This is a genomic window from Vibrio hepatarius (genome assembly GCF_018860525.1).
Taxonomy (GTDB): Bacteria; Pseudomonadota; Gammaproteobacteria; order Enterobacterales; family Vibrionaceae; genus Vibrio; species Vibrio hepatarius_B.
In genome coordinates this window covers 1-191,765 of sequence record NZ_JAHKPM010000018.1, presented here as the reverse complement: position 1 = coordinate 191,765, position 191,765 = coordinate 1, and the positions used below count along the sequence as shown (strand labels likewise).

Genomic DNA, 191,765 nt, shown 5'->3' with positions numbered 1-191,765 from the left:
GAAAATGTCGTTAACACAGCGAAAGAATTACTCGATTAATAGCTTTCAAGCTGAACAAAGCCTCGCAATGCGGGGCTTTTTTAAATAAGCCAAACGAACAGCGTAGATTTAATTTCGTTTACTTACCATGACTTTATTTTTAACCTTCCAATAAAGGTAAAGACTGATGCAATTTATTGATCTTCCGAAAATTGATTTACACTGCCATCTTGATGGCAGTGTACGCCCAGAAACTATCCTTGATCTTGCTAACCAGCAAGGCGTAACGCTCCCAACTCAAGATATCGAGCAGATCCGTGAGCTAATGATCGCTCCAGAAACTTGTCAAGATCTTGATGAATACCTTAAGCGGTTTGATTTACCCCTGTCGGTTATGCAGACCGCTGAAGCGCTTGAAAGGATTTCTTTCGAACTTTATGAAGATGCCGCCAAGGAAAACGTTAAATACCTTGAAGTTCGTTTTGGTCCCCTATTGCACCTTGAAAGCGGATTAACACTTGAAGACGTTTTAGCCAGTGTCGTCAAAGGGATGAAACGGGCAGAGTCACTTTACGATATCAACGGAAATTATATCCTTTCAATTCTTCGTCATGCACCTAAAGATCGAATTAAAGAAGTACTGGATGTTGGTCATCAATATTTGGGCAATGGTATCGCGGCTTTTGATCTCGCGGGTGGTGAAATAGCGGGCTTTTGTAGTGAATTTATTCCTTATGCAAAATATGCTAAAGAACAAGGTTACCACGTCACCATTCATGCAGGGGAACAAGGCGTTGGGCAAAATGTGTCTGATGCAATCACCTTATTAGGCGCAGAACGCATTGGTCATGGCATTCATATCACAGGGCACCATGAGGCTTATGATATGGTTAAAGATCAGCAGGTAACGTTAGAGACTTGCCCAAGCAGTAATGTTCAAACCAAAGCCGTACCTGCGTTATCTATGCACCCCGCTAAAGCGTTTTTAAAAGATGGGGTAGCCATTACAATCAATACAGATAACCGCACCGTTTCGAACACGACGATGACTGATGAAATACAGAAAGTGATGCACGAGTTTGCTTTAACGCTTGACGACTATTTTACGATTTATTCATACAGTGTTGAGGCTGCATTTACTTCAGAGCAAATCAAAAAGCACCTACGCAGCTTCATACCTGCGTAGTGCTGCCTCTAAAAGCAGTATCCTTAATGTTCGGCTACTGCTTTTCTTCAAAACGATGCGCAAGTTGATAGAATTCATTAACCTGATTCCGCAGATCCTGTGAATGCTGGTTTACAGAGTGGGTCGCGGTAAGGTTTTTCTCCGCAGCAAGGGTAATAGACTGAATGTGTTGATTAACATCGCCAGAGAGCCGGCGCTGTTTCATCGAGGCATCTTCAACCACTGTCATCAGTTGGTTCATCGAATGCATCATGCTCTCAACATCTGACAAACGTTTTGCACTCTCTTGAGCCACCTCGCCGCAAATATTAGTTTGCTCACGATTTTCAATAATATCTTGCTGCCATGTTTCAATGGTTGCCAGCATGGTTCCAATACTGTCTTTAATTTGCAATGTTGCATTGGCAGTTCGGCCTGAGAGAGCACGAACCTCGTCAGAGACAACAGCAAATCCTCTTCCCTGCTCACCCGCTCTCGCCGCTTCAATAGCCGCATTCAACGCCAGTAAATTGGTCTGCTCAGCTATTCCCCCTATTTCTTCCATCATTTTGCTGACGTTTTGTGCCTGCTCACTGAGTTGGAAGGTTGCTTGCGTCGCCTTTTCAGCTTGAAGACTCAATTGCTCAAGATTAGCATGGGTTTTATCAATGGTCTCTTTGGCCAGCAAACAGGTATTAAGGGTATCATCGATTAGCTCATGAGCCTCATGAGTACTGGTAGACACTTCATTAGCGGTCAATTCAACTTCTTCAGATGCTTCGCGCACTTGGCGGATATCACGTGTTTGCTGCTCTAAAGCCTTAGACACTTCGTAGGTAGTTGCACTCAGGCTATCCGATAGGCTCTGGAGCGGCTTTGCTGAATCAGTCATGCGCCCCAAAACTGTGCGAATGCGAGCTGAGAGCATTTTGATATGAAAATCAGCCACAGAAAACTGGCTTTGACCAGAATAGATAAAACGGCTGATGCTGTCATAATCCGACTTTAACTGCTTAAGGTGATTGGGCGTATCAAACAGTTCTTGCTTAAACATCAAGATCGCAGCAATGGGTAGTAGACTCAAAACCCAACTAAAAGCACCTTGAATCTCGACTACATTGGTCAGCAAAGGTGCCAAAAGTGAAACAAACAAAATGGTATAGCGTACTGCGTCAAAGCGTGGTGTTGACCAACGTTTTCCTGACATTTCTGCTTTACGCAGGCGCTTATATGTTTTGTCAGCCACATTGACCCATTCTCTCTTTGGCTTAACACGAACAGACTGATATCCAATAATTTGGCCATTTTCATAAATTGGAGTCACGTACGCATCAACCCAATAAAAACCACCTGACTTGGTACGATTTTTAACTATCCCTCTCCATGCTTGTCCTTTTTTTAAATGGGACCACATGTCAGCAAATGCTGCCTTTGGCATAGAGGTATGACGAACAAGATTGTGGTTTTGCCCAACGAGCTCATCGTGGCTAAATTCTGCAATACGGCAAAATGCTTCGTTACTGTATGTAATAACACCGTTTAAGTCGGTTGTGGAAACTAACTGTTCGTTAGTTTCTAATAAGGTTTCATGGTCCGAAGGTGCATTGCTTGCTGTCATAACGCTATTCTTTGAATTATCCATATGAGAAACGCAATATAAACAACAAATTTGAGCATGGCAAAGTATTAAATCAGTTTCATTTAACACTTTTTAATAGTGGTAACTTTTGACGTTAATCAGAGGTTTAAGTTAAACCTCACCTTGTTGCGAAAGTGACAACCTAAGTTATGAGAATATCAAACTCAATGTTAAGATTAATCATAGCTCTGTACTTTACGGTAGATTGGCTGTCAGATGCGTGACGATTATCACCGCAACTCTCTACTTGTAAATCATACAATATATTTAAAGGCAACATATTCAAATGGTTAACAATACAATCCAATGGTTCCCGGGGCATATGCATAAAGCCCGAAAAGAGATCGAAGAAGCCATTCCACAAATTGATGTCATTATCGAAGTGTTGGATGCGCGCATTCCATTTAGTAGTGAAAATCCGATGATTTCTGAAATTCGCTCTGGAAAACCCGTGGTAAAAGTTCTGAACAAGCGAGATCTTGCTGATCCAGAGTTAACTCAATTATGGATTGAGCACTTCGAGAAAGAACAAAATGTCAAAGCAATGGCCATTACGACATCTATCCCGCAAGAAGTGCATAAAATCCTCGAGCTTTGCCGTAAACTTGCTCCGCATCGTGAAGAAATCGGCAAAAATATTCGCACTATGATCATGGGCATACCCAATGTCGGAAAATCTACAATCATCAATTCTCTTGCAGGTCGCACTATCGCGGTAACCGGTAATCAGCCCGCAGTAACCCGTCGCCAGCAACGAATTAACCTTCAAAATGGTATTGTACTCTCCGATACTCCTGGCATTCTATGGCCAAAAGTTGAAAACCCCCACAGTGGATTTCGGCTGGCAGCAACAGGCGCCGTCAAAGATACCGCGATGGAATATGAAGAAGTGGCTTTTTACACCGTAGAATATCTAGCCCAAGCATATCCAGATCGTTTAAAGGAGCGCTATCAACTTGATGAATTGCCACAAAGTGACATCGAATTGATGGAAGAAATTGGTCGTAAACGCGGCGCTTTACGATCGGGTGGTCGGGTCGACCTACACAAGTGCTCAGAAATTTTACTCCATGAGCTGCGCAGCGGAACCCTAGGGCAAATTACTCTTGAACGTCCTGAAATGATCACCAAAGAGTTGGTCGAGGTTGAAATAGAAGCCGTTCGTAAAGCCGAGCTTAAAATACAGAAAAAAGAAGAACGTCGTAAACGTTATCTGAAAAATAAGCGCTAATACAAATCTGAAACTCATTTGAAATTGGAATATTAAGCGGTTGCCATGCAAACTCCAACAAACATCATTACTGGCTTTTTAGGCTCAGGTAAGACAACAGCAATCCTTAACCTGCTCAAAGAAAAACCCGCAGATCAAAATTGGGCAGTTCTGGTCAATGAATTTGGCGAAATAGGTATCGATGGTGCCATATTGACTGAACAAGGAACACTAGTTAAACAGGTTCCAGGAGGTTGTATGTGCTGCGCTGCTGGGGTTCCAACTTCAGTTGCCATCACCTCGCTACTACGCAGTAAGCCAGATCGGTTAATTATCGAGCCTACGGGACTCGGGCATGCAGATAAGATTCTTGCTACGCTGATGTCAGATCAGTTCAAAGATCATATTGATCTTAGAGCAACAATTGCCATGGTCGACCCACGAAATCTTTCCGACTCTAAGTACCTCAGTAACGACAACTTTGTTGAACAACTTAAAATTGCTGACATCGTAATAGGAAATAAAACCGATCTATGTCTTTCTAGTGATATTGATGCATTTAATGCATGGATCACGGTGCAAAAACCTTCCAAAACTTACTGGCAACTGGTTAAACAGAGTAAATTCCCGAGTGAAATCCTTGACAATATCAGGCGAATTCAGCCAAGTGATACCCATACAGAGCATGCGCATCATCATCATGCTACTCCGCCATTAGCCTTAAAGTCGGGGCAACATTCACTACGCCGAGAAAACAGCGGACAAGGCTATTATAGCTGTGGTTGGTTATTTAGCAGTCAGGTAGAGTTTTGTTTTGATCAACTATTTTCAATGTTGTCTGATTTGTCCGCGGAACGAATTAAAGGGGTAATGAAAACAGACAAAGGCTATATGACATTGAATATATCCTCTGGAGTCGTTTCAATCACAAAAGCAACTATTTCAACTGGTGATAGTCGAATAGAAGTCATCGATAGCCAACAGCTTCCTTGGGATCAGCTCGATAAACTTCTTCAGCAACTTGGTGGTCTTTCTTAATCCTATAAACAACAAAAGGCGCACTAATCAGTGCGCCTTGTCCCCCGCTGCTCAATCGTGAGCTTGCGAATCAGTGTCTTATTATTCGACATTCTGATCATATTGCGAGGATTCCAAATATTTAATAAAAACTATCCATATTGTAGGTAAGGTACACATCCTCTATTCGAACAGTTCAGGTTACCTTACACTCTAATTTTGGTTCAAATCGTCCAAAATGCAAGTCAATAAACGTGATCTTCTACCAATGATATGCGTTTAGTTTCAACCATCAATACTATTCATATTTGAAATTCAATATTTCATTTTTGATAGATAAAGATATCCATTCTCAAGAGTATAATCTGCCCAAGAAACCCATGATTTCGTAAGCTACAACTTGCTCGAATATCGTAGGTAGAACTTGATATTCATACCAATACAAGAGACCAATCAAAAAATGAACACCAAAGAGAGGATCAAGCAATCCTTACTATCTAACGTACCAAAGGATGCTATCAATCAATTTCTCTCAAAAGACAAAACACCATTATCTATCTTAATTCTGTCTTTAATGGTCGGTATTTTATCCGGCCTTGTTGCTACCCTTTTTGAGCTTGCGGTTCATTTTGTTTCAGATACCCGGACAGACTGGTTAAAGCAAGCCATAGGTCGTGCTTTACCTTTGTGGTTAGCCGCGATTTTGATTAGCGCTGCACTTGCATTCGTCGGATACTACTTGGTTCATCGGTTTGCTCCTGAAGCCTCAGGTTCTGGCATACCTGAAATTGAAGGCGCAATGGATGGAATACGCCCAGTTCGTTGGTGGCGAGTTCTACCGGTTAAGTTTTTTGGAGGCATGGGGGCACTTGGCTCTGGTATGGTGCTCGGTAGAGAAGGACCAACCGTTCAGATGGGCGGCGCTATTGGCCGTATGGTCACAGACATCTTTAACGTTAAAAACGATGACACACAGCATTCATTACTGGCTTCTGGGGCAGCAGGTGGCCTCGCTGCTGCCTTTAACGCACCATTAGCAGGCATCATGTTTGTTGTTGAAGAAATGCGCCCTCAATTTCGTTACTCACTTATTTCAATAAAAGCCGTCATAATCTCCGCTATCTCTGCAAACATAGTCTTCCGCTATATCAATGGCCAACAAGCCGTGATCACTATGCCACAATATGACAGGCCTGAACTGGCAGCCTTATGGCTTTTCTTACTGCTAGGGGCAATGTTTGGTGTATTTGGTGTGGCGTTCAATCGCTTAATTACCCTGTCGCAAGATTTATTTGTCAAACTGCATAAAAATGACCGTAAGCGGTACTTAATCACTGGAAGTTGTTTAGGTGGATTTTTTGGCCTTATGCTTCTCTATCTGCCTGAAATCACTGGCGGAGGCATTACTCTCATACCGACTATTGCAAGCGGAGGCTATGGTGCAAGCGCTTTACTTATTCTTTTCATCGTGCGTATTTTAACAACCTTGCTGTGTTTTGCTTCAGGCGCTCCAGGAGGTATCTTCGCCCCTATGCTCGCACTTGGTACCTTATTTGGCTATGCGTTTGGCTTGATAGCACAAAATCTTTTTCCTGAACTTATGATATCTCCTGGAATGTTCGCGATTGCAGGTATGGGGGCGCTTTTTGCCGCAACGGTCAGAGCACCCATTACTGGTATTTTATTGGTTATTGAAATGACCAATAATTATTACCTAATTTTACCCCTCATCATTACTTGCCTTGGAGCCGTAATTTTTGCTCAGTTCCTTGGCGGACAACCTATATACAACCAACTGCTCAATCGCACATTAAAAAATGAAAAATTGCGCCAAGAAAATCTACCTTGTGAAAACAAATGATAGTTGCTTGATGCGCAACTGAATTGATATCATCTTCATCCTATTCATATATACTAAAGTATATGTATGGCATGAAATTGTTATTCTATATTAGGATGTAAACTGTTGAACTGGAAACGCTTTGTAAAGTTTCAAAATGTCCCCCCTTCACAAGCAGCGCTCGCACTAGGGATGATTGGTTTAGGCCATGCTTGGGCACTGTACATTCCCCCAATAGGTCTTGTCATTCGTCCTTATCTCGCAGCCTTCGGTGCGTTATTACTGGCTCCCGTTTTAATTAAGTATCTTGCAAATTATCGATCCTTTCTCAATGATCTACGCCACCCTCTAAACGGGAGCTTAATGGCACCTATGAGTATGGCATTACTCATATTATGCGATTATTTAGCGGTGATCTCTCCGCTTATTGCTTACCCATTATGGCTTGTTGCATTGTCTCTACACCTCACTATGATGGGATTGTTTTTCTTTTTCCAAATTCGTCATTTCAAGATTTCAAATATCGTTCCTAGCTGGTTTTTGTACCCCATAGGGTTAATCAGTAGCTCACTGGCTGGCACCACGTTTGGACATACCGTTTTTTCCGAATCTTTAGTAAATATATGTATCGCTATTTATTTCTTTTTATTGCCAGTCGTACTCTACAGGCTGATGTTTGAAGGTCGACTTCCCATGCGAGCAAGACCAACATTAGCCATAATGGCAGCTCCAATTAACTTGTCTTTAGCTACTTACCTAGTCAATTTTAGCCAGCCAGATCCCATACTGACTGGCGCTTTAGCAGGAATTGCTATTACCATGACATTAACCATTTATCTGTGTTATTTCCGTCTGATGCGTCTTAAATTCCAGCCTTCAATTGCATCTGTAACTTTTCCTTCTGTCATCAGTGCGATAGCAATGCACCGCCTAACAAGCTTTTTTGAACAGTACCACCCTCAGTGGCACTGGTTGCACAAATTTGGATTCTTTGAACTCAGCATCGCAACTGGTTTAGTCCTGTGGGTCACTCTGAGATATTTGAAAATGTACTGGCCAGAGAATAATTTTTAATCGATAGAAGATTAAAATACATTCTACACAAATAAAATACATCCCTTTATTGAAAGTAATTCATACTCTAAACTATCTACTTAACAATAAATAATCATTTAAAAGATATAATTAATAACAAAATACTATCCTTTTTTGTTCTTATAGGCAAAGTCAGAGATTGCTGACACTAACAATAAAGGAAAAATAATGAAACAAATTAAAAATAATTCACATCTACCTGATTTTATAAGCAAACAGCTGGATTTCTATCTTGATGATCTGATTAATAAAAATAATAATGGAAAGCATCTAGTCTTAGGGAAGAAGCCATCACGACAAGATATAACTCTTCAAAATAATGACTATTTGGATATATCAAATAACTCAGAAATAGTAGAACATCATATAAATGCACTTCGCAAACACACCTCTTCACCTATTATGTCAGGAATATTTCTCCGTGATATAAACACCAGACCAGAAGTTGAGCAAACACTAGCAGAATATGTAGGTTTTCAGTCCTGTCTACTTTCACAATCTGGTTGGACTGCAAACATTGCACTATTACAAACCATTTGTAACGAAAACACCATTGTTTATATTGATTTTTTTGCACATATGTCATTATGGGAAGGCTCAAGAATTGCGGGCGCTAATATTCATCCATTCATGCACAACAATGTAAACCACCTTGAAAAGCTTATTAAGCGCCATGGTCCAGGGATTATTTTAGTCGATTCAATCTACAGCACAATCGGTAGTATTGCCCCTTTGGAAAATATTGTTATGTTGTCTAAAAAATATGGATGTGCACTTGTTGTAGATGAATCACATTCATTAGGTACCCATGGTAATGAAGGCTCTGGGCTCGTAAACGCCTTGGGACTAACCAGCCATGTAGACTTCATGACTGCAAGTTTAGCCAAAACATTTGCTTATAGGGCTGGAGCTATCTTTTGTAATAACAAAGCTAATGAATGTATCCCATTTGTAGCGTATCCATCTATTTTCAGTTCTGCAATGTTACCTTTTGAACTGGATAGACTTGATAAAACAATGCAAGTTATACGAAAAAAAGATAAAGATAGAGAGTACTTGCATAAAATAAGCAAATACATTCGTAATAAACTATCTGTTATTGGATTAACCATTAGAAGTGAATCTCAAATAATTGCTATTGAAACAGGGAGCGAATGTAATACTGAAAAAGTAAGGGATTTCCTTGAGGACAATGGAATTTTTGGCTCTGTATTTTGCCGACCAGCGACCCCATACAAAAGGAATATCATTAGATTTTCTATAAATAGTTCAATATCATATCTTCAAGCTGAAAAAATAATAAGCACATGTAGAAAGGCATTAGATAAAAACATATTAAAATAAGACATGTATAAAGCTAAACTTATTAAGTTTAGCTTTATACCCAACTAGACACTTTATCAATTAAAAAATTTCCATCTGCAGGTTTAATAATATATCCATTCATGCCTGAGTCATAGATTTTCTCTATCATGTGCTGTGTGCCATCACCTGTATGAGCCAAAATTGGTATGTTTGAAAATAAACGAATTTTACTTGCAGCTTCTAAACCATCCACCTTTGGCATTTCTATATCCATAATAACTAAATCTACTATATTAGTTTTAAACTGATTTAAAACCTCTTGACCATTACTTGCTTTGATAACATTAAAACCTTGTTGCTCTAGTATAATAGCTGTGTGAGTACAGATAGATTGACTATCATCTGCAACAACAATAGTTTTTCCAGTTGGATTATTTCTAGTTAGGACCTGGTTGAGATTAGTTTGCGGGATATCGAATAGTAACTCATCTAATACTATATCAAAATCGTTCTCTAACCGATTTTTTGCTATCATAAAGAATTTTGAGTATCTATTTATATCACAGTGATACCGTTTTTTTATATCATATAAATATATTATTCTTGCCTCCGTAAAACGAAGTTTTTTTTCTAATATTTTTAGGTCAGAACCACTATTTAAAATTTCATCTAAATCTATAAAAATCAAGTCATATTCAAATTCGTACTCTTCCTTACTATCAATTTCTTTAAAAGTGAGATGGGAAAACTTTAAACTTCTACTTGAAACTTTATCACAAAGAATCTTACCAAATTTATTTTCATCACCAAGATACAAAGTGGACATATACTTTGTTATATCCATTTTTAATATTTTTGTACTATTTGAATTGTATGAAGGAAAAGTTAGTGTAAAGTTTGTCCATTCATTTAATTTTGAACTGCAGCTAATTTTCCCTCGTAATGCATTCATAACTCTACGACAAAATGGTAGACCTAATCCTGAACCACCTTTTTTTCCGTAAGTAAAAAAATCTTTAAATATATCTTCTAAAATACTTTCTGGAATACCTGCTCCATTATCCAAAAAATTTAGCTCATGGTAATCATCAAAGGACTTCAAGTCTATTTCTATCTTAAGATTTTTTGAATCTTGATAATGAAAAGAATTTTTTATTAAATTATATATCACGTATTTAACTAAAGTTTCGCTACCCAAAATGTACGCTTCATCATCAAATTTGAATGTTATAAAATCATGATAAATTCCATTATTAAATGGAATCGTTTTCAAAGAATCCTTAATAATTTCCATTAGTGAACTCTTTTTAAAAGATGATATTGAAATACGATTCTCATCAATAGATGTTAATAATAGATCTATAGTTTCATTACCTATTGAAATTGTTTTTTCTGAATTAGTAAGTATTTCTTTGACTGATATTAGATCTCGACGAGATATACTGTAATGTTCTTTTATTTCAACATTCTCATTCGGTAGTGTTGATTTCATGACGTCAATAGACGATTTTATCGCACTTAAAGGGTTCCTCATTTCATGCGCTATACCAGCTCCAAATGATTTTGCTATTGACACTTTACTTTCATGCTCTATTTGATTTCTCAAATAGAATAAATTACCAAATATATATGTAAAGATAAAAATTGGCATATACGGAAAAACAATATGCTTCATTGCTAGAGTGAAATCTACTCCATAAACAACACCATATGCAATAGAAACTGATATAAGCGTTTGAATTAACATAATACGTGTTTGGTAAACAGTTAATATATGCAGAAATATCGAAGCCATGAATGACATGGCCCATATGGTAGACCACTCGTTCATAAACATCATAAAACTAAAGAAGAACGGTAAGCAAAAACCAATCGATATTAGGTAGTATTGCGGCATATACTTATGCAAAAACTTAGGTAATTTTTTCCGAAAAGCAATAATGGAAAATAGTATAGAGCATACTATGCGCAGTATTAAATTTTCATATGGTTGCGGAAACAAGTATGTCCATATGTAGTAGTATGTAGGAAACCCGAACATACCCATCCAACCAACCAAGGTCAAATTAGGTTCAGCATACAGGTATACTTTTTTTACTCCTTCCATAACCGTTTTCATAATCTACCCAACATTAACTACAAGAACCTCTTAAACCTTTGTATTAAAACCAAACATTATGCAACTAATATTTTTCAGCATTTATATTATCTTCTTTATGAGGATACATAGAGATTTCTCATTTAGATTGCTTTTTTCTCAAATATTACACCCTACACTAGTACTATCATATAATCCACTGGTTGCACAAATTTGGATTCTTTGAACTCAGCATCGCAACTGGTTTAGTCCTGTGGGTCACTCTGAGATATTTGAAAATGTACTGGCCAGAGATAAAAACTTGTTAATTCATGCTGAAGCAACCTGAATCCATTAGAAATAAATTGAATTAAACAGGCTATATATTGATATTTCTACAACCTACGCGTAGCATGTCAGCAATTAAACGCTCAAGGTGCTTTCTATGCTATGCAGCAATATTGATTTAAAAATTATTAATTTGGCTCACAGAACGGATAGGAAGGAAGAAAGCATCTCTGAGCTAAAGAAATGCGGTATTACAATAGGTGATGATGCATTTTTTAATGCCTATCATAGACCGGAATGTGGCGCCTTAGGTTGTAGCTTGAGTCACGCCAATTTAATCGCGAATTACCTATCTCACTCTTCAAGTTCTTATTTGTTTGTTTTAGAAGATGATTTTGAAATTCAAGAATGTGACCTGTTTCTTTCAAATTTGGAAGAAATCTTGGAGTATTCTGCACAATGGGATATTTTCCTTCTAGGGAATAATCAAGCTATTCCCATTAAAATAGTCAATAACAAGAATGGATTCTCCCAAGTAATCAATTCACAAACCGCATCAGGTTACATTGTCAAAAGAGAGTTTGCTATTCAGCTGATGAGCACGTTTTTCGAATCTGCCCTTGGCTTAGAGCGTTCAATAAATTTGCCTCCGAAGCTAAACCAACTCGTCAACCATCATTACTGTTTAGATATTTTATGGAAAAGTTTACAAACAAAATATAGGTTCGTCACACGCCTTCCGGCCATGATCAAGCAACGAGCAAGTTACTCAGATATCGAAAAAATGAACGTAGATTATAGAGTGTAGTTTGGCTAAGACCACTGATAAAAATGAAACATTAGAGGTGTTTTTATGATTGAAAAGAAGCTGCATTTTATTTGGATTGGTGATGAAACAAAATGCCCACATAATTGCATACAAACTTGGCAAGATAAAAATCCAGATTATGAAATTAAGATTTGGGGTAACCAAGAGCTCATAAATTATGGTTGGGTTTTAAGTGACTGGATGCAAGAGATGGCCAAACACCACCCGTCCGGTATTGCCGATCTAATGAGATACGAAATTCTTTACAGAGAAGGGGGCATTACCTTAGATGCAGATTCTATCTGTTTAAACCCATTAGAGGATTGGTTGTTACAAACCAACGAGTTTGCAGCTTGGGAAAACGAGCATACTCATTCAGGAACTATCGCAAATGGAACCATGGGTTCGACTCGCAACTCACCATTCTTTGCACAAATAATAAAATATTTTATGGATAAAGAAGTCTTAATCGATGATTTACCTTTCAAAGTGACTGGTCCTGCTGCATTAACGAAAATATGGCAAAAAACCACCTATCCACTAACGATTTATCCATCTCACTATTTTTATCCTATCCATTGGACTGGTTTAAAATATAAAGGCAACGGAAAAGTATTTGCCACACAGCTTTGGGGCACCACGAAAAATATCTATCAATCACTGCATCATTCGAACCTTCAAGATTTACTGCGAGAAAACCAAGAGAGTAACGAGGATGCATAAGCTCTTACGCTGAACTAAGTCACTAAACTCCAACAAGGCGGATCTTACTGCCTGTTCTCGATGGCTCTACGTCTAGCCTGAGTAGAATCTGCTCTTTGAGCTCTGAAACGTGAGATATTACGCCTATCATACGGCCGCTTTGCTGAAGTTCAATCAGGGTCTGCATCGCTAAATCTAGCGACTCAGGATCTAGGCTACCAAAACCTTCATCGATAAATAAAGTATCCAGTCGTATACCGCCACTGTATGATTGGACAACATCAGACAAGCCTAATGCAAGAGCCAGCGCCGCCATAAAAGATTCACCACCAGAAAGTGTCGCCACATCTCTCGTTTTACCTGTGTAACCATCTTCGACAGATAAATCGAGCCCTCGACCCGCAACACCTTTAAAGCCCTCAGTTTTTCGAACCAATTGGTAACGCCCTCGGCTCATAACACTCAACCTTTGAGACGCTTGAATCAACACATCATCAAGTAATACGCCCAAAACAAAACGATGTAAGCTTACTCGACTACCCGTTTTTCCGCTTGCCACATCATAGAGTGTGCCAAAAACCTTGTATTCATCATCAAGCTTGGTGTTCTTACCACGCAATTGGGTAATATCTAGCGACACCTTTTCCAAACGATGAAAAAGTGACTGGATAAGCTCAAGCTCCCCTCGCCTCATAAGATGCTCGGACTCATTCTTATTTACATTGTGCTGGCTAGCTTCTAAATCAGGCTCAATTGCACCAGAAAGTTGCCGCTTTAAGTCAGCAATGGTTTGCTCAATTTGCAAAGTCTTTCGTTCATATTGAACAATTTCATTTTTCCACTCTTCAATTTGCACATATGTAGAGCGGCACTCCAAGAAATGTTGTAGTGAAGAAAACGCGCCATTTTGGAACACTGTATCCCATTCTATTTTTGCCGTTTGGCTATTATGCAGTGCCTTAGCAAGTAAATCACTATGGGAGTCTATTTGAGATTGAAGATTAGAATTATGTATAACTGCGTTATGTTTAGACTCTTGAGCACGATTTAACTCATTATTAAGCCGCGAAATAGTATTTTTAATCTCTGCACGCATTGAATCAAGTTGAGAAACCGATTCATAAGCATTTTTAACTGACGATTGAAGATTATTGAGTTGCTGCTTACTTGACTGCAGTGTTGCTAGATTAGCCGATATTTCTTCACGTAATAGATTAATCTTTGCTTCACCATTTTCGCACCTATTACTCAATTCGTTGACCTTCATTTCCAATTTTGACAAGTCAATTAAATCTAGATATTGGTATTGAGATTTTTGCTTAACAAGCTGGTCTTCAACTATTTCTATCTCTAAGGCTGAGTTGTCACCCAGTTCAGTTTTGGACGACTGAATCAAGGACTCTTGTTGTTCACATAAAGCATAGTGACGCTCAAGCTCACTTGCTGCTAAGTTAAACTGATCTTGTGCCACTTTCTCTATTTGACGAGCGTCCTGAACATTCTGCTTAGACACTTCTTTGCCAGCAAATTTTGCGGGTGTAGGGTGCTCACAACTACCACAAACTGGGCAGGGTTGATCAGGTTTAAGCCGCTTTGCAAGAACAGCCGCCTGAGCGCTATGCCAGTGAAGATCAACTTCATCAGCATATTGGCGTTTCTGTGCTAATTCTTTCTCCAACTGCTGCTTAGTTCGGCATTTGACTTGAGTTTGACTTGAGAGTTGAGCCGCGTTATAAACCAAAGATCGCAGTTTATGAAGATCAGCTAATAACCTCTGATTTTTGACAATTTCAGCCTCAAGAGTGACCTTTGCCGTGACATCTTTTCGTGCTTGATCTAGGTCTTGCTTTCCTTTTGACATGTCGGCGAAAAGCTTATCTCTTAACGCCAAATATTGTGACAAGGTTTGATCTTGCTCCTGCCCCTTTGCCTCCAACAAAATAATGCTAGATTGTTGTTGAACGAGCTCTTCAAGCTTTTGCCGATCTTGCTCTAACTGAAATAACTGTTCGTTTAACTCTGGGAGCTGCTCAGAGTCGAGAGATGCCTTTTGAAGCTGTTGCTCGCATAAAGCCAAATTGGCCTGCGCTTGCTGATGTTCAAGCTTAAACGCTACAATTTTGCTTTCAAACTCTTTGACTTGTGCAAGACATAATTGCCAGTTTTGATAAGGCATATTGAGCTTTTCTGCCGCTTGAGCAAGTTCAAGTTCTACAGAACGTTTATTAATTATCTCTTTCTCATTAAAATGCGCGTTTAAAGTCGACTGACTTTGATCTAATTTTATAAATTGATCAGCAACCATCTTAGACTGCTCAAATTGAGTTTTAGATTGGTTAAGGCTATCTAAACTTGATTTTTCTTCTGCTTTAGCTTTGCTCAATTGCTCAGCCACTTCGCCCAGTTTATCTTTTAACTCCGCCTCTGAATCCACTTCAGCAACCTTCAATGCACCGCGAATTTGATTATCAAACTCTTCTTTTGATGTCACGATAGAAAGCGCCCGTTCTTTTAATGCAGATTCGATTTTTTTATATATATCAGTTTGAAAAAGCTGACCAAAAATCGCTTCCCTATCTTTGGAGCTTGCCAGCAATAGCTCACGAAATTTACCTTGAGGTAATACCATAACTTGACGAAATTGACTTTCACTTAGACCGAGAAGCTGTGTCACATCCACTTTAACTTGTGCTGTTTTACTGGTTATAAGCCGATCGTTCGCAGTGGTTTCGTACAATGATGCCGTATGCTTGCGAGTTGTTGTGCCCTCTCCACGAGCTTTAGGCGCTTGCTGCTCTGGCATTCTTGTTACGCGGTAACGCTTGTCGTGAAATGCAAACTCAAATACCACCTCTGTCGGCACTGCTATGTCTGCCAAATCACAACGCATTTGAGCAGCCTGTCTCTCATTACCTGTGGTCTCACCATATAAAGCAAAGCAAATAGCATCTAAAATTGAAGTTTTACCCGAGCCTGTCGGTCCATTGATTAAAAAAAGTGGGCTACTACCAAGTAAACTGAAATCAATCACTTCTGTTTTAGCAAATGGACCAAAGGCTTGTAATGTCAGAGATAGCGGCTTCATTGCGTTTCCTTATGATTTTGACTGAGCTGGGTAATAATTTCAGCAACCGCCTTATCTTGTTCATCACTCAAATGAACACTCTGAGTTTGTTGAAAAAAATCACGGAACATATCTACTTCACTACGTGCCAACTTGGCCGTGGCTAACTCTTTCTCAACTCCCACTAAAATACCCGGTTTTTCTATATGTAGCACATTCGGGTAGACTGTTCTTAGCTTCTCCATAGGGTTTAAAATAGCGTAAGTGTCCATTAAGCGAACCAGTAAGTAGTCCTGATTATTCGGGTCGTCCTTACCTTGTTCAATAATATTGTTGAGCTCCCCTTCGATAATGCGCATCTGGCGAGGCGCAGTAAGATCAACATGCGTAGCCGACTTAAAACCGCATTCATCAAACTCAACCAGCGTCACACCTTTTTTATGATATTGCTCAGAAAAGCTGTATTTCATTAAAGAGCCTGAATAACGGATGTAATCTTGTCCTTTTTTCTGCGGCTGATGCAAATGACCTAGTGCCACATAATCAAAATCAACAAAGTGTTCATGACTAACACGATCAGAGCCACCAATAGAGAGCGGCCGCTCTGAGTCAGACCCGATCGCGCCATCAACAAAACAGTGACTTAGCAAAACATTTTTCTGTTCAGGTTTGAATTGAGATTTGATTTCACCCGCTAAGAAGCAATGAGCCTCATCGAAAGTAGATATAGATTGTTTAAAGTAATGCCGTACCATTTCAGGATCATTATATGGCATTCCATAGAATGCAACCTCGCCAATGTCACTCTTTATAACAACAGGCCTCAACATATCCTCAAAACTTGATAGGATATGCAGCCCAGCTCTTTTCATTTGTGATGAACCAAAACCAAGTCTTTCAGCACCATCATGATTACCTGGAATAATAATAATGGGTAGTTTCAGTTCATCACAAACCTGACTGACAAATGAATTCATGAGCTCGATTGCCGTCGTTGGTGGAACTGATCGATCGTAAATATCTCCGGCAATAACTAACGCATCAACTGAGTTTTCTGTCAAATAATCAATTAATTGGGTCAATACCGCTTTTTGATCTTCTACAAGGGAAACACTGTGAAATTGACGCCCGATATGCCAGTCAGAGGTGTGGAGAAACTTCATTTTTAACCTAGGTCTAACCTTATTATTTAAAGCGTATCATAGCACTTCGACACGCCTTATCACTAGAAGGGTATTTTACCTTTAGAGCGTACCATGCTTCTTGCAAAACTTAACCGCTTCATCGATCAAATTAAGCGCCGATTGATCACACTCAAGCAGCATTGCATCACTAACACCAATCGGTGTAACACGCTCTCCCCATTTCAGGTGCACAGCCCCCCAAGTTAGCCCAGCTCCAAAGGCAGCAAACAGTATGTTGTCACCCGCTTTGACTTGTCCTTGCTCAATAGCTTCACAAAGTGCAATTGGGATAGTTGCCGCAGATGTGTTGCCATATTTATTAATGTTTATAAATGCCTTATCACGATCAAGCCCAGATAAATCACATAGAGTTTGAATAATACGAAGATTCGCTTGATGCGGAATAACCACATCCACATCTTCAGTCGAAAGTTGGCTGCTTGCCAATACTTTTTGAGCGGCCGCTCCCATTCCTTTCACTGCACGTTTGAAAATTTCCTTGCCGACAAAATGAAATTTCCAGTAGCCATTATCCGCTGCAAAACGATCCATTGAACTACCAAATTTAGGGACCGATAGAATATCCCTACCTTTCGAATCACAGCCCAACTGTGCACTTTGCAAGCCTACAGGTTTATCGGATTGGCTTAATACCACAGCGCCAGCGCCATCACCAAACAACACAGCGGTTTCTCGCATCGACCAATCGATAAAAAATGATAAGCGCTCTGCACCAATAACTAAAGCATGACGATAACTGCCTGATCGCATCATTTGCGTTGCCGTTTCTAAACTATATAAAAAACCCGTACATGCCGCATTTAAATCAAACGCCATGGTCCCTTCCATACCGAGATTTTGTGAAACTTTTGACGCCATATTAGGAATGAGAGAGTCTGGTGAACACGTTGCAATAATCAAAAGATCAATATCGTTGACTTCCAAGCCGGCGCAAGCAATAGCATGTCTAGCAGCTACGGTTGCAAGTTCTGAGGTATTGACATGACTTATTCGACGATTTTCAATTCCTGTTCGAGCCTGAATCCATTCATCCGAAGTATCAAGAAATGTACCTAAATCTTGGTTAGATAAAACAGTAGGTGGAAGGCACTTACCCCAGCCAGTAATTTCTGCATATGTTGTAGTCATTCAAAGCCTTTATTTTTATTGTGTTAAATAGCCAACATAATCGGTTGGAACAAATATATGTTCAAAGTATAACTATCGACTATCTTCAGTGTCACCTGATTGATAAAATCAAGGTCACACTTGTGTAGAAAACTAAACGAGAGATGATTAATGTCGACATTTAATACACGCTGTCCTTCTTGCCAGAGTATGAACCGCATACCCAGTGAAAGAGTGTCTGAAAGCCCAAAATGTGGCAAATGTTCTAATGAATTACTTGATGGCTTCCCCGTTGAAGGGACTGAGTCCAACTTCGACGCGATTTTAAACAGTAGCCAACCAGTGGTTGTCGATTTCTGGGCACCTTGGTGTAACCCTTGTGTGGGCTTTGCCCCAATTTTTTCCGATGTTGCACTGGAGTGCGCAAAAAATGTTCGATTTGTGAAAATAGATACTGAAAGCCAGACAAACCTAGCAGCTAGGTATCAAATTAGGAGCATTCCAACAGTAATGCTGTTCAAAGATGGTAAAAGAGTTGATATTTTAAATGGCGCAATGCCTAAAAATCAATTTAAGCAATGGCTTAATGAATCTTTAGAGAAATAAAATTACCAGCATTCATTCTAAAAAAGGCCATAATGAGTTTAACTGATATGGCCTTGTAATCTGAAAAGGGGACCAAATATCCCCAATGTTTTTGTTATTTGTATCTCATCAGCTATCACCACACGCATTGACCTTACTATTGGCAAAACCAACAATTGGTTACAAAATAACCATTGCTTTGTTTGTAAAATTGAAGAAAAATACCACCATAGCGATTGATAGGAGGTGGTGTTATGACTTTAGTTCTTACCGTTCTTATTTTCCTGGGCTGTATTGCAATGCTTGCCATTGGTGTGATGTTTTCCCGCAAGCCAATCAAAGGCGGAGGTTGTTGTAAAGCATCCGATGTTACGGGTGTGGGAGATTGTCGTGGGCCTAACGCCGAATTAACGAGTAAACAGCGCAAACGCTAAGCTTAAACTCTACCATTCAACTCAAACATAGAGCACAACGCGTTGGGAATAACTCTTAAATGCTTTATTAGGTCTCATTTAGTCACGGTGTATATTTAATTTAATACCGGTAACCTGTGGTCGTGCTATCAAATGCTGCTTCACTGATCGAGCAATTTCGATTGCATCTGAACGGGTTGAACTAACCTCTATAGAAATAACATAGTTATTTATAGTTTCACTTCGAGAGCCATGAACAGCTTCATATGAGGCTACTTGTAACTCTGATTCAGATTCTTGAGCACTTTTGAGCGCTTGCTGCTCAGAAAGTTTAACAATTCTATTCTCAACGGTTAATTTCAACTCAGGCAAGGGTAGAGACAAAAGATATTGCATATCTTGAAGTAGTAGACGATGCTGGTCACTCTGATTTGAAATAAACTGATAACTCTCTTGAGCTAACTGTTCTTGAGCGTCGATCTCTTGCATTAGCTCCTTAACTTTAGTATTCAGAGCCCTCTCCGCCCCAGTCAAAGACGCTTTACCTTTTATAACAGCCTCCAAGCTGCTCAACCCAGTAAACTGCTCTTGATCAACATACGAGAATACTTCAGATTTTGCTTTACAGTAGTCGACAAGCTTTAGCTGTGCTTGGGTCACGAGGTCAGATTTTATCTGCTGTTTTTTTGTTCGGACTTGACGTTCTAGAATTAAACGAGTTTCTCGAGCCGTTTCTGAGACTTTATCAATTGCTGAAAAAAGTTGTTGAATATCATGCGTTTGCTCTAAAGCCTTAACTTTGCATTCTTTTAACGTTTTTTCAGCTATTTTTAATGATTTAACATTATCTGACGCAGTAGCAAAATCATTGTCGGTTTCGAGTTCTAGATTTGTCGACGCTATTTGTTCAAGTAAATCCAACTTCCAAGAAGCAAAGTTATTTTTCTGGATTGAACCCAAAATAGATATTTCTAAATGTTCCACATTCTTTCCTTATATATTGATTTACTTATGAGTCCGAGAAACTACGAAGACAAGTACTTCAAGGTGATAATTTCATTAACTCAGCTCAGGAGCGATTTCTTTAGGTAATAGCCTTCCATCCGCATAAATATCATCACTCGCCCAATGTAAGTGAGTTGAACCATCTATTTTTGATGTATTTTTATGTGCCAGTTCAGTCAGCTTCAAGTAAGCCTTATCAAAATAGCTTTTATCGGACCACACTTGGATATCGCCGATGACAATCAAGTGTTTTTTTGCTCGAGTAACAGCAACATTTAATAAGTTTGGTTTCGAAGAAGCCCAAGACGCGCCGCCACTATTTTTTTCATCACAGCCGAGCACCAAAATAACGGTATTGTTCTCCTTGCCTTGGAAGGTATGCACCGTCCCGACGTTGTTTTTCAAAAAGTCATTAAACTTCTTTCCAGTCCAACTCGAATTACTAAGTAACTGCGATTTACTACGTCTTAGCTCTTCTTTCAACTCTCTTTTCACCGCCTTAAACGGTGTTATTAGATAGATACTGCTCAAGTCGCCGTTGTGTGCTGCTAACTCGAGTAAAAGAGCTTTAACCTCTTCACCCAACTCACGTTTGTACTGTTTCAGTACACAGTCTCCTTGTGAATCATTCCAGCGATTGTGTCCTAACGCCTTATGAGTTATTGGCTCGATATCTTTATCTTCAACAGAGCCGTGTATCATGCGATTGTTGTAAGCTATTTCATTCGCAATACTAAACATTGGTTCGATACATCGGCGATGTACCCATAAGGGTATTCCTATCCATTGATCTTCGCCGTTCATATCTATCATACAGCCATATGGATTAACTCGATCGGCTAACGTCTGAACTGACCACATACAAGGGTCCCACTGCTTTGATTCCTCTTGCAACTTAGATTGCATTAAGTAGTCAATAAGCTCTGGTGGTGAAGTAAATACAGGTTCGATCTGTAAAGGGTCTCCAACAACCACTGCTCGCTTAGCACGAAGTAAACCACCAACCGCTGCTTGCGGTATTGCTTGCCCAGCCTCATCAATCATCAACCAACCTAGAGACTCTGGAGGCAGCTTAGAAAACATGTTTCCGAATGAAGCAAAAGTCGTCGAAACTACGGGGACAAACATAAATAGTATCTGCCAAATCGCCAGAGCATTATCACTACTCTTGCCTAACACGGCATCCTTAACTTTATATACTTGATTTAGAAAGGCATTCTGTTTACTTGCCTCTATGAGCCAAGCCTCGTGAAGCTGTAACGCTGCCACGTATACGTCTGACCTCAAGGCATTTATCTTGTCATGCTGCCAGCAAGCATGTCTCTGTCTGTCATGACACTCGATACCATCGGTAACTTCAGGTAAGTGATACCCCTTAAACTCCGTTCTATAAGTATTTAATTCATCTGAAAGCTTTTGCTTTTCAGCCTCTTTGGATTGAATATCAATCTTCTGCTGTAAAATTTTCTTTGTAGATGCTGTTATCTCGATTTGTTTGGCTTCAACATCACCAACAATCAACCGAATAGCTTTTTTGACATTTTCGAGTTCACTAAGTTTGTTCGATAGCGAGATCTTATATTGTTTATTATTCTTGGTATTAAAGAAGCAACTGAACCAACTGGGAGAATTAAGCCTCATCAACTCTAGGGAAATTGAAATTTCTTCTTCCCTTTTCGCTTCAGAATTTCTGGTTGAATTAAGAATATCTAGCTCTACAGATAGCGAATGAGCATAGTTTTCTAATTCATTTAGAGCTAAGTTCATTCGATTTAAATCAACATCAAATCGCTGTGCATCGAAAGTATTTTGTAGGCTATCGAAGTAGGCTAACTTATCATTAAGCTCATGAAAGCGAGATAACTTGTCATTAAAATTTTTTTTGGCTACATGAAAAGAAGGCCCTGTATAAGTTGAGCGATATTGCCAAAAATTCAAGAAATCTAAAGGAGGTTCTCTAACCTCAGGCTCCTTGCCTTTTTCATAGTGGTATTTAAAGAAAAAGCGCTCAAGAAACCTATTCCTCTTTTTGTAAGCCCCCATAACGGCAGAGATATTTCCCCAAGTCTGCTTTTTCTCATCCAAAGGTTGTAAACGACCTTTCTTTTCATCTGCGCTAATTTGATTTGCTACAGAACGAAAGAAACTGGTATCAAAATATCTGCTGCCTATTGATTTTTTTTGAGGTAGCTCCTTTGAGATGTTTTCAACCGCCGCATTGTTCGATGATGCAACCACCATTTCAAAATCAGTGAGTTCTTCAACAAGGAACCCTTCTGGGTTTAACCCATCGCGAGCTTTTGAAAAAGAAGCTAAAACTTTCCCTCTCTCTACAATATTTTGCGCTATGATATCTCGCAGCAATGTAGTTTTACCTGTGCCAGGAGGCCCGTTAACGGAGATAACACCACCTGTTTTTAGCTCCGTGAATACAGTATTGATGGCAAACTGCTGCATTAAGGACATATTATGTACAGGTTCTGTCAACCATCGACCTTCTGGCGTCATCTTTGGGTTCAAATGCTTATGAATTAGAGGAATAGAATCATTGGTATACAGATCTACATGCTTGGAGCTGGATTGTCCTAGATAAGCTTGAAGAGGTTGGCTAGTCCTGCCGGCCGCAATTGCATTAATCGCGCGCTCTATATCTCGAATGTAAAAGCTGTTTAGAATGGGGAGCTGAGAGTCATCAGTAATAGGATCATCTTCACTATCGTCTTGAATATTTTCTGGCTTGTTTTTGTCCACTAAAAGGTTATCAGACTTAGTTTCGTACTCGTAAAAAGCCATCTGAAACGGATAAACTTTCGAGTTTTCAGAAAGTAATAAGTCCTCATTAGAGATGCCAGCCCATTGATAAAGTCCCTCTATTAAGTTCATTAGGCTGTTCACACAAAGAGTATACCTACCCTCTAAGCTAGGATGTCTAGGCAAGGTCGTTTCCCAGCGCTCCACAAACTCTTTTAGGTCGTCGCACCTTGTATCAAATCGTTCCTGAGATATTGCCCCCGCTCTGTCCTCGAGTAACTCGGCTAAAGCCCAAGGTAGTGTGCTTACCGAAAAAGTATCGAGCCGAGGTGCACCAAACTCATCCAACATCAACTTAGCAAAGCAAGACATTCCTTCATTGTCTCTTCTTTGCTCTATTTCTTCACAAGCGCAATCGTCCTGATTGTTAGTAGAAAAGTATTGTGCAACTTTTTTATCTATCGAAGATTTATCGAACAGCCCCAAATAAAGGGTATAAACGCATTTTTTACCCAGAGTAAGACCAAGTGAATCACGAATCGCTGGATTTAACCAAGGAAGCAGATGATTGCCATGTGACTGTAATTCGAGACCAGACACGTTTACTGGTGCAATTTTACTGTCTTCTTTATCTGGCACTGAGTAGGCTTGAAAAAACTCCACTAGATGCCAAGATTCCAATATATTTTTTGAGCTTTCTCTTCTAATGCTCACTAGCCACTGCCTATCAATACCACAAAAGATCATAGGCTTATGATGATATACGATCTGGTTGCATAAGGCGACATCTTGCTTTATCCATGAGAAACTGCGAGGACAGGCACCTCAAGGTAGTAATCTCACTCAACAACCCTCACTCATTTAAATACAACTCCGCCATACCATCTAGGCGGCTTTTGACTTCTTTCCAGTTGGGCATAACGCTGGTTAACAATCGCCAAAACTTCTCGCTGTGGTTATGCTCGGCGATGTGGCAAAGCTCGTGGAGGATCACGTAATCAATACATTCTTTGGGCGCTTTAATGAGATGGGGGTTAAGCATCAGATTTCCTTTAGTAGAGCAGCTTCCCCACTGTTTACTCATAGGAAGAACACGAAAGCTCGGTATGCCATCAACCCAAGTGGCTTGCGGCAGCAATTCAGATAAACGTTCATGAAAAATACGCTCCGCACGTACCTTGTACCAGTTACGCACTAATGCTCGAACCATGGCTGTTTTGTCTTCATTAAAACGAGTTAAGGTGACCAACAATTTACCGCGAGTCATTTTTACTGTTGGCAGTGCTTTGGCATCTTCCACGATCTTCAATACGTAACGACGACCAAGATAAAACTGCATCTCACCACTCACATAGAACTTAGGCTAGACGTAAAAACAGGTCACTCTCTTTTTGACGTTTTAGCTCGCGTACACTCCAGTTGGCATTTAGAGTTTGATTGATATAAAAAGCCCGTTCAGTATCATCACTGATTTTAAGTAGCTCTACATGGTGCGACCAACTCAATTGGTGCGACACTGTCGCACTATTTCGATTAGCTAGGTAAAATTGACGAAAACGATTTAAATTAGAAAGGCTAAAGCCTTTACCATGCTTAAGCTTTAGATCGTGACTCAGGTTAGTGAGTAGCTGTTTGCCATATTCCGCTGCTGCTTGTCCTTTTTGTTCAAATTCAACAATATGCTGGCCAATTTTCCAGTAGGTCATCACCAAGCCTGCATTAATGGCTGCAACGGTTTTTTGCTTCCCTTGTGCAAATGTGGTCGAAATGGTATCAATTAATTGACCGTAAACCTTATCTGTGGGCTCATTCATAGCCAAGTTCCTCTAGGTAACCTGCCATTTCAGTTTCAAGTTCTGCTAGCTTATTTTGCAGAGCTAGGCGCTCAGTACGTACAACGACTAGATTGATCTCTTCTTCTTCTTCAAAGGTATCGACATAACGGGGAATATTAAGGTTGTAGTCATTCTCGGCAATCTCTTCGAGCGTGGCTAGGTATGAGTATTTGTCGGTGGTTTGACGTGCTTTGTAAGTTTCAACTATCTTTTGAATATTCTCAGGAGTTAATAGGTTTTGGTTTTTACCTGATTTAAACTCACGTGAGGCATCAATAAATAATACCTTGTTATCATCTTTGTGCTTTTTAAACAGAAGAATCGCGGCTGGGATACCTGTACCGAAGAACAGTTTTTCAGGTAGGCCAATGACGGTATCGAGCAGGTTTTCATCAATCAGTTGTTTACGAATTTTACCTTCACTTGATGCGCGAAAAAGCACACCATGAGGCACAACCACCCCCATTCGACCGCCTTTCGTTGTAGAAGAAGCGGGCTTTAGCGTTTCAATCATGTGTGAGATAAACGCATAGTCACCTTTGGTTTTTGGCGGTACGCCACGGCGGAATCGACCAAAGCGATCGTTACCTGCATCTTCATAGCCCCATTTATCGAGCGAGAACGGCGGGTTGGCTGTTACCACATCAAAGTGCAGCAAGCCGCCTTCTTTATCTTGATGCCCTGACTCCAAGAACTTAGGGTTACGAATGGTATCACCCCATTCAATGCGGTGGTTACCTTCCCCGTGCAGGAACATTGGTTGTCATAAAAGGCCTATATCGATTCATGTTATACGGCCTTTTATTTATTTTAAGACCAAAATAGCTTCGAAAAATATTTTTTATCGAAACGACTAAAATTATTCGTTTTACCCCTGCTTAAAATAGCCTCATAGTCGCGCCAAATTTTATACATTCAATCAAACTTAGAGGCTACGACTTTGGAAAACATTCTTGCTCCTGCAGCAAAAGCTCGCATTTCAATCCCTGTGATTGCGCTAGCTCTTTATGCGGTAGCATCAGGCTATTTAATGAGCCTGATCCCACTAATGCTACCTTATTATGAGCTCGACAGCTCATTAGCAAGTTGGTTGGCAAGTATGTTTTACGTTGGTCTTTTGCTTGGTGCGGTCATTAGTGAACCTATAGTGAGTCGATTGGGTCACAAGCATACACTTGTTCTATGTCTGGCAATATTTATCACTACAACGTTAGTTCTGCCAGTCTTGGTACATTCGTCTGCCTGGTTAGTAGCCCGTCTTGTGGCAGGCTTCTCCGTAGCAGGTATATTTGTTGTCGTAGAATCTTGGTTACTGCAAGGCTCTCAAGCGGCCCGAGCTAAACGTCTCGGCTTATACATGGCAGCGCTTTATGGTGGCAGCGCAATTGGACAATTGGGGATTAGCTATGTGGGTATCAATGGGTACTTGCCTTTCCTTATCATTAGCATCTTAGTTTGCTTAGCCATTGCTGTTGTTTTACTTGGACGATGTGAGCAACCTCAGTCCGAGTCCATTGCCTATTTAACAGCAAAGCAAATTTTAAAGCTTAATCATGCGGCCATTATTGGCAGTATTGTATCTGGGCTCATTATCGGCGCTGTGTATGGCATGATGCCTATTGAACTTGCGGCACAGGGAATTGAAGACTCCGATATAGGATCACTGATGGCGCTTATCATACTCGGCGGTATGCTGGTGCAGCCAATAGTCCCTTGGATGTCAAAATATTTAGGTCGTACACTATTAATGGCGTTTTTCTGTCTATTGGGTACTCTGGCGGTCAGTTTGATTATGTTTGACGACGACATGCGCCTAATGGCTTTGGGTCTATTTTTGCTTGGTATGGCTGCGTTTGCATTGTATCCAATAGCCATCAATCTTGGCTGTGACAATTTAGATTCCAAGTACATAATATCAGCGACTCAAGTCATGCTGTTTAGCTATAGCATAGGCTCAGTATTAGGCCCAGTTATTGCTGACCAGTATATGTCTCAAGAGCATTCTTTACAGGGATATTTATTCTCTATTTTGCTGGCAACTTGTTTGTACATGCTTGCTGCAAGCTTAAAGTTCAAGAATCATTTAGTGGCAGGAGAATAAGTTGAGCTATCTCTTTCTAATCTAAATGGAGCAATGATTCATCAGCAAATCCCCGATGATTCATTGCTCAACAATCAATCCCTTACTGTACATTTTTCTTTATTTTCACTTTAAACCCGACAGGTGACATAGTGAATGCAAATTGCTCAGTAACAAATTTATAAAAAATCATGCAAAGATAATGATAGACACGTCATTAAAATAATTTATGTATTGAGAAAAGGCTATTATCTGAAATTAGAATTGTAAGGCTTACAGCGCGAACATTAGGTTCATTTTATGCTACTAAGCACCAACTATATAGGTATTTGTGATAGGAAAAACCAGTATTTGTAAGTTTTGATGGGTGTTAGAATATGGAGGCGCGTCCCGGAGTCGAACCGAGGTCCACGGATTTGCAATCCGCTGCATAGCCACTCTGCCAACGCGCCTTATTTGATATTTCATTTTTGAAGAGAAAGTTCAGATGGTGCCCCGGGCCGGACTTGAACCGGCACAGCGCGAACGCCGAGGGATTTTAAATCCCTTGTGTCTACCAATTCCACCACCAGGGCAACGCATAATGCGATGGTCAACACCATCTCAGCGAGACTAATACCCGCTGGAACGAGGCGTACTTTAACCTATTATGATTTTAGGTCAATAGAATTTTTGTCTTTTTGATTCAGGTGGTTAAAAAGCCATCTTAATAGCACATTCGATCATCAATTAGAATGAAATTCCAGCTTGATCCATAATACAGGACCAAACTAGTACTTAAATTGTGAAACCTCAGTGTTAAGTTGCTCCGCTTGAGAAGACAGTCCCTTTAAAATAGTATCGACATCTCCAACCTGACTGGAAACCTCCGATGAGGAATCAGTGATAGACGTAATACTATCTGTAATATTGTTTGTCACAGATTGTTGCTCATCTGTCGCAGCCGCTATTTGAACATTCATTTCGTTTAGGTCAGTTAACATAGTGACTATCTGCTCCAACATCTGTGCATTTGTGTCACACGTTTCAACACCTTGAGACACAGTTTCATTCGCATTAGTTATACTTGTTGACACGTCACCTGTCTCTTTTTGCAACGACTCTATCTTCTCTCTGATTTCTTCAGTCGAAGACTGAGTTCTTCCGGCAAGATTGCGTACTTCGTCGGCTACCACTGCAAAACCCCGCCCCTGCTCACCAGCGCGCGCGGCTTCTATAGCCGCATTGAGCGCCAATAGATTTGTTTGTTCAGCGATTCCTTGAATAACATCCAGTACTTCTGCGATGGAGTTGCTCTCTTTATCGAGACGACTGATTGCATCTACAGCGGTTTGCATCTCCTCATTGAGCTGAGAGATCTCTGTGCCCAAATTTCGACCAACACTTACTCCCTGGCTACCAGTTTCATTCGCATTTTTGACAAATTCTGCTGCTCGGTTGGCAAACTCTGCAACTTCTGAAATTGAGTTCCCCATTTGATTGATCGCTGCTGCAACAGATTCAGCGCGTTCGTTCTGGTCTGTTACCGCCAACCGAGTACTATTCATACTTCCGCTCATACTATGAATATTGTTATTCAGATCATCTGTTGCTTGAGCAAATTTTCGAATTATGTCTTGAAGATGAGCAAATAAAGAATTAAGCGACACAGCTAAATCCGTCATCTCATCTTTACCATTTTCATCAAGGCGCTCTGTAAGATCGTTCTCACTACTGATGCGTTTGATTTTATTACTTGCCTTACTAATTGGTTGAGCGATACTCCTTCCCAAAAAATAAGAAACGCATATGGCAACAATTACGCCAATGACGATACTGATAACAACGGTGATAAATTTTGACTGAATCAATGCTTCTAAATCTGCTAGAGCTTCATTTTTATTGATTTCAGTAACAATTGCCCATTTTAAACCTGCGGCATCGAGGGGGGAATAGACAGATAAAACTTCAACTCCCCTTTTGCCCGTTACAACATCAGTGCCATTTTCTCCACTAAGTGCTGATTTGACGCTTGTACTACTGACTTTGTAGCGACCAATTGCAGAGGATTTTCCTTCTATTTGTTCTAACGTCGCCGCTGGTACACCAAATGTTTTAAGTTCTGAAAAATATTGTTCTGGCGACTCGATCAAAAAGCGCGATTCACTTCTTAATAATTCATCAGGACCAACTAAGTATGTTTCTCCCGTTTGCCCTAACCCTGCATATTGCCAATTCTCTCCAAATGTCATAATGCTATTTATCTTATCAACCGGCATCTGGAATATTAGGACTCCTACAGTGATACCGTCCACTACAATGGGTGTAGCAATGAAAGAAGCAGCGGCTTCATATGAAGGAAAATAGGGAGAGAAATCTTCTAAGTAATACTGCGAGGGGCTAATATTCAAAGCTTGTTTAAATGCTTGCGCTATACCAGTAGACGCATAAGGTCCGGAATACAGGCTCGTTGCGTAGTCTAATTCTTTGAAAACTGAGTAGACAATATTCCCACTCGTATCAACTAGGAAAATATCATAGTAACCAAACTCTTCCAAAAACCCTTTGATACTCGGATGATAGGTTCTGTGTACATCATCGTATTCTGTACCCAAAGAGTCTGCCACAAGTTGATGTTTATCACCTAATTGGTTGGGGTTCACACCAATATAACGGGCCTGTAGTGCTTTAGCTTTGCCCGATAACTTGGCTAAGACTTGTAGCTCATTAGCACTTTGACCGCCATTAGTACTCCGATATGTTTCACCAAAACCAGATGAGTAGTAGTCCGATAACTTATTCATATCCGTTGAGCTGACTAACTCAACAGGATATCTCTCAAAGGCATCTGAAAACGCAACCATAGCGTCCTTGACCCCGATAGAATTAGCCACAGTAACCATTTGGCCACGAATCTGTTGAAAATAGTTTTCAATTTCACTTTTTTTATTTTCTCTAATCGATGTCAATTGACTCATCGCTCGCTGATATAATGCTTGCTCTGATAACACCGACGCTCGCCAACCCACAAATGTACCAGTGGCAACAACCGCTAGACTACACAACAAAGTCGAAGCTATGACTATTTTTGTGGCAATTTTCATATGAAGCCCTTATGCGGTACTTTGTGTCCGCAGTTTATTATTTTGAGCCTAACCGTCTAACGTAACCAACACGGCTATTGACATTATTGTAATATAATAACCCTGTTTTTTCTAAGTTTTATATTCACTACTTGAAGCCATTTTATACAACTTAATCTAAATATATCGGTCGATATTAGGTCACATTCTCATGCTATAAAGTCATTCAATAGCCTGTTTTGGCTCTAATTTTTCAACCATAAATAATTTTTTTTATCTTTTTTATAAAAAAATCCAGATAATATTCTAGTAAAATTCTTCACATCATCAGTGAATATTTCCAGATTCCACTGCCTTGCAGCAAAAAAACCAGTAGTTTCATCTGTTTTTTAACGTTTGTAAGGATTAGTTTACTCTCGAAAGAGTGTTCAGCAGGAGGCAATATTTAACAAATTAGTTACACTTAGTCCAACTGGCATGGCCGACATTCACAACTGGATAATGTTTATATATCAGTGTTAAACAACGATTTTTTTCAATTATCCAGAATAGTGTTTCAATATGATTAAAAACTCAGAATGTCATAAAGTGGCCACGCTCGGAGGATGTTAATTAATTGCTGCCAGAGAATGCAGCACAACAAGGAGCTTGATATGAACGTTCAGGCATTACCCATGAATCGATTTATCGACCACCATGGCCAGGTCATCAAACCACTTCCAGAGTGGGCTGATGTAGCAACGCTGAAAAAGTTCTATCGTGACATGGTTGTTGCACGCACCTACGACAACAAAGCTGTCGCATTACAACGAACCGGAAAGCTAGGTACCTACCCCTCACACCTTGGCGCAGAAGCCTTTGGTATTGCCATTGGCCATGCATTAAAACCTCAAGACGTTTTCATTCCTTACTACCGGGATATGCCCGCAATGTGGGTGCGTGGTATTGGCATGGAGAAAAACCTCCAGTACTGGGGAGGTGATGAACGTGGTAGCGATTTTGATTTCGAAGACAGTGAACTTACATGTCGTGACTTACCTTACTGTGTACCTATTGCAACTCAGTGTACTCATGCAGTGGGTGTTGCTGCTGCACTAAAAATTGCTGGTGACCATAATGCTGCTCTTGTCACATGTGGTGATGGTGCAACGTCAAAAGGTGACTTTCTCGAATCGATCAACTGTGCTGGTACTTGGAATATTCCACTAGTTTTCGTTGTTAACAACAACCAGTGGGCTATTTCAGTCCCAAGGGCCCTGCAATGCGCTGCTGATTTCCTCTCTGAAAAAGCAAAAGGAGCTGGTATCCCTGGAATTACCGTTGACGGTAACGATGTCGTCGCGATGTATGATGCGATTAGAACAGCACTGCACAGAGCAAAAAAAGGCAAAGGGGCAACTCTGATTGAAGCGATTAGTTATCGACTGAGCGATCACACTACCGCCGACGACGCAAACCGGTATAGAAGTAAAGAAGAACTCGATCAAGCATGGCAATATGAGCCTATAGAGAGATTGAAAACTTACTTATCAAATCAGGGGCACTGGTCTGAAAAAGATGAAAAAGCTCTTCTAGAAAGCGCAAAAATAGATGTAGAGAAAGCCGTTGAACGTTACCTAAACCTTCCACCTCAGGCACCAGAAGCGGCATTTGACTATCTTTATGAGTCTCCGGTTTCAGAATTAAACAAGCAGCGTGATGAACTGGTAACTAAAGCAATGCGTATGCAAGGTGGTAAACATGTCTGAGATTACATTAGTTGAAGCAGTGAACCTTGCTCTTCATCATGAAATGAAAAACGATAACAATGTCATCGTTTTGGGGGAAGATGTCGGCGATAATGGTGGTGTATTTCGAGCAACTGTTGGCCTTAAAGACAAATTTGGATTTAAACGCGTCATCGATACTCCATTAGCAGAAGCCCTGATCGGTGGTGTCAGTGTCGGTATGGCAACGCAAGGTCTGAGACCTGTTGCCGAATTCCAATTTCAAGGGTTTGTCTTTCCCGCTTTAGAACACCTTATCTGCCATGCAGCAAGAATGCGTAATAGGACACGGGGTCGTTTAACTTGCCCTGCTGTATTCAGAGCACCCTTTGGAGGAGGCATTCACGCACCTGAACATCACTCCGAAAGTATTGAAGCATTATTCGCTCATATACCAGGCTTTAGGGTAGTAATCCCTTCATCACCACAACGTGCATATGGCCTATTACTCGCAGCTATTAGAAGTAACGATCCGGTAATGTTCTTTGAACCTAAAAGGATCTACCGTACGGTGAAATCAAATGTTATTGATAATGGTGAGGCACTTCCTCTTGATACCTGTTTTACCTTACGTAAAGGTAGAGATTTGACTCTTGTCACTTGGGGAGCCTGCGTCGTTGAATCATTACAAGCTGCCCACCGCTTATCTGAGCAAGGTATTGAAGCAGAAGTGATTGACTTGGCCAGCATTAAGCCTATCGATATGGATACTATATTTAAGTCACTCAACAAAACTGGACGCTTACTTGTCGTTCATGAAGCAAGTAGAACATGTGGTGTTGGGGCTGAAATTATTGCAAGAGTAGCTGAGCAATCAATGTGCAAATTGAAAGCTCCACCTCGGCGTGTAACTGGTATGGATACCGTCATGCCATATTATAGAAACGAAGACTACTTTATGATTCAAGAAGAAGACATTGTTATTGCCGCGAAAGAACTCATGGAGGATTGGAAATGAGATCGTTTTTACTACCGGATCTTGGTGAAGGACTTGCAGAATCAGAGATTGTGCAATGGCATGTAAGCGTCGGTGATATGGTCAAATTAGATGAGATCATTTTGACTGTTGAAACAGCAAAAGCCGTTGTCGATGTACCTGCGCCCTATAGCGGAAAGATTGTAAGTCGCCATGGTGAAGAAGGTGATGTAATCAACATTGGTAGCCTTCTTCTAGAAATTGAAGAAGAAGGAGCAAGTGAGGGCAACAAAGAAAGGCAAAAAGATGCGGCAACAGTGGTTGGCAATGTTTCCAGTCAAACTCACAAAGTTGATGTCGACGATTTCTGGATCGGTGCATCTCGTAATAATGACGATAACTCTCCTATTACCGCTATGCCTTCAGCACGACTATTAGCCAAAAAGCTAGGTGTCGATTTGCTGAAAATAAAAGGTAGTGGACATGATGGTATGATCACCGATTCTGATATTTATGAAGAAGCAGGTAAACAGCAGCCTGGTACTGAGGTGCTAAAAGGTGCTCGTCGAACCATGGTTGGCACTATGTCCGAGTCTCATCACAATGTCGCCTCCGTAACTATTACAGAAGAAGCCTTACTTGAGAATTGGGTAAAAGGAGAGGATATTTCGGGCCGTTTAATCCAAGCTGTGGTTCATGCTTGCCAACAAGAGCCAGCATTAAATGCCTGGTTTGATGCTGAAACAATGACTCGTTGCGTCCACAGTACCGTCAATATTGGTATCGCTGTAGATAGCAACCATGGACTATATGTACCTGTATTGCGTAACGCAAACGAAGTAAAGACTGCTGATATTCGCTCATGGCTCAATGATACAGTAGCTGGGATACGTGACCGTAAAATTGGCCGTGAACAACTACAACATGCAACCATTACTCTGTCTAACTTTGGTGCTATAGCTGGGATCTATGCAACTCCCGTAGTCTCGCCACCTCAAGTTGCTATCGTCGGTGCAGGACGAATCATCGAAAAAGTCGTTATGAGAAATAATGAAGCAGTTGCCGTTAAGGCTATGCCATTATCAGTAACATTCGATCACCGAGCTTGTACTGGCGGAGAAGCAGCACGTTTTACCAAACTCATGGTTGAACATTTGGAAATGAAACTCAAATAAACTCTTTGTGGGAGCGTCGCAAAGACCATCATAGGGAAAATTAACGCTCCCCATTAATCACTCGGTTACGACCGTTTGTCTTAGCATTGTAGAGTGCGATATCAGCGCGCTCTACAGCGCTTTGCCATTCTTCATCATATAATTGTGTAACACCAAAACTAGCGGTACAGCGGTCTTTTTTACTTGGTAGCATCCTAGATTCTTCTATTTCTTCCCTTAATTTTTCCGCCACAATTAAGGCCTTTTCAATATCCGTATTAGGTAATAAAACCATAAACTCCTCTCCACCATAACGAAAACTTAAGTCGTCCCTGCGAGTATGGAGCTTGAGCACTCGCCCCGTTATGCGCAATACTTCATCGCCAACCTGGTGACCATAAGTGTCATTGACTTGTTTAAAGTGATCGATATCAAGTAAAACAATCGATAGAGGCAGGTCGTGCCTATGTGCTCTAGCTACCTCTGTAGGGAGCAGCTCCTCAAGCGCACGTCGATTATACAGCTGGGTCAATTCATCTTTAATTGCACTATCATGAAGCGTCGCTACTAATCGGCCTGTCAGCATCCAAGTGACTGAAAAAAATATAAGAATAATCATCAGCAATGTACTAACAAATGCCAGTTGATGTATAGTGCCTGCACGCATGAAGTCATCGATGACACCATCAAAAATTGTCCAACTAAAGCGGAAAAAATTATAACTAGCTTGAATTGCAAGTCCAACAGAAAGTAAAAGTGTTGACGTAGAAATATCCGTGCTCTTACCCTTATGATTGGCGATAACCGCAACGAAACACATACTCGAGATATATACTGACATCAAAATCACCCTCGCACTCGTGGAGGGCATAAAAAAAGTAAAGTAAGTTAACCCAACAACGAGGATTGGAAAACTGTAAAAACCGACGTTAGAGAGCTTCGTACTAAAGCTTCTAAATTGACAAATACCCAATAACAGCAAAATATAGCTAAAAGCCATTAAAGAATTAGCTAAGATTTTCGATACCCATAAACTAATATTGTTGCCGAAACTAAGGAAAAAAAAGCTTACAGAAAGTAATAAGAGTGATGTGGCAATGGTGTTAATACCGCGAACACTTGGTTGAAGTCTTTGAATTAAAAACAATCCTACACAATAGCATACAGACAATAAGACGCAAATTATTGATAAAGTTGCAATATCTAGATGTATTGTCATTTAGAAGACGTCCCTTAATTTACCTTATAGGTTTAGTTTAGGAAATCTTCTAAGATTCAGTGACTTTTCGAGTATTTTTTTAAAAAAACACGCATGAAATACAAATAATCCCGATAATCGACAAAGCAGCTACCGGGATGGTGTTCATATTTTAGCGTTCCACTTTATAGTGATGCTGTTAACTCAGGTAAAATTTCAAATAAATCACCAACGAGACCGTAGTCTGCGATTTCAAATATTGGTGCATCTGAGTCACTATTAATGGCAACAATTACTTTAGAATCTTTCATACCTGCAAGGTGCTGAATAGCGCCAGATATCCCTACGGCTATATAAAGATCAGGTGCGACAATCTTACCTGTCTGTCCTACTTGTAAATCATTAGACACAAAACCTGCATCCACGGCAGCACGTGAAGCACCGATAGCACCTCCAAGCTTATCAGCCAACTGTTCAATTAAAGCAAAATTCTCTTTGCTTCCGACTCCTCGCCCACCTGATATCACGACTCTCGCGGCTGGCAAATCAGGACGAACACTCTGCGTTTTTTGGCGTTCAATTAACTGTGAGGAGTCATTGCCAATATTAATGTCAACAACTTGAATTTCTGCGTTAGAAGCATTATTCACTGGCGCATTTTCGAAAGCTGAGCTTCGCACTGTAATCACTTTTACACTATCCAAAGACTTAACTTTGGCCAAAGCATTACCCGCATAGATGGGTCGAATTACTATATCTTCTGATTCTATTTTTATCACATCCGAAAGTTGCCCAACATCAAGCAAAGCGGCCACTCTTGGCATTAAATTCTTGCCGAATGTGGTAGAGGCTGCAAACAAATGGGTGTAACCCTCTGATACATTCTGAACTAAAAGAGCAGAATTTTCAGCTAGTTGTTGCTCATAAATCTCAGAATCAGCCACAAGTACTGCTGAAACCGCCTCAATTTTCGTGACCGAGTCAACAACAGGCTGACAATTACAACCAATCACTAGAACATTCACTGGCTGGTTGAGTACACTAGCGGCCGAAATAGCTTTAAGAGTATCGCTACTCAATACTTGGTTATCATGCTCAACGATGACTAACGTTTTTGAATTCATGCTCATCTCCCTATAAAACCTTAGCTTCATCTTTAAGCTTGGATACCAATTCACTCACACTCGCTACCATTTCACCTGCTGATCGTAGTTCAGGCGCCATCACTTCAATGATTTCCTGCGTAGACGTAACCTGAACGCCTAAGTCATCTGCAGAAATCACCTCAAGAGGTTTTTTCTTAGCTTTCATGATGTTAGGTAATGAAGCATAACGTGGCTCATTGAGCCTTAGATCGGTACTAATAATGGCTGGCAATTGAAGTTTTACTGTCTCAAGCCCACCATCAACTTCACGGGTCACACAAACAGCTTCACTATCAATTTTAAGTTCAGAGGCAAACGTCCCTTGTGGACGGCTAGTTAACGCTGCTAGCATCTGAGCCACCTGATTGTTATCAGTATCAATAGATTGCTTTCCAAGAAGCACCAATGTGGGGTTTTCTTTATCCATCACAGCTCTAAGCAATTTGGCGACCGCGAGTGGTTCAAGAGAAATATCATGCTTGATATGTATGGCTCTATCAGCACCAAGCGCCAAAGCTCCTCTAAGGTTTTCCTGACACGCCGCATCTCCAATAGAGACTACGATAACTTCATCAGCAGTACCCGATTCCTTGAGACGAACCGCTTCTTCAACAGCAATTTCACAAAATGGATTCATGGACATTTTAACATTGTTCGTTTCAACACCACTGCCATCACTCTTAACCCTGACTTTCACATAAGGATCAATCACTCGCTTTATGGCTACTAATATTTTCACATTTCCTCCTTGGTGCTAAAAGTAACTACACAACTGTAATCGGTTGATATTAAGACTGTTTATTCTAAACTTCTTAGCTATGTTTTGCTGATCGGCTTCACATTAAACATAATTGGTTACCGATTTTATCTTATACTCAGCTTAGTTAAGTTTACGTTTACGTCAACTAGACTATATTGATTAGTGTTAAACAGTTGGAAAGGTAGGTTTACACCAATGGAAAGAGAATGTATGGAGTTTGATGTCGTTGTTGTCGGTGCAGGGCCTGCGGGATTATCAACTGCAATAAAACTTGCACAGCTGAGTAAGATCAATGACATACCTGTATCTATTTGTGTGGTAGAAAAAGGTGCAGAGGTCGGCGCTCATATCCTTTCAGGTGCGCTATTTGAAACAAAAGCATTAGATGAACTACTCCCTGATTGGCAAAATTTGCAGGCTCCGGTCAATAACCCAGTCAATCTAGATGAATTTTTCTACCTAACATCAAAGCAGCAGCATGTGAAAGTCCCATCTTTTTTGACGCCGAACCTAATGCACAACAGCTCAAATAATCATGTTATCAGCTTAGCGAACTTATGCCGTTGGTTAGGTGAAAAAGCTGAGGAGCTCGAAATAGAAGTTTATCCCGGATTCGCTGCAACCAGTATCAATTATGATCAAAACGGCGCTGTAACTGGCATCAACACTTCAGACATGGGGCTAAATAAATCAGGCGAACAAAAATCAACGTTTGAAGCTGGCATAGAACTCAAAGCTAAGTACACAATTTTTGCTGAAGGTGCTCGGGGTCACTTGGGTAAAGAATTAATCCAAACATTTGAATTAGACCAAGGATGCGAGCCTCAACATTACGCGCTCGGGCTTAAAGAAATATGGCAAGTCCCAAATGACCACCCTGCATTTCAAGCAGGACGAGTTCTTCATGGTGCTGGCTGGCCACTGAATGAAACAAATTCAACTGGTGGCAGCTTCCTGTATCATTTAGATAATCATCAAATTGTCGTTGGTCTTATCGTCGATTTAAACTATACCAATCCCCATCTTAGTCCATTTGATGAATTCCAGCGCTACAAGCACCACCCTTTGATCAGCCAATACCTCAAAGGTAGTGAAAGAATTGCTTATGGTGCTCGTGCCATTACAAAAGGAGGGCTTCGTTCTTTACCAAAGCAGCAATTTCTCGGAGGTCTGTTAATTGGCTGTGATGCTGGAACTCTTAGTTCAGGTAAGATTAAAGGTAGCCATACTGCCATGAAATCAGGCATGCTTGCCGCAGAAGCCATTTTCGTACAGCTAAAATTAGGGAATAGTTTAACTGAACCCGACTACCACAGTATATTTGAACAATCTTGGCTCTACACAGAACTTAACCAAAGCCGTAATTTTGCCTCTTCAATTCATAAATATGGCGCAATTGCAGGTGGTGCGATAGCAACACTGGAACAAAATGTATGGCATAAATTATTTAATAGTTCCGCACCATGGAACATATCTGATCCTCAACCAGACCATATTGGAATGAAAGAGATCTCAGAATGTGAAACCATAAATTACCCCAAGCCTGATGGTAAATTGAGTTTTGATAAGCCCTCATCGGTGTATCTTTCAGGAACTCAGCATGAAGAAGATCAGCCATGCCACTTGGTTATAAAAAATGCCAGTATCCCTATTGAAAATCACCTTCCAAGATTTGCGGAACCAAGCCAGCGCTACTGTCCAGCAGGCGTGTATGAAATCATCACTGTTGATGACTCACCCAAACTACAAATCAATGCGGCAAATTGCCTCCACTGTAAGACATGTGATATCAAAGATCCTTCGCAAAATATTACTTGGCTACCACCAGAAGGCGGCGGCGGGCCTAATTATCAGAATATGTAGCCGATAAATAACAAAGGCACGCTGGAAAGCGTGCCTTTTAGCAGAAAAAATGCTTGTTTACATAAATATTCCGCCATCTACTTCAAAAATTCGCGCGTTAATATAGTCATTTTCAAAAATAAATTTCGCTGTTTGGGCTATCTCTTCCGGAGAACCCATCCTACCGACTGGTACCATCTTCTCTAAACGTTCACGAGCCTCTGGTTTCATTCCACCCGTCATCGAGGTTTCAATCACACCAGGAGCAATAGCGGCAGCTCTAATTCCATAGCGTGCAAGCTCTTTACCCCAAGTGGTGGCTAATGTCGCGACAGCAGCCTTGGAAGCAGCGTAGTTGCTTTGGCCAATATTTCCAGCTCTTGCAACACTAGAAATATTAATAATTACACCTTTACGCTGGGTGTTGATCATCTGCGCCGCGGCTTCTCGGCCACAGAGAAAAGTTCCGTTAAGGTTTACATCGATTACTGAGCTAAATTGATCCAACGACATCTTAGTCATTTCGTCATCTTTCACCTTAATCAACAAGCCATCCCGAAGGATACCAGCATTATTAATCAAACCATCCAGTTGACCAAAGTCTCTAACAATATCGCTAAATACCTGTTCGACATGCCGCTCATCAGTCACATTAGCCTTATAAGTTAATGCCTTAACACCAAGCACATTGCACTGCTCTTTGGTATTTAGCAAGGCTTCATCATTGACATCAAGCAAGGCCAATTCAGCACCCGCTTTCGCCAATGTTAACGCCATCATCTGGCCTAAACCTTGCCCAGCACCAGTAATAGCTATCACACTTTGTTTTAATTCCATCCGCGTACCCCATTACTTTTCTGATTGATAAAACTCGAACAAACTTGAAAAGTCTAGCTCCTCATTACCGTTTGCGTTATGAAAAGCATACAAATTTCGTGCAAGAGATCCCATTGGAACCGAAGATTGACTCATTGCGGCAGCGTTGAGACCTAAACCTAAATCCTTAAGCATCAACTTGCTCATAAAGCCTGGACGATAACCATTACTGGCCGGTGATGTATCCATTACACCTGGACATGGGTTATACAGTTCCAAAGCCCAATTCCGTCCCGAACTTTGCAACATAATATTGGACAAGACTTTAGGATCAAGCCCATTATCAATCCCTAAATTAAGGGCTTCACAGGTACCAGACATCAAAATACCTAACATCAAATTGTTGCAAATTTTACCCATTTGCCCATCGCCAGCATTACCCGCATGGAAAATATTTTTTCCCATATGTTTAAGGACATTTTCTGCTTTAGCAAAAGCCGCTTCTGAACCACCAACAATGAATGTCAGTGTCCCTGCTTTTGCACCCGCGACACCGCCAGACACTGGCGCATCAACAAAATCAAGACCCTTTTGAGCCGCGTGAGCAGCTACCATTTTGGCCGAATGAGGATCAATGGTCGACGAATCGATGAGAAAAGCTCCATCGTCAACCAAGTCAAGTAATCCAGTGGTGTCTTTACCATCACCAAGGTAAACATCCTTAACGTGCTGGCTTGCTGGAAGCATGGTTACAACAGTTTCAGCTCCTTTGACAGCTTCTGACACTGATGATGTAGCAATAGCCCCCATAGATTCTATACTTTTAACGACTTCTGGCATCAAATCATATACTTTAACCTTAAACCCTGCCGCCAGCAGATTCTCAGCCATAGGGCCGCCCATATTACCTAGACCGATAAACGCGATGGTTTTCATGAGTAATTTTTCCTTTCTATTTAAGGCCAACGGACCCTAGTAATGACCAAGTTGAGCTAGTGGGTGTTCTTGTTCATCCCACAAAGAGGTAAATAAGGTATTTATAGTCGTTTCGTCTACATTAGACACTCGGTTATAAATCCACTTAGGTTGGTTATCTTTATCGATTAGACGAGCTCTTACGCCTTCACGAAATTCACCCAGTAAACAGCAGCGGACTGATAAATTAAGCTCCAGACGAAAGCAATCGGCCAAAGACAAATTGTGGTGTTGAGTCAGTTGCTCAAAACAAATATGCGCCGTAATAGGACTACCCTGAGCGTGATTGTTTTTGGCGGTCTCCATCCACTTAGTCTGCCCAGAGAGACTGAGAATGTTATTACTCACTTGGCTAACACTTTCTCCACTGCATGCCGTTTGGATTTCATTGATAAATGGTAACATTTGTGGATCTGGTTGATGACCATTCACCTCATTGCCTATATCAGTAAGTACCTTTGTCACCTCTCGATATACATCTTCAATTTCCGACCAACACGTGTGTTTAAGTTGAGACAGCAAAGCCTCTTTGTCTTCCGCACGAATCATATGGTCGGCAAGTCGAATACCTAGTGCATCGCTAGCATTAACCATCACACCCGTTAAGCCCAGAAATAGCCCTATTCCAGGGTCTAATTTATTTAAGAACCAAGTTCCACCAACATCGGGGTAAAGGCCAATACTAATTTCTGGCATGGCGAGTCGACTTTGAGGCGTGACAACCTTATGGCTGGCGCCCATAAAAAGTCCCATACCGCCACCCATTACAATCCCTTGTCCCCAAGCAATAATAGGTTTGCAATAGGTATGGATGAGGTAGTCACATTCATATTCCAGCTTAAAAAAAGACGTACAATAGGCTGCAATTTCCTCAGATGAACCATCACACATCTTATCGTGCATAGTACGTACATCACCACCGGCACAAAAAGCTTTGTCTCCTTGCCCTTCAATGACAACACAAATGATATTGTCATCTTCATGCCATACTTCAAGTTGAGCTTTTAGCTGCGCCAACATGTCATAGTTGAGAGCATTTAAAGAGGACGAATTATCCAGTGTTGCCATACCAACTTTGGTATTTTCTTCAAGGCAATCTAGCGTTTCAAAACGAACACTTGCTGTCATGTGGCCCCCTAACCGTTTTTCCATTGAGGAGGACGTTTCTCCAAAAATGCATTGACCCCTTCAGTTTGGTCTTCAGTATCAAATAGCTGTATAAACAACTCACGCTCTTTGATTAAACCGTGAGTCAAAGGACTGGTTCTTGTATTTTGAATAAGAGATTTACATGCTGCAACGGATGAAGGTGACTGGTTAGCCACCATTTCAGCAAGGCTTATTGCCGCATCTAAAGCATTACCCTTACTAACAACTTCTTCAACAAGTTTTATGGTAAGTGCTTGCCCAGAAGTCACTTGCTCTCCACATAAAATCATCCGTTTAGCCCACCCTTCACCAACTAGAGCAGTGAGGTTTTGTGTTCCACCAGCGCAAGGAAGTAAACCAACTTTCGCCTCAGGTAGGGCTAGTACTGCCTGCTCTTCGGCAATACGAATATCACATGCAAGAGCAACCTCTAAACCGCCTCCCATCGCATAGCCATTAATTGCCGCAATCGAGACACCACGAAAACTCGATAAGGTTTCAAATGCCTCACCAAACCAACGTGACATATCAACAGCGACTGACTTATCACCACTGGCAAAGAGTTTCAAATCTGCCCCAGCAGAGAAAAACTTGTCTCCCTTTCCTGTTAAGACTAACGAATAAACATCTTTATTATCATTGAGCGTAAGGACAAGTTGTTTAAGCTCTAAAAGACTCTCTGCAGTCCAAGTATTTGCAGGCGGATTGTTCATAGTGACAATGGCTACGTGGTTTTGGATTATGTGCTCAATCGCACCACTTTCTGAATGATTCATTATTATCTGTCCCTAAATTTAAACGAGTTGAGAGCCTTCCGATAACACGCGGCGAGCAATAATAAGACGCATAATTTCATTGGTACCTTCAAGAATTTGATGCACGCGAACATCTCTGAAATGACGTTCAACGGGGTACTCTTTAATGTAACCATAACCACCAAAAAGTTGTAGCGCTTGATCACATATTTTGAACCCAACATCAGTAGCAAAGCGTTTCGCCATCGCGCAATATGCCGTAGCTTCTGAGTCCTGATTATCGAGTTTACTTGCCGCTAAGCGAACCATTTGTCTTGCCGCGACCAACTCTGTCACCATATCAGCTAATTTAAATTGCAAACCCTGAAAATGAGACAATTCTTTACCAAACTGTTTTCTTTCTTTAACGTATTGCAACGCTTCGTTAAGTGCTTGTTGCGCTGTACCAATAGAGCAAGTTGCGATGTTAATACGACCACCGTCTAACCCTTTCATCGCAATCGAAAACCCTTCACCTTCTTCTCCCAGTAAATAGTGCTCAGGCACAACAACATTGTCGAAGGTAATAGCTCGAGTAGGCTGACTGTTCCAGCCCATCTTAGGTTCTTTACGTCCGTAACTTATCCCATCTGCATTGGCAGGCACAATAAAGGCTGAAATACCTTTCGCTGATTGCTCGCCCGTTCTGGCCATAACGACCAGTACATCCGTATCTCCTGCTCCAGAGATAAAGGCTTTGCCGCCATTTATCACATAGGTATTACCTTGTTTTTGAGCACTGGTTGTTAAAGAGGCAGCATCAGAACCCGCATTAGGCTCTGTCAGGCAATACGACCCTAGCCAATCACCAGAGATAAGACTTGGGCAAAACTCCTGCTTGGCTTTATCAGAAGCAAAACTCGCTATCATCCAAGTCACCATATTGTGAATGGTCATAAAAGCCGTCGTTGAAGTACATCCCATCGCTAGCTGTTCAAAAATAATCGCAGAATCAAGTCGGCTAAGTTGCAGGCCACCCTGATCATCTGGTGTGTACAAACTCAAAAATCCCAATTCTCCAGCCGCTTTTATGACATCCTTGGGAAAGATTTGTTTTTCATCCCACTCAGCGGCCATGGGCGCGAGCTGTCCCATGGCAAACTGCTGCGCGGTTTCAGCAAAAGCACGTTGTTCTTCATTCAATTCAAAGTCCATTTGTCCTCCCGTTATCGCAACTGAATCGTTAAGTTAGGCCCAGTCGGAATATCATCATCAAACCAACGGGTAGTAACGGTTTTTGTTTCGGTATAGAACCTCACTGCCTGTTTTCCGTAAGCGTGTAAATCCCCATAAAAACTACCTCGCCACCCTGTAAACGAGAAGAAAGGTAATGGCACAGGAATAGGAACATTAATACCAACTTGCCCAACTTGGATTTCATGCTGATATTTGCGCGCTGCGGCACCGTTAGCGGTGAAAATAGAAGTCCCATTTCCATAAGGATTATTGTTGATAAGCTCAATCGCTTCTTCTAAAGTCTCTACTTCCATACAAACCAATACTGGGCCAAAGATTTCCTGCTCATAGATAGACATATCTGTCGTAGCCCCAGTAAACAGAGTTGGACCTAACCAATTTCCTTCTGACATACCTTCAACATTGCATTGAGTACCATCTAACTGACACACTGCCCCTTGCGCTTTCCCTTCTTCTATCAGGCTCACTACTCGACTTTTCGCTTCCTTGCTGATAAGTGGTCCATACGCCGCTTTATCATCATTCCAAGCGCCGGGATGCATCTTAGCCATCTCCGTTTTTAAATCGTCTATCCACTCTTTCGTACTTCCGACAAACACCGCCACTGAAATCGCCATACAACGCTGCCCAGCCGCACCAACAGAGCTTCCAACTAAGTTATTGATAACCTGTGCTTTATTAGCATCTGGCATAACTACCATATGATTTTTTGCGCCAGCAAACGCTTGAACACGTTTGTTAAAATCGGTTCCCGTTTTGTAGATGTATTGCGCTACAGGCACCGAACCAACAAACGAAACTGCGCGAATAGTTGGGTGAACCAGCAGCTTATCAACTTGTTCTTTACAACCATGAACCACTTGAAGCACACCTTTAGGTGCTCCTGCTTCCTCAAAAAGTTCGGCTAGTCTCATTGCAGTGAGAGGAACTTGCTCTGAAGGTTTGAGAACAAAGGTATTGCCAGCTGCAATCGCCAACGGGAACATCCATAAAGGGATCATGGCAGGAAAATTAAAAGGAGTTATCCCACAGCAAACCCCGAGAGGCTGAATCATTGAATAGGTATCAATATCTGTCGCTACATTTTCGACAGTTTCACCCATCATATTACTGGCAATATTTGCCGCTTGCTCAACCACTTCAATACCGCGCCAAACATCTCCCTTGGCATCAATTAAAATCTTGCCTGTTTCTTTCGAGAGTGTTTCGGCAAGTTCATCATGGTGCTCTTTTAGTAAATGTTGATAGCGTAACATCAAACGTGCGCGCTCTGAGACCGCAACATCCTTCCATGATTTAAATGTTTCTGCGGCATTTTTCACTGCATGTTCCATTTCTTGTTCAGTTGCACATGGAACTTTAGCAATTACTTCGCTTGTGGCTGGGTTTGTCACCTCAACCCACTCGGTTGTTTGAGATTGGCAGAACTCTCCACCAATAAATAAGGGAACTGACTGAATCATGATTGATTATCCTTTTCTTTTATAAAGGTATTTCTATTCCTATAGCGGTCGCTTCACCGCCACCAATACACAGTGATGCAATACCTTTCATCACACATTTTTTGTTTGAATTTCCATCACTGCCTAATGCTTGTAACTGACGCAAGCTATGGATTAAGGTCACAATAATTCTTGCACCACTTGCACCTATGGGATGACCCAATGCACATGCACCGCCTTTGACGTTCACTTTTTCGCTATCGAGTCCGAGCTGCTTTACCGCTATTTGAGTCACCACAGCAAACGCTTCGTTGATTTCCCATAAATCGACTTCGTCAATGCCCCAATCAAGCTGCGATAATAAGTGTTCAATAGCGTGCACAGGTGCAATGGTGAACTCACAAGGTTGGCGAGCGTGTGTTGCATGGCCTTTTATTATCGCCAAAGGCTTCAAACCTTTCTGCTCGGCCAATTGACCATCCATTACGATTAAAGCGGCTGCGCCATCAGAAATCGCACTAGAATTTGCCGCAGTGATGGATCCATCTTTAGCAAATGCAGGCCTAAGTTGAGGAATTTTTTCAGGTTTAATCGCTGGGGGCTGTTCGTCATAGTCGAGTTTTTCATCACCTTTAAGAGCAACTGGCACCAATTCATCGTCGAACAATCTTTGTTGTTGAGCTTGCATCGCTCGACTAACTGACAGTGATGCCCATTGATCCATTTGCTGACGAGAAAAATCCAATTTATCAGCAATTTGTTGACCGTACACACCCATCAACTCGCCTTGGTAAGCGTCTTGAAGCCCATCAAGAAACATATGGTCATAGCTTGATTTGTGACCCATACGCATACCCGATCGCGCTTCTTTGAGTAAATATGGTGCATTGGTCATGCTTTCCATTCCACCAGCCACGATACAATGAGCACTGCCTGCTCGAATGAGATCGTGAGCCAGCATAACGGCCTTCATACCAGAACCACATACTTTGTTAATGGTTGTACAACCAATGCCTTCATTAAGACCAGCTCCTAAAGCTGCTTGCCTTGCCGGAGCTTGACCAGTCCCTGCAGGTAAAACACAGCCCATATATACTTCATTGATAAGCTCTGAGAGTTGAGGCTGTTCATCAATCGCAGCCTTAATTGCCAAAGCCCCTAGCTTTGGTGAAGAATATTCAGAGAGCATTCCTTGAAAACGGCCCATTGGTGTCCTCTTGGCCGCTACAATCCAAATGTCTTTCTGTTCCATTGCCTACTCCTATTGACGGTTGATTAATGGCTTTATTCCTCAAGCAACGACAAAGCAAATTTTTTGAATATCGCTTTTACTTTTTCAAGCCATTAAATTTTTGCACGGTTATTCCTTGACGTTTACGTAAGCATAGCACTAACATTTACGTTAACGTAAAGAAACACTTTCGCCAACTGTAAAATCTTTTTTACCGTCGTAGCGGACAGTGAATTGTCTATGACTAAAACTTTGGGAGTTTCACTTGGTGGGAACCTACAAGATCAGCGATCTAGCTAAAGAGTTTGATATAACAACAAGAAGTATCCGATTTTACGAAGATATGGGTCTAATTCAACCGGAGCGAAAAGGAAACATGCGTGTTTATCAGCGCAGAGATAAAGTTCGTCTCAAGTTGATTTTACGAGGAAAACGGCTGGGTTTTTCACTCGCTGAAATCCGTGATTTATTAGAGCTTTACGATACAAACCAACTAGATACTCAATTAATTAAGATGCTCAAAATCATCGATGACAAAGAAGCCGTACTCAAACGCCAACTCGAAGATATCACCATCGTAATGGAAGATTTGAATACTGCTCGTAAGCGATGTGAAGAAGCTTTAGAACGCTCTAAAGCCAGTTGATATATCTTGAATAATCGGTGTGCATAACAGTAAAACCGCTCAATTGGAGGCGATATGATATCTCAATACACCCCCCTCAACTTTGGACTCGACGAGTCAATCAATATGATGAGGGAACACGTCAATGCTTTTGCTCGAGAACACATAGCCCCTATCGCGGCTAAAGTGGATGAGGAGAACCAATTCCCAAATCATCTTTGGCCTTTAATGGGAGAAATGGGCCTACTTGGCGTGACCGTCGATGAGCAATTCGGTGGTGCCAGTATGGGCTATCTCGCTCATGTAGTCGCAATGGAGGAGATCAGTCGAGCTTCAGCATCCATTGCACTAAGCTATGGTGCACATTCAAATTTATGCGTTAACCAAATTTTTCGTAACGGTAATGCAACGCAACGTGAGAAATACCTACCTAAGTTGATAAGTGGTGAGCATATTGGTGCTTTGGCAATGAGTGAACCTAACGCCGGTTCGGATGTTGTCAGTATGCAGCTCAAAGCAGAACTAAATGGTGATCATTATGTGCTAAACGGAAATAAAATGTGGATCACCAATGGACCTGATGCACATGTACTAGTGGTGTACGCAAAAACAGATCCGGCGGCAGCTTCAAAAGGGATAACCGCTTTTATCATTGAGCGTAATTTCGAAGGGTTTAGCCATGCGCAAAAACTCGATAAACTCGGAATGAGAGGCTCAAATACCTGTGAGCTCGTGTTCGACAATTGTAAAGTCCCAGTTGAAAATATCCTTGGTGAAGTCAATCAGGGAGTAAAAGTACTAATGAGCGGACTGGATTATGAACGTGTCGTCCTTGCCGCTGGGCCACTGGGTATCATGCAGGCTTGTCTTGATTTAGTCGTGCCTTATGTTCACGACCGTAAACAGTTCGGACGTTCGATTGGTGAGTTTCAACTGATCCAGGGCAAAGTTGCAGATATGTATACTCGAGCCAACGCAGCTCGTTCATATGTCTATGCCGTCGCAGGGGCTTGTGACCGCGGTGAGACCACAAGAAAAGACGCCGCAGGCGCAATTCTATACAGTGCTGAACTGGCAACCCAAATCGCTTTAGATGCCATTCAGCTACTCGGTGGTAATGGTTATATCAATGAATTTCCTGCAGGTCGTCTGTTAAGAGATGCAAAACTATACGAAATAGGTGCGGGAACCTCAGAAATTCGCAGGATGCTTATCGGACGTGAACTGTTTGAAGAGTCACGATAACGAGGATGTTATGGCAGTAATAAAAACTAAGATCAAAACCGATTCCCCATTGTTTGTTAAGAACCAACAAGCAATGGCTGGGCTGGTAGAAAAACTCAGTGCCGATTTAGAAAGCCTCAAACAAGGCGGTGGGCCCAAAGCGGTAGAAAGGCAAAGAAAAAAAGGTAAACTTCCTGTTCGAGAACGGATCGATCTTCTGCTTGATGCTGGCTCAGAGTTTCTCGAAATTGGCCAGTTCGCGGCATGGGAAGTCTATGAAGAATCGATAGCTTGTGCAGGTGTTGTCGCTGGTATTGGCCAAATTAGAGGTGTTCCTTGTATGGTATTGGCGAACGACCCTTCAGTGAAAGGCGGAACCTATTATCCACTGACAGTCAAGAAACACCTTAGGGCACAAGAAATCGCTGAGCGATGCAATTTACCTTGTCTCTATTTAGTCGATTCTGGCGGTGCTAACCTTCCCCATCAAGCTGAAGTGTTTCCAGATAAAGATCACTTCGGTCGGATCTTCTTTAATCAGGCTCGTATGTCTGCCAAAGGCATACCTCAAATTGCCGTTGTCTTAGGACCTTGTACCGCAGGAGGTGCATATATACCTGCCATGGCCGATGTGTCTGTGATTGTAAAAAAACAGGGCACTATTTACCTTGCTGGTCCCCCTCTTGTGAAAGCCGCTACTGGTGAGATAGTCACTGATGAAGAACTTGGCGGTGCAGATGTTCACTGTCGAAAGTCTGGCGTTGCAGACTATTACGCTGAAAATGAGCAGCAAGCCATGCACATGGCACGCGAAGCGCTTGGAAACACTAACCAAGTAGTCAACCAAGTGCCAGTCAACAAAGCCCTGCCTCCTAGGCTGCCTGCTGAAGAAATATATGGCATAGTTAATTCAGATTTACGTTTATCTTTTGATGTAAGAGAAGTCATAGCGCGAATTGTCGATGACTCAGATTTTGATGAATTCAAAGCATTATTTGGTACGACACTTGTCTGTGGTTTTGCTCGCATCGAAGGTAGACTCATCGGTATCGTTGCCAACAATGGTATTTTGTTCGCAGAATCGGCGCAAAAAGGCGCTCACTTTATTGAACTTTGCTCCAAGCGTAAAATCCCTCTCCTCTTCTTGCAAAACATTACCGGCTTCATGGTCGGCAAAAAAGTCGAAGAAGGAGGTATTGCAAAACATGGCGCTAAACTTGTGATGGCAGTGGCGTGCGCTGATGTACCTAAATTTACCATCATTATAGGTGGCTCATATGGCGCAGGTAATTACGGCATGTGTGGGCGAGCCTACGATCCAGCACTGATGTGGATGTGGCCCAATGCCAGAATATCTGTGATGGGAGGCGAGCAAGCTGCGGGGGTTTTAACCCAAGTAAAACGTGAAGTCCTAAAACGCCAAGGTGAACCATGGTCCGACATTCAGGAAAACCAGTTTAAAAAAGGAATCGTTAATCTTTATGAGCAGCAAGGACACCCTTACTACGCCAGCGCAAGGTTATGGGACGATGGCATAATAGATCCTAAACAAACACGTGATGTTCTGTCGCAAGCACTAAAAGCGGTCGCTCAAGCGCCGATTCAAGATAGCCAATTTGGTATATTCAGAATGTAAGGATACGGAATGAGCAACACCAAGGATAGGACATACCTCGATTGCACAATTGATTCACGCGGCGTTGCGACATTAACACTTAACCGCGTTGAGAAGCATAACGCTTTTAACATTGAAGTCATTGAAGCACTGATCGAATCAATCGTCACCCTTGCACAAGACTCATCAGTTAGATGCCTAGTGCTACAGGGAAATGGCAAACATTTCTCTGCTGGTGCGGATTTAGCCTGGATGAAGTCTATGGCAAGCAAAACTGAGCAAGAAAATCGCCAAGATGCATCAAGATTAGCTCATCTAATGCATTGCCTAGACAGCTTCCCTCGGCCTACCCTTTCACTGGTTCATGGCTGCGCCTTTGGAGGAGCTCTAGGTCTCATTTGTTGCTGCGACATAGCACTTGCAGACGATAGTGCGCTATTTTGCCTTAGTGAGGTAAAACTGGGTTTAGTGCCTGCAACTATTGCGCCTTATGTTAATCGCACTATTGGCGCTCGTCAGGCAAGACGCTATATGCTGACAGCAGAGCGCTTTGATGCCCAGCATGCACACGAGATGGGATTGATTCATGACATAGTTTCAACCGACCAAATGAACGATCGCAGAGAAGCTGTTATCACCCACCTTCTGACCAACAGCCCTATCGCTATGGAAAAAACCAAACAATTGATTCAAGAGTGTGAATCTAAACCACTGGACGACAACCTGATAGAATTTACCAGTGAGCTAATCGCTAAAGTTAGGGTCTCAGAGCAAGGACAAGAAGGACTTAGCGCATTCTTTGACAAGCGCTCACCTAGTTGGGTAAATGAGGAACCGTCATGAGTCTAAACATGGTACTTCCTAAATCAGTCAAAATCGTTGAGGTCGGACCTCGTGATGGCTTACAAAATGAGAGTGCTGTTTCAACACAAGCTAAGGTTAAACTGATCAATCAACTCTCAACCAGTGGGCTCAGTTTTATTGAGGCTGGTGCATTTGTATCTCCCAAGTGGGTACCACAAATGGCCGATTCATTGGATGTCATGCAACAGATAAGGCGTGCCCCTCATATTCAATATAGCGCGCTTACTCCCAACCTCAAAGGGCTAGAAAAGGCACTAATAGCAAACGCTAGTGAAGTTGCGGTGTTTACTTCCGCATCAGAGGGCTTTTGCAAAAAAAACATCAACTGCTCCATTGAAGACAGCTTGGCCATGTTCAAGCCCGTCATCGAGCAAGCAAAGTTGAAAGGTATCCCTGTGAGGGGATATTTATCCTGTATTGTTGATTGCCCTTATGATGGCCCGACCGATCCAGACCAAGTAGCCCATATCGCTAAGTCGCTCATTGATCTCGGCTGCTATGAGGTCTCGCTCGGAGACACCATAGGAACAGCAACACCAATGCGAGTTGCAAAGGTGATAAGTGCTGTAAGCGCTCAAGTATCACTTGAGCGCATTGCAGTACATTTTCACGATACCTATGGACAGGCACTGTCCAATATTTATCAGTCTCTGCAAATGGGCGTCCGAGTTATAGACAGCAGCGTTGCAGGTTTAGGCGGTTGCCCATACGCGGCCGGAGCTTCGGGTAATGTGGCCACCGAAGATGTAGTTTATCTATGTCACGGCTTAGGTATAGAAACAGGCATTGATTTGCACTGCCTTGCCCAAGCGGGTTGGGAAATCAGTGAGGCTCTTGGTCGTAAACCTACATCCAAAGTCTCACTCGCTTTGCGACGCTAAGCGTTAATTTGCGGCTGACATAATTGCAGTACCAACATATCATACTCAATAGAAATCAATCACAAGACCGAGCGACTCGATTGGGTAGCAAGCCAAACCACGATAGGTCAAAGCGAATGCTTTGACCTAAACATTGAAAAGGGTTGCAGAAGAAGTGTTTGTGTCAGAACCATTGCAGTTCAGTTTTAAGCGGGATCCCTGCTGCTATGTTTTCACCGCACATTTCATCGTAAGCACTCAAGTGAACAAGACAAGCACTATGATAATTTTCATCTTTAAAATGCTCTTTTGCCTGACACAAACTCTGGAACTTCAGAGGATCATGCTTTCTATCACGTAAAAGCATTCTATCCTCGCCATCTACAGAGTAAGCTAAGTAAATTCCACCTTCCAATGATTCGATTTGCAATTCCATTTCGTCTTCTCCTAGTTCAATCTAATGATTTATACGATGCAGAATTGAAAATGGATTACTTTGGCAAAAAATGGCCAATAAAATGTCAAACAAACGCTTTTATATTGATTGATGCAGATACTTTGCCCATTAATTACAATTCTTCAATAATAAATTCGACTCGTGTATTAGCATTACGCCCTTCCTGTGTATCACTTGACTCAATAGGGTACAAATTCCCTCTTGCGAGGACTCTTATCCGACTCTTATCGATACCCCGACTTTCTAAATACTTTGCGATAGAGTCTGCTCTTTGCTCAGCTAATTGAGCCTCTTCATTTTCAGGCAAACCGGAATCAGTATGTACGATAACTTTCACTTTCAACTGGTCATTATCCAGAAGTGTAAATACAGCATCGTTAAACTTATAAGTAAACGAAGCGTTCAGTGAATAGTCGTCACTATCAAAAAGTGCAGTTCCACGCGTTTCATCGACTGTAATCATCTTAGGAGCGCTTTTATTTTGTTCTTCACTCGCTTGCGACCAAATATCGCCTAGATTTGCTTCAGCTTTCAGCTTGTCGATCTCTGCTTTTAATCGATCAATTTCAATATTGTATAGACGGTTACAGTTCAAACGCTCACGCTTGCCGCCGCCAAAAGGGATCACCACTTGTACATAGGCACCCACTTCGTCTTTATTCTCGATGTTAGCCGAATAGTTTGGGGTAGTAACACGGTTGTAGTCACTGTCTTCAGTGACACCCATCAAGCCTGCTTGAACATAAGAACTACTGGCTATGGTTGATTCACAAGTCACGCCATCAGAAGTGGTTACGCGATCGTACCCCCCGGGTACAGACGCACTAGGAATACTCAGGCCTGCTGCCGAGACAACATTTAGCCACAGAGCGAGAATTATCGCTGTGGATAATAAACATTTACTCTTGAACATATCTTACTTCTTACCTCTTGTGTCGCTGCAGTCATAGAGCAAACCCTAAAACGATTGACTTTATTTGGCTCAATTTTTGGCAGCTGTATCAACTGTTTCTTCACTTGATTTCCTTTCAGACGAATAGCTTCCTCTACTAAATATCCATTCACCTCTAGCGAATAGATTTTATCGATCTCGTATGCATTTCCTAGGGTTAATTCAACTTGAGGAAATTGACTATACACCACTTCATTTAATTCTCTTGGGGCTTGCATATGTGCCTGAGTATGAAATGGTAGTAAACTAACGATCAGTAATATTATTCGCACACTATTTCCAATGTGGTTATATAATCACCAGGTGGTAAATCAGACTTGTTATAGTTATATTTGGGTGCAAGTCTTAAAGCGTGAAATCCTGCGAGAGTAAGGGTATGATCAGCGTTCATTTCCCAAACTGAGTCTTTGACCATTCTTCCATTATTGTATTCTTCAACAGCGTAACCTTCAAATTTACCATTTAAGATTGGGCTATTTGAGTTACTTATTAGCTTAAGACGCCGCCTACCTTGAGCATGCATATGAACATCGAAGGTTTTATTTCTTTTATCAGGTTCGTCAATAAATATCATACCTCCGATGTCTCCATAAACTTTTATACTGCAGGAGTCTGGAGTATTTTCAATCTTTTCTTGTTCATATTCAAAATAAATCACTTGATTCAAGATAGTTTCATGTCCTATTTTTAAATCAATATACTTATCGCTTGTTACCTGTGAGATGTCCATTTTAAAGATAATTAGCATAGGGTTATCACTGGAGTCACGACCATTACGCTGAAAATTAAACTTCATTGGAACGAAGTCAACAGTACGGCATCGACCTTCATTAGGATAGTAATCTCTATCTCGAAAGTAATGCCCTCTTTGGCCAACCAAGCAACGACGATGGGCAGCCCCGGAAACAGACACCCTAACCCGATGCCTAAACTTTACTCCAGAGTCTAATTTAATTGGCGAGATCTTAAATATCATTATCGGACTATCATACTTCTGTCCTGTAACTGGATTCACATCTACTAAAAAGTGACAAATATGCATAGGTACGCTTTCAACATAGTCATCGCCTTCTTTTAGGTTTTCTTTTTTAACATTATTTCTTATATTTGTAATTTCACACGATGCAAATAATGTATTTGAAAACGTAATTAAAAAAAAGACAAAAAAGCACTTCATATATCGGCCTTACTTTTTCTGAGAGTAGTATATAACAGAGTGCGTACACACCTCGTATACATAACCACCTTTAGGTTCAGACTCACTACAAATACGATAAAAGTTAAATTTATTTTTTTCTAAGTTGAATACTGGAATTTTTACTTTACGTGTTTTTCCTGCAGCTAATTTAAATACTTTATTCAGCTTTCTTTTAGTAGTACTTTCAGGCTTTATCTTATTAAAAAAATCGGATAGTTGTTTTTCACTATTTTCACTATCAGTATTATTAGTGAGAGTGGTAACGTCATTTAAACTAAAATACAATTTACTCACCGATATCTTGTAGGTTTCAGAGTATTTATTTAAGTTACCAAAAGTAACCAGTAAACGATCATTTGTGCTAAAAAATACACTTTCTAATGATCGATTACTTATTGATTGCGCATAAATAAATTCTGAGTAACTTAAGCTCAGTATAAACATCATCATTAATTTAAATGGAGATTTCATCATCGGTGTATTACAACTATCCAACTCTAATTACAGGTACTTTAATTTACAACCACTATAGACAGGTAAGCTGAATGGTCGCGGTTACGGTATACGTAGCTTCACTTTCAATAATTTCACTTTTTTGATGGTTCACAACAGCTATAGCCTTGTGCTCTTTACCACTTTCTAAGTTATATTTAGCTTTTATAGAATCAAAATCTATCTGGCTAGAATCGTTTGCAGTAACCCACAATTTCGTGTTGTTTGTTACAGCGTTTTGACCGTTAATAAGCGGTATACTTCCGTCAAAAGGGCCGACGGTTAAACTCAGTTGCTTGCCCGAGTCATTGCTGATTGGCGTAAACTTTACATAGGTTTCGCTAGCGGCTTCTTCACTATCAAACAGGATAGTACCTTCTTGATTTGCCACCATCTTTACACCGCACGCAGTGTCGACAGATTCTTTAAATGTCAGTGTTGCCTCTTCAGCAAAAACATTACTAACCAAACCAAAATACAACGACGAAAATAACACACTTAATGTTGTGAGTTTCATTAATACTCCAAAGAAATTTCTAATATTTAATAAGTTGAGAGTTGAAATGCATGGTTTGAACATGTTGCGCCATTCAAAATAACAATACTTTTCAACCCCAATAGGAAAGAAATGATAAGTGGAGAGGTAATTTATTCAAAAAAAACATTTATGATTTAATGTGAATCAGATCATCAAAAAAAAATAGCATTAAAAATCAAAATTTTAAAAACATTGTCGCCCTGAAGTGACATGGTCAAAATAACACCATCAACCACCCAAATACAAAGGATTTAAGCGCGTGAACTAAAGTGAATAAGAAATATTCACCTCATTGAGTAGTGATAATGGATAAATAGCGTTCGAATATTGACCGTTAAATAAGGCAAGAATCGCCGACAAAGACTAAAACCACACGAAATGAAGAAGACCAACTTTATTATTTCAGCCTACTTTTGAGTTTAGATCTCAACAATTTGTTGGTTCATAAGCATAGAAACTAAGCTTGCGACTCTCTTGCGCATACACCTCCTATCCACAATCATATCGATGGCGCCATGCTCCAATAAAAACTCACTACGTTGGAATTCATCCGGCAATTGCTGGCGAACCGTTTGCTCTATGACGCGCCGACCAGCAAAACCGATTCTTGCTCTTGGTTCAGCAATATTGATATCACCCAACATAGCTAAACTTGCCGAAACACCACCAAACGTCTGGTCTGTAAGAACCGAAATGTACGGTAACCGTAGTTGAGATAATCGCCCAAGAGCGGCGCTGGTTTTAGACATCTGCAATAGTGACATTAATGACTCTTGCATACGTGCTCCACCACAAGCTGAAAAACACACCAGTCCACATTTCTCGGTAATCGCGGTTTCAACGGCGGTAACAAATCTTGCTCCCACGACCGATCCCATCGATCCCGCCATAAATGAAAACTCAAACGCGCAAGCCACGATGGGTAAACCATGCAACTTACCTTTTAGGACTATCAGAGCATCTTTTTCTCCTGTCGTTTCTTGAGCATGCCGTAAACGATCTTGGTAGTGTTTTACATCTTTAAAGCCAATAATATCTTTTGGCTCTAGTTCACTAGCCAGTTCAACTTGCTCTGTTTCATCGAGAAAAAATTCTAATCGCCTGCGAGCAGGCATTCTCATATGATGCGTGCACTCAGGGCATACATATAAGTTTTGTTCGATAAAGGCTTGGTATAAAGTCTTAGAACAATCGGGACACTGCATCCAAACACCCTCTGGTATCCTAGGCTTGCGTGTTTTAATTATATTATTACGAACGAATAATTTCTCTAGCCAATTCATTTTTAAAGTCCCATACATTTGATAATTGCACAATATATACTGCTTCCGTACATTCATAACCTTCCACTGATTCCTGTTGAAGCATTGTATAAAACCAAAAATGGTAATAAAGTGGCTATTTTAGGTCTATTAATCCAACCAAATAGGATAATCGTGTGTTAGAAAAAATTGACCAACAGTGGTTGAGAAGTTTTCATTGTGTCTACGAAAACAATAGTTTCAAAAAGGCGTCTGAGTTTCTTGGATTGCCGACGTCAAATGTCAGTAGGCACATTGCATTACTCGAAGACACACTCCACACTCGCCTATTTAATCGAACGACACGAAAGACTTCACCGACACCAGCAGGCAATCAACTTTACACCCAAACTCAACCTCTCTTCGACAGGCTTAATGAAGCGTTATGTAATATTACTCACCATAGTCATGATGCGTTTGGCCAACTGAGAGTACTTATGCCAGACTCACCTCAATTAGCCAAAGCAGTTGTCTCTTTTTGTACAGAGAACCCTTCAATTTCATTATGTTGTGATACCAGCCTTAACCCCAATCCAGACTTACTGGACGGGTTTGATGTATTTTTAAGCTTTCATCGTGGATCATTACCCGACAGCAGTTGGGTAGCACGAGAGATTATTCGTTGGCAAAGTACTGTGGTTGCAGCGCCAAAACTATTACACACTAACCCAAAGCCATATAGTTTGAGCGACTTGCTCCATGTACCATGTATTACTAGTTTGTCTGTGTTACAGGGCGAACCTTGGATTTTCAAGAACCGTCAAGGGGGCTTTATTGCTCAGAAAGTACAGTCTACCTTCCGAGTCAATAGTGGTCTGATCGCGAAACAAGGCGCACTTGCTGGAATGGGTGTCGCTATACTTCCGATTGAGTTATGCCAGGAGGAAATCGCTAACGGCCAACTCTCTGAGTTGCATCTCGAATATGAGCCAGAAGATCTTGTTCTGTATGCTTTTTATTCATCAAGAAAGCATTTAGCCAAAAAAGTACCGTTATTTATCGAGCATCTACAAAAGATGGCTAAGCCTTAAGATCTAACTATTTGTTCACTAAAATAACAACAAGCGAAGGTTACTCTTCAAGGTATGGAGCAATCACGTTTTCTAACGTGCCAGACTCTCTTTGCTTAAGAAACTCACTATTAAAAATATCGATAAACTGTTTTTTAAATGGAAAACCATCAGCAATGGCGGTATAGCCAATATAGCCAAATTGTGAGCTCACCTCTTTTACCATCACCATCCAATCACTATTTGCTATTTCTGTTTTATTTTGCATCTGGCGTAAGGTCCAATTAGTCGACAGTGAAATGTGCAGGTAACAATCGTTGCGTTTTTCACGCAGCATTAATATATTTGCTTCTGGGTCTTTCGCTTCTCGAACCTTAATATCACCGCGCTCTTGAGCCTGCCAAAATGCCTGATCACCCAAGTTATAACCAGAATTAATACCAACACGCAAACCATAGAAAGTCTCTGGCCAAATAATTGGGTCACTCAATTTTCTAACCACATCAATGTGACAATAAATTGAAACTGTTTCTTCAAATAAAGGCTCTGAGTAAGGGTTGATGTATGGCCGCACGTCAGGTAGATAATAAGGGGGCATAAAACCAAAACCTTTGCCACTTTCTAACAGCATTAGACCTCTATTCCAAGGCACTGGTTTAATGGTCACATCAAAGTTAGGCATTGATTTTGCTATGTGACGAACAATATCAGGATAAATTCCCTTGGCTTCACCATTTATACTGTAGCTGTATGGAGGGAAGTCATTGGTAGAAAATAACGTTACCGATATTGGCTTAGCAAGCAACACATTTATATTACCTAACAGAAAACACACACCGATCATCACTTTCATTTCAACTACAACACACTCAGGGATTTCTCAACTGTTAGTTCAGTATAGTACTTGAGGTACTATTACCGATTAATCAAACCTAGATCTTAACATTAACTTCACACCACCAAATAAACAGATTAGAACAAACCGCCCATATACGATGATGACCCACAATCTCTGACTGACTACATAGAACAAATAACAATAAGATAAATGAGCGCCGCAACGAACTTTAATAACCTATTAAGGTTTAATAACTTTAATATTTTGTTCTTAAACAACTTTTCTTAGTAGGCGCTGATCAGCGCCTGCTAAGAAACCTATGACGGTAGTTGCTATTATTTAGCACCAACAACTTCAAAGTTATCAACCCTTAACTTAGCTGAGTCATCACCCTGTAATACCCACAATTCTTTAGTAATAATTCCATAGGCTTTATTCATTTCCCAAGATGCAGATAGCACTGCTGCATTCGTATCTATGACTTCAATTTTGGCATTTTTATACTCTACGTGCTTGTAACCACTATTAATAATATGCTCCCAAAGTCCTTCAGCGGCCTCTTGACCCATATAGATACCAAATGGGATGGCAGTAGTAACACTGTTTGTTTCATAAAATCTGGCTGCCGCTCTTGCATCACCTCGGTTAAATGCCTCTTTCCAGCCTTCACTCGCCTTCTTAACCGCTAGAATGACTTTCTCTCTCTGAATGTCACTAATGGTGAGACCCGCTGGCGCTTTATAAACGCTGACTACATTTGCAGGCATGATGGGTTGAGCGGCGGTATCTTTTGCGGTTGCAGTTTGAAGCGTTGCTGACGCTAAGGCTAGTGAAACTAACACTGTTGCAGGCTTAACTTTGATTAAATTCATAATGGCTCTCCGAATTAAGACGAGTGTGTTAACAAAGTAAAGCCAGATTAATCGAATAAATTAAAATGAAAAACAAGCGCAGTAGAAAACATTGTTCTTAAATAAAGAACAATACTTGGGATAGTATGGCTAAAGCCTAGAGTTTGATCTGCGCCTGCGCTAAAGTATCGACGTAAAAGTCGTTTCCATGTTTTACAAAGCCAAGCATGACATGTAGGTTTACTTCTTATAGTCCACTCCGTATTACAGAATAAGACTGATAAATACTTATTCAAACACTTCATAATGACGCTGACAATTAGTGGTTACCTTTCCCCAAAGAGATGCTTTAACTCGCTTTTGGTGATACTCAAAAGCGGCTTTATCTGTGAACTCTTCATAAACGTCAAGACGTAATGGGTTGTTTATATTTTCAGTTATTTGAAAGGTAATACAGCCGCTCTCATCTAACGTAAGGCTTTGATGATTAACGAGTTCATTTTTGATTAGTTCAATTTCTGACTCAGGGATTAAAATAAAACCCTTTAAAATGACTTTAGACACAAATATCCTTCGATTAATGAATATAAAGAAAAAAAGCTAACTTAAGCAAATAAGTTACACAAAGCTTATTGCCCGTAGGCATCGCGCAAATAAGCCAAACACTATAGCCTTGCCTCACTTTCGGAACCGAACGATTGTATTATGACTATCAAGATGTAGATACTTAAAAAAATAGATTAATAATATGTGAGTTAGCTTACATTCAATAGCAAAGGATTAGGTACGAATATTAGTTTAGATAGCGTTCAAAGAAGAGAGGTTAGCTTAGGACATAATTTACTTGTGATTCAAAAAGACTTAAGTAATAGTTCATCTCATTTCAGACTAAAAAGTAGCAGAGGTCATCATGAACATAGGCGCCGTAGCAAAACTCACTGGCTTATCGAGTAAATCAATTCGTCTTTATGAGGAAAAGTGTGTGATAAGCCCACCCAGTCGAAGTGATGCGGGTTATCGTGAATACGGTGACACGCATGTTCAAGAACTTAATTTGGTCTCTCGAGCCAAAAATGCTGGTTTTTCACTTCAAGAATGCAAAGAATTTGTTGAGCTTGCCCAAAACCCAATGCGCACAAGTCGCGAAGTGAAACAAAAAGCCCAGCAAAAACTTAATGAAGTGGAAGTAAAGATTAGTCAACTGAAAGAAATACAGCAACAACTGACCACTTGGATCAATACATGTCCTGGAGATGAAGGAAGTAGTTGCCCAATAATTGAAGACCTAACCAAATAACACAAATACACAAATACACAAATACACAAACTAGAATTTATATGTGTTTTGCGCTACCTACCATGAAGTCCTGTACCAGATCATGTAACATTGTAAGATACTAGGGTTACATCGGACACCTTGATGGAAGCAGAATTACTGGATATAAAGAATTTCCTGTTACAACACCCACCGTTTGATGAACTTGACGATGAAGTGATTAACTTCGTCACCAAGAATGTTGAGATTTCTTATTTTCGTGAAGATACGCCCGTAATCCACTTTGGTGATGAGATACACGACATTTACATGGTGCGAAGTGGCATAGTTGAAGTATACAGACGCAAAGGCGAGTTGTATAACCGTCTTGATGAAGGCGCATTATTTGGACAAATGGGGCTTTTGACTAACAATAAAGTTCGCTTTCCTGCCAAAGCCATCAAAGATACCCTTTTGTACTGTATACCTGAGCCTGTGTTCCAGGAACTATATGATAACCACGAAACCTTTGCAGATTTCGTCGAAGTAGAAGATACAGCTCGCCTTCGGCAAGCTATTTCAAGTACTAATGAACAAAATGATCTTACTACCTCTAAAGTTCGAACACTTTTAAAAGGTGAGACACCATTTCTTGAGAAAGATGAAACTATTCAAAATGCTGCTGTCAAAATGGCGGACGAGAATGTTTCATCACTACTAGTAATAGACCCAAATATCCTTGAGGATAATGAAGAAGATCAGTCTCCTCTTGTGGGTATTATCACCGATAGAGACTTATGCACTCGCGTATTAGCCGAAGGTCTGGACCCAAACGATCCTGTGTCTAGTGTAATGACCACTGAAGTTATTTCTCTTGACCATAACGCCTATGTCTATGAAGCAATGCTCACCATGCTTCGTTATAATGTTCATCACCTACCTGTTTTAAAAGACAAAAAACCAATTGGTATTATTGAAACCACAGATATTGTCCGCTATGAGTCCCAAAACTCTTTGTTACTAGTAAGTAGTATTTATCAGCAGCAGTCTATTGAAGAACTATCTTCACTCGCCGAACAAGTCAAAGACAGCTTCGTGCGACTAGTGAATGAAGATGCCAATTCACATATGGTTGGCAGTGCGATGTCGGTTATCGGTAAAAGCTTTAAACAAAGAATTATCGAACTCGCAGAAGAGGAACTTGGCGAACCTCCGATCCCTTATTGCTTCCTTGCACTCGGTTCTATGGGACGTGACGAGCAAATACTAGTCACAGATCAAGACAACGCCATCATTCTTGATAACACTTACGATAGTGAAAAGCATGGACAATATTTTGCGGTTTTATCGGAAAAAATCTGCGACGGTTTGGATAAATGCGGTTATACATACTGCACTGGCGATATTATGGCGACCAATCCTGTCTGGCGTATGACACGTACCGAATGGGAGGAATGCTTCTCGGACTGGATTGATGATCCTAACCCTAAGGCTTTACTCAATGCCTCGATTTTCTTCGATCTCGTGGGTGTCTATGGTCGATTGAAATGGGCAGAACAACTGAATGGATTTATTATTAGGCGAGCGCGCAAAAATAACCGTTTTCTTGCTTGTTTAGCTCGAAATGCGATGAACCGCACGCCTCCTCTTGGCTTTTTTAAAGCCTTTGTGATGGAGCAAGATGGCCAGCATAAAAACTCGATAAACCTAAAACGGAGAGGAACAGCGCCACTTGCTGATCTGATTCGGGTTCATGCGCTTGCCGTTGGTTCACGCTCAACAAATTCGTTCGAACGCTTGGATGATATCCATGAAGCCGGTATTTTGCCAAAAGGAAAAGCGCGTGATCTCAAAGACGCACTAGAGTTTATCTCCATGGTGCGCATACGTCACCAAGCTTATGACGTCGAAAATGAGATTGAGCCTGATAACAATATAGAGCCAGAGAACTTGTCTGATTTCGAACGCCGTAACCTTAAAGATGCTTTCCAAATACTCAGTAACGCCCAGAATTTTCTCAAATTCCGTTACCAAGCCAGTAATAACTTTAAGTAGGCGCTAGATGATAAACAAAATAATGAATAGCTCTGATCTTAACTGGCAAAAAACGTTTCATATGAAACAGCAAAGCAGCCAAGATACTGCTCTCAAAAATTATTATGCCGCTGGTACGCCTAACTCTGATACTTCTTTAGAAGATCTCACTTTCTTGGCGATGGACTTTGAAACAACCGGGTTAGATTCTAAACAAGATGGTATCATCACCATTGGTACAGTACCGTTTAACCTTAATAGAATATTTCTCAAGCAAGCCCGTCATTGGACAGTGCGTCCTCGCCAGCAGCTTGCTGAAGAATCGGTTATTATCCATGGCATTACTCATAGTGATATTCTCGATGCGCCTGATTTAATTGAAATATACGACCAAGTCCTTGCACAAATGGCAGGCAAAGTCATGGTGGTGCATTATCAACGAATTGAAAGGGAGTTTTTCGACCAAGCACTAAAAGACCGTATAAATGAAGGTATAGAATTTCCAGTTGTCGATACCATGCACCTTGAAACAACTTACCAGCAGCAGGCGAATGGTGGCTTTATAAAAAGTTTATTTGGTAAAAAGCCCGAGTCAGTTAGGCTCGGAACAAGCCGTATGCGCTATGGCCTGCCCAATTACACGCCACACCATGCACTGACTGATGCCGTCGCAACCGCAGAATTACTGCAAGCTCAAATAGCCCATCACTATAAGCGCACCACAAAACTTGGGGAAATCTGGATATAACCAGACTTCCCCAAGTAACAAGTTACTAGCAAGTACCTATTTAGCTCTTAACGTTAACAGTCCAACCTTTGCTTGTTAACGAGTTAATTGCACCTGTATTCGTCGCGGCTTCCATTGTATCCCCCATCAAATGTACATTTAAATTGCCATGTGAGTTACTTGAAGATAATCCATTAGCGTCGAGTACACTTAGAATTGAGTCAACGTAATCAGATGCGAATGTTTCCGTCTTAGAGTCCAGCGATATCCAGCCTAGTCCATTCGGCAATTTAGTTACCAATTGGTCTGGCGGAGTGGCATCATCCCATCTAAATGATGTTAACGTACTAGGCAAATCATCCATAGACCCGCTGATCGTAACACCTTGCCCAAATGACAATGATGTTAGCTTTCTTGGTAGTTCTGGATACTCGCCAGTAAGGTTAAAACCATTGCCAAGGGTGAGAGTAGTTAGGTTAGCAGGCAATTCAGATATTGTGCCGTAAACTGCATTTCCGTCTCTAAGACCAAGATATGTCAAAGTACGGGGCAGCGCAGAAAGACTCCCGCCGACTGTCCAATTGCTTAAACTTAAGATGTTCAGGTTTGGCGGCAAATCACTAAGATCATCACCTTGAATCATGGGATTAACATTATCAATATGTACACTCTCAAGCGAACGGTTGAGCTCAGACAAACTGCCACTAAGTGTGTTGCTGGAAAGATAGACAGCTTTAATTGACGAAGGTAAATCCGCAAGTCCACCAGTAAAATGTTCAGTAGAATAGAGATTTAAAAATTCAATGGAGCTAGGTAGAGAAGCAATACTGCCTGATATATTTTTATTGCCGTCATTTCTTAAGATTAGTGACCTAAGGTTAGGCGGTAAGTCTACTAAATTACCTTCCAATGACTCAGCAGAAATAGCTAACTCCCTAACACTTTTAGGCAAACTAGATAAAGAGCCGGTAAATGCGGTTACCCCATCAACACTTAATGCTGTAGGCGAAATGTTTGCCAGACCTGACGTGTCGAGCGTTACATTTCCTGAAACGTCAACCGTCGTTTTACATGGCGCATAGCAATGTGATATTAGCGAAATTTCACCAGTATATTTATCGTCATAAGTATGGTTATGCTGACCCGAATCGTGTACTTCTTCAGTCGTCCCATCCCCCCAGTCAACAACAGTATAAGTGCTACCGCCTGCGCTAACTTGATTTAGTATAATTTGTCTGGCTTCTATGACTCCCAGAGACTCTGATTTCACTGTATCAGGAGGCACAGGACCACCGCTACTTCCACCGCACCCCATAAGTATTACAGGTAAGCTTGCTAAACATAAAAGCCTCAGGGAAAAACCTTTAGTTAGAATGTTCATTTTATAGTCACCATTTATAAAACCGTTAATATCGATAAGTTGCAGCGGACTCTATCGAAAAGCGGTATAAAGAGTGAAACGAAATACGCGGAAATACAGGGAAGAAAGATAAATATCAGTTGATAGATTTTTATATTATTTAATCACTACTCTTAAGTCCATGAAATTTATATTTTATATATCAATAATTCTGTATTTTCAGGAAGTCAACAAAACTTGGGGAAGTCTGGATATAAAAAGGGACGATTGCTCGTCCCCTTTTCGATAGAAGGTATTTTTAACGCTGGTATTGCTCTGTACGCATCCCCATAAGAAGACTCACACACATCAATAGTAATACAAAAGTAAAGGGTAGCGCAGTTGAGATAGCGCCAGCTTGAAGACCTTGTACCGCTTCTGTACCTCCAATCCAAAGTAACGCGACTGCAATAGCGCCTTCCATAAAGGCCCAGAAGACTCGTTGCACAACAGGCGCATCCACTTTACCGCCCGACGTAATACTATCAATCACCAAAGAGCCTGAATCTGATGAGGTAATAAAGAAAACCAATACCAAAATAACAGCGATGACAGATAACACACTACCAAAAGGTAAAACATCAAACATCTGGAACATAGCTAAAGAAACATCAGTTAGGCCATTAGCACCCAGCTCACCAATATTATTTACAACTTGATCAATGGCTATACCACCAAATACCGACATCCAAAGCAGTGTTACCAATGATGGAACAATCAGCACAGCAATCAAAAATTCTCTGACTGTTCTACCTTTAGACACGCGCGCAATAAACATGCCGACAAATGGAGACCATGAAATCCACCAAGCCCAATAGAACACTGTCCAACCTTGGAACCAAGCTTCATCTTCACGTCCATGAGGGTTACTCAAAGGGATAATATTTTCAATGTAAGCCATTAGAGTTGTGCCAATATTACCAAATGCGACAGCGTAGCCAATTAAAGCTACCATGATAAGTAATAGGAATGCGATGATCATGTTAATATTACTGATAACCTTAACACCGCCATCAATACCACGGATCACCGACACTACGGCAAGCAAAGTGACTATTGTGATCACGGCCACTTGAAGACCCATGTTTGCCTCAAAACCAAAAACATGGTGAATACCGCTGGCAGCCTGCTGAGCACCTAATCCAAGTGAAGTTGCAAGACCAAATAGCGTTGCTAGTACGGCAAGAATATCAACAATATGGCCAGCCCAACCCCAAGCTCTATCACCCAAAATTGGATAGAAAATAGATCGTATTGAAAGTGGGAGCCCTTTGTTATATGCAAAAAACGCCAATGATAAAGCTACAACGCCATAGATAGCCCAGGGGTGTAAGCCCCAATGGTACATAGTGGCTCCCATCGCAAGTTTTGCAGCTTCTGCAGTATTGGCCTCAACACCTAGAGGCGTCTCATACCACCCTGTAAAGTAAGCAACCGGCTCAGCAACGCTCCAAAACATCAAGCCTATACCCATCCCAGCTGCAAATAACATGGATAGCCAAGATACATAGGAGTAATCCGCCGTAGCATTTTCACCACCTAAGCGGATTTTACCAAGTGGCGTCACAATTAAAGCGATGCAAAATAGTACAAATATGTTGCCTGACCAGATAAATAGCCAATCAAAATTTCCAATAATCTTCCATTTGACTCCATCAAGTACTGCTTTAGCGGATTCAGCATCCATGATTGCAGTCATAATTAGGAATAAGCCGATAAGCCCTGCACTGATTCCAAATACAGGGTTATGAACATCAAACCCCCACTTTTGGACATTATCTTGCCCAACTGTGTAGTCGGTGCTGTTGATACTGTACTTATCTATACCTTTAGTCATTCATCCTCTCTTACTAGTTTTCTTCCCTGACCAAACCTTCAGATAGAAAAATCGTTAGTGATAAAAACAATTATCTCTATATCAAGACTTAATCAATTACGAGTTATTGTACGTGTAGATACAGATCATTCCAGTACTTTACAGTCAATTGTCCATTTTTTAGACAAAAATATGGTCAACAGTCGATAATGTAATCAATAAAAGATAAGATAAAAATTCATATTACGTTTGACTTCTAAACATTTGACCACATCACATTTATCGATAAAATAACCAGATGTATTTCCATAAGCCCTATTCCATCCACTGAAATAGTAGGCTAGGATAAAATTTATGGTTTGATGTACTTCATTTCATGCTAGATTTCATGTATTTTCGCCTCTATCCGCTTTACTAATATAAGGAACAACATTGGAAAAGCACGAAGAAGTTCTTATATCGATTCGACAGATCATCCGTGCTATTGATCTGCACTCGAAAAGACTAAGTAAAGAGTCTGGTTTAACTGGACCACAATTAATTTTGATGCGCTCCATAAGAGAGCTCGGTGAAGTCACTATTCGTGAACTTTCAAACCATACAAATATGAGCCAAGCCACTGCGACAACGATTTTAGATCGACTAGAACGTAATGAAATTGTAAAGCGCGTGCGTAGCGTACATGACAAACGTAAAGTTCATGCCCATTTAACAGAGAAAGGAGTTATGGTGTTAGAGCAAGCCCCAACACCGCTCCAGCAAAATTTTATTAACAAATTTCAACGACTTGAAGAGTGGGAGCAATCTTTACTTCTATCCTCAGTTCAACGGATTTCATCTATGATGAATGCGGAAGACATCGACGTTGCACCCGTTTTAGAGATAGGAAGTATTACTACACCTGAATAACGTTATTTATAAAATTGATTTAGCACTATTTTAGAGTTACGTTTTATACAAGGTGAAACTTTCACTCTGAGTACTCTATGGATAAAAACCGCAAGCTTCAGGCTGACCACCATACCGACGCTATTCTTGATATACGGCGGCAAAAGCAAGTACTGAAGTTTGTTGCGGCAACAACCCTTTTATTCTTTGTTCCAATTGGGATAAACAACATTCTAATTGGCGAAACTATGCTTGGCGCTATCTTGCTGACCTTCGAGATCACATTATTGCTGGAAGTTACGGCTATTGTGTACAAACGTAAAGGTTTTTTCGGTCATACCTTACCTCTTATCCTGCTTATTACATCAATAATCATGGCTATTCACATTTTTGGTTCATTGGCGACATACTGGGTTTTTCCTATTATCATTAGTGTCGTTTTTCTCTTGCCATCAAAAATTGCGTTGAGTGCTAATGTCACCATGCTGATAGGTTGCACCATCGCTGCACTACCTCATCAACATTTAGCAACAACATCCAGATATGCTTTTTCTCTTCTTGCGACCGTCGTCATTGCTCATGTTATTGTACAGGCGATAAAGAGATTACAAAAAGAACTGCGATACCTTTCTGAACGAGATAGTATGACCGGTGCACTAAATCGTCATGAGCTTCAAACTTATCTTGAAAACGTAAGTAACTTATATCCAACGTCTGCACTTGCAATCATTGATATTGATAACTTCAAAAATGTAAATGATCAATACGGTCATGACGTAGGAGATAAAGTGATCAAACTCGTTGTCAGTGTTATATATCAACATATGGAAGAGTCTGACTTACTTTTTCGACTCGGTGGTGATGAGTTTTTACTGATATTTCCACAAAAAGACCAGTTTGCCACTAAAAAGGCGATGGTGTATATAAGTCAGCATGTAAAGCAAAACCAGTATCCTTCCGGAGCCTCAGTAACGATAAGCTCAGGTGTTGCTCAGTTTCTCGCTTCAGAAAACATGGAAAACTGGATAAAACGTGCAGATATAGCCCTCTATCAATCTAAACATAATGGCAGAGATAAAGTCTCTTTATTTAGTGGACCCATTCCTTCTGACAAACAAAAAGAAACCTCGCGCTACCTACGATAAAAAAGTTACCGCACTGCCAGTTATAACTGAATTCCAAAAAAACGTATAGGATTAATAATTGAAATTAGGTGCCGGTAAGCTTATGCAGTTAGGTTTTTTAAATTAAAATACTTAATAATGTTTGCAGTTCTACTGATACCGTTTAGGATTACGGGTTCTATTCCCGCCCAGTTTGTACTTGGAGAAAACTTTGAAAACGCCCTGTATTGCAGCATGCAAAAACACTGGTGGTATATGTAACGGATGCTTTAGAACAATAGATGAAATTGTAAGCTGGAAAAACTTGTCAGATTCAAAGAGAGACAACATCATAAAAACACTTTCAGCTCATTCTTCTAGTCATCGCTGCCCATCATGTAATGAGCCTGCAACCTGTGATATCAGTCAAGGAAATCAAACATGCTGGTGTTTCTCACTCGAACCTCGTGTCATTCCTTTAAACCTAAAAAATAATGCATGTCTATGTCGACAGTGCCTGAGTAAATTAGATTTAGCCTAATAAAAAGTTGTTAGGCTCTTGTCATCACGACTCAATCATTATTTTTTCTAATCCAAATCATTGATTTTTATCTTGCTTAACATCACATCTTTGATTGCAAAACAACCAATCTCACTCTAACATTCGTCGCAATAGCGCCTCGTGAAATCATACTTCATATGGGTACTGACTACTAAAGCCAATTATGTCATTTACTTAGGGTGTCTTTGTTAGATAAAATGTATACATCATCTAAAGTTATTAAGCTTATTTTATTTATCGCGCTTTTAGCAGCGGTTGGTCAAATGACACAAACCATGTTTGTGCCATCTATTGGTTATATGGCCAATGATTTTCTTGTCTCTCCAACGGCGCTACAAGCCGTAATGGCCTGTTACCTCATTCCCTATGGTTTGTCACAATTTGCTTATGGTCCACTTTCCGATCGCTTTGGTCGAAAGCCAATCATAGTCGTAGGGTTGTGCATCTATATAATCGGCAGTACCCTTGCTTTATTCTCTCATAATTTTGCATTTTTTTTGGCAGGAAGCTTCATTCAGGGGGTAGGCATTGGTAGCGGTGGGGCAATGTGTAGAACACTTTCACGTGATGTGTTTTCTGGAGCTGACCTCCATAAGGTCAACAGCCTGATAAGCATGTGTATCATTTTTTCTCCTCTTTTAGCACCTGTGTTAGGAGGCTATCTAACTGAAAACTTCGGTTGGCGATCAAGCTACCTGTTTTTATCTATATTTAGTATCGCAGTGGTCATTACTGTACTGACTCGGTTTGACGAAACACTTCCCCAAGATAGACGCCGTAATGATGCGGTTCTACATAGCTACAGGTATGTCCTGTTGCACAAAAAATTTCAGGGCTACCTACTTTGCTTGGTCGCAACATTTTCCGGTGTCGCCATATTTGAAGCGGCCGCTGGTGTCTTATTAGGCGGTGTGCTAAAACTTCCCGCAACATCGGTGAGCATGTTATTTGTTATTCCTATTCCTGGCTATCTCGTCGGTGCAGCGCTATCTAGCGTGATCACGAGCAGAAAAAATGAGAAGTCAGCATTAAAAGTGGGATTGGTCGCTATTATAGCAGGTTCACTCGTCGTTCTGACACCTGGGATAATGGGGCTAACTGACGCAGTAACACTGGTTGGTGGCGCTACAATCTACTTCCTCGGAGCTGGTATTCTCTTCCCAGCCGCAACTACTGGTGCTCTTTCTCCATTCCCTTTTCATGCAGGAACAGCGGGGGCTCTCTTGGGAGGCATTCAAAATCTAGGGGCTGGCTTAGCGACTTTACTCGCATCAGCAATCCCCTCGCCTAACCAAATGCCACTGGGCATTCTAATGTTTTTGATGGCAATTTTGGCTATATTTGGGCTGCTTCGTGGCTACCGACATCAAAATCCACCCAATGACAGCCCAGTGACTGCCTAAGCTTTAAAGCACTTACCATTTTTTCATAATTCGACCAACCCAATTAGGATGGTAAGACCAACAATGATCAAATAAGGAAATCAGCTCAGGATTACCATATTTGGAAAGACTTATGGCGTGAAAACGGTTATGGCGTTTTTTCAATTGAATCACATGCTGCTCAAGCTCTAACGATTGTTTTGGGGCAATAAAATCTGAAATCACAACCATATCAGCATTTTTGTATCTTTCACCACTCATCAAATCAATCGACTTCATAAGTACAGGTTCTAAGTCGGTACCGCCATGGAAACTGTAGGTTAAAAAGTCACTCGCCTCTCTTAGACCATCTTGACGAGTAAGCTGATAGGTGATTTGCTCAGTGGAAAATAAAATCACAAAGCAATCCCGATCTTCTGCTAGGGCAATTTGCATAAGAGCATATGCAATGGCTTTGGCGCATTGCTCAGGAAAACCGCTCATTGAGCCAGAAGAATCAACACATACAATAAATGGACCTTTTTCCACATCTGCTTTCTTGTTATCAGGACGATGGGCTTTAACTTTACGTAAAGTGCGTGATTTGCCCTGCATTCTATAATTCATTAGTCGCTTATCAACCAAGTGCTTGTAGAAAACGACTTCAAGTTCAGGGTAAGCCAAAAAAAGAGCTTCATTAGGGAGCAGTTTATTCAAATCATCGCTTTCATGGATGCCCACGATGTCATCTGTTGCTTCATCAGACTTTTCCTCAACCATCTGAATGTCATCGGTAGGTGCTCGATTGAGATTAGGATCATTCACATCACTGGCCATGCGCCCTAGCTGCTGAGCAATCTCTTGTAAACCGTGGTTTTTTTTCAAAAACTCCGCGTGATGTTTCATTGCAGATAAATCTGTTTTGCTCAATTTAGCCGCTGCCATGTCCCAGAGTCGACCAAGACTATTTTCATCGCCTTCTTCAGTAACTCCATCCATGCTTTTCATAGTTTCCATTCGCTGATAAAGGTCTTGAAGCACTTTTTCTTTGCTAACTTCCAGTTCTGATACCTGTGCTTGGCGAATTGCATCGGAAAGACTTTGATACCATTGATCACAAAAATAATGTGGAAACATAGGATTATAGACACCCTTATTCTTCTCAATCAATCGGCGCGCTTTGAGATAAAACGCTGAGTGCCACTCAAGTTGTTTAATGACTTCAGGAATGTTGTTAAAAAATCTCTTTTCATCCCAATGGATGACTTCCTGATATAAAGCTATCTCCTGTTGGAAGCGCTCTGTCTCGCAGACATTAGTGATACGTTTTTTAACATTACCTCGCCATTTCAAGAGATGATTTTTGACTTTTGCTCTCACACCTCTATTTTCTGTTAACGTCATCACTTGAGATCGTGCCAATAAATCGTTCACTGCAGTATCAATAATTCCTGAATCAGCAATCATTAAAGCCAAATTTAAGCCATCTGCACCCAACATCTAAAACGCTCTCATGAAAAGAATTGGTTTAACTGCCTGAAGCGTAGAACAGTTCGTTCGCATTCAGTTTTCGTCGATTCTAGTACTTGCTGAATGGTCTGGAGGCTCACTTCCATCGCTATTGGTATATCTTGATCAATAAAACTATGCGGTAATGCGCCATGGAAGTTGGAGCGAACTTTAAGTAGATGGTGTTCAGCTTGTTTAAGCTTCTCCAATGCCTGCTCAGATTTGTTTAACCAGCCTTTATACAATGTGTCATCCAGTCCTTTATTAGTAACTACCGACACGAGTACAGCACGGTTAGCAATATCTTTAATGACTAGCTTGTTTTCAGCATCTATATCAAATCGAATTCTGCATAGATTGGTATTTTTATTTACATAACCGTAGACATCACCATGCCCTTCTTTAATAACCTTTTCTAATTCGGTTTTTGGCACATAGACCCAACGGCTGTCACCTTTTTCAGACTCAGAAACTGACAAATTACTCTGCAGTAGCACTAGTTTAACCAAGCCTGATGAATTACCAACATTGTACAGGTTGGCGCCTGAAACGTCATAGCTGTGTATCTGCTTTTTTAATAGGCCTGTTGTTGATTCATCTGAGAGTATCATTCCAAACTCAGACTCTAGTTCGACTTGAACTTCAGACAGTTCATCTCTACATGAATTGACTTGCTGTTCAACATCATGCTGATCAAAAGCACACGTCAGTGCAAACTGTTTTATGACACTTTGCACTACTTCACGCGATTCAGGACTGTTCCATAAGCAATCTTGTAATAGTAGCAAGTCTAACGGATTGACTTCATCTCGCCCGTTAAAAAACGCACTGGCTTTTAGTAATTTAACTGCTTTTTTCCAACGCCTATCAGACACATACATCTCTGCTTTGTTAACAACATTATCTTGTGTAGCAGCCCCTTCTAACATCTCTTTTAACGTATACAGTTTTTCAAATGTCGCATCGCTCAAATCCAAATCTTCAAGCTCAGATTGCCACTGATGATATTCTTGCTCAGTAATGGCTAAACCAGCAGGTATACTCGCTTCCTGTTTAGTGCCAACAGTTAGCATTGATTTGAAGTTTTGTTTGTTTTGTATTCGGTTGACAAAAACCCGCACCAGCATACGATCATATAAGGCTTCTAGACCACTGTCTTCATCTGGTAATTCATTAGAAGCTGACACGAGTAAGCGCATGGGAACTTTTTTAATGTCGCTACCATTTTTGAACGTTTTCTCATTCACCACCGTCAGCAAAGTATTGAGTATCGCTGGACCGGCTTTCCATATTTCATCAAGAAAAACGACCTCAGCGGTAGGTAGGTAACCCTCGGTTAACCGAACATAACGACCATGATCTTTCAGTTCTTGAATACTGAGTGGTCCGAATACTTCTTCAGGTGTCGAAAATCGAGTCATTAAGTAATCAAAATACGAAGCATTATCAAATGCCTGTATAAGCCTTTTGGCAATTAAACTCTTGGCAATACCTGGAGGGCCTAGTAAAAAAACACTCTCACCTGCTAATGCTGCAAGCAGGCACATTTTAATAGTGTCTTCGCGTTCATATACACCGTCAGATAATGCTTGAGCGAGTTTGGTAATTCGTTCAGAGAGCAGGGCTTTTTGTGAGTGGGACACGCTGGTAGGGCTCATCATAGTGTGCTCCTCTGAATTTTCACTAGCATTTTCAACATGCATAGCTTTATACATTTGTTATCACCCTGTTACAAGTGGATTTTTTGTTTTGATCGGCCTTTATATCAGAAGCACTTTCCATGTAACACTTTGAAAACTATGATTCCAAATTTGGGACACAAATCACTGTAACAGTGTCTAAAGTTTGAGACATAATGTCTAATAACTTTTTTTAATAGATGTTGGATTTTATTATCACCACATCTCAACTAATAACTGACTTATAAATAATATGGACTCAGCTTTGAAAATTCTCCACACTTGGAAGGGAATTTCCCTCCAAGAACTAAAGACAACATTACCAAGCGGTAGAGTGATAACCCATACCACGATTTCTCACCCAGGCGCTGCCGTTATACTGCCAATCTTACCTAACGGTAACATTATGCTCGTCAATCAATATCGCCCCTCTGTCAGAAAGTGGCTTCTTGAGTTGCCAGCAGGTACGGTTGAAAAGAATGAACCTGTTGAACTTTGTGCAGTAAGAGAATTAGCAGAAGAGACTGGTTACCATGCTGAAACTATGATATCTCTGGGACAAGTAACACCTTTGCCAGGCTTTTGCGATGAAATCCAACATTTATTCATTGCCAAAGGTTTGTCAGAGGTTCAGCAGCTTATGTGTGACGATGATGAAGTTATAGAGGTCGTGTGTTTTCCTTTTGCAGAGATCGAAAAAAAGATTATTGATGGGGAAATTACAGATGCTAAAACCATCGCATGTTTAAGTAAGGCTAAATTATGTGAATATATATAGGAGTTATGCACATGGATTTCCGCTCGGATACCGTTACTCAACCTACCCCGGCAATGCGACAAGCAATAGCTAATGCTACTGTGGGCGATGATGTCTATGGTGACGACCCGACTGTCAACGATTTAGAAGTATGGGCCGCAGAAAGGCATGGCTTTGAGGCTGCCCTTTTTACGACATCAGGCACGCAGGCTAACTTACTGGGTTTAATGGCACACTGTGAAAGAGGCGATGAATACTTGTGCGGCCAACAAGCCCATAACTACAAATATGAAGCAGGTGGTGCGGCGGTATTGGGGTCAATTCAACCTCAACCCGTAGAGAACAATCCAGATGGTACTCTTGATTTCGATAAACTTAGGGCAGCTATAAAGCCTAACGACAGCCATTTTGCTCGGACTAAGTTACTCAGTATCGAAAACACCATCAATGGTAAAGTATTACCATTAAGCTATTTAGCCAAAGCACGTGAGTTTTGTGACCAATATGAACTTGAGCTCCACCTAGATGGTGCCCGAGCCTATAATGCGGCCGTCGCGCTTGATGTTGATATTATCGAAATAGCGAAACATTTCGACTCGATGACCATATGTCTATCAAAAGGGCTTTCTGCGCCTATAGGTTCTTTGCTTTTGGGAAGTAAACACTTCATTGATAAGGCTCGGCGCTTACGTAAAATGCTAGGCGGTGGTATGAGACAAGCAGGTATTCTCGCCGCCGCAGGTAAACTGGCTTTAACAGAACAAGTAACTCAGCTCAAAACCGACCATCATAATGCTAAGCTACTTGCCATTAAGCTCAACGAACTACCAAACATTCATGTCAATACTGATTTTGTTCAAACCAATATCGTTTTTGCCAAACTTGATTCTCATATTGATATACATGCTATTGCTAAGAAATTAAGTCACGAAGGCATTATTATTAGCCCTGGAAACCCTATTAGATTTGTTATTCATAAAGACATATCCGAATCTGATGTGAATTTATTTATTGAAAAGTTTAGAATATATATGGCTTGATGAATAGTTTCAATTAATAGCAATACTTTAGCCTGATAATATTGACAGGCTAAAGTGTTAACAATAATCATGACATAAAAAAATAGCCAATTATTATCTATCTTTCATAATTTCATCCTATCTTCCAAGTTCCATTAGTTTTTAAACCCAAGATTAAACTGTTTGATAAAAAGTTATCAAACCTGTTTGTTTAAATCAATATACTCCAATATTGAATCTCAACATACCTATGATTATGAGTAATCATATTACCTTCATCTTATGATAGCTCTGAAGTAATTAGTGCATAGCCCAATCAATAGGTAGAAATAACAAAATCCATAGTATTTACGATTAACTTATTGTAGTTATTACCTTCTTCTGCTGTTCGACGAATCTTAAGAATACCTTGCGCTTCAGCTTCCTGAAAATCTTTTTAATACTGGTAGCCAACTGTCGTGCCTATCTCATACTTACTGAGCTCATTTATTGTGCTCCATTCGATATGGTCTAGTAACAATTTGAAATAAAACTCTTTTTCTTCTAGTACTGGAACCGTATGTAAGAAATACTCCTTGCACGCCTGCTTAACAGACCAAATCACAGTACCATCCCCATATTACTTCTATATCTTGAAGCCTAAAAGCCTCAGCAATGACTTTAGAGGATGGGCCACAAGTAGGTAAGCTTTTAGACAGATAAGGAAACCTCTCCTCATTAGTGAGATGGATAACTTTTGGAAAGTTCGCCCAAAACAAATGTGAAAAAATAAGTATATTTACAAGAAAAAAACGTAATACTTTAGTCTAAACAACATAGTAATTTTCTAAATTAAGTTATTAATACTTAAAACCAGACTACTATTCACGGCTCTTCTATTTCATGAGTAAACATAATATAAATATACTAAAAATTTAGATAAAAAAAGGGATAACATTCACCTTTTAACTAAGATGGGTTTTATTTAAACAAGAACAACCATAATAATAACAAATATAATACATGGTATTATAATAATTTATTTATATTGTTAATCTCGTCGATTTAAATACAGGCTAATATTGACAACAACAACGTAACCTAAAGTATTAACTCTACTACCACCCAATCATAAAACACCTACATTATCTTATAAAGAATAATGAAAAATAGTGTAAAACACTTACCAATCGCATAATTAAACCTGACCTTTTCTCATTAATTAAAATAAAAGCTAAATTTTCAATGCCTGCTAATCAGAAGTATTCATATGTGTTTATTTGCAGGCCAGCCATAGGTTTTAAAAAGGAAAAAGCAATGGATATTAAGTTTAAATGTCAACGTCAGCGGAATAACAGAAGAACTCAGTTATCAACATTCATCGCACTGAGCTTAGGGACTGCTTGCTTAACGGTAGAAGCAGCGCCTTCCATACCTCAGCTTGACTGGAATATGACGAGTGTTAAAAACCAGTCTTTCGTGGAAATAAATGGAGAGCCTGGGAGGCAATCTTATAAAAAGACCGTCAGCAGACACGACAATGTTTCTTTTCCTGTAGATTGGGATGTTTGGTATAACAGCGGAACCCCTGCAACAAAATGGCAAGTTAGGCTAGACAATAAAGTGATCTATACCGAAGCAGTTAATGGGCCTCAAGGCTCCGCTTTTTCGGGTGCAGCAACTGTACAAATCGACAAAGCAGGCCAGTATAATATGACGGTTAACGTTTGTGATGCAAACGATGATTGCTCTTCATCCGTTATACACCAGATTACTGTTACTGATACAGATGGTAGTGGTATGACTCCACTGCCAATGGATATAGATAGCAATAATCAGTCCTTCCCTCCTCAACCAGATGGTACAGTTGTGGGTAGCTATTTTGTCGAATGGAGTCAATACGAGCGGAACTATACTGTAGATAATATCCCAGCAGATAACCTGACTCACATTATTTATGGTTTCGTCCCTATGTGTGGCCCAAATGCATCACTTACTGATCAAAACTCGCAATCGGCACTCAAACTCGCATGTGGCGATTCTAAAGATTACGAGATTGTTGTACATGATCAGTGGGGAGCACTAGGTTCAAGCCTACCTGGCACAACCAATTCATCTATTAAAGGTACTTATGGCCAGATGATGGCCCTCAAGCAGCGCTACCCCGATCTAAAAATTTTACCGTCAATTGGTGGCTGGACATTGTCTGATCCATTTTATGGATTTACTGATAAAGCCAACCGTGACACCTTCGTTGCGTCAGTCAGAGAATTTCTTCTTACTTGGAAATTTTATGATGGGGTCGACATTGATTGGGAATTTCCTGGCGGAGATGGCGCTAACGCAGATTTAGGTAACCCAGATTTGGATGGACAAGCATATGTAAACTTAATGAAAGAACTACGTAATATGCTAGACCAATTGTCTGCCGAGACAGGTAAAACTTATGAGCTAACATCAGCTATTGGCGCTGGTTGGGACAAGATTGAAGATGTAGATTACTCTGATGCACAACAATATATGGACTACATATTTGTTATGTCATATGACTTTTATGGTGCATGGGACAATAACATAGGCCATCAAGCCGCTCTTGATTGTGGTTCTCATATTTCACAAGGGCAATGTGATGGTACAGAAGTCTCAGCAGAAGGCCCAGAATACACAACCCACAACGCGGCGGATCTATTACTTAAGCAAGGAGTTTCACCAAACAAACTTGTTTTAGGCGCTGCCATGTACGGACGCGGCTGGAAAGGAGTGACTCGTCAAAGTATGACTGACCCATCAAATCCAATGACAGGCATTGGTAATGGGGCTATAAACGGTAGCTGGGAAGCTGGCGTCATTGATTATAAAAACATCATTTCTGATTATTTAGGCCAACCTAGTGTTGAATCTTTTTATGACCTACAAGCACAAGCACCTTATTTATATAAAGAATCAACTGGCGAAGTCATTAGCTATGACAATGCAAAATCAGTAGAAGCTAAGGCAGTCTATGCTCGTTCAAATGGATTTGCTGGATTGTTTTCATGGGAAATTGATGGTGATAATGGTGATATTCTGAACGCCATGCAAAATGGACTCCTAAATGGTGGAGAAGGCGTAAATAATCCACCTGTAGCCGATGCAGGAGACGACATACTTGTAACAACACCAGGTTTAGTTACCTTAGATGGCTCAAAATCACACGACAACGAGGGTGATATTTCGTACAGATGGGAGCAGATCTCTGGACCAAACGTTTCTATCAACAATGCTAATAGTGCTTTGGCAACAGTGGCGATAGAAGATGATGGCTCCACTCAGGTATACAGTTTCAAATTAACGGTTACTGACCAAGATGATGCATCTGCCTACGATACCGCTACTGTAACTGCTAAGTTTGGTTCTGTACCGGAAAATAGACCACCTGAAGCTATCATCATTGGCCCATCAGAAGCTGCAGCTGGTGAACAAGTAACACTAGATGCCTCTGGTAGTTCAGATCCTGATGGTGATAGTTTAACTTATACTTGGTCGTCTTCTGATGTCGATCTGGCTATAAGTGGGAGTTCAGTACACTTTATTGCACCAGAATTTTCTCAAGATACCAATATGACTGTATCTGTAATGGTTTCAGACGGTTCAGCAACGGATAAAGACAGCTTTACTTTATTAGTGAAAGCCAAAGAAGATGGCGGTAACCCTGGAGAATACCCTCAGTATGTGGAAGGTACTCCATATCAAGCAGGTGACCGCGTAACTAACTCTGGTGGTATTTATGAGTGTAAACCTCATCCATACACAGGTTGGTGTGCTGGTGCTGCATGGGCTTATGGACCAGGAACTGGTACCTACTGGGACCAAGCTTGGACTAAGATTTAATCCATTTTACGAATAAATAGACCCCGCTTAGCGGGGTCTATTCAAACATAACTTTCTATATTTAAAGGTAAACGGCTAAGTTCTATACAAAACCTTTACTACATGCCATCCAAATTTAGTCTTTACCAAATGAGGTTTGAGGGTCTCCCCCTCAAAGCACACTTTATCGAATTGCGGAACCATCTGACCTTTGCGGAATTCACCTAAGTCTCCCCCCTTTTTACCGGAGGGACAGGTAGAATGTTTTTTTGCTAAAGTCTGGAATTTAGCTCCCTTCTTAAGCTGTTTTATTATATCTTCAGCTTGTTCTTTATGCTTTACCAAAATATGTAAAGCTGCGGCGGTATTGGCCATATGCTGCTCTCGCTAAATTAGCGGTACGGATAGATGCATATTGTAGCGAAATAGAGTGAAAACACCACCGCAACAGGTTAAACTTTAACCAAAAAAGAGATTTATCACCTAAATAAGTAATGTAATTTTTGATAAGTCATGTAAATGCGTTAACATCACAATGGGAAGAATATACAACGGGAGTATTTCGGAAAATGGTAAAAACAATCAGTAAAGCAAACCAATCACAAGGAATGTTGATGTTTACCCTTACCCATAGTCAGCAATTGTTCGCTATTGGAACGCTAAAAGTCCGAGAAATTGTACCGTACCAACCTACTACTCAAATTCCTTATTCTCATCATCACGTCATAGGTGCAGTAACAATAAGAAATAAGACCATTCCAGTCATCAACATGCCGGCTGCAATTGGTTTAAGATCTATTCAACCAGAAGAATATACTTCATGCTATTTAATTGTTACCGACTGCCTGAGAACCGTAGTAGCGTTTATGGTCCGCTCTATTGAAAAGATCATTGAGTGTGACTGGAAATCAATAGAAAGTTCTCCTAAAGCCACTGGTAAGAATGTATTTGTTACTGGTATCACTCGATTCGAAGAGCACATTGTCCAAATGTTAGACGTTGAGCTGCTTTTATCAAAAATCTACCCACAGTACGAATCGAATACCATCCCTATGCTAACCGACATAGAAAGAGAAAAACTAAAAGCTCTACGAATTCTGTTGGTTGATGACTCTTCAATTGCCAGAAAACAACTCGCAGATGCATTAGACAGTATTAATATAGGATATCAAATCCGTAATAATGGCGTTGAAGCTATAACACTAATGCGAGAAGAATCTGAACGAGGCCAAGCAATCCAGCTATTGGTGAGCGATATTGAAATGCCTGGTTTAGACGGCTATGAACTCGCTTTTGAGATACAAAATGACCATAACTTGAATAATGCCTACACAATCCTGCACACTTCACTTTCAAGTGAAATCTGTGTCGATAGAGCCCATCAAGTAGGAGCACATGAAGCACTAGAAAAATTTAATGCTGGAGATTTAATCAAAGCGATGCTTCGTGGAGCGGAACAGCTAGAAAACAGCGATACAGTCAAAAAACTCGAGTTACAGGTATGATAAATCAATTAAACTATTTTATAACTTATTAATATCAAAGAAAAGTTCATTTTTTATACTTATTAACCTAAGCAGCTCATGCTCAGATCCGCTAATCTTAATCTATTGGATAGTTAACACAGAATTTTAATCAAAAGATGCTTGATGACGATTTCAAAAAATCGACTGCTAACTTAAAAAAAGCTGTCCCACTTATGATGCAAAACCATGTTGCTGCAACACCAGCAAATTACGCATTGTGGTATACATATGTAGACAATGCCATTCCAGAAATGAATCAAGAGCTGGAAGCCATCATCGACAATTACGGCTTGTGTCCACCAGCAGCGAGTAAACAACTCTATGATAGCTACGTTGCAAGTCGTTCAGAAACAGATATGAAGGAGTTAAAAGCCAATGTTGAAGTGTTGGTTAATCAAGTGGCCTCGTCGATGACAGATACTCTTTCTGGAACATCTCATTTCTCCCAAGTTATAGATAAAGGCTTTGAAAATCTTGAGAAATTTGAAGACAAAGCAATATCAATCGATGATGTAACTAAAATAATCCGTCAGTTAATTTCTGAATCTAAACAGATAAGAAACTCAACAAGCTTTTTAAATAACCAGCTCGAAACAGCCGCAAGTGAGATTCAACAACTAAAGAACCAGCTGGCCGAAGTTCAGCAAGATGCTTTATTCGACGGACTTACTAACCTTTATAATCGAAGGTCATTTGACAACGATATCAATGCATTGTGTCAGTCAGAGCAAGTAATGTGTCTTATTTTGGCAGACATAGACCACTTCAAAAGCTTAAATGATAATTACGGACATCTATTCGGTGACGCCGTTCTAAAAGGCATCGCGAAGCGTTTTCAGATTGGCAGTAGAGACGGTATTCATGCTTACAGGTATGGCGGAGAGGAATTTGCATTAATAGTTCCCAATAAACAACTCAGAATAGCTCGCCAATTCGCAGATAGTTTGCGCCGATCCATAGAAAAACTCTCTGTCAAAGACCGACGTTCAGGCGAATCAGTCGGCAGTATAACAGCCTCGTTTGGTGTAGCAGAGATGCAACCCGGAGAAGCGCCAGAATCACTCATTGAAAGGGTCGACAAACTCCTCTATGAGGCCAAACAACTTGGACGTAATCGCGTTATGCCCATCTAAACAATCACTTCCCTTTTAACCAATAATTGCAGATTAATAATGTTCACCTACCAGTAATATACACATCACACATATGAGTATTTGCTCATAATTTTCATAGCACTAATAAAACACTAGGGGTAATGTGTAATAAATCTCCTCATTAAAGTGAGTTGTTGTGAATTTTTTTAGCCAGACTTTTCATAGTATCAAAGCAAGTAATCCAATACATCCTTCTTCATCCTCAGCCCTCAAAGTAGGTAATCTTGAACTGGCCAAAAGCATCATCAAAATCAAACAAGATTTCGATAGTGGTCGACTGACACAACTCACCTGTCGAAAAGAGATTTTATCTCATTCAAATGGTAAAAATTATAAAAAAATTAGACTTATAGAAAACTCCATTGTGGAAATAAATGAAAAAATCCACATTAGAAATAAACGTCTGACTAAAATTAATCAAATACAGAATCCAATATCCCCAGAATGTAATGCCGACTTCCACCAGCCAATTGATATACCTAAAGAACAGGCTGCCGTTAGATTGGAAAAACTGATGCTCAATACTAAAACTAACAAACTGGGAGAGTATATTGGACGTATCATGGCGCATGCAGTATTAGACAGTATTAATAATGGCAATTTAAATATAACCGGAATTGAAAACAAAACCATACAGCCTTTTGCTAATCGATTAATTTTAGGAGAAATAAGTGAAAGTAATACAGGTAAAGACGATTTTTATCACTCCTTGACAAGAGAGAAGCGTTTTGTTTATCGGAAAATATACCACAAAGTGAAAGAAATCATTTCTCAAGAACCTAAAACTGATAAGCCAATTAAGAGTAGATTTTTAAAACCCACTCTTCATAAAGCAGCTGCAGGCGTTAAATATTCGATACTGGATCAACCAGAAGTAAGGAATACCTATCTAAAGAACAGGATTGGCTCGTTAATAAATAAGAAAGCTGATTTGTTTGTAGAAAAGGCAAGTGCTCATATAAACAGTGATAATAGTAATTCAAGTAGACAACAACTTGGCTATTCTTCCGCTGCAGGTTTTATTTCAGTACTGAGAGAACGAGCTCCTGGAGTGTCATTGCGCTTAAATTTGATCAATAATGGTTTTGATACTCTCGATGCTTTAGGCACAGCATATAATAATCTTACAGCACCAAAATTGAGCAATGCATTCACAAGTTACTTTGGGCAAACTGAGATAGCTGACATAACCACATCTATCTATAATGCTGCAGGTGAGGAATCACTCAACATGCTTATAGCCATATTTAACAAGTATTGGCTTGATGAGTATTAAAAACACGACTTAACCATCACCCGTTATAGAATCAATAAGCTCTTGTAATACTTTATCTGCTCTATCATTTTCAATTTGGCATGTCCCTGCAGCTTTATGACCACCGCCTCCATACTTCAACATTAGCTCACCTACATTTGTCTTTGAACTTCTATCAAAGATAGACTTTCCGGTTGCAAAAACCGTATTTTGCTTCTGAAAACCCCACAGTTTGTGTATGGAAATATTGCATTGAGGATATAGAGCGTAAATCATAAAACGATTCCCCGCATAAATTGTTTCTTCTCCTGTGAGATCCAATACAACCAAATTGTTATGTACAGTCGAACAACGTTGTATTTGTTGCTTGAATAAGTTTTCATGCTCTTTATAAAGCTCTATCCGTTCAGCGACATCAGGATGTTCTAAGATTTCATCGATAGTATGTGTAGTACAATAGTCTATTAGGTCCATCATCAAATTATAATTGGAAATTCTAAAGTCCCTAAACCGTCCAAGTCCCGTTCTAGCATCCATCAAAAAATTAAGCAGATTCCACCCTGTCGAGTCTAAAACTTCATCACGATTAAACTGTGCTGAATCACCTTTATCAACAGCTTCCATCATACCTAGCCAAGCTTTAGGAAACACTTTGTTGCCACCATAGTGTTCCCATACGACTCTAGCCGCTGAAGGTGCATCAGGATCTATAATATGGTTAGGTCGCTCTCCGGGATTTCGGATCGTCTCTGATAAATGATGGTCGAAGATAAGATGTGCTTGCTTAACGTATGGCAAATTAGTCACTATATCTAGAGAGGTAATTTCTACTAAACCATCTTGCATATCTTTAGGGTGGACAAACTTTATATCATCGATGAGAGCAAGCTGTTTGAACAAAACCGCACATACTAAACCATCAAAGTCGCTACGTGTGACTAAACGATGTTTCTTTTTCGACATCTGTATATCCTTATCTCTACACTTTTTAGTCTGACTAACAAAGCTTCATCACATTTACTGTCTGACCAATAGATAGGTATTTTAACCCTACTGTTAGTTTAGACTCCTTCGATCGTTTAACAAACTTACGCGCCGCTTTTTCCACGCTCTTCATTCCCAAAATAAAGGCTACAGGTAAATAACATTACAATCGAACGCTGTTTTATTTATGACAATCTCATGACAATTGATAAAAAACTCACAATAAAATGCCATGGAAATCACAATTTAATCATAAAAACGGGTTGTCTTTATGAAACATGAACACTCTACTGATCACCAACCGCACCTAGGCGCAAAAGCTATTATTTAAGATAAATCAAAGAGTATTCTGTATAAATCTTCTCTAAATGCGTTAGTTATATTGGCGATAGCTATCTTAGTTAACTTAGCAATTCGCATTGATTTTTCAATACTCAAACATGGCTTAGGTGAGACATCTATCACTGAGTCACTTCAATTTCTGATGCTAATGGTATCAACGAGTACTTTTTATCTTCTGATCAGAGAGCGTGAAGATCTTAGCCATGCTGCTACCTTGATTTTTGGATTCTTGGCAGTATTAACGATTCGTGAAACGGACGCTTGGTTTGACTTACTCTTTCACGGCGCGTGGGTTTTACCTGCAATGGTTGTCACAGTAGCAACCTGCACGTATGCATTTCGTGGTGGCAAACGTTCCATCAATGAGATAGCAACAATTCTAGACGTTCGGCATATGAACACCCTCATCGGCGGAGTCGTCTTGCTCATTGTATTTTCACGCTTGTATGGTATGGGTAGCTTTTGGCATACCGTAATGCAGGAATACTATGTTCGCGAAGTCAAGAACGTTTCTGAAGAATCAATGGAGCTATTGTGCTACTGCCTAATTGCTTTGGGCGCAGTAAAAACACGCCTAGCGTTAAAGCATAATTAAGTTTAAAACGGGGGTACTTAAGGTACCCTTGCCTTTTTCGCTTCTCAAATATTGCCTACTCTTTTCATAATTTCTGTACAAACACCCTGTTTATCGATAGTGTCGTCTAGGTTATCAAATTGTTAACTATATTTAATGAGAGTCTGGATAGCAGACCATTCAAACAGGAAGTAAATTTATGCTGTCGATTTTTGATATTTTTAAAATCGGTGTTGGGCCATCAAGCTCGCATACCAACGGGCCGATGATAGCGGGCTATCACTTTACTCGTCTTCTTAGTGACTCAATTTCGAAAGTGCAAAGAGTTCAAATAGATCTATACGGATCATTATCGTTAACAGGTAAAGGCCACCACACTGATCGTGCGATAATACTTGGTTTAATGGGCAACAAACCAGACACAATAAAAATGAAGAGTGCGAAGCATGCACTGCAACAAACATTTGATCAAGGACAGTTATTTTTAGCAAACAAACATGACATTAGCTTCGACTACCAAAAAGATCTAATTTTTCATACTACCAACCTTCCATTGCATGAAAACGGTATGACTGTAACCGCCTACGACTCTTCAGACACTCAACTAAAAATGGAGACTTATTATTCCATTGGTGGTGGATTTGTTGTCACTGCAGATGAACTCGAAAATGGCAGCGCTGATAGCCATGTAGACGTACCCTTCCCTTTCACTTCCGCTGAGCAAATGCTTGAGATGGCAGAGAAAAAAGGCCTTAGTTTGGGTGGCATGATACTCCAAAACGAAGTCTGCTTTTTTGACACAAAAGAGATTGATCAGAAAGCAGATCAAATCTGGAAGGTAATGTCTTTATGTATGGAAAGAGGGTTCGAAACCGAGGGAATACTTGAGGGCGGCCTAGAGGTTACCCGGAGAGCGCCAAACTTACTCAAGAAGCTTGAGGCCAACCAAGCCGTTGAAAATGATCCCATGGAAGTGATGGACTGGATAAATCTTTTCGCTTTTGCAGTCAGTGAAGAAAATGCTGCTGGAGGGCAAGTCGTAACCTCCCCCACCAATGGAGCTGCGGGTGTCATCCCCGCTGTACTGATGTATTACCATCGTTTTGTTAAAGCTCTCGACACCAAGCAAATCAAAGACTTTCTAGCTGTTGCTGGCGCCATTGGTATTTTATATAAAACTAATGCATCAATTTCAGGAGCTGAAGTCGGTTGCCAAGGTGAAATCGGTGTCTCTTCTTCAATGGCGGCGGCTGGACTTACCGCCTTGCGGGGCGGAAGCAACGAACAAATCTGTATTGCAGCCGAGATAGCCATGGAGCATTCATTAGGCATGACCTGTGACCCAATTGGCGGCCTGGTTCAAGTCCCTTGCATAGAGCGTAATGCAATGGGCGCCATGAAGGCCATTAATGCATCAAGAATGGCATTAAAGAGAACAAGTAAATGCCTAATATCATTAGACAAAGTCATTGCCACCATGTACCAAACGGGTAAAGATATGAATAAAAAGTATCGTGAAACATCCCTTGGGGGGTTGGCTGTGATTCATATGGCACCGCCATGTGAATAAAGTATCAAAAAAAAGTAGCAGCATATATCATTGCAATAAAGAAAGACCTTGCTGAGTTAGCAAGGTCTTTTATTTTCTATGACTCATATATCATCAAAATAACCAACGGAGTTTAAAGCACATTGTTACTCTCCATATACTTGGCCGAATCGGTAATAGAGCTTGGTATCAGTCGCTTTGGACATTATGGTCAATATACGATCTCTAACTTGGGTAGCTTCGGCAGCCCAATATACATTTTCGGGGCCGAAACAAGCTTCGTATTGAAAGATAGTAGCTGGTGAAACGGTTGGAATTCCTATATAAGCCATCTGAAAGTCCCTTGGGTCATCGTCTGGTCCCAACATCATAGTTTTTAGCATCTGACAAAACCCTGAGCCAACCAAACGCGTAAAGGCCTCAAAACCATAGTTCTCGTTACCATCAGACATTACAATCATAACGTACTTCTGACGCTTGCCCAGAATTAAGTCCTTTCTCTTTGTCGCTACTAACCCCTTAGCTGCCGGTATCATTCCTTGAGAAACTGAGGTGAATCCACCCGCAGTCATTAGTGCAAACGGAGCAGAAAACATAGGGAAGTTATCAACCAAAGGGATAAAGAAAAAGTTCGCAAATATTGGCCATCCCGGATCAACAAGCCATAATGGGTTAACAGCCAGAGGCCCTATAGGTAAACGAGATTGAACTAAGCTTGGTGAGCCTAATGGATTTGGAACAGGCAAACCATCCACTATTGTTGGAAGTTCTACCGCTAGGAGACCAGTGGCCAACTCCGGAATCTGAGCTTGGATCGGAAATCTGTATTGCATAACGTCAAATGGCGTTACCGCATATCTTGCAAAAACAGGTGCAACTTTTTTCGCAATTACCGAAAGAGGTTCAGGACAAGGGAGTTGACCTGCTGGAATTCCCATCCCAGGCGGCTGAGCGAGGCACCCTTCAAAAAACAAAGGTGGAGTCATACCAAAAGTGGTAATGAAAGTTTGCGCAGCCAATTGTATGTCTGTAACGAGTGGAATCATAAATTCACGCGAAATCGGAGTAGTGTGAAATGCTGTATTAAAGGGATAAAGACCTATTTTAGAGCCCTTATTCGTCGCTTCAAGATATGCTATTAACTCTGCAGTGACCGCTTTTAGAGTTAGCAAAGGATACCCTCTCATTGAAGCCGAGAAATCGGTAACAAAGGCAACATTAATTGGCCCTTGAAAACCTTTTGCCGCTTTCCCTTGGTTTGAGATCTCTTGGCTATCATTTTGTATCGACCACATATCAGGAAAAATTTCAGTATCCGTAACCGTTGGCGTTACTGTATAAGAAATATGTTTTCTGTTAGGCAGTGATCTGACAACATTGATGTTGCTAACTGTAGTAGCAGTGCCAGTGGTCCCCATATACTCTCGTACATAGGCTGCAGCATAGGTTTCAGCTTGTCCCTGATCAGGGTATGGTATATCCACAACGCCAACAACTTGAGCAAGTTGGAAATCAGAGATTTCTGTCAGGGCTAAAGCAGCCGCTTCTGATGCATCTCCAAGTCGTACTTGTTTATTGATCCTAACTAAACTTTGAAAAGCGAAAAAATTAACAGCAAGAATAGCACTGAGTGAAAGAACAAAAAATATGCTGGCCACGCCTTGCTGTTTAACTACACTATGTTTCATGACATCAATACCTATAACTACTGAGGATCAATATTACGTCCAATCATTACCGATGAAGACTGCTGAGCGAACTGGTCACTGACTCCACTCATAAACTGACTAAATGCTGATGGAGTAGCGTTACATACTGTGACTTTGTAAGTATCTGTTTTCCTGGGAATTGATGCATAGGCATCCTTTTTCAACAAAATAACTTCATCGTTGATAGGTTCCGCTTGGCAAGCTGGTCCTACAGCACAGCTACTTGGTACAACTGGTGCCCTTATTCCCGCAACGGTTACTGGAGAGGCAGCAGCATGAACTGCCACTCCCACATCTTGTCCCATCAAACGATCCGCAATTTCTTTGACAGCTTGACAGTCTTGATTAGTCACCCAAGGTTGAAAACCAATTTTCTTTCGATCTTTTATCACAGTAACCAGTGAATAACTCACTCTATCTAACTGGGCTTTATTGACAATTTGCATGCCTATATCGGTGAAGAAAAACATCAATCCGCACATAGCAAAAAGAATAATGGCGAACTCAATCGAGAATACACCTCGGCATTTACTTAACCTATTTGGTGGTGCTTTTTTCATGGTCTATTCCCCACTTTCTCTCCATACAACCACTCCCTCTCCACGACTATCCGTGAACTGATACGACGGTCAGGCACAAACCAAACCAAAGGAAACATAGGCGCGTAGTCATAAGTAGTAACGAATTCCATATATCGACAATGCTGCTCCTTGCAACCGCCTGTTGAATCGGCACGCAGCGCAGCAAAATTTGCAAAATAGTTAATATTGACATTGATATCAGCATTGAGCAGAACTGGCTGCCATAACTCCATTTGTCTTGCCAGCATGGCGTCCTTTCGACTGCTGTCAGACTCATTTTGGTCCCATATTCGAGTATCTCTTGCAACCTCATAGTTCCAAACCGAAACCATATTAGTTACAAATATATATCTGGCCATCTCGAAGTAAGTTAGAATGATGGATATAAAAATTAAAAACCCAATGGCAACTTCAATCGACAAAACGCCTCGCTGATTTTTTCGACTTTTTCTCAATGTACTATCCCCTTATCTTACAAAGCTGACGATCAGTGGCACATACCCACTATTATGGACACTAAAAATCAATCCCGAAAAATCCGGCTTTCTCTTTAACCGAAGAACGAGTTGGGATCGGCTGCGTAATGTAGGATGTTTGCGGATCGATTTGGGATAAATCCTTGGTCAGATCAAGCGCAAAATATTCTTCCATTACCACAACGTCACCTTCAAGACCCACTACCTCAGAGATACTAGTTACTCTTCGAGAGCCGTCGCTTAAGCGTTTAACCTGCACAATGATGTCAACGGCATCGACAATGTTTCGTTTAATAGCAAGATGAGGAAGGCTAGCTTGGCCCATCATGACCATATTCTCTATACGGGAAATGGCATCTCTAGGAGAATTTGCGTGCAAAGTTGTCATTGAACCATCGTGACCTGTATTCATCGCTTGGAGCATTTCAAATGCCTCTGGGCCACGGCACTCCCCAATAATGATACGGTCTGGGCGCATACGTAACGCATTAATAACCAGCTTATTCTGGCTAATCTCACCTGTACCTTCAGCACTCGCTTTTCGTGTTTCCATACGCAGTGTGTGAACTTTACTGAGCTTAAGTTCAGCGGCATCCTCAATAGTGATAATCCGTTCATCATCAGCAATGTAATCTGAGAGAGCATTAAGGAAGGTGGTTTTACCAGCACCAGTACCTCCGGAAATAACAATATTAAGACGACAGTGCGCCGCAACAATAAGAAATTTAGCCATCTCTTCATTAAGAGCACCAAACTTCATAAGGTCAGTTAAGTTTAATTTATCTTCCTTGAACTTACGGATTGAAATACTAGTTCCATCAAGTGTCAAAGGAGACAGAACCATATTCACACGGCTTCCATCAGATAGACGGGCATCACAAATAGGTGACGAGTCATCCAACCTTCTCCCGGCCATACTGGCAATACGCTTAGCGATAGTTTGTAACTGAATTTCATCTATAAAGCGGACATCGGTTAATTCAAGCTTTCCATTCCTTTCAATAAATACCTTCTCTGGCCCATTAACCATAATATCGGAGATGTTCTTGTCATCGACGAGCTCTTGTAATGGCCCCAAACCAACAAGTTCATTCACTAATTCTGTGACATAGCGCTGCTTTTCAGAACTGGTGGTTGGTAGTGAATGATCCCTTGCGACTTGCTCAACCTGCTTTAAAAGTTGTTCAGCTAATTCTTGATGAGTTAAACTTTCAATTACATCAGCTTCGATTAATTTGTATAATTCGAGACGAATCTTAATAAAGTTTTCTTTATTGAAGTTCATAATATTTCCTCAGAATCTTTCACTATATAAAATTAGGATTGCTTAAACTGTCGTAAATAAATACAGCTTCACTATTATCCATGTCATACTTATTTCTGAGTAAGTTGTATACAAAATCCCTATCATGAAGCTTGGCCATAATAACTATCATATTAGCTACTGTTTTTTTATCATTGGAGTCCATTAGATAAACGGGCATTAATATTGAAAGTGCTCTTGTATAATCCCCTTTTTTCAAATGCACTAAAGCTAAATTATTTTTTATTTTCTTATTATCATAAAGCAACTCTCTAGATTTGTTAAAAGCCTCAATGGATTGATCATATTTTACCATTCTAGAAAGAATTATACCTTTATGATTATAGTACTTAGCATTATCTTCTTTCAGTGATATAGAAGAGTCAATTAATTTTAATGCGGTAACATTTTCTCCAAGCATATAATAATTGATTGATTGATTATAATAAGTATCTGGATTTACATTATCTCTTTCAATTACATTTTCTAGATGAAAAACTGAGGACTCATAATCTTCGAGTAAAAAGAAATATTTGGCTAGTATTTCCCTATTTTCAATCGTATCCTCATTTTTAAGGATATCTGTATATATATCGACTAGACCAGCATAGTTTTCTGCTGTTATCATCAACTCTTCTTTAGCTCTCAGTTCACTTAGCGAACTACTAGAGCTACATCCGACTAAAAAAAGAGTTGCTGTTATAAAAATTAGCTTTAGCATAATATTTCCTGTCAATAATATTCATTATAATATTAAAGCTCATCAACAATGACTATTATTCACTGTTTTGAGGGTAGTTATTATTGTTACCATCTACTTAATAAAAATCATATAAATATGTTAAAGATGGCTCATTCAACAATCGATGAAACTTACAGCAAACCGACATTTTACTCTACTTAAATATCCTTACTTTGCTTTAAAATAAAAAAACAAAAATGAATATACATAACAGTATCTTAAGTAACACTATTGTACTTTGTTTATTATTATTTGTAATGCCAGTAAGATAGAGTAAGCACATTTGTAACCGCACGCATACCTTTTTTAGTATGTGATACTCTTTCTTTGTTAACGACTTAGTCTGTTATATACATATACAGCTTCACTATTATCCATATCATACTTATCTCTCAATAAGTTTAGGACATAATTTCTATCATTCATTTTCGCCATAATTACAATTAAATTAGCAACAATTTTCTTATTGTTATTATTTCTTAAATACAGAGGCATAAGCGTTGTGATTGCTTTCGTATACTCTCCTTTTTTATAGTAAATTAGAGCAAGGTTATTCTTAATTTTAACATCAGGAAATATGAGTGATCGCGCTTTTTCAAATTCTCTTATTGCTGATTCAAATTCTGATTTCTGAGCTAAAACTATACCTTTTTGATTTCTAAATTTTGCATTATTTGGCTTCATTTCAATTGCGCGGTTGATCATCGTTTCTGCAATAATAAGCTTATCTAGCATATAATAGTTTATTGACTGATTATAAAATGTCTCTGCTTGAGCACTTTTTCTTTTAATGACATTTTCTAACTGGTAAGCCGATGCTTCATAATCATCAAGAAGAAAATAGTAATGGGCCAGTTTCTCTCTATTTTCTGCAGAATCATTCTTTTTCACTGATTCGGTATAAAGATCAACTAAACCCTGATAGTTTTGAGCACTAATCATTATAGACTCTCTATTTTTCAGGTCTGTATCAGATCCTTGGGTCGCACATCCACTAAAAAATATAATAATAAAAACTGCATATAATTTTAACATCTAACTTGCTCCCATAAGCCTAAATATACCAGGTGCAGTAATAAGAATTACTATCGGCATTAAAATAAACAATATTAAAGGTACCGACATTTTGGCTGATAAAGCACCTACTTTTTCTTCAATAGTCAGTAATTTTAGCTCACGTATATCTGATGAGAGCGTCATAAGTACATCGTAAATGGATGTACCGAATTTAATACTTTGATTCAGTGAATAGGCCAAAGACCTCACTTCTGGAATATCGATATTATTGGAAAGTTCTTCCAACGCAGCACGTGTACCTATCACATTAGATCTATCATACGTTTTAAGCAAAATCAGTGATAACAATGGATATTGAAGCTTAATATCTTTAGCGACGTACACGAGCATTGCTTCGACACTTGTACCTGTTTGGACGCATATTGCCATCAAATCTACTGCATAAGGCACACCTTCAGAGACATTTTTAATCTCATCAGCTTTTCTCATCCTCACCCAAGCTGACAAAATAATCATTCCAACAACATAAAATCCACCCATAAGTGCAAACTTCAAGATCCAGTCAGACACTCCAAGCTCATCAGAAAATAATTGGACTAATAATACGCCGGCAAGACCGATTATCATCTTAGCAACTTTTTCTTTTTTATAGACCCCATCTGAAAAATACCGCTCAATATATGTACTATCTGTTCCATCGGAAAACAAGCTTGTCCTTTCTGTGGAGAAAAAACTCAACATGAGTTTGTCAAATCTAGATAAGTTATCTGAGTCAGTAAACCTTCTCATTGCTAACTTTCTATTATAAGAAATAATAAACTTTCTCATAATATAGGTGACCACAATTGCTATAGCTATGGGGATCACTATGTCGAGAGAAATATTCATTACTTAACACTCCTCATTAACATATGTATAATTCCCATACCAATTACTTCACTGATGACGACGTACCACAAAATTATGTTCCCAGTTTCTGTCTCAAAAACATACTCAAAGTTTTCTGGGCTCAAATAACGCATAATAATTAAAAATATAAATGGAAGAGCACCTACAATTTTTGCCGAGTATCTAGCTTCCGATGTCATTGCAAATTTCTTTTTTTCCATTGCATAACTATTAAATATTATTCTATCAATTCTTTTGATAATATCGGAGAGTTGCCCTCCTCTTTCTACATTTATTTTTAAAGCTGAAAGAAAGAACACGTACTCTCTAAAAGAAGCATTTCTATTTTTCGCCGTTTCAAAAACATGAGAAGGAGTCTCACCAATAACTAATCTATCTGCTACCCATTTTAGCTCTTTGCCAACTACACTATTTGTTGTTTGCGCCACATAGTTTAGTGCACCCACTAAACTTTCTCCTGCCTTAATAGCACTTGATAACATGTTAATAGCATCCGGGAAATTAGACTTAAAATCCTTCTGATACTTATTATTCACATATATATAGGCAAATATTGCTAGTACTAAACAAGTAAGTGGGACACCTTCTATAGCATTTATGACTAGAAAATCAGAAATCCAAAATCCTAGTGCTAGTGACGCTAGGAAAAAAATAAAAAGTTTTCCTTTTGAATTTTCACCCAATCTATACTTAAAAGCATCAACTTCATGTATTATTCTAGCATATATACCATCAATCCTACCTGAACCAAATAGATTGGCCTCTTGGTTATCATTTAAGTCGGCCGATCCTTTTGAATCCAAGAAATCTCTTTTCTTTCTATTAGTATGATATCGATAGAAAATATAAAAGATAACATATATAAGTACACAGATTATGACTGAAATTAACTTCATAAACGCACCCTACACGAATTAGCAAAGTTAACTTTGCTAAGTAATTTTTTCTGCTATTAAAGAGATAATACTTTTTTTAATATTAATATCTTCGCCAAAAATAATGTTGCTGATATTTGAAATAGATTCGCCTACTTTGTTTGAACCATAGAAAACATCCAACTTATCAACTAAATTGTCATCTAAGTTCTTATCAAAAGGCACAACGATGTCGACTTTGGAATCTATAAGCTTCTCAATCTCATTTTTTTGGTAAGCTATGTTAGCCTTAAACTTTTGAACAATTACTGTAATAATTCTTACGTTTTTATCACTACCTTTAATATCGACTAATGTTCGAGCCAGGTTACGCTGAGATAAAAAACTCGAATCTGCAACGATAATTAACACGTCTGAATCTTTCACTAATAGATCTGGAGTTACTACAAAGCTAGCAGAAGAAAAATCTCTTACAATAAAGTTGCAATGCTCAGATGTACTCGAGACAACTCTATCATTGATTCTCAGTACCTCTCTTCCCTCGTTACCCTCGATCGCTAAGTTGAACACCTTAAGACTATCATTGATCTTGTTGGCCAGAGAATCATAAAAACTGTAATCTACATCTATGCTACAAGCTTCCGCACTAATTTGACTAGGTTGAAAGGCTTTATCACCAAAGAATATATCGTAGCAGCCTTTACCATTGCCATAATTTACAAGAGCCGTGTCCTTTTTTCTTTGCTTTGAAAGCGATACCGAAAGCTTGGTCGCAATAAAAGAACAACCAACGCCACCCTTCACACCGAATACAGTAATATTTTTTGATTTTCTAGTGATCTTCCGCTCTGTTGTCGTTCCTTTAAAAGAGTCAACCAACTTACTATTATCTCCTGGATACAGGACATAATTCATGCCTAGCTCTTCTACTCTGATATTAAAAGATATCTTATCGACTTTTGATACTACGGTAATATTTGTAGATACCTCAGTTTTATCTTTGATAGGCTGTGATATTGTCTTAATATCATCGCCTTCGTCGACTTCAACAAAGACTTTCGTAATCCCTTCAGGAATATTTAAAGCACTTGAATCTCCATTTTTCATTTCCATAGATTGAGGCAATTCTATGCCTTCCGCTCGAAGAAATGAAAATATATCATCAAGTGTGGATTTATTTTGATATATAAACAGCGAAGATGATGTCTTTTTCTTAGGTATAACTCTCGATCTAGCCTCACTTTGAGAACTAAAACTGGTATTAATTAACTTAGAAATATCCATTACTCCCTACCTCCTTCTAGATTCAGCTTTTTATCTAAATTCTTAGAAGAGAGCGTATCAAGATATAATGAACTACAATATCGGTCATATTCGTTATTAGTTACATCCGTTTTATACCAATCATTATCAAAGTCCATTACGGATAACTTGCCACAGTTAGGTTTCATGACTTTATATTGAACTAACTTAAAGACCATATCATACTTAGACCCCAATTTTGAAGACATACTATTAGTTCTAATATAGTTATCACTTTTGCCTTTATTCAAAAGGTTTACTGTTATTTCTTTCGCAAATCTTTCACAGCGAGAACTGTAGCATTCGATGATAAACATATTTTCATCGATATATTTCTGGTTTTTTCCAACAAAATTTTCGACTTTATCTAATACATTCTCTAGGCTGTTGACATCAGTTCTTATATTCAGTTTATTTATATCTTCTCTTACGAAGAACTCACTTTCGGATGCATTAACTTGAACAGTTAAACCCAATAGCAGTGTAACCAAGGTAAACTTTCTAATCATCGCTCAAATCCTCCGTCAGAAAGCACTTTTTGCAACTGTTGTGATTCATTATTTTTCTGATCAAAATTAATTCCTAGCCAGCGAGAAAAATCTGATGTTCTCTGCATAGTTGGAAGTGTTATATTGCTTTGATCCACTTCCTTGACCAAGTTTACTGTCGCTATAACAACTAACTCTGTTTTGACACGCTCGGTAGAAGTATGTCTAAATAAGGCACCCAAAATGGGAACATCACCAATAAATGGTATCTTCTCCAAATTTTCTCTATCTTCTGAACTAATTAACCCACCTAAGATAAAGCTGCCGCCATCCGAGACTTGTAATGTTGAACGAGCGGAACGCTTTTTAAAGCCAGGATAATTTCCAGACGCAATCGATTCATCAATACCAGTCACACCCGTTAGAATTGAAATAACAATTTTATCTTCACTTTTTACCGTCGCTGCCAAATCAAGTTTTACACCAAACTCTTTATAATCAACTACATAAGTTTCATCTGTCTGGTAAACCATAGGGATTTCACCACCGACCAAAATATCAGCCGTTTCACCTGACATAACGGATATGTTAGGTTCAGCAAGAACGCTACCAACATTATTTGTGTTGAGTGCATCAACTAATGCGCTAATGTCTTTGTAACTAAAACCATGATTAACTACGAATTGACCTGACTGACCTCTTCGTCCCGTACTGAGCAAGCTAGACCACTTGACACCCAATTCATTAGCAATTGATGACGACACTTCAGCAATACGTACCTTTACATTGACTTGCTGAGGAAACTCAACTTCAATTCGGTTTATAATGCCTTCATATACATTAGTATCTAGTATCTTTGTACTTGCCTTCCCATCAACCCCAACTTTTATAGTGATCGTGTTATCAGATTCACTTTTATATTTTACTTTACTCACTTTTTTATTGAGTAAAGTACCAACTAAGTCGTAGATGTCTTGCTTCTCTTCTTCACTGGAGACTGTACCGTATAGAATGACTTGATCTCCCCGGTTAAGAATTCTGATATCTGAGAATGGGAACCTTTGCTTAAGTGCTTCCTTTACGTCATACAGCTCTCTGTCGACAATAATTGTGCGTGAATATATAGTTTTATCATCTTTGTTATTCACCGCAATCTTAGTGCGACCAGATTTTTTCGCGCTTATAGCAATCTGTCTTTCATTAAGTACTTTGTAATCTGCTATTTCTGGATTAGAAATAAAAACAGTTTTTATATCCTCATTGAATCTGATAATTTTAGTTTCATCATCAGATATTTTCAGACTTGCTGAAGAAGCGTTGAAGCTGATGACGGATACTATTGCCAAAATCAAGTATATACTACGTATTTTTAAAATAGAGATATTCAAAACTTATCCTCTCATCTCAATTACAACACTCTCTTTCGGAGCAACATCAAATAAATCAAAGCTCTTATTTTTTTCATCATTACCTAGACTTTGGTAAATTAATATTTGACCGACATTCTTTCCTACTACAAGCCGACTCAATTGATCTTTTGTTACAGCGATCTCAACCCCTATAATAATATTGCTGTTTTCTTTGTCATAATCAATTGATAATATCTTTCTATTGCTCAATATCTGATTGACCTTGTTATCGACGCCTGAAGGAAGCATTACTTGCTTCTCACTTTTTACCGAAGGAATTATTTTAGACAGATCTTTAATAACAGTATAAACGTCAACATTATCGCCAGGTGAGATCATAGACGCCGTTAGTTTTTGCTCGCTAGTATCGACATAAAAAACGACTTCTCCGGGTTTAAGCAAGTATTTTGAGTACCCGGGCATACCAAAACTGATTAGGTCATACTGTTTAATGATTTCTCCAGAGCTTAAGTCACGATTAACTCTTGTTTGAGGTATAATCTGTATCGTCTGACCTGAACTTACACCTAGTATGCTTGCTTCTTCAGGAGACATGTGATCAAATTCTATATCACTAGGAGTAATGAGTTCCCCTTCACTGATATCACGTGCTATCTTCGTAACAACAATAGCCTCGTTATTATCTACTTTCTTTTCTACAGGTTTTTCATCTGAAAAAACATCAGTAAGAAATAAGATAACTCCAAGAGTTATCACAAAGAATATTAATGTTAATCTATCACGGTTCAAGTTATACCCCCAATTTTTGTACAATAAGAAAACTTGTAATAATGGCAAAACTAAGTGGAATACCTTTATTATTTGTAGTCATATTATTCCTATTCAAAACCCATTCAGTTAGTCTAATCATCGGATAGAGTGCGACTCCTAGCACAGGTACCATTAAGATAAAAAACATCATATAGTCAGGGTTAATTGTAAGAGAAAAGCAAGAGATAAGCTTAATATCACCACCTCCGACAAATCTTAAGGCTGAGGGTAAGGTTCCTATAAAAATTATTATAACAAAGTAATAGAAGCCCATTTCTCCCGCCCAGTTTCCACCTGCTAATAGTGACAGCAGCAATACAAGAACCTGATGGTTATATATCTTCCTATATCTAAGATCTGAAAGTAGTATTATAAATAAAAATAGATATTCCATAATATACTACCATCTAGTAAGCTATTTCTTAGACTTAGACCTAATCAAGATAAAAAGTAATATTTATTTTGATATAACGCTTATTATCACTTTCCTTTCTTCTGGTCGCTCTCGTTCATTATCTTCCACAATATTTTTGGATTCTCCGAACCCTCTTGTCATAATAAGACGTTTGTCGACACCCAAAGACTCCAAATACCCTGCAACTCGATTAGCTCGTCTAATACTTAACTGCATATTGTATATCGGTGTACCAACTGAATCTGCATAACCATCAACTACTACACGCTTAACTGCTTTTCCTGCTATTTTTTTCCTGTACGTTGTTCTAATCTTGGGCTTCTGACTATCTTTTAAATAAAATTGGTCAAAATCAAAGAGCACATCGCCGATATTGTATTTATTAGCCATCGGAATACAGGACTCTAGCTCACTTGTTTTAACTTCGTCGTTTTCTGTATCTAAGATTGACCCTTTCTGATTCGCAGACTGTATGCCATTCTCATCATAGTTAACAACATAGTATCTAACAGATTTGGTGATTGAGCTCGAGTCAACAGATTGCGTAATGCAATTTTTTTCATAATTCACAGTTTCTCTAGCACCAACAGAATTGGTATATACGATGCCCAATAACGCGCCTGTTAATAATATTTTTTTACTACTCGTCATTATATTTTTCCAAAAGCAAATTGATATTTTCATCACTAAAGCTAGAACCCTGTAAGAACGTTAAGTCAGTTCTAGTTATGCTCCCGTTTGCTTCCACTACTAATAGTGAAGGTATAGAGTTAGGCTTTAAGCTAGCGACAATATCACCATCCCGATCATTGAAATATGTCACTTCTCCGACAAACCACTGCGGCTCTGGTGATATATCGACAACAGTTACTACCGCAGTCAAATTACCGTTTCCTCTATAGAAGGTATTTATATTTTCAAGTAGCTCAGACTGCTTAGCCTGACTTGTATCTAAAACATAGAATACTTGTCCAGCCTGTGTATCAATAGCCAAACCACTTAATGATATAAAAAATGTTATGGCGATATAACTTAAACGCAAGTTCCTAACTCCATCCAATCTAGAGAAATAATCTAGTAAAACTAGGTACACTTAACTGCCATGGTTGCTATTTTAGCTGTTATGAGCTTGAGCCTCTTCGGTCCATATCAACATCATCAATGTAGTCTGCAATAGTTTTGATTGCATTTTCAAGAGCGACCTCTAATGGACCTCCGTCACCAAACACATAAGCACAAATAGCCGCAATTGATACACCAACAATCGCATATTCTATTGCAGTAACACCCCTTTCATCCTTAGCTAACGCTCCAACTCTCAATTGGTAACCTGTATATGCTTTCATTAATAAGTTTTTCATTAATCTTACCTTTGTTTAAGTCTTATATTTTAAGACTAAATAACGAGACAAATAGACAACACTTAGATGTCTCGCATCAAAAAATATTTATTAAAATAGAAACCGAATCATACAAGAATCGGATTAGTTGCAAATTAAACCTTTTTGACTCTAGCTTGTCCATTTAATTACCCTTGTTTGTATGGAAAGCATCTTGAAAAATATAAATATTAATAAAATAATTAAATTCAGTGACTTAACCAAAATTTTGTTGCAACATTTCTATGAATTTACTCTTTCTTACAAAACATAAATCATGTAATAAAGGTCAAGTAAGCTGAGTAAGAAGTATTGCAATAATAATACAAGATATATTTCAAGAAAAATCACATTATATATTCAACATTAAACATATATATAAGTGTTAGAGGTTATTCATTCAGTGTCTGACACTTTACTTTTCATTCAAATATTGTGTAATTTTGAAAAAACACTTAGACACTAATAAATTATAGTAGTAACCTTTTAGCCAGAATTTTAACTTATTTAATATTGTTAAAATTTGCAATGCACTAGATGTTTTTGGTTTTGAGAAATAAATTACAACATGCCTTATAATCTAGATCATATAATTATTATATAAATCAATAATATTCTTTACTTTTTTGAACTATACTTTGTAAAGAGTGCGATAGGGGGATTAAAACATTTGCCATGTTGATATCAAATAATTCAGCTCTATATTGTGACGATGTCATCTTTGACACAAAAGAAATGGCAGTGACATGCCACGAGTCGACATTAAGATTAAATTACAATGAGTTCCTTATACTCATACATTTAGTAGAGAATGATAACTCCATCGTTTCTAAAGAAAGATTGATGTCTATAGGCTGGCCTGATTCTGTTGTAACAGAATCTTCATTACATAAAGCCATTTTTAATTTACGTTCAACTTTAAACCTCTCGGAGAGCGTTAAAATCAAAACAATTCCCGGCAAGGGTTACATTCTAATATGTAAAAATAGTGTTCGCCGTGATGAAGCCTTATCAGAGCAAAAAAACACTGAAATAGGCCATTCAGAAAACGGTCATACAACGTTCCCCAACATTCTAAGTCCCATTTCTAAAGCTACCTCAGCAGTGGCAGCTGGGCCTACAGGGATCTTCCGTCTAGCGATTGTTATAGCCTCTATCATGCTACTAGCTATATCTATTAATATTATCACGAATGTTTTTATCACCAATAAGGTTATCAGCGACCAAAAGATTGAGTTAGTCACGGTTAATAACATACAAATTTTGAAGTACAAGGACCAAAAGGTACCTGAAGATTTACTCCAAATTCTTAAAAATAAAAAAAATATATCGTTGTTTTACAACCACTATGACAGAACAAGTCATATTGTTATTTTCGACTCCGAAACTCTTAATGCAACAAACTACTATGTTAAAGACATTAATCTTGATTCTTTTATCGATAATTTGAGCTTTAAAAAATGATAAAATATTATGTACTCCTTGTCGTTTCTTTCGCTTCTTTCCTAACAGCTACAGTCATTGATAGTATCGCAACATCGAGTGAGCAAGCTTTTACGGCATCCATTATTGGAAACCCATATGAAGAAAGTCAGTGGCAAGAAAAACTTGATATCTTCAACCATGAATCAGGTAATTTTTACTCAACGGTTACTATCGAAGAACCATCAAGTAAGATTCATGTATTTACTATACGTGGTAAAATTGAACCACTTGGAGGCAACAAATTTGGCATTGTCTCAGAAGCAACCTTACAAACAAATGAGATACAAGAAGAGGTTTTATCGTCGTTACTATCTGAACCTTTTTCAAACCTTTACATGATTAAGGGCTATACTCTCGTGGGTTCTTTCAAAGTCATATATCGAGACGAAAATGTCAGTATTATTGAACGCCCTGGTCACCATTTAGAAACACTGGTATTATCGCGGCGTAGTATAGATAATTAGCCAATGTTACTCGCTTAAAACTAAGTTGAGCTGTAAATAAATGAAGTTTCTCCGCAGATTAAATTTTATAAATTTGCAGGAAACAGCGTCATGAGCTTCATCATTTCATTGGCACCCTCGTTTGTTAGAGTCCAACAAAAAGCACCAAAATTGGCCAATAACGTCGCCCAGAACATGCTGTTAAATATAAGACCTATATGACGATAGTTTAAAAGAGACTGTGCGAGTAATGCACCTGGCCACCCTCCAAACAAATTAAGAACAAACAAAAAAATTGACGGAATACGCCATGTCCCTGAACGTAATGCATGTTTATCAAGTGCATAGACTAGATACGCAATCGCACTAAGCGCAACGTAGGTAAAAAATAATAGCGGTGGATAGTTCAAAACAAACATACTGGCTATCAGCGTTGTAGAGAACCAAATAGCGATCGCTAACGTCAACTTAAATACCATTTGTTTTTCAATTTGTACTGCTTTGAGCCCATCCCGTGCATCTTCACTTAACTTAAATTGAACACGTTCACTTACTCGGGGAACTCTACCAAAAGTCTGTAAATCATTGAGATGAAACTTGACACGTGCCTGTTGATTTTCAACAGCAATATAACCGTACCCTTCATTGTCATGCCACTCACTAATCGTTCCACGCATCTTACTCATCACCCTGAGATTCATTCAAACCAAATTAATGACCATTCGCTAGTTCATATATTGTAAGTAAAACCTTCAATACTATTTTAGTTGCATATCTTTTCTATCACCTGACCTACCTCACATTTATAACCACAAATAGGCTTGTTAGATGATTTTTCCACTGAAACATTCTGACGCTATTTCGTGATAACATGGTAAGAAGCAGACTATTTGTCATTTTAATTTATGTTTAAGCCCAAGCATTTAAGATAAAATATCATGGTTAGCAAATGATCTTTCTTAATAATGTTGCCGACTTTTAGGCTCTATACCCTAAACAATAGCCGTCACTATGAGCGAACCAATGACTAAATCTGAGCGATTACTTGAATTACTGACGTTATTACGATCTAAACGATATGCTGTAACAGCAAGTGAATTGGCCAACACACTAAACGTCAGCGAACGTACTATATATCGTGATATCAAATCATTGATAAAAACTGGAGTACCCGTCTCAGGAGAGTCAGGGGTTGGCTATATGCTTCAATCAGGCTCTCATTTACCTCCATTGATGTTCACTAAAGATGAAATGATGGCACTGGAACTTGGAATACGAATGGTTCGAAGTTTGTCCGACAGTGAACTCGCTAAATCCGCCCTAACCGCTTCGTCTAAGATTCAATCTGTCTTATCTGATAAGCTAAAGCAACAAGTTGAAAATTTTCCGATTTGTGTACCCAATGTACATACTACTAGGCTCTCATCTAATTTCGGAAAGATTCTACGACATTCTATTGATGATAGACTCAAAATAAAGTTGCACTATATCGATAAAAATTTAAATAAGTCCGAACGCACAGTACAACCTCTAGGGCTAGTATTCTGGTGCCATTCATGGACACTAGTTAGTTGGTGTGATTTGCGTGAGGAATATCGCCAATTTAGGCTGGATAGAATTGAAAATTGTGTTGTTTTGGACGATAAGTATGAAACAGCAGAGAATAGAAGCTTGGAGCACTACATCAGGCTTTGTGCTCCTAGTCTTTAGTCTTTAGTCTTTAAAATTAATCATTATTGGACTGATATTCATGGCCATTTTGCATCCACTCAGGTCACGAAGAACGTCAAATTCAACATGTTCTGATACATAAGGTGGTCCTTCTTCAGTACTCATATCCCTCACATGAAAGAAGACCTTTTGGACCGGCAAATTTTTCGTAGATATCAAACCGTATCCATGTTTTGCATCCCACTTTACTATTATGCCTACCACAGTGCTACATCCTAGAAAATTAATTCAAACACTTATACTTAAAATTATAGACTGAAGATCAAAAATACGTTATCGCATTAATATATTTTTAATCTCTGGTAAAGAAGTCACTGTATAGGTCGGCTCGATCCCATCTTGTATTACAGCATTATACCGATTCAACCAGCATGTATCGATACCAAAATTGATGCCACCCAGTATGTCTGAATGAAGTGTATCTCCAACCATTAATATTTTATTTTTGATTGGGTAATTCATTTTTTTCAGTGCATAGTTAAAGATTTTCTTATCCGGTTTAGCAGCTCCAACCTGCTCAGATATGATAATTTGCTCAAAAAATCCACTCATCCCTGTTCGCTCTAAGCGTATAGACTGCAATTCTGTGAAACCATTAGTGATAATTCCAAGCTTTGCCTTCTCAGCTAATGTACTTACAAGCTCCTTTGCTCCTGGTAGTAATGTACAAATGTCGCCCATAGCGGCTAAGAAAGCACTATTAAGTTCAGTAGTGGTTGTACCCAACTTTTCAGCCCAATGGTAAAATCGAATATGTTTTAGTTCATGTGCGTCTATAGCACCATTTTGATACGAAACCCAAAGTGGCTTGTTTTTCTCTTGATACTGATTGTAATCTTCTTGCGTAAATTCTACACCTTTACGCAAGAACATCAGTTGCATTCCTTTAAAAGCATCAAAATGAAACAAAGTTTCATCAGCATCAAATAAGACCCAGTCGTACTTCATTTTACTCTCCTTAAATTAATGCCTCATTTTAGATTGTTTTCATATAGATGTGAATATAGGTAATATAAAACACATTATCTATAGTCACACATACAGTCATATACCTCTAAATTAATTAAAAATTTGACAAAAACTTATTCCCAGGTAATTCCTATTTCACTTAAATGATGTAATCTAGTTTTAATTTATACTCAAGGAAAATACAGGAGATGATAATGAAAAAAGTTGCGGTAATTCTTAGTGGCTCTGGTGTTTATGATGGTGCAGAGATCCATGAATCAGTCTTAGCTTTACATGCACTAGAAAAACAGGGAGCCAGTTGGCACTGTTTTGCCCCAAACATCGAACAATTGCACGTGATAAATCATATTACTGGAAAAGAGATGTCAGAAACACGTAACGTTCTGACTGAGGCTGCTCGAATTGCACGAGGAAATATCGGAGACGTCGCTGACTTGAAAGCTGAAGATTTTGACGCACTACTTGTTCCTGGCGGTTTTGGTGCAGTAAAAAACCTGACTGACTTTGCAGTCAATGGCGCTGAATGCAGTATTCACGCTCATGTTAAATCTGCATGCCGTGACTTCGCCCAAGCAAGAAAGCCTGCAGGATATTTATGTATTGCCCCTACCATCATTCCTATGATCTATACAAAGGGTGTCAAGGCAACAATAGGAAATGATGAAGGGGTAGCAGCTGGTTTTAATGCTATGGGTGGTGAACATATAGACTGCCCTGTCGATGATATTGTTTACGACGAGAACCATAACGTTCTATCTACGCCAGCCTATATGCTGGCCTCCAACATATCACAAGCAGCAACTGGTATAGATATACTGGTCGAAAAATTAGTTAAGTTAGCATAAATCAAAACCCTGTCGACGAATAATGCTACTCATAACCGATCTAACTATTTGGTCCGTCAATCCTTAAACGAGAATTTGACGGACCAATACTTTAATATGAACGAGTCATTAGCCCCAAGATGGATTCGTTCGTTTTACCGAAATAAAGAGTGACTGATTTGGTCTCGTCTTGTGCAAATCTGCCATCTTGGTCGATACGTGTAGGAGATATATATTTATCATTACCAAAAAATGCTTTTATCTGACTTGGCTTTAGGATAACACCGCCACCAGAATGATTTGTGACGGTTGCTTGCACCATACGCTTACCGCTTTGACTGCTATATATTTCGTAAGATTCAAGAATAAAATAACTGTAAGCAGGGTTATCTCTGCTGCTCTTAGGCTCTGGAACATATTGTGAACCATCCATAGACCGCACATAATGCATGCTATCTTGGGATTGTTGCTGTGACTCTTGAAGATCTTGAAGACTCTTTTCGATATTACTTAGATCTACCTTATCATCATTTCGGATCGCAAAACTTGAAAAAGAACTGAACAATAAAACTAATATGCATAAATTACGCAACAACATTATCACTCCATGAATTGTGGTTTAGATGGGAGTTAAGGCTATCATCCGTATTAACCATGTCAATGACAATTAAGTTAATATAAGGTTAATTTAAAAGGCTACTTCACCGAAAGATATAACTGAAAATTAATTTCACGAGTCAAAAAATAACTATATTAATAGTCTCTATCACTCTCATGTTTAACTAAGAAAATATAATCTGCTAGCGTTACTCTCTTTATCTATAGTATGTAATGACATGATAATGATTGATATAAATGTTACTTTGCACCTATTACATTGTATGCGGTATGGTGAATATTTCCTCATTGTACCTTTACAGCTACACTTCATTAACTAAATGGAGATAGTTATGAAAAAACGTCTGTCAGTATTAGCAACTCTCTTCTTCGCTACCAGCCTTTCTACAGCTGGTGAAAATAAAATTTACAATGTAAATGGTAGCGATTACGAAGGATATTGGTCAAAAACAAATGATGAAGCACCTTTAATTCTACTCATTCATGATTGGGATGGCCTAACTGATTATGAAATAAAACGGGCAAAAATGCTCAACAAGTTGGGCTATAACGTTTTTGCTGCTGACTTGTTTGGTAAAGGCGTTCGACCAACAGAAGTAAAAGATAAAAAACAGCATACGGGAGAACTGTATAAAGATAGAGAAAAACTTAGAGCATTGATACAAGGGAGCTTAAATTATGCCGTATCTCTTGGTCCTAAAACAAATAATATAGTAGTTATGGGATATTGTTTTGGGGGGGCCGCAACTTTAGAAGCGGCGCGTTCAGGAATGAATGCGAAAGGTTTTGTCACTTTTCATGGTGGTTTAAAAACACCAGAAGGACAGTCATATAAAAAGACTTCTGCTCCAATATTAGTTTTACATGGTACCGCTGACAGTGCAATTACCATGGATCAATTTGCAACATTAGCAAATGAACTTGAAAACCAAAAAGTTGACCATGAAATGATCACATACAGTGGTGCACCACATGCTTTTACTGTGTTTGGTAGTAAGCGATATAGAGAAGAAGCCGACACAAAATCATGGCAACGTTTTACAGAATTCCTCACATCGACTACACAGTGAAGGCAAACATGCCCCGGGAACTTTTCCATGGGGCATTAATTCGTAATTAAGGAGCAGAGTCGACTTCTACCGGAAGATAATGTTTTGACTCAAGTTTTAGCCATTCTGGCAGAACAGTACCGATGGAAATTGAAGACCAAGTTCCGGAAAGAATACCGATAAACATAGCTATAGCGAAACCTTCAAGTGCATTTCCTCCCATTATCCACAAGGCTGTGACTGTAAGTAGAGTGGTTCCAGATGTCACCATAGTACGAGAGAACGTTGCTATCACAGCCTGATCATTTATCTCATCAATTGGTGTAGACTGCTTTGCTACCAATAGCTCACGAATGCGATCAGCAATAATTATCGAATCGTTAAGTGAGTATCCTAGTATTGCCAAGATAGCCGCAAAAACGGTTAAGTTAAATTCCATCTGAGTTAAAGCAAAAAATCCAAGAACTAATACCACATCATGAATAAGTGCCAATAAGGATCCACTTGCTAATCTCCATTCAAAACGAAAACACAAATAACCCAAAATACACATCATCGAAATCAGTAGAGCCAGCCCCCCTTGATCAACTAGGTCTTGACCAACTTGTGATCCTACCATGCTGTTACTAATTACATCGACTTTGTCTGATACACTCGCTAGTATGGAAGTAACATTTGATACATTACTACTCTCTTCTGGAACTGGGTATCGAATAATCCAACGACCTTCCTGATCAGAATGGGTAACTGCTGTAAATTCTCCCAAGCTCGGTTTCAAAGCTTCAAGCAACTCATTATTAGTTAGGCTTTTGTCAACTTGTACTTCTGTTACCATACCGCCAGTAAAGTCTAAACCCATGTTAAGACCTTTAGTAGCAAATGCTGCAAGCGAGAGCACCATTAGAGCAATTGATACAAAGCCCGTGATATAACGAATCCGACGAATATTGTTTGTTAGATATTGAACCATAATTACACCCTTACATCCCGGCGGCCGTCACGACCCCAAACCAAATTAATGATCGCGCGTGAAGCGAAAATACCACTGAACATACTAGTTAGAAGTCCTAAACCCAACGTCAAAGCAAAGCCCTGAATAGGCCCATTGCCGATTGAGTACAGAATTACAGCGGTAATCATAGTGGTAATATTGGCATCAAGAATTGTGCTTAGCGCACTACCAAAGCCTTGGTCAATTGACTGAGAAAACGTCCTACCTTCTGCCAGCTTGTCTTTTATTCGTTCGAATATTAGTACGTTAGTATCAACTGCCATTCCCACGGTCAAAACAAGTCCTGCAATACCGGGTAAGGTGAGGACAGCTCCTGGAAGTAACGCAATAAGACCAAGTAAACTTACCATATTAATCACCAGCGCAACATTAGCCACCCAACCAAGGCGGCGGTACCATAAAGCCATGAAAGTTAATGTCATCGCCATACCTAACGCCAGAGCTGCAAAACCATTCTCAATATTTTCTGCACCTAGTGAAGCACCTATCGTACGTTCTTCAACTATGGTGACAGGTGCCGTTAATGATCCAGCTCGCAGCAGCAAAGCCAAGTTTTGTGCTTCATCTAATGAACCTGCACCCGTAATCCTAAACTGACTTCCTAGCTGAGACTGAATAGTGGCGACACTAATCACTTTTTCACTACGTTCTGTCTCTCCACTAGCATTAGTAGTATATTCACGATAAACGGTTGCCATGGACTTACCTATGTGTTTCCCAGAAAAGTCACTCATGATCTTGCCGCCAGAATGATCAAGCGAAATATTAACTTCGGAAAAACCCATTTTATCCATGCCCGCTCGAGCATTAACAATATGTTCTCCAGTAAGAACTGGACGTTTTGACAATAGAACGTCACGTCCATTATTATCTTTCAAAACAACACTGTCGTAAGAAGCTGCTTCAGAGGGCGATTTTGCCTCATGGAATGCTAATGATGCCGTCGCACCAATCACATTCTTAGCCTGAGAGGGATCCTGCACACCTGGTAACTCAATTCGAATGCTATGCTCACCTTGCCTCTGTACTAGAGCCTCTGTAATACCAAGTTCTTCAATGCGATCACGCATAATTTTTAAGTTTTGTTTTATAGTTACTGTTTGAAACTCAGACTTATTCTGCGCAGTTGGTTTCACGGATAAATAACCCGAATGGCGTTTAATTTCCCAACCTGGGTAATTCTGACGGATGTAGTTGCCAGATTTGGTCAACACTTCACTAGAATTGCTTTTAAGGTCAAACCCATCCACCCCCACTTGAGCCAATTTAACTCCACGAAGGTGCTCTTGGCGTAACATATCTCGAATTTCATCAACGATAGTATTGCGCTGTTCTTCAAATGCTTTATCAACATCTACATTGAGCAAGAATTGAACACCACCACGTAAATCAAGACCAAGTTTTATAGGGTTGAATCCCATATCACTTAACCATTTAGGCGCAACAGATACATATGAGAAGCTAATAGAGTCTTGCTTATCCAATAGAGTGTTTAGAAGTTCTCTTGCATGTGTTTGGTCTGTTTCACTGTCGAATACTACCGTAGTTGAACCCTGTTCCTGACGAACCTCTATAGCATGTATATCGTTCTGCTCAAGAAGTCGATTCAGCTCAATGGGATTGTCAATAAGGTCGTGGGCATGTGATGTTGTCACATTGATTGATGGTTGTTCACCATACCAAGTTGGTATCGCACTCAAGGTAAGTATGATAACCGTTACAATCAGTACAGCATATTTCCATCCTGCGTATCGATTTATCACTCTAGCTTGTTTTTTTTTCGGCTGATTTTTTTTCATATTGATATCTTAAATAGCTTTACCTAGCCAATAGCAAGCTCCAGCTAGATTAAATTGTAAATCTGTATGAATAACGCGCAATGCATAATGATTTATATCACTAGATGGCAATATCATAGACTTGACATCCATTATGACACACTTAACGCGAGAACCTATTTGCGGAAATAAATGAAATGATTAAGAAAATTGGCTGTTGAGTGCCACATATAATGCGTTTGACTCTTTCCAACCAGAGATACGGTATTGAGAATTGAATTCTGCACAAAGCCAAGCATTGTCTATTTTTTCAGAATGAATACTGTTAGCAGTGAAGGTCTTTATTTTGTCAGTCGTGTAATCTTCAAAAGGTACTGCACCTTCGGCATAATCACGAGTAACCGAACTCAAACGGTTATTCTGAATAATAGCTAGCGTTTCAGAGTCAACATTTGACTTCGACACTGGACGGTGAGATATCGCTACTTTTGTCGACTTTTCAAATAAGCCCTGGGCCAAAGACTGAGAATTAAAATTGGAGAAATCATTGCGTATTAGGCGTGAAATCGCATCATTAGAATCTTTTGTCAGATAAGACAAAGCCTGCGATGGTAGTGCCAATGCAACCAATATTATCCAACAAAACGATGTGATAAAACGCTGAATCATTCACGGCACCAATAAAATAAGCTCTAAGATGATACTACCTAGTGACATTATTAACAAATAAAATTTCAAAAAGCCTATACTTTGAATTTTAACAAGCACCATTCGACCATTTATCGACAAACAAAACAATCCGTAAAACACCTGAGTTATCGGTAAAATATTTCTCCTGTGCGGACATCTAGATAGATCTTATTTGCCTGTTTGATACCACCACAATAGATAAAATACACATCACGATATTTAAAGGTCAATGAACGTATCCATCCATGCGTTTCCTCAAAGTCATCTGGTGTACAAGTCTTTTCCTTAAGTAATTGGTCGGTAACCTTTACAAACATTTCAAAATGCTGTTTAAAATCATCCGATTTTTCAACGTAGCTGCTAACCGTTTCAACTCTCTCTTCTTTAGTAATAGTTGGCGAAATTTCCAACAATGCCTCCATAGGAACCCATTCTGCAATTTCTTCTCCACCCTCTTCATAAACGTAATAGCGGGAAATCCGACCCCACCCATTTTTTTTCTCAAGGATGTGTAGCTTTTCGCCTCGATAAACCTCACTTTCAACAAAAGCGTCATATCTTGGCGCTTGTCTAACACCCAACTTGGGTGGGCTGACGTAAAAATCTGTCACTTCTGGTTTGGGGTGCCGATGCTCTTTCTGCTTTCCCATCAAAGGATCGGGAGGCTTTTTATTTCTCTCCCTTTCAGCAGCCTCTTCAGCTTCTTGTTGTGGTTTGAAGTAGAAAATGTAATACCCGCCTCCCGCACAAGCTAGGCCAAGCAGAAGCATTACAAACATTAGTATCTTTTTCATATTAGGTCAGCGTCTTTCTATACTTAAATCATATATCACCAATACTATAGCTAATATGACATTTTACAGGCTATACCTAATTATAGCGGCATCATTAGCGTTAACTTTACCAATGAAGAGTTTCGCAGGGCATTGTCGTGAGGAAACATGGAACAAAGCGCTCAGTTTTCAGCAAGAGATTGAATCTTGGTACAATAAAAAAGCAATTAGCTTCAATAGCTTCTTAAATTCATATCAACAAAAAACATTTCTGCATAAACAATTCACTAAAGATGAACTCAACGCTTTATTATCAAGTGACTCCTCTTACCAACAAAGGTTTAAGCAACAAATTAAAGTATCAAGAAACTCTATCTCCGAGATTAATAATGAAACAAAACATATTAACGATCAGTCCGACCTGGTAAAAATAGCTTATGCCAATTGGGCCAGCATACATGATCACTGTAATCAATCCGGTCTAGTAATCAATAGCACCTCAAGTCAACGATATATGCAGCTTAATCAAAACATACTTAGAGATACTAAAAATTTGCTTAATAAATATAAATTGCTAATAAGCATTTATGAAAAAGAAGTCGAGACTCTTGGCAACGTGCATTATCGTAAAATAAAGTAATTTAATATATATCAATGATTTATTAAATTATCTGTGTAAAGAAAAATACTGAGCAAATCCTCTTTTCTAAGCGTTTTTGTGAAATCACAACAACTCAGGTTTAATCCGATTTAGAATTAGTATGCACACTTTATAATCGCTCAAATTATCCTCAGAATATTTTTTAAAACTTGGAATTTTTGGAATGATAACGAACACTATCACAAATACGCTTCTGAGTGGCATTGAGCAAAAAACGCCACAAATTGACCCTAAGAGCCTTGATGCTTATCTTGCAACGATTGGAAAAGCGGAAAAAGACCTTGAAAAAATAGAGCCAGCGATAACTCTAATCGATAAGCAACAGGCAGACTCTGAAGTCCTTGCTATGGTAGCCGCTCATCAAAAACAAGTAGTTCAGTCTATGGTGAGCAGTAATCCTGAGGATGCCATTGCATTGGCTCTAGCTGCTGGAATAGAGGTATACTCAAAACAATTAGAGGACATTCAAGCATGGACAGAAGGTGGCAGCGCAGTACTAGAGCCAATGTTGGATATGATATATGAATCAATTCTTGCTGGAGGCGTCGATGGCACTGAATATGAAGATCTTATGCAGCTGCTTGTTATTGATTTACTAATGCATGCAGATGAATGGGGATTAAACCTTCCAGCATTACTAGGTAACGATTATGAAGTCTACCTAGCACAAATTACTGAACACTTTGGTAGCGGCTTACATGCACCCTACGGACAATATGATAACCATCCTCCGAAAGAAATTATTAACTGGTTTTTAGATACACTGGTTGATTCTTTAACACCATTAATTGGTAGCCAAATTCCCGCAGACTCGTTAACAGGTAAAATTCTTACTTTTTATAATGAACCTTCCAATAGGACTAGCTTAAACACATGTGCTGACAATTACTGGATAGATCCCAACGGATTTATTAATGGTTCTGATGACTTGTCAGCAGAAGATTGCGAACGTCTAAGCCCGACATTAAAAATATTCATTCTCGCCGATGCTGCAGAAAAAGGAATAATTACAGCTGAGCAATGGGACCAACTTATTATGGGTGATGTTCATGATTTCGAGGAACTATTGGGACTTAATGACGGAGAATTAGGTCAATACTTAATGGATATTGACGGTTGGGCTCCAAGCCCTGGAGCTTCTGGCAATGGTGCTGGAGATCATGTTGAAACAGACCGCTATCCTGATTTTTCCGGAAGTGCTGGCATTTATCCCGACGATCTCATTGAAACTTTGGAACACTTTCCGGGAAGAGAATTGACTGACGAAGAATTAGAAGAAGTAAACCGCATCGGCGATCAAGTGAAAATGCTTCAGCAAACTCTCAAATACTGGCTACAGATTTGTCGTGATGAGCAAATGGCCATTGCTCGTAATATCTAATCTTTACCACCATTTAATAGAACGTCTGAATTCAGTATTTCAGGCGTTCTTATCTGTTATACCTGAAAGCGCAAATTCATAAAAACTCAGGTTAAATCCGCACCGATAGGCTAAATGCTTCTTAATAATCATTTACTATGGCTTCTCCTACTCTATTCTACTACATCAGGAACCTTGGAATGATCACCAACAATATCACTAATACGCTTCTGAGTGGCATTGAGCAAAAGACCCCACAGGTTGATTCTCAAAACCTTGAAGCTTATCTTGCATCGATTGGAAAAGCTGAAAAAGACCTTAAGAAAATCGACCCTGCTATTGCACTAATCGACAAGCAACCCGCAGACTCAGAAATACTTGCTATGGTGGCTAACCATCAAAAGCAAGTTGTACAGTCCATGGTCAGTGGTAATCCAGAAGATGCTATTGCGTTGGCGCTTGCAGCGAGTATTGAGGTTTATAGTGCTCAACTTGAGGCAATAGAGCAACAAACCAAAGGTTTGGGAGCTTTTGAAGATGCAATGGAAGTAATGTGGGAAGATATATCCAAAACATCTCCATTGACAGGCTATACGTTAGAAGATGCCTTTCAACTTGTACTCATGGATGTACTAATTCATGCAGATGACTATAACTTATCAGACAAGGACATGAATACACTACAACGTTTTATGGAATGTGGTGGTTCAGGTATGCATGGTTCTCACGAACACTATAACGGTGATGATTTTGCCAACGATGTTGCAAGCCTGTTTAACAGTATTTACAACCAAGCACCACCTGATAGCCTAGCGTATACAATTACTCGCTCTATGCAAAGTGAGTCCAATTGCCCTGATGCTTTAGTACAGCAATTCCAAACTGGCTGGGGTGATTTGGACCAATGGAATGATGACTGGAATAATGGTGTTGGTGATGTTGCTCCACTAATGCGCATGGCATTACTCTCTAGTGTACTAGCTGATGACTCTATAGAGCTCACCACCGAAGAATATAATATGTTTCTTACGGGGAGCTTGTCTGATATTGATGCCTTTATGACAGAGAAATACGGCAAAAACACAATCACTTACATCAATAGCGACCTTGATGGCTGGAATTATCACTATGATACTAACCCAGACGAAAACGAAGGGTACGGAATGAATTTCTGGTCTTCGGAAGGCGTGACGGTAGATTATTTCACCGAGTTATCTGAGAACCTACCTGCTCGTCCCCTAACTGACGAAGAACTTAAAGAAATCAACCGAATTGGCGACCAAGTGAAAATGCTTCAGCAAACACTCAAGTACTGGCTACAGATTTGTCGTGATGAGCAAATGGCCATTGCGCGAAACATATAAGTGCAGCGGTGCTATGTAGCATCTTTAGAAGGTTTATCGACGTAAAAAAGGCCTGAAACGCAGGGGGGATTAATCGCTTCAGGCCACTAATAATTAACTTTGTTTGTCACACTTGGAAGCACATATAAAATCGTTACGGTGCAACCCCTTAATCGCATGACTCCACCATGTTACTGTCACCTTACCCCACTCCAATAGGATAGAAGGATGGTGGAATTCATCTTCTGCAAGTTGAGCAATCTTATTAGAAAAATTCCATGCTAATTGAAAATTTTTGAACTTATACACTTTCTCTAATTGCGGGATATCATCGCGTACTATAATTTGCCAGTTATCCAATTCGGTAAGCAGAAGTCGCTGCTCTTCTTTCGTTAATGCAATGGATTCTGGGCTGCACGCTTCACAGCGAAGTTCATTAAGCATGTGTTTTTTCCTTTGATTCAAATAATGGGGGAAGTAATCCAACTTTCATGGCCTTATGGACATGGGACATTAAGTCCTCTTGACTGAGTTGGTATAGCTGTTCAATATTGTTCAAGATAAAATACGCTGGCTGCATGATATCAATACGATAAGGAGTACGAAGGACTGTATGGATATCAAATTCTTCTCTGGCAGGGTGTTCTCCGTCTAAAGCGTATATCGTTTCTCCTGGCGAGGATAAAATACCTCCGCCATAGATCTTGTTTTCTTGCGCCTCTCTTACCAACCCAAACTCAATAGTGAACCAGTAAAGCCTTGCAAGATATACTCGCTCTTTGCTGTCTGCATCTCTACCCAGCTTGCCATACGTTTCTGTAAAACGAGCAAATTCAGGATTGGTTAACATAGCACAATGACCAAAAATTTCGTGGAAGAAGTCAGGTTCCTGAAGATAGTCAAATTCTTCTCGTGAACGCAAGAAGGTAGCAACAGGAAATTTTTTATCTGCCAGTAATGCAAAAAAACGATCAAAATTAATTAATGCAGGTACTGGCTCAACTTTCCAGCCTGTCTCCCTGTGCAGAATATGATTTATTTCAGGTAGCTGGGGGACCCTATCGACCGGCAAATCCAGTAGTTCTAAACCCCGAAGATATTCTTTACATGCACGTTCATTAACGAGCTCTAACTGGCGTGAAACCAAATCATGCCAAATCTGGTCTTCTTCACTACTCCAGTCAACAAATCCTTGTTTATTAATAGGTTTAGAAACATACTCGCTCATTGCAATGCTCTTTAACAAATCCTTTACATAAAGCCTATCGTCTGACTAAATCGCTGACAATTGACTTCATCAGATCCCCTCACAGTCAAAACGTAACATTTTCTTTACATTGTTGTATTTTCTTCTTATTTATCAGAGATATGATCATCTATAATTTGTTTGACATTGTTGGTTTTTACCACAAAACTTAGCCATGTTTAAAAGGAAACTATCTGAGACGAGGAAGTCATGTCTACTCAAAATATAGCCGCCCTAGATCCTGTATGGGTACCCAGCAGCCAACGCATAGAGGCCTCAAACCTTCACCAGTTCATCAAGCACATTAATATGCAGGGTGAGGCTATCGAAAACTATAGTGACTTGCACCAATGGTCAGTAGAGAATGCTAAACATTTTTGGGCTAACTTATGGCAGTTTTGCGATGTAATCGGCTTCAAAGGTGACTGTATTTATGGCGAAGGAGCTGCTCACTGGGGACAATTTCTCCCAAGCCGTGACACTATATGGTTTCCTCAAGCTCAGGTAAATTATGCTGAAAACTTACTTTCTTATGCATTTCAAGAGCCTGAAGCAAAAGCAATTTTCTTTAAGAATGAGCAAGGCTATAACTACTCACTCACTTGGCAACAACTCTGTGAACAAGTTTCTCTCGTACAGCAGTGGTTAAAACAGTGCGGAGTGGGAACCGGTGATATCGTTGCCGGCTACTTACCTCATATTCCTGAAGCTATTGTAGCTATGCTTGCAACAACCAGTTTAGGAGCGATCTGGACCTCTACATCCCCAGACTTCGGAGTTGACAGTGTCAATGAACGTTTTGGCCAAGTTCAACCGAAAGTGTTGTTCTGCTGCAATGGCTATCGCTTCAACGGAAAAACCTTTCACATGGAAGATAAAAATAACCAGATTACAGATACCATTACAAGTATCCAACATGTGTGCTGCATCAGTTATTTAGAAGATGAAAAGCCGAATGATTTCTCTAGTGAAAAAATAAACGACTGGGAATCTATTATGGCTAGCTTCATTCCACGCGGCGTCGAGTTTCAACGCGTTGGGTTTAATGAGCCTTTGTTCATTCTTTATTCATCGGGTACAACAGGTAAACCAAAATGTATTGTTCACTCTGTCGGTGGGATCATACTTAATCACGTTAAAGAGCATCAACTGCACTGTGACGTACAGCCTCGAGATAGAGTATTTTATTACACTACTTGTGGCTGGATGATGTGGAATTGGCATGTATCGGCATTAGCCAGTGGAGCAACATTGGTCATATTTGATGGTAGCCCAGTGCACCCATCGGAAAGTGTTCTCTGGGAATTTGCTAAGGAAACACAAGTCACACTATTTGGTACATCAGCTAAATATCTCGAAGCATTAGAAAAAGCAAAATACTGCCCTAGCCAACATTTTGAATTAAAACACCTTAAAACCCTATGCTCTACTGGTTCAGTACTCTATCCGAAACAATTTGATTTTGTTTACAACCAGATCAAAACAGACCTACATTTAGCCTCGATTTCTGGCGGTACCGATATTTGCGGATGTTTTGTTATTGGTAATCCTATATCTCCTGTTTTTCGTGGAGAATGTCAAGCTTCAGCTCTAGGCCTAAATGTGCAAGTCTTTAACGAACAAGGACAAACTATCGTCAACCAACGTGGTGAATTGGTTTGCCTGAACAGTTTTCCAAACCAACCTCTAGGCTTTTGGAAAGATAGTGGAGAACGTTATCATAAAGCATATTGGAACAAGTACCCAAATGCTTGGCATCACGGGGATGACGTTGAAAAGACACTAAACGATGGACTCATATTCTACGGTCGAAGTGATGCAACCCTTAATCCTGGCGGAGTTAGGATAGGAACTGCGGAAATATATCAACAAGTAAATCAATTGCCAGAAATCAAAGATTCTATTGCTGTTGGGCGAGCTGTTGAAGGTGATGAAAAAGTTGTCTTATTTGTCCAGTTAATTGATAACACCGATTTCAACGAAGATCTTATCTCAACCATCAAATTACAACTGAAAACCAATTGCTCACCGAGGCATGTTCCCGCCGAAATTTATGCTATAAGCGATATCCCAAAAACAAAATCCGGAAAATTAGTTGAGATAGCAGTAAAACAAATATTACACGGAAAAGAAGTAAAAAATAAGGGTGCCATCGCTAACCCTCATGTATTAGATGAAATTGCCCAGTATACCATCCAAACAACATGTTAGTGTTTTCCAAGCCCGAAAAAATTGTTCGGGCTTAAAATCATTTACTTTCTCGCAACAGCCATTAATACCATCAACTTACCTCTTGGTGTTTCAATACTGAACGGTGTTGTTACTTCTACTTCTTCAAAGCCAACACTGCTCAATACTTGTAATACATGTCTGGGGGTCATACCACCCTCTTGATCATCTTCAGAGAACCAATCCCAATGAACAAAGTGATTTCCCTTATTCAATAGGCTGTAGACAATATCGACCACATCCGAGTAATTCGGTAAAAAGCTGCATACGGATGAAGCGACTACTAAATCAAACTGATGACGAAATGCGGGATGCATCGCCACTAATCCTCGAGTAAGACAATCGACAACAGGTTCGACATTGTTTAGTTGCTTATTATCAAGTTGCTCGATCATCGCTTCTGAGCTGTCTAATGCAACAATATCTTTTACAAGAGGAGACATTTTTTGACTTAATAATCCAGTGCCACAGCCAAAATCAAGTATTCTCATACTTTGAATATCAACAATTTCTTGAAGAGATTCCAAGGCTTTATCTGCATATAATCGTGCAGCGGGCTCACTTTCCCACTCTGCCGCGTAGTCGTCCCAGCTAGTAGTCATCATGATCTCCCTGTTACATCATTCAATTTGGCACCGACCAAGATTACCAAAACCACATGAAATTCATAGCTTTTAGCTTCAGAAAACAGACAATATTTGTATATTCTTATAACATATATGCGTATAAACACCGATAGAAGCAGCGACACTACATGAACCTATCTCAAATTGAAGCCTTTTGTACCATTGCAGACACCGGATCGATTTCAGAAGCCGCTCGGCAATTAAATTGCAACCGGACAAAACTTAGTATGTCGATTAAAGCTTTAGAAAAGGACCTACACACAGAGCTATTTAATCGTACGGGCAACCATGTTGCTCTGTCTGAAGCTGGAAAAGCGATTTATAAAGATTGTCAAAGCTTACTCGCCACTCTATCCCGCATTCGTCAGACTTGCTCTCAGGTTTCAGGTGAGTTTAATGCCGAAGTTTGGTTAGCAAGGGACGATTCACTTCCTGATGAGATGTGGCAAGAGTTCTCACACAAACTTAACAACATGTTCCCTGCAACTTCATTTAATATTGTTCAGGCGTCTAGCGGAGATCTAGCAAATTTAGTGGCCACACAACAAGTAGATTTTGCGTTTGGTGTTGACTACGAAAGAATAGATGACCCACTCATAACTTATCATCCATTGGGAAAAATTCGTTTAATGTCAGTGTGCAAAGCAGAACATAGACTTAGTCAAATGCGGCGGGTATCTAATGAACAACTACGTAATGCCATGCAAGCTGTTATGGTCTATCTTAACGAAAAAGATAATCCAGAGCTTCAACCATTTTCATTGCGGCATATTGGGTTCTCAAGCTTTGACAACATGCTAAGTACGATTCTTACAGAAGATGCTTGGGGAGTACTCCCTGAACCTCTGATTCGTCATTACCTGCGTAAACAAGAACTCGCGGTTATCAAACATACCTATGGTTTAACACAAGAAGATTATTGTATGTTTACCGCGGCAGGAATGTCCGAGCACCCTGGCATGTCATGGCTCGCTGATAGACTGAATGAGTACTTATTTGACTTCTAGCATTGCCAATACCTAAACAAAAATGAACACTCACTGACCGCTATTGTTGACTAAATTGATATTTTTATAGTTATTAACGACACTCACTGTCAAATTTAATGACGCATAAGGCTGCACTTATCCGACTGAAATTTAATATAAAATAATTCACTCGATAAATTCTGGTTACTTTTAATACAAATCAAGTTTGTAAATTCTATCTATTGCAAGAAAACTAAGAGTATGTAGTTAACAGAGACAAGTCTATGTGTGCCAAGACAAGCTTGAATGAAAAACGTATTTTGATTTTTTCAGCATTTCTTGCTTTGGGCTTTGCCATCGGTGGTTTAGTACTTGGTACTCTTGTTGGATCCTTGGTTATCTTGTTTGACGGGGTGTATTCTTCTGTAAGTCTGGTGCTAACTTTATTGTCACTCATCGTATCAAAGTACATTCAAAATCCGTCAAAACATCTCTTCCCATTTGGCAAGGCTGTGTTAGAACCACTTGTTATTGCGATTAAAGGCAGTGTTATACTAATCATTGTCAGTTACTCTCTTTATTCTGCAATAGTGGCACTATTTACTGGCGGACGCGAAGTCGACGTGTCTATTGCGACTCTATTCGGTGCTATTAATGTGTTGGGCTGTGGTTATGCATGGTGGCATATTGATCGTAAATCCAAGCGCTTTTCTTCCGGATTGATTGAAGCAGAAGCTAAGCAATGGCAAATGGATACCATGCTCAGTGTCACGGTGACACTAGGGTTTGTCTTTGCTTGGACAATGACCCTGTCTCCCTTTGATAGATACGCGGTCTATGCTGACCCTTTAATGATGATTTTAATGTCATTTTACTTTATTAAAGTGCCTGCTCATATGCTTAAACAATCCATTCGAGAAATGTTAATGATGTCTCCGAGTACAGACATACTTGAAGTTGTAGATCGAGAAGTATGCGCTTTGGACAAGCAAATAAAACAGCACCTAGAGGTAGATGCTGTTACCAAAGTCGGGCGTGAATTGAGAGTTAGCTTAAATGTCCATTCAAATGACAAACAACTTGCCATCGAAGATCTTGAAAGAACTCGTTGTATCTTAAGGCGTAAGTTGGCTCAGCTACCACTGGACTTAAAACTAGACCTAAACATTGCTAGGTAACCAACTATCCTTTTCTGCGAATTAACGCAGATCATTACCTAATAATCTCAAATTGAGAATCATAATAAGTAATATTCTATTCTAACAATACAATCTATAATTCGTACCTTATCCTGATATAGCTTCTTAATAACATACACGATTACAGTTTAAGTCACTGATTTTTATGTCTCTATTTATGGTTTAACATAAACCAAACTCCTGATAATCAACTGATACCACATAAGTAAACCTTTCTATGGTTCAAATTTTGCTTTGGTACTATTATTTAAGGGAAATCAGTTAGCGAGAGTTGATTGATCCATAGAGGAGAAGCGTATGGCAAGGTTCGAACCTGACAAATTCACGATTCTAGTCGTTGAGGATAACAATTTATCTCGAAAAGCACTAATAGGTATGTTGTTTAAAAGCGGGTATGAAAATATTTTGAGTGCGCCTGACGGTCAAACTGCTATGGAAAAAATCGAGCATAATCATATCGATCTTGTCGTAACTGACATTAATATGCCTCACATTAACGGCTTACAGCTTATTAAAGCAATACGAACAGGTGCAACACATGCAATACCTGAAACCAGTATCATTGCGGTAACATCCCTTTCAGATGTAGAAACTATATCCGCCTGTATGAGACTTGAAATTGATGCTTTTTTACCAAAACCTGTAACTGTAAAAGATGCGCGAGAACAAATAGAGCAAGCAGTGCTTGGTCACACTGAACTCTACCAACAACACCTCTATCACGAAATCGAAACTGATCTTAACTCTTGCAATCAAGCTCAGTCAATCGAGACGACAGAAAAAAATAATGACGAAACAATCACTCTGCAGAGCCCTTTTGATTTACGTGCAGGAATGACATTAACACGCGACATTTTCGCTAATAATGGCGTTTGCCTTGTAAAAGCAGGAACTCTACTTGACGGGAGATTAGTTAAGCGATTGTGTGAGCTAAAGTCTATTATCGCCGAACAACCATTCCGAGTCGAGCTTGAACCCACAGACGCCTAAATTATTCTGGCAGATATTTATGCCATGACATTTTATAATCACGATTACATAGGGGTAATGGCTTCTAGCCTTTAACCCCTTTTAAATGATTTTTTACGCTTGTCACAGCGAGCAATTACCCTTGTCTTCTCTTCATTGCTGTACGCATTCCAGTCTAGAATCTCCTTTAGCGTACGGTAACATCCAAGACACATATCATCTTCGCTAAGGCAACATAAACGTACACATGGTGCAGGTACTTCTTTATTCACATGTTTTCCCCATACGACACTACAACGCTAGAGAGCAAAAGCCAAACTGTCGAATTCAATACATTCCAAAGGGGCTCCATACTCTAGTCAGACTCTAATACTTTTTTATCCAAGGTAAACTTTTCCTCGTATAAGGTCATAAAGTCTTTCCTTATTTCCTGTTCAAGATGTGTCGCCTTTTCTGTTGGGCAAAATAGCATAAAATGGACAACTTGTTCTCCTGTGGAAGCACTATTGATATGAATATGTGGTTCTGCGCCTGGCAAATCGACACCTGCATGCTTTTCAATCATAGAGTTGTAACGTGTTGCAACATCACTAAAGTACTGACAGTGATCCTCGATCTTATTAATCATAGTTGGAAGCAAGGGATATAAATTAACAAACTCAACCACCACAATCGAGAAGTTATGGTAGACGTAGCGCTTCATGAAATTGAGGTTTTTAACTGGGAAAGTAAAAAACATGCTATTGGGTAAGGTCGCGGTTTTTCCAGTAAAATGATACTGACCATGGTGCAAATCAATTTCTTGGATCACAGTCGCCATCATGTTGTGTTCAATAACTTCGCCGCACAACTTACCTACCTCAATCCAATCACCAATTCTAAAAGATCTAGAGCTCGCACGCTGAATAAACCCAGTGAAACAAAGAATAATCTCTTTTGACGCTACCACGATAGCAATGGCTATTGCAGTAACGGATAACGCAAATTCATTTATTTCCGACTTCCACAACATGAACAGCAGTAAAACAGTAATAGAAAAGGTGCCATTCTTTGTTCTAGACATCCAGCTTCGTTGTTTTTCTGTTACAAAAGCCACATCACCACGAATTTTCGATAATATTATTCTTCGAACAACAACAACAAGCCCAATAATAAATACCGTAAAGATAAACTTATGAGTCAAAAAAAAATTGATAACAAGATGTAGATTTTCCAATCTAAACTCCCTACACCAGTGAATAACAAAAAGCCATCAGCCCCAATCTACACCTCATTCTAAAACAACCACAGCAGTATACCAATCAGCTATGCCCGATAATGGAATCGCTCCAGCAATTACTTAAACCTCGCAGAGGTGATAAACTCACCAAACGTCTCACACCAAACCACAACTGTGTTGTATTGAGATAAATCTAATTCTTGAGGTAGATTTAAAGCGAAACGATCAAATGTTTTGACGTCACCCACCCTTGTCATATTGTGTTTTTTATCATTGAAATCTTGTTCTGTTTCAACAAACTGAGGAGATAAATACAGTTTATAATCGGGGCCAGGAGCTAATTCTCCAACAAAAGCGATCTGTTGTTTACTAATTGACACCGAACCTTCACCCCAATGAAGAAAATCGCTATCTTTGCGATCACGTTGAAATGTAGCTGTATAAATAGCGTTATTGGTAATTTTTTCAACCGAACTCATGGTGGGAGAATCAGGCTGAGTAAGTATAGGTAGAGCATAGATCCCAAGAGCAAAACCAAAAGCTCCGCAAACCAAATGAGTAAACAACAAAACAATTTTTTTCATTCCAATACCTATAATTTGCTTATATAAATGTGCAGATAGAAAATGTGGACAATTAGATAATAGGTAGCATATATATATTTGCCTTCCACTAATTAATATTTTCCTACGACAATCACAATACTAACAAGTTTAGTCACTGCTATCGATGCAAAACAATGGCTTGTCAGTGCCAGATTCAACCTGCTTAACTTCAAAGCTTACTTGCAAAATATGCATCAGATAGATATAAAACCATGGACAAAGATCACATAAATTATCTTGAGATTAACCACAACCGTACCTTATGTTTGCAAATTATCATCAGACATCTAGGGTTAAAAATGTATCAACTAACGTACTCGTGAACCAAGTATTCGCGAACAACGTCAGCGGCTAACCACAACGCAAACACAACAATATATAGCCCCACTATCATGTGGGGCTATTTGTTTACATTCCATGTAACATTTACCTATTTAATTGAACTCTAATCGACTAAGTTAGACTGGATTTCTATCAACAGCGATATAAAATAGCGTTCTAATACATTAACCATGGATATGTTGTGGAACGAGATTATACTCTCTTATACTTGGAAAATACCTCTAGGGATGAGCTTCAAGAACTGAGCCTTAAAATGCTAAATCGACTCATAGATGAGAACTCAATGTCTGAGCTCTTTACGTTTGAAGCCGATGAAACGGCTTCAGAAGATAAGCTTTTTCAAGCACAATTTGACGCTATGCTGAGAATGCATGCCATCGCGTTAAGTCAATTACCTGCACTCTTTAATGATTCTGAACAACCTATTCAAAACACTAAGCGTATGCAGAGACTCTTACTTTGGCACTTTTATGCCATATCTTTTAAACTAGAACGAACAATTAATCTTGCGGTACATTGCGAACATGTGGAAGCCATACTTGAGGAAGCCCCAGAGAACGCAATAGAATGGGTGACAAGTTTAACGGATTTACTTCGACAATATGCTTTAATTGCTAACAAATAGAGTTAAGCTAAATTCATAGGTTCTGTGACTGAATTAACTTAGCACATCACAGAACCAAAGAAAAAGATGATGTCAATTAATCATTTGAAAGTACGACTCGAGCATTGTGATTTTGCAGCGGACGGTTGTTTGCACCCATAACCAGCTCCAGTTGCTTCGCTTGATCCGAAGTGAGTGACTGTGGAGATTTAGCGACTATCCAACGAACTCCCTCAGAACAAGGTGGTGTGGTTAAAGAGCCATTAAAGCGATAATATTTGGCAGTTTTAGGTAACATATCTTTGACAGAAAACGGGCTGTCTAGTGTCACAGTATGATTGGTTTCGGGCATCGATTTAATCAGTTTGCTCATCTCTCTATTCTTATGTGTATCAAGATCGAACATCACTGCTAAAACAGCTAGGTGCCCAGCTTTATCTGCATTGACAAAATGCGCTTCTAGAGGGTAACCATGACCTTTGATATGGTTTTCAGAAGGAGTATGGAAATGAAACTGCGCTAAATTAAATTCAATACCGTCGAGAGTGAATACATTGCTACCACTAACAACAGCTTGTAATGTATGGCCATTATTCGTTAAGCCTGTCACTGTACCATCATAGTGTATGTCTAAAGACTTGAGCTCTGCTTCAACAGTATCATTTTCATTTATATCGATTGGGCTTTGGTTCTTACCAGCAGCACACTCTCTCGCAAACTCTCCCCAATGCTCTGGACCTATATCACCTTGGTAGCCCCATTCTGCAGCTTGAACAGAGCTACATAAAGCCAGCAAGAGGCTTCCAGCTACCACATTTATCTTATTCATATCTCTTCCCTAGTAAAATAAGTGTAACAAAGACCGGTGTTATGATAAATCAAAGGTCAATGTAACTAGAAGTAAATATGCATGATTAAATATGAACTTTAGGAAGGGGTTTTAAAGAAATAAAATGTACATTTTTTTCACTTGTAAATATCAAAATCGAACAGATAATAGCCGAACGATAAACGCTCGGCTAGAAACCTTACCTTCAAACTTAGCTAAGGCCAAGGTATAAAAGTTGATAAAAAAATATCAAGCTACTATTGCCAATCCAATATTACTTTACCTGACATACCAGAACGCATTGCATCAAAGCCTTGCTGGAAATCATCCACCTTAAAGTGATGCGTTATGATTGGCGTTAGATCTAGGCCTGATTGAATTAATGATGCCATTTTGTACCAAGTTTCAAACATTTCTCGGCCGTAGATACCCTTGATCACAAGACCTTTAAAAATTACTTGGTTCCAATCAATTCCCATGTCTGATGGAGGAATGCCTAAGAGAGCTATTCGGCCACCATGATTCATCGTTTTGAGCATGCTACTAAATGCGGCTTGAACACCTGACATTTCAAGACCAACATCAAAGCCTTCTGTCATACCAAGCTCAGCCATGACATCTTCTAGGCTTTCACTGGCAACATTGACAGCACGAGTAACACCCATCTTGCGTGCAAGATCCAAGCGATAATCGTTCACATCGGTAATAACCACATGTCGCGCACCTACATGCTTAGCCACTGCAGCAGCCATAATACCGATAGGCCCAGCACCAGTGATTAGTACATCTTCACCAACCAAATCAAACGATAAAGCAGTATGTACAGCATTACCAAATGGGTCAAAAATTGACGCAAGATCATCTGAAATCCCTTCTGGGATCTTAAAAGCATTGAATGCAGGAATAACCAGATACTCGGCAAATGCACCTTCCCGATTGACCCCCACACCAACAGTATTACGACATAAATGCGTTCGCCCACCGCGACAGTTACGGCAGTGACCACATGTGATGTGCCCTTCACCAGAGACACGATCACCGATTTCAAAGCCTCGGACCTCTTGGCCAAGGCCGACAACTTCACCCACATATTCATGGCCGACCACCATAGGCACAGGAATTGTGTTTTGAGACCATTCATCCCAGTTATAGATATGAACATCTGTACCACAAATTGCGGTTTTCATTATCTTAATGAGGATATCATTGTGTCCAAGTTCAGGCTTGTCCACTTCAGTCATCCAAATACCTTCTTCAGGCTTAAGTTTAGACAGGGCTTTGATTTTCATTACTTTATAATCTCCATGTCACGGGCAACCTCGATGAACACATTAATCGCACGATCCAGTTGCTCAGGAGAATGTGCTGCTGACATTTGTGTACGAATACGTGCTTGACCTTTGGGTACAACAGGAAAAGAAAAACCTACTACGTAGATACCTTTTTCTAGTGCACGCTCTGCAAACTCTGCCGCTACTTTTGCATCACCTAACATGATAGGTATGATGGCATGATCAGCACCAGCAAGTGTAAAGCCAGCTTCTGTCATACGATTACGGAAATGCTTGGCATTTTCCCAAAGACGACTTCGTAAATCTTCGCTTTCTTGAAGAAGACCAAGAACACGAATGGATGCGTTAACAATGGCTGGCGCTACTGAATTTGAGAACAAGTACGGACGTGAACGTTGACGAAGCCACTCAATCACTTCTTTTTTACCCGCAGTATAACCACCAGACGCGCCACCCATAGCTTTACCAAGCGTACCAGTAATAATATCAATACGATCAACAACATTATGATATTCATGTGTCCCTGCGCCGCTTTCCCCCATAAAACCTACTGCATGAGAGTCATCGACCATAGTCAAGGCACCGTACTTTTCCGCTAAATCACAAATAGCAGGTAGATTAGCTACAACGCCATCCATCGAGAATACACCGTCTGTCACAACCAAAATATTGCGTGCACCCGCTTCTTTTGCAGCGATCAACTGCTGTTCCAGTTCCTGCATATTATTGTTGGAATACCGAAACCGCATCGCTTTACACAAACGAACACCATCGATGATTGAAGCATGATTTAACGCATCAGATATGATGGCATCTTCTTTGCCAAGAATAGTTTCAAAAAGGCCAGTATTTGCATCAAAACAAGAGGTATAGAGAATCGTATCTTCTTTACCAAGGAATTTAGAAAGCTTTTGCTCAAGCTCTTTGTGGATATCTTGAGTACCACAAATAAAACGTACAGATGCCATACCAAAACCATGCTGCTCCATACCGGCTTTACCCGCTTCTATCAGCTCAGGATGATTGGCGAGGCCTAGGTAGTTATTGGCACAGAAGTTTAATACCTCTTCACCCGTCGAAATCTTAACGGCGGCCTGTTGCTGAGAAGTAATGATACGTTCTGATTTGTAAAGACCTTCAGCCTTTACCTCTTCAATCTGTTGTTTGATCTGGTCGTAGAATGCAGAAGCCATGTTAAATTCCTTGCGAGTTATTATGTAATTTATTGTGCTAGAGCCGTATTTTTAGTCAGAAAACCTAACCATGGTGACGACATTGAGCTCAGTGCGTTAGTGTAATCTAAGCCAAGCATTTTCATTATCCCGCCAACTGGAAAAACATTAATGAATTCAAGGCACAAATAGTCCTTTTTTATGACCTAAATCACATGGTATGATCAACTCAATACAATGATTGGCTTATAACTTACATTGTTTGACTAACCGTACGATTTATTTACCACGAATAAATTGCAAATTATTGAAAAATTTAGGCCTTATTTTGGTTAACTCTAGACTTATTTCTTTGCTCCCTGATCTTGCGTCATTCATTTTGATTGTCGATGAAGGCAGTTTTACCGCCGCTGCGAAAAAACTGAAAGTAACACCATCGGCGCTAAGTAAGCTCATCACACGGCTAGAATATGCACTATCAATTAAATTGTTTGAGCGTACTACACGTACTTTGATCATAACTCCAACTGGTCAACAGATATATGACCAAGCGATTGTAATGGTTAACGCTGCACAACAAGCTTGGGAACTTTCAACCACAAACCACACCCAACCAGCTGGAGCACTCACAATCGCGGCTCCTGAGGCTTTTCTTAACTCAGTTTTGCAGCCTTTTGTGATGCCTTTTCTGCATCAATACCCAGATATACAACTCAAGTTACGTGTCGCAGATGGAGAAATTGATCTACTGAAAAACGGTATTGACGTTGCTTTTAAGTTAACTGATAAACCAGACGAAAACCTAGTTTTAAAAGAAATTGGCAAAACCAATCTTGTATTATGTGCAAGCCCAGAATACATCAAAAAAAGAGGCAAACCATTGCACCCAACCGAGTTATCAAGTCACGATTGCTTATACCTTGCTGAAACTGAGATCGACGACGTTTGGGACTTTTTCAAAGATGATGAGTTCCACTCTATTGCGGTTACAGGACGTTATGCAGTCAACCACTCACAAATGCGTTTAAATGGTGTTAAACAGGCACTCGGCATTGGCATATTTCATGACTTTGTTATTGCTGAAGCAATTGAATCATTGCAGGTAGTTCCTATCCTTCCCGACTGGACTATTAAGAGCAACTATCATGGCGTAGTTGCTATGCAGTATTCGCAAACAAAGTATATGCCAGCTCGTCTACGTGTATTTATCGACTACATTAGTGATGCCTTAAGCCACAGACTCAACTCAGCCACTTAAAGTAAAGTTACCACGTAACACCAAATAACCGCATAGGCCAAGTCATTTGTCCATGCTCAATAAGATCATAAATGGTAAAAAACACACCACATATAAAAGCGAGTTTGATAAGTCTGTAGACAACAATCATAGTGATAACCTTATATCTTAGAAATGGTTAGATATCGCTAAATCAAGTACGTTGTCAAGTGGTTTCAATATGACTTAAAAAATATCAGAACTTACTCAATATACATACTCACAAATTCGCACTCGCTTTATTGGTTCGATTTTCTTGCCTAGCAAACACTGATTTTGGCGTTTTAGTTAGCAAAATTCCAGCTAATAAAGGCGCTAAAAGTAACATTGACTGGAGAGATAAAATTTCATCATTTACATAAGAGGATATGAAAAGAGCTACAACGGGGAAAATCAAAAAACAAATAGACGCTTGGAACGGCGTTGATACTTGCCCAAGTTTAAAATAAGCGACAATACCACCGACACTTGCTACTAAGCCCAAATACGCTACCGCCGATACCGATTCCATACTGAATGACTGATAGTCAATATGCTCTCCTATCAAAGAAACGATAAAAAGCAATACTGAAGCAGCAAGGCATGGCACAGCATTATAAGTCAGCACCTGAATGTCTTTACAATGTTTCTGCACAATTACATACATAACTGCATGAATAACCACCGCCATTCCAAGACAGACAGTACCGATAATATAGTCTGAGCCACCTAGCTGCATTTCAGTCCCAAGAATGAATGACAAACTCAATACGGCCACAACAAGGCCAAACAACTGATGGCTTGCTAAACGTAAATCCAAAAACAAACCTGACATCAACATGACTGCAACTGGCATATTGGCAAAGATAATTGAAGCCAAGCCTGATGAGATATACTGCTCACCATAAATCATCAATGTAAATGGAACCGCAAAATACATTAAAGCAACAATTAATATCCATTTCCCCTTCCCTCTTGGAAAAAGTAACGGTTGCCCAAATACCTTAGCTAATACAGCTAAAAGTGGTGCGGCCAGCATAAAACGCATTGCCGTAGCAAAAATGGGAGGAATAGTTTCCAATGCTACTTCCATGGCAAACCAAGTTGTTCCCCAGATTATACAAACGGAAATAAAAAGCAGAAAAGATAGAGACTTTGAATTCATGAGATCATTCACCTAGAGACGATACTACTTTGTCAGAGATAACTTTGTAGTGAACTAATTACGTGTCACAGTATACGAATTTCCCTGGAGAATTTTTTTATCTTGTCATCTATCATTTAATTAAAAATAGAAAATTAATCTAATAATTATGTGATTTTGAGAAAATTTTACCACACTTTCTGAGAAGGCTAGTGTCATTATTTTTATTGTGGGTTTTTATTATAATTGAATGAATAACCCCGTTTAAAACATTGTACATAGAAATCTCTTATGTTAAATTTACCAATATGAAACTAAACGCAATCATGTCGTCTCAAAACAATTGGTGGCGCTCTCACTAGAGCAGCCAAGACTTTTACGTCCTTATGCTGCTGGAATGACAGCATGAGGCTATAACACCTTTGAATTATCTCCAGTAGCACCTGATACAAACTCGGAGAATACATTCATGAAAATGACACCCAAGACATTCCATAACCAGATCATCTTAACAGGTGATCGAGCAACAGGACCTCTACACCTAGGCCATTTTATAGGTTCGCTGCAACAAAGAGTGACTCTCCAGAGAACCAACGACCAAACAATACTCGTCGCCGATATGCAAGGTTTGACAGATAATGCCAATACTCCTGCTAACGTTTCCTCTAACATTCTCAATATTGTCGCGGACTATTTAGCTGTAGGAATAGATCCAACACTCACTACAATTTGTTTACAGTCACAACTTCCTGCACTTGCAGAAATCACCATGTACTATAGCAACTTGGTAACCATTGCTAGGCTTGAACGCAATCCGACGGTAAAAGCAGAAATACTCAGCAAACAATTTAAGCGCTCAATCCCAGCAGGTTTTTTAACCTATCCAATATCCCAAGCAGCTGATATCACGGCATTCAATGCATCCATAGTCCCCGTTGGAGACGACCAGTTACCTATGATCGAACAAACCAATGAGATTGTCAGAAAGGTAAACTCTCTTGCGGGGAGCTGCGTATTAAATGAATGTCAGCCACTGCTAAGCAAGGCATCGCGTTTACCAAGTACTGACGGTAAAACAAAAATGTCAAAAACCATGGGTAACACCATAAACCTTGGCTCAAGTCCAAAACATATCACTACGGCAGTAAGATCCATGTATACAGACCCAAACCACTTAAAAATAGAAGATCCCGGCAAAGTTGAAGGTAATGTTGTCTTCACCTATCTTGAAGCATTTCATCCCGATACAATTTATATTAATGAGCTGAAACAACGCTATCAATGTGGAGGGCTTGGAGATGGCACTACAAAGAAAATATTGGAAGAATGTTTACAAGAGATGTTAAGTCCTATAAGGCATGAACGTGAAAAACTGTTATCTGAACCAAATTATCTTTTGCAAGTATTAGAGAAAGGAAGTGAAGTTGCCAAGATAAAAACTGAAAAAACATTATACAAAATAAAAAGTGTATTTGGCTTGAATATATTTTAATAACCTTCTCACCAAATTATTATTATCAAAATAATCATTAATAAATAATTATTTCTAATACATCGCGGGCAACACCTCATATAATCGTTTGGGGTGTTTACATATTATGTTGAACTATAGATCAAGGTCTTATCGTTCAAAATTCAACCATTGCATTTTATAATTCGTAGTTATATTTTGTTGAAAAATATAACTAATTTATAAGAATAAGATGAAATTTGTGGTTTTTTTGTTAATTATCTTCTCATTTTCAGTTATTGCTAATCCGCTTCCTGATGATGAAGAAGAACTCGTTACGTTTTTAGTGGAGCGTGGTGTCATATGTGACAATCAATCCTATGACGAAAAGCTTAAATCTCTCCAAGTTTACCTCGCTAATAGATTCAACAAAACCACAAGTAAAAATAATAACACCAAAGAAACAATACATGACCGTTTAAAAAACAAACAATGTATTTCAGCACCTAAGGATTAAGTACAGAAATACATTTAAGAATCTCCCACCGTCAAGGGAGTTGTTCACGCAACGTTAAAACCACTATTTAAAGTGGTGATTGGCAATAAAAATATAATAAGGAAATAATATGGCTTGCATAAGGAAAACACTGCTCGCAACAGCAGTAATGGCACTATTTAGTGCCAGCGGTAATGCTCAAACGCCTATTGATTTAGGTGTAATAAATGAAGAGAAAATTATCGAAATGCTAGCAAGGAAAGGCATTATTGATGAAAGCTCTTCTATTGAAGAACAAAAACTAGCTTTTAATAACTACCTAAATAAAAAAATTGGGAATGGTTTTAAAGGCGATGCTCAGTTCGGTAAAAAAGCACTCGAACAAAGAGCAAAAATATTAAAATCCATTGAAGAAAGTAATGGCCAACATAAGGCACATGTATTTTCTTTTGATTTGTCAGACAAGCGAACTGATAAAGTTCTAGCTGTACTGGTTGATTTCCCTGACTTACCTTGGAACGATAATCGACTAACGTCTGATCACACAGATATGCTCTACGATAGCTACCAACCAGAACACTACCAGAGACTTCTATTCTCTAACACTGGCTACACTGGCCCAAATGGGCAAAACCTTATCTCTATGCGTCAGTATTATGAGAGCGAGTCGGGTAAAAGCTATAGCGTTGCAGGGCAAGCCGCCGGATGGTATCGCGCTGCAAAAAATGCAGCATTCTACGGGGGGAATTCTTCCTCAACAGACAATGACCTTAATGCGCAAGAATTAGTTCGTGAAGCCCTCAACCAATTAGCTCAAGATCCAAATATTAATCTTGCCGATTACGACATTGAAGACCGCTATGACTATGACCAAGATGGTGACTTCCGTGAACCCGATGGCGTGATAGACCATTTGATGGTTTTTCATTCATCAGTAGGTGAAGAAGCAGGCGGTGGTGTACTTGAAGACGATGCCATCTGGTCACACAGATATAACCTTGGTAAATACCATGTATTACAAGGAACCACCAGCACAATTCCGAGCCGTTTTGGCGGTAGCTATGCTGCTTTTGACTACACTATTCAGCCGATTGATGCAGCAGCGGGGGTTTGTTCGCACGAATACGGACATGACTTAGGCCTTCCTGATGAATATGATACCCAATATACAGGTAAAGGTGAGCCTGTTTCATACTGGTCGATTATGTCATCGGGTAGTTGGGCTGGCAAAATTGGAGGTACTCAGCCTACTGCATTTAGCTCTTGGGCAAAGCAGTTTCTTCAGGAATCAATCGGAGGAAAGTGGATTGTTAATCAAACACTCTCTGTAGATGAACTGACGACCAAAGGAGAAGAAATTACTCTTCACCAGACCATAGACAATGATAAGCAAAACATGGTTCGTATTGATCTTCCGATTAAACGTACCGAAGGCCAGAAGCCCTACTCTGGGAGTCATGGTTTTCATTCAGGTAAAGGCGATGATCTCAAAAATTCTATGTCCCGTGAAATCACTCTACCGGAGGCAACCAATCTAGAGTTGGTGTTTAAAGCTTGGTACCAAATCGAGAAAGACTATGATTTTGCTCGAGTGCTTATCAATGGAGAGCAAATAGCTGGTAGTATTACTACACTAGACGATCCGAATACCACAGATCTAGTACCTGCAATTTCTGGTGAATCTGATGGTTGGATCGATGCTGAGTTCAATCTATCTAAGTGGTCAGGACAAACGGTCACCCTAAGCTTCGATTATGTAACAGATGGGGGCTTAGCAATGGAAGGCCTACATATCGACAATATTGAAATCATTGCAGATGGAGTGGCAACATTAATCGATGATGGTGAGGCAGATTCAAGCTTTACATTAAATGGTTACCGGCTAAACAATGGCGTCAATGAAGCACCACACTATTATCTACTACAATGGCGGAGCCATAATGACGTTGATGAAGGACTAAACAATATCAAGCGCTTTGGAAGCTTGATGTCATTTGAACCTGGTTTAATTGTCTGGTATGTCGACGACTCTATCACCGATAACTGGGTAGGAAAGCACCCTGGTGAGGGTTGGTTAGGTGTTGTTGATGCGGACCAAAATGCTATGATCTGGGAAAACTCAGGCTCTCCAGCACAAACTCGTTACCAGCTACGTGACGCTAGCTTCTCACTTCAAGATCAATCACCTATGACGCTTGAAAATAAAGAAGGGGATGTGTTGCGAGATGTCAGCTTGCTAGGCAACGCCTATTTTTCTGATAATGAAGATTATTCCAATCCACAAGCACCAGATGCAGGTAGACTATTAGCTGAGCATGGTGTCGCAATAGAGGTCATTGAACAAGCCGCTGATAATACCTATGGAGTAATTCGAGTATCAAAAGTACCCGAGCCTAACCAATTCCCAGTCGCTGCATTTACCTTATCGGTCGATGGGATGACAGTCACTGCGAGTAATATGAGTTCTGATCCTGATGGTAGCATCGTCGATTATGAATGGAACTTTGGCAATGGTGAAACAAGTAAAGAAGCCTCTCCAGCATGGACTTATCTAAATGATGGTCGTTATACGGTTTCCCTAACTGTCACAGATAACCGTGGAGATCAACATACCTCTTCAGACATTATCTTTGTCGAAGACGGTAATATCCTGCCAGAAGCAACGGCTGAATACATACACCTAGGCCGTTTGGTTACCATGTGGTCTACAAGCTCAGATGCTGACGGACGTATAGTTGATACTGAGTGGGTTCTTCCTAATGGAGATATCAAACGTGGGCGTATGTTCACCACCCTATTCCCAAGCTACGGTGTTCATCAAGTTCGCTTAACCGTAATGGATGACAATGGTGATAAAGTCACCAAGCTCATAGACGTAAAACTATAATTCGTTATTAATAACCGACCAAAAGCGCAACGTAGGTTGCGCTTTTTTTTGCTTTCAAAACACTCTTTTGGCACTCTAAATGCTCACCAAGTCAACCCTAACAACCAATATAAGCAACAAATCTCATATTAGAAACAAAGTTAACTACAAAAAAACACAAATTTAACACTCACGTAACTAAAGATTTCTGTATAAAGTTTGATCTAAATCTAATCTTGATTGATTTTTTTCATGAATATTTTGACTGTTAAGTGCATGCCATGCGATCAAAGATGAGCAAACACTCTACAATCAGAATAATAAGTGAAGGATCATGAATAAAATTCTACTTTTAGCTGGTTGCACCTTGGCTGTACCAGCACTCGCAGATGATACGTCAACAGATTTTAAACATGGAAATACTGAATACGAGCAAAGGATACAAGGGCGGCAAACCAGCACTTATGTCAGATGTTGGTACCGTATTTCTCAAAACCGCAATGAAACGGATGCTGAATGGGAATGGGCCGAGAACGAAGACGGTACTTACTACAAAATACAGGGGTATTGGCGCTCTTCTGTATCGGTTAAAAACATGTTCTACACCAATACTTCACAGACAGATATTGAGGAACGCTGTATGGAAACATTGGGGATGACTTATGATGAAGCCGATACAATGTATTACGCATCAGATAGCCAGATTTCATACAACCACAGTATTTGGACAAATGACTCCACTAATAATGATAAAATCAATAGGGTCATCACCTTCGGAGACAGCTTGTCAGACACTGGCAACTTGTACAATGCATCTCAGTGGGTATTTCCCAATAGAAGATCATGGTATTTAGGGCACTTTTCAAATGGTTTTGTATGGACCGAGTACCTTGCACAACATAAACATCTGCCATTATACAACTGGGCAGTAGGTGGAGCAGCTGGCGTCAATCAATATGGTGTTTTAACCGGGGTATACAAACAAGTTACTTCTTATCTCAAGTATGCGGACAAAGCAGAAAACTACAAACCAGAAAATAGCCTAGTCACGATGGAGTTTGGTCTCAACGATTTGATGAACTACGGCCGTTCAGTTGCAGACGTAAAAGCTGATTTGAGTAGCGCTCTGATTCGTTTAACTGAATCAGGAATAACAAATATACTTTTGTTTACCCTGCCTGATGCCACCAAAGCGCCCCAATTTAAATATTCAACGGTTGAAGAAATCAATACTGTCAGAGGTAACATTATTGAATTCAATGCCTTTATAAAAGAGCAAGCCAAACTCTATAAGGACAAAGGGCTTACCATTGTACTTTATGATGCTCACGAGAGGTTTAACCAAATCACATCTGACCCCAGAGCATTTGGGTTCGAGAATGCGACCGACTCGTGTTTGAATATCAATAGAAACTCAGCATCGGACTACCTGAAAAATCATTCACTGACTAATGATTGTGCTTACCATGGTGCCGATAAATATGTCTTTTGGGGAGTGACTCATCCAACAACAGCCACTCACAAATTCATCGCCGATGACATCATTCAAACAAAGTTAGACCAATTTAACTTCTAAACACGGCTCGCATAAAGAGATGAAGTTACCGCCTACTTCATCTCTTTTAATGCCTGGTTAAGCTCTATTTAGACTAAAAATAACCATAAACAGACCTATTCCCTAGACGTTAAAGTAATCGCTCATAACCTTATCAACCCAAATTGGCTGGATAACTTTCTCTTTATCGACAAGGAATTGTTTAAACACTGGTTTAATATCGACAACCAGTGACCCATTTATTGCATCCAGACCCTTTACTCTCAGAGTATTACCCGAAACATCAACAATTGAACAATCCGTGACACCAATTTTGTTTATACGGTTTTTCCCTCTTTGAGATAAGATTCCTACAGGATCAATGTTAGAATTGTTTCTTGGGTGTCGAGCACCCAAACAAATTTTCTCATCGATAACTTTATGCATATAAAAAACGATCGTGACATGAGAAAATGAGTTAAGCCCTATCAAGGTTTCCAAAGGTATCTCATTCTCAAGCACAATGTTAGAAATCACACTACCCCAATTGTCATCTTGAGGAGAGTCGATATTATTCTTAACGATTGCGATAGGTTTTATGCTGATCATGTTTTTATATCTCGTTATTATACATACTTCATATTTATCATATATATAAATACTTTCTCAAGATAAATCACATAGCCAGTACCCTGACTCAATAAGGTAGTCTCATATACGTTAGGATATAAACTACCTAAACTGTTTAACTCTGCTGTAAAGCTTCTCTTACGGTTGCTTGAGCGTGTATTACCGTTGTATCGAATACTGGAATATCTATATCAGAACTATCAAGTAGAAGTCCTATTTCAGTGCACCCTAAAATTACCCCCTGGGCACCTTCAGCAGTAAGATCTTCAATAATCGTTTTAAAGTCTTGCTTAGAACGAGAGCTTATTTTACCTATACACAGCTCATCATAAATAACATCGTGGACGAGTCGGCGCTGCACCCCATTAGGGACGATAACATCAATTCCAAAGGCGTTCTTAAGGCGTTGCTTATAAAAATCTTGTTCCATCGTAAATGCGGTACCAAGTAAACCCACTCTGGTAATATCTTGATCTCTTAAGTTCTGGCCTGTAGCATCAGCAATATGTAATAAAGGAGTCGATACCCCTTCTTGTATTTCATCAAACACCCTATGCATAGTGTTGGTAGCAACAATAATAAAGTCGACGCCAGCCTTCTCTAATGACTGGGCAGCTTGACTCAAAAGCACAGCCGCTTTGTCCCACTCTTCACTTTTTTGTAGACATTCAATTTCCGCAAAATCGACACTATAAAGAATAATTTTAGCGGAATGCAGACCCCCTTTTTCCGCTTTAACCGCCTGATTAATTAATTTATAGTAGCTAGCAGTAGACTCCCAACTCATACCACCAATAATACCTATTGTTTTCATCACGATTCCTTTCATTAGATAGAATGACATCATAATCAGATGTTTATAAAAAATACAATCGATATTATGCAACAAAAATTGCCTTTCGATAGTAAGAATAAGCCTATGCTTAATATGAAATTATTTTAAACAATAAAGTGCCGGATTTACGTGACGAAAGGCATGGTAAAGAGTAGGTATTATTCTCCTTTGTTCTCACCTTGCCCCATAAGAATCTGAATTTGTTGCTCAATACTAGAGCTTACTTTATCCTCGAGTTGTTCCTGCAAATCTTGACTCATGTTCAACAATGATTGTTTCACTTTACCAGTGAGGGTTTTTACCGCCTCTTCGTTTTTAGAATGGATCGATATGGACTTTATCTGCAACACCTTCAGTATTAGTTGGGTAATACATATGAAGGGAAGCCGCTTCCATCATTTCATCGGCACTTATTAAGTGTTTAGAATCTGCGGGTACTTCATCATCTACCACAGCGCCAACGCGTTTATGATGCGCTGAAATACATTCGGTGATTTTAGGGATGAGTTCTTCTCTGCTGAGTGCATGGCTTTGGTTATCGCAAGAAAACATTACGCCAATATCCGAACCTGGCTGCTGGTCCGTAGTCACTCGCTGATTACCAGAGGCGTAGGATCCATACAATATTGACATCCAAGTTCCCCCATAAATACCTGCCAGTATGTTGGTGAAATAGAGGTAGGTTGAGGTACCATGTTATACACTTCATTACTAGACTGTGGTCTAAGGCTCCCCTCTACAATCGTACTAAGTGCTGTTATTGCTTCTTCGCAAGTATGCCCATACTTGGGAATATTACATTTGCTCAATTCGTTGCGATAAAGGAAAGGCTCTACCGAAAATTTCGGCCCAGTAGCTTGTTTTGACTCTATTTTTGAAATACCGAGATTGAGTAATCGAAATAGCTCTTGGACTTGGCTTTCAAAATTAAGCAACCCAATATCACCCGATACATCTTTTGCAATTTCCAACATCGTTTTCACCTAAATTGAAGGGTAACTACAGGCAATCAATAAAAGCAAACAAGAAAGCTTAGATCAACTTAATAAAGCGCTTAATTATCCATTTTCTTGTTAGGTAGGCGCCCTGATTATTGATTAAAAAAATAACCAGAAATTCAAATGTTGCATAATATCAGCTATCTATTTAGTGAAAAAATGAGCATTCGTGAATAAATAAGGTGGGTGTTGGGCTCTTTTTAAATTTATTTACATATTTATTTTTATTAAAAAAAACAATAATGTATATATCAATAGTGAGAATGTATGAAATGGTTCAATAGCAAGACTTTCAATCCTTATAAAAACTAAACAGCCCCGAGTTATCCACTCAGGGCCAAACTTACATAAAATAACTGTTAACTGGTACTTTCTTCAATTGGAAGCACTTGCTTGACATAATTCCCTGGGGCTGGACCTAATACCGAGAATTGTTCGCTGCCAACATTGAATGGTTCACGTTGCTCTTCAGGGCTAAAACTCAATAGCCATTGATTCCAATGTGTCCACCATGACCCCTCAGCATGCTTTGCATTTGCTAACCATTCATCTGCATTTTCATCTAAACTTTCATTGGTCCAAAAACCATATTTTCTTTTTTCAGGGGGGTTGATAATACCTGCAATATGTCCAGATTCACCCAGAACAAAAGTTTTGTTACCACCAACATTAAGAGCACCACGATATGTTCCCTGCCACAAGGCAATATGGTCTTCCTTCGTAGACACAAAATAGCTCGGTATTTTAATCTTATTAAGATCTATCCATACCCCACCAATCTTAACGCCTTTTTCCTTCACTAATTTGTTGTTTAGGTACAACTCACGAAGCATAAAATTGTGGCAAGAGGCACTAACGTTGGTGCTATCACTATTCCAATAGAGTAAATCAAAATCAACTGGGCTTTGCCCTTTGAGATAATTGTCTACATAATAGTTCCAGTAAAGGCTGTTTTCTCTTAATAAACTGAACGTTACGCTCAATGAGCGCCCATCCATGAAACCTTTTTCGTTATTTTGTGCTTCGATTGCATTAATGATTGTATCGTTAATATAAGCACCGACTTCTCCAGGCTGAGAGAAATCTAATAATGTGGTAAAGAAAGTAGCACTCTTAATGCGCTTCTTCATTCTCTTCGCGGCATAATAGGCAATAGTACTAGCCAGTACAGTCCCACCAATACAATATCCAGCGGCATTAATTTGTTCTTGCCCTGTTATATCTTCAATTGCCGAAACAGCTTTCGCTACTCCCTCAGTGACATAGTCTCCAAATTCAATTTGACTTTGCTCTTTACCTGGGTTGCGCCAAGACATCATAAATACCGAATGTCCCTGCTCTAGCAACCAACGTACTAATGAGTTCTTCTCACGTAAATCAAGGATATAGTATTTGTTAATAAATGGGGGAACAAACAGTAGAGGTGTAGCATGAACATTTTCAGTAAGCGGGCGGTACTGAATCAGTTCGAATAGCTCATTACAATAAACAATATCACCCGCAGTATTAGCCACATCATCGCCTAACCGGAATGAATTATTGTTTGTCATTCGGATCTTTAGAATGTCAGCACTCGATTCTATATCTTCTTGTAACTGCTCAAGCCCCGACAATAGGTTTTCACCGTTTTGTTCCAACGTCAGCTTTAACAATTCAGGGTTAGTTGCAATAAAATTACTTGGCGACAACGCGTTGAGTGCTTGACGTGAGAAAAAGCTAATCCGTTCTTTCGCTTTTTCGTCTAGGCCTTCCATGCTGTCGATTGTCTTTAAATAAGTCTGACTAAAAAGTAAATAAGATTGCTTAATGAAGTTGTAGAAGATTTCATTCTGCCACTCTTCATTAGAAAATCTTTTGTCGCCCTTCTCTGCCTCAACAATCGTTTCACCATTTTGTGCTAATGCTACATTTTGCCAAATTTCTAGCTGTTGTTGCCACCATTCAACTTGAATCTGTAGTATTGCCGCTGGTTGATTTGCAGCACTTTCAAAAAGTTTTGAGGTGTCTTCGAAGTTGACTTCTTGCATTGCTTTATTGAGAGGGGAGTTAACGGCTGCCCTGTTTAGTTCTAAATCTTTCCACCACTGTTGATTGGTTTCTTGAAGCTTTACAAGGTAGTCCGAAAAGAAGTGTTGATACATATTGCTACTCCTAAGTTCGGAAAAGTGCCGCCAATTTAGCGGCACACAAGTCAGTGTTATACTGGAGTCACTGTCTTAAGGTTTTCCGTTGTCAATTGGTCAACATCATCTTTGAACTCTTTGGCAATTGACTGAAGCTTATTACTATCGTCCATCATCTGATGAGATAATTTAGAAAGAACAGACAATTGCTGACCATTAAAAGATGTTAAAGAAGTAACATCTTTAATTTCACTGGCTGCTTTCATTTGAGTTAAACCCATCTCACTGTATGTGCGGATTGCATTTAATTGAAGCTCTGTTAAAACTTCAACATTCTTAGTAACAAGCTTGTTAAACTTGATATAAGGTTCTAGACTTTTCTCTGTTTGGTCAGTGAAAGATTTAAAAAAGTCAGTATACATATTAATACTCCTGGATTAATTCCATTATTGTTGGCTTAAATTCGACTAACTCGAATTCAAGCGATTGATTTGACAACTACTGCCGTGCCCATACCCCCGCCTACACACAGGGAAGCAACACCAAAATTACCATTTCTTCTGTTTAGCTCGTGAACTAGAGAAACCAAAATTCGATTTCCTGATGCTCCAAGCGGGTGACCGAGTGCTATCGCTCCACCATTTACGTTTGCTTTTTCCAAAATAGAGCTGCTTGGTATATTATGAATATCAGCCAGCTGGTGTATGACACCCAAAGCTTGAGCTGCAAACGCCTCATTGAGTTCATAAAGATCAACATCACAAGCAGGAATCTCAGCCTTACTCAATGCTTGAGTGACCGCTTCTACAGGACCTAACCCCATTATCTCTGGCTCAAGGCCTGACTGAGCATAGCTAACAATTTCGGCTATAGGCTTAAATCCAAATTCTTGGACCGCACTTTCACTAACAACAATAATGGCACTTGCACCATCATTGATACCTGAGGCATTACCAGCTGTCACTGTGCCTTCTTTTTCAAACGCTGGGCGCAGTTTAGCTAAGCCGTCAAGTGTTGCGTTGACTTTAGGGTACTCGTCCGTCGAGAATCTAATGGTATCTCTTCGATGTTTTACATCAACTGCAACAATCTCATCTTCAAACTTACCGGCTTCAATTGCAGCGGTGGCTTTCATTTGACTTGAAAGAGCATACTCATCTTGCTGAATTCGACTGACCCCTACTTCACGAGCAACATTTTCCGCTGTCATCCCCATATGGTATTGATTAAACACATCAGTCAAACCGTCACTAATTAGCAGATCAGTCAGATTCATATGTCCCATTTTATGACCATCGCGGATATTACTTGGAGTAGTAAAAGGGATTTGAGACATCACTTCTACACCTGCAGCTACCACGATTGAAGCATCCCCACTGCGTATGTGGCTAACTGCATCCATCACGGCTTTCATTCCACTGCCACAAACCATATTCAAAGTGTAAGCAGGGACATTAGCGGGAATACCAGCATGAATTGCCGCTTGGCGCCCTATGCCCATACCTTGTCCAGCACCGACAACATTTCCGACAATGACTTCATCAACAAGTTTTGGCTCAATATTTCCAGCTTCTAATGCCGCTTTAATCGCAACAGCACCCAGATCACCTGCTGAAATGCCTTTAAGAGTGCCACCAAAGGATCCAATAGGGGTTCGCTTAGCAGCTACAATATAAATTTTTTCCATTAGACTCCCCTTTCTTAATGCATGTATAAGCCGCCATTTACAGACAAAGTTTCACCTGTAATATAAGCTCCTGCATCACTGACTAAAAACGATACCGACTGAGCAACTTCTTCTGGTGTCGCCAAACGCTTCATAGGGATTTGAGCTTTGATTGCTTCCAAGACTTCTGGTTTCATCTGCTCAACCATTGGTGTACCCGTATAGCCCGGTGCTACAACATTAACCGTCACGCCACTTCTTGCCCCTTCTGCTGCCAGCGCTTTCGAAAACCCAATCATCCCTGCTTTTGCCGCTGAGTAGTTAGCTTGGCCAAATTGCCCTTTCAAACCATTTACAGAAGAGATATTAATGATGCGCCCGTTACCTTTTTCACACATAGAATCAAATAGAGGCTGAGTCACGTTAAATACGCTATTTAGATTCGTGTCTATGACATCTTTCCAAGCTGAGGCTTTCATCTTCTTAAATGTTGAATCACGAGTAATACCTGCATTATTGACGACAACATCCAAGGTTCCTTCTTCCTGTAATAACTGAATTAACCGCTCTGCACATTGCTCTGTGTCAGTCACATCAAGCTCAAATAAACGAACTTGGTCTTGGCTAAATTGCTTTTCATCAAACCAATCTAAAGCACTCTGATAATTACCTGTAGAGTAGGTTGCGATTACACGATAACCGTCCTTAACTAACTGCGAGGAAATTGCAGAACCTATACCACCTTTTGATCCTGTGACCAAAGCAAGTTTTTTCATCGATGAGACTCCATTCGTAACAGAAAATAATTTTTCATCTGCTATATCTCCGGTGCTTCAAATAAACACCAACCAACGTCATTAGTTATATATTAGTCAGGAACCTTACGTTCCTGTTCTGTTATTTTAAGGTAAAGACTTAATATTACAGTTCAAACAATTTTTGAACTTAGTTGCATAATGTTGAACGAGATCTCATATAGGATGAAATGTTGCCTTGATGTTAAATGGCTGTATCTCATTGTTTTAAAAAGGCTTTAAGTAAGGGATAATTAAATCATTAGACGCTAAGGTCATGTTTATTAAATACTTTTTACCATTTTTAAATATTTCATTAGTTTTAATCTCTCTTTCATTCTTTATTATTACATTATTAGATGTATAAGTTTTTATTAATCTTATATTTAATAAAAATTCGTATTTAATTTATAATTAAAAAATTATTTATATTAAATATATGTAAATTAAGACTCATAGATACCGCATTAATCTTTTATTTAATATAGAAATTTAACTCTTTATTACTAAATAAAAGAGTACCAATGAGAAGCTACCACTAGACGTAACTGGGCGCCCTACCTAGCTATGTCGAGTATCAACCATATCAGGTAACACATTTAATATTTTCTAGTCTAAAAGATTAATTTTTGAGGAAAAGTCTGCATAACGCAGACTTTTTTACTGGAAGTTGTTTAACAGGTTCTGAAAGTTTGTATCAATGATCACGTAGGTAATAAGGTACATAACTGAAAATAAAAGAGCAGAAACACCAAGGGTCACTTTAGGAGGGATAACACGCTTTAAAGGCTGCTTGAGATATTTTGCTTTTAAATTGACCAGCGAAACTTTCTCATTTTCAGCCATTCTTTCATCCTTGATTAGACGGTAAATGGTATTCGCTATATCTGCGAGTTTTTCTTGTCCCCTTTCTTCGCGGCCATACTTACCCTGAAAGCCTAATTGAATAAGAAGATACAGAAGCTCGATAACGTAGCGGTAGCGTCTAGGATCCGCTTTTAGACGCTCCAGTATGGTGAAAAACTTATCACCACCAGAAGTCTCATTGTGAAATTCTGCCAGTAAACTATTTTGGCTCCAATTACTATTTGCCCCCCACTCTTGACGACATACAGCTTCATCTATAGCGGCACATAAACAATACCGGATAACCAAAACAGATGCTCTATCAACTTCCATCTCATTCAATTTACGCTCGCCTTTACGAATTTCTCTCGCAATTTGTTCCCTAAACGGCTGAGGGTCTTCTAACCATGGGATAGAAGACATACAAGACAGACTCGCAATTAACCATGAAAACTGATCAACTAAAGGATTAACACCCATAGTCTCGATATTCGGGTCTTTAACTGCAATGTTTCTGGATAGGTCTGGTGCAGGCATAACCTCCATTGGTTTACCTGGATCAGGTTGGAAAAGTACAACAGTAACATCGTTATCTATGTAACTCATACTCTCACTGCCCATAGCTGAAGTGATAGATTGGCAAAGTCACCCGAGACATGTACAGCAATAGCTGAAGCTTTCTCAAGTGCAGCCCACTCTTCACTTGATCTCTCAAGTTCAAAGTAGGTATAACCCGCATGATAAGGTAGAGCACGCGGTACTACTGGCATAGGCTTGATACTGATACCCGGTAGTTGAAGATTAATCAAATCACGAATATTATCGATAGCTCCAATCTTGGTTTGACTTACAAACTGAGTATGAAGAATATCAAGAGTAACATCCGCTTTAACTGCCAAGATAAAGGTTGCGGATTCGGCAACCTTCTTATCGGGAATCACTGCAGTACGAATGCCAAAGCTTTGCTCTTGAAGAGTTAAAGGTATAGCTCGCTGCTCAGACATTACACTTAGTGTTCGCTTGGCATGATCCAGGGTTTTTGATAGACAGGCAGTCAATTCACCGTGGTTATATTCAACAAAATCTGGTGGCCTGCGTGATGTTGAGCATAAGGTGGACAGCTCGCCTTCAACTTGGAGAAGAGTTCGATATAGAGACTCGGGATGCACTCCTTCCACACTCGAAAAATGCCAAAATAGCGGCTCATAGCGATTCAGCGCTTGTAAGAGCATAAAGTCTGATACAGTAGAAACTCCCTGTTGGTCGACTGTGCCAAGTCGCTCAACGATGGACTCAGCACGGTGCTTCAGCATAGAAGCAAATTCATTAGTAAACTTTGTCAATAATTCTGATGCTTTAATATCGATACACGTAGGTATATAACGATCATCAAGAACAACACTACCATCCGCTTTGACTTCTGAGATTTTGAGGATTGGAATGCCTGTAAAAGCACTTCGATCCTCATCTTCATACATCAAACAAAATTTCAGCTTTCCGACTGTAATATTGGCGGTGTCTTCATTATCATAACAAGAATCAACCGCATCCTGATAGCTGACAATGTAACGCACATCATCTCTATCAGAACCAAATACTTCCTCTCGTTCTGACGGAAGTGGGCAACATAGATAAATAATTTTATCTGTTACAGAAGGGTCCACTTCTTTAACGTCAGGGACATCTGCAAGAAGCGGCAAGTCAAAAGGTGTCTTATCTTGCAATATACCCGCCGCACTTGTCACAGCAATTTTACCCTGCGTCAAAAGCTCAGTGTTTATCTCTATGCGATTCACACCCCAAAACAAAGGCGAACTACTGGAGAACAGCATGCTACTTCGTTTAGTTTGAGATCGATCCAACTGCTGAAAATGCTGTGGCTTCATGAACATGCCATCTTGCCACACCACAGGATTATATAGTGACATCTTGATATTCCTTAAAAATATGTTTGTTCAATTCCGCGCGTAGAATCAAATGATAATTCATTTTCCTCTAGATTAAGTTTCAAGAAGTACTCAGATTTCTCTTCAATTATCTCGAGCTTTCTCCAAGATGAGCCATTGATGTCGCGAAAAGCGGCAGAAAAGCCTAGCGCTCGTGTAGCAGGATCCAATTCCAAAACCTGATGAATTTTCTCACCGGGCTTCAACTGATATTCATAGCGCTTTATGTATTCGTCACCTAAGGACTCTTTGTCGTTATCAAACAGAGCGAAAAAATCAAGATTACGAAATAAAACAGGAGATGTGAGTTCATGAATGCGTAATATAACCGGTGAAGGTTGGCCCTTTTTACGTACGTTAAGTTGAGGGGAGGCTTCAATTATCAATTCGATAGAAGAGGTTTCCGGTGTAATCCCACTCGATTCTTTAAACTGTTCCCACATCGAGCAACCCGATAAGCATAACAGGGATACTATGAAAATAAATTTACGCATGTTTTTCTTTTAACAGCCTATTATAGTTTTCTTGTACAAGTTTCTTGGTGCCAATACCATGGACACCTTTCAAACTCTCCAAATAATGTAACTTATATGAGTCCCATAACTTTTGTTTAATCAAAAAGCCTTTATTTTCATGTTTTTGCTCAAATACTATTGGATCATATAGACTAATACTTTGTTGAACATAACTATTTAGTGCTTGCTCATAGAGCAATTTATGTTCACTAATTTCATCCAGCATCTGTTCAACAAGTTCATTAGGTGAGAGCATGCTTTGTTTGTTTAAGTCAAGCATCAAGCTAATAAGATCAGTATCTGTAGCCGCAGGGGATTGTTTCAACTCTTCAATTTCAACCAGCTCATGCTGTAGCTTAGTCATACACAAACGTAAACACATGCCCATTTGTTCAAATAGGCGTGGATCATCTTCTAATAGTGAGTTGTCGGTGATACCTAACCCCTTTCTGAAAGCGTCAATGGCTCCACCATTGGCTGAAGGCATTTTTATTTCACTTTCATTTATTTGATGTGTTTCATGATTGGAAGCCATTTCTTCCCATTCTTGAGCTGAACGTTCGTCTGGGGAATTTAAAAGACTATTGGGCTGTTTACTTATACTCTCTACTTCTTGCTCTGCTGGTAACGCAACCTCGATAGTTCGGGTTTCCTCGCCAGACATCCAGTCTTCAGGAATCAAACTAGGCGCATCAAATTCGGAATAAACACTTAAACTATCATCAACAAGCTGTCGTGTTGACTCATCAATTGCTGAAATTGTTTCAGGCTCATGACCTTCTGTTCTAATCAGATGGTTATCATCTTGTTTTAAAGAAAAGTCTAAATGTGCCATAGGATCAGATAGATCCGACTCATTTGATTGAGTTTCAAAAAATATCTCCTCTAATGGCCCTTCCTGCTCCAACTCAAATTCAATTTCCTCCAAATTCAGTAATGGATCTTTGTTATCCCTATCTGGCGTAATATCACATGCAATATCTAAGGTATCAGCTTCCTTCTCAACACTGACTGATAACTCATATTGGCCTAAGGTAATAATATCTCCTTCATGAACCGGAATTGGTTGGTTTTTAAGTAACTTATTTCCGTTCACAATCAACCCATTAGTACTAACATCACTAATGTAATGCGCATCTCCATACATACTGACAAGGCAATGGGTACTCGATATATAACGATTATGATCAATCAAAGGTACTGAACAACCTGGATTACGCCCAATAGAACCACCACTGTCTGGCAATTCTACAAATTTTGCTCCCGTATATTCTTCAGGGTGCTTTGATATGACTATGACCAAGCGCTCTAACAAAGCTATTACCCTCTAAAATAGAAGTGATACTGAAAGTTCAAGTCCACCCAAACCATCGTTATAGATCGGCAGAATATAAGAAACTTGTGGAACAACCTGAATATGGGCATCAGGATTACTTCCCAATTTAATAACAGTACCTAAAGTTGCTACGGCACCTGCTTCAAACTGGTCAATATCATCAAGTTGAGCGCCATATTTAAATCCATCGCCATCAACTGGCCAACGATTAGAATACTGGCTATAGGCGGCTGAAATACCAGCACCAATATAAGGTGTAAAAATAGACCAATTACCTAATGCGTACTGAGGAACAACTCGTAACTCATAGTTAGTAACTTCTTGATAAATTCCATTGCTAGGGGCATCAACTGACTCACTAAGGTAGTTAAACCCTAACCACCATCTCCAGCGATTATTATCTTCATCGATTGGTCGAGTATGTACGAAGCCATAACGGATTGTATCAGCGGTACCACTGTCTCCTTGCTCGTACTCTATCGAATCAATACTCAACATATTCACAGAGCCACCGTAGCGCTCTCCCTTCGCATTGACCGCCGTCGATACTGTGCATACTAGGGCCAATAAACCCCACTGACATAACTTACTCATCCTTTTATCCTCAAAAGGTCTAAAGTAAAAACATAAATAAACAAGTGAGCAAAATAGCAGGCTAAGTTACAAATTCAATAGCGAAAAAAAAATCCCACATAATTATTTCCTTTCCCCTAGTGTTACCTTCTTATTCCCTAGAAAAATAGACACTTCGACTGTCTGGGTGAATTTCATACAAGCGATTTAAATAATTTGCATAATGTGAATATATTTTAATACTCAACCAACTTTATAGAATGGCGTTTATTTAACCAGATGGTAAATGAAAAAGAAAACCATTAATGATAAAAACATCAACTAAACTTTAGTACCAACTGACACGGTTCACAGTTAATAAACTTTAATCATTTTTAATCAATATATTATCTACAAATTGCTTTTCTCCGACGTAAAATCCCACATTGATAATAAAACATCTTAATTAAGAATTTTTTATAAACTTGGTTGAGCCTTTATAACTAGCGTCACTTGGGTAGGATTAATGTACTTTTCAGACTTCGCTCGACGGCCAATAAGCGAGCAGACTCCTTGCGGAGTCAACCCGAACAACCTCGAAGATTTTGAGGAGATAAAACGACAGATAAACAATATCAATAAGGTGACGGGGCGCGTCTCGTGGAAAAAAGTACAACAATTGTCCAAAGCGATCCTTAAGAATCAGAGTAAAGATCTACGTTGTGGTTGCTACTATGCGGTAGCTTCGGCACATAACGACGGCTTAATCGGATTTGTCGATGCACTCAATGCCATTCTGGACTTATGCGTGGTTTATTGGTCATCATCTTACCCAGAAGTTTCAAAATCAAGCGCTAGGATTGGCGCTTTTGAATGGTTAGCAGAGCATGGTGAAAAAAGAGTCAAGCAATTTAACATCACCCTTGAAGATAAAGCTGTCCTTGAAGCTGGACACAGAGTCTGCCTAAGAATAGAAGAAGAACTAAGACTCTATTATGGACACAAAGCACCTTCTCTTGGTGGAGTAAGGCGTACACTGAGTCAATTTATTGATGAATTAAAAGACGCGGAAGATAAAAAAGAACAAGCGAAGAAAAAATCTCAAAAACAAATAGAAAAGTCGCAGGCCATAAATAATAGTGTGCCGCCCATAACAGTCAAGATTAATCCATCCACGGCTCAAACACTTCCTCATCATGATGCTGAACCAAAGAGCAATCGCTCTGCTGTGTGGACCATCGCTGTTGCTGTGGGTGTTTTTATATTTGCTTTAAGTGCTTTCTATCTAAAAAAAGATCAATTGCTGACGGAATACAAACAAAAGATTGCATCAAACAATATCTCGGTCTTACTGCAAGTAACACAAGGCTTAAATACCGAGAAACAAGACACTATTGAACAGTTAAAACAACCACTCATTAGTGCTATTGACAAGATGGTTTTTGACCTAGAACACTCACCAAAGAAAGTGAGTCAATTGTCAAATTTAATAGAAATCACCGATAACCTTGCAAACCTTTATTCCGATTCATCTTCCGTGCAAGTATTATCAACTGAGCTAAATCGTTTTGAAAGTCAGATGGAACAGGACTTTAAAGACATCAGCAATCGCTTTTCACGTGCGCGAACAGCCATTGCAAACTTAAAGCTTGGTAACAATGACACCAATACCCAACTTGCATATCAATACAGTAATTCACTATTTCCTCTCCTAGGGAGAATTGAATATGCCGAGAAGGCCAATGACCCGACCGAGCTTGATCGCTCCCTAGTCTTGATAAACATTTACATACATAAAATCGCTCAGCTCAAGGCGGCACAAATCCAAACATCACTAGATAAAGTTGTGGCTGAATAACCATGTTAAAAAATATAATACGTCATCCGATATTCCTCTCCACTGTACTCGCTTTAGTGTTTATTGCTGGACTCTCTGCTGCGCATTTTTGGGCACCTGACACCATTACAAAGACGATTTGGTTTGTCGGCATTGGTATAATCGCTCTTGCTTTTTTGTCGTATCAAGCCGTACTTTTTTTCAGAAAGAAAAAACGAGGCCGTGAACAACAACTTGAAACTGAAGAAGAAGCCTTAAGCTTAGTATTGAAGCCACTGCTTACCAGTTCTAAGGGCAAGCCAATTTATTTGCTGCTAGGCAACCGTGCAGCAGGTAAAAAGCAGTTCTTATTTAGTTCAAATGCAATCAAAACTCTTGATAATTCAAAGACTGCAAAAAATGATTTTTTCGAATGGTATGAGTCTGACGAAGCCGTATACCTCAAACCTGACCAAAGGTTGGTATTCCAAGAAGTCTCTGCTTCTGACACTTTATTATGGGCGGCATTAGTTGGCGAAGTACTTAAAAGTCGGCCTCGTAAGCCGTTTGCAGGTTGTTTGTTCTTTACTGACCTAGAGTTTTTAATTATTTCTGAAGAAGAACAAATCGATTATACACTAACAGCTTTAATTGAACGCGTTACTTCTATCTGCGAACGCACCAATACAGCTCTTCCAATCTATATGGTGGTGTCAAAATTAGATAAATTACAAGGCTTCAAAGAGTATGTTCAGTTAAGCCCTCTCAAGCATAATATTGAGTATCTATCTATTGCTCTTAAAGATGCAAAAGGGGTTCTCGTAGACTATTACCGTGATAGCTTCGATAACCTAGTTAGAGTTATCGAAAAAAATGCCTTGGATTCAACTTCTGGGTCAAATGAAACCAAAGAGAAACAAGCCATTCTCTCATTTCCAAAACAACTTGAAATTTGTCAAAAAGAAATTGAATACGTTGTTCAGCGCTTAAGTGAGGTTAATCGAGGGGCTTATTATCTAGATTTAAGAGAGTTATTTTTTGCTTCATGCCTTCAAGGTGGCAGAAAATACAACTTGCTAGCAAAAAGTTGTAGTACCTATTTCAACCTTCCAATTATTGCATCTGAGCATACTCAATTATCTGAAACACCATATTTCATTCGATTTTTGATTGAGTCCCAAATTCTGCCTGAAGCAGACTTTGCCGGAGAAAATAAGACTTACCTCAAACGCATATTACGCCAAAGCCGTTTGGCTATGGTCGCCTCTATCGTATTTTTATCTGCAGGTGCCTATTTGTTAGGTACCACACTCGATAGCAATCTTCGTGTTATATACCAGTTACTCAATATTGAAACGGAAATCGCTGCTTCAGACATTAATCAACAATTAGACGTAAATTTAGCGAAAGCTATTAAGAAAATCGACCCTATTTACAACGCTTGGCTAGAAGGTAGCAAAGCGATGGATGAGGAGGTAATTTCTCTTAATGTCAGTCGCTTAGAACCAGCAACACAGATCGCTTATCAAGCACTACTCGATTCTATTCAAAATGAATTAGTGCCTGTTATCGAGCAAACGTACCGAGTACAATTGACACAGTATCAAGATCAGCCACTTAAAGCATTACCTGTTTTAAAAGGTTACCTCATGCTTAAAGAACCAAATAAGCGTGATTTAAGCTATATGACTGCACAGACCAATTCGACTTTATCCAAGATCATTAATGATCAACAACAAGTCGACACAACGATGAACTATCTCAACGCTTACTTCAGAACTGATTTCCCACCAGTCAACATCAATATGGGCATCGTTCGAGCAACACGTCGAACATTACTCGCAGAATCTAATATTGATCTGGTCTACGCGCAATTAATTCACCAGGCTGAAAGCATCGACCTCGGCACTCTAAATTTGGAACGTGCCGTCGGCTTTGACTTTAACAATGTTTTCAATGATAAAGTGGACCAGCAACTACTCGATATCAGTAAGGTCTATACGGCAACAGGCTTTAGTACCTTTTATCGCCCACGAATTGATTTAATGTCCAAAGACGTGATCACCAATAACTGGGTTCTGGGATTGTCTAAAAACGTTATCCCAAGCGATAAAGAACATAAAAAGTTCAAAGATAAAATCCGCAAAAGATATACCGATGACTACGTAAGCTATTGGAGAAATGCACTAAGCGAATTAAAAGTTAAAAAGTATGAGTCAATTGGTGATCTTACTAATGCAATTGATCTTGTGTCGGGACCAGCATCACCTCTTACTACTGTTTTAAAACAAGTATATTCTAATACCCATTTCTCGCCGACAGGAGAGAATGAGCTGCTCGCAAACAAGCTACCTAAAGCGGCGACCGAAGCTATCGATAAACTTGCCGATTCAGCCGAAGAATTCGTACAACCTGACTACTTATTGATGCGCCGTGTCGAGCAAGCTTTCTATCAACTAAATCAGTTGCAAATTAACGAGACGCCAAACTCCCCTACTCCTTGGGATGAAATCGTGACAGCATTGAGCCGGCTTAGAACCTATATGAAAGATATAGCCGACTCACCAGATCCACAAATGGCTTCATTACTGGCGGCTCGAAAACGAATGCAAAGCTCTGAAGCAGATCCGATAATTCGCCTTAAACAAATTGCTCAGAAATCTCCAGAGCCAGTTCGCAGTTGGTTACTAGGTTTGGTTCAACAAAGCTGGTCAGTCATGATCGCGGAGTCAGCCAAAGGTGTGCAAAGCCAATGGTACAGTGATGTGTATACCAAGTATAAAGACTTAGCACTCAACAAATATCCTTTTGATTTGAATGCTGAGGAAGAAATTACATTAGAAGATTTCGAGCTGCTTTTTGCTAAAGGCGGGATCATAGATACCTTTGTGCAAAAAAACTTGGCTTCATTTTACGATACTAATCTCTGGACACCTAAACGAGTAGAAGGAGAAAACATGCCTCTCACTCCACAACTTTTGGTGCAACTGAAAAATTACAATGTCATACGTGACACCTTAATTAATAAGAGCACGAACCGCGTATCGATTCCATTTACTACTAAAGTCTTAGACTTAGACTCAAGTGCCATACGTGCAACCATTAGAGTCGCCGACTCACAAATGAGCTATTACCATGGTCCAAGTCGAATCCAAGAATTAGAATGGCCACCAAAAAGTGGTGAATTTAACGTCAGCATTACTATTCAGGACGTAACTGACGAAGGTAAACAGTACGTATTGAGCAAGGATGGTCAGTGGGCAATCTACAGACTATTAGGCCAATCAACACTAACAAATCAACATGATGGTAGTTTTGTTAGTGACATAACCGTTTCAGGTCGCGATCTGAAACTGAGAGTGAAACCGCTTACGCAAAGGAATCCATTTACCTTAGCAGAGCTATATAACTTCTCACTACCCGAAACCATCAACTTATAAAAGCAGACTAATAAAAACAGCGTAAGGCAGGATAATGATGTCAACTACAAACCTTCAGGGATTGGATAAATTAGATAGGAAAATTCTTTCAAGTCTCTTGTCAAATGGCCGAGAATCAATAGCGAATTTATCACGCAATATTGGTTTATCACGTACCGCTGTCGCTGAGCGTATCAGCCGACTGGAAAAAACCGGTATTATAAAAGGCTATACCGCCCAAATTCGAGTAGAGAAAGAAGGTAGGTTAGCGTCTAGCTACCTACTTATTTCTTGTGAAAAAGGAAAGAAGAACAATGTCACAGAGGCACTAAAAGAGCTTCCAGAGGTGAGAGTCACCAGTATCGTCGGTGGCGCGTACGATATTATCGCTCTTATAGAGGCACCTGATCTTCAGTCGATCCACACCTTGTGCAATGAAATAGAGTCATTTAACGGCATTGAGTCATTAAATAACACTGTGATATTGCACGAACCGATTCGACGATAAAGCCCATGCACAATAACTACACTTTCTAATCTAGGGCGTCGATATAAATTTAAAGCCACATATTTTTTATGTGGCTTTTTGCCTTCTCAATCAAATATTGTCTAAGTATTAATGATACGATAACAGTGGTCTGCATACATTCGATCACCAATTTGATATGCATTAGGTATTATTCTTTGAAGAGTAAAACCACACTTTTCTAATACACGCTCCGAGCCTATGTTGCCCTCAGTGACGACGGCACTAAACTCGTTAATATCGCAGTTCATTCTGGCCCAATGAAGCAATGCTTTCAATGATTCTGTGCCATAACCCACACCATAAAAGCTAGGCAGCAACAAATAACCAACCTCTGCTACGCCATTTTCTACTTTTAATCCTGTAATACCAACTTTTTCATTCGTCTCCAAAATTGAGATTGTCAAGCAAAGCCAATGTCCAGACTCTCTATTCCAAGTAGGTAAACAATATTCAAATTTTGCTTCCAGCTCATCATTTGATGGCTCATCAAAACATAATGCGATAATCTCGGGGTCGGAATGTAAAAAGTAATATAGATCACGATCACACGCCTTCAACTGTGTCATAACCAGACGCTCGGATCTAATTTCCATCGTTTCTCCATTCTCAGAAAGATATTAAAAGACTAGGATTCATAGCAATACGATTAACTGTATAAATTTACTAAATTTTTTCTTTATTTTAACGCTATGATTACTTATATTTTCCATCTATGCAATTAGTAATAAAATCCACTAAATCATGAAATTTATCAACGAAGAACATGGCGAAGTGTCAGCGATTAACTTAATCCGCTGTCCAAAATATCTCTCGCTTTTTGCTCAATGGGCAGAGAGCGAATGGGGCTATGTAAGAAATAAAGGCGTCAAGTTTCGCACAGAGTTATTTAAGCAATACATCGAGTCTAATGGTATTCCTGAAATTTACGGTTTATTTATACAGGACGCCCCTGTTGGTATGTTTGCAATTGAAGACTGCGAGTCTCAAGACAATACTCTGTTTTTGAATTACTTGTATATTACACCCAAATATCGTTCAGCAGGCATAGGCACGAGAACAGTAGAACTAGCGAAACAAATTTGTCGCACCTATAACGCTGAGTTTATGCAGCTGACAACGTTAGAAACCTCAATGAATGCATACTACGAAAATCTTGGTGGCCATATAATTGGTGAGGAGTATTTTTACACTTATCCAGCAACCCGAATGGAAATAACACTCGAGCCAACAGGACAAGAGAGGGGATGAAAACAAGTTCTCCATTTAAATCCTACGATAGAAGCTTGATTGATATCAAATCACAGCAGTCTCTGAAGCTGAATGACGATATTTATAGCTACTGCAAAGATCTATATACTTTTACAGGCTCCGAGTTCTTCACACTTATGATAGGTCAAGGACAGGAAAGTATGATTCTATCAAATATTCCCTACACTTCTAAGCTCATGTATTACAAAAGACGTTTGAGATCTATTGATATTGCTATCGATATAGACGCTACATGCCAGGAGGCAGTCTCATTCCCCTCTTCTGAGTTTTATACAGTTCAAGATAAAGTAACACCTGAGTTTATTACAATAATGGAGAAGGAACTCGGTATACATAACCACTTTGCATTGACCAAAGCATGTGACAATTATGGAATTAAGTTAGTGCTGTCTGGCACAAAAGGCAGACGAGATTTCAAACATCACTGCACAAAGAATAAAGCAATTGTTGAAAGCTTTTCACTAAAATTCATCGAACGATATAAAGCGGCTATAACAGATACAATCCCAAGTATGAGATTTTCCCGTATTTTTAAAGTAGATGGCTTCTTGGATAGTTTAATTAAACAAAAGCGTCCAATCTTCTATGAAGTTCCTAAAGACCAAGAGCTACTTTGCCTATTTTTCTTTAAGGAAGACAACGGAGCAAAAGAAATCGCCAACATTACTGGGTACAGCGTCGCAACAGTCAACACCTATTTAAGATCAGTTAGAGAAAAAATGAATGTTGATAAAACGTACCAAGCTGCAATTAAAGCCATTCAAGATGGTTTAATATGCTAGTTATCAAAGATAATAAATGAGTACTTATTTTGTTCTCCTCTTACGTTAGCTGCCAATCCGCACCACTTATTTTTTTCATTGTCAATCCAACTGGTTATATGAAATTTATTTTTCTTATACTTCATAATAGATTCTTAAGTTATTTATATAACTTATTCTAAGCTAAACTACCTCCTAGCTTTATTTACATAGCCAAATTATGTTTGTAATTAATTTCTTATTATTTTACTTTATCGCCTCAATTCAATTGAGGCTTTTTTACTTAGGGCAATATGAACCATTTGATGATATTCGTGTAAAAAATGACATGAAAAGTAACTGCATAATATCTTCCCTTTCAAATTGGCTTATAGCTGCCCAATTTGTTTAATCGACACATCTTTTAGCTCAGGAGCACCAAGCCATAAGGTTTGACCAAGTAAATTACCTTCTCCCTTCCCCAGAGTGTTTTTAGGAATAGTTTCAAGTTTCACTTTCATGATCATGTCCCATGCTAGAGGGTCACGTAAAATAAACTGCATCAAACCAATAAGCGTTTTGTAATTACGTCTACCAGGTAAAAATGTTTGGTAGGTAGAAAAGTCGATATCCTCAATACGCAAATGAAATTTACCAACTAAGTCAGGCAAGGTTTTACCTAGGTGAAGGTCTTGTCCCAGCACACAATTATTTTGATTTAGTACGTTCCTTTGCGAAGGATGAATAGTGACTCTACGGTAAATCCATTCATCGACAAAAACACTGCTCAGATTAAAATAATGAGCCACTATTCCTGATATAAGTTTGGGCGATCGCGTTCTAGTTGAAAGCTGGCTAACATACGACAGGAGTTTAGCTCTATCTAGCTCACTGACTTCTGCTTCTTGCATTATCGATGACAAACCAAGCAAATGAAGCATACGGCCAGAAAACGGGTCTTTCGCTTCACTTTGATATTGAATGTGGTAGCGGTATTTTTTCCAGACTCGATAGACTAATGACAAATGCCGATTGTGGAAAAAATCAAAAAACTGTTTAACTGGGTTATCATCATTCTCTCTTCCTGCTAACTTCTCGGTATAGGACGAGGGAAGAGGTGAGCTCGACCCATGCAGTCCCAAAAAATTTACTTCAATTCTAGTGTACGGATTACCCTCCATTTCAAAATGTGCAACGTAATCAATGTCACTTTTAGGAAAAGCTAGGCTAGGCGATACGCTAAAACGAATGTGCTCCTCAGAAATATACTTATTCTCACCGATACCCTGATAGCTAGAATACGTTTCTGCTTGGTAAAATTTTTCCAGCAATGAAACCGCTTGAAAAAAGCTAAATTCATGTGTCTGTTGTTCAATTTGATCAATCATAGTACCGTCTGCTGCCCTACTAGGCTTGGCCAATGATAATTTTCACCCGTTTTTTCATCAAACACTTCAAGTTCAGTAAAGGAATTCAAACTCGAATATAAGCGAATAAACTCGTTTAATACGCTCACCAATAGAAACATATCACCTTCATTAACAAAAAAAGAGGAGTCTACGGTAAGATTGAACTGAGTTCCTCGTATAGCCGTACCACGAAATACTCTATCGGCAGGCTGCATTTCACTTTTCTTAATTCCATCCAATCTATGAATTGACGCTCGATGAGCTTGGCGATCGACGCGAGAATGAAAGTCGTAAGTTGAAAGTAGCACTTTTAACACATCAATATTTGCCAATGACAAATAGTTTAATGACATATTGGCAATCAGCTGCCATTGTAACTCACCGCTCACTTGCGGGCTGACGGATTGAGTTGGCTTAGTGATATTGATAAAATTAGCATAAGTCGGTGAATTATGTGCCGAGTAGGTAATGTCACCAACCGACAACCGCTCTGCCAAATCACCATTACTACAAGTGAGTTTCATTAAGACAGTTTCAGAGCCAAGCTCTGCGATATCACTGTTATGTGTATGAAAAGAAATATAACGCTCTAAGCCACGGCCACTGACTCTTTCAGAGACTTTAGTCTTATAGAATTCTCGTTTATCACGCTGATTAATTTGGTGTTCAAAAGACTCAAACTCAATTAACGTCTTTCGGCAACGCTCTTTTTTACTCCATGTTTCAACTTTACCGATTGAATAAACCTCATAATGCTCTTGATTGCTACTTTGAGGCCTAACCTTGTATTCACTTCTGCGATGCTCCAACCGAATCGGGTCAGCATCTTTAGTAAATAAATTCACAGCTGGAGTACAATGAAGGCGTAAATGTTTATTTTTTAAATTAATTTCTGATGGCAGTGCTCGTTTGAATACAAAAGAAATTTTCATTGTTGAACGTTGGGGGACACCAGATAACCAATCAAGTCCTGTTACATCGAAGAACATAAATTTCTCGGGTAAAGAAAAGTACTCCTGTAAGAGACGGTAACCAGAAAATGAGTTACTACCATAGGGCAGGATTGCTTCTTCATCACCAAAGCCCACTGGTTTAATACAAGAAGATGGCAGCTTATGTGTAAAGCCTCCCCCAACATCGAGTTCAACATAATCAAGGTAACGGAACAGCCATAAATACAGACTACGGGTAATATGTACTTCACCATGCAGATGAAATCGTAACGAATCCATTTTTAATCTTGAAAGATCTTGGCCAAATTCGGCAGCAATTGACACGTCGACACTCGAATTAGTTCGACTATTAGACTGTTCAACTTGAGTAATACTGATGGGATACAAAGCAACGTCATAGCAGCTCCTAAATAAACATTGAGTGCCTTCAACTTGTTCGCTCGCCATTTCAATGCCTCGCTCAACAACCATTTTTTCAGTCACACTGCCAACATGCGGCGTTAGCTCTGAAATACACATTGAAGGTACGGAGCGCATGTAGTGCGGCCAAAGTAATGTCATCAGTGATTGAGTAAGCTCAGGCAGTTCGTCATCTATCTTTTCTCTGATCCTTCCGGTAAGGAATGCAAACCCTTCCAAAAGACGTTCTACATCTGGATCATAAACACCTTCACCAAGAAAGTTTGTTAACTTAGGATGATATTTGGCAAACTCGCTTCCGGCTTCTCGAAGATAAGAAAGTTCATCTTGAAAATATTTGCTGCTACTCACGAGACATTTCTCCTAACTTTAAACATTGAACTTACCATCAACGCCCATAAACACATTGATAGACATTGGGACCTGACCGCCGTTATGGCTTACCTCACCAGTAATACCAAAACTAAGCTGTAAGGGATTATGAAAGTCCTGACGATACGTAACTTCAATATTGCCAAGCCTTGGTTCAAACTTGTAAATCGTCGCACGTATATTCTGTTGAATATGGCGCACCAAGTTTGATTGACTCGCAAGAACATCATTGAAATCAGGAAGACCATAATCATTGTCTATCATTGCATTCCCAGCATGAGTATTAAGTAAATCTGCAAGATGGATATGGATTGATTCAATTAGATGTTTATGAGACACCACTTTTTCATAGCAGTTTTTTGGTTCACCTAATTCAATACGCTCAAGTAATCGATAACCTTTTTCCATACTTAACCTCAAAAAGAACGGCCAGAGTCCTGGCCGTTCGTTATTAATAACATACTAGATTTACTGGTCTAGTTTCCCGACCAAAGACAGATCGAAGCTTGCACCCATGTATTTGAAGTGTGGACGAACAGACATAGACACTTTATACCAACCTGGATCGCCTTCGACATCCGATACTTCAACCTTAGCGGCGCGAAGAGGACGACGACCACGTACTTCTGCTGGGGGATTTTCCTGATCTGAAACGTACTGACGAATCCACTTGTTCAGTTCAATCTCAAGATCTGATCGTTCTTTCCAAGAACCTATTTGCTCACGTTGCAGCACTTTTATATAGTGCGCTAAACGGTTAATAATGAACATGTAAGGTAGCTGAGTACCTAACTTGTAATTCATCTCCGCGTTCTTCCCTTCCGGCGTGTTCGGGAAAACCTTAGGCTTTTGGATTGAGTTTGCGGAAAAGAAGGCAGCATTATCAGAGCCCTTACGCATAGTCAGCGCAATGAAGCCTTCCTCAGCTAATTCGAACTCACGACGATCTGACACTAAGATTTCAGTTGGTATCTTAGTTTCAATCTGTCCCATAGACTCAAAGTTATAAACTGGTAGGTCAAACACTGAACCACCACTTTGAGGTCCAATAATGTTTGGACACCAGCGATATTTCGCAAACGATTCGCTGATCTTAGACGCCATTGCATAAGCTGAGTTACCCCATAAGAAGTTATCATGGCTATCAGTAACTAGCTCATCGTAATCAAATGCTTTGATTGGATTATCTTCTACAGAGTATGGGTTACGTAACATGAAGCGAGATGTACATAGTCCAAGGTAGCGCGAATCTTCATGTTCACGTAAACCACGCCATTTAGTGTACTGCGGCCCTTCAAATACCGACTTTAGGTCTTTCATGTTTGGCAGTTCTTCATAACTATCTAGACCGAAGAACTTAGAAGACGCCGATGTAATAAATGGTGCATGAGACATAGCGCCCACACTGGCCATGTATTCCATTAACTTAATATCAGGACTTGATGAACTCAACTGATAATCACAGACTACCGCAGCTACAGGCTTACCACCAAATTGACCATATTCACGAGTATAAATTTGCTTGTATAGACCAGATTTCACCACTTCTGGCGCATCTTCAAAGTCATCTAATACTTCGTCTTTTTTCGCAGAAATCAATTCAATAAGAATATTTTCACGAAAATCCGTGTGATCAACCAAATACTTCAATCCACGCCATGTTGATTCAATTGCTTGAACTTCTTCATTATGAAGAATTGCATCAACTTGCATTGAAAGCTTCTGATCAATCTCACCAATCATGAGGTCAACCAAAGATTGCTCGACCTTTTCGGTTGCGTTGCTGCTCAGTAACTCACTAATAAAAGCTTCAACGCCACGTTTTGCAACATCAAAACCTTCATCAGATGGCTTTAGCCGTGTTTCATTTAAAATACTGTCCAAAAGGGAACCGGAATCAGCTAACGCCGCTTCTTGTTCTGGTGCTTGTGCTTCTGCTGTCATAGTATCCTCTTATTCAGCCTTTTCAGCGTCTTGATCTTCACCAATGCTGAGTTCTTCGAGTAATTTTTTACGAGCATCTTCATCCTGAAGAACTGCAGCAATCTTTTTACGGAAAGCCGGCACATTGCCCAGTGGGCCTTTTAGCGCAACCAATGCTTCTCTTAACTCAAGCAAGCTTTTAAGTTCAGGGACACTCTTAGCGATAGATTCAGGTGAAAAGTCTTTCATGTCCTTGAACGTTAGATTAACGCCAAGCTGGGCACCTTCTTCATCACTTAGACGATTTTCAACATTAACTTTCAAGTTAGGCGCATAACCTTCTAGAACCTCGTTAAAGTTGTCCTTATCAATGTTGATTGGCATACGTTCTTCAATTGGTGTCTCGTCAGAACGAGCGGTGAAATCACCGACAACCATCATATTCAGCGGCAGTTCAACGTCTTCTTGCACATCACCAGTCGCTGGAACATAACGGATATTAATTCGCTCTTTAGGAGCTACCGAGCCATCGCGTGACATATTTAGTTCCTTATCTAATTGTATTGTTAGTTGTAGATTGACTCCCACTTCTCAAACTTTACTGGCAGCAATTCCCTGGATGGATAGAGCTGATTAAGAATCTTTTTAGATAAATCATCTAGTTGTAAAGAGAGGTGTGGTTCCCAGCTGAACAGGTGCATTTCATCTCTAACAAACCATAACTTTTCAAGATAAGGTAAACATAGAGCGTAAAGACCAACAGCTTGGTAAGCTTTTACGATTTGTAAATGCAACATAAATTGCCCTCGCCCAGTACTATCTAGCACTAAGTTTTGAGCGATTTCTGCTACGCGTTCTCCCAAGTTTTCGAGAGTTACATCGTCCATAGATACCAAGTCACTCTCTGCCAAAACGGCGGGTTGGGCAGAACCTAGTTTGGCTGCACTAGGCTGACTCAACCACTGAACTGTGGCTTCGTTAGCAAATGGTATCGAATTTTTAAATGAAAGGTGTTCTATACCCGGTAATGAATGAGCGAAGTTGCAAACTTCCTCATACACAGCTTGCGCTGTATCCTCTAGGTTTAGATTTTTCAGCATCTGATATATATAAAAATGCCCAGTCAACCAAAAAGGGGCATCCGTCAGCGTCTGCTCAAGACGTTTAATAGTATCAATATCACTTTCTTGTTTCGCTTTATCACGGTATTCAGCCTGTTTATCTTGGGATACCGCAAGAATCAACAATGTCTCGTTATTTTGGTGATCAGGTAACTCTTCAATATCTAACCAGGTAAGATGACGATGAATACGATACGACAGCGACAACTCGGGGTCAGCAGCAAGGATCATTTCCGCCACTTTCTTTAGTGTTCGTCTTGATGCGGTAGGAGAAGAAAAATCAGTATCTATATCTATTTCGTTAGTCTGACGTGGTGATGAAGCTGATACCGCTGTCTTAGGTAATTCTCGTTTCGGCTCAACGGATTTTTCTATCGGCTGACGAGTATCATCAAATTGAACGGTTTCCTCAACATTAGGAGAACTATACTCGCCAGCGGATGCCGAGTGTAACTCGTCTGAATTTAAGGATAGTGATAAGCGATTTAACTCACTTTTTAATTCAAAAAAATCGGCTTCCGAGTCTTGGAAAATTTCATCAAAATGACGTTGGATATTTTCAACAGCATCACTGCACTGGGACACCATTTCCCATGTTATCTGCTCTATCTCTAACTTAGGCAACGCGAGTTTCAACTGGTGATTTAACCACTCTACAGCGCCATCCCTACCTCGCTTTCGTCGCGGATATAGATCAGCACCAAAACAACTTAACGCTTCACATATCAGGTTTAGACCCTTTTCCAATCCAGCAATATGTTGGCTTTCCACCATCGCACGCGTGAGGTAGCACATCGCTTTAAAGTCTTTACTATGTTTGCTTAACACTTCAGTGGCATTATCAGCTACAACTTTCCAATCAACCGTTTCACCGAACAATGAACCGAATTTTTTGACTTCGGCCTCCATGAGTTCAAAACTAAACTCATAACGTGCATCCTCTCCGACAGGACAGGCTGTACTGATAGGTTCAAGAAGTGTTTTGATATCTTGGTTCACAGCCTAACTCCTCACAGCCGGCTGGTAGTCACTGATGGCCCTTTGAACGGCAAGAGCACCACGAGCTGGTTTGGATTTCTGGTGGCTTTTTCGAATGGCATCCTTAGCCATATTGTTAAGTAGCTCTGTCACCTCACCAAATTTTTTTGGAGCATTTACCTGCAAATCAGTCAGTGAAGCATCCAGTTTTGCGTTTTCAAAAATCGATTGCTCTGTAACAGTGCTAAACAAAATGTATTCACTGCGAGCCACTTTAAGAGCTCTGATCTTTGCTGCCAATTCCGGAGTATTGCCATAAAACTGTTTAGCAATTCCCGCTTGGTCAATCGCACGAGAGTAATAATGTTGCTCAGCACTCACATCAATAGACGCATACACTTTTTCTAGTAACGTTCTTGGGAGCACTTGACTGTAGTAGTATGATTCTGCTTGGTGGTTCGCCCAAGCAGATTTCATATAATCATCAACTGCTTTTGCTTCGCCACTCAGTATTAGGCTAGCCAGTTCAGTGTCTTGCCGTCCCATATAATTAACCATGACCTTCACTTGGCCATTTACACGATTAAGATTAGCCATCACTTGGTTCAATGACCGCTGCGCTTTAGCAAACAATACTCCGTCATTATTTAAATTGGCCTGTAATGTGACCAAATCTGAACGGATTTCCTGTAAGATTTTTGGCATGTTAGCGGCAATACTTCGTCTTTCAATCACACTTTCTTGATTGTCTTGATAAACATCGTGCAGTTTTCTCTGTTGAACCTGATACGCTTCTTGGTAAGGCGCCATTAAGACTACATCGTTCGACAGATCGTCCAATGCATATTCAATTTTCCAAGGAGGCTGAGCAAGGAACGAAGCAGTTTGAGCCGGTTTAATCGTTTTGATTGTTGTGACTGATTCTGTAAACCCTGATTTTGGTGACGGCTTCCATTCCGGTTGTAGATAGTCATACATATAGGTACCGCTGACCGAAAGCACAGAGGCCACCAGCACCGCTTCTAAATATTTAAAACGACCAAGGGAAAACTTATCGGTTGCACTATGATGGGTCAGAACAAGGTCAGCGTTTCTCAGGTTGGAAAATAAAGGTGCACTATTGTCTGATTTAAGGGCATCTGTATCTATCCTTGCCAAGGCTTGAGCAAAAGAAATCGCCGTATAGCCATGTGACCGAGGTTTATTTAGTACATTTTTAAGTAACAGCCAAACATGTTTAGGAATTAAGTGACAACGTTTTTTTTGTCCCAAAAGTTGACGCCAGACATCCCCATAGGTAGAGCCTAAGAATAAATGTCCCGTTAATAATGCCAAAGAATAAACATCATCTTGTGGTTTAGATACACCACTTTCGATGTACATTGGTGACGCATAGTTCATACTCACTTCAGCCACGCTTTGCGCTTCACCTGAGTAACGAGCAGCACCAAAATCGATTAGCTTAACGCTATCATTTTCACCAACCAAAACATTTGCAGGCTTAATATCAAGATGACACACACCTCGAGTATGCATATATTCAAGGGCGCCAGCCAATTGGTAAACAAGCCACGCTATATGATCATGGCGAAAGCCTTTTTTGCTATGCCTTTCAATTTTTTTAGCTAACGATTCACCATGTATCCACTCGTACATAATATAAGGGCGATCAAACTCATTACCCACTTTAATAAAGTCGGCAACACTCGGGTGCTGAGATATTTCGAGTTTGCTTGCTTCACCAATCAACTGAGAATGTTCGTGGCTCGAAGTCCCTTCATTGGCGACTTTGCAGCAGACCTGTTTCTCAGGTTCTCCCTGCTTGGCCAGATGATAAAGGGTTGTATTGCCATTTTTTGATGGAAATGATTCCAGTACATCAAATTGAGAGAATAAGACATATTCCAGCTTAGGCTTATTGCGCTGTGCTTCTTGATGCTCTAAATGTTTTTTTCTCTCAATAGCTTTATGAACTAATTGATTGATATAGCTATCGCTTGACCCATTTTGATCAGACACGTTTTACTCTTTAGCCAGCTGATAATATTTACTAGATGAGCATATTAATTATTTTGAATATTACTTTTCAACTAGGTAAAAATAAAAAGCACACTATATCTAGTAATTTAGTCAGAATGACGGTGAACTAGGTATAATACGTGACTCTTTTGCCGCTTTTTTAAGGATAAAACTATTAACTAATCAGGTTCAAAGAACGTTTAATTATAATCACAGAGTGACATTTTTAATAATCCACGATCACCACAGGTATCAAACATAAGTAAGGATGCGCTATCAGAATACCTATGAATACGAGTAAAAGCACTAAGCAATACTAAAGCTGATGCCTGCCCTAAAGTACCCCATAAATCATTAATTAAGTGAGGTTGCTGAGGGTTGTCAAACTTCTCGGCTCGTGCACCCAAGGCAAATCCATAGTCCTCACTATGGCAGCGTGAATTATGCATATCCGAGTATACACGGCCTAAATGTTGATAACTGCTCGATGCTTTGCGCACAAGCCGCATCATTCCTCTACGGTCATTACATCCCAATTCGGAAATAAAATATTCTAGCATTGCAATTGGCTGTAATTTAAGTGTCTCAATAATGTTTTTTCTAGTAAAAATAACACCAGCCCCACCTTCACTTGGGATCATTCCCCATGGATTTTGATTGCCCAATACTTGGGATTGAGAAATAAACTGTTCAAGTTCACAAAAAAGTGAATCTGCCGCAATAGTGATAATGGCATCGTGAATATCAAGTAATTGCAGTGACTTTTCGATAAACCTTGGTCCACTTGAATGAAAAACTTCGACTTTTGACAACCATTTAGAATGATCACTATCTTCTACCCAGGTACTTAACTGTACGGCATCGATTGATTCAGGTACCGAGATAAACACTGGCACTGGTTTAAGCATTTTGGGTAACTTATTTAGCATCGAAGTCAGTAACAAATCGATAATTTCAATTAGTCTTTTGGGCTTATCTTCTGATTCAATAAAGCTCACTCTAGAAAAAGTATATTTATCACCATTATCCATTTGCAGCTGATTGAATCTAGCTAAATCCGCGTTGGCAACGGCCAACGATAAATCGAGGTTCATTCCCATCGGAGTAACAACGTCAGCATCCAGCACAAAACGACCGAAAAGATGGCTCATATTTCCTCCTGCACCTGAGAAACTTTAGAAGAAATCAGCAAATGTTCTTTTCCTTGGCAAGGAAAAGATGCGCTATAACTTAGCGTTAGACTCATAGATTCCGTATCAACGAACACAGTATGTATTTGCATCGGTAAACAAAGATTTTCTTCACTGAAGCTCGCACTCGCTAAATACTTTTCTACAGGAAAACGAAATGAGATTACCTCATCATGATTAAAACCACTCATCATTAGTCTTTCTCCTCCCACTAAAAAACCATCGCACTGCTGATCTGAAGGCGCAGATTGATAGAATTTTGGATTAAAGTCTTGAGGAAGAAGTGGCCGACGATGCTCTTCCCAATGCGCATCAAACGTTCCACCATATTGAGTTCTTTCAGCGAAGAATGGAGCAATTGGACCAAGCCCCGCCACTCTGACATTTTTACTATTTGGCGCCCATTCTTCACTGGGAAAAAAAACACTAGGGACCGGTTTCTTGAGTAACTCTGCTGTACTAGATGCAATACCGCAACCCACACGATTTCGTTCGTCACCTCCAAGAGCTTTGCCATAGTGTATGTCTGCTTCAACAAAAGGTTGAGGGTTTGAAACCGTTACAGTACCTCCATGTTGAACCCATAATCGCTCTCCATGAACCGAAATAGTTTTATCAATATGCCCATCAATCAGCAAGCGACATTCGTGGTACACTACTGGTCGCTTGGCATAACTGCGAGCTTTACCATAAACCAATACATCTGTATTTTGTTTTGTCACTGGAAATTCATGATCTATTTTCATCACTGAAGACCCTGGCTCCCCAAGATATACTGGATCATCGTAAATACTCTCGGCAGCTACTTCTTGCCATTGTTTATCAATCAAATCCCATTGACGCTTTGCCGTAAGAACCCATATTTCATGCCCATCTACATCACGTTGGAATCGCCCTTTAATAAGTAGGCCTGCTGTATGCTCAATATCCCACAGTTGCATTCTGGTTCCTTAGGTTAAATCTCTCTAAAGCAGCGGTCTGCTGTTGCAGTTTATCAAAAAGCCAATCTTGCTGGTATGACGGCATTGCCCAATGCCAAGGCATATAAACACGGCCATGCATACAAACCTGACGCCAAAGCCATATTCGGTACCGTTCTGGAACCAGTGGGTGTTGCATTGCACTTAGGCTAGATTGATAGCTGAGTTCTTTGCCAAGCCGCATAGGGCTTCTGATATAGTGCTTATCCTCACTACACCAGCTATGTACTACTTCTTTTGCTTCATTCCAGTCATACTCAATACCCAATTCGTTTGGTTTGAGAGGGAATCTATCACCATAAACTATATACAATGCAAACAACCACTCCTCACCCTCGTTTTCATCATCATCACCAAGAGTAGTGAAGTACTCAAGAGCAATTTCTAGCCATGAAGGCTGAGCACAAAGGGCTAGTTGAATAGGTGCCATTTTATTACTAGGAGTAAATTGACGAAATTCTCTCAACTCAAGCAACTTAGCGTAAGTCATTACCTTATCACTGGTTAAAGTGGACTCATCCGTTCCAAAACGCTTTCTAAACCAAGTACCTCGGTCATGTTTACATAGCAATAACTCAAATAGATAGTTTTCGTCATTTTCTTGGATACTTATCCATTCAATACTTTCTTCAACATCAAATTTCGCCAACGTTTTATGCACTTGAGGCTCATCGAGAGATTTGTTCTTAAGCCAATGTTTGGTAAGACCAATACTTAAGGTTTGACGACGCTTGAGTAAATCAAAGCACCAATGCGTAACCCTCCCCCCTCCTTCTATGAACTGCGCTACGATCAAATCTAAATTAGCTGCTTTCGATCTTAGAAACATCAGCATTGCAATGTCTTCGTCGATCTCTTGTGCTCGATGTAAAGCGTTATAAATATGACGTAATTCATGAGAAAATTCTAACTCAAGCATTAACCAAATAAACAGTTCTGGTGACACATCTTTCTGCTCGTAGACAAGCCCTGGGTGGATCTTAAACAGAGCAATATAGACTTGTTTTAGCTCCGCCATTTCCCGCTCCACTAATCTCAGGTAATCCTGATTTGTAGCAGGGTAGCCGTTGCGGTGTATACGTACCCACTGACGAAATAAAAAGGAAAATGATTCACTAGCAAGTTGGGATTTCTCACGACAAAACTGCAACCAGTTAGGCTTTAGTTGTTCAAGATCGGCAATACTGGTGTGTAATGACTCGATCGCTTGATCGAAATCTTGTTGGCTTAACGCATGATTAAGCTGTTGAAGGGTTATTCTTTGTCTCATGGTCAAACATCTGCCATCATCAATTTATCGCAATCGTACCGCCAAGAATTTTTTGAGCCTTATTTGCTTTTGAAGTCACATGCTCAGCATGGGTTGTTACGCTCCCTTCTTTGCCACGAAAATAGGTTTTTGCATCTCTACTACTGATAACCAATTCATCTGTGCTGTCGAGCATCAGCTTATCGGCACTAATCGCTAACGCTTTACCATCATCTAACAAGGAAAAAAACAGATCCGTTACTACGGGTAAAGTCAAATCTTGATTAATAAACTCAATTCGACAACGGACTTGATTATCGATTGCCTGCTGAAGCTCAGACTGACCAAAGTGACGTCCTAATCTAGCCCAAATAGGCTGATCGATAGGATTATCAGCAAAGTTTACCCTGACGCTGTTCGTTGCTTGGTTAAAATCAACTATACGACCAAAACAGGAAAAGCAAGCCGATTTCTCGGCTTGCTGCAGTTCTTGATCAAATAACTCGGTATCGATATAGGTTTGCTGCTGTTTCATTAGTTAATTGCCACATTACCACCTTTGATAACCACCTTATCGCTACCTTCGACCGTAATAGACACTCCTGACAATTTAATGGTGCCATCACTATTCATGACCAGTGATGAAGCCCCCGTCTTAAGTACAATCTTATCACCGCTAATAACCTGAGTCGCTGCGTCCGCTTTGTAGGAAGTGTTCCCTTTCACCGCAACCGTTAAGTTACTGCCAACAGTCAAGTTATCATCTGAGCCAATATTCGCCGACCGTGAGGCACCAACCGTCAAATTACTGTTTTCACCCACATCCAAATCGTCATTAAGACCTATTTTAGTGGTACGGTTATCACCAATAGAAAGAGTTGAGTCATTCTTAACTGTCTGTGTTTCATTGGCGTTATAGGTGACGGTCACGTCTTGTTCAACCGTTTCAGTAAATGTACTGTTCACCTGAGTAGTTTTATGACCATCGATAGTTTCTTTATGATCACCATGAACTTCGTTGGTTTGGTGGCGACCAACCTTTAAAAACTCATCTCGTCCTATGTCACGGAATCGATCATTAAGCACCTTAGTCGACATATCTTTCTGAGCATGGATATAAATCTCTTCCTGATTTGCTTCATCTTCGAAGCTCAGCTCATTATATCCTGTGCCTTTGTGAGTTTGAGTGCGAAAAGTAGTACGAGTTTTATTTTCAGGCAGAGCATATGGAGGGTAATGTAATCCATTGTATACCGCACCAGTAATTAATGGACGATCAGGATCGCCTTCTAAGAAGGTAACCACCACTTCGTGACCAATACGGGGCAAATAAACAGCTCCCCATGTTGGCGCTGCCATTGATTGGCTTACTCGGATCCAACAGCTCGCATGCTCATCATTATTACCGTAACGATCCCAATGGAACTGAACCTTGATTCTGCCTAAAGTATCGGTATAAATTTCTTCACCCGATGGCCCAACAACTACTGCGGTTTGCGGGCCATCGACCATAGGAGCAGGCAGTTTAGGTGCTTTAAAAATGACATCACGTGGAATACAGATAAACTGGTTTTCATAAGTGGTTGGTAAACCACTATTTTCATCTTCATGAACTTGAGGATCATGACCACTGTGAACAACCGATAGCATCGTATAGTCACGGTTAATTGCACGACGTGGATGATCGCTAATATTAAAGCTGTAACCTGGAGTAACACGCATTATGCTTGATGCGGCCTCGATCTGCTGATTATCCACTTGATGATCAGCTATCCACTCAGAAGCTCGAATTTGACCCATTGAAGGTTCAACATAACGCCCAGGATAATCAAATTGTTTTAGGTCTTGATCTAAAGGCCCTTCACTCGCCACTTCCTGCGGCGTCTTAGGATGTTGATAGTTGTAATCACTATACGTGGTACTGCCCGTTCGCACTCGATTGATTGCTGTTAAATCAAAAATATGCTCACGATCTGCCACCCCACCTGCATCAGAATGATAAACAAGAGGCCCAAGGTGCGACGCATTCAGAGGCGTCGTTATTAGTTCAGGTATGGCATCATTACTATCAACAATGACCATAGTGTGATTAGCTTCTGTATGCTCAAAGTAATACCACATACCATGTTCAGCTAGCAGGCGCTGAACAAAATTACTGTCACTTTCTCTGTACTGAAGCACATAATCTTTTGGCGGGTAAGTACCTGAAATATCAAGTCTATAATCGGTGACAGACGCATCATCTAGCACCTGAGAAATGATATCTGGCGCAGAAAGGTTTTGAAATATTCGGCAATCTTGCCTTTGAGTCATAAACCAAGCCTGCGGTACCAAAACTAGTTGATAACGCGCAAAACGTCTTCCTTGCCCGACAAAACGCACTTCATTTACCACACCATGAAATAGGCGTGCAGACCCCATACCCTGTCCGAATAAAGTGAGTAAGGCAGGTTTTCGAATTAACTCATCAAAAGTAATATCAGCATCAAGTGAAAGTAATGAAAGGCTAACTTGGAATGGCTTAGACAGCTCTTCTGTTACTTGAAAGCTTTCAACGCGAAATTCATGGCCAGTACCCTGAATATCAAATTTAAATTCTACGTCAGTTGTCATACCTTTTACCTGATACAAATAATAAAATTAGGGCCAACATATGCTGGCCCAATACTCTAACGAGTCGGCTATTACGCTTCGCGTGGAGCACGCCAATCGTCATTACCACCTTTACCCATCACTTCGTGAGTGACTTCAATTGCGCGGTAAGTGAAGCTCAATACTTCTTCAGTTACACGGTCAGAAGTTGCAGCATCCTGACAGTGAGCCATACGAGTTTTCATGTCTACTAGTAATGCATCAACAAGCTTAATTGTGTAGTAGTGCTCTTGCTTACCTTGGATCGAAGTACGGTAAAAATTGATGTTACACTCAGGCAGTTTCTCACCAGATACTAGTGCGTTGAAAAGTAGTGGTGAACAGCAGTCTTGTACTTTAGTAACCACAACAGGCTTATGTACACGTTGACCTGTAGGCTGACCACTTTGTGGGTCACGTGGAATAGTCAACACGTGATCAAGTTCCTGTACTAGGAACTCATCTTCGTGGCCTTCTTGCCATGAGTTGCCCACTGATTCTGCAGTGTAAGCACTTTTTGTGATATCGCCTTGAGTTTCGCCTTTAATAGACATATACGCTGGAGTTGGCATCTTATATTCCTTTGAAAATTCTTATTTATTTAAATTCACCAAATCGCTTATTACCGCGACTCTTAAATAATAATACAAACTCCGTGCCAACTTTTAAAACCCTTTATAAACAGTTGCTTATGATAAAAATATACGTATTTTATATAATAATCATTTCGATAAATTGTAAAATTAAACAAGTTTTTGTTGAATCATATCAATTAATTGTTACTCATATTAATTGATAAAACAACGGCTCACAGATATACAAAAAAAGCGTTATTAACGGGCCTTGAAGTCATTTTAACTAAAACAATAATCATACTGTCTATGTTGTTGCAAAAATATGGTGTCAATCCATTTGTTATTACCAGAAAAATAACCAGAAAATACCCGTAAAAATAGCTGAGAGAAAAAAAACATCATTATTATTTAGTATAATTCGTTTTAATTAAAAACAACCGATAAGCTCGATAAAGACAATGATAAACATCAATCTTTCTTCTTTAATCCAACGTCTGCACCCTATCACCAAGGTTGCCTTAGAAGATGCAGCAGCTCTAGCTGTATCGGAAAAAGCAAACGAAGTTCAAATAGAGCATTTTTTACTCAGTTTGCTCGAAAGACCAAATAGTGACTTTGATGTTCTGCTTGCTCACTTTGATTGCTCGGAAAATATCCTACGCCAATCCATTCGTTCAACATTAGACACGAGTCCAAAAGGCAACGGAGGTAAGCCAGTCTTTTCAGCACTCTTAATTGAGTGGTTACAAGAAAGCTGGCTGGTCTCATCACTTGATCTGTCTCAATCACAAATTCGCTCAGGCGCACTACTATTAACACTGGTAAGTAATCCCCTGAGATATGGCCAGCATGCTTACGCTGCCTTGCTCGAAAGCGTGAATCAAGACAGTCTAAAGCGCAATTTTTCAGAGCTGACCACTCAATCTCTTGAAGCTCAAGTAGCAAGCTCTGAGAAAACAGAAGCTAGAGAAGAAGGTTCAGCTCTGAGCAAATTTACTACCGACTTTACGGGTAAAGCACGCAAAGGTGACATTGATCCTGTGTTCTGCCGAGATCAAGAGATCCGCCAGATTGTCGATATTCTTGCTCGTCGTCGGAAAAACAACCCGATTGCAGTAGGTGAACCAGGCGTTGGAAAAACCGCTGTAGTAGAAGGGCTCGCACTTAAAATAGTACAAGGGGAAGTGCCCGACAACTTAAAAGGGGTTGAGTTGTACGGTCTAGATATGGGGTTGCTTCAAGCCGGTGCGAGTGTCAAAGGTGAGTTTGAAAAACGCCTCAACGCCGTACTTGATGAGGTAAAAAACTCCCCTACGCCTATTATTCTGTTCATTGATGAAGCGCACACACTTGTTGGTGGCGGAAATCAAGCCGGTGGCAGTGATGCTGCAAACTTACTCAAGCCTGCGCTTGCTCGTGGCGAAATCAAAACAATTGCAGCTACTACATGGTCAGAGTACAAAAAATACTTTGAAAAAGATCCTGCATTGGCGCGTCGTTTCCAACTGGTTAAGCTTGATGAACCTTCGCCGCAGCAAGCAGCGCTTATTATTCGAGGTCTGCGTCCTGCATATGAAAAATCTCACAATGTGTATGTTCGTGACGATGCCATCACGGCCGCAGCCGCTTTATCGGCTCGCTATATCTCAGGACGGCAACTACCTGATAAAGCCATTGACGTATTAGATACCGCCTGTGCGCGTGTAAACATCAGCTTAAACGCCGTTCCTGCATCAGTTGAGACTCTCCAACAACGACTTGCCGCCCAAGATCGTGAGCTTGAAGCACTAGAACGTGACGCCCTGCAACAAACCGGTGATAAGCACAGCCTAGCATCTATTCCAGATCTCAAGCAGCAGATGGAACAAACTCAAGCTGAGTTAGATATTCAAGAAGCTCAGTGGCAGAATGAAAAGCAGCAAATTGAAGAAATGATCGCGCTGCGTAGCAGACTTCACTTTTTGGTTATCGGAGACGTAAACCAAGTTGAAGAGCAACAAGACGAAGAACGCGAACCATCGCCTTATTTAGAGATGGATGAAGAAGCAGTGCGAATTGCGATTTCCGCTTGTCAGGAGCAATTAGATGCGATCCGTGGCAGCAACCCGCTAGTTCATTTCGAAGTTGGGCCTGATGAGATAAGCCATGTCATTTCTGACTGGACTGGTATCCCAATGGGTAAAATGTTACAAGATGAAGCACAAACGACACTCAATCTCAAAGACAGTCTAACCAGTAATATCAAAGGGCAAGAGTACGCCATTGATGCCCTAGCAGAAGGCATTCAGACCGCTAAAGCAGGCCTTGGTAACCCTGATGCACCCACTGGTGTTTTTCTTCTCGTCGGTCCAAGTGGTGTTGGTAAAACTGAAACTGCTCGTGCGATTGCAGACCAACTATTTGGTGGCGAGCGCTTTATGACCACCATCAATATGTCTGAATTCCAAGAAAAACACACAGTATCACGCCTTATCGGCTCACCTCCAGGTTATGTGGGTTACGGTGAAGGTGGTATGTTAACGGAAGCGGTTCGCCAGCGCCCTTACTCTGTCGTATTACTTGATGAAGTTGAAAAAGCGGATCCAGAAGTACTCAACCTTTTCTATCAAGTTTTCGACAAAGGTACACTTAACGATGGTGAAGGCCGTGCCATTGACTTCAAAAACACTCTCATTATCATGACAAGTAACCTTGCTACTCATGAAATTGAGTCATTGGTTCAACAATCAAAAGACATCAGTGCCAATGTTATTGCTGAAGCGATTCGTCCTACTTTGAATCAGCATTTCAAGCCTGCACTACTAGCTCGCATGTCAGTATTGCCATTTGTTCCTCTCTCAGACGAAGCAATGACAGAGATCATCCATCATAAACTAGGCAAAGTATCGCAGCGTTTGCAAAGCCATCACAAACTGTCCTTGGACTATAGCGAGGCCCTAGTCGAGTTTGTTCTAGGTAATTGTCGACTTGCTGAAACAGGAGCACGTAACATTGACGCTGTGATCAACCGTCAGTTACTACCACAACTTTCTAATCAGTTATTAGTCCATGACAAAGATGAATCTCATTGCCAAATCACCATATCGGTAGATGAGCAAGGAACGCTATCTTATGCGTTCAGCTAACCCTAGCGACCTTAGCAACGCCTTGCTCGCGATCAGCCAATCTTTGGCTGATCGTACCCAATTGGCGCAAACTCTTGACGCGGTGCTTACAGCGGCGCGTCAAATGACGCTCTCCAAACACGGCATCATTTATGTCCTTGACCAAACAGGTCAAGCACTGATCCCAAGTATTGTTCATCATAGTGAAAAACCGCTTTCTGCTCATCCTTGGCCAGCTTTAGCGTTCGACCATACTAGCCCAACTGACCCATTTAATTACGCTATTCAAAATGGCGAAGTCGTACTGATCAATGAACTTTATCAGTACAATGGTTATGACTGTGCAGCTATTTATGAAACCGAGCTAACGCTTGGAAAAAAAAGCACCAACCTCCTCGCATGGCCGCTCGTAGATGACGGTGATAAAACCATTGGCCTGCTGGCACTGTTTGATCTCAATGTCATTGATAACGAGTCCGCACTAACGGCTTTCTGTCACATAGCGGCCAATAGTATTCGCCAGGCAGTATGGCTTGAAGAGTATGGCCATATGATCAAAGACCTCAGTGCAGATAATGCAGCGCTTGTGCGTGAAAACCAACATCTAAAGAGGCGCAAACAAAGTCACTACCAAGGCCCCATTGCTGAAAGTGAGCAGATGCTTGAAGTATTACGCCGCTTGAATAAAGTATTGACCCTTCCAGTCGATGTATTACTACGTGGCGAGACTGGCGCAGGTAAAGAGGTGATTGCCAAGTACATTCATCAAAATTCAAATCGTGCGGACCAGCCACTAATAGTACAAAACTGCGCGGCAATACCTGAGCAATTGCTGGAATCTGAGTTGTTTGGCCACAAAAAAGGATCCTTCACTGGCGCAGACAAAGACAAAATAGGTTTATTTGAAGCCGCCCATGGTGGTACCTTATTCCTCGATGAAATTGGCGATATGCCACTGCTACTGCAAGCCAAACTGTTGCGGGTACTACAAGAACGTAAAGTACGCCCCGTCGGTGCAAACAAAGAAGTTGAGGTCGATGTGCGCGTTGTGGCGGCAACACACTGTCATTTGATGGAGAAAATCAAACATGGTGAATTTCGGGCTGATCTTTTTTATCGGTTAAATGTATTTCCCGTTACTTTGCCACCGCTTAGAGAACGCCAAGCAGACATACTGCCGTTGGCTGAACATTTCGTTAAACACAGCGCCTCAAATCTCGGACTTGCACAGGCGCCAGGGCTAAGTGTTAATGTACAAAAGCAGCTGTGCCAATACACTTACCCAGGCAATGTCCGTGAACTTAAAAACATTGTTGAACGCGCATTACTGCTGTCTGATTTCGAGACCATCAATCAGATTGAGTTGGGTGAAACCAGCCTACTTATCAACCCTATTCAATTAGAGACACAAGTTGCTGATACGTTGCAATCTGTGTCAAGCCCCCATCCTGCCCAACCACCTACCGATTATTCTAAAGGTCTTAAAGAAGCTGTTGGTGATTATGAAAAAACCGTGATACTTGAGTGCCTGAATGCATCAAACTGGCAAATTAAACGTGTGGCAGAACAGTTATCCCTGCCTGTCAGTACATTAAGCCATAAAATGAAAAAGTATGATATTTCCGCAGCCGGTGAATCAAATAAACTCAATGAAAGTGCATAATGCCTGTCACTATTTTTCAGCAAATGTTTATACAAGGTAAAAGCCAGCCGCAGTTTACAAAAAGGGTTGGTTTTTGGCTTTCCTAGACTAACCTTTATATAAGAAATTGCTAATGTTATCAATTAAAAGCATTAATTAGCAAAAGAGTCAATAGCAGCTACACTTGTTGATACTTCAATGCATTACAAGGAAGCATACCATGCTATTGAGATTAGTCATTTTACTGTTCACCAGTCTGTCTTTTTCCGCCTTCAGTATAGATTTTCCATATCGAGGCGATTATTCAGATGTCAAAACCATTGAACTTGCCGACTTAAAACAAAATAAAGATTCACTCAATATTGTTGATGTCCGTTCAAAGCTTGAATTTGACGTACTTCATATCGATGGTGCTAAACACATTACACTTGCCAATAAAGGGTTTGAGAATAAAGTCAAAGACCTGTCTAAAGATGGCAAAAGCATTGCGTTTTACTGTAACGGCATTACATGTAAAAAGTCGTATAAAGCGGCACAGCGAGCAATGAAAGCTGGCGTCAATAATATCGTTGCCTATGATGCAGGTATTTTCCTGTGGGCATCAGACTACCCTGCAGACAGTATATTGCTGGGTAAAGTCATGCAAGACAGTTCGCAGTTGATCAGTAAAGAAGATTTCAATGCACGCGTTTTGGCTCCAAAAGAGTTTGAATCAATGTTAAACGATGCAAATATGGTGATTGTCGATGTAAGAGACCCGAACCAGAGGGAAAAACAGCTCTTCAAAGGCAAGCCAGTACGAAATGTCCCTGTTGAGCGCTTTGAGACCTTCTTAAAGCAGCAAAAAACCTCGACAAAGATTATGGTGTTTGATGCGGTAGGCAAGCAAGTACAATGGCTACAATATATTCTCGATGGACAAAACTACACCAACTACCAATTTTTGAAAGGCGGGGTTGAAGGGTATATGAAGAGTCAGTAATTTACTGAGGGGAGCGTGACGCTCCCTAACTTCATTTACCTACTCAACTACTTTGCAGGCAATAGCTGGTTATGAACACCATCTTTGTTGACAAGCGCTTCTGAAAACGCCGCTGTAGCATGTGTCGATTTGTCTAAAATAGTTTGGTTGGTAAAAAAGCGTTCTCCTATAGCGTCAAAACCTGGCCTATCATCAAAATCTTTCTTCATACGCTGCTGAGCCGTGTCTGTGTTCAGCGGGTATCGAATTTCATCCATTGAATGTCCGCCGTCAAAGAGTATGAAAATTAACCCCTGCAACTCAATATAACGGCTGATATCATCAGAAGAGCGCGCTTTGTGAACCTCTTTACACGCTCTGGCGGCCCCATGCTGAATCATGATTGAGCCAGATGGACCATTGACATAGGTGCCAGTGCCAGAGCGAAATAACGCGCTCATAAAAGAATCGGCCTGCTGCGCATCTTTATGTTCTGGGTCCTGAATTTCTAATCGGTCAGGACAACGGGTGTTCTCACCTGCACCAAGTAATCCGTCATAGTCTTTCTTATATTCAATATCATATTGAGCCCTAAGATCACTCGGAGAAGCGTCATGGCTTCGCAAAATACCCATCGCATGGCTGTCTTGAACACGGAATAAGTTGCCTTCTTTGACACTGAGTTCAATTCTACCTTTTCCGGGCGCTTTTACAGAGTCAAACATACCATCCCAATGATCTTGGACTAGATGCTTTGACACATTTGGATCATTTTTTAATGTGTAATCTAAGTAACGGTTTTGATATATCTCTTTGATTTGAGAGCGCCTTTCTTGAGGAACGTCCAACTCACTTATCATTTTGTCTACGCGTTGATTAAAACCAGCAAGTTGCCTTGCACCAACAAAGACCTCTTTCCCACCTTTGATGATATTGTCATAGTTGCCGCTAAAGGCTTGCTCGAAAACCTCTAACAAGGCTTTGGGTAGAAGCGTTTTGATGTAGCTTGCCTGATCTTGTGAATGTTTTAATAAACGCTCGGCCATCAGACCATTTTTATTGCTAAACATGTCCTCAATAGCAAATTTGGCATAGTAACTTTCAAACACACGCCGAGCCGGATCATTGATCATTCGAAATTTTGCGCCCTTATCCAACTGCCCGAGCTCGTTATCAGAATTTCTAATGAGAGTCGCCAAACCTTTACCAGTCCGCAGGATCTCCTGAGTTTTAGTCCGCTGACCGTCGGGCTGTCTAAAACGCGGATTACCAAGGCTTAATGCTCCATCTTTTAGTGTCGCTCTTCCTGGCTCAAGTGGTTCCTTTGAATGCTTTTCGGTCACTTTAATCGCTATTTTGCCATTAACAGGAGAACCAAACTTTGATTCAAGACCTTCCAATATTATTTTCTTGCCATCGTCGGTCGTTAAGCCATGGGATTTGGAATGACTAACCGAGCGCACCTCTAAAGGTGGATTGTGCGGACTGTTAGAAGCATTAGTAATGGAAGCGCCTGTGCTGGGAGCAATAGATTGAGCGGTTAAGGTCATATGTAGTCCTATCTAAGCTGATTAATGAGTAACAAGTAGAAGGTATAGAGAGATTCTTCTCTCCATAACTTAAAACTAGATTTGAGAAACTGGCGCGGCGGTATAATGCCTTATACTTTCGCTAATTAAGTTTGTTGCTGCACCAGCGTGAGCAATGACCGCCATGTCTTTTGCCTGACTGAATCCTTTACGAATTTCTAGGAAAAAGTCTTCATTTCTCTCCTGACCTTGTTTAAACACATCGCTGCTGCTTAAATTCAAACTGGCTTCTAACGTTTCCACCGCCGAGTGGAGGCCATTACCAATTAAAAATCCATTCGCAAGGGCTATCCGCGCCATTTGATCTTCAGTTCGGGCTATATCTTGAGACATATTCCCACCATTAAGTACCAGCATGGTGGTGACAATTTCATTCAGCGAACCCGATATATGACCAACAAGCGGCTCCTGAGTCGCATCGACTCGGTTTTTATTGATCATTGCTTTCATGGGATAGACGGGAGAAAGGTGATCTCGGTGGCCAAAACCAAGGCCTGACTTACCTGCCTTTAAGTCTGTCGCTTTACCCGTATTGTGAATGCCAACTCTGGGTTGTCCGTCTTTCACTCCTTCACGTTCTTGCTTTTTAGAGGGCCCAATTTTCTGCGAACCTGCTATTTGTTTACTTTTTTCAAGCGCAGATTGCATCATAGGAAATTGTTGATTGGTCTTATCAATAATCTCTTTCGCTGCTGGTGCTGGATCGCTTTCAGGTCCCAAGTTATCCGATATCAATGCACCCAAATCTCCGCATAAAGAAATTACAAGGTTATGATCATCAGCTGTAGATTGACCACTATGATGTGCTAGCCTGTCGATTCCAGCTAAGCCCTTTTCTGTTCCGACTTCTTTTAACACTCCGCGCATCGCTCTGGCAAAAAAGTGCGCTTTTCCTTCATCACTTAAATTGTTGATTAACGCCTGTATTGATTTCGATGCTTCGGTTAACTGCTTTTTGGCGATAACATTCGGCTGCCTTAGTAAGGCTCGTGCTTCCATAGACTGCTTCTGAGCGAGTTGGGCGGTGGCCTTATCTTGTTGCGAGCGAATGGCAGGATCGACTTTTTCCATCGTGGGGACGGCTGGGCTGCCTTGTAAATCACCAGATTGATGGACATGTTTTACTTGCAGCGTCTTGTCTTCAGAAGACGATGAGTGACTTGAAGGAGTCGATAAAGCAGAAGAGTTCACACCGGAGTGGTTCGATACATTAACCATAATTACCTCTGTATGTTATTAGGATGTCATCATTAAACTGATGTTTTTTTCAACATAATCCTAATATTTGAGTGGCACAATATCGTTTCAGAAGAACCCCGTTTTATTAAGGAATTATCCTTGCAAATCCATACCCTTTCATACTTTGCCAAGTTAATTGATTTACTGATATAAAGCGTTTTTTTCGGTTATAAAGTGGGCAAATAGAATGTAAATCGGCTTAAATATATTAATTATATGATTCATAAGGTTAATATTTTTAATCCATGTGCTTGATGAGCTTGTGACGTTAGCGATATGTTTCTACGCGCAGTATAAAAGGTCAATAAACCTAAAATCAGTTTAACTGAAAGAGGGCTTGGGTTGACCAATAACTGACACTGGCTACAGCAGCAAAGATCAGCTACTGGTTTTTCCACCAAAGTAATAACAAACAAAAATGGCTCAAAACCCTGTTTGAGCCATTGTGCTACATGCGACCAAGTAGAGTTAATTCGTATCTGGCCAATCACCTACCCAATCGGCTAACATGTCCTTTCTTTTATCTATAAGTACACCAAATCCGCTGCCACTGCATTCCATCCACTGCTGAAGGTTTTGATGGGGTTTGAACGGGATCTTGTCTTGAAGTTCAGCCAACTCACGATCGCTGTCAAGTTTATTAAGTTTCAGCGCTATTTCCACTTCCTTCTCTTCATCTACCAAAGAGTACCACCGCTTAGGTATCGCCGTTTCCCTAATACCACTATCGATTAACTTGATGGTGTTGGTTTTGACATTCTTAAGCTCAGAGCCTAATGGAGCACTCAAAATTGTCTTAAAAGACACTCCAGTGCGCTTAGACTCATAAAACGCTTCTGTGCCTATGGGCTTAATCATTGGTCTTAAGCCCTTGACCTTATGACCAAAGAAATTGATGTATTCTAATTCAGCCACATTGGCAAAAAGGACGGTTTTCTCTTTATCAACAGTCAAATACTTCAGTGACTCAACGTCTAGATCTCGAATAGATTGAGCAAGTTCAATAACAGCTTTAGGTATGGCTTTTGCTCTGTTACCCGAGGTTAGATACGTTTCTAAAGAAAATTTGAAAACACCGGATGCTTCTTCGATGGTTCCAAGCCTAAATACCTCAGAAAACTCGCCCATAGGCCGATTTTCAGATTCATCAACTCGGTCGAAAGACATATAAAGAGGGATGATATTTGGGTCATATTTCATGTCCTCCAACCCTTTTTGGGCAACGTCTTTTGAACGAATTAAAATTGTCGCTATTGTGTCAGTATTCCAATCAAATTGGCTTATTTTTCCTCGTAATTTACCCAAGTGTTCAGCCAAAGGATCACGGTTATCTTCTTTATTACCTTGCGGCTCAGGAGTAATGCCTTCTTGATTTAGATAAAAGCTCGCCTGTGCATCTTTGAAAACTTCGGGGTATTGCGCGGGTTTTTCATCATCCGAAAATGCCAAAAAGCTTTTTTCATAAAACTTACCATCTGCTTTTTCAAGCGGAGAAAAGTGGATAAAATCCTTGGTTAGGCGGTATTCCCGAGTCGGGTTTAACGTCATAGTAAAACGTGGTAGTTTCTTTTCGCCTCCACTGTTGGTGATGAGTTCAATCTCTTGCTCAGTATCGTCGCACCCCGCTACCATAATTTCAAACAGGTAAGATAGGTATTTGGCCGCACCTGAACTCGAAAGTTTGGAGGATGAGTCAAACAGGCTCTTCATCGCTGAATCATCATAATCGGTGACAGGTCGAACACCCATGATACGTTGAATACCGAAGAAGTAACTTGGCTCAATAATCACACCGTGAGCTTTGTTATCAACAAAGACATCTTTTAACTGCGCTTGCTCTGCCGCAGAAAAATACGCTAGATCAAGCGTACAACTATATTCCAAGTGACCAGACGCCACCGTGTTGAAAAGTTCCCAGTTTCGGTTGGTTCGATGAGAGATAGCATTTAAACTCACTGGCACACTTGGTATACCCTCTTCATCGACTTTACCCAGTTGACTTTCATCCAAGATAGCGACGATGCGAATGTTGTCATAAGGCGTGATTTGGTGACCATTCTCTTGATAATATTTTTCAAACGGTACCCAATTATCATATGCGGTGGTATTGTCGCCAATTTTATATGAACGGCGAACAAACACCTCGATGGTTTTAAATACGTCTTTTTTTAGCCCCTTAGGTGGCTTAGCGCTTTTCAAACTTTCGAAAGTCGCTTCGCTTTCACTTGCGCGGTAATGGACGGGATAGTATCGGCTAAACTTAGTCGCCTTCTGCTGAGCCTCATCAGATAGCTCATTGCTAAAGTAACTGCGATACACGGCTTGGCCAGCGGAATAACCCATGGCAAGCGTACCCTGTTCTAATTTAGCGTAGCTGCGAGTATATCCATTATTCTCCATCCATACTTCATCAAGGTGCTCGATACCCTGGAATGAGATATCCATGTCCCAATCATCGCTGAGAATAAACTCTTCAATATAGCCAAATACATTAAGCTCGGAAAAGTGCTTTAGAGTTTGCCCCGTCCTTCTTCTATGCTTGGAATTCGTATCAAACAGCTCACTTGACTTGATTAAACGAATCAAGCCATTAAGGGCTAACTGCCTTTTCATATACGCACGAAGGTGAACTTTAAAAATGCTGTTATCATCTACGTCGGCCAAGAAGGTATTAAGCATCATCAGGTCTTGGTAACGGATGTTCTCAAGCTCTTTCTTCACTTTGTAGTTACTATTGAAACTCTCGACGGTTTCTATCGCTTGTTTAGTCAGCTCTAAGCTGGCTTTTGCTGCGCCAGCAATAGCCCCCGCAGGAGGAAAGAGCGCACCAGCGCCTAAAATGATCAGATCCACGCCTGCACTGAGAGATGAGATAAATTGTTCGTTATGACCAATATCAGTGAGGATTTTAGCTTTGGCGGCTTTTTCTACATCATAAAGCCCGCTGCGACTGACCGGATAATCAGGCATAGTAGCAAAATGAAATAAGATTTCGACTCGGCGGTTTTTCGCCCGTTCTTTTTCATTGCCGTTATGGTTGCCGGGCAATGGCTGGGTGAAGCCTTTTGCCTCAACCACAAACATGGCTTGCCAAACTTGACGATTAGGATCCGCAGGATTACTAGAAATGGCATCCAAAATCGCGTTTTTGACTGTGATTGCGCGCTGCTCGGATAAACGCATATTGACTTCATCGTTGCCAATATCACAAGTGTGGCCAGTAATGACAATCTGAAAAGGCGATGTAGAAATCTCCTTTAGTTTTTCACCGATGACGGTATAGGGGTTTTCTCCCTCGCCCAAAGCTTGAATAGCGGCAGAATTAAATTCGAAACGGGTCGCATCAAGCCATACTTTCGTGCTGCCTAATTCACCTTCCTGTGTGGTGTGGATCCCGTCTTGAACGCTTAACTGATTGAGCTGCGCTTTAAGCGCTTGAATCACTTCTTGGTATATTCCCCTTGATTGCTGCTCGGCTGCAGATGCTAATTGCGCACGCTGCAGCGAGGAGGTCGCCAGCGAGTATTGGGTGATTTTATCCAGCAGTAGATTATTCGATTTGCTCTGTTTGCCTTTAGACGCGCCATGCTGCGACAAGGTATAAAATGCCGTCACCGCCGTTAGGGGTTTATCGAGCAGAAAGCTGCCCGCCTTACCCACTTTTTGTATATAAGGCTTAATACTGGCGCTACTAAAACGCGATGTATTAAGAGAAGGAAAAACGTCTGCCAAATCAAACATAGCGCGGGTTTGAGTCGGAGCGCGGCCCAACAAGGGTCGATTTAATGCCTCTTCGACCGCCCCTAGTGTCTCTGAAACCTGATTCATTTTTTCAATAAAGTCAATCGATGCTGCGGTAACACCGGTTGCCTTCTCTGCAATATCCAATGGGCCACCCGGTTCTTGTTTTTTCTCACTCGTTAGGCCAGATGTCGCCGCGCCCACCACTTGCGCCAGAGTTTTCCACGTTAGTCCGTTTTCCATTGCTCCCATAGAGGCCTCTAACCAGCCTTTTTGCGTTTGCAGTAATTGCCATGCTTGCTCGGGTAACTCGGCGCTGCCTTTGGGCGACTGAGCGCTAAGCTGCTCGGGGCTGGCAAAAGGATGTTGCTGCAAGGTTTGCATGACCTTAGGGTAAAAATGCGGCGCATGATTAATTAAGGCTTCCTCAACACTAATAGGGTCACCGCACACCACACTCGTACGCCCCGTCGTGGTATGGATTGGCAATTGAAATACGTTTTCTTTAAGGCTGTATTCTAGCGGAATCCCTCTTTGTGCCAGATTTTCAACATCCTCTACTGCCGTTAAATCAATATCAATCCGTGCGTATTTTTGCAAAGTATGCAGAGCGAGCGCATCCACAGATTCAATCCAAAAGGTAGCAACCGTATAACTGTTTCGCTCTTCCTTGCGATTTTGATCAAAATATTTAATGCTCTCTGTTTTAGCAAGCGAGACTGGCTCATTCAATGAGGAATTGGCTTCATTTCCGACCACAAGCCCTGCCAATGAAGGCGGTAAGTCACTTAAGGTTACCTTAGCGCCGGCAAAGTCCATCGATGAAAACACCACTTGGATGGTATAAAATTGCGGCACTTCCAGCACGCAAATTTGTTTGTGCTGATTAGATTGATACCAATTGTGATAATCGGCAAAGTAAGTTTGCTCAAGCAATAGTGGCTCAGTCACTGGGGCTAGGCACTCTCCCTCCACCGAGACGCTTTGGATCTTAAATTCATCAAGGCTTGCATCAGGCCTTTGCGCGGCCGCTTTCAAGCTTTGGTATAAATCGGCCATCCAGTCTTTACCGTGCGGGTTGTTATCACTCGCATGGGCCATTTGTGAAAGCGGCAACAGGTAGCTAGGAAAAAAGAACACCTTTTCAATCGCAGGACCGTTTTCAGTCTCTTTGGCGATACTATTGGTTAATGAAGTGCTTGCCGCGGTTAGTATGCCTTGTTTATCTTCACTGAGCAGAGTTAAACGGCCATGTTTATTACTGGTAACAATTGGGTATTGGCAGCTTGCCTCAGCATGGCTTGAGGTTTTACCTTCTAAACTGGGCAGGGCTAAAGTTTCAAATGGCAGTGGAAAGTAACCGCTTTTGGCTGCCCCATTGGCGCCATATAAACGGCCCATTAAATATAAGGGGGATTCATCTCTTTTGGCCATAATTACTGTCCCCGCTCTTTTTTGCGCGCAGCCAGTAGGCGCTGATAGGTGGCTTGATATTCTTCTTCGGTTAGAATGTGCGGCATTACTTTTGCCAAATCAAGCTCATCCAGCTGCTTAGCCATAGTCAGCGGGATATAGGCTCTAAGGCCCCGCAATTTTGTTGATTTCCCGTCTTGATGATAAACTCTATAATAATACTTAACCGATTCATATTTTCCCGGTTCATTAGTTAAACGCAACCGACGTACATATTTGCCTTCTAAGTCGACATACCATTGGCCTAGTTTGACTACATCCGCTTCTGGTGCTTCTTCAATCAAGACTTTGGGCTGTTCAAAGGCGTAAATATAATTGCGGCGATTTTCTATACAAACAAAATAGCGATAATCTGGACTGCGCCCATAGCCTTGAGCGCATAATGGAGTCCAAAAGTCCTGTTTGCCGAGCAAGGTCATATCCGATAGGCGATAAACAAGCTGGTCACGGCCAAGTACCTTAGCCCCCAAACCATCAAAATTCATACGTTTGATGGTCCAAGTGAGCCTATCTAACGCTTCATTTACCCCAATTGAGCTGGTATTTCGGCGCATATATTTCTCACCATCTAGCTTTAATACACCAGGGGTTAATTCCACTGACTCGCCCGTTGCTAACGTTAACTGGCTCGGCACACCTCGATTACCCATAAAATAAAGATATTGGCTATCTAAACTAAATTGGCGGCCGTAGCAGTTATCATAGGTAGCGACCAATTTTTTATCTTTAAGATCATAGACAGCGCAATCGTCACTCGCTGGGCCAAAATATTTGAAAGACAGATAACGACCATTTGGAGAGCGGGTCAGTGTGCCATCTTTGGCAAGCTTATTGTCAAGATCGTAGCGATCAAATAACTGGCGCACCTCAGTACCATCAAAATTCATAGTGTAGGCTGTAGCATCACTGCTATAAACAAACATTAATTGCGGCTGGGTCTGTGCTGTATCCCATTGCTCTATAGGTTCTGGTTCTGGTATATCAACGGCAATGGACCAATAAATTTGATCTTTAGGGCGCTTGGCTCCCCATGAAGTAAACTCTCTCCCTCGCACATGCCTATCGAGTTGTTTTTGAAACGCTGATGGTTCTACTGGAGGTTGGGTTGACCAATAAATCACACCCGCTACAGCGGCAAGGCCTAGCGCTATGGCAACGTATTTTGCTTTTATCATTGTATTATCCAAAAATTAAATTGTTCATGGCATCAAGCAGTTCCGATTCTGCTTGGCGCTGCTGCGCAGCAGTTTCATCTAACTGTGTTGGCTGGTGAGGCTCAGCGGGTTGGGCTTGCGTTTTTTCCCCCAATACCTCTTGGTAACTTAACCCTGCAAAGATTTTCACCGCGCTGTCTTGCCCCTCGGGATGCATAAAGGTAAGCGAAAAGGTGCCTTTGGGTGGAATACCTGTGATACGCGCAGAAATAAACCCGTCTTTTACACGGGTAGTAAAAGGTTCAATCGCCACCCAGTCACTATCGGCATCTTCCATCACTGCGGTTAACCCCTTGTGCTGCTGAAGATCGCTGGCCCCTTCTTCTTCATCAACATCGAGACGCAGCACAAAACCATTATTCTTGCCATCCACATAGGCGATCACCGTATTACTCTGGTCGTAACTGCGCAGCACCACTTGTTGGTCGGTCAGCCATGGCATATCGTCTTCACTGGTCTGGTGCACCTTGGCACTGGCCACATCTGAGGTAAACTCTTGCGCTGCAAACGCTTGTTGCTCGCTGTAATGGCTAAGTTCATCCAAGGGGGTACTGCTTTTGTCTAATAAGGCTGGGTCCGATTCTAATGACTCTATCTGATTGAATCGCTTCTGTTTTGGTGAAAACATGATCTTGAGCCCAGTCTCACCTTGCTGCACTTCTCCTGCCACTTTATATGGAACCCAAAATTGAGGCATTACCGCCCCTTCTGCAACTCGTTCAATGATTTTCGGCTGCGGCTGGCTTTGCTCTTGCTGGTATAGATTGCGATAATATTCAACATCAATATCTTGGTAGTAACCTTTCTCAGTAATGGCCATTTCTCGCCACAGTTTGCCTTTCCAAAACACATAAATAAAACCGCCACACAATTCTGTCGCTTTGTCTTTATTTTGGTTTTCATCTAAATAGGCAAGAGGACGCACCGGCACTAGAAGTGTCTCCCACTCTTCCATTTCATGGTTTTCATCCACTGGCGCTATCTTTTCAGCCAGCAATAATTTAAGTGGTGTGGTTGATCCGATAAGAGGAATAGTGAGGTAAAGGTTTCTTGGCTCTTGTTTTAAGCTTTTAAACACCGACACACTGCGGTGGTGTTTATTCATGTCTTTACGAGGTTTGGCTAACTTTTCTTTTTGCTCTTCGGTGCTCGATAACGTTAAATACGCTGCATTACCTGGCCATTGGCCGGCAAACTCGACGACGATTTTTTTATCTGGCGCGGGTTCAACTGGAGTAAAGGTGAGGTTACGTGCCAAAGGTACATCGTCAGTGACCATGGCATAGTTGGCTTTCACCACTTTCTTTTCTGGCTGCGCCGCTAGCGTATCAATACGTGCTTTTAGCGCTGGATAGGCCTGAAGCTGGGTGTCTGACAACGGAGTGCGACGAGCGAATGATGACACGGCGACCCAATCAGCACGAACGAGGCGCTGTTTAAGGGTGGTAAGTAGTCGGTGGATGTCTTTCTTCGCCGACTGAGGAATACTTTCAGCCAAAGGTTTGGGAAGCTGCCTCACCACGTCTTGAAGATTGCGCGTACGCGAAAGCTGCCCGATGCATTCATCTGGTGACAAAATAAAGTCTAACACGTCCCTAGAAAGTGAATTTCCCGGAACAAATTTGCAAATTAATTGCATTTTAGTTCTCCACAACCATTAATGTTTTTGATTGCGGTAACAAGTTACCCCAAAGGGGTTAATTACGATTTGGCACTAGCCATTCTACGTATAATTGAGATATTTGCAACCTAATCAAGTTAACACATTCATCATTTAAAATTGAACAATATACCGTGTTCTAAATAAAAAAAGACGCGATGATATATCGCGTCTAAAGTATCAACTACATTTTCAGATACTAAAAAACAGATAGTCATTACCACCTGCGCAGGATAACACCCGTGGGTGTAGCGCTACTATACAAACTGAGCCAGACAATGCAACGTGACGAAATTTATGTACCAAACTTCACTTTGACAGGTATATTTCGCTCTCCTACACGATAATTAATCATGTGAACAAGTAAACAGCACGTTTTTATATTCATTTCGTTCATCATTTGTCTCAAAAATAAAAAAAACGCCAATAAAAATTGGCGTTTTAGTTCAAATAATTGAGTTAATGTCACTATTTTAATGCATATTCTCAAATCTTAGAGATTAAGCGGCTAAGCGTGTCTCTTCTATTTCACTCTCTGATGAGCCTGGATCGAGTTCAGAACGCTCACTGTCTTCTTGCGGCGTCTCCAAGCTACCTTCTGCACCTGAGTTATCTGGGATCTCAACGGGTGCATTTAAAGGCAGTGAATATTCACGATTTGCATTACCACTGTTCCCCACACGGTCTGCATAGCCTTTGACGGATAAGGTTAATGACTCAAGACTCGTGTCTACATCCACTGGTACCGTCACTTGACCTGTCCATTCTTGATGCAGCTCATCACCCTCAGACCAAATCACCGCTTCATCACCCAAGGTTGACCCCGCCGGCTGATTCACCGGCTCACTGAAGGTCACGGTAAATTCAACCGCCTCGCCCGCTGATGCTTGAGAAGTCTTCCAATCGACATCGGAGACTTCAGGGTCTACAAAATCAACTAACACAGGAATACCTCTTGCACCGTATGTCTCATCTGAGTAGGTGAACTGCTCTATCTCACGACCTAGAGAATCTGTTACTACAAGGCATAATGTGAACTCTCCTTGCGGGATTTGGCTCGCTGCCAAGTTAAACTCGGCTGTGCTGTCAGTCGATCCACTTGGCAACTTCAATTCAGATAAAGTGACGGTATTACCGCTCTCATCCGATGGAACCAAAGCCAGACGATAACCCGCAGCCTGCACCACACTGCCTTCAGCACTTGGCGCCGTCAGCGTTATTGACTGAGGCAATTGAGTCAATGGCAACCCGCCTTCCGTTAAATCTACAGCCCCTTGTAAAGACAAACTCACCTTGGGTTGAGCTATATTGATGGTCTTAGCAACTTCAGTTTTTTGACCCAGACTATCGAACGCCGTGATGCGTATCTTCAGCTCATCCTTTCCTGCCAAATCGTCGGCCGCTAGCGGTAACTGGGTTTTATCTGCGCTGTCTTTGGTTATCTCTTTACCATTGAACTGATAGGTTACTTGACTTAAGCCACTCGCCTCATCTTGGATGTCAAAACCCAATGTCACCGTACCGTTCTCGTCATCGCGCGAGACAGTTAACGACTCGTCATCTATCACTGGCGCAGCATCGTCAAATATGAAGGTTTGCACTGCTCCCTTAACAACTTCACCTTTGGCATTGTTACCACTCACCGTCACCGTGATACTACCTTGGGGTAGGCCCTCAATCGACACCGCTTGACGCCAAGTGCCATTTCCGGAAAGCGGCACATTTTCATAGTTTTTAGACGACACCGTCAGTGTTAATTGCCCCTGCAAGTGTGCCCATTGACCACCAATAGCTATGGTCTTAGGACTGTTTTGACCCACATTGCCAATCGAATTGATGGACAGTACGTGATTGAGGGACACGCTGTTATTTGTATTTTCAACACCAACATTGGCATACTTATCTTGATAGCCCTTAATTGACAAATTCAGTGTTAATGTGGATACGTCTGTACTAGGCACCGTCACTTCGCCTGTCCATACTTCACGCAGCTCATCATCCTCAGACCAAGTCACGGCTGCATCACCCAAGGTTGACCCCAACGGCTTAGTCACCTCCTCAGTGAACGTCACGCTAACGTTAATGGTCTCTCTTACTGTGGCCGAGTCCGGTAGCTCCACTGAACTCACTTGCGGTTTTGTCCCTTTAATGTCCAAGGTTAACTCTGCACCTTTGCCCGGAACATTGTTCTTACTCAGGTAGCTGTCATTCTCTATCTTGAACGTCACCTTGGTGTCTGTATCTGAAGGCGTGGTGTAACTCGCTTGCCACTGCTTATCGTCTACACCCATTGCTTTAAAGTCTTTCAACGAGGCAAGCCCATACTCTTCATCGCCAATACGCATCAATACATCGCCCGAGTCAAACTCTTTCACTGCCTCAGAAAAG

At 40.2% G+C, this 191,765-nt stretch carries 163 protein-coding genes, 2 tRNA genes and 3 pseudogenes; 63 read left to right on the top strand and 105 right to left on the bottom strand.

Translation table 11 applies throughout. From position 1 onward, the window contains the following. Positions 1-166: 166 nt before the first annotated feature. Complete coding sequence (add, locus tag KO511_RS06180) at positions 167-1,165, top strand: adenosine deaminase (RefSeq protein ID WP_215986595.1); 999 nt, start codon at positions 167-169, stop codon at positions 1,163-1,165. A gap of 34 nt (positions 1,166-1,199) precedes the next feature. Here the strand turns inward: add and KO511_RS06175 are convergent, their stop codons facing one another. Beyond that, on the bottom strand, positions 1,200-2,762 hold the full coding sequence (locus KO511_RS06175) for a methyl-accepting chemotaxis protein (protein WP_215986594.1): 1,563 nt from the start codon (positions 2,760-2,762) through the stop codon (positions 1,200-1,202). 307 nt (positions 2,763-3,069) lie between these two features. On the opposite strand from KO511_RS06175, the gene ylqF reads away from it, so the two are divergent. From ylqF to cqsA, 5 genes are all read left to right on the top strand, one after another. Continuing rightward, a complete protein-coding gene (gene ylqF / locus KO511_RS06170; RefSeq protein ID WP_125323265.1) occupies positions 3,070-4,014 on the top strand; it encodes a ribosome biogenesis GTPase YlqF in 945 nt (314 codons plus the stop codon). A gap of 45 nt (positions 4,015-4,059) precedes the next feature. Next, positions 4,060-5,031, top strand: coding sequence for a CobW family GTP-binding protein (locus KO511_RS06165; RefSeq protein WP_215986593.1), 972 nt, complete (start codon positions 4,060-4,062; stop codon positions 5,029-5,031). Positions 5,032-5,470: 439 nt separating this feature from the next. After that, entirely contained in the window at positions 5,471-6,871 is a 1,401-nt protein-coding gene (gene clcA / locus KO511_RS06160) for a H(+)/Cl(-) exchange transporter ClcA (protein ID WP_215986592.1), read from the top strand. Between the two features lie 105 nt (positions 6,872-6,976). Further along, positions 6,977-7,924 (top strand): TDT family transporter, encoded by a 948-nt coding sequence (locus KO511_RS06155; RefSeq protein WP_215986591.1) that lies wholly within the window; start codon positions 6,977-6,979, stop codon positions 7,922-7,924. Positions 7,925-8,083: 159 nt separating this feature from the next. Further along, entirely contained in the window at positions 8,084-9,289 is a 1,206-nt protein-coding gene (cqsA, locus tag KO511_RS06150; RefSeq protein WP_354668152.1) for an alpha-hydroxyketone-type quorum-sensing autoinducer synthase, read from the top strand. 34 nt (positions 9,290-9,323) lie between these two features. Here the strand turns inward: cqsA and KO511_RS06145 are convergent, their stop codons facing one another. Then, positions 9,324-11,369: a hybrid sensor histidine kinase/response regulator gene (locus tag KO511_RS06145; protein WP_252724259.1), complete on the bottom strand. Its 2,046-nt coding sequence runs from the start codon at positions 11,367-11,369 to the stop codon at positions 9,324-9,326. 176 nt (positions 11,370-11,545) lie between these two features. Between KO511_RS06145 and KO511_RS22240 the strand changes: the two are divergent. The 3 genes and pseudogenes from KO511_RS22240 to KO511_RS06135 all read left to right on the top strand — a co-directional run. Beyond that, a pseudogene (locus KO511_RS22240) lies at positions 11,546-11,656 on the top strand (tellurium resistance protein); the annotation flags it as partial. Positions 11,657-11,772: 116 nt separating this feature from the next. Further along, complete coding sequence (locus tag KO511_RS06140) at positions 11,773-12,423, top strand: hypothetical protein (protein ID WP_215986590.1); 651 nt, start codon at positions 11,773-11,775, stop codon at positions 12,421-12,423. A 45-nt stretch (positions 12,424-12,468) separates the two neighbouring features. Then, entirely contained in the window at positions 12,469-13,146 is a 678-nt protein-coding gene (locus KO511_RS06135) for a glycosyltransferase family 32 protein (protein WP_215986589.1), read from the top strand. 22 nt (positions 13,147-13,168) lie between these two features. Here the strand turns inward: KO511_RS06135 and KO511_RS06130 are convergent, their stop codons facing one another. From KO511_RS06130 to KO511_RS06120, 3 genes are all read right to left on the bottom strand, one after another. Then, positions 13,169-16,210 carry an AAA family ATPase gene (locus KO511_RS06130; RefSeq protein ID WP_215986588.1) on the bottom strand — a complete coding sequence of 1,014 codons (3,042 nt, stop codon included), beginning with the start codon at positions 16,208-16,210 and terminating at the stop codon, positions 13,169-13,171. After that, on the bottom strand, positions 16,207-17,352 hold the full coding sequence (locus KO511_RS06125) for an exonuclease SbcCD subunit D (RefSeq protein WP_215986587.1): 1,146 nt from the start codon (positions 17,350-17,352) through the stop codon (positions 16,207-16,209). The genes KO511_RS06130 and KO511_RS06125 overlap by 4 nt, the downstream gene beginning before the upstream one ends. An 81-nt stretch (positions 17,353-17,433) precedes the next feature. Then, positions 17,434-18,522, bottom strand: coding sequence for a ketoacyl-ACP synthase III (locus KO511_RS06120; RefSeq protein WP_215986586.1), 1,089 nt, complete (start codon positions 18,520-18,522; stop codon positions 17,434-17,436). A gap of 150 nt (positions 18,523-18,672) precedes the next feature. Between KO511_RS06120 and trxC the strand changes: the two genes are divergently transcribed. Further along, the gene (trxC, locus tag KO511_RS06115; RefSeq protein WP_215986585.1) at positions 18,673-19,107 is read left to right on the top strand and encodes a thioredoxin TrxC; all 435 of its coding nucleotides are present in this window, start codon (positions 18,673-18,675) and stop codon (positions 19,105-19,107) included. A gap of 233 nt (positions 19,108-19,340) precedes the next feature. Beyond that, positions 19,341-19,520, top strand: a complete 180-nt coding sequence (locus KO511_RS06110) for a hypothetical protein (RefSeq protein WP_215986584.1) — start codon at positions 19,341-19,343, stop codon at positions 19,518-19,520. A 78-nt stretch (positions 19,521-19,598) separates the two neighbouring features. Here KO511_RS06110 and KO511_RS06105 read toward each other — a convergent pair whose 3' ends face one another. From KO511_RS06105 to KO511_RS06085, 5 genes and pseudogenes are all read right to left on the bottom strand, one after another. Beyond that, positions 19,599-20,483: a hypothetical protein gene (locus KO511_RS06105; protein ID WP_215986583.1), complete on the bottom strand. Its 885-nt coding sequence runs from the start codon at positions 20,481-20,483 to the stop codon at positions 19,599-19,601. A 75-nt stretch (positions 20,484-20,558) separates the two neighbouring features. After that, positions 20,559-23,969, bottom strand: a complete 3,411-nt coding sequence (locus tag KO511_RS06100; protein WP_215986582.1) for a DEAD/DEAH box helicase — start codon at positions 23,967-23,969, stop codon at positions 20,559-20,561. 139 nt (positions 23,970-24,108) lie between these two features. Beyond that, a pseudogene (locus KO511_RS22605) lies at positions 24,109-24,618 on the bottom strand (M48 family metallopeptidase); the annotation flags it as partial. Next, on the bottom strand, positions 24,614-25,069 hold the full coding sequence (locus KO511_RS22600; RefSeq protein WP_215986580.1) for a DUF1016 N-terminal domain-containing protein: 456 nt from the start codon (positions 25,067-25,069) through the stop codon (positions 24,614-24,616). The gene KO511_RS22600 and the pseudogene KO511_RS22605, both read right to left, overlap by 5 nt. Continuing rightward, positions 25,062-25,847 (bottom strand): annotated as a pseudogene (locus KO511_RS06085) (N-6 DNA methylase); the annotation flags it as partial. The pseudogene KO511_RS06085 and the gene KO511_RS22600, both read right to left, overlap by 8 nt. A gap of 183 nt (positions 25,848-26,030) precedes the next feature. Here KO511_RS06085 and KO511_RS06080 point away from each other — a divergent pair. Then, complete coding sequence (locus KO511_RS06080; RefSeq protein WP_215986579.1) at positions 26,031-27,191, top strand: MFS transporter; 1,161 nt, start codon at positions 26,031-26,033, stop codon at positions 27,189-27,191. Between the two features lie 357 nt (positions 27,192-27,548). Here KO511_RS06080 and KO511_RS06075 read toward each other — a convergent pair. The 3 genes from KO511_RS06075 to KO511_RS06065 form a co-directional block, all read right to left on the bottom strand. Next, positions 27,549-27,622: transfer RNA gene (locus KO511_RS06075), tRNA-Cys, on the bottom strand. A 36-nt stretch (positions 27,623-27,658) separates the two neighbouring features. Then, positions 27,659-27,745 (bottom strand) — tRNA-Leu (locus KO511_RS06070). A gap of 195 nt (positions 27,746-27,940) precedes the next feature. Then, complete coding sequence (locus KO511_RS06065; protein ID WP_215986578.1) at positions 27,941-30,253, bottom strand: methyl-accepting chemotaxis protein; 2,313 nt, start codon at positions 30,251-30,253, stop codon at positions 27,941-27,943. Positions 30,254-30,885: 632 nt separating this feature from the next. Between KO511_RS06065 and pdhA the strand changes: the two genes are divergently transcribed. From pdhA to KO511_RS06050, 3 genes are read left to right on the top strand one after another with little or no spacing between them, the layout of a single operon-like run. Then, positions 30,886-31,980: a pyruvate dehydrogenase (acetyl-transferring) E1 component subunit alpha gene (pdhA, locus tag KO511_RS06060; RefSeq protein WP_215986577.1), complete on the top strand. Its 1,095-nt coding sequence runs from the start codon at positions 30,886-30,888 to the stop codon at positions 31,978-31,980. Continuing rightward, entirely contained in the window at positions 31,973-32,956 is a 984-nt protein-coding gene (locus KO511_RS06055; protein WP_215986576.1) for an alpha-ketoacid dehydrogenase subunit beta, read from the top strand. The genes pdhA and KO511_RS06055 overlap by 8 nt, the downstream gene beginning before the upstream one ends. Continuing rightward, entirely contained in the window at positions 32,953-34,089 is a 1,137-nt protein-coding gene (locus KO511_RS06050; protein WP_215986575.1) for a dihydrolipoamide acetyltransferase family protein, read from the top strand. Before KO511_RS06055 ends, KO511_RS06050 begins: the two co-directional genes overlap by 4 nt. 40 nt (positions 34,090-34,129) lie before the next feature. Here KO511_RS06050 and KO511_RS06045 read toward each other — a convergent pair whose 3' ends face one another. The 3 genes from KO511_RS06045 to KO511_RS06035 all read right to left on the bottom strand — a co-directional run bounded on the left by KO511_RS06045 (position 34,130) and on the right by KO511_RS06035 (position 37,150). After that, complete coding sequence (locus KO511_RS06045; RefSeq protein ID WP_252724257.1) at positions 34,130-34,909, bottom strand: GGDEF domain-containing protein; 780 nt, start codon at positions 34,907-34,909, stop codon at positions 34,130-34,132. Positions 34,910-35,451: 542 nt separating this feature from the next. Continuing rightward, the gene (locus tag KO511_RS06040) at positions 35,452-36,390 is read right to left on the bottom strand and encodes an electron transfer flavoprotein subunit alpha/FixB family protein (protein ID WP_215986573.1); all 939 of its coding nucleotides are present in this window, start codon (positions 36,388-36,390) and stop codon (positions 35,452-35,454) included. Between the two features lie 10 nt (positions 36,391-36,400). Continuing rightward, positions 36,401-37,150, bottom strand: a complete 750-nt coding sequence (locus KO511_RS06035) for an electron transfer flavoprotein subunit beta/FixA family protein (protein WP_215986572.1) — start codon at positions 37,148-37,150, stop codon at positions 36,401-36,403. A gap of 216 nt (positions 37,151-37,366) precedes the next feature. On the opposite strand from KO511_RS06035, the gene KO511_RS06030 reads away from it, so the two are divergent. Beyond that, positions 37,367-39,034, top strand: a complete 1,668-nt coding sequence (locus tag KO511_RS06030) for an electron transfer flavoprotein-ubiquinone oxidoreductase (protein WP_215986571.1) — start codon at positions 37,367-37,369, stop codon at positions 39,032-39,034. Positions 39,035-39,091: 57 nt separating this feature from the next. Here KO511_RS06030 and KO511_RS06025 read toward each other — a convergent pair whose 3' ends face one another. Genes KO511_RS06025 through KO511_RS05995 form a run of 7 tightly spaced genes read right to left on the bottom strand, consistent with a single transcriptional unit; the run spans position 39,092 to position 46,638 of the window. Further along, positions 39,092-39,850, bottom strand: coding sequence for an SDR family oxidoreductase (locus KO511_RS06025; RefSeq protein WP_215986570.1), 759 nt, complete (start codon positions 39,848-39,850; stop codon positions 39,092-39,094). Positions 39,851-39,862: 12 nt separating this feature from the next. Continuing rightward, positions 39,863-40,765 carry a 3-hydroxyisobutyrate dehydrogenase gene (gene mmsB / locus KO511_RS06020; RefSeq protein ID WP_215986569.1) on the bottom strand — a complete coding sequence of 301 codons (903 nt, stop codon included), beginning with the start codon at positions 40,763-40,765 and terminating at the stop codon, positions 39,863-39,865. Between the two features lie 36 nt (positions 40,766-40,801). After that, the gene (locus KO511_RS06015) at positions 40,802-41,932 is read right to left on the bottom strand and encodes an enoyl-CoA hydratase/isomerase family protein (protein ID WP_215986568.1); all 1,131 of its coding nucleotides are present in this window, start codon (positions 41,930-41,932) and stop codon (positions 40,802-40,804) included. A gap of 8 nt (positions 41,933-41,940) precedes the next feature. Then, complete coding sequence (locus KO511_RS06010; RefSeq protein WP_215986567.1) at positions 41,941-42,729, bottom strand: enoyl-CoA hydratase; 789 nt, start codon at positions 42,727-42,729, stop codon at positions 41,941-41,943. An 18-nt stretch (positions 42,730-42,747) separates the two neighbouring features. Further along, positions 42,748-43,902: an acyl-CoA dehydrogenase family protein gene (locus tag KO511_RS06005; protein ID WP_215986566.1), complete on the bottom strand. Its 1,155-nt coding sequence runs from the start codon at positions 43,900-43,902 to the stop codon at positions 42,748-42,750. A gap of 11 nt (positions 43,903-43,913) precedes the next feature. Then, positions 43,914-45,407, bottom strand: a complete 1,494-nt coding sequence (locus KO511_RS06000; RefSeq protein ID WP_215986565.1) for a CoA-acylating methylmalonate-semialdehyde dehydrogenase — start codon at positions 45,405-45,407, stop codon at positions 43,914-43,916. A 19-nt stretch (positions 45,408-45,426) separates the two neighbouring features. After that, positions 45,427-46,638, bottom strand: coding sequence for an acetyl-CoA C-acyltransferase (locus KO511_RS05995; protein WP_215986564.1), 1,212 nt, complete (start codon positions 46,636-46,638; stop codon positions 45,427-45,429). 247 nt (positions 46,639-46,885) lie between these two features. Here KO511_RS05995 and KO511_RS05990 point away from each other — a divergent pair, with 247 nt between their 5' ends. From KO511_RS05990 to KO511_RS05970, 5 genes are read left to right on the top strand one after another with little or no spacing between them, the layout of a single operon-like run. Next, positions 46,886-47,263 (top strand): MerR family transcriptional regulator, encoded by a 378-nt coding sequence (locus KO511_RS05990; RefSeq protein ID WP_354668151.1) that lies wholly within the window; start codon positions 46,886-46,888, stop codon positions 47,261-47,263. A gap of 54 nt (positions 47,264-47,317) precedes the next feature. Continuing rightward, positions 47,318-48,487 carry an isovaleryl-CoA dehydrogenase gene (locus KO511_RS05985; protein ID WP_215986562.1) on the top strand — a complete coding sequence of 390 codons (1,170 nt, stop codon included), beginning with the start codon at positions 47,318-47,320 and terminating at the stop codon, positions 48,485-48,487. A gap of 10 nt (positions 48,488-48,497) precedes the next feature. Further along, positions 48,498-50,102, top strand: coding sequence for a carboxyl transferase domain-containing protein (locus KO511_RS05980; protein ID WP_215986561.1), 1,605 nt, complete (start codon positions 48,498-48,500; stop codon positions 50,100-50,102). Between the two features lie 9 nt (positions 50,103-50,111). Continuing rightward, a complete protein-coding gene (locus KO511_RS05975; protein ID WP_215986560.1) occupies positions 50,112-50,924 on the top strand; it encodes an enoyl-CoA hydratase/isomerase family protein in 813 nt (270 codons plus the stop codon). A gap of 8 nt (positions 50,925-50,932) precedes the next feature. Then, positions 50,933-51,826, top strand: a complete 894-nt coding sequence (locus KO511_RS05970) for a hydroxymethylglutaryl-CoA lyase (RefSeq protein ID WP_215986603.1) — start codon at positions 50,933-50,935, stop codon at positions 51,824-51,826. Positions 51,827-51,989: 163 nt separating this feature from the next. Here KO511_RS05970 and KO511_RS05965 read toward each other — a convergent pair whose 3' ends face one another. The 7 genes from KO511_RS05965 to accD all read right to left on the bottom strand — a co-directional run bounded on the left by KO511_RS05965 (position 51,990) and on the right by accD (position 56,725). Next, positions 51,990-52,241 (bottom strand): DUF6482 family protein, encoded by a 252-nt coding sequence (locus KO511_RS05965; protein WP_125321236.1) that lies wholly within the window; start codon positions 52,239-52,241, stop codon positions 51,990-51,992. A gap of 133 nt (positions 52,242-52,374) precedes the next feature. Next, the gene (locus tag KO511_RS05960) at positions 52,375-53,175 is read right to left on the bottom strand and encodes an OmpA family protein (RefSeq protein WP_215986559.1); all 801 of its coding nucleotides are present in this window, start codon (positions 53,173-53,175) and stop codon (positions 52,375-52,377) included. After that, positions 53,139-53,486, bottom strand: a complete 348-nt coding sequence (locus tag KO511_RS05955; protein ID WP_215986558.1) for a hypothetical protein — start codon at positions 53,484-53,486, stop codon at positions 53,139-53,141. Before KO511_RS05955 ends, KO511_RS05960 begins: the two co-directional genes overlap by 37 nt. Further along, positions 53,477-54,391, bottom strand: coding sequence for a hypothetical protein (locus KO511_RS05950; RefSeq protein WP_215986557.1), 915 nt, complete (start codon positions 54,389-54,391; stop codon positions 53,477-53,479). Before KO511_RS05950 ends, KO511_RS05955 begins: the two co-directional genes overlap by 10 nt. 9 nt (positions 54,392-54,400) lie before the next feature. Next, positions 54,401-54,886 (bottom strand): hypothetical protein, encoded by a 486-nt coding sequence (locus KO511_RS05945; protein WP_215986556.1) that lies wholly within the window; start codon positions 54,884-54,886, stop codon positions 54,401-54,403. A gap of 52 nt (positions 54,887-54,938) precedes the next feature. Next, the gene (locus KO511_RS05940) at positions 54,939-55,421 is read right to left on the bottom strand and encodes a hypothetical protein (RefSeq protein WP_215986555.1); all 483 of its coding nucleotides are present in this window, start codon (positions 55,419-55,421) and stop codon (positions 54,939-54,941) included. 440 nt (positions 55,422-55,861) lie between these two features. Beyond that, complete coding sequence (gene accD, locus KO511_RS05935; protein ID WP_215986554.1) at positions 55,862-56,725, bottom strand: acetyl-CoA carboxylase, carboxyltransferase subunit beta; 864 nt, start codon at positions 56,723-56,725, stop codon at positions 55,862-55,864. Positions 56,726-56,880: 155 nt separating this feature from the next. Here accD and KO511_RS05930 point away from each other — a divergent pair, with 155 nt between their 5' ends. Next, the gene (locus KO511_RS05930; RefSeq protein ID WP_215986553.1) at positions 56,881-57,774 is read left to right on the top strand and encodes a LysR family transcriptional regulator; all 894 of its coding nucleotides are present in this window, start codon (positions 56,881-56,883) and stop codon (positions 57,772-57,774) included. Positions 57,775-57,814: 40 nt separating this feature from the next. Here the strand turns inward: KO511_RS05930 and KO511_RS05925 are convergent, their stop codons facing one another. The 3 genes from KO511_RS05925 to KO511_RS05915 all read right to left on the bottom strand — a co-directional run bounded on the left by KO511_RS05925 (position 57,815) and on the right by KO511_RS05915 (position 60,006). Beyond that, on the bottom strand, positions 57,815-58,606 hold the full coding sequence (locus tag KO511_RS05925) for a substrate-binding periplasmic protein (RefSeq protein ID WP_215986552.1): 792 nt from the start codon (positions 58,604-58,606) through the stop codon (positions 57,815-57,817). Between the two features lie 320 nt (positions 58,607-58,926). Then, the gene (locus KO511_RS05920; RefSeq protein WP_215986551.1) at positions 58,927-59,463 is read right to left on the bottom strand and encodes a hypothetical protein; all 537 of its coding nucleotides are present in this window, start codon (positions 59,461-59,463) and stop codon (positions 58,927-58,929) included. A 267-nt stretch (positions 59,464-59,730) separates the two neighbouring features. Further along, the gene (locus KO511_RS05915) at positions 59,731-60,006 is read right to left on the bottom strand and encodes a putative quinol monooxygenase (RefSeq protein WP_215986550.1); all 276 of its coding nucleotides are present in this window, start codon (positions 60,004-60,006) and stop codon (positions 59,731-59,733) included. Positions 60,007-60,352: 346 nt separating this feature from the next. Here KO511_RS05915 and cueR point away from each other — a divergent pair, with 346 nt between their 5' ends. From cueR to KO511_RS05900, 3 genes are all read left to right on the top strand, one after another. Continuing rightward, positions 60,353-60,739 carry a Cu(I)-responsive transcriptional regulator gene (gene cueR / locus KO511_RS05910; protein WP_215986549.1) on the top strand — a complete coding sequence of 129 codons (387 nt, stop codon included), beginning with the start codon at positions 60,353-60,355 and terminating at the stop codon, positions 60,737-60,739. Positions 60,740-60,862: 123 nt separating this feature from the next. Beyond that, entirely contained in the window at positions 60,863-62,752 is a 1,890-nt protein-coding gene (locus KO511_RS05905) for a putative nucleotidyltransferase substrate binding domain-containing protein (RefSeq protein ID WP_215986548.1), read from the top strand. A gap of 7 nt (positions 62,753-62,759) precedes the next feature. Further along, positions 62,760-63,479 carry a 3'-5' exonuclease gene (locus KO511_RS05900; protein WP_215986547.1) on the top strand — a complete coding sequence of 240 codons (720 nt, stop codon included), beginning with the start codon at positions 62,760-62,762 and terminating at the stop codon, positions 63,477-63,479. A 40-nt stretch (positions 63,480-63,519) separates the two neighbouring features. Here KO511_RS05900 and KO511_RS05895 read toward each other — a convergent pair whose 3' ends face one another. Then, a complete protein-coding gene (locus KO511_RS05895) occupies positions 63,520-64,839 on the bottom strand; it encodes a hypothetical protein (RefSeq protein ID WP_215986546.1) in 1,320 nt (439 codons plus the stop codon). 277 nt (positions 64,840-65,116) lie between these two features. Beyond that, a complete protein-coding gene (locus KO511_RS05890) occupies positions 65,117-66,694 on the bottom strand; it encodes a BCCT family transporter (protein WP_215986545.1) in 1,578 nt (525 codons plus the stop codon). 411 nt (positions 66,695-67,105) lie between these two features. On the opposite strand from KO511_RS05890, the gene KO511_RS05885 reads away from it, so the two are divergent. From KO511_RS05885 to emrD, 4 genes are all read left to right on the top strand, one after another. Beyond that, positions 67,106-67,582 carry a MarR family winged helix-turn-helix transcriptional regulator gene (locus KO511_RS05885; RefSeq protein WP_215986544.1) on the top strand — a complete coding sequence of 159 codons (477 nt, stop codon included), beginning with the start codon at positions 67,106-67,108 and terminating at the stop codon, positions 67,580-67,582. A gap of 77 nt (positions 67,583-67,659) precedes the next feature. After that, a complete protein-coding gene (locus KO511_RS05880) occupies positions 67,660-68,706 on the top strand; it encodes a GGDEF domain-containing protein (protein WP_215986543.1) in 1,047 nt (348 codons plus the stop codon). Positions 68,707-68,878: 172 nt separating this feature from the next. Next, positions 68,879-69,205, top strand: a complete 327-nt coding sequence (locus KO511_RS05875) for a cysteine-rich CWC family protein (protein WP_436840210.1) — start codon at positions 68,879-68,881, stop codon at positions 69,203-69,205. A gap of 218 nt (positions 69,206-69,423) precedes the next feature. Then, on the top strand, positions 69,424-70,629 hold the full coding sequence (gene emrD, locus KO511_RS05870; RefSeq protein WP_215986602.1) for a multidrug efflux MFS transporter EmrD: 1,206 nt from the start codon (positions 69,424-69,426) through the stop codon (positions 70,627-70,629). 12 nt (positions 70,630-70,641) lie between these two features. On the opposite strand, the gene viaA is transcribed toward emrD, so the two are convergent. After that, positions 70,642-72,087: an ATPase RavA stimulator ViaA gene (viaA, locus tag KO511_RS05865; RefSeq protein WP_215986541.1), complete on the bottom strand. Its 1,446-nt coding sequence runs from the start codon at positions 72,085-72,087 to the stop codon at positions 70,642-70,644. An 11-nt stretch (positions 72,088-72,098) separates the two neighbouring features. Beyond that, on the bottom strand, positions 72,099-73,757 hold the full coding sequence (locus tag KO511_RS05860; protein ID WP_215986601.1) for an ATPase RavA domain-containing protein: 1,659 nt from the start codon (positions 73,755-73,757) through the stop codon (positions 72,099-72,101). Positions 73,758-74,028: 271 nt separating this feature from the next. On the opposite strand from KO511_RS05860, the gene KO511_RS05855 reads away from it, so the two are divergent. The 3 genes from KO511_RS05855 to KO511_RS05845 all read left to right on the top strand — a co-directional run bounded on the left by KO511_RS05855 (position 74,029) and on the right by KO511_RS05845 (position 79,400). After that, complete coding sequence (locus tag KO511_RS05855) at positions 74,029-74,553, top strand: NUDIX hydrolase (protein WP_215986540.1); 525 nt, start codon at positions 74,029-74,031, stop codon at positions 74,551-74,553. 11 nt (positions 74,554-74,564) lie between these two features. After that, a complete protein-coding gene (ltaE, locus tag KO511_RS05850; protein WP_215986539.1) occupies positions 74,565-75,572 on the top strand; it encodes a low-specificity L-threonine aldolase in 1,008 nt (335 codons plus the stop codon). 1,275 nt (positions 75,573-76,847) lie between these two features. Beyond that, positions 76,848-79,400 (top strand): glycosyl hydrolase family 18 protein, encoded by a 2,553-nt coding sequence (locus KO511_RS05845; protein ID WP_215986538.1) that lies wholly within the window; start codon positions 76,848-76,850, stop codon positions 79,398-79,400. Positions 79,401-79,475: 75 nt separating this feature from the next. Here KO511_RS05845 and ppiC read toward each other — a convergent pair whose 3' ends face one another. Beyond that, positions 79,476-79,754: a peptidylprolyl isomerase PpiC gene (ppiC, locus tag KO511_RS05840; RefSeq protein ID WP_215986537.1), complete on the bottom strand. Its 279-nt coding sequence runs from the start codon at positions 79,752-79,754 to the stop codon at positions 79,476-79,478. A gap of 194 nt (positions 79,755-79,948) precedes the next feature. Here ppiC and KO511_RS05835 point away from each other — a divergent pair, with 194 nt between their 5' ends. The 3 genes from KO511_RS05835 (at position 79,949) to KO511_RS05825 (ending at position 83,335) form a co-directional block, all read left to right on the top strand. Further along, a complete protein-coding gene (locus KO511_RS05835; RefSeq protein WP_215986536.1) occupies positions 79,949-80,884 on the top strand; it encodes a chemotaxis protein in 936 nt (311 codons plus the stop codon). Between the two features lie 137 nt (positions 80,885-81,021). Then, on the top strand, positions 81,022-82,038 hold the full coding sequence (locus tag KO511_RS05830) for a GGDEF domain-containing protein (RefSeq protein ID WP_215986535.1): 1,017 nt from the start codon (positions 81,022-81,024) through the stop codon (positions 82,036-82,038). Between the two features lie 157 nt (positions 82,039-82,195). After that, positions 82,196-83,335, top strand: coding sequence for a hypothetical protein (locus tag KO511_RS05825; RefSeq protein WP_215986534.1), 1,140 nt, complete (start codon positions 82,196-82,198; stop codon positions 83,333-83,335). 9 nt (positions 83,336-83,344) lie between these two features. Here KO511_RS05825 and KO511_RS05820 read toward each other — a convergent pair whose 3' ends face one another. After that, complete coding sequence (locus KO511_RS05820) at positions 83,345-84,277, bottom strand: exopolyphosphatase (RefSeq protein WP_215986533.1); 933 nt, start codon at positions 84,275-84,277, stop codon at positions 83,345-83,347. A 403-nt stretch (positions 84,278-84,680) separates the two neighbouring features. Here KO511_RS05820 and KO511_RS05815 point away from each other — a divergent pair, with 403 nt between their 5' ends. Both KO511_RS05815 and KO511_RS05810 read left to right on the top strand, forming a co-directional pair. Next, entirely contained in the window at positions 84,681-85,235 is a 555-nt protein-coding gene (locus KO511_RS05815; RefSeq protein ID WP_436840209.1) for a hypothetical protein, read from the top strand. 178 nt (positions 85,236-85,413) lie between these two features. Continuing rightward, a complete protein-coding gene (locus KO511_RS05810) occupies positions 85,414-86,784 on the top strand; it encodes an L-serine ammonia-lyase (protein WP_215986532.1) in 1,371 nt (456 codons plus the stop codon). Between the two features lie 125 nt (positions 86,785-86,909). Here KO511_RS05810 and KO511_RS05805 read toward each other — a convergent pair whose 3' ends face one another. The 16 genes from KO511_RS05805 to KO511_RS05730 form a co-directional block, all read right to left on the bottom strand. Continuing rightward, positions 86,910-88,451 (bottom strand): hypothetical protein, encoded by a 1,542-nt coding sequence (locus KO511_RS05805; protein ID WP_215986531.1) that lies wholly within the window; start codon positions 88,449-88,451, stop codon positions 86,910-86,912. 17 nt (positions 88,452-88,468) lie between these two features. Beyond that, positions 88,469-89,032, bottom strand: coding sequence for a tight adherence pilus pseudopilin TadF (gene tadF / locus KO511_RS05800; protein WP_215986530.1), 564 nt, complete (start codon positions 89,030-89,032; stop codon positions 88,469-88,471). Continuing rightward, entirely contained in the window at positions 89,029-89,508 is a 480-nt protein-coding gene (locus KO511_RS05795; RefSeq protein ID WP_215986529.1) for a TadE/TadG family type IV pilus assembly protein, read from the bottom strand. Before KO511_RS05795 ends, tadF begins: the two co-directional genes overlap by 4 nt. A gap of 61 nt (positions 89,509-89,569) precedes the next feature. Continuing rightward, entirely contained in the window at positions 89,570-90,814 is a 1,245-nt protein-coding gene (locus KO511_RS05790) for a CpaF family protein (RefSeq protein WP_215986528.1), read from the bottom strand. Between the two features lie 22 nt (positions 90,815-90,836). After that, the gene (locus KO511_RS05785) at positions 90,837-91,553 is read right to left on the bottom strand and encodes a tetratricopeptide repeat protein (RefSeq protein ID WP_215986527.1); all 717 of its coding nucleotides are present in this window, start codon (positions 91,551-91,553) and stop codon (positions 90,837-90,839) included. 351 nt (positions 91,554-91,904) lie between these two features. Continuing rightward, entirely contained in the window at positions 91,905-92,609 is a 705-nt protein-coding gene (locus KO511_RS05780) for a tetratricopeptide repeat protein (RefSeq protein WP_215986526.1), read from the bottom strand. Further along, on the bottom strand, positions 92,610-93,479 hold the full coding sequence (locus KO511_RS05775; protein ID WP_215986525.1) for a type II secretion system F family protein: 870 nt from the start codon (positions 93,477-93,479) through the stop codon (positions 92,610-92,612). Continuing rightward, a complete protein-coding gene (locus KO511_RS05770; protein ID WP_215986524.1) occupies positions 93,479-94,303 on the bottom strand; it encodes a type II secretion system F family protein in 825 nt (274 codons plus the stop codon). Before KO511_RS05770 ends, KO511_RS05775 begins: the two co-directional genes overlap by 1 nt. A 129-nt stretch (positions 94,304-94,432) precedes the next feature. Further along, positions 94,433-95,659 (bottom strand): AAA family ATPase, encoded by a 1,227-nt coding sequence (locus KO511_RS05765; protein ID WP_215986523.1) that lies wholly within the window; start codon positions 95,657-95,659, stop codon positions 94,433-94,435. Next, on the bottom strand, positions 95,659-96,186 hold the full coding sequence (locus KO511_RS05760) for a hypothetical protein (RefSeq protein ID WP_215986522.1): 528 nt from the start codon (positions 96,184-96,186) through the stop codon (positions 95,659-95,661). Before KO511_RS05760 ends, KO511_RS05765 begins: the two co-directional genes overlap by 1 nt. Continuing rightward, a complete protein-coding gene (locus KO511_RS05755; RefSeq protein WP_215986521.1) occupies positions 96,183-97,553 on the bottom strand; it encodes a type II and III secretion system protein family protein in 1,371 nt (456 codons plus the stop codon). The genes KO511_RS05760 and KO511_RS05755 overlap by 4 nt, the downstream gene beginning before the upstream one ends. A 3-nt stretch (positions 97,554-97,556) precedes the next feature. Beyond that, positions 97,557-98,324 carry an RcpC/CpaB family pilus assembly protein gene (locus KO511_RS05750; protein ID WP_215986520.1) on the bottom strand — a complete coding sequence of 256 codons (768 nt, stop codon included), beginning with the start codon at positions 98,322-98,324 and terminating at the stop codon, positions 97,557-97,559. 1 nt (position 98,325) lies between these two features. Further along, positions 98,326-98,739, bottom strand: coding sequence for a prepilin peptidase (locus KO511_RS05745; RefSeq protein WP_215986519.1), 414 nt, complete (start codon positions 98,737-98,739; stop codon positions 98,326-98,328). A gap of 63 nt (positions 98,740-98,802) precedes the next feature. After that, the gene (locus tag KO511_RS22230) at positions 98,803-99,411 is read right to left on the bottom strand and encodes an OmpA family protein (RefSeq protein WP_252724256.1); all 609 of its coding nucleotides are present in this window, start codon (positions 99,409-99,411) and stop codon (positions 98,803-98,805) included. Continuing rightward, positions 99,401-99,802 carry a hypothetical protein gene (locus tag KO511_RS05735; protein WP_215986518.1) on the bottom strand — a complete coding sequence of 134 codons (402 nt, stop codon included), beginning with the start codon at positions 99,800-99,802 and terminating at the stop codon, positions 99,401-99,403. Before KO511_RS05735 ends, KO511_RS22230 begins: the two co-directional genes overlap by 11 nt. 79 nt (positions 99,803-99,881) lie before the next feature. Then, positions 99,882-100,121, bottom strand: a complete 240-nt coding sequence (locus tag KO511_RS05730; protein ID WP_436840208.1) for a Flp family type IVb pilin — start codon at positions 100,119-100,121, stop codon at positions 99,882-99,884. 693 nt (positions 100,122-100,814) lie between these two features. On the opposite strand from KO511_RS05730, the gene KO511_RS05725 reads away from it, so the two are divergent. After that, positions 100,815-101,603 (top strand): winged helix-turn-helix domain-containing protein, encoded by a 789-nt coding sequence (locus KO511_RS05725; protein ID WP_215986517.1) that lies wholly within the window; start codon positions 100,815-100,817, stop codon positions 101,601-101,603. Continuing rightward, on the top strand, positions 101,600-102,088 hold the full coding sequence (locus KO511_RS05720; protein WP_215986516.1) for a hypothetical protein: 489 nt from the start codon (positions 101,600-101,602) through the stop codon (positions 102,086-102,088). The genes KO511_RS05725 and KO511_RS05720 overlap by 4 nt, the downstream gene beginning before the upstream one ends. A gap of 65 nt (positions 102,089-102,153) precedes the next feature. Here KO511_RS05720 and KO511_RS05715 read toward each other — a convergent pair whose 3' ends face one another. Then, on the bottom strand, positions 102,154-102,744 hold the full coding sequence (locus tag KO511_RS05715) for a DUF1294 domain-containing protein (protein WP_215986515.1): 591 nt from the start codon (positions 102,742-102,744) through the stop codon (positions 102,154-102,156). 346 nt (positions 102,745-103,090) lie between these two features. Here KO511_RS05715 and KO511_RS05710 point away from each other — a divergent pair, with 346 nt between their 5' ends. After that, positions 103,091-103,777, top strand: coding sequence for a helix-turn-helix transcriptional regulator (locus KO511_RS05710; RefSeq protein ID WP_215986514.1), 687 nt, complete (start codon positions 103,091-103,093; stop codon positions 103,775-103,777). Between the two features lie 294 nt (positions 103,778-104,071). On the opposite strand, the gene yjjG is transcribed toward KO511_RS05710, so the two are convergent. Further along, positions 104,072-104,746, bottom strand: coding sequence for a pyrimidine 5'-nucleotidase (gene yjjG / locus KO511_RS05700; protein ID WP_215986513.1), 675 nt, complete (start codon positions 104,744-104,746; stop codon positions 104,072-104,074). A 215-nt stretch (positions 104,747-104,961) separates the two neighbouring features. Here yjjG and elbB point away from each other — a divergent pair, with 215 nt between their 5' ends. Further along, a complete protein-coding gene (gene elbB, locus KO511_RS05695) occupies positions 104,962-105,612 on the top strand; it encodes an isoprenoid biosynthesis glyoxalase ElbB (protein ID WP_215986512.1) in 651 nt (216 codons plus the stop codon). A gap of 91 nt (positions 105,613-105,703) precedes the next feature. On the opposite strand, the gene KO511_RS05690 is transcribed toward elbB, so the two are convergent. Next, positions 105,704-106,189, bottom strand: coding sequence for a hypothetical protein (locus tag KO511_RS05690; RefSeq protein WP_215986511.1), 486 nt, complete (start codon positions 106,187-106,189; stop codon positions 105,704-105,706). A gap of 364 nt (positions 106,190-106,553) precedes the next feature. Between KO511_RS05690 and KO511_RS05685 the strand changes: the two genes are divergently transcribed. Then, positions 106,554-107,279: a dienelactone hydrolase family protein gene (locus tag KO511_RS05685; protein ID WP_436840211.1), complete on the top strand. Its 726-nt coding sequence runs from the start codon at positions 106,554-106,556 to the stop codon at positions 107,277-107,279. A 46-nt stretch (positions 107,280-107,325) separates the two neighbouring features. On the opposite strand, the gene secF is transcribed toward KO511_RS05685, so the two are convergent. The 4 genes from secF to KO511_RS05665 all read right to left on the bottom strand — a co-directional run bounded on the left by secF (position 107,326) and on the right by KO511_RS05665 (position 111,532). Next, entirely contained in the window at positions 107,326-108,228 is a 903-nt protein-coding gene (gene secF / locus KO511_RS05680) for a protein translocase subunit SecF (protein ID WP_215986509.1), read from the bottom strand. A gap of 2 nt (positions 108,229-108,230) precedes the next feature. Further along, positions 108,231-110,069 (bottom strand): protein translocase subunit SecD, encoded by a 1,839-nt coding sequence (gene secD, locus KO511_RS05675; RefSeq protein WP_215986508.1) that lies wholly within the window; start codon positions 110,067-110,069, stop codon positions 108,231-108,233. A 180-nt stretch (positions 110,070-110,249) separates the two neighbouring features. Beyond that, positions 110,250-110,717 (bottom strand): hypothetical protein, encoded by a 468-nt coding sequence (locus KO511_RS05670; RefSeq protein WP_215986507.1) that lies wholly within the window; start codon positions 110,715-110,717, stop codon positions 110,250-110,252. A 146-nt stretch (positions 110,718-110,863) separates the two neighbouring features. Further along, entirely contained in the window at positions 110,864-111,532 is a 669-nt protein-coding gene (locus KO511_RS05665) for a hypothetical protein (protein WP_252724255.1), read from the bottom strand. 112 nt (positions 111,533-111,644) lie between these two features. On the opposite strand from KO511_RS05665, the gene KO511_RS05660 reads away from it, so the two are divergent. From KO511_RS05660 to KO511_RS05650, 3 genes are all read left to right on the top strand, one after another. After that, positions 111,645-112,151: a hypothetical protein gene (locus tag KO511_RS05660; RefSeq protein WP_215986506.1), complete on the top strand. Its 507-nt coding sequence runs from the start codon at positions 111,645-111,647 to the stop codon at positions 112,149-112,151. Positions 112,152-112,335: 184 nt separating this feature from the next. Further along, positions 112,336-113,553 (top strand): molecular chaperone, encoded by a 1,218-nt coding sequence (locus KO511_RS05655; protein WP_215986505.1) that lies wholly within the window; start codon positions 112,336-112,338, stop codon positions 113,551-113,553. A gap of 179 nt (positions 113,554-113,732) precedes the next feature. Further along, positions 113,733-114,896 (top strand): hypothetical protein, encoded by a 1,164-nt coding sequence (locus tag KO511_RS05650; RefSeq protein WP_215986504.1) that lies wholly within the window; start codon positions 113,733-113,735, stop codon positions 114,894-114,896. 93 nt (positions 114,897-114,989) lie between these two features. On the opposite strand, the gene KO511_RS05645 is transcribed toward KO511_RS05650, so the two are convergent. Both KO511_RS05645 and phhA read right to left on the bottom strand, forming a co-directional pair. Beyond that, entirely contained in the window at positions 114,990-115,319 is a 330-nt protein-coding gene (locus tag KO511_RS05645; RefSeq protein ID WP_215986503.1) for a 4a-hydroxytetrahydrobiopterin dehydratase, read from the bottom strand. Next, positions 115,312-116,103 carry a phenylalanine 4-monooxygenase gene (gene phhA, locus KO511_RS05640; protein ID WP_215986502.1) on the bottom strand — a complete coding sequence of 264 codons (792 nt, stop codon included), beginning with the start codon at positions 116,101-116,103 and terminating at the stop codon, positions 115,312-115,314. The genes KO511_RS05645 and phhA overlap by 8 nt, the downstream gene beginning before the upstream one ends. Before the next feature lie 228 nt (positions 116,104-116,331). Between phhA and KO511_RS05635 the strand changes: the two genes are divergently transcribed. Next, the gene (locus KO511_RS05635) at positions 116,332-118,332 is read left to right on the top strand and encodes an acetoacetate--CoA ligase (protein WP_215986501.1); all 2,001 of its coding nucleotides are present in this window, start codon (positions 116,332-116,334) and stop codon (positions 118,330-118,332) included. A 41-nt stretch (positions 118,333-118,373) separates the two neighbouring features. Here KO511_RS05635 and KO511_RS05630 read toward each other — a convergent pair whose 3' ends face one another. Next, entirely contained in the window at positions 118,374-118,952 is a 579-nt protein-coding gene (locus KO511_RS05630; protein WP_215986596.1) for a class I SAM-dependent DNA methyltransferase, read from the bottom strand. A 152-nt stretch (positions 118,953-119,104) separates the two neighbouring features. Here KO511_RS05630 and KO511_RS05625 point away from each other — a divergent pair, with 152 nt between their 5' ends. From KO511_RS05625 to KO511_RS05615, 3 genes are all read left to right on the top strand, one after another. Next, positions 119,105-119,983: a LysR family transcriptional regulator gene (locus KO511_RS05625; protein ID WP_215986500.1), complete on the top strand. Its 879-nt coding sequence runs from the start codon at positions 119,105-119,107 to the stop codon at positions 119,981-119,983. A 245-nt stretch (positions 119,984-120,228) separates the two neighbouring features. Then, entirely contained in the window at positions 120,229-121,122 is an 894-nt protein-coding gene (locus KO511_RS05620) for a cation diffusion facilitator family transporter (RefSeq protein ID WP_215986499.1), read from the top strand. 318 nt (positions 121,123-121,440) lie between these two features. After that, on the top strand, positions 121,441-122,133 hold the full coding sequence (locus tag KO511_RS05615; protein ID WP_215986498.1) for a response regulator: 693 nt from the start codon (positions 121,441-121,443) through the stop codon (positions 122,131-122,133). Positions 122,134-122,204: 71 nt separating this feature from the next. On the opposite strand, the gene KO511_RS05610 is transcribed toward KO511_RS05615, so the two are convergent. The 3 genes from KO511_RS05610 to KO511_RS05600 all read right to left on the bottom strand — a co-directional run bounded on the left by KO511_RS05610 (position 122,205) and on the right by KO511_RS05600 (position 123,915). Beyond that, entirely contained in the window at positions 122,205-122,384 is a 180-nt protein-coding gene (locus KO511_RS05610; RefSeq protein ID WP_215986497.1) for a DUF1289 domain-containing protein, read from the bottom strand. Positions 122,385-122,467: 83 nt separating this feature from the next. Beyond that, entirely contained in the window at positions 122,468-123,328 is an 861-nt protein-coding gene (locus tag KO511_RS05605) for a mechanosensitive ion channel family protein (protein WP_215986496.1), read from the bottom strand. A 119-nt stretch (positions 123,329-123,447) separates the two neighbouring features. Next, positions 123,448-123,915 carry a DM13 domain-containing protein gene (locus KO511_RS05600; RefSeq protein WP_215986495.1) on the bottom strand — a complete coding sequence of 156 codons (468 nt, stop codon included), beginning with the start codon at positions 123,913-123,915 and terminating at the stop codon, positions 123,448-123,450. Positions 123,916-124,459: 544 nt separating this feature from the next. Between KO511_RS05600 and KO511_RS05595 the strand changes: the two genes are divergently transcribed. Next, complete coding sequence (locus KO511_RS05595) at positions 124,460-124,903, top strand: exoribonuclease R (RefSeq protein WP_215986494.1); 444 nt, start codon at positions 124,460-124,462, stop codon at positions 124,901-124,903. Positions 124,904-124,979: 76 nt separating this feature from the next. Here KO511_RS05595 and KO511_RS05590 read toward each other — a convergent pair whose 3' ends face one another. From KO511_RS05590 to KO511_RS05580, 3 genes are all read right to left on the bottom strand, one after another. Continuing rightward, the gene (locus KO511_RS05590) at positions 124,980-125,711 is read right to left on the bottom strand and encodes a carbonic anhydrase (RefSeq protein WP_215986493.1); all 732 of its coding nucleotides are present in this window, start codon (positions 125,709-125,711) and stop codon (positions 124,980-124,982) included. A gap of 257 nt (positions 125,712-125,968) precedes the next feature. Next, positions 125,969-127,000: an L-threonine 3-dehydrogenase gene (tdh, locus tag KO511_RS05585; RefSeq protein WP_215986492.1), complete on the bottom strand. Its 1,032-nt coding sequence runs from the start codon at positions 126,998-127,000 to the stop codon at positions 125,969-125,971. Further along, positions 127,000-128,196, bottom strand: a complete 1,197-nt coding sequence (locus KO511_RS05580) for a glycine C-acetyltransferase (RefSeq protein ID WP_215986491.1) — start codon at positions 128,194-128,196, stop codon at positions 127,000-127,002. The genes tdh and KO511_RS05580 overlap by 1 nt, the downstream gene beginning before the upstream one ends. A 307-nt stretch (positions 128,197-128,503) precedes the next feature. Between KO511_RS05580 and KO511_RS05575 the strand changes: the two genes are divergently transcribed. Continuing rightward, positions 128,504-129,433 (top strand): LysR family transcriptional regulator, encoded by a 930-nt coding sequence (locus tag KO511_RS05575; protein WP_215986490.1) that lies wholly within the window; start codon positions 128,504-128,506, stop codon positions 129,431-129,433. A 238-nt stretch (positions 129,434-129,671) separates the two neighbouring features. Here the strand turns inward: KO511_RS05575 and KO511_RS05570 are convergent, their stop codons facing one another. Continuing rightward, positions 129,672-130,595 (bottom strand): DMT family transporter, encoded by a 924-nt coding sequence (locus tag KO511_RS05570; RefSeq protein ID WP_215986489.1) that lies wholly within the window; start codon positions 130,593-130,595, stop codon positions 129,672-129,674. A gap of 448 nt (positions 130,596-131,043) precedes the next feature. On the opposite strand from KO511_RS05570, the gene trpS reads away from it, so the two are divergent. The 4 genes from trpS to KO511_RS05550 all read left to right on the top strand — a co-directional run bounded on the left by trpS (position 131,044) and on the right by KO511_RS05550 (position 136,962). Continuing rightward, a complete protein-coding gene (gene trpS, locus KO511_RS05565; protein WP_215986488.1) occupies positions 131,044-132,066 on the top strand; it encodes a tryptophan--tRNA ligase in 1,023 nt (340 codons plus the stop codon). A gap of 211 nt (positions 132,067-132,277) precedes the next feature. After that, on the top strand, positions 132,278-132,541 hold the full coding sequence (locus KO511_RS05560) for a hypothetical protein (RefSeq protein ID WP_215986487.1): 264 nt from the start codon (positions 132,278-132,280) through the stop codon (positions 132,539-132,541). Between the two features lie 109 nt (positions 132,542-132,650). Continuing rightward, entirely contained in the window at positions 132,651-135,407 is a 2,757-nt protein-coding gene (locus KO511_RS05555; protein WP_215986486.1) for an immune inhibitor A domain-containing protein, read from the top strand. A gap of 313 nt (positions 135,408-135,720) precedes the next feature. Then, positions 135,721-136,962 (top strand): SGNH/GDSL hydrolase family protein, encoded by a 1,242-nt coding sequence (locus KO511_RS05550; RefSeq protein WP_215986485.1) that lies wholly within the window; start codon positions 135,721-135,723, stop codon positions 136,960-136,962. 102 nt (positions 136,963-137,064) lie between these two features. On the opposite strand, the gene KO511_RS05545 is transcribed toward KO511_RS05550, so the two are convergent. The 13 genes from KO511_RS05545 to KO511_RS05485 form a co-directional block, all read right to left on the bottom strand. Then, positions 137,065-137,529, bottom strand: coding sequence for a TrmO family methyltransferase domain-containing protein (locus KO511_RS05545; protein ID WP_215986484.1), 465 nt, complete (start codon positions 137,527-137,529; stop codon positions 137,065-137,067). 136 nt (positions 137,530-137,665) lie between these two features. Continuing rightward, positions 137,666-138,364 carry an aspartate/glutamate racemase family protein gene (locus KO511_RS05540; RefSeq protein ID WP_215986483.1) on the bottom strand — a complete coding sequence of 233 codons (699 nt, stop codon included), beginning with the start codon at positions 138,362-138,364 and terminating at the stop codon, positions 137,666-137,668. Positions 138,365-138,700: 336 nt separating this feature from the next. Beyond that, positions 138,701-138,976, bottom strand: a complete 276-nt coding sequence (locus KO511_RS05535) for a hypothetical protein (RefSeq protein WP_215986482.1) — start codon at positions 138,974-138,976, stop codon at positions 138,701-138,703. Further along, positions 138,973-139,359, bottom strand: a complete 387-nt coding sequence (locus tag KO511_RS05530; protein WP_215986481.1) for a hypothetical protein — start codon at positions 139,357-139,359, stop codon at positions 138,973-138,975. The genes KO511_RS05535 and KO511_RS05530 overlap by 4 nt, the downstream gene beginning before the upstream one ends. A 383-nt stretch (positions 139,360-139,742) precedes the next feature. Beyond that, positions 139,743-141,524 (bottom strand): class I poly(R)-hydroxyalkanoic acid synthase, encoded by a 1,782-nt coding sequence (gene phaC, locus KO511_RS05525; protein ID WP_215986480.1) that lies wholly within the window; start codon positions 141,522-141,524, stop codon positions 139,743-139,745. Positions 141,525-141,580: 56 nt separating this feature from the next. Continuing rightward, positions 141,581-141,928: a phasin family protein gene (locus KO511_RS05520; protein ID WP_215986479.1), complete on the bottom strand. Its 348-nt coding sequence runs from the start codon at positions 141,926-141,928 to the stop codon at positions 141,581-141,583. A 56-nt stretch (positions 141,929-141,984) separates the two neighbouring features. Beyond that, positions 141,985-143,193 carry an acetyl-CoA C-acetyltransferase gene (locus KO511_RS05515; RefSeq protein ID WP_215986478.1) on the bottom strand — a complete coding sequence of 403 codons (1,209 nt, stop codon included), beginning with the start codon at positions 143,191-143,193 and terminating at the stop codon, positions 141,985-141,987. A gap of 14 nt (positions 143,194-143,207) precedes the next feature. Then, complete coding sequence (locus KO511_RS05510; protein ID WP_215986477.1) at positions 143,208-143,948, bottom strand: SDR family oxidoreductase; 741 nt, start codon at positions 143,946-143,948, stop codon at positions 143,208-143,210. Between the two features lie 678 nt (positions 143,949-144,626). Beyond that, entirely contained in the window at positions 144,627-145,418 is a 792-nt protein-coding gene (icmH, locus tag KO511_RS05505; RefSeq protein ID WP_215986476.1) for a type IVB secretion system protein IcmH/DotU, read from the bottom strand. After that, a complete protein-coding gene (gene tssK, locus KO511_RS05500) occupies positions 145,415-146,740 on the bottom strand; it encodes a type VI secretion system baseplate subunit TssK (RefSeq protein WP_215986475.1) in 1,326 nt (441 codons plus the stop codon). The genes icmH and tssK overlap by 4 nt, the downstream gene beginning before the upstream one ends. Before the next feature lie 11 nt (positions 146,741-146,751). After that, positions 146,752-147,252, bottom strand: coding sequence for a type VI secretion system lipoprotein TssJ (gene tssJ, locus KO511_RS05495; RefSeq protein WP_215986474.1), 501 nt, complete (start codon positions 147,250-147,252; stop codon positions 146,752-146,754). Next, positions 147,245-148,588: a type VI secretion system-associated FHA domain protein gene (locus KO511_RS05490; RefSeq protein ID WP_215986473.1), complete on the bottom strand. Its 1,344-nt coding sequence runs from the start codon at positions 148,586-148,588 to the stop codon at positions 147,245-147,247. Before KO511_RS05490 ends, tssJ begins: the two co-directional genes overlap by 8 nt. Positions 148,589-148,600: 12 nt before the next feature. Then, on the bottom strand, positions 148,601-149,203 hold the full coding sequence (locus KO511_RS05485) for a porin family protein (RefSeq protein ID WP_215986472.1): 603 nt from the start codon (positions 149,201-149,203) through the stop codon (positions 148,601-148,603). 484 nt (positions 149,204-149,687) lie between these two features. On the opposite strand from KO511_RS05485, the gene KO511_RS05480 reads away from it, so the two are divergent. From KO511_RS05480 to KO511_RS05470, 3 genes are read left to right on the top strand one after another with little or no spacing between them, the layout of a single operon-like run. After that, entirely contained in the window at positions 149,688-151,019 is a 1,332-nt protein-coding gene (locus KO511_RS05480) for a type VI secretion system ImpA family N-terminal domain-containing protein (protein WP_215986471.1), read from the top strand. A gap of 2 nt (positions 151,020-151,021) precedes the next feature. Further along, entirely contained in the window at positions 151,022-154,417 is a 3,396-nt protein-coding gene (gene tssM / locus KO511_RS05475) for a type VI secretion system membrane subunit TssM (protein WP_215986470.1), read from the top strand. A gap of 34 nt (positions 154,418-154,451) precedes the next feature. Then, on the top strand, positions 154,452-154,904 hold the full coding sequence (locus tag KO511_RS05470) for an Lrp/AsnC family transcriptional regulator (RefSeq protein ID WP_125322799.1): 453 nt from the start codon (positions 154,452-154,454) through the stop codon (positions 154,902-154,904). A 101-nt stretch (positions 154,905-155,005) separates the two neighbouring features. On the opposite strand, the gene KO511_RS05465 is transcribed toward KO511_RS05470, so the two are convergent. Then, the gene (locus KO511_RS05465) at positions 155,006-155,518 is read right to left on the bottom strand and encodes a GNAT family N-acetyltransferase (protein WP_125322800.1); all 513 of its coding nucleotides are present in this window, start codon (positions 155,516-155,518) and stop codon (positions 155,006-155,008) included. A 148-nt stretch (positions 155,519-155,666) separates the two neighbouring features. On the opposite strand from KO511_RS05465, the gene KO511_RS05460 reads away from it, so the two are divergent. Both KO511_RS05460 and KO511_RS05455 read left to right on the top strand, forming a co-directional pair. Beyond that, positions 155,667-156,173, top strand: coding sequence for a GNAT family N-acetyltransferase (locus KO511_RS05460; protein ID WP_215986469.1), 507 nt, complete (start codon positions 155,667-155,669; stop codon positions 156,171-156,173). Continuing rightward, entirely contained in the window at positions 156,170-156,976 is an 807-nt protein-coding gene (locus KO511_RS05455) for a helix-turn-helix transcriptional regulator (protein ID WP_215986468.1), read from the top strand. Before KO511_RS05460 ends, KO511_RS05455 begins: the two co-directional genes overlap by 4 nt. Positions 156,977-157,323: 347 nt before the next feature. Here KO511_RS05455 and tssG read toward each other — a convergent pair whose 3' ends face one another. The 13 genes from tssG to KO511_RS05390 all read right to left on the bottom strand — a co-directional run bounded on the left by tssG (position 157,324) and on the right by KO511_RS05390 (position 172,751). Next, the gene (tssG, locus tag KO511_RS05450; protein WP_215986467.1) at positions 157,324-158,322 is read right to left on the bottom strand and encodes a type VI secretion system baseplate subunit TssG; all 999 of its coding nucleotides are present in this window, start codon (positions 158,320-158,322) and stop codon (positions 157,324-157,326) included. Beyond that, positions 158,319-160,067 carry a type VI secretion system baseplate subunit TssF gene (gene tssF, locus KO511_RS05445; RefSeq protein WP_215986466.1) on the bottom strand — a complete coding sequence of 583 codons (1,749 nt, stop codon included), beginning with the start codon at positions 160,065-160,067 and terminating at the stop codon, positions 158,319-158,321. Before tssF ends, tssG begins: the two co-directional genes overlap by 4 nt. Before the next feature lie 18 nt (positions 160,068-160,085). Then, on the bottom strand, positions 160,086-160,496 hold the full coding sequence (gene tssE, locus KO511_RS05440) for a type VI secretion system baseplate subunit TssE (RefSeq protein WP_215986465.1): 411 nt from the start codon (positions 160,494-160,496) through the stop codon (positions 160,086-160,088). 60 nt (positions 160,497-160,556) lie between these two features. After that, positions 160,557-162,032, bottom strand: coding sequence for a type VI secretion system contractile sheath large subunit (gene tssC / locus KO511_RS05435; protein WP_215986464.1), 1,476 nt, complete (start codon positions 162,030-162,032; stop codon positions 160,557-160,559). Positions 162,033-162,041: 9 nt separating this feature from the next. Then, entirely contained in the window at positions 162,042-162,551 is a 510-nt protein-coding gene (gene tssB, locus KO511_RS05430) for a type VI secretion system contractile sheath small subunit (protein ID WP_215986463.1), read from the bottom strand. A gap of 26 nt (positions 162,552-162,577) precedes the next feature. Further along, positions 162,578-164,131 carry a type VI secretion system protein TssA gene (gene tssA, locus KO511_RS05425; protein WP_215986462.1) on the bottom strand — a complete coding sequence of 518 codons (1,554 nt, stop codon included), beginning with the start codon at positions 164,129-164,131 and terminating at the stop codon, positions 162,578-162,580. Positions 164,132-164,134: 3 nt separating this feature from the next. Further along, complete coding sequence (locus KO511_RS05420) at positions 164,135-166,129, bottom strand: serine/threonine protein kinase (protein ID WP_215986461.1); 1,995 nt, start codon at positions 166,127-166,129, stop codon at positions 164,135-164,137. Between the two features lie 200 nt (positions 166,130-166,329). Beyond that, positions 166,330-167,280: a hypothetical protein gene (locus KO511_RS05415; protein WP_215986460.1), complete on the bottom strand. Its 951-nt coding sequence runs from the start codon at positions 167,278-167,280 to the stop codon at positions 166,330-166,332. Further along, the gene (locus KO511_RS05410) at positions 167,277-168,260 is read right to left on the bottom strand and encodes a DUF2169 family type VI secretion system accessory protein (RefSeq protein ID WP_215986459.1); all 984 of its coding nucleotides are present in this window, start codon (positions 168,258-168,260) and stop codon (positions 167,277-167,279) included. The genes KO511_RS05415 and KO511_RS05410 overlap by 4 nt, the downstream gene beginning before the upstream one ends. Next, a complete protein-coding gene (locus KO511_RS05405; protein ID WP_215986458.1) occupies positions 168,241-169,569 on the bottom strand; it encodes a hypothetical protein in 1,329 nt (442 codons plus the stop codon). The genes KO511_RS05410 and KO511_RS05405 overlap by 20 nt, the downstream gene beginning before the upstream one ends. A 19-nt stretch (positions 169,570-169,588) precedes the next feature. Further along, entirely contained in the window at positions 169,589-170,083 is a 495-nt protein-coding gene (locus tag KO511_RS05400) for a hypothetical protein (RefSeq protein ID WP_215986457.1), read from the bottom strand. Next, the gene (gene tssI / locus KO511_RS05395) at positions 170,083-172,161 is read right to left on the bottom strand and encodes a type VI secretion system tip protein VgrG (protein ID WP_215986456.1); all 2,079 of its coding nucleotides are present in this window, start codon (positions 172,159-172,161) and stop codon (positions 170,083-170,085) included. Before tssI ends, KO511_RS05400 begins: the two co-directional genes overlap by 1 nt. Before the next feature lie 71 nt (positions 172,162-172,232). Continuing rightward, positions 172,233-172,751 (bottom strand): Hcp family type VI secretion system effector, encoded by a 519-nt coding sequence (locus tag KO511_RS05390; protein WP_215986455.1) that lies wholly within the window; start codon positions 172,749-172,751, stop codon positions 172,233-172,235. Positions 172,752-173,212: 461 nt separating this feature from the next. Between KO511_RS05390 and tssH the strand changes: the two genes are divergently transcribed. The 3 genes from tssH to KO511_RS05375 all read left to right on the top strand — a co-directional run bounded on the left by tssH (position 173,213) and on the right by KO511_RS05375 (position 178,482). Continuing rightward, positions 173,213-175,879, top strand: a complete 2,667-nt coding sequence (gene tssH / locus KO511_RS05385) for a type VI secretion system ATPase TssH (RefSeq protein WP_215986454.1) — start codon at positions 173,213-173,215, stop codon at positions 175,877-175,879. Further along, positions 175,866-177,521, top strand: coding sequence for a sigma-54-dependent Fis family transcriptional regulator (locus KO511_RS05380; RefSeq protein WP_215986453.1), 1,656 nt, complete (start codon positions 175,866-175,868; stop codon positions 177,519-177,521). Before tssH ends, KO511_RS05380 begins: the two co-directional genes overlap by 14 nt. A 199-nt stretch (positions 177,522-177,720) precedes the next feature. Then, complete coding sequence (locus KO511_RS05375) at positions 177,721-178,482, top strand: rhodanese-like domain-containing protein (protein WP_215986452.1); 762 nt, start codon at positions 177,721-177,723, stop codon at positions 178,480-178,482. A 47-nt stretch (positions 178,483-178,529) separates the two neighbouring features. Here KO511_RS05375 and KO511_RS05370 read toward each other — a convergent pair whose 3' ends face one another. From KO511_RS05370 to KO511_RS05345, 6 genes are all read right to left on the bottom strand, one after another. Continuing rightward, positions 178,530-180,011, bottom strand: coding sequence for a hypothetical protein (locus KO511_RS05370; RefSeq protein ID WP_215986451.1), 1,482 nt, complete (start codon positions 180,009-180,011; stop codon positions 178,530-178,532). A 75-nt stretch (positions 180,012-180,086) separates the two neighbouring features. Next, positions 180,087-181,268 (bottom strand): hypothetical protein, encoded by a 1,182-nt coding sequence (locus KO511_RS05365; protein ID WP_215986450.1) that lies wholly within the window; start codon positions 181,266-181,268, stop codon positions 180,087-180,089. Positions 181,269-181,757: 489 nt separating this feature from the next. Then, complete coding sequence (locus KO511_RS05360; RefSeq protein WP_215986449.1) at positions 181,758-186,464, bottom strand: OmpA family protein; 4,707 nt, start codon at positions 186,462-186,464, stop codon at positions 181,758-181,760. A 2-nt stretch (positions 186,465-186,466) separates the two neighbouring features. Then, positions 186,467-187,678, bottom strand: coding sequence for a hypothetical protein (locus KO511_RS05355; protein WP_215986448.1), 1,212 nt, complete (start codon positions 187,676-187,678; stop codon positions 186,467-186,469). 4 nt (positions 187,679-187,682) lie between these two features. Further along, complete coding sequence (locus KO511_RS05350; RefSeq protein ID WP_215986447.1) at positions 187,683-189,356, bottom strand: hypothetical protein; 1,674 nt, start codon at positions 189,354-189,356, stop codon at positions 187,683-187,685. Positions 189,357-189,877: 521 nt separating this feature from the next. Beyond that, a partial coding sequence (locus tag KO511_RS05345; protein ID WP_215986446.1) for a hypothetical protein occupies positions 189,878-191,765 on the bottom strand: 1,888 nt, incomplete at its 5' end.

What these genes read in the sequence shown, in the direction of transcription:
- secD (WP_215986508.1), bottom strand. Translation starts at nt 110,069, where the DNA reads ATGAAAAAAAATCAGCCGAAAAAAAAACAAGCTAGAGTGATAAATCGA.
- KO511_RS06010 (WP_215986567.1), bottom strand. Translation starts at nt 42,729, where the DNA reads ATGAATCATTCAGAAAGTGGTGCGATTGAGCACATAATCCAAAACCAC.
- tssE (WP_215986465.1), bottom strand. Translation starts at nt 160,496, where the DNA reads ATGGAAAAAGGTTATCGATTACTTGAGCGTATTGAATTAGGTGAACCA.
- KO511_RS05380 (WP_215986453.1), top strand. Translation starts at nt 175,866, where the DNA reads ATGCGTTCAGCTAACCCTAGCGACCTTAGCAACGCCTTGCTCGCGATC.
- KO511_RS05580 (WP_215986491.1), bottom strand. Translation starts at nt 128,196, where the DNA reads ATGGCTTCTGCATTCTACGACCAGATCAAACAACAGATTGAAGAGGTA.
- KO511_RS05960 (WP_215986559.1), bottom strand. Translation starts at nt 53,175, where the DNA reads ATGTTCAAGAGTAAATGTTTATTATCCACAGCGATAATTCTCGCTCTG.
- KO511_RS05485 (WP_215986472.1), bottom strand. Translation starts at nt 149,203, where the DNA reads ATGAGTAAGTTATGTCAGTGGGGTTTATTGGCCCTAGTATGCACAGTA.
- KO511_RS05645 (WP_215986503.1), bottom strand. Translation starts at nt 115,319, where the DNA reads ATGCTTAATGAACTTCGCTGTGAAGCGTGCAGCCCAGAATCCATTGCA.
- KO511_RS05550 (WP_215986485.1), top strand. Translation starts at nt 135,721, where the DNA reads ATGAATAAAATTCTACTTTTAGCTGGTTGCACCTTGGCTGTACCAGCA.
- KO511_RS05560 (WP_215986487.1), top strand. Translation starts at nt 132,278, where the DNA reads ATGAAATTTGTGGTTTTTTTGTTAATTATCTTCTCATTTTCAGTTATT.
- KO511_RS05350 (WP_215986447.1), bottom strand. Translation starts at nt 189,356, where the DNA reads ATGCAATTAATTTGCAAATTTGTTCCGGGAAATTCACTTTCTAGGGAC.
- emrD (WP_215986602.1), top strand. Translation starts at nt 69,424, where the DNA reads ATGTATACATCATCTAAAGTTATTAAGCTTATTTTATTTATCGCGCTT.
- tssG (WP_215986467.1), bottom strand. Translation starts at nt 158,322, where the DNA reads ATGATTGATCAAATTGAACAACAGACACATGAATTTAGCTTTTTTCAA.
- KO511_RS05670 (WP_215986507.1), bottom strand. Translation starts at nt 110,717, where the DNA reads ATGATTCAGCGTTTTATCACATCGTTTTGTTGGATAATATTGGTTGCA.
- KO511_RS05660 (WP_215986506.1), top strand. Translation starts at nt 111,645, where the DNA reads ATGAAGAGTTTCGCAGGGCATTGTCGTGAGGAAACATGGAACAAAGCG.
- KO511_RS05470 (WP_125322799.1), top strand. Translation starts at nt 154,452, where the DNA reads ATGATGTCAACTACAAACCTTCAGGGATTGGATAAATTAGATAGGAAA.
- KO511_RS05555 (WP_215986486.1), top strand. Translation starts at nt 132,651, where the DNA reads ATGGCTTGCATAAGGAAAACACTGCTCGCAACAGCAGTAATGGCACTA.
- KO511_RS06030 (WP_215986571.1), top strand. Translation starts at nt 37,367, where the DNA reads ATGGAAAGAGAATGTATGGAGTTTGATGTCGTTGTTGTCGGTGCAGGG.
- KO511_RS05970 (WP_215986603.1), top strand. Translation starts at nt 50,933, where the DNA reads ATGGTACTTCCTAAATCAGTCAAAATCGTTGAGGTCGGACCTCGTGAT.
- KO511_RS06125 (WP_215986587.1), bottom strand. Translation starts at nt 17,352, where the DNA reads ATGAAGTTTCTCCACACCTCTGACTGGCATATCGGGCGTCAATTTCAC.
- KO511_RS05540 (WP_215986483.1), bottom strand. Translation starts at nt 138,364, where the DNA reads ATGAAAACAATAGGTATTATTGGTGGTATGAGTTGGGAGTCTACTGCT.
- KO511_RS05570 (WP_215986489.1), bottom strand. Translation starts at nt 130,595, where the DNA reads ATGAATTCAAAGTCTCTATCTTTTCTGCTTTTTATTTCCGTTTGTATA.
- phhA (WP_215986502.1), bottom strand. Translation starts at nt 116,103, where the DNA reads ATGAGCGAGTATGTTTCTAAACCTATTAATAAACAAGGATTTGTTGAC.
- KO511_RS05900 (WP_215986547.1), top strand. Translation starts at nt 62,760, where the DNA reads ATGATAAACAAAATAATGAATAGCTCTGATCTTAACTGGCAAAAAACG.
- tssB (WP_215986463.1), bottom strand. Translation starts at nt 162,551, where the DNA reads ATGTCACGCGATGGCTCGGTAGCTCCTAAAGAGCGAATTAATATCCGT.
- tssM (WP_215986470.1), top strand. Translation starts at nt 151,022, where the DNA reads ATGTTAAAAAATATAATACGTCATCCGATATTCCTCTCCACTGTACTC.
- KO511_RS05985 (WP_215986562.1), top strand. Translation starts at nt 47,318, where the DNA reads ATGATATCTCAATACACCCCCCTCAACTTTGGACTCGACGAGTCAATC.
- KO511_RS06140 (WP_215986590.1), top strand. Translation starts at nt 11,773, where the DNA reads ATGCTATGCAGCAATATTGATTTAAAAATTATTAATTTGGCTCACAGA.
- cueR (WP_215986549.1), top strand. Translation starts at nt 60,353, where the DNA reads ATGAACATAGGCGCCGTAGCAAAACTCACTGGCTTATCGAGTAAATCA.
- secF (WP_215986509.1), bottom strand. Translation starts at nt 108,228, where the DNA reads ATGGTTCAATATCTAACAAACAATATTCGTCGGATTCGTTATATCACG.
- ltaE (WP_215986539.1), top strand. Translation starts at nt 74,565, where the DNA reads ATGGATTTCCGCTCGGATACCGTTACTCAACCTACCCCGGCAATGCGA.
- KO511_RS05880 (WP_215986543.1), top strand. Translation starts at nt 67,660, where the DNA reads ATGGATAAAAACCGCAAGCTTCAGGCTGACCACCATACCGACGCTATT.
- KO511_RS05415 (WP_215986460.1), bottom strand. Translation starts at nt 167,280, where the DNA reads ATGAGCCATCTTTTCGGTCGTTTTGTGCTGGATGCTGACGTTGTTACT.
- KO511_RS05835 (WP_215986536.1), top strand. Translation starts at nt 79,949, where the DNA reads ATGGTAAAAACAATCAGTAAAGCAAACCAATCACAAGGAATGTTGATG.
- KO511_RS05760 (WP_215986522.1), bottom strand. Translation starts at nt 96,186, where the DNA reads ATGATTAGAAAGTTTACCTTGGTTACACTGCTATTGGGTTTAACTGTT.
- KO511_RS05390 (WP_215986455.1), bottom strand. Translation starts at nt 172,751, where the DNA reads ATGCCAACTCCAGCGTATATGTCTATTAAAGGCGAAACTCAAGGCGAT.
- KO511_RS05855 (WP_215986540.1), top strand. Translation starts at nt 74,029, where the DNA reads ATGGACTCAGCTTTGAAAATTCTCCACACTTGGAAGGGAATTTCCCTC.
- KO511_RS06175 (WP_215986594.1), bottom strand. Translation starts at nt 2,762, where the DNA reads ATGACAGCAAGCAATGCACCTTCGGACCATGAAACCTTATTAGAAACT.
- KO511_RS05480 (WP_215986471.1), top strand. Translation starts at nt 149,688, where the DNA reads ATGTACTTTTCAGACTTCGCTCGACGGCCAATAAGCGAGCAGACTCCT.
- ppiC (WP_215986537.1), bottom strand. Translation starts at nt 79,754, where the DNA reads ATGGCCAATACCGCCGCAGCTTTACATATTTTGGTAAAGCATAAAGAA.
- KO511_RS06120 (WP_215986586.1), bottom strand. Translation starts at nt 18,522, where the DNA reads ATGACTACAACATATGCAGAAATTACTGGCTGGGGTAAGTGCCTTCCA.
- KO511_RS05965 (WP_125321236.1), bottom strand. Translation starts at nt 52,241, where the DNA reads ATGGAATTGCAAATCGAATCATTGGAAGGTGGAATTTACTTAGCTTAC.
- KO511_RS06135 (WP_215986589.1), top strand. Translation starts at nt 12,469, where the DNA reads ATGATTGAAAAGAAGCTGCATTTTATTTGGATTGGTGATGAAACAAAA.
- KO511_RS06050 (WP_215986575.1), top strand. Translation starts at nt 32,953, where the DNA reads ATGAGATCGTTTTTACTACCGGATCTTGGTGAAGGACTTGCAGAATCA.
- phaC (WP_215986480.1), bottom strand. Translation starts at nt 141,524, where the DNA reads ATGTATCAACACTTCTTTTCGGACTACCTTGTAAAGCTTCAAGAAACC.
- KO511_RS05630 (WP_215986596.1), bottom strand. Translation starts at nt 118,952, where the DNA reads ATGACTACTAGCTGGGACGACTACGCGGCAGAGTGGGAAAGTGAGCCC.
- KO511_RS05890 (WP_215986545.1), bottom strand. Translation starts at nt 66,694, where the DNA reads ATGACTAAAGGTATAGATAAGTACAGTATCAACAGCACCGACTACACA.
- KO511_RS05720 (WP_215986516.1), top strand. Translation starts at nt 101,600, where the DNA reads ATGATAAAATATTATGTACTCCTTGTCGTTTCTTTCGCTTCTTTCCTA.
- clcA (WP_215986592.1), top strand. Translation starts at nt 5,471, where the DNA reads ATGAACACCAAAGAGAGGATCAAGCAATCCTTACTATCTAACGTACCA.
- KO511_RS06045 (WP_252724257.1), bottom strand. Translation starts at nt 34,909, where the DNA reads ATGTCAGTATATATCTCGAGTATGTGTTTCGTTGCGGTTATCGCCAAT.
- KO511_RS05530 (WP_215986481.1), bottom strand. Translation starts at nt 139,359, where the DNA reads ATGTTGGAAATTGCAAAAGATGTATCGGGTGATATTGGGTTGCTTAAT.
- KO511_RS05950 (WP_215986557.1), bottom strand. Translation starts at nt 54,391, where the DNA reads ATGAAGTGCTTTTTTGTCTTTTTTTTAATTACGTTTTCAAATACATTA.
- KO511_RS05465 (WP_125322800.1), bottom strand. Translation starts at nt 155,518, where the DNA reads ATGGAAATTAGATCCGAGCGTCTGGTTATGACACAGTTGAAGGCGTGT.
- KO511_RS05635 (WP_215986501.1), top strand. Translation starts at nt 116,332, where the DNA reads ATGTCTACTCAAAATATAGCCGCCCTAGATCCTGTATGGGTACCCAGC.
- KO511_RS05655 (WP_215986505.1), top strand. Translation starts at nt 112,336, where the DNA reads ATGATAACGAACACTATCACAAATACGCTTCTGAGTGGCATTGAGCAA.
- KO511_RS05775 (WP_215986525.1), bottom strand. Translation starts at nt 93,479, where the DNA reads ATGAATATTTCTCTCGACATAGTGATCCCCATAGCTATAGCAATTGTG.
- viaA (WP_215986541.1), bottom strand. Translation starts at nt 72,087, where the DNA reads ATGTTGGGTGCAGATGGCTTAAATTTGGCTTTAATGATTGCTGATTCA.
- KO511_RS06065 (WP_215986578.1), bottom strand. Translation starts at nt 30,253, where the DNA reads ATGAAAATTGCCACAAAAATAGTCATAGCTTCGACTTTGTTGTGTAGT.
- add (WP_215986595.1), top strand. Translation starts at nt 167, where the DNA reads ATGCAATTTATTGATCTTCCGAAAATTGATTTACACTGCCATCTTGAT.
- KO511_RS05830 (WP_215986535.1), top strand. Translation starts at nt 81,022, where the DNA reads ATGCTTGATGACGATTTCAAAAAATCGACTGCTAACTTAAAAAAAGCT.
- KO511_RS06110 (WP_215986584.1), top strand. Translation starts at nt 19,341, where the DNA reads ATGACTTTAGTTCTTACCGTTCTTATTTTCCTGGGCTGTATTGCAATG.
- KO511_RS05625 (WP_215986500.1), top strand. Translation starts at nt 119,105, where the DNA reads ATGAACCTATCTCAAATTGAAGCCTTTTGTACCATTGCAGACACCGGA.
- pdhA (WP_215986577.1), top strand. Translation starts at nt 30,886, where the DNA reads ATGAACGTTCAGGCATTACCCATGAATCGATTTATCGACCACCATGGC.
- KO511_RS06055 (WP_215986576.1), top strand. Translation starts at nt 31,973, where the DNA reads ATGTCTGAGATTACATTAGTTGAAGCAGTGAACCTTGCTCTTCATCAT.
- KO511_RS05810 (WP_215986532.1), top strand. Translation starts at nt 85,414, where the DNA reads ATGCTGTCGATTTTTGATATTTTTAAAATCGGTGTTGGGCCATCAAGC.
- tdh (WP_215986492.1), bottom strand. Translation starts at nt 127,000, where the DNA reads ATGAAAATCAAAGCCCTGTCTAAACTTAAGCCTGAAGAAGGTATTTGG.
- tssK (WP_215986475.1), bottom strand. Translation starts at nt 146,740, where the DNA reads ATGTCACTATATAATCCTGTGGTGTGGCAAGATGGCATGTTCATGAAG.
- tssI (WP_215986456.1), bottom strand. Translation starts at nt 172,161, where the DNA reads ATGACAACTGACGTAGAATTTAAATTTGATATTCAGGGTACTGGCCAT.
- KO511_RS05845 (WP_215986538.1), top strand. Translation starts at nt 76,848, where the DNA reads ATGGATATTAAGTTTAAATGTCAACGTCAGCGGAATAACAGAAGAACT.
- KO511_RS05665 (WP_252724255.1), bottom strand. Translation starts at nt 111,532, where the DNA reads ATGAAAAAGATACTAATGTTTGTAATGCTTCTGCTTGGCCTAGCTTGT.
- KO511_RS05860 (WP_215986601.1), bottom strand. Translation starts at nt 73,757, where the DNA reads ATGATGAGCCCTACCAGCGTGTCCCACTCACAAAAAGCCCTGCTCTCT.
- tadF (WP_215986530.1), bottom strand. Translation starts at nt 89,032, where the DNA reads ATGAAAAAAGCACCACCAAATAGGTTAAGTAAATGCCGAGGTGTATTC.
- KO511_RS05400 (WP_215986457.1), bottom strand. Translation starts at nt 170,083, where the DNA reads ATGAAACAGCAGCAAACCTATATCGATACCGAGTTATTTGATCAAGAA.
- KO511_RS05510 (WP_215986477.1), bottom strand. Translation starts at nt 143,948, where the DNA reads ATGAAAAAACTTGCTTTGGTCACAGGATCAAAAGGTGGTATAGGTTCT.
- KO511_RS05895 (WP_215986546.1), bottom strand. Translation starts at nt 64,839, where the DNA reads ATGAACATTCTAACTAAAGGTTTTTCCCTGAGGCTTTTATGTTTAGCA.
- KO511_RS05925 (WP_215986552.1), bottom strand. Translation starts at nt 58,606, where the DNA reads ATGAAAGTGATGATCGGTGTGTGTTTTCTGTTAGGTAATATAAATGTG.
- KO511_RS06005 (WP_215986566.1), bottom strand. Translation starts at nt 43,902, where the DNA reads ATGGACTTTGAATTGAATGAAGAACAACGTGCTTTTGCTGAAACCGCG.
- KO511_RS05600 (WP_215986495.1), bottom strand. Translation starts at nt 123,915, where the DNA reads ATGAAAAAAATTGTTTTGTTGTTTACTCATTTGGTTTGCGGAGCTTTT.
- KO511_RS05455 (WP_215986468.1), top strand. Translation starts at nt 156,170, where the DNA reads ATGAAAACAAGTTCTCCATTTAAATCCTACGATAGAAGCTTGATTGAT.
- KO511_RS05995 (WP_215986564.1), bottom strand. Translation starts at nt 46,638, where the DNA reads ATGGAACAGAAAGACATTTGGATTGTAGCGGCCAAGAGGACACCAATG.
- KO511_RS22230 (WP_252724256.1), bottom strand. Translation starts at nt 99,411, where the DNA reads ATGACGAGTAGTAAAAAAATATTATTAACAGGCGCGTTATTGGGCATC.
- KO511_RS05650 (WP_215986504.1), top strand. Translation starts at nt 113,733, where the DNA reads ATGATCACCAACAATATCACTAATACGCTTCTGAGTGGCATTGAGCAA.
- KO511_RS06040 (WP_215986573.1), bottom strand. Translation starts at nt 36,390, where the DNA reads ATGAATTCAAAAACGTTAGTCATCGTTGAGCATGATAACCAAGTATTG.
- KO511_RS05370 (WP_215986451.1), bottom strand. Translation starts at nt 180,011, where the DNA reads ATGACCTTAACCGCTCAATCTATTGCTCCCAGCACAGGCGCTTCCATT.
- KO511_RS05355 (WP_215986448.1), bottom strand. Translation starts at nt 187,678, where the DNA reads ATGATAAAAGCAAAATACGTTGCCATAGCGCTAGGCCTTGCCGCTGTA.
- trpS (WP_215986488.1), top strand. Translation starts at nt 131,044, where the DNA reads ATGAAAATGACACCCAAGACATTCCATAACCAGATCATCTTAACAGGT.
- KO511_RS05405 (WP_215986458.1), bottom strand. Translation starts at nt 169,569, where the DNA reads ATGAGACAAAGAATAACCCTTCAACAGCTTAATCATGCGTTAAGCCAA.
- yjjG (WP_215986513.1), bottom strand. Translation starts at nt 104,746, where the DNA reads ATGAAGTACGACTGGGTCTTATTTGATGCTGATGAAACTTTGTTTCAT.
- KO511_RS05820 (WP_215986533.1), bottom strand. Translation starts at nt 84,277, where the DNA reads ATGTCGAAAAAGAAACATCGTTTAGTCACACGTAGCGACTTTGATGGT.
- KO511_RS22600 (WP_215986580.1), bottom strand. Translation starts at nt 25,069, where the DNA reads ATGAATGAGCCCACAGATAAGGTTTACGGTCAATTAATTGATACCATT.
- tssH (WP_215986454.1), top strand. Translation starts at nt 173,213, where the DNA reads ATGATAAACATCAATCTTTCTTCTTTAATCCAACGTCTGCACCCTATC.
- KO511_RS05375 (WP_215986452.1), top strand. Translation starts at nt 177,721, where the DNA reads ATGCTATTGAGATTAGTCATTTTACTGTTCACCAGTCTGTCTTTTTCC.
- KO511_RS06015 (WP_215986568.1), bottom strand. Translation starts at nt 41,932, where the DNA reads ATGACAGCAAGTGTTCGTTTTGAAACGCTAGATTGCCTTGAAGAAAAT.
- KO511_RS05975 (WP_215986560.1), top strand. Translation starts at nt 50,112, where the DNA reads ATGAGCAACACCAAGGATAGGACATACCTCGATTGCACAATTGATTCA.
- KO511_RS05715 (WP_215986515.1), bottom strand. Translation starts at nt 102,744, where the DNA reads ATGCGTGGAACGATTAGTGAGTGGCATGACAATGAAGGGTACGGTTAT.
- KO511_RS05905 (WP_215986548.1), top strand. Translation starts at nt 60,863, where the DNA reads ATGGAAGCAGAATTACTGGATATAAAGAATTTCCTGTTACAACACCCA.
- KO511_RS05745 (WP_215986519.1), bottom strand. Translation starts at nt 98,739, where the DNA reads ATGGAATATCTATTTTTATTTATAATACTACTTTCAGATCTTAGATAT.
- KO511_RS05730 (WP_436840208.1), bottom strand. Translation starts at nt 100,121, where the DNA reads ATGAAAAACTTATTAATGAAAGCATATACAGGTTACCAATTGAGAGTT.
- KO511_RS05725 (WP_215986517.1), top strand. Translation starts at nt 100,815, where the DNA reads ATGTTGATATCAAATAATTCAGCTCTATATTGTGACGATGTCATCTTT.
- KO511_RS05785 (WP_215986527.1), bottom strand. Translation starts at nt 91,553, where the DNA reads ATGCTAAAGCTAATTTTTATAACAGCAACTCTTTTTTTAGTCGGATGT.
- KO511_RS05690 (WP_215986511.1), bottom strand. Translation starts at nt 106,189, where the DNA reads ATGTTGTTGCGTAATTTATGCATATTAGTTTTATTGTTCAGTTCTTTT.
- KO511_RS05780 (WP_215986526.1), bottom strand. Translation starts at nt 92,609, where the DNA reads ATGTTAAAATTATATGCAGTTTTTATTATTATATTTTTTAGTGGATGT.
- KO511_RS06025 (WP_215986570.1), bottom strand. Translation starts at nt 39,850, where the DNA reads ATGGAATTAAAACAAAGTGTGATAGCTATTACTGGTGCTGGGCAAGGT.
- mmsB (WP_215986569.1), bottom strand. Translation starts at nt 40,765, where the DNA reads ATGAAAACCATCGCGTTTATCGGTCTAGGTAATATGGGCGGCCCTATG.
- trxC (WP_215986585.1), top strand. Translation starts at nt 18,673, where the DNA reads ATGTCGACATTTAATACACGCTGTCCTTCTTGCCAGAGTATGAACCGC.
- KO511_RS05940 (WP_215986555.1), bottom strand. Translation starts at nt 55,421, where the DNA reads ATGAAACTCACAACATTAAGTGTGTTATTTTCGTCGTTGTATTTTGGT.
- KO511_RS05945 (WP_215986556.1), bottom strand. Translation starts at nt 54,886, where the DNA reads ATGATGAAATCTCCATTTAAATTAATGATGATGTTTATACTGAGCTTA.
- KO511_RS05615 (WP_215986498.1), top strand. Translation starts at nt 121,441, where the DNA reads ATGGCAAGGTTCGAACCTGACAAATTCACGATTCTAGTCGTTGAGGAT.
- tssC (WP_215986464.1), bottom strand. Translation starts at nt 162,032, where the DNA reads ATGACAGCAGAAGCACAAGCACCAGAACAAGAAGCGGCGTTAGCTGAT.
- KO511_RS05790 (WP_215986528.1), bottom strand. Translation starts at nt 90,814, where the DNA reads ATGAACTTCAATAAAGAAAACTTTATTAAGATTCGTCTCGAATTATAC.
- icmH (WP_215986476.1), bottom strand. Translation starts at nt 145,418, where the DNA reads ATGAGTTACATAGATAACGATGTTACTGTTGTACTTTTCCAACCTGAT.
- elbB (WP_215986512.1), top strand. Translation starts at nt 104,962, where the DNA reads ATGAAAAAAGTTGCGGTAATTCTTAGTGGCTCTGGTGTTTATGATGGT.
- KO511_RS05410 (WP_215986459.1), bottom strand. Translation starts at nt 168,260, where the DNA reads ATGCAACTGTGGGATATTGAGCATACAGCAGGCCTACTTATTAAAGGG.
- KO511_RS05590 (WP_215986493.1), bottom strand. Translation starts at nt 125,711, where the DNA reads ATGAATAAGATAAATGTGGTAGCTGGAAGCCTCTTGCTGGCTTTATGT.
- KO511_RS06130 (WP_215986588.1), bottom strand. Translation starts at nt 16,210, where the DNA reads ATGAAGCCGCTATCTCTGACATTACAAGCCTTTGGTCCATTTGCTAAA.
- KO511_RS06000 (WP_215986565.1), bottom strand. Translation starts at nt 45,407, where the DNA reads ATGATTCAGTCAGTTCCCTTATTTATTGGTGGAGAGTTCTGCCAATCT.
- KO511_RS05545 (WP_215986484.1), bottom strand. Translation starts at nt 137,529, where the DNA reads ATGATCAGCATAAAACCTATCGCAATCGTTAAGAATAATATCGACTCT.
- KO511_RS05920 (WP_215986551.1), bottom strand. Translation starts at nt 59,463, where the DNA reads ATGAATTTAATCAAAGTTAAGCCTGCAACAGTGTTAGTTTCACTAGCC.
- KO511_RS05805 (WP_215986531.1), bottom strand. Translation starts at nt 88,451, where the DNA reads ATGAAACATAGTGTAGTTAAACAGCAAGGCGTGGCCAGCATATTTTTT.
- KO511_RS05365 (WP_215986450.1), bottom strand. Translation starts at nt 181,268, where the DNA reads ATGGTTAATGTATCGAACCACTCCGGTGTGAACTCTTCTGCTTTATCG.
- KO511_RS05980 (WP_215986561.1), top strand. Translation starts at nt 48,498, where the DNA reads ATGGCAGTAATAAAAACTAAGATCAAAACCGATTCCCCATTGTTTGTT.
- KO511_RS05460 (WP_215986469.1), top strand. Translation starts at nt 155,667, where the DNA reads ATGAAATTTATCAACGAAGAACATGGCGAAGTGTCAGCGATTAACTTA.
- KO511_RS05765 (WP_215986523.1), bottom strand. Translation starts at nt 95,659, where the DNA reads ATGGATATTTCTAAGTTAATTAATACCAGTTTTAGTTCTCAAAGTGAG.
- KO511_RS05710 (WP_215986514.1), top strand. Translation starts at nt 103,091, where the DNA reads ATGACTAAATCTGAGCGATTACTTGAATTACTGACGTTATTACGATCT.
- KO511_RS05515 (WP_215986478.1), bottom strand. Translation starts at nt 143,193, where the DNA reads ATGGAAAAAATTTATATTGTAGCTGCTAAGCGAACCCCTATTGGATCC.
- KO511_RS05520 (WP_215986479.1), bottom strand. Translation starts at nt 141,928, where the DNA reads ATGTATACTGACTTTTTTAAATCTTTCACTGACCAAACAGAGAAAAGT.
- accD (WP_215986554.1), bottom strand. Translation starts at nt 56,725, where the DNA reads ATGAATTGGCTAGAGAAATTATTCGTTCGTAATAATATAATTAAAACA.
- KO511_RS05620 (WP_215986499.1), top strand. Translation starts at nt 120,229, where the DNA reads ATGTGTGCCAAGACAAGCTTGAATGAAAAACGTATTTTGATTTTTTCA.
- ylqF (WP_125323265.1), top strand. Translation starts at nt 3,070, where the DNA reads ATGGTTAACAATACAATCCAATGGTTCCCGGGGCATATGCATAAAGCC.
- KO511_RS05360 (WP_215986449.1), bottom strand. Translation starts at nt 186,464, where the DNA reads ATGGCCAAAAGAGATGAATCCCCCTTATATTTAATGGGCCGTTTATAT.
- tssJ (WP_215986474.1), bottom strand. Translation starts at nt 147,252, where the DNA reads ATGCGTAAATTTATTTTCATAGTATCCCTGTTATGCTTATCGGGTTGC.
- KO511_RS06145 (WP_252724259.1), bottom strand. Translation starts at nt 11,369, where the DNA reads ATGAAAACGGTTATGGAAGGAGTAAAAAAAGTATACCTGTATGCTGAA.
- KO511_RS06165 (WP_215986593.1), top strand. Translation starts at nt 4,060, where the DNA reads ATGCAAACTCCAACAAACATCATTACTGGCTTTTTAGGCTCAGGTAAG.